Origin of the sequence: Paenibacillus sp. CR_12 (genome assembly GCF_041953985.1) — a bacterium.
Classification (GTDB): Bacteria; Bacillota; Bacilli; order Paenibacillales; family Paenibacillaceae; genus Paenibacillus_AQ; species Paenibacillus_AQ lautus_A.
In genome coordinates, this window is record NZ_JAVFHO010000002.1 from 1498263 (window position 1) to 1728948 (window position 230686).

Sequence of the window (230686 nt, forward strand, 5' to 3'; positions counted from 1 at the left end):
GCAACGGCCTACGCCTACATGAGTGCGGCTACGGACTACGAGGTCTCCCAAGTAGTGGACAAAACCAAAGGTATACATGCGCTGATTCATAAGCGGCATTTTATCAACAATCTTAAGCTGTCGATCGCCATCAACGGCTCGGCACTAGGCTCCTCCATCATCGGGGATGAGTTCTATGTTCCCCTCCGTCCGCTCGCTGAAGGTTTGGGATATGAAGTGGAGTGGGACCCTAAACGGCATGCGGCCTTAGCAACCGCCCCGGGCAAAAACTTAACCGTCCCGATCGGACAGTCAATCTATGAAATGGATGGCAAGGCGGTGTACAACAGCGAAGCGGCCATCATGAAGAATGGCATAACCATGATTCCCATCAAAACAATCCCTGCTCTGTTCGGAGCCCATGTGAACTGGACCACCAGCGGGAATGTGCTGAAAGCCAGCGTAACGCCTTCCCTGAATTAATCTTGTGCACTTGTCTATATAATTGTACCGAAAAAAGGCCCCTTTAGCTGGAAACGCCATCTAAGGGGGCTCGTTCATTAGATCGATGTGGTTTTATATTGAACCGTCAAACACTGCTTGGCGATATAAAAAATTTGACCCATATGCTCCGAATAATGCGTAGCGCACTGATGCAGGATGTCGAGATTGCTCCGTTCTTTTCCCCGGACCGATTGAACCCCTTCAAAGTCCTGACTCGACATGGATTTTACCGTATCGATCAGGAACTGGAACCGATTCTTCACAATCTGGATCAGATCATCCCGGCTGACAAATACCTGGGTCAACTCCTGCTCCCGGTTTCGCGGGGCAACGTCTTGTTGCAATATCCCTTTTGTGACCCGTTCTTGAATGTTGCCTTCGATGTGCCTGATCAACGTAGATATGCTCAGACTGGAATGATTGGGCCGCCAATTCACTTGCTCATCGTTTAACTGCACCAACGCTTTCAAGATACGGCTGCGGATGTTTTCAAATTTGTCCTCCAGCCACTTCCGGTTGAACTCATGATCCATATCGCACACTCCTTATTCGGTATGATAAAAGATCCTTGATTCACGCCTTCATCGCTTTCCAGATATATTTGTGCTCGCGAACTCCAAGCTGGCCGTCGATCTGGTTCTCCCGTATCCTGGCCTCGAGCTCACCCTTCATTTCCGGTAAAGTATAATCGGGATTGCCTGGCGTATCCGACAGGTTTAATGCAAATTCGTGGGCATTCGGGAAGTACATAATCGCTTCATTATACTCTTCAATCTCGACATTCATGTAGCCATTCTCCGACAATCGCCTTCGAACGTGAGTCACATCGGTATGTATCCCGAAGATGGTGCCGCCTGAAGCTAATATCCTGGGATGTCCCAGGATGGAGGTAGGTCCTCTGCGGTCATAGATAAGGTCGAATTGCCCGTCTTGAAAAGGCATCTGTGTCTTCGTCGTGGCAAACACGAATTCCACATTCCGGGTTCCGCTGCTCTCGAGCAAGGATTGGGAGATTCGAATCATCTCCGCGGAATTGTCAAAGCCAATGATTTTCTCAGCATGTCTGGACATCCGAAGCGTGAACTCACCATGCCCGCAGCCTGCGTCCAGCACGGAATGATACTGCGGCAGCATCTCCACCAGCCGCTCCTCAAACACTTCTTCCGCCGATCTTCCGACTACGGTACACACCGCTCTTCCTCTATAACCGCCATTCCTGCGCGCGATCATGTCATACCAGTCGATTCCCATGCGTTCCCCCCTCCGTGATAGGCTGTACTGCATTCACAATCCAAGATGGCACAACCCTGTCGTTACATGATCTTGTGCATGCCAACAGGTACCGAATCAACGAATCAACCGCTATTGCTAATGTCTTAAAATATTACCATTTTGTTCCGCAATGTCAACGGTTACATTTAAATTACCCGTCGAAAATCATCCACTTTCAATCGATTTCCCCGGCATTCGTCTTCGCGTCCAATACGCTTCGGATCAAAAACAATGCAAACCGACTCTTTTTTTCAATAGGTAAGGAGGACTAAAAAAGCATTGCTATTGTCATAATTTGTCGTCTACAATGGAGGAATATTCATCCAATCTATCGATACATACAGGAGGATTTCATGTTTTTAAAAAGGTGGCGTCAATTATTATCTTTAACCCTTATTTTATCGTTTTGCATGACATCCGTGGCAAGTGCGGCGGAATCTGGTCAAGCCAAGTATGCATGGGCTAATGAGTCCATTGACTTCCTTAGATCCCATGGAGTTTTTGAGAACATGGAGTATCGGACAAAAACGTTAGGCAGGATGGTGACCAAAGCCGATCTTACCCTTATGGTTCACCGGCTGTTTACCGATTTTCGAGTCGATGCTGATAAGAAGTTCAACATTCCCGGCGTCCCTAACGGGCACCCATCCTACCAGATTTTTAAGGATGTTTACGGCAGCATACCTTCGGCGCCGAACGGATTAATCGGAGCCGCAGACAGAATCAATTACGACGATGAAACCTTCAAGTATATACCGGAGAAAGTGTTAACACGCTGGGACTTGTTGATTACGCTGAATGCACTGTTCGATGATATTGGTTATTCCTTGGAGTTATCGGACGGTGAGGATATCGCGAGATTGCGGGCGATTAAAGACCTGCCCAAAAGATATTTCAATTCCTACAAGGATTATGACAAATGGAAGTATGCCTATCAGCCACTGGCACCCGAAATCGGATTGATGCAAGACAAAAAATACGGGCCTTCCTTAGCCTCCGATCTGGATTACGTCAAAGCCTATGCACTGCTCGGCTTTGCCGAGGCCGGCATCATGAAACCCGACGCCAAAGGCTATTTTCGCCCGAATCAAAAGGTAACGTTAGCCGAAACGGCGGTCGTCCTGCATCGAATTTACGACTATTTTGATGGCGGCAGCTATGTCCGGGAACCATCGCCGGATGATCTCATTCCGAATGGCACAAGAAACTTTATCTATGCGGGTTCCCCATCAGGACACGGACAAAGTCCGGTTTATGACTTTGCTTTGGTGAATTCCGATGTCCTGCCGGAATTCTATCTGGCCTTGAAGGCTTCGGAGAAAATCGACCTGCAGATCAACGTGAACGGGGAGCCATCCTATTATACTTACGAGCAGTTGAGCAACCCTAAGCAGCCTGTTCGAATCCCCTTGAATGGCGCATACTATGCGGAATTCATCCCCATTATCCGAAGCAAGGGTCAAAAAGCAACCGGCGAAAATAACAACATTGAAGTTATGTATTATTACGCTGATACGTTCCAGGACTTTACCCAAGCCGTATGGTATGAACCCAATCTCCAATTAAAATGACACAAGGGAGTGCATAACTGTTGCATACAGTATGCACTCCCTTTTTTGTCATACAATGCTTGTCGTCCCATCACGCTTTTTTCGAACACCACTAAGTTGATGTCTCAGAGCCCCAGCTTCGCTACGGATTCACCACCCGACCACGGCATAACGCCGATTTCCTCAAAACCCGCTCTGATGTACAACTGTCTGGCCCGTTCGTTCTTCGGATCAAAACTTAGCATAAGGACATCTGTCCGGTCATGCTTGTTTCGGATTTCTTCAACGATGTATCGCAAAGCCTCTTTCCCGTAGCCCTTTCCTTGGAAATTCCCGTCGATCATGAAACGGTAAATCCAATAGTTGCCGTCATCGGCGTCCAAGCCATATAACGCGAACCCGACCATCGTCTGATCATCATAAATGGCCATCGCTTCAAATTGTTCGAGAAATTGATACTGGGCAATCGAATACAGATTGGAGGCAATGAAGCCTTCTTGCTCCGGTTTCGCTTTCAGTTTAATGCATTCGGTCCAATTATCCTTATTTACGGGCTGCAGTCTAATCATGTCAAGCTCCTTCGAATCGTTGTTGATGTCACACTGGTTTACGCCAAATGTTTAATAAAATAATATTGCTGATGACCCCTTGGAGCATCGTCCATGCGAGTTATCTCTTGAAATCCATGTTTACGGTAGAATGCCGGCGCCTGAAAGCTGAAGGTATTGAGCTTGATGAAGGTGCATTGCTTTTCTTTTGCGATCGTCTCAATCTCTTGTAGTAATCTTGAGCCATATCCCCGCCCTCGAAATCGATCATCGATCCACAGAATATCGACCTCAATCCAATTCCAGCAAAATACACTGTTGATGCCGCCTGCGATCCCTCCATGCTCTTCTTTTATATGTAAGTTGATCTCCTCGTAATTCTGCTGCAAATCTTCTGCGATAAACCGTGCATTAAATTGAATCAGGTTCGTCCGTACCGCAAGCGCTTCTTCCGGGCTGCTACGATTGATGTTGATTTGCGACAATGGGTCACTCCCCCTTCTCTTAAGCTCTTGCTTGGATTGAACATTCAGCTTCATAACTTCCTCATCGCCGAACCAGTTCCCCGTTTCAACAAAACCTAGATTGCTGTACAAATTTTTCGCTGTCCGGTTATCCTTATGCACGGTCAGGCGTATTTCCTCGCATTGCGGAAATTGGCTTTGGATCCATGTAATCATCTGGAGTAAAGCTGCTTTGCCATATCCCTTACCCTGTTCCCCCGCATCTATTAAAAAGCCGTTAATCCAATACATATCGGATGAATTCATCACATAGGCATGCATGATAAATCCAACCATTCGGTTCCCCACGTATATCGCAAAGGGAAGGTATTCGACTTCATCACCGTCCGGTTTGATGTAGATCTTGGCGAGAGATACGGCTACCGCCGGTACAAACCCCTGCTGTTGGACCGAAACCTGCATTGCCAATGCTTCTTCCCAGTTCTTTCGGTCAACCGGCTTCAACTCCATGTCCATATCATGGCCCCCCCAAGCGAGCATGCATTAACCCAAATAATACCATATAAAGAAACCCTATTTCCGGGATTAAACGACTTTAGATAAACTTTTCCTAAATACTTCTAACCTTATCAACTATAATCTTCTATCACGGCGATCCTACCGTTTTTAAACGCAAATACGGACTTTCCCTTCATATGAATCTTCTCCCCGGCCTTCATACCGTTAGGTAGATCCTTAGCGAGGATACCCTCGTAGTCAATCTCAATCTGAAGCTTGCCATCTTCAAACGAATAACCAACGATAGTCTGACAACGGTGGGAGAATAACGACTTGGACCGTTCGGCTATTTCCCGAAATTCCTCAATGCCTTTTGTCTCCACGTCCACCGATCCGCTAGAACTATTTCTGAATTCGATCTCCTCATGCAGAAGAGCTAGCATCCCGTTAATATCAAACGAATTATAGGCTTCTACATACTTCTCAACCATGTCCCTCATTTTCATAGGATTCATACGATTTTTCCCCTTTCGTCCCTTGTTGGGCGTCAACCCTGTTTTTGAAAAACTCCGCCTTTCGCTTTGCACATTTCTCATCAACTGGTCATTTAATATACGGACTCTACTATAGTATAAGAGGTGATTTGAATGGGTCGTATCACTGCTGTTCCTCAACCGGATTTAGTATTAATCAGCTGGTCCAGAAATCCTCTGGTTGCGGGTTCTCCTCGCAGAATTGTTGCTGCCCGCGTCATCGGCAATGCTTCACCTTGCCGGGCTGATTTGACGCCGAATGCATTGCTTAGAACCGCCTTGGCCTGCTTGCAGGATCATGATGTAGGTTTCAAAATCGTATTTCGTCAAAGAACATCCAACATTAGCGGTTACCTGTTATTGCAGCGCAACTAATGAAACGATGGGAGGAGCAGCGTCTTGCTGCTTCTTTTTTATCTACGAGTTTCTAATATGAAAAAGCTCGCAGGCTATTCCGTTCACCCTGCAAGCTTCCTCGTAAGAACCTCTATTTCCTTTTTCATATCTGAAATATATCTCTATCACCTTATAATTATCTCTATCTTTATTTCAATTGGGCAACGCTTACTGCAACCTTCTCCAGCTGCGCTTTGCTTAAGGAATGATCCGGAGAGCTGATCGTCACGAAGCGGTCATTGATCTGAAATCCCAGCATATCCGTGTCATCCGGTGTATACCATTTCGCTTTAACCCCATTGGACAATGTAACCGGTTTGCTGTCATATCCATGAGAGTAGTCTCTTGGAGAGATGTACACCGTCATATGTTTGAAGACCATGTTCACGCCATCTGCCGATGCGCCCGTCTTTTGATACACATCGCCTTTTACCATCTGACTTGGAGCGTACGGTGTTTGGAAACCATCAAATTTGGCGAATGCGCTTTTGATCTCTTTTAGTTGGGCATCGCTGTATTTCACGTTGGTCAGCTCGATCGTCTGACCGTTTCCAGGATTACTTCCGATTAACACCTGGTTATTCTTCGCATCGTATCGCACAGGAACTTCCAGCACATCGGCAATCGCGCGTACCGGCAAGTACGTTGTATTCTGATACGTGATCGGAGTCAATTTCTTGCCCGTGTTATAGACGGTACCGTCCACTTTGATGCCGATGCTGTGATTCAGGTAAGCCGAGATTTTCTCCAGGTTGGCTCCCGCATAAACACCTGCCGCTCCCGTTAAGGTCATTCCCAGCACGGCAACCGCCGCGATTGATTTTTTCAACTGTTTCATTTCATTCATCCCTCTCGTTTGTCTCACCAACCTTCCAAGTCGATGAGTCATAGTATGAAGCGCAATAACTTTATTGAAAATCAATGACATGCGTCGCAATTAAAGCTTCTTTATCGTCAATCGTAATTCCCAGTCTTTTTCCAGATGGGCTCCAAGTCAACGGGTAGACCGGATGGGCCGCTGGATGCACCGCTGAATAATAGGGCGCCATCCAGCTTACTTTCCCGGAAGCCGTATCAAACACATACACGCCGTTCATTCCGCTTTCATTCTCCGAGTACACATCAAAGGCTAATCTGGCAGAATCCGGCGACCAGGACGGGTAAGAAATCAGATTGCCTTTTCCGATTAGCGATCCTTGCAAGCTGCCGGCTGCGTCATAGATCAGTAAATTGCTGCCTGAGTTCCCTTCCGTGTTGGTTGCTGTGGAGACGGCAATGTACTCTCCATCCGGGGAGATGGTGAAACTCCATACATTTTCGATGAGCTGTACCGGCTTCGACTGCCCCGGTTCAACCACCTTAAGCACCTGATTCACATCGGTATAATAGATCCGGCCTTTACTCGCTCCGAATTGGTTGTAAACTTCAACGTCCTCATCCTCAATGACGGTGGTGGTGTAAGTACCGTCCGTGGAAATGAGACGAATCTCTCCCTTGCCGCTCATGGAGCCTGCCGCAAGAACATAGGTATCCGCATCGAGCCAACCGCCAATTTCCATGTAGTTGTCCCCTTTTACCGGAATGCTCTTGCCGGTATTAAGATCCTTCATGAAATTGTCTGCCGTGTACTTATCCCTCCATTTCTGTACAAAGCTATATTTACCGTCCGGCGAGACTTCTTCCTTGACCAGATGTTGGCCTGGATGCGACGCTTCATGATTCGTGAGCTCACGCCGCTCGCCCGTGCTTACGTTCACCTCTTCGGTGGCGTACGCATATTTCGGTTCTTCCGTTGCGGTTGCTTCCTTGACCATTTTGGTGGTAGTGGCCCTGACCATATCCTCCGATATCCACGTCTCGATGTTGGACGAGGCAATCCGGTGCGTCTGATTCACGACCACTTCCCGACCGGCCTGCCCGCTCGCCCCGTCAACGACCGTGAGCTTGCGCTCTCCCGGTGTCTTACCTCCTCCGGCATTCGATACAGGCGGCTGGCTGGTTTGACTGCCCGGTTCCACGATCGTCAACCGATCCTGGGACTGGCAGGCCGCAAGGGCTGCAGCCACAGCAACGATAGACAGCAACTTCATCCCATGCTTCCCAAATCTATGTTTCATGACAGGTTTCCTCCAATGCTTCTCCCCCAAGGAGCTTCGGCAGCTGCAACTCATGTGACTTGTCATGCCGCCTCTTTCCCTGTTGAACTCAGTATAGAATGCGAATATCTCGATACGATATCGAGCTTGTAACGAACTTGTAAACAAAGATGTACATTTTAAAAAGAGCCCAGACCTATTCCAAGTCTGAGCTTTCTTCCACCGAATGAACCTCCTGGGATTGCGGCCGTTCCATCGGCAAGGTGACCACAAACGTAGAACCGTTTGGGCTGGATTCCACAACCTCCACATAACCGCGCTGCTTCTCCGCCAAATTGCGAACCAGGGATAATCCTAAGCCGGTACCGCCATGTACCCGGGAGCGGTCGCTGCTCACCGTATAAAACGGATCAAAGATCCGTTCCCGGGCTTCGTCCGGAATTCCGATTCCGGTATCGCTTACCTTAATGACCATGCGATCATTGCCTTGTGGATCCCGGTCCACTTCATTCGATAGCGTAACAGTCCCACCGGGCCTGTTATATTTAATGGCGTTATCCAGCAGATTCAAAATCATATGCATCAGATTCTCCGGATCGGCCCATACCTTGCCTTCGGATAATGAGGATCGCAGCGTTATGCCCGATTGCTCTGCTTTGGCCTCCAGCCGGGCTGCCGCCTCTTGCAGAATCGGCATGAGGTTTACGTGTTCCGCGTGGGTTTCGAATTCATATATATCCATGGACGATAACTGAAGCGCCTTTTCTACCAGGCGATATAGCCGCTGTGCTTCCCGGCTGATCTGTCCTCGGGCTTCCTCGAGCAGCGCGGGATCGTCGCGATACATCTCAAGCAGGTCCGCGTAGGCCAGTATGGAGGTCAGCGGCGTTTTCAACTCATGGCTGATATTCCCGATAAACTGCTTCTGCTGCTGTTCCAGCTCCCGCAGCCGATCAATGGCATCCAGCAGCTTCTGTTTCTCTTCCGTGAGCTGGTTCACCGACAAGGAAATTCGCCCGCTCATTTCATATATCCCTTGCGCCAGCTCGCCGAGCTCATCGTTTCGCTTCACCGTCGGCTCACGAAGATAGACGCCTTCGCCGATCCTCTGCGCAGCCTGGTTCAATCTGCTGATGACATGCACCTGCCGCCACACGTACAGAAAACCGATAAGGAACCCGGCGGCCAGCACCGCAAGACCCGTCACGATAAACATTGTCTGGATCCGGTCATAGAACGCATGCTGCTCGGCCAGGGAGGCGTGGAATTGAATCGTTCCGATCGGCTGCTCCATATTCCGAAGCGGGGCAAGATATAACAGCTGGTCGCCCTCGGTAATATAGGCGGAACGCCCTTGCGCCGTGTGAGCAAGCGCGTCCTGTACATCCATTTTCGGCTGGAACGGAAGAGAAGTCCCCGTGAATGTACCATCTATCTTATACAGGGTCACCGGCATACCGCTCTGGGTTCCGAGATCGACGGCCAGCCGTTGGCCGACATTTTCCATAAAATCATCCGGCTGCGTTTGAGGATTCGTCAGTAATTCCTGATGAATCCTGAGATTGGCTGCTTCTGCTTCCTGGGCGAAGGTTTGCTCCAGGCGCACCCGCTGGTCCTCCCGTATCCCGGCAAGAACCAACGTGCTTAGAACAACCACAACGGCGATCAGCAGCAGAGCGAGAAGCAGTGCGACTTTCCACTTTAAGCCGAAACGCACTTTTCCTTTGTTCATGATGGAATCTCCGTGCTTTTATACCCGATGCCATACACGGTCTGGATCACTTCATGCTGGTTTCCCAGCTTTTTGCGCAATCGCTGGACGTGAATATCTACCGTACGCGTGCCGCCGGCAAAATCCATGTCCCATACCTGTTCAAGCAAGGCCTCTCGCGAATATACCCGCTCCGGATTCCGGGCCAGGAGAGCCATGAGGTCAAACTCTTTCGGCGTCAGTTCAAGAGGCTTGCCTTCGGCATGAATGGTTCGATTTAACAGGTTAATGGTAAGTCCGGCTATCCGGATCACATGCGTTTCGGGGGCTTGCTTCCCGGCTGCCTCAGGAGTACGGCTTCTTCGGGACAATGCCTTTACCCTGGCGATGATCTCCCGCATGTCAAAGGGCTTTGTCATATAATCATCGGCACCAAGCTCCAGCCCGAGCACCTTATCCACAATATCGTCCTTCACCGTCAACAGCAGAATGGCAGGACGCTGCCGATCCCCGAGCCTGCGACAAACATCGTACCCGCTAAGCTTCGGCATCATGACATCGAGCACCATCACGTCAGGATCAAACGATTCCACGCGCTCCAGCGCTTCCTGCCCGTCCCCTGCGGTCTCTACCGTATATCCTTCCCTTCGCAGCGCATAAGCAACTGCGCTTGAGATACTGATCTCATCATCTACAACAAGTACCTTCGTCATCGCAGATACGACTCCTTTACTGGCCGATTACACATTTGCTAATTCCATGATGGTAACGTATCCGGCATCATATTTCAACAGCGGTCCCCTGCCGATTTCATTACAATTGTAACTATGAACGCTTTCGTCCGGTGGCCATAATAAAGCTAAGCACTCAAGCAAAGGAGGATTCGGATGACAATCGCTACCATGAACCATATCATTAAGCGCTATGGGCATCAGCTTGTCCTGGACCATGTCCATTTAGAAATCAGGCAGGGAGAAATACTCGGCCTTCTTGGGCCGAATGGTGCAGGTAAAACCACATTGATCCATGCGTTATCCGGCTTAATTGGCATCGATTCCGGAAACATCGAGCTGTTTGGGGAACGGCCAAGCGGCCCTATGCTGGAGGTTAAACGAAAGATCGGACTGGTTACGCAGGATATCACCGTGTTTGAGGATTTAACCGCTCACGAGAATCTCGCCTTTTTTGGCGGAATCTATGGGTTAAGAGGCACGGAATTGAGAAGACAAATCACGGAAACGCTCCAGTTCGTCGGACTAACGGATCAAGCCCATAAACGTCCTTCCAAATTTTCCGGAGGAATGAAGCGGAGACTGAATATCGCCTGCTCTATTATTCACAGACCCAGGCTCCTGATCATGGACGAACCTACGGTTGGAATCGACCCCCAATCCAGAAATCACATCCTGGAATCGGTCCGCGAGCTGCAAAAAAGGGGGACGACCATTCTCTACACTACCCATTACATGGAAGAAGTGCAGTCCCTCGCATCCCGCGTCGTGATTATGGATCAAGGCCACGTCATCGCGCAGGGGACGATCGATGAGTTGGTAAAGAACATCCACCATGAAGAGAAGATCAAGCTGGAAGTCGTGGAGCTGACGAAGGATCTGATCGATAACATCAAACAGCTGGATGGAGTCAAGCACGTGGTTTTGAATGGAACGCAAATTCAGATCATATCACGAGTAGGTGCAGGAAATCTGGATCGCATCCTGTCGTTGGCCAAAAGCGCGGGCGGCGTCCTATCCATCCATGCGGAGAAACCTACGCTTGAAGACGTATTCCTTACGCTTACCGGCAAGCAACTACGTGACGCGGAGGGGACTTAAAATGCTTATATTCAGAATGACGTACTTCTCCTTGCTGCGCCTGATACGCGAACCCATCGGGCAGCTGCTTCTGGTGGGCCTGCCACTGGTCGTCATTACCGTGCTGGGTGTCGTTATTGGACCCTATGAAGGCATGAAGGGGGTTCCTCCGCTGGACTTGATGGCCGTTACGACCATTATGGGCGTTCAGTTTTTTGGCGGCACGTATTTGATGAGTTATTTGGATATCGATTTACTTAAAACCCGGAAATGGAGAATCTATTCGCTCCCTATTAACGTAACGGTGTATTCAAGCTCTCTTATTCTTGCCTGCACGCTCTTCAGCACTTTGCAAGGGTTGGTCTTGGTGCTATTCACAACCTGGGTGTTCGGGATCGCGTGGGGATCGCTGGGCTGGGTCTTGCTGGTATTAATTATTTTTTCCTTCTTTGCGCAGTCCGTACATCTGCTGCTGACATTATCCATCCATAACATAAAATTGGCTGAAAGGGTATCTGAAGTCCTTGGAATCGGCTTCATCATCTTAACCGGATTAATGTTTCCTCTCCCGGATCACCGTTTCTTTGAGTTCATGTCGTCCTATGGGAATCCGGTATCCCTCGGAAAGATGGCCGTCCTGGAGATGCTTGTCGATGGCGGGCAAGGGACAGCGTACCTAAGCATACTATTGCTGTTAGCCTTAACCGTGATATGCATGATGATCAGCGCATGGCTTGGGAGGAGGAAGCTCGCTTGACGATATTTAACTTCGCGCTCATCCGGAGCGTACGCAGCTTGCCCAACCTTATCTTGCTGTTAGGCCTTCCCGCAGCCGTCGTTCTCCTCCCAGTGGGCGGTTGGCATGGCTTACCGCTGGGGTATCACTTCTATGGAATCCTGCTGTTATTCTGTGCCTCCAAACTCGTTCATATGATCATGGAGGATCGGAAGAATAAAATGATGACCCGGATCGGCGTTGCACCTGTGACCCACTTCAAGTATTTATCGCAGAATCTGCTTGCTTTCGCTCTGCTGCTCGTAGGACAAAGCGCCGTGGTCACATTCAGCGCCTGGTTGCTGCATGCCGATGTTTTTGGCAGTCTGATTCAACTCTTCTGCATGTTCAGCGTGTTCTCGGTCACCGCGATTAGCTTCTCTCTCGCGTGGTGCTCCATGTTCCGCCAGCCTGAATCTTCTACAGCCGTTATGCTGGGAATCATCTTGATCATGGCAGTGCTCGGAGGAACCTTATTTCCCATTCAGGCTATGCCTGCATCCCTGCAGAAAATCGCCATGTTATCCCCTACCTATTGGTTCCATGAGGGAATCATGCTTGCTAAGAACGGAGGCTTGTTCGCGGAACAACTCACTCCGCTCGGGATCCTGCTGTTGTTTGCGATCGCTTTTATGCTGGTTGGCAGCCGAAGGAAACTGGCTTGAAAAATATGTTACGATATGGGGAAAAGAGTACGTATGCCATGGGAGGTTTTCATGAGAAGCTATACCGATTCGTGGTCCCCAAGCATAGCGGTCGTGATTTGGAGAATGTTTGCCCTGCTGCTTCTGGCCGCTCTGTGGTTTATGGGAGATGCCGGGACCGAAGGGTTCGTCCTGGTCTTCGCCTTAGCGATCCTGGCAATAGCCCGATGGCGGTTTTCCCTTCCTTCATGGACAACACTGGTCGACCAGATTCTATGCATGTCCATCATTCCATACTGGCCGGAGGCCGGCTTCGGACTGGCTCTGCCGCTATTTGAAACCATGCTTGCCGGTAAACCGCTGTTTTCCCTGCCCATCCTCGCAGCGTTTGTCATCGGTTATGTCGATCCGGACCTCCCGCTTCTTCTCATGCTCGTTCAAGCTTCATTTGCAGGATGGATCGTTTTATGTTGGTCCAAGCAAATCCATCAGTATCGATTGGAGGCAGATCAGGAGCGTCGCGATCGCTACGAATTGGAAATATTGAAAGGTGAGCTGCTCATGGCCAATGTCCAAACGGCTCAGCTTGCAGAGCTGAGAGAGCGTCACAGAATCTCCCAGAAGCTGCACGATGAGGTCGGCCATGAATTAACAGCCGCGTTGTTAGCCTTTCAAGCTTTTGAAACATTATGGAGGGAGAATGACCCGCAAGCGGAAGACATGTTTGCTCAAGCCCAGATGCGTTTGTCGAGGAGCGCCCTGGAGCTGCGGGAAACGGTCCATAATATGCAGCCTGTCCAAGCGATCGGCATTCGGAGCCTAGAGGAGATCTGCCGCAATTTCAAAGCGATGCCTGTACAGCTGCAAATTTACGGAGATACATCCCGTATAGCTGCCCATCTGTGGGTCATCCTGAATGCTTGCCTCAAGGAAGCCTTGACCAATGCGGTGCGTCATTCCAAAGCCAAACACGTTGAAGTATCGTTGGACGTCAATGAACATATCGTGCGGTTAAGCGTCCAAAATGACGGCGTTTTGGATTCCTCCTCGCTGCCTGGAACCGGACTCCGCAACCTAAGGCAAAGAGCCCAGGCGGCAGGCGGGAGCATCTCCACCAATACGTCCAGCGGCTTTCAATTGGTCTGCGTATTACCTATGGAAAAGGAGGGCATTCGATGAACATTCTCATTGTGGATGATGATCCATTGATATGTCAGAGTCTCAGGCTGCTTCTATCCAGAGAACCGGATATGGAAGTAACGGCCACTGCGAATGACGGCGCTGCAGCCATTCGATGCTGTGAAGAGGTCCTGCCGGACATCGTCCTCATGGATATTCGGATGCCTGGTATGGACGGAATCCAAGCGGCAAGGCAAATCAAGCAAAAATGGCCCCAAGTGCAGATTATGATGCTGACCACGTTTCAAGATGAGCATAGTATCCGCCTGGCGCTGCTAGCCGGAGCCGAAGGGTATATGCTGAAGTCGACGCAGGTCTCCAGTATGGCACAACAGCTTCGTGCTTTTGCCTCCGGCAGTTCCGTTGTGGATGCCAATGTGCTGAAGACCTTGATGCTGCCCGAAAAAGAGAATCGTTCCGACCTTACCCCGCGGGAAAACGATATTCTCGAGCTGGTTGCCTTAGGCTGCTCGAATCGGGAAATTGCCGAGCAATTGTTTATCAGCGAAGGAACCGTGCGCAATACCCTCTCGATCATTCTGGATAAGCTGGAGCTCCGGGATAGAACCCAGTTGGCGATCTATTATTGGAGGCAGTCGTTGTGATGTCTTACCCATCCCCTTTTCATAGGGCTCCTTACGTACGTTTATTCTCGGCTAACCGTGCCAAAAGAAATCTTCATATTCGGCGCGTAAGTCAACCACGAATCCCTATCAAACTTCTGGAACAGCTTGAGTTCAGCGGCATATTGGGCTTGTGCTTCCTCCGCTGTTAAACCTCTCCGTACCAGCTGCTCCATTGTCATTGAAGGTTCATCGGGCTCTTGCCCAATCCCCTCTTCTCTTAGGGATGGATACAGCCGTTCTTTGCTAGCATCGTCCATATGCCGATCCAAAAAATTCACTTTATCGCTTACTCGACATTCAACATTCCGTAACCCCAGCTGACTTAGAAGAATAGGGAGCTTTATGCCGATGTTCCCGTCTTTGCCGCTGTGGCTGGCGTCCACCTCATACAGCTTCTGTAATACGCCCAGACGGATCACTTCGGAATGCAACAATCCATCATCGAAGCCAAAATTCGCCGCATTGGCGATCCAATGGGGCTCAAAACAAATGACCCGGCCGCCGTTCCGCACACTGCCGATCATTTTTTGAAGGATATCTCGGGGATTCTTCATATGTAATAGAAACGCGTGACAGAGCGCAATGTCGTACTGCCGATGCACCTGGATTTCTTCGATATCCCCTTGAATCAATTCAACGGAATATGGCAGCTTGTCAAAGATTCCCCTTGCTTCCTTGATCAAATCTTCACCTTTGTCTATACCTGTGTAGGTTGACCCATCGGGTAAAAGCGGGAGAAGCTTTAATGCTAGATACCCATAACCACAACCGTAATCCACCATGTTAATGGGCGTATTCATTTTCCAGACGTTCTTAACCAAAAACTCCAGGTAGTCGTCATTGTAATATAACCATCTGGTATTCCTCAGGTATTCGATTTTGGAATCCCAGTAATATTCGGACATCCTCTTTACGTCCTCTCTGCATCAGGAGTCTAACTCTGTTCCAGCCTTGCCTTACGGATCACTTCACGAATGAAATCAGCCTTGCCGTTCGTATAGGCTACGCGGTCGTGTTTATATTGATTTTCGAGTGCTTTTTTCAAAGCATAATATCGATCCTTTATTTCCGGATGTTTCTTTAAATACTCCCTGAATAAAATCTGGTCAATCCACTGTTGGCCCTGGTACTTGTAAATATGCAGATGATGCGTTCCTGCCCGCCATTGCCCTCTTCGAAAGAACAGCCGCTCCGGGAACTCCGGTTTAACAACATATTCGTAGCCGATCCCAGCCAGATTCTCAATGTAATACTCATCGACTTCCTCTAGGCTAAGAACGCCAGCCATCATATCGATGGTCGGTTTGGACCCTAAACCCGAAACGGACGTGCTCCCGATATGTTCCATGTGAACGTCGAGGCCTTTCAGTGCCGACTCAATTTTCGCTTTTTCCAGGTTGTACTCATCTTTCCAGTCCGGGTTGTATGGTGTGACAATCACTTCTTCCATGGGACGTTTCCTTTCGATAGCAGATAGCAAACCTCGAATGCTTATATATTCCGTCTCAGTTTAATTTCAAACTCCGGTTTCGTGATATATTCCATATAGACAAGGGCTCGGTTAAAATCCAAATAAGCCTGGAAACGCGTACGAATGGCCGGGGCCGTAATGTATTGAAGCACTTCATCCTTATGGATCCAACGACAGTCCGTCGTTTCTTCAGAAGTCCTCAGCTCGCCGCCCGTAGGCTTACACACAAAATCCATCATCACTTTCGTTGGAACCACAGCAACTCCGCTGTGTCCCGGATAGGTTGAAGTATTGGAATAGACGCCGATCAGATGAGATATAATGGTCTCGATCCCGCTCTCTTCTTTGATCTCCCTAATCAGCGCATCCACGAGATTCTCTCCGGCCTCCACCTGTCCTCCCGGAAACACCCATCCGTTACGATCCTTCACCAATAGAATTTCTCCGCGTTCATTCTCAACCACGCCGCCTACGGCAACAATATGCGTTGGCATCATCATGACAACAGCCTCCGATAGATAAGATATCCCACAAACTATGACAAGACCCGTTAGAATTCGTTAGCGTATCCTAGAAAGATAGCTTCATAAATATATACTGCTACTTCTTCACCACGGGCATGAGCTTTACCTTTATCTTCCTCCAAATGGAAAAGGACTATTTTTCCCCGAACGTAAATCTGCCCGTTGTTATCCGATACAATGACATTACATTCTAGTAACTGTGATGAAGGAGTTGGGATGATGAAGAATAGAGTCCAGAAGATATCCCCTAACTTGTGGTTTGATCACCAAGCCGAGGAGGCAGCGCAGCATTACGTTTCGATTTTCAAAAACTCGGGGATCGAACGATTTACGCGATACGGCGCAGAACGCAACGATCACTCGCCATTCGCCGAAGGAGCTATAATGACGGTGGAATTTCAATTAGAGGGACAACATTTTGTTGCGCTCAACGGCGGTCCGCATTTCAAATTCAACGAAGCTATTTCGTTTATTGTGCATTGCGATTCGCAAGAAGAAATTGACTACTATTGGGAGAAACTGGCCGAAGGCGGTGACGAAAAAGCGCAAGTATGCGGTTGGCTGAAGGACAAGTTCGGCGTATCGTGGCAGATCGTTCCGGCTAACTTAAACGAAATGATAACCGATCCCGATCCGGCTAAATCGGAACGCGTCATGAAGGCCTTACTCCAGACGAAATCAAAAATCGATATGCAAACGCTACAGCAAGCCTATGAAGGATAGGGAAGGCTGCCTTCATGGCAGCCTTTTTTATGCTTGAATGTTCAATCCATATGAGACGGGGCAACCATGATTACATCATAGCACAAGTTCATGCGTGACCATTCCACCGTCGGCAATTTCCCGAAAACCTAGATTCTTATAAAATGCAGACGCCTTGGGATTGTCTGTTTTTAATACGAGTTTCGTATAATGGCTGCTCGCCATACGAATCACAGCTTCAACCAGCCTTCTCCCGACTCCTTGACTCCGGAATTCCTTTAGTACATATAATCTGCGGATCCTGCCTATGCTTCCGTTCGCATACGGATCCCGATTTAACCCGCAGATGCCGATGACTCTATGGCCAACTCGACATTCAAACAAGGCTTCATTCTCATGATGAAAGGTATTGATACCCTTATGATACTCATGCACTAATCGATGGATATTCCTGAATCCTTCTTCCTGGCTTTCAGTCAAGAGTTCGGTAAGATCTACGGCACGGAGATCGGTAACTTCATGAATGATCATGTTGTTTAATCTCCCTCTTGAGCCTTTCGACTGTATGTTCAATTCCAGTATTTACGCACGTAATTCCATGTTCCTTTGACAACCATCTGTTATAAATGGCCTCATTCGCTTTAGATTCGAACTCAATTTCCAGAGTAAACTTCGACACTCTACTAGTCATCCACTCGTCACTTCAATCCATCTAGCAATAACGGCTTTTAACTGTTCCTTCTTTTGCTCCAAATCGTCTGTATCAACGATTTTCACGATGGCCCGATCATGCGACGACCATTCCAATAAACCCGCCGCATCCTCAGTCAGTGTTCCCTTTATATCATGGTCCTTTACCTTGGCTCCACAATGAAAAATCAAGCGAATAAAACCCTTCCCCTGCAAATTCAAGGTGATCCGGTCTTCGCCCTGAACGCAAAAGCTGGGTGCATTCCATTTGATATGCTCCGTGATTCGATCATCAACACTCAGAATGAAGCTTCGGACCTCCTCGATTTCTTTTTTCAAGGGATGCTCAAGTTGATGAAGATACTCCTCGACTTGTTCTTGACCCCGTAATTGTGCCATTCTTAACTCCTCCTTTTATACTGGATTAACTCATCCCGCCTTATTGGCCTATGTCTATGCTCCTGGCTTCCTTGCCGTAACGATCGGCTGATAAAAGCCCGAATCTGAAGGCACGTGCCACTGGATATCGATGAATCCCGCTTCCGCCAGCAAACTGCTTAATTCTGATCGCATTAATGCTCTATAGGATGTGCTGTTGACTTGGGTATGCCATGCTCCATCGATTTCTTGCATAATAAATTGGTTCGTACATAGTGAAATCCACCTTCCGCCCAGTCCCAAACTTGAAAAACCATACGTTTTCCTTCATCCAAGATTCGTGGAACCGTTGCACGCTGGCGGTTCTGAATAATAGCGTCGTAGTCCCGAATGGACACGACAAGCGACCCTCGTTACGAAGTTTGGCATACAGGTTGCGGCATGCCTGTCTTAGCTCCTCATCTGACAATAAATGAGGGATCGCATTGTCAGCAGACAATACGACATCGAATTGCCCAGCAATATCTTGCTCTAGAGACCGAAAATCGGCGATTTCAAAATCAATGGGAATCCCCAGCTTCTCGGCTTCCTTTCTGGCCCGCTCCACCGACTTGGGACTCAAATCCGTAGCCGTTACGACAAAATCATGCCGTGCCAATCCCAAAGCCTGCGTCCCTATTCCGCATGATGCGTCCAGGAGATGGAACCGAGCCTCAGGGTTCTCGTCATGTAACGAACGAATAAACCGATTGAAGAATTCACCCTGCCATCTTACCGCTTCATGCCAATCCTCAAAAATCAAATGATACGTATCCGCAAGTTCTTCGTAAAAATCAAAGCTGGAGTCCTTCAACCGTTATCCCTCCGATGCGCTTTTTAGTTCACAGCTTCCATATGCTCCTCGTACAACTGGATAACTTCCACATCTGGATACCTTTCCTGCAGCTTCTGGGCGAGCGATCGTACGCCGAAAATTTCGGTAAACGTATGACTGCCCACGATGAGATTCAATCCGACGAACCTGGCATATTGAACCGTATAGAGCGTTTTTTCCCCGGTAATGTAAACATCGCAGCCATGGTCCAAGGCCTCTTTCAATTGATTCGTGCCGTTACCTGCTCCGGTTATCATGCCGATCCTTTGAATGGGTTTATTGCTATTCTGCTGATAAAACACGTGTTCGCCCAAAGCGGAGGACATGGTTTCTACAAGCTCTTCCATCGAGACCGGAGACTCCAGTTCTCCGATACCTATCGAGCTATTCCCCTCCATATGCCGGGATGATTGGACAATATGTTCCGCCCCCAATTCACGCAGCAACGAATTGCAGGTTCCGAACTCGGCATAATCCAAGGGAAGATGGATATAGAAATGAGCGATGTCATGCTCCTGCAGCAACTCTAAACACCGTTCCTTCATCCCGTACACGAAGCTCCATGCATCATGATGCGTGATAATCAGATCGACCTTTTCGACTGCCGCTTGTTGGACAACCTCCGGTGTCAGATTGGTGGCGTAGCCTATCCGTAGATAGTGGTTCGATGAAAAAAGATGGTAGCCATACTCGTCGTCTTCCTCAAAATCATTCAATAACGTGCCGAAAAGCTCATGGATATAGGATTTGAATTGTATCGTATCCATCTTTACTCCTCCCTCGGTAAGCTGGATCCACCTGGTAAACCTCAATCTAATGTTACCACCTTTAAAAAGTCAGCCATCAAAGTATTGGATACACGCAGCCCCTCCTCTCTGCTGCTAGCCGGTCCGGCAATCATCATCCCACGTGTGGCCTCCCACGACTTTGTATTTGTTTCTCCATTCTCGGTTACATGTTTGGCTATAGCTACGCTGCTAAAATCCTTATCGATAAAAATCAATCCGTATGAATTCAGTTTAGGAACTCCATTGGCTGTTTCATCATAGACCAGGACTCCTCCCCCACTTAGATTAAATACGATTTGGGTATAACTTTTCTCGTTTGTAAGTCGTTTGTCATCGCTAAATAATTGGATTGAGCCGTCAAAACGCTTCTCTCCAGTGATGGACCGTGCCAGATAACCATCGATTTCGATACGAACCGGCATGATCGCCTGCTCTGCGTTCTTTCCTAATTGAAACTCTACTGCTTCTATGTTCTGAACAATTTGTCTCGGATGTGTATACCACTTATAAGACAAAATCAAAAAAATCGAGAAAACCATGATGGTTGGAACGATCCATTTTTTCAAACCATTCAGCACCTTCAAAATTTTTTCATTCTTCGAGTGTATGTACATTGATGCTCTCGTTAGCCAGCGTACGGCCGTCCATGCCTAAAGCTTGAACAGCGATATGATCGTGGAATTTCCGGTTGCCAAACTCCCAGGATAACGACCACCCATCCGATCCGTCGATGTCATAACCGATAAGCTCCCTTTCCTTCCAAGTTTCTGTACCCGTTGGCGCTACCCAGAACAGAACCGACTCTATATGTTCTGCCTCAACATGGATGGTCATCCTATGGGTATCCCTAGATACAACCCACCAATTCGAATCATATGGCAAATCTGTAGATACTTTTAATATCTTAGCCTGAAGGTCTACAGCGTCCGCTTGTTCGTTTGTGGGTGTCGAAGCTTTAGCCGAGACGGATTCTTCGACCGGAGAGCATGCAACCAGAAGCAGTAAAACGAGTAAAAACATATTTTTAATTCGCATGATTCCTCCCGCATATAACAACAAAACCCGCCTAAGATCATTCCAATCTGAGTCGGGTCATGTGGTGTGATAGATTTTATGCCAGGTTAATACCTAACCTGTTCTTCTAGATATTTCTTAAATAATTCGGCTCTTATCTCCTCGTTCGTTTCAACCATAGAACTTATCTCAACCGATGTGTGCTGCAGTAGTTTACCATCCTTATACGTACAATGATGTTCGTAACAATTCGGATCATTCAATATCAGCTCGAGCGACTTAGGGATATTGGCTGCGATTCCGGCATTTCCTGCAGTCAGAATCCATTGCGTGGATTTCCAATCCAAAATGCCCTCGTCCGTCTTTATTGGGGTCTCATAAATGTAGTCCTCAGGTACTTCGGCAAGATAAAGGTACATTCCTCCCAAGCTCTTGCCTTCCGATGTCCAAGTGACAAGGCCTTTGAAGGTTAATCGGCAATCCTTATCCCGAATGTTCGTCTCCTCATACAGCTCACGTATCATGGAGTCTCTGGGCGCCTCGTTATATTCAAGCTTGCCCCCCACTCCATTCCAACATCCCATCCATGGTGCTCTATCACGGTTTGATAATAAAATCTCATCACCGCGTCGAACGAAACAAATATTGTATTTCATCATCGATTGTTTTCTCCCATTCTGGTTACACCGCAATCCATCATATCATCGTAAATTTCTGATTTTCTCTTCGATCGGCTTCTGTCCATCTTCATCCCAGACAATGGAGATTTCAAAAGTCCCCTCTTCAAAGTAAAGGGGGAATCTTCGTTTGAACCAGGGCTGCATAGGTAAATCCATCGCTTCTTGAATCGGTACCCAAACGAGCTCCCCTTCTGGCGGATTCGCTAAGAGTTCACCTTCGTAAGAATCTGTCAAATAGTTAAATACCATGTAACGATAATTCGTCTGGGGAACCACATACTCATCTATGCCTTTATACTCCAGGTTGTTAACAATCAGCCCGGTTTCTTCATAAACCTCACGAATTGCACCTTCCGATAGGCTCTCCGGGAACTCCACTTTTCCTCCAGGCCCAAGGTAACCGGGAAAACCGAGCTGGTCCGGACGATTAATAAGCAAAACCTTGTCGTCATTCCGAATCATGCACATTGTATACATGCCATAGGTTATTTGCGGCTTTGTCATTTCATTTCTCCTTGAGCGGATCAGCAATCCGTCACTATGTAAATTGGATACAAGAACGTCAGGTAATGGATCTCATTTATTCCCTCGAATACAAAAGCGCACCGCCAGACCCCAAAATAACGAAGTGTTTGCCCGACGGTGAAAAACCACATTTTATTTTTCCGTCCAGCCGGTTCAAATCAATCATCGTGGCTTGCTTCAGATACTCATAATTAGGGACGAACACCTGGTCCAAAATAACGGAAGCCCTTGGCCACCAAGGATGAATGACTTCCAGCATCCAGCCATCGTTTGTTGCGTGAATCCCATCCCCCGACTCAAATCCAAAAATCGAAATGTCCTGTCCGCTGAGCGGAATACGAAAACTTAAGTGGTCTCCGCTCATATGATCTTCCGTTAGGTCGGAATCCCGGTCTCTGTGAATGACGGTTCCGGTTATGGCCTGCGTCAAACTGTAACCGGAGCTGCTGATCAGAACCAGATTCTCATCGGCATCCCAACCGCAAGCGATGCATCCGGAAGCCGGAATGATGACCTCAGCCGTCCAGGGGCGAGGCGGTTTTGTAGGTTCTTTCGCTTGGGCAAAGCGCAGCAAGTCGATCTCAAACGTTGTTCTGATTTCTTTTTTTGATTGATTAAAAGGGTTCATATCATACACCTGCCGTTTGATAGGTTATCGCTTGGATTCATCATTATTCATTTCATGTATTCTCATATTAAGCTCATCCAGAGAACGCTGCATGCGCTCCATTCTTCTCAGGGCAGAATATTGATTGCTGATAATCCCGGCCAAGCCGACAATCAAGATAATCACAATGAAACCGATCATAGATAGCGTGCATCCTTTCCATTTTATGATTGAACTAATAATCCCTGTTATCGGGTAACATCGATGTATTCACCCAGTCTTCGAAGCTGCTGAACAACAAGGTCTTCGGCCAATCAGCCGACTCTTCATGCTTCCAGGTTAAATGCACCTGCACATACGTACCCGGTTGTTCTATTAGAGAAAACAAAAAATCATCCCGATCGCATCTTCTTGCTAATGTCTTCACTTGTACTCCGAACAACATATGCTCGCTCGAAATTTCCTTATATAATTCATCCGCGAATCGATCCGAAGTCTCGTCTTCCCAGGGCTCTAAGTAGGTGAAATCTTCCGGTATCGTCGTCACTATAACACCTCCGCTGCTTATCTTTTCTTATACTCAACGGTCGGCCGACCCGATTAAGGCAGAATGTTGCTTCCAAGATCCTTGCGATGAAGCATGGGATTCATATCACTTTGATCAATTGTAAATGTACCGTCCTTTTGTTCAAGTTCATGATTGAATACTAGATACCCACCTATGATTTTATGATCTGACTCCAGTATATATCCTACAATCTGATTATACGTCGTTGTTTTCTCTTGCAAAATATAGCCCGTCTCTATAACCTCTCTATCCAGAAATGACGCTAAGTCCACATGCCCCAAATCTTTCATATCCTTCACATGCTTTTGATAGGATGGTAATGTCGAAGGAGCATACTTTGTTTCGGATACGAATCTGTCAATGCTCCATCCGTAATCCTCGAGGAATTTAACATGTTGTTCTTTAGGCGTTTCCGTGATAATCTCATCGTCCTGTCGATTACAACCAACCAGAATCACTAACACACAGATGATTAGTAACTTTAATTTCAATTTTCCGGTCCTTTCCCGTGTTTTTATCCAAACTGAAAAATAATGATCAAAATGGAAAGATAGCGATTCATGATCCCCTCCTCCTTTGGCGATGCTCCAGTTTCCTATCCCTCAATCTCCCTGTATATGCTGAGCGCTTTCTCCATCTTCTGAGTATACTCCGCGGATTGGCTTGAATTTAGCAGCTTAACATCCTGACTCCCGCTGGAGCTGAGCAGATCCTGGCCGCTCAATACTTGGATGAGTCTGTTCACGGTACCTTCGCTGCCATCGATAATTCGGATATGATCCGGCAGCAGATCCGACAAAATCCTTTTGTAAAAAGGATAGTGCGTACAGCCCAAAACGATCGTTCCATACTCATTCAGATCAAAGGCTTCAAACTTCTTCGTGAAGTATGCGTTCATGATCTCGGGGTCGAAATTCAAAGCCTCACAGTGCTCGACCAGCTCCGGTAAAGGCAGGGAATCCACGATATGCATGCTATCGACTCGCCGGACCAGGTCCTTATACTTCGACTCCTTCAGGGTCAGTGGCGTGGCAAGCACCAGGATTCGCTTCCCGCTGGCACGGTTAATTTCAACAGCCGGCTTTACGGCAGGCTCCATCCCGATAACCGGAATCGGATAGGCCTTCCTTAAATCGGAGATCGCCATGCTTGTAGCCGTGTTGCACGCAACGACGATGGCTTTGACCTCTTCCTGCATGATGGTTTCCATCGCTTGATGTATGTAAGCTTTCACGTCTTCCTTAGCTTTGGTGCCATATGGCACATGGAGGGTGTCCGCAAAAAATAAAAAGTCTTCATGGGGCAGCTTTTTCATAGCCGCCCTTAACACGGTTAAACCGCCTAAACCTGAATCAAAAAAAGCTATTCTCATTGTTTTTCACCTGTCGTTATATGTTGGTCTGTCCGTATCATTGCAATCGATGTCCTTATACATTATACTCCACTTCCCGGAAACGCGCAGAGCCATCTGAGCATTAAGCGTTTCAAAATAAACAGACCCGGCCAAGTAAGAATCTCGGGAGGCCGGGTCTGATGTGTTGTTCTTTTGCATAGGGAAGAATGATTAACTTCCTTCATGATCATGAAAAAAACGCAATCCATTTACTCAAAGCATTTCAGCAAAGCCAAAGCCTCTTCATGATCGGGCTCCAGAACGAGCGCCTCGCGCGTATATTCCAGAGCCTCCTCGTCCAGGCCAAGCTCGTAACAACAGATCGCCAAACAGTATAATACCGTTGGCACCGGCTCGTCTTCATCCGTGTCCACGGATTCCTTCAGGAAGAACTTGGCCTCCTCGTACATATCCATCTCAAACAGCACCAGTCCCGCGTCCAGAGCCAGATCATAACGCTGTTCCATCACATAATACGATGACCACATCTTGAAGATGCCTGCACGGATATCCAGCATTTCTTCGTCATTGGCCTCCGGCAGCAGATTCGAGATGCGCTTCGCGCTCTGAATGAAGAACTCGGCGTCATACCCGCCTAATCGCCAGAAGGACAAAATTTGCTGCAAGCCCATGCTTTCAATATTCCGGTCGACCCATTCCTTCATACTGAAGAATTCATCCGGTCCGAAGCGTTCGATGAATTGACGGTAAGCGAGCCGGGTATTGGCATAACTCGCCGGTGCTTCCAGCATGAGAATGCAGCCGACGTTAATATTCTTATAATGCTGCGTAGGGAACATGGCCAGTGCGCCTCGCTGTTCGAACACATGCTGCAGCGCGTGATAATTAGCCGTTAGCGAAAAGCTGCCATGGTAAATTAATTGCGGCGGCTCGGCGAATTTCCAATTATCGATGCGATGATCTCCTTTATCCGCCGTGAGGAGCATGAAACCTGACGTGGATAACCGATTCAGACGTTCCAAGCAGGTCAAGCCCACCTCCGGAAACAGGATATGCGAATCCTCCAGTTCTTGCTGGTAATGAGCAATCACATCGCGATAAGGGTAAGTATCTTCTTCGTATCTTGGTTCCCGGCGGTGCTCGTAGGCCAGCTTCATGCGTTCCAGCGCTTCAGCGGGCTTGAGCTTATGGTGCTGCTCCGGAAATTCGATGACCACATCGCTCTCATAAATCTGGCCTTCCCCGACGTAGATCAATTCTTGCGGAATGCCGTCAAAAAAATAATTGGCGACGATCAGCAGCGGCTGCTTCAAGTCTCCGGGACGAATCGTGGTCTTCGACACTACCAAGTTCAATTCCGTATCATGCACGGCATCGAACCTCCCGAAATCCAGCAGTCCCTGCTCAATATACGATTGCATGGCAGGATGCTGCTGCCATGCCGTCACATTTTTCATCGGCAAATCCGTCATGACATAGCGGAAAGGAGGCAGCGCTATCCCCGAATCATCTCTCAGCTCGCACAGCTTGTGCAGCACATGGTAACCGAGGCGTCCGGCTCCGGCGCCCAATTCCAGAATCGTCACGGGTTCGAAGATATCGCCCCGACCCGCGCGATCTCGAAGGAATCCGAATATCATTTCGGCGTAAGCCGTAGCAATCATGGGGTTGCTCGTAATATACTGCGGGACCTGATCATTATTCCACGCCTTCATCCCCAGTTCTTCATAATATGTCCGCTGTAGTTCCCAGATGGGTGCTTCACTGAAACGGAAGCGTTGTTGATTATTATCCGTCATTTCTATTTAACCCTGCTCTCTATGTATCGTATAAGTACAATCTGAAACCTCGAATGCCTTTACACGGTTAGACCAAAGACCAATCCATGTCTATAGAATGGTACCATATAACTTGGTTCTTCCCAAACCCTCAAAGTCAGGAAATCCCGCGGACTCCCTTCGGTTGATAACCGTTTGACAAACCAACGGGCAATAGGCACCTTTCCTTCCTCTCCCTAATATAGTGTAGGAGAACAGAAGGGCGGGATGTACATGGGTGCGAGCACGGAGCAAGAACAATGGGCCATTTTCCTGGCGGCGATCTGCGGACAAACCTATACACAATTCACCAGCACGGACGGCTCATTTGTCCTTCCGCTAAACTTCTCGCTGTTCGACACCATTGAAGCGAATTCCTTGATCCGCGTGTCGGAACGCTTCGGGTTTATCCTTGAATCGCCGGAGGAGATTATAATCGCCTTTCGGGGTACCATGTCCTCCACGGATTGGATCACGGATGCCATAGCCTCCCAAAAGAACTTCAAATACATCAAAGATCCCGCGCTCACGCACCGCGGCTTCACCAGCATCTACGCTTCCGCCCGCGGGCAGATCATGTCGGCGCTTGCAAGATTGCCTGTCGATAAGACCTTGTTCATTACAGGCCACAGTCTCGGAGGGGCACTTGCCACCTTGTGCGCCGTGGATGTTGCCGCGAACACGGATCACCAATCCCCCCATGTATTCACTTACGGATCACCGCGCGTAGGCGATCCCGATTTTGCCAAGGCCTTTGCCAAATATGTTCGAAGCAGCTTTCGTATAGCCAACCTGTTCGATGTCGTCACTCATGCACCGCCCAGTATCTACAAACTGCCGAAACGGGAAAAGAAATACTATTACAGTCACGTCCATACTCATTGGCCATTGAACTTCCAGAATGGGTCGGTTAGCGGCAATCATGTAATCAGCAGTTATTATGCGGAGCTTGCCAAGCTCCAGCCGCCATTTGCCGAGCTTTTAAATTCGGCGAATCCCGGATTCTGTCCCGTCACAGAATTACCAATAGAGAAGGTGTAAGCTTATCTGGAGGGTCATATAAAGAAAGCGGATTTCCCTGAAGAGGAAATCCGCTCTTTTATGGCTTAACCGAGAATCGATTACACGCGAGTACCCGTTAGCATCGGGAACAATACCTTCATTTCAGCGTCATTCGGTCTTCGGCCATAATCCGCAATTTCGAAAGGCTCGGCATATTGTACGCCGGCTGCATACTCTTGACCATACAGCTTGGTCAGCGTAGGCAGCATTTCGTCCGACACGCGCAGAAACCGATTCCAAAACTTCAGAATAAAATCCCGCTTCTCTTCCCAAGTATCCGGTACGGCATGCAAGAAACCGCCCTGCCAAGGGGCAAACTCGTAAAACTGGGAAGCATGGGCATCGCAGGCCAGCAATTTCTTCTCGATGACGCCTCCGGCATCGATGACCATATCCGGCTGATATGACGCCCGTGCCGCGTAATCCGGCATCAGCAGATAGATCGGGGATTTTTTTAATGACGGTACTTCGGGCACGGCATTAGGTACATTCGCCACAAAATCTGCGGCATCCCGCACGACCTTCCCGGCATTTCGGTTATCCACATGGCCGGGACCGTCCGGATGGAACGTGATGACGATATCTGCCTCCCAGCCGCGGATTTGACGGATCACTTCCTTGCGTACGTCCGGTGTCGGCATCAATTCGCCATCGGGTATGGGCAAAACGACATATTCCAGAATCCCAAGATGCCGGGCAGCCTCATGGGCTTCCCGTATACGACGGTCGATCAGGTCCTGCCCGCTCATTTCATGATGACCGCAGCATCCATCGGTTAACGTAACGAACTTCACCCGATGGCCCATCTCTGCGTAGGCTGCGGAGATCGCTCCTGCATAGATTTCGGGTTCATCGGGATGCGCTGCAATGACAATCACATTGAGAATAGTGGACATCTATTGCTTCCTCCTTATCGTTTCTTCAATAAACGATCGATGTATCGATTACTTCAAACGTTTCATCAATGGATGATCTTCTTTCAGCTCCAGCAAATCCCACAGGTTCCCGTACAAATCCTTGAATACCGCTACCATGCCGTAATCCTGCTCTTTCGGCTCTCTTACAAACTCGATTCCCCGCGACGACATTTCGCGATAATCTCTCCAGAAGTCATCGGTATTCAGGAACAGAAACACTCGGCCGCCCGACTGGTTGCCTATAAACGGCTCTTGTTCCGGCTTGGATGCTTTGGCAAGCAATATCGTCGTGCCGACCGACCCGGGAGGAGCAATAACCACCCAGCGTTTGTCTTGTTCGGGCTGATATGTATCTTCGATCAAAGTAAAATTCAGCTTCTCGGTATAAAATGCAATGGCCTCGTCATAGTCCTTCACGACTAACGCGATATGAACAATGGATTGTATCATGTCCTTCCAGCTCCTTAAGGTTGAGTATGCAGCTAGTCTTCAATATTTGTTTCTAGTTATCCTCCTGCACGATCATCATGAGATTCCCGTCGGGATCTTGAATCGAAACAAACGAAATATCCGGAAACCGCTCAATCTCTCCGATGATCGTCACATTAATGGATTTTAGATATTCGTAGGTTTGGTCAATGTCATCCGTTGGCAGTGCGAATAAAGCCTGCTCTGCAGGCGTAAACCGACCGGATCGGTGGCTGTCCAGCAGGATCAACAGATTGTCCAGCTGGATGCTGTACATCTCCTCATAGGGACCGGATCTGAAAGGCACACCCAGAAGCCTTGCATACCATTCTACCGCTTTTTCCATATCGTTAACATGAATAAATACAGACGCTATCCTTTTCTGAATGGGCATTGGGGTATGAGTCATTATTAAATCCCTCCATCTTATAGATATAGTTCCGTTTCATAATTCACAGCTTACCTAATCCCGTCTTCCTCGTCACCAAAAAACTCTTTTTCAAGAATGGAGTAATAAACTCCATACTTGAGCCAGTCCGATCGGTTGCCAAATCTCATCATCAGCTAATCTGACTATAAAATCATAGGCTGTTGCTTCGCCTCCCTCATTGATTCTGGCCATATATTTGCTGCGAACGACTTGTTGATCTGACTCAACCGATTCTTCAAAATGCCATAGATCCCGATCGCATTCCATTCCGCAGATAAAATCCAGATCATGTATAGTGATTTTTGATAAAATGACGTTCTCTCCAAAGATCTCCATAAAGGCACCTTTCTTATAAGTTTCAGAGTATCAATATATTCAAAAATGCGATATTTCCCCGCTCAACCTTCCAATATTATAACGAGCCCTTCAACTCTCTCAGTCGCAATAAAATTTCAGCAACATATCCTTTCATGCATACGCTGAGGAATAACCCTTCATTGAATCGGTCACCGCGAACATAACTGGTCATCAATTTTCTAAGGGTTACCAGATCGGCGCTGCGAATGCTGCTCCCCACAGGGTTATCTAAATCTCGATAAGCCTCATTCTCCGCTAACCATTCGCTCCAGTTAAATACCATGAGGAAGCCGACGTCATCCAACGCTTTACGAAAACTTCCGATTTCCTTGCTTTCACATCGATATCCATTAACGTCATGGTAAAAAACGGACCCGGAATTTTGGAAATATTCGAGGTATGGGAGCAACCGCTCCACATCTGAAGCAGTTAAGTCTGAGTCATACGGCATACCGTCACCTCATTGATTTGTATTCGTCATCGCGCAAGGTACCCATGGCACCTCATATAAACGCCCTGATGCCTGTTAACGCCCCCTTGAAGCCTTCCTAGCCTCGTATGTAATCATCTGACCCGCGTTTACAGGTTGATTCATCCAGCGATAGTCAGCCGACTTCGTAATCTCATCGTATCCCTGCTTCTCTAACATGAGTTCAAACTCATGCATCCCATACCAGCTTAGAGGAAACCGCTGCAGCTCGGTCTGAACCAGATGGCCTTCCTTCCATTTTTCATATTTCAGGATCGATACGATGCGCTGGTCAAGCAGATTGCATTCCGTACGTCTTTCCTCCAGAATGATGACTTCGTTACCGGAAGTTTCCCAGCTTCTAGTCGAGGTGTGATTCGCGTCCAAATCCGTAGGAATATACAAATCCACGATCAACCTGCCCCCAGGCGTCAAATTGGATGCAAAGTGCTTCAGAGCCGATTCAGCCCGCTCGCGTCCTTCCACTAACTGAAAAGATCCTGCTGGAATGATAATGGCGTCATAGGCATCCGCCAACGAAAAGTTATGCATCTCGTCTTCAAACAGCTTAGCCTCAAGGCTCAATTCCGCTAATCTTCTTCTGCAGGAATCCAGCATCGCAGCCGAATTATCCACGCCTTCGATGTTGATGCCCGCTTGGAGCAACGGGATTAATACCCGGCCCGATCCGCATCCAACTTCCAGCACCTTGCCCTTAACGTCTTGTAGGCGCTCTGTATAATATTCCACGTCGCCAAACGAGAAACCTAACGGTTTGCTCAGATCATACACTTCCGTACACAGTGCTCCGTACGAACTATACATTGAAATGACCTCACTTTTTTTAAAATGTTTTTTGTTTCCCATCAACCCAGCTATATGATAACCGCTACACTTCCCGCTTCTCATCCGGCCGATAGAGGATTCTTTGGTAGTCCCAATCTTTAGAATCCATATCACCCAAGTACATCCGCTCATGCTCGGGCACCCGTTCATATTTCTCTCTTAAATGTTCCCTGTAAAACTCGGTGGGATTTTCTAGATATAAATAATAAGCGTCCCTGCATTCTTCATGCGCGGATTTCTCCCCGTTCAATTTCCTGTGGATGTCGATAAGTTCCTTGAACTTCTCCTCCATGTCTGCCGCATACAACGGTTCAGACAGCGTAACCTCGCCAAGTCCCGCTATGCTAAGAGGCAGCGCGCCATCGAATGTCGTGAACAGCGTCCCGTCCTGAAACCATTCGTTTAGCTCATCGAGATGGCTGCGGACGTCAAGGGGCAGGTCGTGTACCAAGACTTGACCGTCCTGGTACACATTCAAATAAACTAAATAATTCGCACCCTCATATTTCATGAAAATGTGGAAACCGTCGCCCTCCACCGTTTGATAGAACATTTCATCCTTCACATAAAAATCAGTGGGACGAGGGGAGTGGGCCACTCTTCTGGTCTCCCATTGCTTCTGCTCACGCTCTGAAACTTCATAGATATTCACGAATTCCGGATTCATCACGCGAATGGTCTGCTTAATATGTTCATAATAGCTGTCTGGATGAAATCTCCAGTTCGCTTCCTTGACTCGGAACGCACCCAGTCCATGGATCGACAGATTTTCGCCAAGCGGAACGACAGGCGTCAGCCAGTTCGAATCGATCTTGTTTTTTAGCCCTTTGAGGTCAACCAGCTCCCAGCAATTGATCATGCCGTCTTCATAGATATCTACGCCAATATAAAAGTACTGACCTCCGTTGCAGATTATTCCCGGTATGGAAGTACCTTCAACGATTTTGGATCTCCGAATCTTTTTCATATGAATCACCTTCCGATTATAGGCAGTATATGGCTTCGTGTTTTGGTATTCCTCGAATGTGTCAGCGATTCACCCGCGTCGCTCTATTGATCCTATGAATTTCTATAGCTATGAGGGCATTCCTTACATCATATAAGAGAGCCGCAGGAAGCTCTATACCAACGATATTTATAAACATTCTCTACCAAAACCAACTCCCCATCATCCCTCTTGTAAACCTGGCATTCTTATTCTATTTTACATCCTCTTTTCCGTTTGGTAAAAATAGCAAAAGAACTCCCCGGCTCATGTGATCATGGCAGCAGGAAGTCCCCTATGTGTGGTGCGTTTAAACTACACTCTTAAAAAAGCAATATAATCCGTTATGATTCCTTTGTGTCCCAAATGCCGAAGCATGGTCGTGATATTGCCTCTATGGTAGGTTCCATGATTTACGACCTGCTGGAGAATTTCCGAAATCGAATTCTGAAATGCCTCACCCGCAGTGTTGTGATAAGTCACAACCTTCCCCATATCGCCAACCGACGCCAAATATTCATGGTGCTCGGTTTGGAGCCGGCTCAGGTATTGACGAGCTGCTGCCATATTCCCGAACGGTCTCGCGGCAAGCGACGGAGGTCTTTCCTCCTTGATTCGGGCAAACCAAACTTCCTCCGCAGCTGCAAGGTGACCGAATACTTCGGCGATGGATGTAAAGCCCAGGTTCACTTCCTGGAGAAACACGCCTTCCGGCAAGGATTGCAAATGGTCCCATAATCTTTCGTTCGCCCAAATGTGATAATCGTACAATTGAAGATACGCTTTGTTCATGGTGCACTCTCCTCTCTTGATCGCTGTATCGGTAAGCCTGAATTGACGATGCTAGCCATAGCATCTAGCGTCTAGCATCTCACTAGAAAATTATACCATATATAACGAAAAAGCACGGAGATCAAACGAAACACAACGCCTATTTTCGGATTACTCTTTGACGCTGCCAAGCACGATGCCTTTGACGAAAAAACGCTGGAGGAAGGGATACAGCAGCAGAATCGGCAGCGAGCCGATGAATATCTGCGCGGCTTTAAACGTTCGGTTGGACACTTCGGAGAGTGCCGCGGCATCGTCCGCATTGATCGACGTCAGATTGGTCTGCACGATAACGGTCTGAAGATAACTCGACAACGGGTATTTTTCCGGAGAATTCATCAGCAACAGTCCGTCAAACCATTCGTTCCATTGGCCGACGATCGTAAACAGCGTTACGGTAGCCATGGCCGGCAGCGACAGCGGCGCGTATATTTTCCACAGGCTGGTGATGTAGCTCCCGCCGTCAATGAAGCAGGATTCCTCCAGCTCCTTGGGCAGGCCGCGAAAAAAATTGAGCAGCAAAATCACGTTGAACACCGCTACCGCACCCGGGATGACCAATGCCCAAATCGTATCGATCAGTCCGGTATCCCTTATCGTCATATACCTTGGAATAAGGCCTCCGGAGAACAGGGTCGTGAACACGAAGAACCAGGCATATTGCGTGCGGAATTTAAAATCCCGCGATTCCTTCGACAGCGGATAAGCGATGAGCAGGGTCAGCAGCATGCTGATCCCGGTCCCGAGAACGACGCGCTGCACGGTGACCCACATCGCTACCATAAATTGCGGCTTGTTCAATACGTACTGATAGGAGCTGAGCGTAAAATCGACGGGCCACAGCTTCACGATCCCTGCCGTCGCCGCGCCTTTGGAGCTGAGGGAAACCGCCAGGATATGAACGATGGGAAGAAAGCAGAGCAGCCCCAGACCGATCAGAAAAGCGTAGTTGAAGCCAAGAAAAAATTTGCGGCTGAGTGACGGTTTATGCATACGGGACACCTTCCTTCCTAAAATATTCTGTAATTGGCGAACTTGGATGCCAGGGCGTAGGACGTCACGATAAAGACGAACGAGATCAAGGATTTGAACAGGCCGATTGCCGTGGCTACCCCATACTGGGCACCCTGCATGCCGATCCGGTATATAAACGTATCCAGAATGTCCCCGCTCTCATACACCTGCGGGCTGTACAAGTTGAACACCTGGTCAAAACCGGCATTCAGCACGTTCCCGAGCGAGAGGGTTGCCAGCAAAATGATGATCGGCATCATGCCGGGAAGCGTGATGTGCCAGGTCTGTTTCCAGCGGTTTGCGCCATCGACCGTAGCCGCCTCATACAGGGAAGGATTGATGGAGGTTAACGCGGCCAAATAGACGATGGTGCTAAAGCCGAATTCCTTCCAGATGTCCGTTATGACGAGGGTATAAGGAAACCATTGGTTGCTGCCCAGGAAAAAAATCGGCTCGATGCCGAACCAGCCCAATATTTGGTTCGCGATCCCGTTCGTCGGCGACAAAATGTCGATAAAGATTCCGCCGAGGATGACCCACGACAAAAAATGCGGCAAATAGACGAGCGTCTGCACGCCCCGTTTGATCAGCTCGTTCCTCAGCTCATTCAGCAGCAGCGAAACCAGGATCGGCACGACCAATCCCCCGATGATTTTCATGAAGGCGATAAACACCGTATTCCAAATGATTTGGCCGGTTTCCGGCAGATCGAACACATAGCGGAAATTGTCCAGCCCGATCCAGTCCGAGCCGAATAGGCCTTTGAACGGAACGAATTTCTGAAAGGCCATGGCGATGCCGATCATCGGCCAATAGCTGTAGATCAGTACGATGACGATGCCGGGCAAGATCATCAAATGAAGCGGCCACTGCCGCCGAAATTTTTTGCTTAACATGGCGATCCTCCTGTCTGTCAATGTGTATCCCATTCGCCTTCAGCAGGTGGTGAAATGAGAACAGGGGCGGGTGTCAGAAACCTCCCTCCCCTGTTCCCGTTAGCCGAACTTCTTATCTGGCGGCCTTCCATGCATTAACTTCTTCCGTAATCTTGTCGCCGCCGAGCTTCTTCCAATTAGCCACGAACTCATCAAAGGCGTCGATGCTCGCCTCGCCCAAAATGATTTTGATGAACGTTTCCTGTTCCAGCCGGTCGAGCGTCGCCTTTTTGTCGGCCATGGTCTCGGTCGGAGCGCCGACATAACCGTTCGAGATGACTTTGCCCGCATCGTTCAAATCGCGAAGCTGCTTCATGGAGCCTTCCGGCCCATTGGCGGCATAGCCGGACCAGCCCATCGGGTTGTTGCCTGCGAGATATTCCTGAAATTCCTTGAACATGATCTTCGTTTCGGCGCTGGTGATGTCCGCGTCGCTTTCGGATTCTAGCGCTTTGGCCAGCTCCTCCTGCCGGATCAGGTCTTTGTTCGGATTGACGACCTCGACCAGCGAATATTTGTTGACTCCGATGGATACGCCGTCTTCGATGATTTGGCCATACTTGTCAAATTCCGCATTGTCGCTGTACAGCTTCTCGTAGTACTGGTTAGCCAGCTTGACGATGACCTCGGGATGCTCGTACCCCTTTTTGACCACGTAATATTGGGATACGGCAAAAGGCATCTGCACCGTCGCCGGACCGCCCTCCAAAGACGGGATAGGGTAGGACTTCCAATTCACCGATTCATCTTCTTTCACCATGTCCCAGAAAGGCCATGCCGGATACCAGCTTGGTCCGATCAGCATGCCGATTTTGTGGGTGGTCACGGATTCAAAGACCTTGACGGTATCCTTTACGCCGAACTCGGGGTCGATCAGCTTGTTCTTGAACATGTCCTGCAGCTTGGCCAGCGCTTCCTTCATCTCCGGCTGAATGCTGCCGAACTGCAGTTGCCCCTCCGCGTCTTCGATCCAAATTTGCGGGAAACCGCCGAAGCCGTTAAAGAAACCTACCGAAGAGCTGTTTAATCCGATATCCTTGGTCAGCGCAAGTCCGTAGGTATCCGCCTTGCCGTTACCGTCCGGATCGTGCTGGGCAAACGCCTCCGCAATGGTCACAAGGTCATCCATCGTGTTCGGTTCAGGCAGATTCAGCTTCTCCATCCAATCCTCCCTGACCCACAGCAGGGGAGCCGAGCCGCCGATTACCGGCTGGGTGGACGGGATCGCCAACAGCTTGCCGTCAAACGTCGCGGAAGGGAGCGCGTTTTTCTCGATCTCCATGACCTTCTTCAGGTCATCGCTGGCGTAATTCTCGAAAGCCGGCGTCAAGTCCGCCAATTGCCCGGCATCCGCAAGCTGGCGCAGCTGCTCCGGCGTCACCTGCATGATATCCGGGAGGTCATTCGAAGCAATCGCGATATTCATTTTGGATTCATACTGCTCCTGGCCCGTTACCACCCATTTATAGTTGAGGTTGATGCCCATTTCCTTATATAGGTCGGTCCACACGTTGTTTTTAATATCCTGTCCGGACGGGAACTTCACTTCTTCTCCTACAAACCGGACGGCATCCAGCTGAATGGGAGGATCATACTTGCCGAACGGGTCGCCCGGCTCCATGGCCGAGGCTTCGCTATCGGCGGATGAACCCGCCGCGCTGCCTCCGCCTCCTTCCCCTTTGCTGCAAGCGCTTAAAATAAACACGAAAGCCAGCATACTGATCCACAATACGGACAAGATCTTATTTCTCTTCATGTTTGCGACCTCCTTGAATTCGATGTTTGTATAGAGTATAAGGGAACAAAAAAAGAGCTATCTACTTCAAGCTCTTTACTTTGATATCTTCTCTTTACATGTTGTGAAGTTCTCTGTATTCCTGCGGCGTCAAATGGGTCGTTTTTTTGAAAAAGCGGTAAAAATACGGCGGAGAACTGAAACCCACCGCAGCGGCGATGACATGGATTTTGTCCGTCGTCTCCTTCAGCAGCTGCTTCGCTTTGGCCAGCCGTGCCGCATTGATCGACTCGGACAGGCCCTCACCGGTCACTTGTTTGTACAATCTGGACAAATACGAAGGGTTGTGTCCCACGGCCTCCCCGATTTGCGTCAAGGACAGGTCGCCTCCCAGATTATCTTCGATATACCGTTGAACTTTGGCAATCACCTCATGCTGCTGATCCTGCTTCCCCTGCTCTTTCCGGTTGAAGATGATGTCCGCCAGCCTTTCGAAATATTCGGCCGCCTCCGTCCAGGAATCATGCTCCTCCAGATGAGTCAATGTGATATAATCCACCGCCCCTTCCCCTTCCACGTTCCGGCAGAGAGCTTCCATATCCACCAGGGACGGCATCATCACGGACACCAGGCCGTAATACACTTCCATTCTCAGCAAATATTCAACCTCCGGCGGGAAGGAAGAGGTATCGGTCACCTCATGGAACAGCTCCATGAATTCCTCCCGGTCCCCATTGTCCAAACAGCCGCGCAGCAGCTCCATCCGCTTCAGATGCGAGCGAGAGCGCCCCAGAAAATGCCCCGTACGATCCGGGCGGTTGCGCTCACGGGCTTCGGTCAACAAAGATTCGTGGCCGATCCCGAGGCCGCTGTCCAGCAGCTGCTTCAGTCCTTCGAACTTGTCCGGCAGCCGTTCCCAATCGACCCACTCGCCAGCCATGGCAAACGACGTCTTCAATTTCAGAAGCGTTTTGCAAACGTCCTGAATTTGTTCCAGCATCCCGTGGACAAAACGCTGGACCCGTTCCGCCGCCGGACTTCGAACCTCCTCCGGATGCTCCTCCCCCTCCTCTTTGTGCTGCAATATCCAGATCATCTTGGCCCTGCCGAACTCCACTGCCATGCCGTCGGTCATCGGGCCGAGCAGCTCGCCGATGATATTCTGGACTGCGTACAGCATCAGCGATTGGGCCGATGGACTTTCTTGCCTTTGCCAGCCGTCCAGCCTGCATAACAGCAGCAGGCATGGCTTGCCGGGATCCAGCTTCATCTCCAGCTCCGCAAAGCGCTGCTCCAGCTCCTCCCGCCGAATAGGACCAGGGGCTTTTTGCATCAGCTCCAGAACGTACTGCTGCTGTAAAAAAGGCAGCGCCATGCGCATATTGTCCCTCGCTTTGGCAAGCAGAATGTCTGCTTCCATCTCCTGGTCAAGCAGCTCCACGGTCTTCTCGATCGCGCTCAGCACGGCATCGTTTCCCTCGGCCTTGAGAACGTAATCGACGCTTCCTTGCCGGGTGGCCTCCTGGATATAAGAAAAGTCGTCGTATCCGGTCAAAAAAATCACTTTGCAATGGGGCCACTGCCTGGATATTTCCTTTTGCAGGGCAAGGCCGTTTAACCCCGGCATTTTGATATCCGACAAAACGATGTCCATTTTCGCCCGTTTAAGCCAGCCCAAGGCTTCCGAAGAGGAATAAGCCTTATATACCTCAAGCTCGAGAAACTCCGCGCCAAGGCACAATTCCGCAAGCCCGTTCACGATAAAAGGTTCGTCATCCACGATCAGTATTCTGAACCTGCTCTTCATCCGTCTCGCTCCTTTCTTGCTTTGGCAGTGTCATATCGATTCTCAAACCGCCCAACCGGCTTCTCGAAAAGGTCAATCCGCCCGCAGGCCCGAATTTTAATCGAAGGCGTCGGTGCACGTTGGATAAACCGGTGATCTCTCCTTTCACGTCCGAATTCTCGATCATGGATTGCAGGTTCCGCAGCCTTTCGTCCGTCAACGTCTCCCCGTTATCCTCCACGACGATATGCAGGACATGCCGCTCAGCGGCGATGGTAACCCGGATTTGCCCGTCCGCCTCCTTCTCCTCAAGTCCGTGCTCGTATGCATTTTCGATTAAGGGCTGAAGGATGAGCAGCGGAACGTCCAGTTGCTCCCAATCACCGGGGATGCCATCCCAATAAGCCGATATCCGGTTATGGAAACGGATGGACTGAATGTCCACGTAAGCTTTGGCATGCCCCACTTCCGCCTTCAACGAAACTTCGTCGGCAGCGTTGCGGGTGATGAACCTGAAATATTCCCCCAAATGCCTCGTAAAACGAACGATATTCTCGTAATCCTCCATCTCTCCCATCTGATGAAGCGTAAAGAAGCTGTTATATAAAAAATGGGGGTTGATTTGGGATTGGAGCTGCTTCAGCTCGGAACGCTGCGAGCGGATTTTCTGCTCAAACACTTCGTGGATCAGTACCTGCAGGCGCTTCACCATATGGTTAAACTGCTCGTACAGATAGTGGAACTCGTCATGATGCTTATGGCGCAGCTCCACCCGGGGACTGTCGAAATCGATGTTGCGGAATGCCCTCACCATCCGCTGAAGCGGCTGATGAATTCGGCTGTAGATCCAGCCCGAGAACAGAATAACCACCAGCAGGGAGAAGCCCGACAGCCCGAAAAAGATCATGCGGTATTTCCCCAGCGGGCCCAAGAATTCGGCTTCGGGCACATACACCACCAGGTCGGCATTCAAAAAGGCGGAGCGCTCCACGCTAACCCAATAGTTGGCCCCGTCCGCCTTTACCTTCGTGTTGTAGGGAAGCTTTGAAAACTCGGTGCTTGTTAGCGCTTCCAAGTCAATGCGTTCGGCCAACCGCGGACCGATGCTGCCTCCGTCCTCCTGAGTCAGGACCCAGCTATTGTCCACGCCGATGAGAACGGCGCCCCCGTCCCCCGTGGCCAGCTGCAGGAGCGCCGTTTGCATTTTCGGAACGGAGAGCTCCGCCGCAATCGCAAAATTAGGCGGATGGCCGTTTCGCAATCGTTCCGGGTATACCATACCCAGCAGAAGCTTGTTCTTCCATTCGAAAATGACCCGTTCGGGATGCTCCTCAAGCGCCTTCATCTGCTCTGGCGGCATGGCTCCTTCGTACGACACCTGCTCAATCGTTTTCTCAATCAACGGAATATACGTTTTGGCTTCCTGAACGTATTGATTGGAGCTTTGCAGCAGCCGCATTTTGCCCTGCAGGCGGTTGATCGCCTGAAAATATTCGGAACGGCTCATGGCAGGCGCGATGGTGCTTAGCTTTTGCAGGTCGGAGTCCTGCGACAAATCGTTCATCAGCAGCACCGTCGATCGCAGCTCCTGTTCCAGCGTGCGCATGAAAAAATTAGTCCTCGCATTCAAGGACTGGGTAATTTCCTGCTCCACGCTCGCAAGCCCGGACTCGTTCATGTAGAGGGCAGCGGCGTAAACCGGCATAATGGCCAACAAAAAGCCGGCCACGATTTTGGGATAAATCGATTTGAACCACAGCAGCTTCATCGTTTTCCTCCACTTCGTTACCATGATCGCTTCGCCTTACCGATATACAGGATGAAAACGGACCATAACGGTTAAACGATTGTTCACGACCGGTTAGCCCGGGTAAAGCAAGGACATCCGACAACTTCAGGATATCCGCTTTCGCCGGGTTGAACCTGTATCGTTAAGATTCATTATGTTTGGGAGGGACGGACCGGTTAGCCTTCCACCATCAAGCTTGCGACCACTCCTCTCGTCGAGTCGGGACCGACCTGAATGCGGAACTCGCCCGGCTCCACCACCGGCTTCAGGTCAAGGCCGATCAATTCCAGCTGCTCGCTGCCGATGGTGAACGTTACTTCCTGCGTTTCCCCGGCCTTCAGGAACACCTTTCGGAACCCTTTCAAGGCCTTCTCGGGACGGGTCACGGAGGCGGCCAAATCCGAGACGTACAGCTGAACGACTTCCGCGCCGTCCCGTGCTCCCGCGTTGGTCACGTCGATCCGGACCGTGGCTTCGCCGCCTATGGGAACAACGGCCGGCTCGACCGTCAGACGGCCGTAACGGAATTCCGTATAGCTTAAGCCGAAGCCAAACGGATACCGCGGCGCAAGATCCGTCTCCAGGTAACGCTTGCCCCGGGTCCGTCTGGCATTATAAGAGACCGGCAGCTGGCCAACCTCCTTCGGAATGGACAGCGGCAGACGGCCGGACGGGTTGATATCGCCAAACAGCAGGTCCGCAATCGCGCTGCCTCCCTCTTGGCCGGGATACCAAGCTTCGACGATCGCCGGAATAAACTCGTCGATCCACGGCTCCGTAATCGGCCGTCCGTTGATATAGACAACAATCACCGGCTTGCCGAGCTTCTGGAGCTCCTGCAGCAGCTCCAGCTGCACGCCCATCAGCGTCAGGGTCGAGCGGTCAATCCCTTCCCCGCATTCCATATCGCTCTCGGCATGTCCGGTCACGACCGAGGCACCGGTTCTCAGATCGATGGTGCCCTCCCCGAAATCCCGTGCGCTGGAGCCGCCAAGCACCATCACGATGACGTCGGCTTGCTCGGCACATGCCAGCGCCCGAGGAAACCCTTCCCTTGAATCGCCTTGTATGCGGCAGCCCGGCGCATACAGCACGCGGCTGTCTCCCAGCCGTCGGCGGATGCCGTCCAGCACCGTTACGATCTGCCCCGGCGGCTGGGGGGAGGTATAATCGCCAAGCTGATGGTACGGCGCATGGGCGTTGGGGCCAATGACGGCAATGGTTCCGCTGCTCGAATCCAGAGGCAGCAGGTTCCCCTCGTTTTTCAGGAGCACGATGCCTTCAGCCGCCGCCTGGTAGGCCAGAGCGATATGCTCCTTGCAGCCTATGACCTGCTCTGCCCAGGCTGGATCCACATAAGGCCGATCAAAGAGTCCCAGGCGAAACTTCAGCTCCAACACGCGTCCGGCTGCCATATTCAGATCGTCTTCAGTGACCAGCCCTTGCTCCAGCGCTTGGTGAAGATGTGCCCGGAACATGGTCCCGGACATCTCCATGTCGACACCGGCCTTCAGCGACTGGGCCGCCGCCTCCACGCCCGATCCGGCCGTATTGTGACCGCATGCCAACATATGGATCGCGCCGCAATCGGTAATGACGAAGCCGTCAAAGCCCCACGCCTCCCGAAGAACGTCTTGCAGCAGGTACCCGCTGGATGTGCAAGGGACTCCGTCGATTTCATTATAGGCCGTCATGACCGACAAGGCACCCGCTTCAACGGCCTTGCGGAACGGCAGCAAATCGACCTCGTGAAGCTCCCGAAGGCCCATGTGAACTGGGGCCCCATTGCGTCCCCCTTCGGAAGCGCCGTAGCCTGCGAAATGCTTCAGCGTAGCCAGCAGGCTGGTATGCGAATCCAGGCGCTCGCCTTGCAGTCCCTGCACGGCGGCAACCGCGAATTCGGCCACCAAATGGGGGTCCTCGCCGAAGGTTTCTTCGGTACGGCCCCAGCGGGGATCCCGTACCACGTCCAGCACCGGCGAATAGGTGGCCGCTCCCCCCTGAGCTCTTGTCTCGGCGGCAACGGCGCGGCTTATGCTGCGGAACAGCTCCGTGTTCCAGGTGCTGCCGATCGTAAGCGGTACGGGAAACACCGTCGCCCCGATCGCCATATGCCCGTGGGAGCATTCTTCCCCGAACAGAATCGGAATCCCCAGCCGCGAGTGCTCCATCGCATAACGCTGAATCGCATTAACCGCTTCCGCCCCTTCCCGCGGGGACAGACCGTTCGCCAGCGTCACCCCGGTCCAGGGATCGGCCCGCAGCGTTCCGTACAAGGAACCGATTCCTCCCTCCGCAAGCTGCGACTTGAACTCCTCGGTTAGCTTGATCGTACCTTCGTCGCTTCTTATGTAAGCTTTCCAGCCGAACGGCTGGATCAGCTGCCCGATTTTCTCCTCGACCGTCATCCGCTCCAGCAAGTCCTCGACCCGCCGTGAGACCGGCCATGCAGCGTCCTTGTAGTCCATGGCGCACACCCTTTCCTATTCCTGTTAGATTCGTTCTTATTGATCTCATGCAACCGTTCGTTGAATGTTCCCGCATCCTATGGGGTTTCGGTTTTATGCTCTTCCCCATCGGATTCAATGCCACACCGCCTAAGCAGCAGCCCTGCCGAAATTCCCGATGGAAGAAAAAGGCTCTCCGGCACGATCCGCTCGGCCGAAGAACCTCCCACTATGCGTATCCTGCAGAATGGCTGCACCGCACCTGGACAAACCAGATCAACGGCTAGAACCGTCTTCCAACCTTTTCATGGGCGAGCACGCCTCAAGATGGTTGGATCTGCCGGATGCGAACCTCCTCCGGCCGGTAAACCGTCTGCACTTGTCCCCCGGCATCGGTCGTAAACATCACGGTCCGCTCCCGTTCCAATTCGAAAGCGTAGACCTTTCCGGTTGCCGGGTCCTTTACCTCGACCTCTGCGCTTGCCCCATGCTCGGAGACGAAGACGTACAAGCTTCCTTGCCCGAACGTCAGCTTGCGGCCGTAAATACCCGGAAGCTCGCCTCCCTTCGGCCATTCCATCTCAGGCGAAACGGCTGCGGAGCGGATAGCTTCCGCGTACAGCGCCTGGATCGGCTCCCAGCGCTCGTTCATCTCGACCGGGAGCGGGCACCAGATGAACCGTCCCGAGCCCAAGGTCACCGTGACGGGTGCCAGCGTCCCATCCAACCGGCCCGCCGGACGATCCACCGCCAGCGCGTTAATCTTCCGCTCGCCGAACGAAACGGCGAAATGCTCTCCCGCCAGCTCCAGCGTTTCTTCCCGAAGAACGTTGGCATGGACGGTTTCGCCGATCTCCTGCTGCAGACGATGCGGTGCCGGTCCCCAATACGCATCGGTGCGAAGCGGGCCGGTCCACAAGACCGTGCTCCCTTCCCTTGCCAAGTCGAGGAGCTGGGCAAACGCGCCATCGTCGAAATTATGCGCGCTCGGCACGATGATCAGCTTGGCCGGATAGCGCTTCAGGTCCTCCAGCTGATATTCGCCGATGCCCCGCGGATGGACGTTCATGCCGAACGTCAATGCGCGCATGGCCCTCGTCGTCGCTTCGTACGCCAGCTTGCGGCTGGAAAAATCATTCGAATACGGGTAAACGACGGCGATATCCTCCAGCTGCCGTTCATCGTCGAACAGGCCGGCTGCTTCCTTCATGAAGCGGCCGAAGTCATAGGACACATCGGCCTCCGGCTTCTGCGTTCCGTCCGCCCGAAGCGCCCCGATGTTGGATTCGTTGGCATTATCCATGAAGTAGTTAATATTCCAAATCCACTGCACGGCACCCGCGCCCCCGGTCGAAAACGAATACGCGTACTTCCGCTCCAGGATGCTGCGAAGCTCTTCCTCCGTCCGCTTGGCGATGCCGTCCGGACGCTGCACGTGCATAATGCCGGTCTCCTGGATCAGATTCGGCTTGTCCGGCGTTTTCGTAAATATGCCGTCCCAGGCCAGGTGATCGTTCTGCCACCAGGAGTGGACCGTCGTGTAATCGACCGCGGGGCCATAGAACGAAGGCGACGGACGCTGGGAGCAGATGCCCTCATCCTGCCCGACCGTTACCAGCTGGCGGGGATCGGAGCGGCGAATGGTGCCGATGAGCTCGGACGCCCACCGATTATGCATGTCCATGGTGAACAGCGTGAAATCGATCCACGGTCCCCACTTCTTCGGCTGCAGCACGCTGTTGAACAGCTTGTCGTCCGGACTCGGCGCAGGCGCCGACTCGAATGAAGGCAGCTCGCCCGGCGTCATGTTCCAGCGCTCCTGAAGCAGCGCCAGATCATCCCCGTGGCGCTGCCGCAGCCACTCGGACCAGGCCTGCCGCTCGAACCGGTCCCCCATCGATACCGGCCCCTCGAAGATTCGCTTCGGATCGAACAGCGAAGGCTCGTTGATCAGGTCCCAATGCACGTTGGTCGTGCCCCTGTGACGTCCGACGATGGAGGCGACGAAGCGCTTTTGCGCCTCCACCGATCGCGGATCCAGGTAGGGGTTCACGCCTTCCCAGGCTTCGGGCGCAAACGAGAAGAACGTAAACGTCACTTCAAGCTCATGCCGCTTGGCCGTCAGGATAAAGGCATCGATCGCCCGCATGACGTCCTCGGCCGCATGGCCGTCGGCAAACATGATCATCCGGTACCCCGTCCATATGCCCGTCCGGATCAGGTTGATTCCTGCCCGCTTCATCTCCGCCATATCCGCATCCCAACGCTGCACGTTCGGCAGATGGAGGAATTTGCGCGCGACGTCGGAGGTCATGTACGTCATGCCAACGATCGGAACCGTCCGCCCGCCGCGGCGGAAGTAATCGCGCCCGCATTCCAGCCGCTCTCCCGCCTGCAGCAGCGGACGATCGACGCCCCATACCGCCTGGGTCAGGGTGCGGCGCTCCCCGGAATCGGACTCGGCTTCGCAAACGATCCGGTACAAGCCCGCTTCCAGCCGTACGGGTACGGACAAGCGAAGCTGCTGCAGATCCCGCTGTTCCATGCCGGCTTCCGACTTCTCTTGTCCGGTCCAGACGGTCTCGCCGTCGGCTTCCTTGATAAGACTCACCGCAAAATGCCAGGTCTGCGCCGGGGCAGACGTCCGGGACAACGACTGCAGCTGGATCGTCAGCCGCATCTGCTCGCCCGGCTCGTAGGAGGCGTAGTTCGGCTTCAGCCACAGCTCCGTCACGCCTGTTCCCGCGTAATCGGCCAGTTCCTTCAGGACGTCCATCCCTTTCGTCTCCCAGAACGATGCCCTCAGCTGCTGGTTGATCAGAATCCAGCGGCCCCCGGCGTAATCGCCCTTATGCTGCTCCAGCATGACGACCGGAGCGGACCGCTCGCGTCGATCACGGTCCATGCCGATCAGCAGCGGCGAGATGACGGCGTCCATCGGACCGCATGCCCCCATCTCCGCCGGGATGTCGCTCGCTTTGGTCGGATGCAGCGTCAAGCCCCAGGTCGGCTCGATGCCAAACAGCTCCTCGCGCCCCAGCAGGATCGGGCATTCGGCGGAGGCCTTCAGCTCCCGGACGCGCGATACGTCAACCGCCAGCGCATCATGGATATCCATTCGCTGATGGTAAGCCAGCTGCTCGCGTTCGGCATGCCAGCTTCCGTTCAGCTCTCGAACCGGCCTGCGGAAAGGCACGCCACTGGCATGAACCAGACCGCCGCCGGCCTTCAGGTGGGCTTCGATGGCCGCCCAAGCCGCTTTCGGAAAGTATGGCCCGTGCAGATGAACCAGCGCGTCCCAGCCGCCTTCCGTCAGACGATCAGCCACGTCCGCGGCACCTGCGACCACCGCCCATTCCCGCAATCGCTCCAGTGCTTCAGCAGACGGACGTTCGCCTTCGTAAGGAAAATGCTCGTCGTAAAATACCAGCGTTCTCATCGCCTACTCCTTTCTTGTCCGCGGCTGGCCGTCGACGTATACGGATGTACCGCGCGTTCGCGCCCAGTCGGCGATCCGGGAAGGGTCGCCGGTCCAAAGGCGGTTCACTCCCCATGGATTGGTCTGCGGCCGCTCCTCGCATTCGATGCGGATGACCGGGAAGAGCTCGGTCGGACGTTCCCGCGGCAGCCCTTCGATCCACAGCACGTCGCCTTCCTGTCGGAACGACAGCTCCTGCCCCGTTGTCAGCAGCGTCACCCGTGATACCGGCGTCACCAGATCCGCCAGCCTCAGCACCGGCCTCCCATCCCAGAAGCGGATAATGAGATACAGCTTGTTGTCTTTCATCGTCTGCCGCCCGTAGGTGATGAACTCCGTGAGGTTCCCGCCGTCGGAGCCGTAGATGGCCTCGCCGTGAACGTCCAGCCACTCCCCGATCTTCAGCGCCCGCTCCACGAACGCCGGCGGAAGCTGTCCTTCGGGCTGCGGTCCGACGTTAAGCAGCAGATTGCCGCCCACGGTCCCCCCTTTTTCCGCGCACTCGCACAGCATGTCGAGCAGAACGTCGGCCGGACGCCATCGTTCGCCGTTCGTGTACCCCCACAGCCTCCACGTGGTGACCTGGCTGGATTCCCACAGCCGCTTCTGATCCGGGACGATGACATGCTCCGGCGAGCCGAAATCGCCCAGCACCTCGGAATCGCCCGAGCCGCCGCCGCCGTCCGCATGCAGCTTCTCCTCCTCGGACAGCCCAAGACGGTTGTTCACCAGGATGTCCGGCTGAATCGACTTCATCCGTTCCACCAGTTTGATGCTGTCCAGGTCCTCCGCGGTTCGCGGCCAGACCCCGTCAAAAAAGAAATGATCGATGCGCCCGTATTTCGTGACCAGCTCTTCCACTTGGGCATGCAAATACTGCTTCATCGTCTCCCAGCCCTCGGGATCCTTCTCCGGTCCGTCGAAGTAAGCCGGGATCCGCCAATCGATCCAGGAATAATATAAGCCGACCCGAAGCCCCTGGGCCCGGAACGCATCAGTAAATTCGCGTACCAGATCCCGGCCGGGCGCCTGCTTCGCGCTGGAATAATCCGTCGTGGCCGTATCCCACAGGCAATACCCGTCATGATGCCGCGTCGTTAAGCAGGCATATCTCATCCCCGCTTTGCGCGCGGTGTACGCCCAAAGCTCGGCGTCAAAGAATTCCGGATTCCACTCGCAGGCCTTCCGCGCGTATTCGGCCTGGTCCAAATGCTCCCGGAACAGAACCTGCTCGCCGCGCCCGTATTGGGCATAAGGCCCGAAATGAATAAACATGCCGTACCGGCTTTCCGTAAACCATTGCCAGCCTTCCCGGATGGCTTGTGTTTGCTTGGTCATGAACTACGTCCTCCTTATTCTGCACGGCTCTTGCCGTGCGGCCAGCCTTAATAAAGACTTTCGCTTCTGACTCTTTGAGCAGTCTCAAGGCTTCTTATGACCTTTACTCTAGCCCGGGAATCCCTGTCTTGAACACTTTACTTTTGAGAGAAAACTTTGATTTTGGCCAATATCGGAGAATTGAAGTCCTAAACGGTAACGTGGATCACTTTCGAATCCCCTTGGAGCCTCCTTCGAATTCCCTCTGTACTCCTCACGGAACGCTCCATGGCGACGCACGAAAAAAAGCAACCCCTTCCCGGTTATCAAACCGGGGAAAGGATTGCCCTGTTTCAATGTTTCTTAGCCGTTAGTGCGCTGACCTTACGACTGACCCGCTCTCCACTCATCGAATTGCCGTTTGTATTCATCAACGACCTCATCGAGACCGGCGGACTTCATTGCGGCCAGCATTTTATCGTAGGCGTCCTCGTATTTCACGACCCCGTGCATGACCGGATAGACGCTGGTCTTCAGCTCGGCGATGCAGTTGGCGTACTGCGAAGCAACGTTGGTCGGATCGAAGGTGAAGCCGATCGTGATGCTGTTCACGGCGTCCTCCGATACCGTCGTGCGGCGCTCCAGTCGCGCTGGGTCCGTATTCGTTGGATAACGGTTCATCTCAACGTGGCCGAGCAGCCAGTATGGAAGCTCATAAGCCGGGGAACCGTTCTCGTTCTTGGCCAGATAGTCCTTGGTATTCTTGCCTGTATCCTTCCAATGCACATCTTTCACGCCGCTTTGGACGAGATCCATGTTCTCCTGGCTGCTGTATACCCAGTTCAAGAATTGAATGCCGGCCTCCGGGTGCGGAGACGTGGCTGAGATCCCGTTGGAATTCCGGATCGCGTAGGATCTGAATTTCGGCTGGTCGGCCAAATAATAAATATCCAGCTTCGCATCCGGGAACGTCTGAAGAATGGCATCGCTCAAGCCAACGTCGCCCGGACGGTAGAGATAACGTCCTGCCAGCTCCTCCTGGTTGATTACCTCCGTCGGCGTCGTAAGCAGATCGCTCATGATCAGCCCGCGCTTGTAAGCCTCGTTCATGAACTTCACGTCTTTTTTGAACTCCTCGGTTTCGAACCAGGACTTCACGTTCCCCTGCTGGTCGATGTAAATCATATTGTCGGCCACGGTAAACGGATAGGTGTCGTAGGTCGTATGCAGGAAGTAGGCTGGCTCCTCCAGCATCTTGATATATACGTTCTTGTTGTCCTGCGGCCAATTCTTCTGCAGCGTCTCTGCTGCATTGAGCAGCTCTTCCGGCGATGTCGGCGGCTTCAGGCCATTTTTCTCGAGCAGATCGGTGCGGATCGTGAACATGCCATCGTTATACGCGGTATCCGCCCAGAAGTTCGGCACGTACGTGATCTTGCCGTTGATTTTCGACGACTCCCAAATCCAGTCCGGCATGGAAGCTTTCAGCTCGGTGCCATACTGTTCCAGCAGATCGTCGATCGGAATGATACCGCCGCTGCCCGCAAGCACCGTCGGTCCTTTGGTATCGTGCATGATGGCAATCAGCTCGAATTCCTCGCCCGTCGACATCATGAGGTTGGTCTTCTGATCCCATACGTCCCACGCGATGTACGTCGGTTCGTACGTAAGGTTCAGTCCGTCGGCCTCCAGCTTCTCGTTGATCGCTTTGACCGCCGCATCCAAATCCTGCGGCGCAGAGCCCGGAAGCAAATACCGTACCGGCAGCTTGTCCCCTCCGCCGTTCTCCCCGCTCGCCGATCCATTCTCACTGCCGGCGTCGCCGCCGCCGGAGCAGCCTGCGATCACGGAAACCATGAATATCGCGGCCAACCATAGTGCTAGCGCTTTCCTTTTTTTCATGCATGTGTCCCCCTGTCTTCATTTGGTTTAGTCATGCGGTACGATTCCTATCTTAAGTAGACAGTAGGGAAAACGTATACTTCAAAATGATGGTTTTCGCCATTTTAAAACACTGAATCTGCCCGTCACTGCGCCTTTTTCGTCTCGATCGCATGCTGGCTGCGGAACTGGGCCGGCGAGATCTGGTAGTGCTTTTTAAACAGCGTGTAGAAATAGGTCGTATTCAGAATGCCCACCTGCTCGCTGATCGATTGAACCGACTCCTCGGTGCTTGCGAGAAGCTCACGCGCCTTCTCCAGACGAACGGCATTCAGGTAATCGTTGAACGACAGCTCGCAATGCGCCTTGAACAGCTTGCCGACATAGCTGCGGGACAGCTTCACCTCGCCCGCCACCTGCTCGAGCGACATATCCGGCCTTGCATAATGCTTGCGTACGTACATCTGGATAAAATCCACCACCTCCGCATGCCGGACCGCTCCCGATTCCTCGGACAGGCTGCAGAGCCTAAGGGCAAGATCCTTCAGGGCATCCGCGGTTTCCTGCAGCGTCTGAAAGCGGGTAATCCGCCGCGTAAAATCGAGGAAGAGATCCGCGCTTTCCCGATTTTTCACGGTATGGACATTGAGCTGCTTGTACAGGCCGCCGATGAACTGGTTGATGAAAAACATGACTTCATGGTAGTTGTAATCGCGTATTTCCTTGATCCACTGATCGATTTCCTTCTCCAATTTATCCCGCTGCTGCAGCTTGATGGCCTCGATGATGCGCTTCTCTCGCTTGTCCGGATACTGCGCCTCGGAATGCTCCGACTCCGCGGCGATGACCGGATCGCCATGGAATATCCTGCCCTTTCCCGCGAAAAAGCGCTGCTGGAAGCAGGACTGCGCGCAATCGAACGATTCGCGCAGCTCCTCGTACGTCTGCGCGGCGGTTCCGATGCCGACGGTGACGGACACGCGGAGCGTGCGGAGCATCTCGCCCTGCAGCTCCTCCAGCATGCCCAATACATGGAGCGGAAGCCGGCTCTGCTTCATGGGGAGAATGATTGCAATGGTTCCGTCCCCCACCGTTGCCACGCTCGCTCCCTCCGGCTCCAGCATCTGCTGGGCCGCCTGGGCGACGGCCGCGCAGGTATAGGACTGCAGCTCCTCGTCCTCGCCCCCGGGCGAGCCGTCTAAGCTGTCGAGCAGAAGGACGGCCGCCAAGAAATAGGGTCCCTTGCCTTCGCGGGCCAAACGGCGGAATGCCGTCTCGTCGCCGCCTTTCAGCAGCTGCAGCACATGCGCCTGCCGGGCGACGGAAGCCTCGGACTCCATCGACTTCATTTTCTCCGTCATTTCCGCGTAAGTGGTATCCAATATGGCAAATTCGTTGATTTGCCGACGGTTTTCCTTCATCTTCGGAATGGCGCTCATTTTCTCCAGCAGGTGGCGGATCGGGTTGTACGCATGATGCGTCAGCCAGATCGACAAGAACATGCTGACGACGAAGCAGGCCAAAGCGAGAACCAGCGCCGACGTTCGGAGCGCCTGCATGTTGAACAACAGATTTTGATATTGGCTGACGCTGATAAACGTCCAGTTCATATCCTTGGATTTGACATAGGTAACCAGGCTCTTGCGGCCGTCGATGGAGCGGGTGAAGTAACCGCTTTCCGCGTCCGATTCCAGAATGGACTGGACATAGGACTCCTGCGATACATCCTCCATGAACCGGGACCGATCCGAATGGGTGATGATGGTTCCCTTGTCGTCAATGACGTGAAGCGAATCCACCGCTTCGTTGCGGTAGCCTCCGATCAGATCCTGGATGGTGTCGATGCTCATGTTGATTACGATCGCGCCCTTGGAACTTAGCGGCGAATAATAGCTCGGAAGGAGAACGAAAGTCAGGACGTCTTCGCTCCGCTTCGCCGAAGTGGCGGTAGAGATCTTGCGCGGGAACAGATGAAAATAAGATGTATTTTTGCTGTTGATTTCCTCCAGCAGCGCCTTCTCCTGCTCCTTGGTAATCCCCTTCGTATTCAGGTACGTGTTATTCGAGCCGTTATAGATCCCGATCGAATGGATGAACGGATAGGTGGACTGGACCCGGTTAAGGGTACCGAACACGCCATATTGTTTCAGCGGATCAGCCTCTTTGTCCAATAGGGCGTTCACGATCTCCTTGTCGCTGAGCAGAAGGTTGCCCACGTTATACACCTGGTCGCGGATGACGCTGGATACGGCGCTGTTCTGCTTCAGCATCGACTCGGATATTTTTCCTACCTCCTTCGCGGTGCTCCAGGAGAACATCATGTACAGGACGACGGTTACGAGGGCAATCATGGCTGCCGTGAGCAAAACAAAGCTGAGAAACATATTTCGATACACTGCATAACGGAATAATCGCTGCCGGATCATATTCTCCCTCCTTTATCATTCGGTCTATATAGTAAACTGTGATCTTATCATTCTTGAATATTACTAACATTATATGTAATATTCATGTTAATTTAATGGGGTTGCTTAGCCATCCGATCGCTTGGAACGGATAGATATTTTATTCTCATCTTACATTTGCTCAGGGCATACATCAATATGAAAACGCATTCTTTATTTTCCTCCCCAAACTTCCCTTCATAGGCTTCATCGGCTAAACCCCTTATAAAACCAAGCTTTTCCGGTCATTATTCAATCCTGGCGACACTGTGCGAAATACTCAAATTCGAAGTTTTTGCCGTTTTTTAAAGCAGGCGTTCCCCCTTTCAATCCGCTCAAACTCCATTTTCATAGTTTACTGCACGCGGCAACTCTCTTTACACTCGAAACAGAACTGCTACGCTTGCAGCCCCCATCACTTACGAAAGGACGTGCCTACTCATGAAAAAAAGCCGCTTCGGCTTCCTGCGCGAAATCCGCTCGAACGGATCCGCCTACCTGCTCGTCGTACCGGCTGCCATCTATACGCTGGTCTTCGGTTATTTCACGCTTCCGTACATGCTCATTGCGTTTCAGAAATTCAACTTCAAGACGGGACTTTTCAATTCCGCCTGGGTCGGCTTTGACAATTTCAAGTTCTTCTTCTCGTCGCCCCGGGCTTGGGAGGTCACCTTCAACACCTTGAAGCTCAATTTTCTATTTATCATCGTCGGCACGCTCGCAGCCATGGCGCTGGCCATACTGTTCAACGAGCTCCGCAGCCGCTGGTTCTCGAGGGTGACCCAATCCACGATTTTGTTCCCGCATTTCTTGTCCTGGGTTATCGTGAGTTACATCATCTACAGCTTGCTGTCGACCGACTACGGTATCCTGAACCGGATCCTGGCGTTCTTCCATATCGACCCCGTCAACTGGTACGCCTCTCCGCAATACTGGACGTGGATTCTTACGACCGCGGCGGTATGGAAGGACCTCGGGATGAACCTTGTCATCTATCTGGCGGCGATCACGGGAATTGACGACAGTTATTACGAAGCCGGCCGGATCGACGGCGCTACCCGTTGGCAGCTCATCCGCCACATCACCATTCCGCTCATGCTGCCGACCATATCCATCTTAACCCTGCTGGCTCTGGGCAAAATCATGTACGGCAGCTTCGACATGATCTATGCCATCGTCAAGGACAACGGGCTGCTGTATCCGACGGTTGACGTCATCGATACGTATGTGTTCCGTTCCCTCCGCACCATCGGGAATCCGGCACAGGCCATGGCCGTCGGGCTGTATCAATCCGTGGTCGGCTTTATTCTCGTATGGGGCAGCAACAAAATCGTGAAGAAGGTGAATCCGGACCATGCCTTGTTCTAAAGCAAGCCGGAATCATTCGGAAGGGAGCGAAATCTAGATGACGTCCAGACCTAAATTTTTCGACGCCGTGAATGCCGCGCTGATCGGCATCATCTCCATTCTCTGCATCCTGCCGATGCTGCTTGTGCTCATGGTGTCCTTTACCGACGAAGCCAGCATTAAGCAATTCGGCTACCAGTTGTTCCCGAGCGAGCTGTCGCTGGATGCCTACAAGCTGCTCCTGTTCGGCAGCACGCCGCTGTACCGGAGTTACATGATCTCGATCATCGTGACGGTCGTCGGCACGATCCTTGCGGTCACCATCACGTCCATGGCCGGATATACGCTGGCCGCCAAGCATATCCGTTACCGCAACGGGCTCGGATTGTTCTTTTTCATTACGATGGTATTTAACACGGGCCTGGTGCCCTGGTATCTGATCAACCTGAATCTCGGCATGAACAACACCATCTGGGCCCTGATCATACCGTCCCTGGTGTTCAATCCGTTCAACCTGTTTCTTGTGCGCAACTACATGTCCCAAATTCCGCCTTCCCTGACGGAGGCGGCCAAGATCGACGGCGCGAGCGACTTCTATATCGCGTTCCGGATCTACTTCCCGCTCTGCATGCCCGTTCTGGCCACGATTACGCTGTTCTACGGCATTGCCTACTGGAACAACTGGTTCAACGCCATCATGCTGGTGGACAACGAGAAGTTGTATCCCCTTCAATACCTGCTGTTTAAGCTGAACTCCGAGATCAGCATGATTCAGCAGATGCAGAGCAGCGGTGCCATCCTCGGCAGCCAGACGCTGCCGCAAGAATCGGTGAAGATGGCCACCGCCATTCTGACGATCGGGCCGGTGGTGCTGTTCTATCCGTTCCTGCAGCGGTATTTCATAAAAGGGCTGCTGATTGGCTCTTTGAAGGAGTAAAGGTTTTATCCACATGCCATGATCTCAGGACATAAGCAGGTAACCCGGCTTTACTGAAATCAAAGAGGCTAACCGCTCTCACGGTTAGCCTCTTTTTTTATATGCTGGATGTCTTTATGGATGCAACCTCTGCCGCTTCGGATGGAACATCGTCAACAGAGTTCGTAAGCGTAACCCTGATGTTCTACATCGGGACAGTAACGGTAATCCGGTTTTTAAAAGAACAGGATGAATGCTAAAACGCCCGGCTTTTGACTTCTCCTTGATAAGCCAATGCATCCTGGGCCCTTAACCGCTGAACCTCGCTCAGCTCCGACAACTCGGCCCATTTGTATTCCGAATGCTCGGAGCTGAGCACAATTTCCTCGTGAAGCGGGATCGAACAGCGGAATATGCCGACCTGCGCGTTGATATGACTGTGATAATAAAATCCGGTCAAGACCGCATCTTGCAGGGTAAGGCCCAGTTCTTCGCGGCATTCGCGAAAAATCGCTTCATGGATCGTTTCGCCGGAATCCACCCCGCCCCCGGGCAAACTCCATCCCTTATTCCCATAGGTCCGTTTTAATAAGAGCAGCTTGCCGTCAGCGTTCAATATGATGGCATGCACACCAAATCTGTACGTGTCATGAAAGCCCAACGTTCATCCTCCCATCCCGTCAATAAATGCTCATCGGCTACCTCAAACGATCCTTCATTTCCTCCAGCACAATTCCCCACCATGAAGAGGAACGTACAGCAGGGAGATCCATCTCTTTCAGCTCCCGCTTCATTTGTTCGAAGGCTGACTTCCACTCGTGCTGAGCCTGCGAGGCGTCCGGACGGGTTCCCGGCTTGATCTCTCCACTTCTGAACTTCTCAAGTTTCTCGCGAAATTGTTCTGCCGTCAAAATCATGGGAGGTGGATCAGGCTGCAAGCGCTCCGTTTGCTGCTTGAAGCGAAGCACACGGTCCATAAAAGCGAGCAGGCTGTCGATGGAGGCGTTTATGTAGGTCGGTTTCTGTGTACCTCCCTCCGTGACTGCCCACACTCCCCCTGTATCCTTTTGGATCGCGACATGCAGCCCTTCGCTCCAGATCTCCCTTCCGATCGCGATATAGGCTCCATGAATATCCTGTAGCGGTAACGCTTCATGAAACAGAAGACCCAACGGTGGCTCCTGCGGATCAAAGACCGGCATTCCCCGATGCACAAGCGTTTCCACCGTCTTATCGTGCATTCCCAGGACGTCCAAGCTTTCCCTCGTATAAGGCAGCACTCCGTGATCATACAGCGTATGATATTGCGGCTCCATTCTAACCCTCCCTTAAACTCCTAAACCGGTACGTATTCTGTAACCTATAATGATGCAGCGCGGTCTACAGATATTCGCCGAAATAAAACTGCAGCGCTTCAGTGGAATATCCGTCACTTCCCTGCCACTCCGACATCGAGAAGAAATCGTCGTCCCTTCTCGGACGCGTGCGGGGCGTATCCTTCGGAACCAGCACGCCGGCATATCCCAGAATTTCCATCAGCACGTCTCGTTCATGCTTGCTTGAAGGCAGAACATCCTTCAAGCGCTTCTCAAGATGACGCGGGCTTTCTGATTCGGCGCATCCGTCGACGGCTGTCATCAGCTTCCTCAGAATGGCGATATCCTCCTTGTCCACCGTCAGGCCCTCCTCATGGCTCAACAGCTCCAGATCGAGCCAGCAGTAGAGAAGCTGATTCAAGCGGATGCCTCCCCATTTGACCCGTTCGAAATTCAGCACGTTCAGGTCGGCATTCACGTAATTCCCGTCGGACTGGAGCCCGGCATGGTTACAATCTCCGCAGCTGCTGTAATTCGGCATGGCCGAGCGTCGTTCTTCGTACTGATGCAGAGGCAGGCGCGATGTAAGCGCCCAACTGGAAAGCGCGCTTCGCAGATGCACTTGTCTCGTGGACAGGCTGTGCAGAAATGCGGCAGCAACCCTTTCTTTAGTAACCGTCTTATGTAAGCTATGAAGCCGCTGGTTCAGCTCATCATGTCCGATGGTGATGGGGTCGAACATCAGCCTCATGCTCTTCGCGTAATCAAAGTCCTCCCCGACGAACGGCAAAGGACTGCTTTTCCAGCCGCTGGATGACCAGAACGTTTGAAGTAAAACCTTTTTCGCCTTTTTGTCCACAGCTTCCACTTCCCATTTTTTTCTTGTCCCTATCATAACAAAATCTTCCTATAAAGCGAAGACGATCGAAATCTGACTGAGTTGGATTGAAGCCGTGAGACTATGAAAACTACGAGTTATATCATGTAATGAATAATGATGAATTTATTCTTAATATTTCTCCGAATAATCATTATAATGATATAATGTTTCAAATAACCCTATCCTTGTTGATCAAATCGGAATTTCGCATGACATGAAAAGAATGCAATGGAGGATGCACCCAAAATGACCATTCACAACCTCAAATCATTCATCGTATCCACTTTCACTTTCCGAATAAACTGGAATCACTTTAAGTCGAAGCTGCTCTTAAGATACGTTCTGTCTTATATTCTGATCTTCCTGATTCCTCTGACTGGAGTAACGATGTTTGTTTATGATAGCGCTGTCAACGGGCTTCGTACCGAGATCGAACAATCCAACATCAATCAATTGAACCAGGTGTCAATGACCATCGACTCCCGTATCGCGGAGCTTCGGGAGCTTTCCGGCCGGATCGCTTACGACAGACGCTTAACCCCTTATATGGTCCGTGATGATTATTACAGAGTGGAAGCCATACAAGCTTTGGCCAACTATAAGGCAAACAGCAGCATTATTGAAGACATCTTCTTATACTATCATAACGACCCGATTATCTACTCTTACCGCGGCCTGACGAATGTTAACGTTGCGTTCGACTCCTTCTATCGTTATGAGAACTGGAGTCTGGAAGATGTCACCCTTGCGCTGAACGAGACGAATAAGATGGTAATACGGCCGGCCGAGAATGTTACGATCAACAACTCCAGGCAGGAGACGATGCTGACCATCATCGTACCGATCAAGCCCAATGCCCCCTATCCGTACGGGAGCGTCGTATATATGGTGAAAGAGTCCAATCTTACCGGGGTCATGGATTCCATTCTTAGCGATTTCACCGGGAGCAGCTACATTCTCAATCAAAATGATGAAGTGCTTACAGCGAGCAATCACGGCGTAACCCTGTCTCAAGAGCACCTTGGAACATTGGCTGCGCTTGATGCCGGCATACACAATCTCTCCCTGAATAATGACAAGTATTCCGTCGTATCCGTCAAATCCGGGGAGAATGGCTGGAACTACATGACCATCATGCCAAGCTACCAGTTCTTCAGCCGGGTCGCTCATGTACAGACGCTCATTCTGCTGGTGTTTGGCATCGCCGTCATAACCGGAGTGCTTGCCGCTTTTGTGCTGGCTAGACGCCAATATCACCCGATTAAGGATTTGATGGAATTCGCCAAGCTCAGAGTTAGCGATTCCCCAGAGCCCAAAACGCGCAATGAATGGGAATGGATTCGTCAGACCCTTCACGATTACAGCACCCGGATCGATATGCAGGAGCCCTTCGTGCGCAACCAATGCATGCTGCTTCTGCTGAAGCACGGAAAGCCGGATGATCCCGAAATCGAGCGAATGATCGCCGGAGTCGGACTGGAATCTCCCCAAGAACAAGTCATTTATTTCTGTGTGATTCTGTCCTGGGAAGAAAACGATGCGGCCGAGGATGTCGTCCAGAAGGATCGTCAGCAGGTGCATGAAATTCTCAGCCATGTTGAACCATCAGGGCTTCAAGCGAATATCTATGGCGTTGAATTCTCAGCCGATAATCAATTTGCGCTGATCGTATCGCTTCCTGACCCTGGTCAAGATTCGCTGAAGCTCCGGATGGAGCAGATCATTCGCGCGGTCCAGGGATTGATCTCCGAGAACACTCGGCTCGATCCGAGCATGGGCGTAGGTACGCCCTACCGGGATTTGGGGCAGCTGAACCAATCCTTCATCGAAGCCGCAACCGCACTCGAGCACCGAATGGTCGGCAGCAGCCGGATCACCTATTTCGACCAGTTGGCAGAGCAGAATCATCCTGTCGCCAAAGGCGTATGGCTTCCAAGAAAGTCGCTGCTCAAGCTGGAGCAAAGCCTAAAGCAAGGCAACGAGTCGGTGGCTGTGCAGATGATCGCCGAGATGATGGAGACCATCCGCAGCGAACCGCTGCAGATTCATCTGCTGCGCTGCATTTGCTTCGATCTGCTGAACGCGCTGCTTCGGTCCGCCTCTGAGGTTGGAATGAACGAAGCATTCAGCAGCATCTCGGACTATACGTCGTTTGAGACGCTGGAGGAATTTGAGGACAAGCTGTTGTCGCTCACGACAGAGGTTTGCGAGAAGGTTGAACGGAACCATGAGCAAGCAGCGCCAAAACTGATCGATGATATCGTACATTATGTAAATCAGCAGTTTGGGGACTATACGCTCAGCCTGGAGCATGTTGCCCTTAAATTTTCCGTCTCTACCTCTTACTTAAGCCGCAGCTTCAAAGAGAAGACCGGGATCAGTTTCTCGCAGTATATCTGGAAGAGGCGTACGGAGGAAGTCATTCGGCTGCTTGTGACGACAAGCGCTCCCCTGAAGGAAATCATCGAACAGGTGGGCTACCTGGATGCACCCAATTTCATCCGCAAATTCAAGAAAGAAACCGGGCTTACGCCCGGTCAGTACCGCAAACAACATCGTTCGAATAGGCTGGATATATAACAGAAGGGCCCTTTAGGAGAACTTGTCTCGAAAGGGCCCGGATGCTTCTACTTCACTCACTGCGGTTCGTTCAAGGTATGCTCAACCAGCTCATCGACCGGCACGGTAGCCAGTGCAATTGCTGTGTCGGTCACACCATAATAGATATAGAGCAGACCGTCTTTGACCACGTTTCCTGTCGGGAACACCACATTCGGAATCTGATAACCGAATTTCTCGTAATAGGTTTCCGGTTCCATAATGTAATTCTTCGTTCTTGCTATGACCTTCTCAGGGTTGTTCAGGTCAAGAAGCATCGCCCCAACACGGTAAACGACCTGATCATCAACGCCGTGGTAAAGGACCAGCCAGCCTTTATCGGTTCGCACAGGCGGCGTGGCTCCGCCGATTTTCCTGGATTCCCACGCCGGATTCTCGGCTTTGGCCAGAAGCTTCGGCTCTTCCCAATGAACCAGATCCTCGGAGTACGTAATCCATATCGCCGCGCTGTCCGTTCCGTAAGCTGCACCCACGTATTCCTCCGGACGGCGCAGCAATACATACTTTCCGTTAATCTTCTCAGGGAACAAAATGTTGTCGCGGTCATTGATATCGAGCGGTGTCGTATCGGCAACGAACTCCCAGTCGATCAGATTGTCCGACTTCACGATCGAAGAGCGAGTGAGCCAGTGGCCCTCCTCCTCCCCCCAGCCGTCCGGATATTTGGGTATCGACCGCTCCGGTATCCCCGCTCCCGTCGGATAGTAACTCATGGCGCATGGCCTAAGGGCATAGTTTAGATAGTACGTCCCGTCGATTTTGACAATCCGCGGGTCCTGGACGCTTCCATATGGAAAGCCCAGCATGTCAGGCGTCACGATCGGCTCGTCTTTCACGTGCGTAAAATTCACCCCGTCTTCGCTCTCCAGCAGTCCCAAAACATTCTTGCAAGGCGTTAGCGAGCCTGCGGTTCGCTCAATCATGTAAAACTTCCCGTTGTCTATAATAACCGCAGGATTGAATACGGTGACTTTACGCCATTCGTACGTTCCTGGAACGACGATCGGATTGTTCGGATGTCTCGTCATTTTCATAGGCTATGCCTCCACATTTGTATAATATTCAGGAGATTTATCAGGCCCTCTATCATTCTATGTTTAGCTCGACTTCCAGCGGTCATATGCGCCTTGATAGATTTCAACAACTCGGTCGGCACCCATTTTCTTCATCGTGTTCAGATAGTTATCCCAATTGGACAACGGTTCTGCGCCGGTTATGAATTTCGCCTCCATCTGTTGTACATACGTGCTCAGATCCGAGTTCAGGCTGTTGATCTCGGTTTGCTCTTCCACGGTAAGGAACAAGGCAGGGAACGGAGGTCTTGCTCCCCGATCGAGCAGTTTCTCCTTCGTTTCCTTTTCAACCCACAGATCAAAGTCGGTCTTTAATCCTTTATTGATATCGTCCGTGTTGATGGTAGGAGCCGGAATGCCGTAGTTTGGCGTCAAAGTCGCGCGGTAATCCTCCATCTCCATGCCGTCCGGCACAGACAAATAGCGTTTCACGCGATTGGCTTCATCCGTGTACTCCCACAGCATCCCTTCCGGTCCTTTGTTGAAAAAAAGCGACCCTTCATAAGAGTAAAGGTAGTCCACCCAACGGATCGATGCTTCAGGAGCAGGATTGGTAGCCGAAATGGCAAATGCCCCTGTCGTAATCCCTCTGTTCTTGGCGATGGCCGGCTTGTCTACCAAATCGCTTTTCACCGGAGCGAACATCGGATCCTTGGTGGACGGTTCTCCGCCTTTGGTCATGTAGGCATGCCAGTCGGAGAACAGGGCCACCTGATCGTTCTGTGCCTTGGCCTTTTTCTGTTCTGCGGTTTGCGAGAAGCTTTCATGGTCAAGCAGATCCTCTTTCCAAAGACGGTTCATATAGGCCAGATACTCTCGGAAGCCTTCTTCTATCGGGGTATAATGAACAACATCCGCATCGTCTACATAAATTTCGTCTTCATAAACGCCGAAAGCGCCAAGAAGCCAAGTACGCAAATCACGAGCATTGGTCGTAGCCGTCGATACGGAAGAGATCGGGATTTCATCGGCGACTCCATTGCCGTTCGGATCCTCTTCTTTTACCCGCTTCAGGAAGGTGTAGAGCTCCTCGGTCGTCTCCGGAAGCTTGTCGATATTCAGGGCCTCCAGGAAATCACCGTTGTACCACAGCGGGTTGCGATACCAGTGCTGGCTTAAATCGACCGCAGGCAAAGAGTAAATATGCCCATCTGGAGCCGTAATGGATTTACGAATCTCCGGAATTTCGTCCATCAGCGCCTTGAAGTTCGGAGCATATTCCTCGATGAGCTCCTCCAGCGGAATCAGAATACCCTGCTCGCCATAGTTCATCTGTTCGGCCGCGGTCAACCCTGCAGCATAGAAGACATCCGGGTAATCGCCGCTGGCAAATACGAGATTCTTCTTCGTATCAAAGCTATCCTTCGGTGCGTTCAAGTATCGGAACGAAATGCCCGTCTTTTCCTCCATCTGCTGCAGCACGACCATATCCTTCCAGTTCTGAACACCGACATCAGGTGCCATCATGGTCAGCGTAATCGGTTCATTCATAATCGGGAAGCCTTCCTTATTCACGGCGGCTGCTTCCGTTGACTTTGTTCCGGCAGATTTCGTATCGCCGGCCGAACCGCATCCGGCGAGCAGGGACAGGGCTGTCATCCCCGTCAACACCAGCTTCCAAGGTTTGCTTGTCATCTTCATCCATGTTTCCTCCCTTTGCATACTCAAGCTCATATCTTATAAAACGCTTTCATTCATCATCCTTTTACAGAGCCGATCATGACCCCTTGGACAAAGTATCGCTGTAAAAAAGGATAGAGAGCCACAATCGGCAGAGTAGATACAACGATAACCCCGTATTTGATCAATGATGCGGTTTCGGCTTTGGAATTCATTGCCCTGGCGGCATCCCCGCTGATTCCGGCGCCGGTCGTCTCCGCCGTCATTTCCTGAAGAACCAGAATCTGCCGCAGCACCATCTGCAGAGGATACTTGCTCTCATCGTTGAGATAGATCAGAGCCGGAAAATAGCTGTTCCAGTGACTGACCCCGTAAAATAATGCCATGACTGCAATAATCGGCGCGGACAGCGGCAGAATAATGCGGACGAACAGCTTCAGGTTGGTACAGCCGTCCATATATGCCGCTTCCTGCAGTTCCTTGGGAATCGTCGTCTGGAAGAACGTCCGGGCAACGATGATATTCCATACCGATGCTGCTACGGGAAGAATGAGCGCCCCCATCGTGTTGATCAGCCCCAAATTCCGGACGACGAGATACGTGGGCACAAGCCCTCCGGTAAAGAACATCGTGAACAGAGTAAATCCCAAGAACAGTTGACGGCCGACCAAATCCGACCTGCTGAGGGCATAAGCTGCAGGCAGTGTCACGGCCAGGTTCAATAGCGTTCCTATTCCAGTATAGACGATCGTGTTCAGATATCCGTTCCAAATCTTCGGATTTTCGAAGACCAGCTGGTATCCGGCCCAGGTAATCTCCTTGGGAAACAGCCACATCGCACCGGAATTCACCTGCTGCGGGCTGCTGATCGATGCGCTGAGAATATAAACGAGCGGATACAGAACAACAATCAGGGCGATGCATAAATAGATATAAACGCTGCCGAGAAAAATCTTGTCCCCCTTCGATTCCTTCATCGCGGTAACCAATGCACTTTCCTCCTTTCTACCATAGGCTGTTCTCGCTGGTGCGTCTGGCAATCCGGTTGACCGTTACCAATAGAATGACGTTGATCACGGAGTTGAACAGGCCAACGGCTGTCGAGAAGCTGTACTGCGCGTCGACCAGACCGGTCCGGTAAACATAAGTTGAAATGACATCGGAAGATTCCATATTCAGCGAGTTCTGCAGCAGCAGTATTTTTTCAAAGCCAATCGTAAGGATGTTGCCCATGTTCAAAATCAACAAAATGGTGATCGTTGGGAGAATGGCCGGGAGGTTGATGTGCAACAATCGTTTGAAACGACTGGCTCCATCCACAATCGCGGCTTCATGCTGCTGGGGATCGACCCCGGACAGCGCGGCCAGATAGATAATGGTCCCCCATCCGGTACTTTGCCAGACCCCCGACAGAACGTACACGGTCTTGAACCACGCCGGATCCGACAGAAAGTTCGGCGCATCGATGCCCATCCATTTGATCAATTGGATCAGGATGCCTGTGGACGGCGATAAGAAGGTAATAATCATACCCGCCATGACAACAACGGATATAAAATGAGGCGCATACGTAACGGTCTGGACGATTTTCTTGAAGGGACCCGTCCGGATTTCGTTGAAAGCGAGCGCCAGGATGATCGGCAGCGGAAACCCGATGATCAGCTCGTAGAAGCTGAGGCTGAACGTATTCCAGAGCAAGTCCCAGAAATAGTAGGAATTGAAGAAACGCTCGAAATGATCGAAGCCCACCCATGGGCTGTCCATGATTCCTTTGCTAGGGATAAAGTTCTTAAAGGCAATCTGGATGCCGTACATGGGCGCATAGTGAAATACAAGGAAATACAGTAAGGCCGGCACCAAGAACAGATAGAGCTCCCAGTTCACCCTGATTCGTTTACCAAGAGACGTTTGGTTTACACCTGGATTAGGCGGCTTCGTTTCGCGATGGATGGAACGTCTTTCGGATATCACAGCAAGCAGTCTTTTTCCCTTCATGTTTCCCCTCCTTTCTTACATATCGATTCATGTCAGGTTATCTGGTTCACTCACGTACATCACGTTTCAGTGATTAACAGGTAACGCTTACATTCCAAAGTGTAGAGAAGACAGCATGACATCGTAAATGTGTAAGATGTGCATTGTCACCCGTCTGTCCGGCGAAATCCCGCTGCTGTCCTTTATTTTTCATCCGAATCTCCGCGATTTTTGATCATAGTTAATACGGAGTATGTGTAACATATGAACCTGTTATCAGGATTCATATGTTACATATTGTGCTCCATCAAGCGTTGTGCGAACATGGCCTGCGAACACCGAATATGCGTTAACTCGCACGAGAACAAGGAAGGGCAGAATGAAAATGTCTCTGTCCATTTCATTCCCTTTGACCATTCACCAATCCAAATAAAAAAACCACCAACTTTAATTGGTGGTTTTTTTCTGAATTCTTTTAGTTAGTAGTAGTTGTAGTAGCTTATTGCTGTCTTTCTTGCTTCGGAATTACTTCATCGCTTTAGCCAGCTCGGTGAAAATAACCCCGAGCGCATACGCGCCCGCATCCGGGTATCCGATGCTGCGTTCCCCTACCGTGCCCGCTCTACCCATTCGGGCAACGATATCCGCCGTCTTCTGCGCGCCGAGCACCGCCGCTTCGGCCGCTTTGATCGCTGCCGGCTTCATGTCTTCGCCTTGCTCTCCACTCTGCATCCAGGCATCCGCGAACGGCACGAGCGCATCGATCAGCGTCTTATCGCCGACGACGGCTCCTCTTCCGAAGGATCTTTCGCCCGTATCCTGAATTCCTTTGACGACGGCCTGCATCATCTCCGCGACCTCATGAACGGACAGCTCCTGTTTCTGCCCTGCATATTTGCTTGCGGATCGGAACGCCGATCCCCAGATCGGTCCCGAAGCCCCGCCGCAGTGCTCCATAATGATCATCGAGCAGGCGTCGAGGAAATCGCCGATATCGCGAAGGTGATGGGTAAGCAGATCGTTCCACTCCGATTTTAGCTGCTTGAAGCCCTTGGCGACGCTCATCCCGAAATCGCCGTCTCCCGCATGGGCGTCGAGCTCGCAGAACGGCACCTCGTTCTCGATGATGACCTCGCTCATCTGATCGATCAGGTACACGATATTTTGCAAGGATAACCGGTTGTTCTTAATCACCGCTGCCGCGGCATCCGTATTGTTTTTATACGATACCGTGCCTTCTGACTTCTCTTGCGGAATCACCTCGGTATAATTCACGGGCTCGAATGCGCCCTTGACCGTTAGTGCCGGCGTATCGCATGGCGCAGACAGCCACTTCTTGAGCGTCTCGTCCAGCTTCATGATCGTTACCGAGGCACCGGCCATATCGATGCTGGTCATATAGTTGCCGACGAATCCTTTGAATACCCGCTTGTTTCGAGCCGTTAATTCACGCGTCACGGAATTGTTCAGCAAATACAGCTCCTGCAGCGGCGTGCCGCCAAACCCGTTGATCAATACGGCAACTTCGGCATTCGAAGCATCATCCAGCTCCAGGTTATCCAGCAAAGACGTAACCATCCGCTGCGCCAGCTCATCCGCTGGAACGGCTTTCTCCCTGCGGATTCCCGGTTCGCCGTGAATGCCGACGCCATATTCCATCTCGCCATCCTCGATCTGAAACGTCGGGGTACCTTTCGCGGGAACGGTGCAGGAGCTAAACGCGAAGCCGATGCTGCGGACATGGTTGATCGCATGCTGCGCCGCTTCTTTCACTTCCGGCAGGGACAGTCCCGCTTCCGCGGCCGCTCCGGCCACCTTATGAACGAGCACCGTTCCGGCAACTCCTCTTCTCCCAACCGTGTAGAGGCTGTCTTCCACGGCGATGTCATCGTCCACCTTGACGTAATCCACTTCAATGCCGTCTTCGCCTGCGAGATGGGCAGCATTCTTGAAGTTCATGATGTCGCCGCTGTAGTTCTTGATAATAAGCAGCGTCCCCTTATCGCTGGCGGAGCTGCGGATCGCTTGGTACACCTCGATTTGGGATGGAGAAGCAAATACGTCCCCGCACACCGCCGCATCCAGCATCCCGGTTCCCACAAATCCGGCATGGGCCGGTTCGTGCCCGCTTCCGCCGCCGCTGATCAGGGTGACTTTACCTTGATTGATCTCTTTTTTGGAAATTACTTTGTATTTAGGGTCGAACGCCAACTCGGGATGCGCCAGTACCAGCCCATTGCACATTTCCCGTACCAAGGTTTCCGGTTTGTTCATGATTTTCTTCATCTTAGATCTCCTTGCTTGATTTATATTGACGGCCCAACTGGTCAGCCGCCATAATGGCCGATGCTACCGCTTCCTCCGAAATCGGGAACGGCATCGAATGAATGGATTCCTCGGCAATGCATGCCTTCTTGGCAACCTCAAGCAGTTCCTCGTAAGTGACATGCTCTACGCCGATGTCCGCCAGGCATACGGGAAGACCGATCGACAGACAGAAATCCAGCACTTCCTTCATTTCATCCTGTTCCGCATTCTCAAGCACCAATTGGGCAATCGTGCTGAAGGCTACCTTCTCGCCGTGATAATAATGGTGCGTTCCTTCCAAAGCCGTCAAGCCATTGTGAATCGCATGAATCGCTGCCAAACCGCCGCTCTCGAAGCCCAAACCCGATAACAGAATATTCGTCTCGATGATATTCTCCAGCGCAGGCGTCACGATGTTCTGATCGCAGGCCAGTTTCGCCCGATATCCGTTCTCGAGCAGGGTGTCATAACATAGCTTGGCAAGTCCCAACGCGGTGATCGTTCCCTTGGCCTCGCCGCCGCACGGCAAACCGGCATTGACATTGGAGTACGATTGAGCCGTCGCTCTTGCTTCGAAATAAGTCGAGAGCGCATCCCCCATTCCAGCAACAAGGAATCGAGTTGGCGCTTTCGCAATAACCGTTGTATCGATCATGACGACGCTTGGGCTTTGCTTAAAATAAGCGTAATCGTCGAATTCGCCTTCGGGGGTATAGAGAACCGCCGAATGGCTTGTCGGTGCATCCGTTGCCGCAATCGTCGGAACGATAATCAGTGCCTCGCCTTCGGCTACGCATTTTGCCGTATCGATCGCTTTGCCTCCGCCGAGGCCAATCGTGCAGGCACATTGATGCTCCTTGGCCAATGCCTGCAATCTGGCAACCTCCTCCCGGGAGCATTCTCCACGGAATCCGCTTTCAACGAGCGTTATATTAAATGTCTGTTTCGTTGCGTCCAGCTTGTCTTTCACGCGGGCAACGTCATCCGGATGGGCGATCAGCAGCGCGGAATCTCCGAATGTTTTAACGAAATATCCCAGATTCAACAGTTCGTTCTCACCTTGCACATATTTTGTCGGACTGATAAATGCCCTTCTCATTTTTCATTCCTCCTAATTTGACTATATGTATTATTATAGGTTGTGCTCATTCGGGAAGCATGAAACAATGAGATCGGAATAAAGCGTTTTCTCATCGTGTTTCTTTGTCATCTAGATGGCAAATTGTATTATCTTGTCCTTTAGTAGAGTTATTCGCTATAATGATGAATAGAATTTCTATTACGTTCATAGGAGAATATCGTCATGTCCAAATCCCGGTTCGATTTAGAAGAAATCATCGATTTGGAGAAATGGGAGAAGCTGCAGGATTCCTTATCGCTTGTGACCAAAATGGCGATCCTTACGGTCGATTACAAGGGCGTTCCCGTGACCAAGCACAGCTACTGCCAGCCTTTCTGCCAAGGCGTGCGCCAGGATGGCCATCTCTCGCAGTATTGCCAAAAATGCGATGCGCGAGCCGGCATTGAAGCGGTTCGCCAGAACAAGCCATACATCTATCTGTGCCATTTTAACATTATCGATATCGCCATTCCGATCATCATCGATAACCAATATCTTGGCGCGATCATGGCCGGACAGCTCAAGCTCCGGGAGCCTGACGCGCCGATGCTGGAGCAGATCGTGTCCCGGCCGCCCAATGTGGAGTCAAACCGGAAGTTCAAGGAGCTCGAAGAGGATTACAACGCCCTGCCAGTCCTGTCATACGAGGAAGTAACAAGGTGCGTGGATCTGCTGCTGCAATTGAGCACGTATATCGTGGAGGAAGCCATTCAAAAGCATACCAAGGTGGATATGTACAAAAAAGTGCTCACGTCTAACATGGACGCGCCAGTGTCGGTTGAAACGCTGAGCGAGTCCGATCGCGCGGTCCGCAGCATTCAATCCATCCAGCAGGAGCTGTCAGGGGCGCTGATCGACACCAAATTGAAGAATGGCGCCGGGCGGTTTGCTTCTTCGAATCCGGTGCTTCAGCCCGCGTTTGATTACATTTTTACGCACAAGCATGAAAACTTCAGCCTGAAGGAGATGGCCAAGCTGTGCCACATCAGCCCCAGCTATTTCAGCCGTATATTTACGAAAGAGACCGGGGAGAATTTCTCCGTCTTCATCGCCCGGCTTAAGATTGAATGGGCCAAGCGGCTGCTGGAATCCACCGATTCGCCGATCCATCAAGTGAGCGATGATCTAGGCTTTTGCGACACGGGCTATTTCATCAAAACGTTCAAAAAGTTCGAGAACCTCACCCCGGCCGTGTACCGGAACATGTATGCCGGGATATCCGCGAAGTGATCGTTCCAGGCTGTCGACCATTCATGTAAAAATCCCTTCGTGCATGCACGAAGGGATTTTTGCGATGGCCGTTATCCGGCAAGCCCCGTTAACGGGTCTTGTTCTGATTCCGGTAGTCATCCACGACAATGGAATATAATTTCAGATCTTCATGTTTGCCTTTCACGAATATCGACTGTCTTATGATTCCCTCAAAGGTCATGCCGGCCTTTTCCATCACTCTGGCTGATCCTAGGTTTGACGGCAGACAGCTGGCTTCGATTCTAACCAGCTTCATTCGTTCAAATCCATAAGAGATGATGGTCCTGATCACTTCGGTCATGTAACCGCGATTCCAATAATCCTTGGACAAGGCATATCCCAGTTCTGCTTTGTCATGATGAACGTTCCAAGCCATAAATCCTGAAGTTCCGATGACCCTTCCGGTTTCTTTGTCCACGATCCCCCACGGGGCCACGGCATGATGGTCGTATTTTTGCAGCACCTTGTTTAGATAATGGCGGGTATCTTCCATCGTTTGATGCGTCGGCCAGGAGGTATATCTCGATACCTCATCATCCGATCCGTAACGAAAGATATCTGGCTCGTCCTCGCTTCTTAATTTTCTTAAAATCGTTCGGCCTGTTTCTAATGTTGGCAGATCCGAGAAGATATCCTCTATCCGCATGTCCCTCATCCCTCCAATGCCTTCAAAATATCCTTTATCAATAATTCCGGCATCCTATCACGATTGAATTCGTTCAAGCTGATGATGCCGACTTCCTTCCGATATTTAATTGCATCTATTTCAGGGTGACTCTCGACGGGTATCGTTCCTAGTACAATCCGGCGATCACTAATAATCTCATGTACCATGCTTTGAAAAGAGGCAGACAGCATCTGCATAAACCCCATTTCGTCAATGACGATGATTTTCTTGGAGGACAAGGCTTCCCGTAGTTTATGAATAGCAAAATCCTCGAATTTCTCAACATCTACGCCGTACCTGCCAATTCGAATATGGCTGGGACTTTCCACATTTGCAATCTCTACGCTTTCTCCATCGACAGCCACGCATCTGAAACCGCTTCGATCGCCTGCATTCGTTATTTCCTCCGTATAAAAACCGCCGCAAAGATCAGGGCCGACGAGATGTATGAGTTTCTTGATCAGGGTCGTTTTGCCCATCCTCGGCTTCCCCGTGAGTAAAAATGCCGTTTTGGCATTCAGCGGTTTCCCGTCCAATCTGGACAGCAGCTTATACTGAGGCGGGTTCAAATCCCAAGTCTCATAAGGGACCGAACGCTCTGCACGGATGGCGTCCAACGTGCGCGATTGAATGTGGGGCCTTTTTATGTATTCATCCAGGTTGGAATCTACCAAGTCTACGAATTTCGCTTCCACAATTTCTTCCGGTTGAACGGTTATTTCTCCGCTGACGTATTCCGCATGAAAAACGACGGACAACACGTGCAGCCTCTCATTGTAGTAGACTCCTGAAATGCCTAAAGGGCGTATATCCACGCCCGTCTCCTCCAGAAACTCCCGGCTCACGGCTTGATCCAGCGGCTCCCCGGCATCAACGAAGCCTCCGGGCAGTTCCCACGTATCCGAACGCAAATGCGTCCGAACCATCAGCACATGTCCGTCTCTATTCTTCACTAAAGCTGAAACAGCAACCAAATGCTTTGACTGCTCAAACATCGATTAACACCGCCATTTCCATGTTTTATCTATCATTTCAATGACTGATCAAGTGAAGAATTATTTTCCCATCATTATACATTATATTCCGATCTCCAGCATTTTCGCCCTCACTTGCTCAACCCTGCAATCCACATCCGTTCCGTCGTACTTGGGAAGCTTGAGTTCACTGACCATGTTCCCGTCGCGCATAAACATAATGCGCTCCGTCCGGGCCGCCACGTTAGCGTCATGCGTTACAAGCATGACCGCCGTGCCTTCCGCGTTGATTTCGGAGAAAATGTCCATGATTTCCTGCGCCGATTTGGAGTTGAGCGCGCCCGTAGGCTCATCGCCAAAAATGATTCTCGGGCTGTTCATCAGCGCCCGGCAGATTCCAGCACGCTGAAGCTGTCCTCCCGAAACCTGAGTGATATCTCGCTTTTCCAGCTCTGCGATTCCCACCCTGTTCATAAGAGTTCTTGCTTTTTTTGTTATGGATGCAACGTTTTTTCGTTGGTCCCGCATGGATGGAAGAATGATATTATCGAGGATATTGAGGTTTTTCAGCATCGTTGGCTGCTGGAAGACAAACCCCATATGGGTCCTCCGTATATCTGAAAGCTCATTCTCCGAGGCTGCCGATAAATCCTTGCCGTCAAAAAAGACCGTTCCGCCATTCACGCCATCCGTCCCGCTCAATGCAAACATGAACGTTGATTTTCCCGAACCCGAAGGCCCCATAACCGAAACGAACTCGCCCTCGTGAATGTAGGCGGACACGCCGTCCAGAACACGGCGCTGCTCATCACCTTCGCCGAAAGATTTTACGATATCATCACAGATAATCAACTTTTTCATAAGTTACTCCTTCATATGTTCGGATATTTTGATTCGTCCCGCGCCAGAAACGCCGATCACGGTTGCGAAAAGCACCGCGCCGATCATCAACATGGGGCTGAACAGATACGCCGAAAGCGGATCGATCGCAAAATGAAATGTCGACGCTCCAAACGAGGAAATTGCGGCACCTGCAAGCATCTCACCGACCGTGTTGGCCAGAAGCGTTCCAACCATGATGCCGACAATCAGAACAAATACCGAACGCGAGACATACTGCACCCTCATATCCGAGTTCGTAAAGCCAAAGGCTTTCATGACGGCAATCGCATGCCGGTCCTTGGCAACCAGCATTTTCATAAACAGCAAGGTAACGAGAACCGCTATCATCAGCGCAACCGTAACGGCAGCGTTGGAGGCCGTTTTGACGGAGCTAATCGTCGAGCCGAACGTTTGCGATACAAAGTCGTCAACGTCCGAGATCTTTGCATAATCGAACCTCTCCGCATAGGCGGAGACCTTCTCATGGACAAGCGTTTGATCGGATAGCTCAGCGCAGACAATGCTCCACATCGTGTCCGCCGTATCGTCGGTGAATACAGCCTTTGCGGTTTTGCCGCCGTTGGTAATGTCGGAGTAGATTCCGCTTACCGTGAGGGCTTTCGCCTTCCCTTCGATCACCACCGTGATGATATCGCCGACCTTTTTGCCCATCTCATCGGCGTTTATCGCCGAAAGCGCAATCTCGTCTTCTGCGGGTGCTTTGCCCTTGGCATATGCTATAGGGAACACCGTATGGTCCCCAAGCTCGATTTTGATATTTTCCTCCGTCCCGTCTCCCGTTTTGATTTTGAATGTTTTGGTTGTAAGGACGGCTGTCTTTGTAATGGCTGGGTCGTTGTTCATCGTATATAGAATCTCGGCCGTTTTTTCCGACATTTGCTCGGTCTGCTGAATGTCAACCCGCATGTCGTAGCTTCCGATGCCCATATATTGAATAAAGCTTTTGGACGAGATCGTGTTGTGCAGGTTCTGCGGTACGATCATGATAAATGCCGAGATCACGATTACCGTCAGGCTTGTAGCGTAAAGTCTTTTCCTGGCGAGTACGTCTTTCATCCCGAGAAAAACATTGGTGCTAAACAGCCTGTTTCCGCTCAGATTAAAGCTTCCGGCGCCCGTGTTTTTCTCGGGTGAAGTGCCAAAGCGTATCGCTTCTGAAGCCGATATGGTCCGAAAGCGATTCAGAACTCTGCTTACATAGGCGATGATCGTCAGAAAGACAAGCAGTATGCCGATGAGTCCGAACGGCAAGGCATAAGAAGAATGGCTGCTTTCTCCCATATAGAGACGTATGTTCTCAAGAAGCAATCCTTTGAAAGGCACCGAAAGGGCAAAGCCGAGAATACTGCCTGCCGCGGTAATCGCAGCATATTTCGCGAGATAGATCTTTTTCATGTCGGAAACACGCAGCCCTATCGCCTTCATGACGCCGATTTCACGGTAATCGTCTTCAATTTTGGCTAAGAGGGTAAAGCGTATGCACATCAGAGATATCGCTACGACAAGAATGCTAACGAGAAGGATGACGCCGATCATCATCCCGTCGGAAAGGGCGTTCATCATTTGGAACAGCTTATAGGTAACCGTAGGTCCATTCGCTTCAAGACCCGCGGAAGCGTAGTCTGCTTCAAATGCGCCTAGCTCCGACAAATCCCTTAGTCTGAACTCAATCAAATATTCCGTACTGCCCGAGTTTTTGATCTCCGCGTAATCCTTGTCACTGACCAGAAAACGCTTGGAGGCGGAGAGCGTGGAATTCATCTGCGAATCGCGGAGGAATCCGGCAACGGTAAATGCCTTCCCGCTGATCACCGCAGCATCGCCAACCCTTGCCATATTGTCTCTCATATAATTTATGGGAACATATAACTCACCGTCGTCCGCGTGAATGATGTTCCCGTCCAAATCAAGCAGATAATCGAATTTCTTGCTCTGTATGCTGAATCCGTTATCCTGAACGCTATGGGCAAGCGAATGCTCCCCTAACCGAATCCGCGCACCGTCCATGTTGAGAAATTCTGTCACTTGAAAATCTTCGACATTGCCGTGCTGCTCCGCAAAAGCTGCTAGCCGTTCAGTATCGATGTCACCCGAATGCATTTGCATAAAATGCGGGGTTTTGGCTTGCGTCATGAGTGTATGTACCGCTCCGGATAAATTTAAAATGAGCACGGCCGCCAGCGAAACCAGCATCGCTGCTGCCGCAACGAAGATCATGGTCATCAACGTGATCCATTTGCTTTTGGATATATCCCTTCGGATGATTCTGAAATACATAAGGCCCCCCTGTGTTCAAGCATTTTAACCGATGTCTACCATAACAGCTTTCCTAAGATGAAGAGGAGAAAGGTCTGCTTCTCTGCCGTCGCCCCTGCTGATGAACTTTCACGCGCTGATTCATGCTTGGCCGTTTTCATCTCCTCCACCAAACATCCCCATAACGTCCATCAGGCTTCCGCTTTCTGCGCCGAGCAGCCTCTCGACGTTGCAAACAAAGGCCAGAACTCGCTGCCTTCGCTCCTCGTCCGTCATCGTTACCAGATCTTCATCAAAAACGGTATTCGCGTAGATCACTACCATTTCCATGCATTCATACGGGAACGGCGTGCTGAACAGCCCCTGCTCGATGCCTTCGCGGATGATGTCCGTCAGGATCGGCGGAACACCGTTAATAATGACCTTATGTATCTTTTGATGCATGAGCGCATTCTGAGGCTTGTGAATATGCTCCATGATTTCCTTGCTGCTCTCTCCATCGCCGCTTATGTTCAGCGACATCACAACGCGGATGATGCGCTCGATTACCGGTATGCTCTTGTCCAAGGCAATGGCCTGTGCCCGATCCAACAATCGGACGGTATACCGGTCAATCAGCGCATCCATGATATCCTCCTTCGACTTGAAGTGATGATACAAAGTTCCGCGCGCAATGCCGACCTTTTCGAGAATATCGTTGGTACTTGTGCCGTCAAAGCCCTTCTGACCGAAAAGCGTATCCGCTGCGTCAAGGATTTCATTCTTGCGTTCCTCCGCTTTTTTTACGATTCGCATGCTTCCCCCTCCTTTACCAGACCGACTGTCTGTCGGTAATATCATATCATGCCGCTATCCGTTGTCAAGGCCGTTGTTATCTGAAAAAATAAAAAGCGACCCATCCCCTATTAAGGGATGAGCCTTCAAGACGCACATCACGATTTGCCATCTATATCACTCCTTAGCTGGGAATGATATAGTATATTACCAGAGTCATAGAATGGTAAAAGACAGAAACCACCGTTTAATCGTTTGTTTTTCGGATGTACCCGCGATCCAGTTTTTGATTTCAACCAGAGTCCTTAGCTATTCTCTGATACATACTCTTCCCTCAACAGACCATAATGCGCAAGGTCTTCATATTCACCCCATTTTTTTACATGTTGTCTTAACAGTCCTTCATGCTTCATTCCCAGCTTTAACATGACTTTGCCTGATGCAGGATTGTTCCCCAGATGACGTGCAAAAATGCGGTTTAATCGCATCTCTTCAAACGCATATTGTACGATTCCTTTTGCCGCTTCCGTACAATAGCCGTGATTCTTGTATTTTCTCCCTATCCAATATCCAAGCTCACCGTGATCAAAATTTCGATTGCAGCCTATACTGATTGCGCCAATTACGTAATTTTCTTCTTTATGTACAATAGCTAGCTCAAGGGATCGACCTTCATTGAAGTTAGCAAAATGTGACTCTATCCATTGTTCTGCCATCCCATCCTCGTACGGGTGCGGAATATATAACGTTGTTTCTGCAATATACTTATCGCCTGCCAGTTCCTGTACAACTCTTGCATCTTCTAAACTGAACGGCCGTAAAATCAACCTTTCTAATTGGATCGTCGGTAGTTTCTTCATCCATATCTCCCTCTTTCTTTCGGCAATCGAATCGTAAACGTTGTCCCTTGCGAAGGCTTGCTCTCCACTGTGATGGTGCCGTCATGAGCTTGAATCAGCTTGTAAACGATCGCCATTCCCAGTCCGGTGCCCTCAGAGGCAGCATCCGTCGTGGTCCCGCGATAATATTGCTGGAACAGATGCGCTACCGTATCGGCCGGCATGCCTATGCCATTGTCCGTAATGCGGATAGCGGCAAACTCTCCTGCGTCCGTGATCCGGACGAAAATCTCCGTAAACTCCGGATTATGAATAATCGAGTTCATCATGATATTTTGCAGGATGCGCTGCATGTATTTCGCATCAAAATCCACGTGCATGGCAGACGAATCCGTTTGAAAATGCAAAAGGTAGTTGCTTGCCTGCGGATTGTTGCTGATATCGGCTACCACCCTTTTGGTGAACTCGACGATATCCTGATTCGCCTTCTGTAACGGCAGCGCGCCATCAGCCCGGTTGAGCTGCGTAACGAGGCTTAAATCCTGAATCAATTCCTCCATATGCTTCCCTTTATCGTCCATTTCCCGGATGAAAGAGATCGCCTCTTCCTTCGACCATTCGTATTGTTCATTCAATAAGAGAGCCGAATAGCCCTTAATATAGGTTAGAGGTGTTTTCAAATCATGGGATATCCCCGCGATCCATTCCTGTTTGGCCTGTTCGATTTGGGTTCTTTCCGCCTCGTTCGCTTGCAGGACGCTGCCCAAGGACTGAAGATGCTGGAGCACCTCCTGATAGAGGCGGTACCGCATGCGCAGTTTCCCTTTTCGGGTAACGATTTTGGACAAATCGGCCGGTTGCTTGTAATCATCTTTCGAAAGCTGTTGAATCCAGGTCATTATGAATCCGATCGGGCCGCCAAAATACCATCCGAACAGGGCTATACATAGCAGCGTGCTGACTCCGAAGATCGCTCCTACGATAAGCCCTTCGTTATCCTCGCTGAAATGGATACCTAGCATGGGAAGAACACCTTCAAGCAGAATAACAAGGAGAATCCCCGTCCCAAGAATCCACAGAATGAGCCCTGACGCCAAATGTACCGTGAACCGAGTTTTTATTCGCATGCCAGTGCCTCGTTCGGAGGGATGAATTTATATCCGATTCCCCTTAAATTCACGATGATTGCGGGTTTGCGGGTATCATCGCCTATCTTTTTGCGCAGCTTGGAGATATGGATCGTGACCGTTTTTTCTTCCCCGAACACGTCACTCCCCCATACCAGCTCATAAAGCTGAGCCGTCGTGAAGATATGATTGGGATGCTTGCAGAAGAAATGCAGCAGCTCCAGCTCCTTGGCCGTGCAATCTACTGGTTGGCCCTTCACGATTAACGTTGCCGATTCCGGATGAAATGAGAGGTACCCGTAATCGTAGGCCGTGTTTCGTTGAAGTTCGTTCTCCATAATTTTTTGCCTACGAAGAATCGCCTTGATTCGGGCAATGACCTCCAATGGATTAAAGGGCTTTGTTATATAATCGTCCCCGCCGATGCCTAACCCCGTTAACTTATCGAAGTCGGTAGAGCGCGCGCTGATGAAAATGATCGGCGCGTTCGTATGTTTCCGGATCTCCGTGCAGAGTTCAAAGCCGCTTAGATCCGGGAGCATAATATCAAGCAGGATCATGTCATATGATTTTTCTTTGACGCGCTGCAGTGCGCCTTTTCCGGATGAGACCGTGTCAATATGCGTAAAGTTTTCTTTTCGGAGCGTAATCTCCAATAACTTCAAAATACCAATCTCGTCATCGACGGCCAATATGGTTGCAGATTCCATTTGCTATTCTTCCCTCGTTTCAAACTAATCCAGAACATGTAATTCTATCTTACCTTATTTCATCGTTTACGAGCTTACGCTATGTCAAATGTTACGAGTTTTTTCCGCTCCGTTTACTTTATTTTTACTTTCGTTCCTTAAGCTAAATGTAGCACATCAATCAGAGAGCGGGAGGAAATCAGAGTGGAAACCATGATTCAAATCCATCAAGTAAGCAAGGTATACAAGGGTACAGAAACCATTACGAACGTCAGTATGAACGTTAACAGAGGGGAAATTTACGGGTTTTTGGGTCCGAACGGTGCCGGGAAAACCACCATTATGAAAATGATCTTAAACCTGGTCAAACCGTCTTCCGGTGAAATCCGAGTATTCGATCAACCGGTTCTCCCCACATCGGTTCAATACCTAAAGAGAATAGGCAGCATTATTGAATATCCCGTGTTTTACGACCGGCTTACGGCCGAAGCCAACTTGGATCTTCATTGCAGATACGTCGGATATCACAATAAGTCTGCGATTAAGGAAGCGCTGGAGATCGTTGGCCTTCACGGAGTCGGAAAGAAGAAAATCCATGAATTCTCGCTAGGAATGAAGCAGCGGTTAGGGATTGCACGGGCCATTGTGACGAAACCGGACATCCTCATTCTGGATGAACCGATCAACGGACTGGATCCGATCGGAATTAAGGATATTCGGGAGCTCTTACTGCTATTCAAGAAGAACTACGGAACCACCATTCTCATATCGAGCCATATCGTGTCGGAAATCGAATCGGTTGCCGATACGATCGGCATTATTCATCAGGGGCAATTATTAACGGAAGTAAAGATGGCGGACATCCGGGGACAGCATGCCGGGTCGTTAGAGGCGTATTTCATCAATCTCGTTCATGGAGGCAAACGCTATGCTTAAATTGATACAGCTGGAATGGCAAAAGAATAATCTGTCCGGATATTTCAAGGGATTAGCTATTTGCATTGCGGCTATTTTCGCCGCCGTTACGCTGATGGCGCTGGGTTCCAAAGGGGAACACGAGCCCATGAGTTATGCAGATTTCATATCGTTATCAGGTGTTTTGATTCGAATCACCTATATCATATTCTCAAGCGTTCTTCTGTCCCGTTTAGTGATTGACGAATACAAGAGCAGCATGATCCAGGTGTTGTTCACCTACCCGCTGCAGCGAAAAAAAATTATTCAAGCCAAGTTATCGATTGTGTTTGGGTTCTGTTTTTTCAGCATCATCATAACAACGTTCTTGATCCATCTGTTTACGTACTTCTTGAATCCGATGATCGGTTTATTTGACGCGTCTATTCCTGTCGCTGCCATGATGGCCGCTGTTCCGCCCACGGTGCTAAACGCCTTTATGATGGCCGGCATCAGCCTCATTCCGTTATCGTTCGGCATGAGAAAAAAATCGGCGCCTTCCACGATTACTTCGGCTGTCATTATTGGATTCTTGATTAACGCATCGGTGTCCGACGGGGGAAGCTCGTCCAGCTTGTTCCAATTCATCGCCATCCCGATTGTTCTCTGCCTGCTTGGCCTGATCCTTGGCTATCTTGCTTTTAACAAAGTGGATCGAACCGATGTAGCTTAAGAGACATGTAGCATTTGAACGGAGGTACAGCATTGTCTTGGTAGCCGTCAGCGGGTTGGCGATGGGCTGGCATAGGGGAACAAACATTTAATCATGAAGCTTCCTTTGAAGCGAGCCTTATCTTGATATCCATAAGGAAAACGAAACGGACTATTGCCGGCAACCCTAAGCACGGGAAAATTTCCTGAAGCCGCACGGCAATAGCTGTTTTTTCCTTTTGGATGTAACGTTCTCCCCAGACTAAGGTGTTAAAAGCCTAGCGTTAAGGATGCGAAGACTTCTTCGAGTAAACTTCCAATGCCCGTATGACGACTTCTTCATGGATCCCGCTCATCGTATGTATTCGTTCTGCCCATTCCCCGATATCCTTCAGCTGAGGCTCCGCTATTCTGCCTTCCTTGGAACTTAGGTAGCTTTCGTAATCATCGAATTCCCAATGGAGAACCTCCTGATCCGTAAAAATCCTCTTTTCTACAAGCGGATCGCTGAACAGGCGCTGCGTTTTTTGCCCGGCGATGATCAATGCCTCATCGGATACAGGCGTCAAGTCGAATGCTTGACTGCTTTCCTTCCCGTTTGGTCTTCCGTAGGTTACCAAGAGACGGTTCGCTCGGGTGTTCAGTTTAATGCGTGAACCTGGAAAGAAACCATCGACAAATTCTTCCGTATACGCTTCATGACCCGGTTCCAACAAAATGGGCTCAATCCATTGATCTCCAAGATCGCAGAAATATTTATTGCCCTCTTCGTTGACGGCGACCACGGCGACATGCAAATGCTCCGTCAATACTCCATAACAAGGGCGTTTGTTCTGTCTGAATTCATCGATTAACCAAATCGCCAAATCAAAACAATTGCCCGACGTTCCATACAATGCGCGATGCTCTTTCATGACATCCGTTGTTCGTTGTTTGCATTCCGGGTCTATTAAGCTGTGCCAGGCTTTCGTTAAGGTTTCCATCGGAAAATCGTTGAACTTCCTCCATACCTGCATGATATCTTCAGTCGCTCGCATATTCCTTCCTCCCTTTACGGCTTCTGTCATCTATGATACATGTTCGGGCATCCTTCCTATTCTTTCGGATAATAAATTTCCGTCACGCCATTCGGCTGCAAGGTGTCGTTAAAGGTTTCAAATCTTGCCTTGGCAGCATTGACGCCATATTTGCTCCGATGATCGGTTTCGCAGAAATACTGCCAGAATGAACAAATATGTTTCTCCTCGAACCGGAAAACCTCGTATTCCTCTTCCGGAAGATTCAAGGATACCATGCCTTCCGGGATCTCCCCGATACGACTTACCATCAAGGCTACCGTCATCTTCGATCCGTCTTCATGGATTACCATGTACGTATTCGGATCGGCAGTTTGATGCTGTATTTCGTCTCTTCTGGATCTAAGGGTTGCAAACAAGCGCTGTTCGTCCTCATAGGATTGCGGGAGCTCATTCTGAACGCCGATTAACCATCGATTGCCTAAGCGTTCTCTTCGAACCGACCACAGATCTTCCATATGGACTTGGCTGATCTCCGTCATTTCGTATCCCCTTTCAATTTTTATTAACTGTGCATTACAGTTTCCGGATCTTTCGCATGAAGCGGCACAAACCCAAATCAGCACCTGCTCTCCCTTACTACACACCATTATATTCCAAAATCCGCATGACCCCAACAGGAAAAATGGCCCGCTAATAATCGGGGAAAACAGGCCGCTGCACCACCACTCCTAACGAATATAAAAAAGGCCTTGACCGGTATAAACACTGGACAAGACCCTTTTACTAAGCAATTTGTAAACTTATTGGTTGATTTGGCCGCCATCCACGGTATAAATGGATTGCGTTACATAGGACGCATCATCGGACAGCAAGAAAACAGCTACGTTGGCTACCTCTTCCGCTTCTCCGTATCGTCCGAGCGGAACGGCGGCGCCGAATGCTTTTCTTGCACCTTCGGCATCCTCAGGCACCGTATTTTTCTCGATTTGGCGCATCATGCGGGTATTGATCACTCCAGGCGCTACGGCATTCACTCTCACGCCGAACGGAGCAGCTTCTAATGCAACCACTTTCGTCATGCCGATCACGGCATGCTTGGAGCTATTGTATCCGACAAATCCGGGCGAACCGATAAGGCCTGCGCCGGAGGAGGTATTCACGATGCTGCCGTAACCTTGCTTTTTCATGACGGGAACCACGTATTTCAGCCCAAGGAAAGCACCCTTGACGTTGACATTGAAGACCATTTCAAAGGTTTCGGTCGGATAGTCTTCTACATTGGCAGTGATCCCTTCGATCCCCGCATTATTGAAAAAGCCGTCGATTTTACCGAACTTCTCGACCGTTGCATCCACATACGCTTTGACTTCCTCTTCTTTGGCGACATTGGCCTGCAGCGCAATTGCTCTGGAATCGTCCAGGCCCAAATCGGAAATCACTTGTTGGACGGCTTCCAGGTTCAAATCGACCAGCGCAAGCTTGGCCCCCTGTTCCGCCAGTTTTTTGGCGGCTGCCGTTCCGATCCCGCCTGCTGCGCCAGTAATCACGATCACTTTTCCATCAAATTTGCTCATGGTGTATGCCTCCTAGTAAGATGTCATGGTTCTCTGTATGTCTAAAGTTCACCCATTATTGGGCTGTATATCCGCCGTCAACCGTCAAGGTATTACCCGTCATGAACGAGGAGTCATCCGAAGCCATGAACAGAACAGCCTTTGCCATTTCATCGGCTTGTCCCAAACGCTTCATCGGCGTGGCCGCTGCCAGCGCTTGCTTGCTCTCCTCCGGAATGATCGGTGTGTCGATAAAGCCCGGGCACAGCGCATTGATCCGAATATTGTGCTCGGCATACTCCAGTGCCAGGGAACGCGTCAAGTTAATGACTCCTCCTTTAGCGGCGTTATATGCCGCGGAACCGGGCGAGCCGACCCAACCGTACATGGATGCGGTATTAACGATCGTGCCTCCGCCTGCTTTTAACATTTCACGAATAGCTTCCCGGGCGACCAGGAATACGCCGTCCAAGTCCACGTTTACGGTGTTTCGCCACTCGGAGTACTCTAGATCATGCGAAGAATGAACGCGCCCGATGCCGGCGTTGTTAAATACAACACCCACTTTGCCAAAAGCTTCCGTCGCTTGCTTAAAGATATGGGCTACTTCTTCCTCGCTGGTAATATTCGCTTTAACGAACAACGCCTCATGATGAAGCGCCTTCAATTCGGCTTCAAAGGCCTTGCCTTTGTCCTCATTGAGATCGACAAGCACCACTTTGGCTCCTTCTTCAACGAAAAGACGCGCGGTCGCCGCACCGATGCCGGATGCACCACCGGTAATTACAGCAACCTTGTTTTGTAATTTCCCCATCTTGGATACCCCCGTATAATGGATTAAAATAGTACTATATTGATTACAATTAAATTAAGATATTAAATTTAGTACTATTTTGCTTACAATTCAATTGTACTATTCTGTTCACATTTAACAATCATTAACCTGTGATGAAGTGTCGATCTAGTCAACACTTGGAACCAAACTGTCTTTTTGGGGGGCGCTCTTTTCGTGAATCATGAACAACTCGTGACATCGGCACGAAGAAATCGGACGAAAGAACATTTGAAATCCGCCTTTATTCAACTTGTAAAAGAGAAGGGTTATCATGCTGTAACGGTGAAAGAAATCGTGGATAAGGCTGCTTATAACCGCAGCACCTTCTACGTCCATTACCAGGACAAAATCGAATTAGCCGACGATGTGCTGGCTTCCAAACTCCAGGGCTTGGAAGAATCGGTGGGCAAGCCCTACATACCGGGACACAAAGTGTATACGGCGAACCTCAGTGCCCCGTCCTTTAATATCGTGGCCTACATCTACGAGCACCGCGATTTTTTTGAGCTGATCAAATACGAGGATACCTTGCCGGGATTGCATACCGAATTTCCTCAAACGATCGTAAAAATCTATCAGGAACGATTTATATTCGAAACGATTAACCAGATCCCGGTGAACATGGACTACTTCAAGCGGTACACCGCCTACGGCTTTCATGGGTTGATTCTGAACTGGATTCGAAACGATTTCAGGGAATCGCAGGAGGATTTCATAAAAGAGGTCATTGATCTAACGAGGACGCATATTTACTCGGTGGAGTATGTGAACAAAGCGGACGAAACCTAAATAGGCTGCCTCTAGGGCAGCCTATTTCTAATTTGTTATTTGCTGGCGGAGAGAATGAACTTCTCCAGAGCTGCCGTGTCGGTAATGCTGTGATTGCAGCCTTGGCTCTCCAGACAAACATAATGGCTTATGGCAGACAGATTATCCGCCGAAGCACCGGACGGCTTGGTCTTGACCGAGAACAAGGCGAGCTCTTGATGCCGATTGCAGAAGAGGCAGTACCCTTTCTTGTTGGTCGGGGTGATTCTCCCCTCGATCCCGATGAAGCGTCCTTCGAACGGATATACGATAAATAACCTGTTGCTGGCAATATCGACCCAGCCCAAATAGGTTACGTATCGAAAATCGATCGAGGTCAGATCCGGTAATTTCAATTTCTTATTTTTAGGAAATAACTTCTGAATCTGTTTTGGCGTAATCGTCGGAAAAGACTCCAGGTAAGGTTCCAAGTCGTTCAGATATCGCTCGAAATCCTCGGCCTTCTCGAATGTGGAGACTTGGCCCAGCATCCGCTTCTGATCCTCGGTCAGCGATGGAAAGGCATCCATGATGTTGGCAACAGAACTGAACCTGACGGTTTCCAGAACGCGTCGATCCGCAACGGTTCGCAGCGTCTTCAGAAGGAATTCCGATTGTTTTTTAATCACGTTAAACTGGTGGTTTCTAATAAATGTCGTACTCATAGCTTTCAGCCCCTTATTCTTATTCAAAGTTCAATAAGGTGCAAAGCCTGTTATTAGAAACGATAAAGTTAAGTTTGGGCGATCGAATTCATCCTATCGCACCCCACGCAAAGTATCGCCCCAGATCAGGCTTTGCATGAGGACTTCCTAGCTAATGAGCAATTCAGCATTGCCATCGGTGTAACCCCCAATCCCATTTCATACGCAAAATTATATCAGCAAGTTATGGAAGGCGCAATTAGCTGCTGCATCTATTTAATGGTGTCATACAAGTCTACTTCGATATGATTGACATCCCCATGTCCCCATTCATCTGAAATCTCCAGATGCCAGGATCTTAGCAATCTTTCATGTTTATTTTCTTTTATCCAGTTGTGGAGCTCGTCATATGTATTTCTAATTTCATAATTAGGTCCCTTATGTCGTTGGACTGCATATTTTTGTTTCGGAACTACTACAGATACCATACCTTCTGGAACTTCCCTTATGTCATTCACTTCAACACATACCCAGTAACCATCCTCCTCTTCCGTTACATCCTCAACGAAGAATGCCCTGATCAATCTTGCTGGTTGTACAACCCCAGATATCTCATTCAGCCTTTCCTTAAGTACGACAGAAGCCTTTGGAATCTCATGGACATACTGGTCGCCAGGGCATACTACTCTTATTCCTACTAAATTCATTCCATTGAGTTCGACAATCTTCATTTTTGGCATACGCCCCCTTCGGTAAATTTATTTTTTGAATATTGGTTTAGTTAGACTCGAAATCCCTAAAATCAACTCGCCAATCCGTCACGAACGCCGGGTAGTATCCCACTCGGTAAGCCACTCTTTGGGAGGCGATATTGCTAGAGATCACATCATAAGTCGGCACGCGTCCGCGATGTAATACCTCAAACGTTAAACGGTTTACAAGATAAGACGCCAATCCCATTTGGCGAAAGCCAGGGAGTACCTCTATTCCGATTTGCCACATCGCGGCACACACGTTACAAGCCCCTGCCATGCCAACAATCTTGCCATTGTGCTTGGCGATTACGGCCAATACCGTCTGATAAGGACGCCCCGGGTCGGTTACAATGGCATCCTCCAATCCCTCAAGCCCCCTAAGCCTTGAAATCTCATTCTCCTCCACCACTTCATACGAAAACCCGGCCGGTGGCGGCATCGGCTGGATTCTCTCTAGATCCGGGAGAAAATGCAAATAAAGCCCCCTAATAAACGGCAGCGAAAAAATCGTATCCCTGTCTTTCCCTTGCATAAACGTTTTGGCAATCGCCAGCCGTTCCGGCGTAGCCGACACCACAATCGATTTGCCCATCGACAACATTTCGAAATAACGTTCGTTTCTCGGATACGGTCTCCGCCCTGGATTCTCTCTGGCGTCTACATAAATCACGCGGTCTTTTTCCCCGTTTAAGTCATCCACCGTACAATTCAGATCAATCGCCAGCTGGGTCTGCACGATATGTATCATTTCTTTATGCGTCATCATGGTTTTACTCACTTTCCATTCCACTCCTTTGCTCGGAGTACCACTTTCTAAGCTGATTAATATGGGCCTGATGATAACGGTTATGGTCGGCCATATGCCACAAGCCCCAGCGAAGGGTGGCTTGCTTTTCATTCTCGTGTCCGAATGTGACGATGCGTTCCAGATCGGCATCCGTTAACTGCGAGCATGCATCTTTCAGCAAACTGAATACAACTTCATATTTGGATAGGAGCGTGTCCAAAGAGATCCCTCGGACCATCGGCAGCTTGTTATGTTCATCGATCATCGGGCCGTATTCGTCCTTTAACGACGGAGGCAGCGCCTCTCTTTTGATCCGATAAACCCAATTCAGATCAACGTACGTGATATGTTTTATTAATTGAGCGGCGCTATTATAATGGCCACCAGGTCCCTTATAGTCAACTTCCTCTTGCGACATGCCCTCGGATACGGACTTTAGCCGCTCACTGTTCTCTCTGACAGCGCCATATAACATGCCCACGATCGTTGACATATTCCCTTCACCTTGCAAATCATATAGCATCCTAACACAGCCTTTCTTGTAAAAATAAGCAGCATTCCTATACCCTCACGATTCTAGAACTCGACATAGATCGGATGAGTCGCCGGGTTTAAACACATTTCAATTCGCTCCCGGAAGTTCATAAAGTTAACCATCTGCAGTGCTTCTTCGACTGAAAAAAAACCTGTCTCCAAACTCTCTTCGGTTATGATCGGGACTCCTCCAACGGGCTTGGCCAGAAACAATGTATTGCATATACTGTCTTTCACATTATGGAAGATACCGCAAAACTGCATAATTTCGATATCGATCCCCGATTCTTCCTTCGTTTCCCTAATCGCAGCTTGTTCGGGAGATTCTCCGATCTCCACGACGCCCCCAGGCATCTCCCATCCTCGCTGCGGTCCTTTAATGAGCAAAATCTCGTCCTTTTCATTGATTACGATGGCAGCGGCAGAAACAAAATGCTTGGCTGGATTCATTTATTTACTCCCCCTTCTAATATCCAGGTCACGGCTTCATTCAAGTCTGTCGCGATAAAATCGGGATACGCATCTTTCCATTTGCCGAAGAACTCGTGGTTATTATATTTTTCCAGTTCCTTGGCTCCGGCCCCCGTCATCACTAACGCTTTCTTGCAGCCGGCTTCTTTGGCAGCCACCATATCCGTCCACCTGTCCCCTATGACATAACACTTGGCTAAGTCCAGATGATTGTCTTCTGCGGCTTTCAACAGCATCCCTGCGGATGGCTTTCTACATTCACAATCCGCTCCATGCTCATGCCCACAAAGATAAATCTTATCAAAACCAAAGGCTGACAATTCCGACTCGAATTCTCCCATCGTTGCTTCGCCACGAGCAATTCCAGGTTGATTCGTAAACGAACAAATAAGCATCCCAGCGGCTCTGAGAGATTGAATCGAATCCTTTACCTTCGGATAAAGCTCAAATTCACCGGGCAAAACAACCCGATCAGTTCCTCCAAGAGTTCCGTCCCTATCTATAAAAACCGCTTGCCTGACCAGTTTGGACAATGGCTTAGCCCCCTTAATCCATGAGATAACCAGCACTTGTGACGGTTCTAAAAAATTAACACTTGAACAAGTAATAAATTCCAGTTAACATATATTCATCATTTCTAAGGTGGGAAACTTAAATGATGAAGAAAACTATTATTGTTTGTTCTGTTTTATTGTTGGCTCTAAATGTTACGTCTGTTAATGCAGCTGCAAAAGCGAAGTCCTATAAAAACTGTACAGAGCTAAGAAAGGATTATAAAGGCGGAGTTGCCCAATCATCCTCTGCAAAGAACAAAGGTGGTAAAACCAAACACAAGCCTCATGTTTCCAAAGAACTGTATAATGCGAATAAGAAACTTGATCGAGATAAAGATTTAATCGCTTGTGAAAAATAAGTCGTTTATTGGGGATTCCAGGTAACTTCATAAACCTTTATCGAAAGCCAGCCTTAGGTCTATCTCAAACTAAGGCCGGCTCTTTGTTTCGTCTGCTTTCTTTCCATCAGCGCAGACACCTTGTTATAGGATGTCAAAATCCTAAACGATTTTAAAACCGCTGGCTGCCGATGCACCGCTCTTTCTTATTCACTTTCGTCGGTTTCGCTCCAAATGGCGTCTGCGCCATATCCTAAATACTCACGCACCTCTAGAACCTCACTGCCCCGTATCACAATTTCCAGGCCATTTTCAGAATCCCACTCTGCTCCTCCACCCAGGATGGCTCCCATGATCGTTTCGATCATAAGGATTTCGATACATGCCGCTTTCATCTGAAGGATCCTCGACACCAACATTTTTCAACTGAAATCTTTCGGTCACTCTATCTCCTCCTGAATCATCCGTCTATTTTTGATTTTTATATAATGTAAAATACATCAAACGATTCTTTAAATCAGGCTCTTTAGTGAATCCCATCTTCTCTAATAACCTTTGTGATTGAACGTTTTCAATTTCCGTTGTCGCTTCGATACAATCAAGTTTCATCAAATTAAACCCTATCGGAATCAGTTCATGCAGAGCCTCTTGCATGAATCCTTTCCCCCAGTAATCCGGGGATAGATCAAAACCGATCTCAGCTCTTGTTTCTTCTTCGTCCTTTATCCAACAATGAAACCCACATGTTCCAATGAGTTCGTTCTTGTCTTTTCCGAACAGCCCGTACCTGCAGCCCGAATCATGGATATGAAACGTAATAATGTCCAATGCTTCATGTATGTCTTTACATGCTTCGATATCCATAAATTTTGTGACTTCGGGGTAAGAAAAGTGCATGTATATGGATTCAGCATCATCAAGTGTTAATTCTCGAATGAACAGTCTATTGGTTTCAATCATCGGAAATTCTACCATTCGTAATCGCCCTTTGCTTTAAATTAAACCTCATTGAACTTCTCCTAGTTCTTCTATTCTCGACTGCACGGCAAAAAACCTTTTGTCACGGACGTTTTCAGTCACCAATGCAGCGCCCGACAAATGAAGGATTCACTACAGAACGAACAGAGGGAAAGATATGATCGCTCAGGTATGCGGTGAACGAAGGAAAGTTGACTTTTATCCATAACCATACTACGATGTGTAGTATGGGGTGAGATAGGAATGAAGATTAAGAAAATGAATATCGAAGGCGAGGGCCTGAATCGATTTTTCGGACCACTGGAGTCAAGAATTTTGGATATTCTCTGGTCTTCGGAGGCACTGAGTATCAAGGAAGTGCAGTCGATCCTGAATCAGGAGAGCCCGATCTCGATCAATACGGTGATGACCGTCATGAATCGTCTTCTGGATAAAGGCCTGCTGACAAAGGCGATGACGGGAACCGGCCGGACACGGGCAGCCAAGTTCAGTCCGCTGCAGTCGAGGGAGCAATTTCTCACCGAACAGACGAAAGAAGTGTCGCAGGGACTCATTCAAGAATATGGGAGCTTGGTCGTGAACCACATGATCGATGCGCTGGATGATGTCGATCCCGAGGTGATCGCAAAGCTGGAGCGTAAATTAAACGATATCAAACGCGGGAAAAAGCAATGAATCCTACCATACGGCTAAGATGTGCCTACGCGCTGATGATCGTATTCGTAGCTGTTGTCATGGTACATATGGGAATGCTCATTACATACCAGATTCGAAACGGAATGGTTCAAGGCCCCGTACTGAATTACGCCTTAATCGACATTGTCATTGCGTATACCCTTGGTCAGATCATTTGGCGAAGTACCCGGCAGTTGGTTTTATCGCACAAATGGTTAAGGCACTTCCGTGCCAACAGGCACGACAAATTAACCAAGCGGCTCAACTACAAATACCGCGACTGGGGCACGGAAATCATCGTGGTACAGGACGATGCCTTTGTGGCTCTGACGATGGGTCTTCTGCAACCGAAAATTGTCGTTTCCACTACCGTTTTAGCGATGTTTACTGACAAGGAAATAAAGGCCATTTTACTGCATGAACGATATCACTGCCGCAATTACGATGGATTAAAAATGTTTTTTTCGAACTTGCTGGCAGACGCCTTTGGATATTTGCCGATCGTTAAACCGATTCTTCGCTACTATCAGACGTGGCAAGAGCTGTTTGCTGACCGCTACGCCATCCGGCAGATGGGTACGGAGCAGTATTTAGGCAGCGTCTTATTACAATTAGCGAAACTCGGAAAGCTTCAGCGGTATGAGACAGCCGTGCATTTTGCGAATACGACATTGGAGTACCGGGTCATGCAGGTTCTTGAGCCTGATCGAGGAGTCAATGTTCCGTTAGCCCTGCTAAAGCCTTTTCTGAGATCCTGTTCCATTTTGCTGCTCCTCATGTTGGGCGGGGATTCATAATCCCTTTTTTTTGAATAATTACACTACAATATGTAGTTCAATCACAATCGCGTTTAGACGGAAGAATTTTATCAAATAGGAGATGAAACATATGCACAATGAACTCATTCATATCGGACCTCTGACCATTTACGGCTATGGATTGATGATTGCAATCGGAATCCTGATAGCTTACAAGGTTGTTGCTTATAGAGCAGCTTCTAGACAAGTAGAACTATCCCATGTTTCCTCTCTGACTTTTTGGAGCTTATTAGGCGGGTTGGTCGGCGCTAAGCTTTTGTTTTGGATCACTCAAATGAACCATATCATCCAGGATCCCTCGATGGTTCTGAATTTTTCGGAAGGATTCGTGGTGTACGGTGGAATTATCGGGGGGATTGGGGTCGGTTATGCCTATTGTAAGAAGAAAAAGATAAACTTTCTAAAATACCTTGACCTTTTTGTGCCCTCCCTTGCATTAGCGCAGGGCTTTGGAAGAATCGGCTGCCTTCTCGCCGGTTGCTGTTATGGTGAAGAAACGGAGGGGTGGTTTGGAATTACGTTTCACGATTCCGAGCTTGCCCCGAATGATGTCAAACTCATTCCTACGCAAATATTAGAGAGCGTATTCAGCTTTTCTATTTTTTTCTTGCTGATTTATATGGCTAGAAGAAAAAGACCTAACGGCCTAATAGCAGGTCTTTATCTCATACTTTATAGTTTAGGGAGATTTATTATCGAATTTTTCAGAGGCGATATCATCCGAGGCCAGTTCGGTGCTCTCGCTACTTCGCAGTGGATCGCATTAGTCGTTGTTTTGCTCACGTGCATCGTATTCTTAACCCGGACTCAAAAAAAGATGACGACATAGGATAGTGATCATTATATTGGTATCCACTAGTACCCGACAAAAGAGACAGAAGTCCTTAATTGCATTGTGCTGTCTGACTGAGGCAAAGAGAACTCGAAACAGGACTGGGCCCGGCCTTTATCAATGAAAGCCGAGCCCCGAGGGTACCTACTGTTCACTAGCCGAAACTGAATCCCCTGTTCACCTCATGTGTGTATTCTTCGTTCATCCTCGACATTAGCATCAAGCATACTGCTGAGGAACGGCTTCTGCTAATCGGATCGCTTATTCCTCTTCTGGCTGACCTAATGATTGCGCCGTAAACCGGTAAAATGCCATGGCATCCTCCAGTGTGCTAAAGCCAGCTTGGGCAATCTTATCGCTGCCCCCGCCTTTTCCTCGATAATCCGCCAGATGCTGTTTGAAAAAAGCACCGCAAGCAGGTCCGCTCTCCCCTCCTTGGGCGAGAACCACCTTATGGTCCGAGTTGGACGCAAAAAGCACGATAACCTCGGCTTGTTCGGTAAGCTTGGCTGCCAAGTTCTGCATATCCTTCATCGGCTTGTCCGCAAAAACATGTTTGACCAGTCTGCCTTGGCGCTCAGCCAACAGCTTCCCGGCCAGGTAAGCGTCATTCTCGGCCTTCACTGCGTTTAGTTCAGCTTGGAGCTGCTTCTGCTCCTGATCCCATTTGGCAATCCGGTCCAGAATCTCTTCCTTTGCCGTATTGAACCTGGCTGACAGGCTTCCGAGGATCTCCATTCCGGCATTAAATTCTTTCAACGCCCGATACCCGCACTTAAAATAAAGACGCATATGTCCCTTCTGCTTCTCTGCTCTCAGCAGCTTGATCATGCCGATCTCACCCGTTGCCGAGACATGGGTGCCGCCGCATGCGTTATATTCGATACCTTCGATTTCAACGATCCGAATATCGTCGGTTACCTTCGGCTGCTTCACCAGCGGCAGGCCGGCAGCCTGCTCCCGGCTCACAACATAATTCGTTACCTGTCGATTAAGGTAAATCTGGTCGTTGACTTCCAGCTCCAGCATCATCAGCTGATGCTGAGGCAGATCCGATCGGGCGATATCGATGGTGGCATAATCCTGACCCAGGTGGAAGCCGAGCGTCTCCGCCTCGCATACCTGCAGACACATGGCCGACAGCAGGTGCTGACCGCTATGATGCTGCATATGGTCGAACCTTCTGTCCCAATCCAGCCGGCAGGTTACCTCTTCCCTCTCCGGTAAACGTTCGATTTTATGCAGTATCTCTCCGTCCTCCTGAACGACATCAAGAACCGGGATTTTATCGATCCACCCGAGATCACAGGGTTGTCCTCCGCCATGCGGATAAAAGGCCGTCTCTTCCAGTACCAGGTAGGTCCCGTCCTCCCGTTCCAGCTTCTGCGTGATTCGTGTCTCCCACTCCCGGGTATAAGCGGATTCGTAATACAGCTTCTTTGTCATCTTCATGTCCTCACAGTTCCCAAGTTATAAATTCATACTGATATCAGCTTACTATAAAACGGTCCCGCAGCGCCAAATTCCATTCAATAAAAAAAGACCGCCTGCCGGCAATGCCAACAGCACGGTCCTTGAATAAGAGGTTCGGGATTTCATAGATTCCATCCTCTTCCGCAATGTACAAATCATTCCCCATGATGAGTCCGGGACTTGCTGCATGTATTTTATTCTGCGATCATAAAGCTTTCTTCTTCCTCTTTAATAGGCAGATCAGCTACCGTCACCTTCTTTACGGACGCCCGTTTCAATGAACGCATGCAACGGACCAAAAAATCAATTTGTGACGCTTCCCCTTGAAATTCCGCTTCCACACTTCCATCCTGTAAATTTCTCACCCATCCCGTTAAATTCATTCTTCGAGCGATGCAATATATTTCCAAGCGAAATCCTACCTTCTGCACCTTACCGGAAAAAACAGCTTTTTTTCTGACGATGTTGCCCGGTGTGCGTTCAGGTAACTTAACCCGGTTGGCATGCCAAATGACATAGTCATTTCTTAATTTCTTAAGTACGCTCATTTCACCGCAGCCTCCTTATATAAATTGGGATTCCCTTCATTTCAACATCGTGTGTAAACAACATAATTCACTGATGCATCAAACCACTACTTAACGCGCTTGAAAATCTCTTTTAAGTAATGCATAGATGACCGTATCAACAAATTGATTCCTCCAATAAAAGTGCTGCTTCAATGTCCCTTCTTCATTTAATCCCATCTTCTCCAGCAACTTTCTTGATGCCGTATTCTCTGGCTCTACGAATGCTTCAATCCGGTTTAATTCAAGATGGTTAAATCCGAACTCCATGATCTTCTGAATCGCCTCCGTCATGTAACCTTGCCGCCAATATTCTGGTGCCAGCTCATATCCAATCTCAGCTTTATAGTGATGTTTCATCCAACCATGATATCCGCATGTTCCAATGACTCTGCTTTCCGACCGTAAAGTGATTCCCCAACGGATGGCCTGATTGTTTTCAAACCTGTGATTCCATCTACGAATCAGTTCTTCTGCTTGTTCAATATGCGTAAAACTCTCCACATCATAAAATTTCGTAACGGTGTCCATAGAGAAATAATGAAAGATGTCTCTAGAATCCTCTGGTTTAATTTGTCTTAATACCAATCTTTCCGTTTCTAATAGGGGGAATTGAGGCATGTTGTTCTCCTTACATGGTTTGGGTCATTTCTCTAAACGTTTCTGTATCTACAAACTTATGTATTCCAGTTATTAGTATTTCAATGATATGTGTTCTGGTTTTATATGTTATAATTTTCTAGTACAATAATCGGCTATAAGGGCGGTCGGCTAATCTCCCCGAAGGGAGGTGATGCCCATGGAGGTCAAAGATGCTATCTCCTTAATGTTCATGTTCGGCATGTTCATTTTGGCATTGCTCACCTACATGAAAAAGAAATAGACCGCCCTGGCTAAGGTAACGGTCTATTTCTCGACCTAACTAGTGTGGCCGACTGCTCTTTATGCAGTTATTGTACTCTGGAGTCGTGTTCCCGCACGGCTCCTTACTCATTCTTACCTCAGTATAACTCATTTTATAACGGTTTTATAGGATTTTATTAGTTTATTTTTACAGTAGCGTTTCAAATGTATTGTACGCAGCTATCTCACAAAACGTTGTTATCACGAACTCGAGAACTAATATAATAGCTTCACTGCCGGACGAGGGACGAATGTCTCGAATCGTGAATTTGGTGTTAGACAAATTCGTCTTGTTTTTCATACAGAACTTACTCTAATTTAGAAAATTCGTATATATCCCTACCAGTTTGCTTAGAACCTCAACGCTTTCCGAAGCATGATTGGTCTCTAAAGAATGGTTGGCATTAGGAATTTCGATGACCTCTGTGGCCTTGTCGAGTATAATTTGGTTGGCAAGTTCATGATTAAACACTTCATCCTTTGAACCATAAACCACAAGTCCCTTAAACCTGTTGATATAGTGAATGGTGTCTTTAATCGGCGTCAAAAATAGATGTTTTATTGGAATTTCAAGTTTTTCATGAACTTCTCCAGCGACGATTGTGCCTATGCTCTTACTAATAAAAACAATCTCTTTATACTTGCTTATGATTCGTTGAACCGATTCGTGGCACTCTTCTATTACTCTTTGCAGATCATGAATATCCAAATCCGTTCTCGCGGCTTGATATCCATATTCAAGTACCATTAAGTCATAACCGCTTTGAATCGCGGAAGTTCCAGCAAAATGTAGAATGGGCTTATCACAGGGATAGTTTTTTCCAGGAAACAGAACAACCAATTTACTATTGTCCTCATGAAGTTGATAATATTTTTGTTTCATTTCCGTTTTCCAAAACGAGGGCACCGATAAAATCTCTAATTTCATGGTCTCCATCCTCTCCGGCATCAGTTAATTTTTCAGCTAACATCTTATCTCCGCACTTCATCAGTACCTCCATATTACGTGTATTCGCGCTCTTCGTAAATACTCCCAGCCATTGGCAGGATATCTCCTACCTCCGAGGAGGCTTCTGGCCCCTAGGGACCAAATCTTCAAAATCGTTCGATGTACATGTTTCATCCCTTGACCAAGTGGGTAAATGTATAAAACATATTATTGCACCGTTGCAGTTATACGGTCCTACTCAACAAGGACTCGTTGCCTGCAAACGCATTTTGCATATATCCATTTGGGCTGAGAGAAGCAGTGGCGTAGCTGCTTGATTCTCACAGGTATATCAGGATTCATGGATGAAGACACAAATGATCCTTATATACGAATAGGGGCTAAAAGGCTTGGAATACTTCCTTCGGATGGATGTAATAAGGGATTGCACACCGCTTAGAAAGCTAATATGCATATAAAGGTGGAATTTGGGGCATGTAAGTCTATGCCATAACAAAGATTGCCGGCTTAACGTTAATACCCTCAGGGTTTCCTCTTGGTTTTTCTCCACCCCTTGATGATGCGCTTAATCCTATTCCATTTTGATTTCTTTTAGAGCTAACTTGCTTAGCTTCATTTCTGTATCTACATAACGAGGCTGCCGCCTTCCCTACTCAGCAATATACTTTTCCTCAACTCTTTTTTGGGTCCCCGATGGATGATATGCCAAATGCTCCGCATAATATGGATACTGCTTGCAAAGGGGCGATTGAATGATAGTACTGGAGCATGTGAACAAGGTTTATGATAATGGCTTTCACGCGCTGAAGGACATTAATCTCGAATTCAAAAAAGGGGAAATTACCGTCCTCATCGGTCCGAGCGGCTGCGGCAAATCAACAACCATGAAGCTGATCAACGCGCTTAATACGCCATCGTCGGGCAAAGTTCTGATTGACGGTCAGGATATCTCCAGATTGAATCCGGTTGAACTGCGGCGCAATATCGGCTATGTCATTCAAAGCGTTGGTTTATTTCCGCATATGAATATCTCCAGGAACGCGGGCGTGGTTCCGCGTCTGAAGAAGTGGGATAAAGACAAAACAGATCAAAAAGTAAATGAATTGTTGGACATGGTCGGACTGGATCACACCATTTATGGCACTCGCTATCCATCCGAGCTAAGCGGCGGACAACAGCAGCGCGTAGGCGTCGTGCGGGCGCTTGCGGCGGAACCCGATATCATCCTGATGGACGAGCCGTTCTCCGCGCTGGATCCCATCAGCCGCGAGCAGCTTCAGGATGAGCTGATCCGGCTTCAGCAGGAGCTCAATAAGACCATTATTTTTGTAACGCATGATATGGACGAAGCTATTAAAATCGCGGATACCATCGTTCTGATGAAAGATGGCGAAGTGGTTCAAACGGGTAAACCGGACAGCATATTACGGCATCCCTCAAATGATTTTGTGCGTGACTTTATCGGTTCGAAACGTCTGCAAAATGAGAATGAAAGCGCATATGAAATTCCGCTTGTGGATGAAGTGATGATTACGAATCCGGTCACGGCATTCCCGAGCCGGGGATTGGCTGAAGCCATCAAGATGATGGAAATGAAGCGGGTCGATTCGCTGCTGATCGTGGATCGTAACCGTCAGCTTCAAGGCGCGGTTTCGATCTACCGGGTTCTCGACCAATACGGCGAAGAAGGCAAAACCGTCGCGGATGTGATGCATCCGGTCCGTTTTTCCGTGGCTTCGGGAAGCACGCTTCCGCAGGCCATCGAGATTATGGACAGCCACCAGCTCAGCAACCTCCCTGTCGTAGACAGCAATAACCGGTTCCTCGGACTAATCACAAGAGGCAGTGTGGTTAAACATCTGGCCGAAGTCTATCCAACGATGGTTCCTCCGGTGCTGAACGGAGAGGGTGAGTGATATGAATGCATTTTGGAGCTTCATCACGGATCGTTATCCGGATATTCTGAAGGCATTGCAGGAGCATCTGGTCCTCTCGTTCTCTGCCGTGCTGCTCGGGACTGTGATTGCCGTACCGATCGGAATCCTGCTGGTCTACAACCGGGTCGGCTGGTTGAACAGCATCACCTTTTTCGTTGCGAATCTGTTTCAGACGGTTCCCAGCCTGGCACTCCTGGCAATTCTGATTCCGCTGCTCGGGATCGGCATGAAGCCGGCCATACTCGCATTGTTTCTGTATTCCCTGATGCCTATTCTGCGGAATACCTATGACGGTTTTCACTCCGTGGATAAAGGCGTGCTCAATTCGGCCAGGGGAATGGGATACAGCACCGCACAAACGATTTTGAAAATTCAGCTTCCCCTATCGCTTCCTTATATCATGTCCGGTGTCCGCATTACGACCGTGTATATCATCAGTTGGGCAACACTGGCTTCCCTGATCGGTGCTGGCGGTTTAGGCCAGCTCATCGTATCCGGACTTGGGGTCAATAAACCCGAGATGATATTCATCGGTGGCATCGGTGCAATTCTGTTGGCGCTTGTAGCTGACGGACTGCTTGGTCTGCTGGAGGGCTGGCTGAGCAAGCACTACCATCAGAATCAAACCCGGGACGCTGCGATATGATTAACGTCAACCGTAAGCAGCGAACCGGACGGAACAAGGAAGGCGTGATGAAACTGAAAAAGCTGAAAAGGATACCGATGTTAGTCTGCCTGATGGCTCTCGCCGCTTTTACCTCCGCATGCGGAATTCAAAGCGACATCACCATCGGGACGCAAACCTATACCGAAACCAAGATTATTGCTGAAATGTATAAAGCGCTGATTGAAGACCAAACCGATCTGAAGGTGGATGTTATCCCGGATCTGGCATCAAGTTCATTGGTCATCAATGCGATGAAACGAAACGACGTTCAGATGGCGACACTATATACCGGTGAAATATTCAACAACCATTTCCCGATTAGTGGCACCAAAGACCGAGCGAAAGTCTTGAAGGAGGCACAGGATGGATTTCAGGAACACTTCGGGTTCACCTGGATGAATCCGCTGGGTTTTGAGAACACCTACGCGTTCACGGTAAGAAAGGATCTTGCCGAAACCAACGGGTACGCCAAGATTTCCGACGTCAAAAAAGACATGGCCTCCATGAAACTTGGGGTAGATACGACGTGGCTGGAGAGAAGCACGGATGGATATCCGGCATTCTCCAAAGCATACGACATCAAATTCGGTCAGGTCTTCCCCATGGAAATCAGCCTGGTCTACAGCGCGGTAGCCAATGAGCAGGTGGATATCGTGTTGGCCTATTCCACGGATTCCCGGCTGAAAGCCTACCAATTGCAGACGCTTCAGGATGACCAGCAATTCTTCCCTCCCTATGATGCAAGTCCGGTATTGCGTTCGGACCTTTTGAAGAAGCATCCTGAAATTGAGGATACGATAACGCCTCTAATCGGTCATCTGGATGCAGATACGATGATATCGCTTAATTATCAGGTGGACATTGAGAAGAAAAGCGAGCGTGAGGTCGCGATCGCGTACTTGAAAGAGCAGGGCTTCTTGAAAAGCTAAAGGAGGGTAAGCATGGAAAGTGAACATTTAACATTTGCCGACTTTTTGTCATATATATCACGAAATCAAGAATTGCTCTGGGAGTATTTCATCCAGCATATTACGATGGTGGTTATCGGGCTGGGGCTGGCATTCATCGTCGGGGTGCCGCTTGGCATCCTCTGCTCTAAGAGTAAATGGGCGGCCAAGGTCATTTTGTTTATCACCAACATTCTACAGGTGGTACCAAGCTTGGCCATGCTCGTGGTTCTCATGTTATGGATGGGACTCGGAACGACAACGGTCATGGTGGGACTCTTCCTGTATTCCCTGAATCCAATCGCGCGGAATACGTACGTGGGGTTAAAACAGGTGGATCCCAGCTACCTGGAATCGGGAAAAGGTATCGGGATGAGCCCCTTCCAAATGCTTGTGAAAGTACGTTTTCCGCTGGCGCTGACGTACATCATGTCGGGCCTGCGTATCGCGGCTGTTATTGCCATCGGCGTGGTGACGATCGCTCCCCTCGTGGGAGGAGGCGGTCTGGGACGAGAAATTTACGCTGGACTAAACAGCAACAACTCCCTGCGGATTTTTGCAGGCGCCATTCCTGCCGCGGTGCTGGCAATCGTTGCGGATATCGTGCTCGGCATGCTGCAGCGTAAGCTGGATCTGGCCAAACGGAAGTCAGCCGGTGCGGCTCCATCGCCTGCGAAAATGCAAAATATAAACTGAGGTTTATAGAGGGTACATTCTAAGGGGCATTCCAAGAGATCTTCGATCTTGCGGAGTGCTCTTTTCTTAGTTGTTAGTATTATTTTTCCTTTAGATAATCCAAAACATTGTTTAAGTAACTTTCAATGGGTTGCGAAGAATCAATAGTCAGACACTTTATATCTAATGGTCGTTTACTTTCATTTAAACCAGATATAAATGATTCTTCAGTCGTCTCCGATATTTGGCTTATCATTCGTTTTCGATTTTGAAGTCTGTTACTAATTTCCTTGTAATCGTTAAGGTAACATTCTATATATTTGTACTTGGCGTGATATTTCTTTGCTAATCGCAATCCTTGATCAAGCATCTCCGAATATAAACAAGGAGCATCAAATATAACATCATGACCTTGTGATAAATAAAACTCGACCAAATCCCAATCAACCGTGTATGCAATTTTGCCAAGATGTTTCATTTCAATATCAAGTCCTTCTGCTGACTTTAATATTGCCGTTTTAGATATATCATGGTCAACAATGACAGCCCCAGTTATATTGGCAATTCGTCTAGCAAGCGTTGATTTTCCCGAGCCCGGAAAACCCGACATTTGGAGAAAATACACTTCAGCACCTCCTTTACTCTTATTTTAACTAATCTAATATTGTTGTTTCTCTAGGTACTGTGCTTTTCACAAATTCCTCTCGATGAAAGATGATTCAACTATATAAGTTTTTCATCTATAGATCATTTTTTGTCCTTTCTGTTTTTCGGGAATTCCCTAACAGTTGAATTGCAAGATGTATCATATCTTAAAGTAAATAATTATTTTCTTCATTAGCCAGCATTAGCGTTCTGATTTCATATGATTTGCACCCCGATGCAATAAATGGGTCAGAATTGGCAATGTCCGTTGCTTCCATTAAATCCTCTGCTTGAATGATGACGATTCCTCCAGGATAATCCGCAAAAGGGCCACAAAGCATAAGTTTGCCTTGCGATTCTAAGCCTCTTAAATACTCCACATGACCCTTAATGATTTCATGATTTAACGGTTTTTGATTGTTCATTAAATAAACAAATGTCATCTTCTTCCCCTCCTCACACATTCTCCCCGCTGTAGAAGGGACAATCTTTAATATGGTCGATTCAGTTTTATATTCGCCAGTGCTTGATCTTAATAATGGCAACCCTTTCCTGATTTTATATGATTCCGGAAAAAACAACCATCCTTTATGCTGAATATGTCAAAAGCACATCAAATATGGAGGAGGAACTACGGTTTATGCAGATGAGCAGGAACATCATCAAAAAGCTTATACCTGTTATAACATGTCTGGGACTGGCCGCCACAGCGATGGCCGGCTGCAGCAGTGAGAAGATGCCAAAGGGGAGTACGGAATCCACAGAGTCAACCCAACCTTTGAGCAACTTATCGTATTGGAAACAGATGCATCCCGACGCAGCCGCCATTATGAAAAGCTATGGTGAGATTACCGCTATTCAAGAAATCGAAAATAAAACCGGTGTCAAAATCGATTACCAACACCCGGCCCAAGGCCAAGCTGGCGAACAATTCAACTTGATGATGGCCTCGAAATCGCTGCCCGATGTCGTTGAATATTCGTGGAATAATTATCCGGGAGGCGCTCAAAAAGCGATTAAGGATGGTAAAATCATTCCATTAAATGACTATTTGGACCACGCGCCTAACTTCAAAAAGCTGCTGGACGAAAACCCGGAATGGAGAAGACAGGCGTCAACGGACGATGGCGATCTTATCGGTTTTCCGTTCATCCGCCCCGTGAGAAAACTGCAAACCCACTCCGGCCCGGTTATACGTAAAGATTGGTTGGACAAGTTGGATTTGCCTATTCCTAGAACCATCGATGAATGGTACACCGTTTTGAAAGCGTTTAAGGAACAAGATCCCAACGGCAACGGAAAGGCGGATGAAATTCCGATCATGATGGGAGCAGGCGAACTTGCTTTTACTGGCGCTTTTGGCATCCCGAACGGCTTCTATCACGAAGGAAATACGGTCAAATATGGCCCTGTTCAACCCGAATATAAGGAATACCTTACAACTATGAACCGTTGGTATAATGAGGGCTTGCTGGACAAAGACTTTGCAGCCAATGACAGCAAAATGTACGATGCCAAAATAACCGGCAATCAGGTCGGTGCGGCTGTTATGGCCGTAGGCGGAGGCATGGGCAGGTTTATGGATTTAATGGAGTCTAAGGAACCACAATTCAAGCTTGTTGCCACACCCTATCCGACATTACAATCTGGCGATAAACCGATTTTCGGTCAAATGGACAATCAGATTGTCGGCATATTCACTGCTATAACTGAAAGCAACAAGCACATCGCTGAAACCGTAAAATTCTTCGATTATTTCTATAGTGAAGAAGGACGAATGATCATGAACTTCGGTAAAGAAGGCACATCCTATACGATGGAGGACGGTTATCCGAGGTATATGGATTCCGTCATGAACAATCCGGAAGGATTGCCCCTTGCCCAATCCCTGAAACAGCATGTCTTGTCCGCTGATGCAGGTCCTTTCTTGCAGGATGTACGCTATATGGAGCAATATGCGGCCAGACCGGAGCAGCAGGAGGCTTTGACCGTCTGGGCAGAACCTTCGAATGAAAAAAGAATGCCTCCGATCACCATCGCCAGGGAAAACAATAGCCGATATGCCTCGATCATGAACGATATCGATACGTATAAAAATGAAATGATCGTCAAATTTATTATGGGCGCAGAATCGCTGGATAAGTTCGATGAGTATGTCGCTACCCTGAAAAGCATGGGAATCGACGAGGCAATTCAAATGCAGCAATCCGGATTGGAACGCTATAACAACCGATAACAGCCTACTACACTGGAGACGGAAAGCTTGCGGCTTGCCGTTCTCCGGTATTCAAAGAAGGAGTAAACCATGCCTAATGTACAGAGAAACATTGTGAAGACGGCAACGGGGAGCCGGGCAGAGAAGAAATGGAGCATGATAAAAAAGGACATCATTCGGAACCGCTACATTTATCTTATCCTGCTGCCCGTCGTTGCCTACTACATCGTTTTTCATTACGGACCCATGTATGGTCTGCAAATCGCTTTTAAAGATTACGGACTTGCCGACGGAATTTGGGGAAGTCCGTGGGTGGGTTTCGATCACTTTGAAAGTTTTTTTGGAAACTACTACTTTTGGAGATTGATTCGGAACACCCTGCTGATCAATATCTATGAATTGCTGTTTGCGTTCCCCGCTTCGATCATACTGGCCTTATTGCTTAATGAAATTCGCAGGAGTTTTTTTAAACGGATCGTACAGACGATAAGCTATCTCCCGCACTTTATCTCCATCGTCGTTGTGGTCGGGATGATGATCGATTTCTTTGCCCGCGACGGTCTGGTGAATCAACTTCTTGGCATGATCGGACTTGAACCGATTGCATTCATGCAGGAGCCGGGGTGGTTTCGGTTCATGTACGTATCCTCCGGCGTCTGGCAGGGAATCGGATGGGGCTCTATTATCTATCTCGCCGCCATAGCCAACATCGATCCGACTCTCTATGATGCGGCCCGGATTGACGGAGCGGGACGATGGAAACAGACCTTGCATATTACCCTGCCCGGAATCATGCCGACCATTGTGATATTGCTCATTCTCAACATGGGATCCATGCTTTCCGTCGGGAGCGAGAAAATTATTTTGATGTACAATCCGATGACCTATGAGACGGCCGATGTCATCTCCACCTATGTATTCAGGAAAGGTATACTGGGAGCCGATTTCGGTTACACCGCTGCCGTTGGGTTATTCAATTCGGTCATCAGCTTCATTCTAATCGTACTCGCCAATTCCATTAGCAAAAGAGTGAGCGAACATAAATTGTGGTAAGGGAGGAACGGTATGTTTCACAAACGCAGCCTGGGTGAATCGATATTTTCCGTCGTCAATACATGCTTCATGCTTCTGCTTTGCTTCGTCACGCTTTATCCGTTCCTATACGTATTATTCGCATCTTTAAGCGATCCTGCAGAAATCGCCCGATTTCGCGGCATGCTGTTTTTCCCTACCGGGTTTAATCTGGATGCGTATAAAGCCGTCATGGATAATCCCATGATTCTGACCGGTTACCGGAACACCCTCTTCTATGTCGCTGGCGGCACAATCATCAACCTATTCATGACAACGCTCGGTGCCTATGCCCTTTCTCGCCGCAACGTCTATTTCAACAATTCCATCATGCTCATCATCGTGATCACGATGGTGTTCAATGGGGGGCTCATTCCAACCTTTCTGCTGGTGAACAGTCTCGGCATGCTGGATACGCCGTGGGCTCTTCTCTTGCCGGGGGCTATCAGTTCATTTAACTTGATCATTATGCGAACCGCCTTTCAAGCGGTACCCGTTAGTTTGGAGGAATCCGCGCGGATCGACGGGGCCAATGATTGGATCATTATGAGCAGAATCATTGTTCCTCTTTCGATGCCCGTTATTGCCGTCATGGTTTTGTGGTATGCAGTGGGACATTGGAATTCATACTTTAGCGCATTGATTTATTTGCGTGATCGGGAGTTATTTCCCTTGCAGTTAGTGCTCCGTGAAATTCTGATCTCGAACAGTACGGACAGCATGACGACCGGCGCAGCAGCCACAGATCGGCTGGACATCGGGATCACGATCAAATATGCGACGATTATCATCTCTACACTTCCGATATTATGCCTGTATCCGTTTCTGCAAAAGTATTTTGTGCACGGTGTCCTGATCGGTGCGTTAAAAGAATGATCATCACACGAATCGGTCATCCAATGAAGGGAGCAAGCTTGCTCTTCCCGAAGTATATGGGACTGAGCAAGCTTTTCTATACTAGGAGTGATCGCCATGTTTTCAATCATTCGAAGAAAGAATGCCGAGAGCAGAAGAAGAAGCCTGTTCATCAGGATGCTCGTATCCAATTGTCTTCTGCTCCTGCTTCCCATCCTGATTTGGTTTGTGTTCTATACCAATATTGAACATATCATGAAATCCAATGCGGAACGGTCCAATCTCGGCATGCTGGAGCAGATGCGTCTCAATATAGACAGCCATTTCAAAGAAATTGAACAGTTATCCCATCAGATTATACTCAATCCGAAGCTGCGTTATTTATTGGATACGGAAATCAAAGACTTGTCAGAACGGTATCATTTGGTCCAGTTTACAAGAGATTATTTAACGATGCATTCGAGAATGACCAAGGATTTTGTGTACGATTTCTATATTTTTTTGGACCGAAGCGATTCTGTGATCAAACCGAATCTCGTAACCGATTCTCACAATTTTTATGATAAATATTATCGCTTTGAACATCTGACCTATGAAGAATGGCGTAAGCAGATGACTAGCTATCATAGTCAAACCTACCTGCCGTCCTCCACCTTACAACGAAACGGCTACCTGAAGGATGATCCCATGCAAGTGATTACCTTTATGCAATCGTTGCCGGTCGAAGAAACATCCAATATGAAAGGGAATCTTACGGTTCTGATCGATGAAACCAAGATTCGCGAAATGACACGACAAATCGAGTCCGCAAACGGGAGTTCCGTTTATATCGTGAACCAAAATCATGAACTCATCAGCAGTACCCCCGGTGCAAGTCCGTTATCAAACTCGATATTGAATGAACTGAAGTCGAACTCCGGTTTGCGCAATTCCAATCTGAACGGTCAAGATGTAACGGTATCATTCACAACCTCGGGACAAGTCGGATGGTACTATATTGCTGTGATGCCCTTGAATGTATATTTGCAGAAAGTGAAACAAATGGAGCATCTTGCGCTGTGGCTTCTCTTGCTATGTATCCTTGCGGGGAGTGCGGCTGCATATGGAATCGCTTATCGAAACTATTTTCCGATCAAAAGAATGGTAGAGGCCATTCAGGCCGGAAAGTCTCATCCACGCAAACCTGCAGTGAATGAATTGGACTACATCCTGGAAATGATGAAAATTTCCTGGGACGAGGAAAGGCATATTAAAAACAAACTGACTCAACAACTGCCCATTCTGCGTTCTAACTATTTACATCGTGTGCTTCAAGGCTACTTTGAGCCTCCAGAGCAAATGAAACAATCGCTGGAATTTATGGGCATCCATTTTCCGTTTTCTCATTTTATCGTCATTCTCGTTCAAGTGGACGACATGACCCGGTTTGCCCCGAATCAAAGTGAAAAACAATGGGCCTTGGTGCGATTTATCATCTCCAATCTGGCTGAAGATACAGTCTATGAAGGGCATACGATACATACGATCGACTTGGAGAAAGACCGGCTGGCCCTGCTCGTGAATCTAAAACCGGATCAGATGGATCATCCGGCTTGCCGGGTGAAGGACATCGTATCCGGATTGCATCGCATGCTGGAGACTAGGTTCAAGCTGGAGATCAGCATAGCCATAAGCGGCGTTCATAAGGGCCAGCATCAGATTGGAGAAGCCTATTTGGAAGCGGCTGCCGCCTTGGAGTACAGGATGGTCAATGGGCAGCTGTCGACCTTTTACTATCATGACATTCGCCAGAAAAAGCTGCAGTATTATTACCCCGTCGAAACCGAGCTGCAGTTAATCAACTGTATTCGAAGCGGCGATACAGAGCAAGTGGTCCAACTGCTTACACAGCTGTTCGATCGAAATTTTCGCGACGAATCCATCACTCCGGAGCTCGGGAGATGCCTATTATTCAGTCTTGCCGGCACCCTTCTGCGTATCATGGCATCGGATTCGGATACGCTGGCCTACCGGAAGCTTACAGAAGGTGACATCCACCCCGTGCGTTTCCTGCTTTCCTGTAAAACAACCGACGAAATGTTTGAAAAAGCGAAGGACCTGTATGTATCGGCCGCCGAATCGTTCAAACTGGAACGAAGCAATCACAATGAACAGCTCCTGCTGCAAATTCAAACCTGCATTCAAGCGAATTACGCCGATCCCAATATGAGCTTGAATTTAGTGTCTGAGCATTTGCAGATCACGCCGCAATATATTTCACAATTTTTCAAAAGAGTGAGTGGACAAAACTTCAACGACTACCTGACTGTCGTACGCATGGATCACGCTAAGAAACTGATGTCGGATCCTGGACTGACCAACGCACAGATTGCCAAGATGGTCGGTTATACAAGCGATACGGTTTTCATTCGGGTTTTTAAGAAGGTCGAAGGCATTACTCCCGGTAAATATAGAGAGAGTATGACGAGATGTGCTGGATTAAATCAATAGGAATGATTACTACATTATTTTACATTGGCAGCATATCTCTCATTAAAAGAAAGGATGTGCTGCTAATCGTTTTGCGCTCATATTTCTCCGAGGATTTTTATCATTGCTCCTCTATTCATCCATGGACCGTAGTGCACCATGATATGGACGCTACCAGCCGCTCCTCCGGAATAATAACCGGTTCTAATCATAAGCTTATACAAGAAAGCCATAAAAGGAGGGTTAAGTGAATTGACGAAAGTTAAAGTTAGTTTGCGGCCCATCGTTAGCAAGCTGAATTTACCCACTGTGTTGAAAACAACGATTCTTCCGGGCGACTCCATCGAAAGATTATTCATTGCGACTCAGGTAGGAGAGATCTTTTACATAGGAAACGGAGTTATAGAGACTTTCTTAGATATTCGCCCGCGAATCCTGAAACTAGGTGGTTCTAGCGGCGGATATGATGAACGGGGACTGCTAGGGCTGGCATTTCATCCCCAATTTTATTATAATCGTCTGTTTTATCTCCATTATTCTGTAGCTGGAACCCAAGGTCCAGGGGCCCTTCCAGGTGCTCCTCCTGAATCTTTTAAGCCTAACCCTTGCGATGCTAGCACCTTAAACCTAAAGTGGGCAAACAGAGAACATCAATACGATCATATCGATACAGTCGAAGAATGGATTCTGCAATCGAATGGCCAACCTCACAAAAGGCGGACGTTACTTAATATCAGAAGGCCATTTTTAAATCATAACGGTGTCAATAGCCTAAACTTTTCCCCTGAAACAGGAAAGCTTGTTTTGACAACCGGTGATGGCGGATCAGGCTATGATCCGTTTAATTTAAGCCAAGACGATATGGAAATCGCAGGTAAAATCATCGAAATTGATGTCGTTAAGAATACGTATATCGATAATCCGCCCGTCGTTACGCGTTTTCATGAACTGCCCGTATCCATTCAGGAAACGCTTACGGTAATCGCCAAAGGCGTTCGCAATATACCCGGCATTTCATTTCAAAGGTTTTACAATCAGTATATCAAATACGTAGGAAATGTCGGACAGGATCTCGTAGAGTCGATTTTTTCGTTCGTACATTATAAACCGATACCGGTTACTCAGCTTATACAAGCTTCTTTAATGAAAACGGAACCTGACCATGAAGGATTTATTAACTTGGGCTGGCGCGGGTGGGAAGGTGCTTTTCCGACCTCGATCATAACCGGCTGCTCTGCAAATCCGGCTTTGAACGAGAAAACCATTGCTTATTACGAGGAAGCCGTAAGAACTTCCGTACGGCGTCTTCAGCCTCTGACGAGTTATTTTCATGAAGATTCCAGAACCGATAAGTTTGGAGCGACCGCACTTACAGGAGTACAGCCCTATATGGGATGTGAAATCCCCTCTCTATCAGGAAACGTTGTGTTTACCGATCTGGCTCGTGGGCCTGAATCTCAACTTCCCGTTAGAGGGGTCTTAGCTTACACCAAGGTAAGAACGGATGGTAAGCTAAATGATTTTCATGTTATTGAAACCGATGATCCGTTTGGGTCTCAATCCGCGTATTATGTTAGTCTGGGAACGAATCTGAATCAAACCAGACTCTATTTAGGGGTTTATGGCTCGATGAAAGTGGCTGATGCTAACCAAGGTACCGTTTTTGAAATTATTCCATGATTCATAACGAACCAAATCCGGCCAGAATGATGGAAAACGTTATTTCGTTTAATAACGTATGGTTCCGGTACGATTCGCACCAGGATTGGACACTTCGGGAAATCAATCTAACCCTTGATGAAGGAGAATGGCTTACGATCGTGCGTGGTAACGGTTCCGGAAAATCAACGTAAGTAAGGGACTACTTGAATAAGACGGGGCAATCTGCCAATTCATAGCCCAACACATTGCAATGACGCCCCACTCGTTAGGATCGGTACGCTTGCGCAGCTTTGTATGGCCATTCCTCCTCGAAAACCTCTGCCGGACCGAGGGCCGGATGACCCTCAGCGTGAAAGAATTGCCTAAACTCGATTTTTCTGTTTCCCTAAGTCTCTTCTTATCTCTGCAACTAGCTTCTTCTTCTCAACATCAGATATGGCATCAGCAGACAATTTCCTTGCTAAAATCGGTATTATCCAAGGCACTATATCATCATAAGAAATCCCCGAGAGTCTATAGTATTCGTCTATAAATATGTCAATTAGATCCTCACGAATCGAATCAAACATATCTCTAGTTTCCTCGGGAAAGGAGGACGGCAATACGGCATATCGAATCATTACAATATACTCAGCAATATCTGCTTCAGGATTTCCTATGGTTGCATTCATCCAGTCTAACAAGATTGCTTCGCCGTCATCCCTGACGATTACGTTGCGTGGATTTGGATCACCATGACACAGGCATTGTTTCGTTTCTAGCGATTCTAATAAGGAAATTGCGCTCTCTTTTTCACTGGCACTCAGGTAATTAACACTCAAAATGTTTGATTTTATTATGCTTTTCTGGCAAGGCAATTCCTTACCTTCAGCTAATGCTTGGTGAACGCGAAATAGTAGTTGAGCTGTAAGCTGGACGTCCGCTTGTTTAACTTCGTTGTTATGGCTAACGATAACCTGATTAAAAAAACGCTCCATCATAGTTTTACCTGCAATATGTTCGAATACAATCCCCGGTCTTCCACTCATTTTCGTTAACTCAAAAGGCTGAGGAATAGGGAGTCCACATTCCCAAGCGATGCAATTATTCAAATACTCTCTTCTTAAAGCTTCGAAACTTGTATTCTCTTTGGCTAGTTTTACGATTCTATTATTCCCTACTTCGAAAACCTCAGAGCATCCACCTTCTCCGATTTTTTGTCCTAATGTATATAACATTAAAGGTAACTCCTGTCTTTTAGGTTTTTGTTATTTCGGCTAACGTTAATGTATTCACGACGTCCAACTATAGGTTGTATCCACCTTTTTTTCGAATATGCAGCTTATTTACTTAAGTCTATCTATAATTTCATTTATTTGATTAATATGCCTTTGTTCATGTAAGTACAGTGATTTAACCCATTCAATTAATAACATCTCATTAAAGACTGGGTGTATAAAATGTCTTCTACTCAGCACTGACTCGTCTTCTACTGTATTTAATAGCTCAAGTAACTTCTGTCTTGAATTGTTTAGTTTCTCAATGATCTCTTCATATTCTAAAAATTCATCCGTTGGTTTGGCAATGTCAGGAGCTTCTAGCTTTTGACTTCTATCAAGCAGAAATTCGACTGATTTATTTTCTATAAACGAATCTTCTTTGCTCTTTAACCCTTTCTTTATAGCTACGACATATAATTCCTCTGTTTTAAAAAGGTGTTGACAGACCTGACTAATACTCCAACTGTTTAAGTCTTTCTGTTGGTTTAATTGATCTCCGCTCAACCCAGTAAGAATTCCAAATAATTCGTCCCTGGTCTCTTTTAATTTTTGTTTGATTTCTTGAAGCTCCATAAAAAACTCCCTTTCTTTAATATTTTGCGGATATTTCCTATAAAGTTCTTGTATTCACGAATCCTAACCCCTTAAAGGAGCAGAGCGACAGGCTACCATGCATTTAGGTGGTGCAGGGTTGTCTGCCTGAAATGACTTCTTCCATGTCTCTGGCAGACCAAGGGGTGTAAGCCGCGTTTCGTGAATATGGTGTTATCAGATGTCAATATCTTCTTCGAGTAATTCTACAACGCACTTCATTAGTTCCTTCATTTCACTTCGCTCTTTACATTTCTTATGTATTAAATTTAAATAATATCCCCTTTTTCTTAGCTACGAAGTGCTTAGAAAAAGGGAATGTATTCTGCTTAAAAATGCTTATTATATACATTGATAAGTCGAATATATGTTATCGCTTATAGTCAGGCTGCTCCAGAGTAATAGGATTCGGATTGCTGAGAACCCAATGCACTGCCAGCTCGCACAGTCTCGCAGGTTCATCGCTGCCATTTCCGTTGTGCAGTTCATTCGCTAATATTCCTGCCTCCTGAAGTGAAGCGGGATTTAATGGTGTACCCAAGCTAAAGTAATGTATCAAACGATTGAGCATTTTACGATATTGATGATCCCAATTCATCCCGCCATTATCTATAATTTCGTATGACACTTTACCAGTAATCCGGATAACCTCACCCTGTACGGTTTTTGCATGTCCTTTTGAAGGAATGAGTAAATTCCAGAGTTCATGATGTTGTGCCTGCCATCCCTTTGTTGATACTGTTATCGAAGAGGCGCCGTCGTGCGTCTTTCGCTTCTCTACTGGAGGAACATCAAATAGCTCATATAGACGTAAAAGTGCCTCATCGGTTTGATTCAAATATTCTTTATTAAAACCTTCTCTGTGAAATTCAAAGTCGTTTCCGATTCGCTTAATAGAGTCTTGCATCTCCGGCGTTACAGTTGTTCCAGCGTTTAGCAAAATATCGGCAACTTCCGCCATATTGACAATGTCCGCGTTCCTGCACATGGCCAAAGCTTTTTCTAATGGAGTCTGTCTCATTTTATTTATTGCGCTGATATTAGCGCCTTTAGCAACCAACGTGTGAACCGCTTTTGGTTTAAATGAACCTGCGGCGGCAAATAACGGTGTCTCGTTCTGATCATCAACGGCTTCCAGATCTGCACCCAAATCAAGCAGCAGCTCCGTATGACCACACCAACTCATTGCATGTTTGTGCAGAGGCGTTGCTCCGTAATTGTCTCTAGCATTGATATCAGCACCCTGTTCCACGAGCCAGCGAACCAATTCATTCGGTACTTGGTAAAAGCTCAAGGCTGTTGATTTACTGTAACCGCCACGGGCATCCAATTCGCATCGGGTAAATACCTCTTGTAATGCGGATAAATCGCCTGCTTCAATGAGTTCATCAAAATTTTTCGGTAAGGTTTTTTTCTTCTTGCCCATATGTGCTTTCTCTCCTGACGTCAGAATTTATATATCTTCTTCTTTTCCCATTTTTCACTCGGACCGAGAGGCGAATAGCCCAATGCGTCAATAATAAAGATTGTATCTACCCTGCTTGCAATTGGACTTTGCAATATTAATAACTTCCCATGAAAAACATAAATGATTTGTTGGTTTAATAAGTTGCACTAATTTCTGATAACGTTCCTTTATTTACGACGAGAGCCGGCCTTAGATAGCTCCTATCTTAGGTCGGCTCGATGTCATCCGAGTTATCTTCCATGATTATACATCGGACGATCGAGGGGTGTAAGCCCCCGCAACGCGAATATTATGTTATAGATGTATCTCCTGCCTTCTTGAACTGCTAACATGATGTTTATAAAGCGTCATAATAAATGTTTTTTATGTATTTTCGATCCCCATAACGGATTTCTTTTGGATAATCTTCGCTGTTGATCTCCAACTTCAGTAAATCATCATGACTCTCTTTCATTTTACTTTTAATCTCTGCCCCAGAATGAATATTATATAGTATATTCCTTATCTGCTTATCATATTTAATTTCACAACGGACTCCTAATTTCACCATGTTATGCTGATCGGTAAAATCGTTAAACAAATCTATTAATATAAAACTATCCTTATCATCTTTCTTAAAAAAGACAAACATGTCTCCCTTTCCTGCTCTATGTGGTCCTTCACCATAAGATAAATATTGGTTATACAATTCCATCTTATTAAAACCAATATCTAGTTGTCTCATTATTTCTTCTAAATTGAATACCTCGTCCGTATCATCTATCAAATCAAAAAACGGTAGATAAAAAGAAAACTCAATATATCTCTTCATACTTAATTCCTTTCATTTCCCTCGGCGCTTTTTAAATAAATATAGAGAAGTATGCTTCCAAAGAATGATATTTCAACTGCCCCGGTAAGAATCCTCATCCATCGCGTTTCTTTAAAATCAAATAAGATATGTCCTATACAGTATACTGCCGATAGCATGATAACCCATTGAAGTAGTGACTTTTTCATTCGCCAGTCTCCCCCTCTTAGTGACTAAATAGTCTAATAACCCTTAATACTTGATTAAGGTAGCCTACACTGCAAAGTATGATTGTGGAATTTTGGAGTTTAAAATGAAACGGACTAGCGTGACTAGTCCGTTTCTGTTGTTCTCATATTAGGTCTATTGAACTTCTAGTGCTTTTTTAATTTTATCATTCAAATCTTTATCTCTCGATATAGTAATGTATTCGTCCGATTTATTAAAATAATTCTCAGAGCCTAGGATTAATAGTTGTTCTACACCATTTTCTGAAACGACATATTTATATTCCCCACTATCAGTTGCTTCCTCTACTACAATATCTATTTCCTTGCCGTTCTTATGTTCAAGATGTACAAGTTCGAATACTCCCATATCAGATTTAATGTACATCGAGTAATTAGGATTTGTATTGAAGAATGCAGTGTACTTAGAATTATGAATTTCTTGAATTTTGAGCCCCTCATTGTTTAAAAGATCAAGTATATCCTTAGCATGTTGATATTCGTTTGGTACAACTAATGGTTTTGATTCCAGTTGCGAACACCCGAGAGTCAGGGTGCTTAAAATGAACACGAAAATGATACAGATTTTTCTCAACAAAAAATCACCTCTTGATCATATACTATTAGTAATGTTAAACATTTACAAGTTCATAAGATCACTAACGACCGGTTTTTTCCTGTTTCGATATCCAGCAATACGCTACAATACCCATCTGAGCGTTGGAATTGCCTCTCTTTTCAATGGAATGGTATCTGTTACAAATAAGGTTTTACACGAGTCTTTGCGGCTGTCTAAAAACTGTTTTCAACCATACTTAACACTACCAAGTAAATACAGCTGCCACTTGAAGCATGCCGGCTCCACGCAATTCGGCCGTATTAAACCAAAGACCACATGATTCCTGATTAGGGAATCTTGTGGTCTTTTCGCTCTGCTTTTTTAGTTTCGGCGGTAACCTGAGAGCAAATGCTTCACTTAGAACGAATGGCTCCCTTTAACCGGGGCTAAATGTACTCCGCATTAACTTTTAAGTTCAGGTCAATCTTCGTACCAAGCGTCCGGGATCATCTCACGCTCCAGTACCAGCAGTTCTTTGATGATCTGGTCCGCGTCGCTGATGGAATTCACGAGCGGATCCGTCAGCATCGCTCTCCTCAGCTTCTCGTAGCTCTGTTCCACGACGGCCTCAGCCGTAAGCTCATGCGTATCCAGCACAAGCTCCTGCATGCCTCGGATTCCCCGCGGCATCTCGCCTACGTGGACCGGCTTCGCCCCATCCATGCTTACGTCGCACAGCAGCTCCAGGAACGAGTCGTCGCTCATGTTCGTTACCGCCCCGCGGTTTAGCGTGTTGATGAAGAACCGCTTTCCCAGATCTCCCACCATATTCTCGATAATGTCCGTCGCATGATCCGGGCCGAAGGTGTTCATGTAATCGGCAATCGGAATGTTCCCCGAGAGGAAGTCGTCCACCTGGCGCCACATCTCGTCGTGTCGCTGATATCGGTCCTCCGTCTCCCAAATCGATAACGGCGGAATGGAATCCTGCGTCTTGCCGAGAGCTTGCCAGTACCGGACATACTCCTTTGTATGGGCCGTGCAGGTAGGAATGTACCCGAAAATATCGTACAGTTCATACGTGATGGCGTCGTTATGAAGCGCTTTTGCGCCTTGGTCGCCGCCGTTGTTCTCTTCGCCAGCCGCCTTGCGCATGGCCTCCGCAATCGTAGGCATGACATTCTTTCCATCGAACTCCGCTTTCAGCAGCCACGTGAAATGATTGACGCCGGCGACGCGGAAGTCGAACTTCCGGTCAATCTCCGCGGTGAACTCGCTTTGGTCCCCGATAATGCCGGCCCGCACGGCATAATGGGCCTTCTTATGCGGCATATGATGGCTGTCGCACAGCGCGAACGATTTTAGCTTCGGCGCATATCGGTGCAATGCGATACCATGGACGGTAGATGGGTTAATATAGTTGATCACCCAGGCGTCGGGGCACAACTCCTCGATGTCTTTGGCGCATTCCATGATGACCGGAAGCTCCCGCATCGCTCGGAATATGCCGCCCGGTCCGATCGTATCTCCGGAGCACATGCGGATGCCGTACTTCAAAGATACTTGGCAATCGATCCCCCGATATTTCACCGACTGTTCGGCAAAGCTGAGTACAACGAAGTCGGCCCCGGGAAGCACCTGTCTTCGGTCCGTCGAGCCCTCCACCTTCAAGGAGACGTTGTTCTCCCGGGCCACCATCTGGGCAAGTCGCACCATTTTCGACAGCCTCTCCTCATCCGTATCGACCAAAGCAAGCGTTCCCCGATTCAGGTAGGGGGAGTGGACCATCTGCCATATGGACTGACGACCGAAAAACAGGCTGCCTGCTCCGATGACGACCACCTTCGGCTGCTGCATGTTGGAACCATTCATGATTAACCCTCCTCATAGGATATAAGTCCATTATAGGAGAGTGGCCGAAAAGCGGAATGTACGATGGTTTTCAAAACATGTCATATAGTATGATAATTCACATCTCATAAATTCTTTAGTATACTTGCTTAAAACCAATAATGTCATGCGGTAGAGGAGACAGTGGAAATCCGATGTGCGCCAAGAAAATGAACATGAGTATAATCAACGAACTCTCGGAGTATATAAGCCTCCGGATGAGCTCTTATTCGGAACAAGCTCATGACCCGGGCTGGATCGAACACAAGTCGCATCCCGATTACGATCTCTGGTTCATTCAATCGGGCTCGGTGAAGATCACCATCGACGGGGTCGAACATACGGCTGTCCCGGGGGACGTGGTGTTTTTTTACCCCGATATGCCCTATATCGCCTCGACGACCGAGGATGTTTGCCGGTTCTTATACATACATTTCGATTTCGGCATCGGAGAACAACAGCGAATTTTGGGCGAGTTTCAACTCCCGGGTATTGTGGCAGGCGACCTGATCCGGGAAGAAGCAACGCTGTTCACCAAGGCCTATCATCGATTGAAGCAAAGCAGCGGGACGTTGGGAAACCAGCTCTACTTAAAGGCTTTTCTTCTCGTCGTAATGGCTAAAATTCTCGAGCTTCACGGGCATGGGGCCTACGCCGGCAAATTTCTGAATGGCAGGAAGCCGAGAAAAACAGAAGGAAGCCTGGATGTCCTGCAGGACGTATTCCAATACGTGGATGCGAACTTGCAGCGTTCCATTCGGATGAACGAGCTCGCGGCGATTGCCGGCGTCTCCGAGAAGTATTTTATCTCCTATTTCAAGAAAAGCGTGGGCATCACGCCAGGGCAATACATTTCCCAAATCAAAATGAACCGAGCAAGGGATTATCTCTATGAAAAAAAATATACGATCCAGCAGATCGCCGGCTTCCTCGGCTATCCGGATCCGTTCACATTTTCGAAAGCGTTCAAGAAATATTACAACGTGCCTCCTTCGAAATTCGAGTAGCCAGCACCCCCAGATTGTCATCGGATAAACCAAGATTTATTCCAATGCATTCTAAGAGGTGCACCTCAGCTACAACTAGCTCTGAAAAGAAGCCAAGGTAGCCGTGTTCGCAACTCCAATCATCGTGATGATCAAGGTATTCACCATTGCACCGAGCCAAATGTTTCCTGTCAATTTGTATAAACTCCGACTAATCATGGCCGCTGCAAATAATAAGAAAATAAAGGGAAGCAAAACCATGGGATAAAGTCTCGTCTCCTGCCAGAATGAATTGCCCGTCGTAAATAAAACAGCATACTGGATTCCATTGATCAACAGTTCATCTAGGGGTTCAGACCGATGACGCAAATAAAAAAGGAGATCCCCGCCTTCGCGGAAATCTCCTGGTCCTTATTCTTTATCAAAATAAACGGTTGTTCCTGTTTCTGCGGATATATACACGGCCTCTAATATTTGTGAAACAATCATCGCTTCCCTCGGTTTAACCAAGGGTTCGGTATCGTTCACGATACTGTGAATCCATTGTTTGGCTTCATACTCGAAATCGGTCAATTCTTCTCCCCTGAATTGTTCTCGCGCATTCGGATTCACCTCGATTTTATTCAGGAACAAGCTTCCGTCCCGCTCGCCATTGATCCGCAGTTCATTTTTAGCAAAATCCGCTCCTCCCTTCGTTCCGCACAGCAGGTTGCCGCCACCTTCCGCAATGTTAAGGGCCCAGCTGGTTTCAATGATGACCGTCGCTCCGTTTTTAAATTTCACATACCCGAAGGCCGAATCCTCTACCTCGAATTCGTTTGGATCCCAGGCCCCCCATTCGTTCGCGGCATTTTCGGTATACTTCAGTTTATGGAAGACACTGCCGACGACGCTCTCCGGTTCATAGTTATCCATCAACCATAGGATCAGATCCAGGGAGTGGGTTCCAATATCGATCATGGGACCGCCACCCTGCTTCTCTTTATCCAGAAACACGCCCCATGTCGGAACGCCTCTTCTTCGGGTAGCGACCGCTTTTGCCAAATAGATATCTCCAAGTTCCCCATCGGCAATCATCTTTTTTAACAGCTGGCTTTTGGCGTTGGAACGATTCTGGTACCCGACGGTGAGCTTCTTGCCTGTTCGCAAGTGGGCTTCGTACATCGCCTTGGCCTCCGCACCTGTGACGGCCATTGGTTTTTCGCACATGACATGTTTGCCGCTTTCGAGCGCATCAATGGAAATCGTCGCGTGCGAGCTGTTCGGTGTTAGCACATGCACGACCTCAATCTCTTCCATGGCAAGCAGATCGTTGTAATTCGTAAACACCTTAGCGCCTTGCGTGCCGTATTTTTTCGCGGCTTCCTCGGCTCTTTCCGGCTTCAAGTCGCAAAAGGCCACCATCTGCACGTTGTCTAACTTGGATAAACACGGCATATGTTTCCCGTTCGCAATCATTCCGCAACCGATGATTCCTACTTTTACGGTTCTCATGGCATTCCCTCCCTCGCGTTATTTGAACTCTACCGTTCGGTTTTCCTTATGAGCGATGTATGCCGCTTCCAATAGCTCCGTCAATTTCGTTCCCTCTTCCAAACCGAAGGGCATCGGCTTGTCATGAATCAATGCATCCGCCCATTGGATGATCGGAAGCGGCTGCTCTTTAGGGAGTTGAGTGGGTGAGATCCATCCGGAAAAGGGGGAATCGAGCTTCTTCGAGATGACTCTAACGGTATCATCCGAGATCATCAAGGTGCCCTCCGTACCGTAAATCTCAAGTGCAGAAGGGGTTCTGTACGTCACAAGGCTTGTTTCGACCAGTGCGACCGCATTGTTGACGAACTCAATGGAGCACTGCGCATTATCTTCCACTGCACGATGGGTGAAATAATGAAACATGGAGGTGATTCGTTTGGGCTGACCCAACATCCAGCTGGCTAAGTACATCGGATGACATCCCAAATCCATCATCGCACCGCCGCCGGTTTGCTTCTCATCGTACCAGTATTCCGGGAGCCAATTGTTCAACGCGCCGTCGTGGCCGTTCCGAATGCGCAAAAGCGTCACGTCCCCCAATACATGGTCATCGATCAGCTGCTTCGCGAACAATTGGTGAGGCCTTGTGCGAGCCGGAAATGAAATGCAGAACTTGACGCCTGCTTTGCGTACCGCTGCAGAAATCCGATTACATTCTTCTACGGTAAGAGCCATGGCTTTCTCGGTAAAGATGTGTTTGCCGGCCTCAGCGGCAGCTACCATGACGTCAGCGTGCATGCTTGTAGGAGCATCCACCACAACCCCATCGATGTCTTCCCGCTCTAGCAGCGTATCCAAATCCGCTTCAAAATCCGTTCCCAATTGGGCAGCCCATTCGCTTCCCCGTTCAGGCTGTTCGTCCCAGACTGCCGTGAGCTTGACGTTACCGTGAGATAGCAACCTTCTTGCATAATCATCTGCATGCACATGCCACTTACTTAACATCGCAACGTTCAACATGCGTTTCCCCTCCGTCATCGTTTATATTTTTTACAAGATTTTAGTTTTCTTCAAAGGGAGGTGGCGTATAACTTGCTCCAAATGGCGCATCAGGCCTTGAAAAATCCCCCATTAAAGCTCTTCGCACAGGCGTAGTTCTTTGCATAAAGTTGACATCGTTATGAAAACGGTCCGAGGGCTTTACCCACGGAGGGCTATAGATGTAATGCATGGTATAGCGGTCGTAATCCCAATTATGTTCGTGCGCCCGATGCCATACGGCGTTGTGAAACACCAGGACTGATCCTGCAGATGCACATACCACATGGCTGATCGGCGTACCCGAATTTGCAGTCCGGATCGAATCCGGTAGTGGAACGAGACTGCGGTGGCTGCCTGGAATGAACTCCATATTCCCCATGCCGGGTTCTTCCTGATCGGTCAATAAAAATGAAGCACGGAGCTGAATAAGGGGGACTGGGTACCCCAGTTTCTTAAAATCGAAAGCGCTGGATCCGTCCTGATGCCAGCCTCCCATCCTCCCCCTTGCCGGCTGCATCGTATTCCACCCGGACTGCATAATGAATCGATCGCCAAGTAAACCCCTTATCTTCGGTAAAACCGATGGATGATCCATTAAGTTTTCAAGAGCGTGTTCAGACTCATATCCTCTGCCGACTTGACCCCAACCGACCGTACCTGCCGCTTCATGAATTCGAATGGATGCCTGCAGGCATTCTTTGACCTCCTCTTTCGACAGCACATTCGGAATGACAAAATAACCCCACGATTCGAACATAAACTTATCGAGTTCAGTGAATGCGCCTGCTGAAACGACCGGGTTTAACATGAGTTGTCCCCTCTCTTGCATATTTAAAAGAAGACTGACCTAGTATTCATGAAATATTCGGGATGGCAGTGACACCATCCCGCAAACCTCTTCACTAGAACCCGACATCATCACGTTCTGCAGCTTTTTGAGCCACGAACTCCGCCATTTCTTCCACGCCGGCCGCTCTGAATTTTTCTTGAACGCTATGAAGCATATTGAGAGCTTCTTCATCTGACCCTGCAAAAAACGCTTTCTTAAATTCCTCATCGAAATTCAAACTGCTGGTTTTATCGATATATTCCTGATATTTAGGCCACTCTCTTGCAAGGTAGCTGGCGCTTACTTTGTCTATGATTTTGATAGGCATTTTTGCCGAGAAACTTTCCTCCAGCTTTTGCCACTCCGTTTTTTGATCTTCCGGCGTAGGCCAAGTGACTTCAGAGGAGAATGCTCCGATGAACCTTCCTGGAAGATAATTAAGCCCTGCGTCTCTTTTCAGATCCGGGTTTTCATCGAATTGTTTTTTCACATCAGAGATCCATTGGGGTACCCCGTTTTCCATCGTGTAGTGCGTTCCTTCGATTCCGAAATATGCAAGCAATCGGCCTTCTTCGCTGTTGACATAATCAATGTACCGCAATGCGGCATCGGGATCTTTGATGTTAGCGCTTAAGAAAAGGACAGGGAATCCGGAACGGCCGGGTTTTTCCACTTGCGTTCGAATCTCTCCGCTCTTATTCTTCATCGGCCCGAGTAGTTCATATTGCATTTCCGGATTCGTTTTATACAGCGTTTTTTGTAAATCAACTAACATAGGCTGGGCTCCGAATACGGCAAGCTTGCCCGTCGTCAGCTTTTCATTCGCTGTTGTACTCGTATTGTTGAAAGCTTCAAGATCAAACAAACCTTCCGTTAATAACTTTCTCATGTATAACAACCTAGCTTCATGGTCCTTGGACTGCGTCCAGTGAATCAGTTTTCCGTCCACTTCACGGTAGTCCGAAATCGTGTAATCCGTCCATCCGGCAAGGAATTGGCCGTAATCCCACCCGTTCCACATGGTTCCGGCAGGAATGACCGGCTTCCCGCCAATATCCTTGAAACCGCCGTCTCGGATCTTGATCAATAGATCCACTAGTTCTTCTTGCGTATCAATATCCTCCGCTTTTACATTTAAAGCTTTCAGGATATCTCCCCTGGCAAAAAGGCCGTAATTCCAATTATGAATGCTCTCAGGGGTACCGTCCGGGGTCTCCGTAGGAATGAGATACGTCTTGCCTTCGAATTCGGGACTATTGAGATCGAACTCGGCAAAATCCTTCGCGATCCCGGTAGTCACAAGTCTTTTAATATTCGGGTATTTATCGAGATAAGGGGTTAAATCCAGAAGCTGCCCTTCCATGGCCGCCTTCTTGATGACTTGTCCTTCTCCTCCTGTCGTAGACCAGAAAGGTGCGTTAACGATATCCGGAACCGTACCGGAAGCAAAAATGGTGTTTAGCTTTTCTACTTCGCTTGTCGTGATGGATTCCAGTTTCAACGTGACCCCGGTTTTTTCCCTGATCTGCCCGGCTACGGGATTATTCTCCTGGTCCTGCGGGAAACCGGCTCCGCCACCGTTCCAAGCACTGAGGAAAGACAAGGTCACCGGTTTTATTTCTTCAGTACCTTGCTCCTTCGGACCTGTGTCAACCGTACCTGCATCCTCCCCTCCGCCTTTTCCCGTACATGCCGTCATGGTTGCTAGAAGCAGTAAAGCGATTAGTGTCATGCCAAGAACACTCCTGCGCTTGTTCTTCCTCATCCTACAATCCCCTTCCATTGGAAGTTTTTTTATATAAAAGGCATAGCCTTCTATACCGACTACTCCTTAAGAGAACCTACCAGTACGCCTTTCACAAAATATTTCTGAAGAAACGGATACACACAGATGATCGGCGTCGTTATAATGATGACGAACGTCATCCGCAAGGCTTCCGGCGTAACGCCTCGCAGTTCCATCTGCGTCTCGGTCATGTTTTGTATGGCGGATCCGCTATTTCCCGACGACGACGTCATCGACTGGAAAGACGCTTCGCTGATCATCTTGTTCAGGAACGTAGCGGCAGGCTGCAGCTTTTCATTCTGTATGAAAAACTGACCGGTAAACCAGTCATTCCACACGCCCACCCCGACAAACAAAGCAATGGTAGCAAGCACCGGCATCGATAGAGGCAGAATGATTCTGGCAAATACGGACAACTCGCTTGCGCCGTCGATTCGGGCGGATTCCGACAGACCTTCAGGGATCCCGTCGAAGAAGGTTTTCATGATAATCGCATTGAAAAAGTTATATAGGGACGGCAGCACCAGCACCCAAAACGTATCCAGGATGTGGATTTGCCGGAACAGGATGAACGTCGGAATCAGTCCGCCGCTGAACAACGTGGTAAAGAAAAAGAAGAATACGATGTATTTTCTTCCCGGCAAACCTTTCCGCGAAAGGGCGTAGGCTAATAAGGCCGTCAAAAATACGGAGGCAACCGTAACCACAAGGGTTCGGGTAATGGAAATATAGAAGGAATTTAGGATCAAAGTGTTGCTAAAAGCTTTTGCATAGTTTTCTAATGTAAACACTCTGGGGAAAAAATAGATTCCCCCTTTCATCGCATCGTAACCGTCATTGAAAGACAGGGCTAGAAAATAGATAAATGGATATAGCGCCGTAGCGCAGAATAAAAGCAGCGCCGCATAGTTAAGCGTCATATACATTTTGTCTGCCGGCGACAGCCTACTTCCACCCATAACACACACCTCCTCATCTTCAGTGCTAGCTGATCACCATAACGATACGTTACTCACGCGTCTGGATATATTATTGACAGCAACGATGAGCAGAAGCGAGATCGCAGATTTGAATAAACCGATGGCCGTGGAATATGCTAATTGCCCCTGTTGGAGGCCTGTTTTTAAGACATAAGTGTCCAAGATCTCCGAGACGCTTAAGGTTGCCGGGGACTGCATCAGCCAAATTTGGTCAAAACCCGCGTTCAGTATTCCGCTGAGTGAGAAAATAAGCAATATGGCGATCGTTGGCGTAAGACATGGAAGCGTGATCTTGAATAGTTTGCTCCACCTTCCAGCCCCGTCGATTTCCGCAGCTTCATACAAGTGTGGATCGATATTCGTTAACGCGGCTAAATAAATGATCGAACCCCAGCCTACGCCTTTCCAGATGTCGGATATGAGGACCAATGGATAGAATAATTCCGGCTTTCCCATAAAAAAGATCGGATCCAAACCCATTTGGTACCGAATGTCATTGATAAGCCCTACGTTCGGAGACAGGATTTTTTGAAGCAAGGTAACGACAACGACCCACGAAACGAAGTGCGGCAGATAGGAAATCGTTTGAAACACTCTTTTGATTTTTTTGTGCATGACGGCATTGAGCATTAAGGCTAGGATCAAGGGAGCTGGAAATCCGAAAATAAGCTTAAGGGCGCTAATGGATAACGTATTTCGGAGCACATCGTAAAAACTGGAATCGTTTAAAAACTGCTCGAAATATTTAAATCCTGCCCACGGACTCCCCAATATCCCCAAATTGAATTTGTAATCTTTGAATGCGATGATAATGCCGTACATCGGATAGTAAGCAAACACCAGGAACCAGATGATAGCAGGAAGCAAAAATAAGTATATGTGCCTGAAATACCATATTCTAGTTAGTTTCTTATTCTTTTTTAATTGTTCCAATCCAGGGATAAGAGCACCCTTTGGTACCATTCTCCGAACACCTCCTACATCTTCGTCGTACGGTATATAGCGACTGTCTCCCCCTCCTCCATTGCAAGCGGTTTCAATTTTATAGTTTAAATATATTCAATATGGTGTAGGAATCATTCCACAATTTCCTCATTTGGTTAAAAAGTAACCTTAAGTTGTAGATAAACGGGGCAAAAGCCCCTATCCCCAACCTTCTTTTCAGGTGTTTTTATTCCTTGGCAAGGATACATTATATTCAATATATCCTTATGAAATGGTCTGATAAAAAGTAATATTCTGAGATGTAGCGACCTGTGTAGGGTTTGAAGAGCTTCTGCTGGATTTCTTTATCGAATTGATTTTGGGAACTATTATGGGGGGAGGATTTTATGAGTGGTTGACCTAGTAAAAGAGTCCGCGCAGCCATCGCTTGCATTGTCAGGCTCGAATAGAAAGCGCATCGGACTCGTTATTAGGTTGCATATATAGGAAGAAGCGGGTGTTGGTATCAGAAAGTGGATGCAACGTTTTTTCCCGTCGTCTCGCCAATGACCAATTCCGGCTCCACTAGGGTTTTAAAGTATTTTCCGTCTTGCCCGTCATCACTGTTAATGACCTCTAGCAGCGTATAAGCCGCACGGTAGCCCATGTCTCGTTCAAATTGTTTAACATGCGTAAACGCGCCGTATCCTTCGATGATGGAAGTGGGATCGTCAAAACTGATGATGGATATGTCCTCAGGCACCTTCAATCCGGCTTGACGCGCAATCTGATAGATTTTTACCCCAAGAATTCCATTAAGCGTAATATAAGCCGTTGCCATCCGATTTTTGATATAGCGGTACAATGGATGGGTTTCAGCTTGCTCAAGGCTTCCGATTTCAAAACCGGTTACGATATGGGCAGGGTTAATGAGTGCCCCCTTTTCCTTGAAGGCATTCATATATCCATCGATCCGTTCTTGAACGGTTACGGTTTGTATGGGCGAATCGGAGCAGATGGCGATATCACGATGCCCCAGCTCCCACAGGTAATTGACCGCCATGTTAGCGCCAAGCCTGCCGTCCGATGCGATATAATGCGTTTCCACCCCGGGAAGGTAACGGTCGATGAGAACAAACGGAAACCCCGCAAATTTCATGCTTAATATTTCCTCATTGAATAATTCCTCGTCCACCGGGAAAATCAATAACCCCTCTACTCCGATGTTACTGCATGTCTGGATCGCCTCTTTTTCCTTATCAATATCGCCCTCTGATAAATAGATAACGCAGCGGTAATCGTTCTCTTTCAGCGCTTGCTGAATACCTTGTATAAGTCGAATCGTAAAATAATCATAAATGCTGGGCATAATGAGCCCGATCAACCGCGTCCCCATTTCTCCGCTAGTCTTATGGACAGGTTTTACGGTACTTATAGGAGGAGTGGCCGGCATTTGAGATTCGGGCTCGCTTACAAAAGTCCCCTTTCCGGGCACCCTGGTTATGATTTTTTCGTTAACCAAGCCGGCCAGGGCATTAACGACCGTAATCTTGCTTACTCCAAAACGCTCCATGAGTTCCTTTTCCGTAGGTATACGATCTCCAACCTTCAGTACCTGCGACGATATCAAGTCGCGTATATACTCTTGAATCCTCTGATACAAAGGCATTCTTTCCGTAGAGCTCAACCGAATCACCACATTTCATTCAATATGTTTAATATATACGTTACGAATGGCGTAAGCGTTTTATTCCATGCTCTAATCATGGAAACAGCGGCAGCCATGGACGAGAAAATCATGTCCTGACTGCCGCTGTTTATTTATTGATCTATCATATTCGTTAGCTTGCGCGGGAAAATCAAATTTTGGAGGGAGCTCTTCCCTACGACTTCCTTAAGAGCACTTACTATACCCGCAGTTCCCGCACGTCTTGCATCCCTCGATGTTAATCAAGGATGCCCCGCCGCAGGACGGGCACAGATCCAGCGACATGCTGCCGCCTGCGTGCGCGCCATGTCCGCCGTGGCCCGCAGCTGCCGTTGCCCCGCCTTCGCCTGCATCGGCAGGCGCCATCGTGGCTGCGACCGGTGCCGGATCATGGTCATGATCCGCCTCGGCGTTGTTGGCCACGTGCGTCTCGAGCGCCTTCGCCACGGCGTCGGCGATGGACTCGACGCGGTTCGCGCCGAAGCCGATCGCGCCGGTGCCGCCGATGCCCTTGAGGTGCTTGATCAGCAGCTCCACCTTGTTGCCGTGGTCTCCGTAACGGAGGAACAGGGAGCATACGCGGCCCAGGGCTTCCGCCATCGCGAACACATCCGATCCGGCTTTGCCGACGTTCAGGAAGATTTCGCTTGGAATGCCGTCCAGATCATTGATCGTGATGTACGCCATGCCGAACGGCGTGTTCATTTTATAGGTTGCGCCGCGCAGCACTTGCGGACGCTTTTTGTATTGTTTATCCAGTCCGCTCTTGCTCGGGGAGGCTGTCACGGCCACGCTTGCAGCAGCCGGCTCCACGCTCGCCGTTTCCTCAGCGGCTTGGCCTGCAGCGCTTTGCTCCAGCGCCGCTTCCGCGGTAGAAGCTGTTGTCGCTTCGGCGGCTTTGTCTTCTTTTTTCTCCGTCTGCAGGACCTGCACGTCGCGGCTGCCGTCGCGGTAGATCGTTACGCCTTTGCATCCCAGATCGAATGCCAGCTCATACAGGCGTTTCGTATCTTCAACCGTGAAGTCGGACGGACAGTTCGCCGTCTTCGAGATGGAGCTGTCCACCCAGCGCTGAATCGCCGCCTGCACGCGGATGTGATCCTCGGCGGAGAGACTCATCGCGGTGACGTAATAGTCCGGAAGCTCTTCGCCCGGATGGCTGTCCAGCCAATCCTGAGCAATCGGCACGAACTGCTCGTCGAAGCCGAGACGGCTTTGACGGAAGTATTTGAAGGCAAAGTACGGCTCGATGCCCGTCGAAGTTCCAACCATCGTACCCGTGCTTCCCGTCGGCGCTTGGGTAATGACGGTAACGTTGCGGACGCCTTTTTTGCGGACCGCTTCGGCAACTTCCGGATACACCTCGGCCATATTTTTCATGAAGCCGCTTTGCAGATACAGTTCGGCATCGAATGCCTGGAACGAGCCCTTCTCCTCGGCAATATCCGCGGATGCAAGATACGCTTCGCGCGCGATGAAGCCATACAGCTTATCCAGGAACTCCAGCGATTCCGGGCTGCCGTAACGGATGTTCAGCTTGATCATCAGCTCGGCCAGACCCATTGTTCCGAGGCCTACGCGGCGCTCTTTTTTCTGGTTCAATTCGTTTTCTTCGAAATGGTAAGGCGTCCGGTCGATGACATTATCCAGGAAACGCACGGAGTAACGCGTCGTCGTAGCCAGCTCATCCCATGCAACGTCATGATTCGCTTCATCGTAGAACTTCGACAGGTTCATCGCGGACAGGTTGCATACGCCCCAGCCCGGAAGTCCCTGCTCGCCGCAAGGGTTGGTACAGATGATCGGGTTGAAATACCAGCTGTTGGACATCTGGTTGTAGTATTCCATGAAGACCACGCCCGGCTCTGCCGATTTCCATGCGGATTCGATAATGGTGTGCCATACCTCGCGTGCTTTAACCGTTTTATATGGAATGATGCTGCGTCCGGCTTTCTTCCATTTATCCAAATCGCCGTCCCACAGCTCATCGTAATCCGGATCGGTGGTATCCGGGAACACCAGCTCCCAGTCCAGGTCTTCCTTCACGGCTTTCATGAAAGCGTTGCTGACGCATACCGACAGGTTCGCGTTCGTGACTTGTCCCATCGTCTGCTTCACCGTAATGAAATCCTCCACGTCCGGGTGCCAATCGTTCATCATCAACATGAGCGCGCCGCGGCGGCTTCCGCCCTGCTCGATCAGGCCTGTCGTATAACTGAACAATCCGCCCCACGATACCGCACCGCTGGAGGAGCCGTTCACGCCTCTAACGATCGCGCGCCGAGGACGAAGGGAAGACAAGTTGATGCCGACACCGCCGCCGCGCGCCATAATCTCGGTCATCTCGCTCAGGGTTTCCATGATGCCGCCCCGGCTGTCCTTCGGGGAAGGAATGACGTAACAGTTGAACAGCGTCAATTCATCGCTTGCACCCGCTCCGGCCGCAATCCGTCCGCCCGGCACCAGCTTCCAATCATCCAGAATCTCGCGGAATTTCCCGCGCCACTCTTCCTGCAGTTCCGGCGTTGCCTCAACCGATGACATGGCGGCCGCGAGTCGATCCCACATTTCTTCCGGCGTTTTCTCGATGGTTAACGTCAGCTTCTCCACATCCGACTCCACAAGCTCGCCCTTCCGTGTCTTCACGGTGACCTTGCGGCCTTCGCGTTTCACGATTTCGCCGACTTCCTTGGTCGGAAATTTAGGATCATCCTTCGTCAGCACGAGCACCACGTCGCCGACCTTGGCGTTGTTGGTGTCCGCATCCTTCCAGGCATACCGGTCCAAAAAGATCTTCTCGCTTAAACCTTCCAGCCGCTGATTCTGCATCGTACTCAAGTGCAACTACCTCCTATATAAGATATAAAATTTAAAAGATTCCCAAGTATGTGCTCACCAACAACATAACCTGTTATGTAGCCGGTCAAACATCCAAAACCACTATATACACCACATATAGTGCTATTTGTTCATTATACTACACTATATATAGGTTAACTATGCCGATAATGTGAAAATTAAGCCGACAGTTCCAAGCTCCCGCGCGCAAGCTTCCGCTTTCTTCCTCTCGCTCTCTTTTTCGCTGATCCCTATGAAAAAAAAGGATGAAAATATCCAATTCCAGCAGCCGTGCGCTCTATAGGGTATTCCGCGGCTCCCGAATCCGTGCAAGGTTATGAAGACTTCTTTTTTCGTCCATACTACATATACACCGTTGGCCCGGAATCTTTCATCACAGGAGGAGATCGACATGAACCAACAGCCATCTGCCGACTCAGGCATGATTTTCGACCCGCGCCTTCCCGTTCCATTGCAGATCGACCGTTCTTGGTTTGACGATCTCTCTGGCCGACTGGACAAAGGAGGCCCTTGGGGTGACTATCGTCTGGCCCAGCTTGCCGTTGAGGGCGAGAAATCGCGCCTTGTTACAAGCTTTGAAGAACTGCAGTGCCTCAAGCACCTTGGCGGTTTATCCCCGCTCCCCCATCAGACCGATACCGCAAGACGCGTTTTGTTCGAGATGTCGGGCAGAGCCATTTTGGCGGATGAGGTGGGACTTGGCAAGACGATTGAAGCCGGTCTCATTTTAAAAGAATACATCGTGCGCGGACTGGTATCCAAAGTGCTGATTCTCGTACCTGCTTCCCTGGTTCTGCAATGGGTCCGCGAGCTGAACTCCAAGTTCGGCATTCCCGCGGTCGCGCAGAAAAAAGCGTACTCCTGGGGCAATGACATCGTTGTCGCCTCCATGGATACGGCCAAGCGCGATCCGCATCAGGAGATTTTGCTGAACCAGGAATACGACATGCTCATCATCGATGAAGCCCACAAGCTCAAGAACAAGAAAACATCCAATTATCAATTCATCCAAAAGCTGCGCAAAAAATACTGTCTCCTGCTCACCGCCACGCCGGTGCAGAACGACCTCAGCGAGCTCTTCAATCTCATCACGCTGCTGAAACCGGGCCAGCTTGGCGGCCAGGGACAGTTTGCCGCAAATTTTGTCGTGGATAAACGAAGACCGAAGAACCAGGACCAGCTCAAGGATGAGCTGTCCAAGGTCATGATCCGCAACCGTCGGGGCGAAGGCGAAGTGAAGTTCACGAAGCGGTCCGTCCGCAACGTGGGACTCAGCCTTTCGCCTGAAGAACAGTCATTATACGACGGCGTTACGTCCTTCGTCAAAGATCAGTATCAGGCAGCTGGGGGAAATTTAAGCAGTATGCTGTCGCTCGTCACCCTGCAGCGGGAAGTATGCAGCAGCCGGGATGCCGTCTTCGTGACCCTTGTTAATCTGTCCAAGAAGCTGCCGGAGGACTCTCCGCTGCGCGATAAAATTTGGGAGCTGGTCTATCTCATCAAGGCCATCAAAGCAAACACCAAGGCGGAAAAAGCCATCGAGCTCATTCAGCAAATGAACGAGAAGGTCATCGTGTTCACGGAATATCGGGCCACGCAGGAATACTTGCTCAATTATTTCCGCGATCACGGGCTGGTCTCCGTCCCGTACCGGGGCGGCATGAACCGCGGCAAGAAGGACTGGATGATGGACCTTTTCCGCGGCAAGGCGCAGGTCATGATCGCGACGGAAGCCGGCGGCGAAGGCATCAACCTGCAATTCTGCCACCATATGATCAATTTTGACCTGCCCTGGAATCCGATGCGGGTCGAGCAGCGGATCGGACGCGTGCACCGTCTAGGCCAGACCAATGACGTGAAGATCTACAACCTGTCGACTTCGGGAACCATCGAGGAGCATATCCTGAACCTGCTGCACGAGAAGATCAACATGTTCGAGATGGTCATCGGCGGGCTTGACGTTATCCTGGAGCGCTTCGAGAAGAAGGAATCGATCGAGAAAAGCCTGTACAAAATCATGCTGGAGTCCGGCAATGATGATGAAATCCGCCAGCGCATCAGCACATTGGGCGACTCGATTCACCATATCAAGCAGGACGTCGAGCTGGAAAGCACGGCCGAAGAAACTCTCAGAGAGGAAGAAGCCTAATATGACCATGACGCCGCAGGAGGTGCAGCAGCACTTCATGGCCTATTTGGAAGCCACCGAATGCACCGTCATCGAAAAATCGCCCGAGCATGTCACCGTGAAACTGTCGCCGCAGGCCGACAAAATGCTCACCAACCGCCCCTATTACTGGGGGTTCGTGGAACGGACCGGGGCTCCCGCCGAAACGCTGTCGTTCAACTTCGTGTTTGATCCGGAAAAATACGACGAACGGCTCGCCAAGGCCGAAGAAGCCAAAGCCAAAACCCAGCTCAACGCACCTGCGCAGGATCCGCTGCTGGCGCGCTATTACGGGAACGCCCCGGTACTGCCGATCTTGGGGCCAGGCCGGATTCAGCGGGAGAATATCGGCTACGGCAGCAGCCGGCTCGCCCAGATTTGGAATGCCTCCCGCGAAGAGGGCAAATGCGTGTATCTGTTCCAGCAGCGGGATGCCGAACCGCGTCCCAGGGGCCGTTCCACGCCTTATGAGCAGTGGCTGGGCGTCTGCTTCAAGGTGGAGTTCAGCTGCGATCTGAAGCGGGAGGATTTGTTTTTTCTCGGAATCTCGCTGTCCAGCCGCTCGATTACCGAAGACTTCCCCGCCATTCTGCATGGGCGCGAATTGACTCCACGCCTGCCCGAGAGCGTTCACGTCAGACCGGCGGCTCTCACCCTTGAGCAGGCCGTAGCTGCCCTGGAGAATCATCTGATCAACAAGCTGAGCAAGCTGGATTACGATTGGGCGGCGAAAGCTAAGGAACGCCTCGAAGACGAGCTGATGGTCATCGACGGCTACTACGAGGATTTGCTCAAAGAGCAGGACGAAGAGAAAAAGGCGCAAATCGAGGAGCAGTACAAGAACCGCCGGTCGGAAATGCAGTGGCAGTACGAGCCGAAAGTGAGCCTGTCCGCCATAACCTGCGGTCTGTTTCATCTGTGTTCGCCCGTGGGCGCGTCTTCATGACGCCTCTCTACAAAAGCAGGCAAAAAAAGAACCATTCTCCCTTCCCCTGCCGCGACAGCTTGCAACAGCCTTTGCAGAGCTTGTCCGATATGATGATTCCATCACATCCATGGCGCGTAAGGGCCAAGGAAAGGCGGTTAGCGATTTGAAGCTGTGGAACATGGAACCCCGTTACCAGGATGACAAGGACAACAAGCGCAAACCTAAATCAATCGACAACAAACGCTTTATCCAATATCGAAGGTGGTCTGCCTCCGTCATCGTAACGGCACTCCTGTGGTTCAGCACGACCCACCCGCAGGCAGGCATGGCTGCGGCTCGTGAAGCAGACACCCCCAATCCTGCGAGCGCCGTCCGTGCGGCAGACGCTCTGCTTGCAGTCCAGTCTGCATCGAGCCTAGCCTACAGCAGCGCCAGGGCTCAAGTACCGGAAAGTTTGGTAGACTTTGCAGAACAGACCGTGGATCAACTATCGGTGCATGCGCCATTTACTGCCTGGGACGGAGCAGAGCTGGATTTCACCCCACTTGGTCCGGGCACGCACGGCTGGCTGGTCACGATTTCCGATCAGGGACTGCCTCAGGGCTACATGATTATCAGCGCAGGAGAAGACGGTGGATATATCTTGAGCGAATACGGGATCGGCTCCACCCTTCCCTACAGTCAAGCACCGCTGAATGAACGGCTTGCGGCCGAGGGATTTCTGAAGGCCGGCGGATCTTTGCCGAAGGGAAGCAGCGTGCGCAAGCTGTATGACGTATCCCCTGTCTGGCAGGTTCAGCTTCCCGGCAAGAAGCCGGTTTATATCAGTGCACTGAATAGCGAAATCCTTCCGGAAGAACTCAAGCAGACAACGACGGCGGTCAAGCCGGCATCGGCTTCGATGCCGGCGGCAAGCAAGGGATTGGTAACTTCATCCGCTCGCTGGATTGCCGGAGCGCCAACCATTGCAGCCGGCGATTCCCGGGATCCTTACGATAATCTGCTATGGCTGACCTCAAGCAATCTGACGGCCCGAAGCAGTGCCGATCTGCGTAAATTGCTGCAGGAGCACTCCAGCCTGATATTCAAGTCCAAAAATAGCAATGCTGCTTACGGAGCCCCTTTTACCTTAATCGGGTGGCACCGCTGGTCGACAGGGATTCAGAAGCATTCGGCAGCGCTCTATGTGTCGGTTCCATTGCGGAACACAGATACCTTCCGCTTCCTGCCGGCATCCCGCTTGATCGGACAAGGCCAGTTCTATGCTCAACCCAAATGACGCGAAAGTACAAGCAAGCGGGCTAACAAGTCCGTCATTCATGCGAACCAACCATAAGCCCTCATGCCTTCAGCATCCCAGACGGACAAAAGGACGCGGCCCTGATCAGGGCTCGCGTCCTTCATCGTTTCAAGTCTTTTTAACCATGGTCACTTCCGAGCGTCGCCCACCATTTTAAAACACCTAAACATGCCCCAAGTCTAGCATCTGGCTGTACAGGGTGCCGTGCGCACGCTGTACAATAGCTGACTTCGTTAAGGAACATACAGCAAATGAACAGCAGCAGCTTTACTTTTGCCTTTTTTTGCGCTTGGAGGATACGTCGTCTTTCCACAGCGACATGGAGAACGGAATCATGCCGAACCACCTTGTGGTCCAGGATTCCTTCACCTTCGCCCTGCGCCGAACTTCCTTAGGCTTATCTATATAGTTAACCACGCGTTCGGTAATATATTTGATCAATTCATCTCCGCTTGCCATACGAATCAACTCCTTATGGTTTATCCGCTTCCCAGTATCAGTGTGCTCCATTCCGATCGATTCTAGACTCCTGTTTAACGGCATGATTTTTCCGTCTAATGCGCATCCTAATAAAGCCGAAATTTTACGTGAAAGAAGGAATCCATCATGATTAAGGCAGCTGGAGTATGTTTTCTTCTCTTGACGCTGGCACTCCCCGGTTCTGTCACGGAAGCAAGCCCAGTAAAAAAGCAAGCCCTGAAGATTCCCGCACGAGCCGTTCATCAGCAAGTGATGCCGACAGCCAGGCTTATATCCGAAACACCGGAATCCACCCATTCCGCCGGACGGGAAATCGACCAATCCGAGCTAAGACACCTACACCCGTTTGTGCATGACGTCGTGCTGATCGATGTGGGTCATGGCGGAATCGACGGCGGAACGTCGTATGGAGACATTCTCGAAAAAGATATCAATCTGGCCATTTCACGCAGACTGTTCATGCTGCTACGCAAGGAAGGCTATCATGCCGTGCTGAACCGCGACGCCGATTACGCGCTAAGCGACGATAACCGCTGGCATCGAAGCTCCTCCCGGCATCGCCGCGATCTGTCGCAGCGCAAGCAGCTCAGCAGCGAAATCCCGACCAAGCTGGTGGTAAGCATTCACGTGAATTGGGGAAAGAGCGCGTCCAAGCGCGGCGGCATCGTACTGCATCAATCCGAGGGCCGAAGCACCTTGCTCGCGGAAACCATTCAGGAACAGTTGAATCTGGTATATCGCAGCAACAATGGCATCATGGTAGGCAAGCCTTATTATCTGCTTAATCAAACCCAAGTACCTGCCGTCATCGTAGAAACCGGCTTCCTCAGCAATATGGAGGACCGGAAGTTATTGACCAGCCGGAACGGCCAAATGATGATAGCCGAAGCCATTGCTGACGGGATTATCAGTTATTTAACAGCTCTGTAGATAGAGCTGTTTTTTTGTTGAGTGTGTAGTCTGCAGAATCCAGCACCCAGGCCTTCGAACCCATATTTATGTCATAAAAACTAACATCAATATGAAAAAAGCATCATTTTTTTCGAAATTTTTTGTAGAATTTACCGGGAAATATGGTAGTATAACTAACATATACAAAGAACGATTAATCGAATGGGAATTGGGGGAGATCGCTATGTTTGACTGGCTTGGGTATCGCCAAGGACTTCCGCTTTGGATTTCATGGCGTCTGAATCGTAATTTGAAGGAAGACATCGAAGACATATTCGAAGGCATTGCCGAGACGCGCAAAGAGCTGCTCTTCTCCTGGAGCCATGAATATTGGGGACATCTGGACCGACTGAAGGAGCAGCTGAACAAGGACAAGCCCCATGGTTCAACAGTCGTCGGCGAGCATCCTTATCCCTTCTCTACAAGCGCCCCTTTGAACCAGGAGCAGCTCTTCTCCGCTTTGTACTCGCGCGCTGCCGATTTCACGGAATTGTTCCTGCTGAGTCCTTCGGGTGAGGTCACGTACTCTACATACGCTTCTCACATTGGAACCAGCTACAGCAATAGCAGCCCTTTGGGCGGGGCAATCACTCATCTCGCCGGCTCGGATACCGGCAAACTGCTCTTCGGGCCATATGCGGATCCCGTCACGTTAACCATCGGTCCCCGAACCTCTGCCTTTCATGACAAAATGACGCTCCTGTTCATGAATGCCGTCTACGTCAACGATACGTTCGCCGGCATCCTGTGCGGCCGCGTCCCAAACGACGTGATCGGGGATTTAATTCAGCGGGAATCCGGCCACGTCTATCCGGATTCGGGCGACAACTATATATTCATGGCCAAGCCTGAGATGAATCAACATATTGCTCCGGGTACAGCCCTTTCCAGAAGCCGTTTTGAAGACCGAACCTTCACGCACGGCGAGAACCTGAAGGACGGCGTCACGACCGACTGGGGGACCGTGTCGGTTCAGGAACATACGGAGCTGGAGCTGATGTTCACCGACCCGGCAACGGGTCAGCTTCATCCAGGCGTAGCCAACACCATCGCGAACGGAAGCAATCTGTTCGTGTCCTTTCCGGGCTATTCCGATTACCGCCACATCCCGGTAATCGGCAAAGGCGTGACGTTCCGCCTGCCCCATTGTCCGGATGTTTGGGGGATGATGTGCGAAGGGGACCTCGAAGAGGTTTACCGCATTCGCGGCATCCGCTTCAGACATGCCAAACTCCACGGCTTGTTTACCCTTATCTCGAGCCTCCTGACGGCTGTCTTTGTTTTTATTACGGCTGTTTATTTATCCCCGGCATTCGCAGCCACGGCGGGAGGGTTAGCTTGCTTGGTCACCGGCTTTTTCACCTCTTCCCTGGTCGGCCGCAAAGAAATCGGGCGAATCGCGGATCGTCTTCGCAGCCTCAACCGCTTCATCCGCATGAATGCCGAGGGCAGCGGAGATCTGACGCAGCGGCTGGACCCTCGCCAATTCGATCAGGATGAAACGCGCGAATTAGCCAAATGGATCAACAATATGATCGATTCGCTGGAAAGTATCATGATGCAGGTGAAGTTGACGGCAGGCGACGTTTCCTCCAGCCAACAGGTAATGAACGACACCACCGCCGTCACCGTTACTTCCGCACAGCGTGTCAGCAGCAACATTAGCGAGATGATCCGCAGCATGCGCAGCCAGCTGCAGGATATCGATGCCGTGAAGGACAGCGCGGAACGGATGCGGGAGACGCTCCGCCAGCTGGAACGCCAAGCGAATGAGCAGATTGATGTGGCCAAGAATGAAGTCGTCCGGATCGGAGACAAGATGTCTCATATTTCTGCGAAAGTCGAGGAAACCAATCAGACCATCCGCACGTTCATGGGAACCGTTCAGGAAGTTACAGGCGTACTGCACGCGATCGAACAAATATCCTCCCAAACCCATTTGCTGGCCCTGAATGCTTCCATTGAAGCGGCACGGGTCGGAGAACACGGACAAGGTTTTGCCGTCGTTGCAACCGAAATCCGCAAGCTGTCCGAACTGACCAGACAGTCCACGGAAGAGGTCCACCGGATTATCGGCCATATCTATCAGGACGCCCAGCACGCCGTGCTCTCGATGAAGGAAGGGACCCGGGTCGTGGAAGAAGGAAACCTGCTGGTTTCCGCGGCTTCCGAGCTGCTTGCCGCCGCAGCCGAAGACGATCTGCGCAAGCACCAGGCCGTAGATGAAGTGGTTCAGCTGATGGAGAAAATCGCTTCGGTCAGCAAGGAGAACCGAAAGATTTCCAAGGATGTGGAGAGCAAAGTGCAGGAGCTGTCGCAGGAAATCGAAAGCGTAAGGTACACCTCAGGCAATGTCGAAGCCATAGCGAAATCGATGCAGCAGCTGGTAGGTCAATTCAAACTCACCGATGCCCGCATCCGATAATATAGCGCAACATATAAACAGCCTTCCAAGCATGAAACTCGGAATCACCGGGACTCTTGCGCGGAAGGCCGTTCGTTTTATATTCATACCCGGTCTCGGCTGATATTTAACGTTTGGACATTCCATCGGTCTCGTCACTCGATTCCGGACCTGTTTCGGGGCTCAAGGAAGATCTAATACGAGCGCAGCGGATCAGGCCGCCAGCTTGAGTGCTCCCTGACGAGATCGCTGATCCCGACGAACTCCACCTTTTTTTGCAGTTCCGGGATCGTGCCTTTCAGCGCCTCTGCCGTCCGGATTCCATATACGCCAACATGGCCGATTGCAATGCAGGAAGTTCTCTCTTCCGCATGCTGCGCCGCGGTCTGCAGCTGCTTGCTCACATGCTGAACGGTATGAACGTCATCCAGGAAGATATCGTTGGCGATGGACGGCATTCCCTTCTTCGCTGCCAGTTTGCCGACTACGCTGTAGTAATTCGTTTTGCTGTCGATGAAAAACAGCCCTCTCTCCCTACAAACGTCGAGCACGATGGACATGACCCGTTCATCCCCGGTAACCTTGGAGCCCATGTGATTATTAATCCCAACGGCATAAGGAACCGAATCGATTGCCTCCTCCATGCGTTTACGAATTTCCTCATCGGTGAGCGAACTTAAGATAGCACCCGGTCCAAGCCAGGAAGACCGGCCCTGCTTAGGCTCCATGGGCATATGAATAATGACGTCATGCCCTTGCTGGTGCGCGGCCTCGGCATCTTTCTTGCTCGTCGGCAAAAACGGCATCACGGCCACCGTGATTTTGACAGGCAGATTAAGCATTTCCTCGGTCCCTTTCTGATCATTGCCAAAATCATCGATAATGACAGCCAGCTTATTCGGCTTCTTTTCCTGGCCGGATCTGCTGTGATCGGATTCTTCGTGCATTTTTCGAGTATCATGGTTGAACGAATCAGGAGCATTGACCACCCCCGCCCCGTATCCGATCTGTGCTCCGTTCGAGATCCCCCATACCAAACACAGCAAGATAATCGATTTTCTATATCTTTTCCGCATTGTTACGCCCCTTTCCACTCATCATCATGATAGCCTTACCTAACCGTATTGTTTGAGAAAAGCTACTCAAATATGTAATTACAGGCATAAATGTTAATCAGTAATCCTCCGCTTCCGCAATCACCTGCAGCGCATTTCCGACGGACTGCAGAAGATTGCCGGCCACCGTAAGATCGTTGGCTCTCCTATTCGTTTCGTGCCGCAGAGGTCAGCGGTAATTTCGGCCTCTGCCGCATTGGCTATCGATTGCATCGAACAGTCCCATAGAATTCAAAGCAAAAAAGCTCGTAAACTGCAAGAACAGTTTACGAGCTTTCTCATTAGATGCGGTCGAGAGGACTCGAACCTCCACGGGGGTAAGCCCACACGGACCTGAACCGTGCGCGTCTGCCAATTCCGCCACGACCGCATGTATGTTGACCACCTTCGAGCCAAGCTCTTATCAGCGGCGACAAGATATATAATATCACGCTAAATAAATCGAGTCAACACTTTTTTTGAACTTGATTAAAAACCTTGTTTTCGGTTAAAATAGGAACATAAGTTCTCATTCAATATCCATTTTCTATATAAAGGCGGTGATGTTGATGGCCATTCAGGCTGTTACAACGGAAGAACGGGCGTTGATCAAGAGTTACCTGCTGCTGATGTTCATTCATAAAGTGTTTGAACGGGATTGCCGGATCATTCAGGAGAGCGGGGTATTCAAAACCCCTCACTTGTACGTAGAGGTTGTAGGAAACGGCGCCAAACGTGCTGCAGTGCTTCTTCGCGAGGTGAAGCAGGAATTCACCAAGCGGGCGATCAAGGTATATGACATCGGGCAAAGCAAGGACGGGATTCAGGCACGATATGCTTGCCGGGGGTACATTGGGTCGATGAACATTCTATGGCCATCCTTCCGTGAGGAGATGATGGATCGCATGCGAGCGTATCTCGGACTGGTTCCGCCTGAGAGCGATTCCTCCGAGCAAGCCCATCCTCCTGCCGCTGCTTTCGCGCGCTAACATCGCCGTTCCTTAAACGAAAGAATAACCGCCTCCCCGGCTGTATTAGCGCTGCGGAGAGACGGTTATTTTGTATCACGGATCAATGAAGGTTATGCTGCACGCGGGTCAGTCCCTGCGAGAGAGCATGTCCCGCGCTGGCGGCAGACGCCACGGCTACGGCCTCCATGATCTGAGCATCCGAGGCTCCCTTGGCACGGGCTTCCTCCATATGGTAGAAGGTACACAGCTCATTGTTGGCAAACAATCCGATCCCAAGCGCGATCAGCTGCTTCGTTCTCGCATCCAGCTCGCCATCCTGAAAGCAAACGCCGGTGAACTGATGATACGCTTCTGCCATGTCCGGCATGCTCTGCTTCAAATTCTGAATTTCATTCTTGTATGCCGAGACCTTGTCATTGGACATTTCCATAACCAAAAGCACCTCTTCCCGAAAAAATAGTTCCGAGGTTAAGTTGTCCGACGAATTCGAGATCTATGCTTATTCTTCGACCGGGCTGACTCTTGGCTCTTTTTTGAGCTGGTAGCTGTAGCGCCGATCCAGTTTAACGACCCGCCGGTTTCTGCGGCGGATGATAACCTGCTCCGGGTCCCAGGCTACGACGAACCCTATGATATCATTGGTCTCCAGCCCATCCCGCACAACCCGGACCAGTTCTCCGGAGATCCGCAGCTCATCGAGTCTTTCATCGCTGATCATCGCCATGCCTCCTTCATCACTTACTGTGCAAAAAAAGACCTAAATGAGATCATTTAGGTCTTTTGAATGCGTTGCGATATCGACAAACATCCCGATTAAGAGATGTTCTATATACCCATTAACGCTGAGCCGGCTCGATGCTGTCATTCTTCTCGTACCAATAATCCAGCACGGTGGAAGACATGACGCGCTTCTCGATATATTCGACCTGCTGAGGCGTAAACTGTTCCTTCCATTCGAAGGAAACCTCCTCGCACAATCCGGCAATCGTCAGCAGTTCTGACCAGGCAACATAGCGTTTGTACCAGAAGAACTGAGGATGTTCAATCATATAGGGATATAGATCATCAAACTCCGTATGTTTACAATCCAAAGCACGTTCAAAATGTACCTTCGCTTCATTCAGCTTCTCAATCAAAAACGGCTCGGTTACAGGTTGTTTCCCCATGTTGCTGCCTCCTCTCTCTTGCCTACCTCTTTATTATAAGCGAAAATCACGGAGGCGAAAAGATTTAGTTGAGATTTTAGGCGGAAATCCCATTATCATTCACTTCAAATTACCATTTTTTCTCTTCGATTAGACTAGGGTACAACCGTTCATGACCTAAGACCCGGCCCGTGACAATCGGTCGAAGACAAGCCTAAGGAGACCCTAAGTTTTAGCTGAACGAAATCTTCCCACCCTCAAGCGACGATATGGTGACAAGCGATTCCACGTGAACATGCTGTTCGCGCAGCGTTCTCGCCCCGGCTTGGAAACTCTTTTCGATCACAACGCCAAGCCCGATTAGTTCCGCCCCGGCCCGATCAATGATTTTGATCAGCCCTCTCGCGGCGTCTCCGTTTGCAATAATGTCATCGATGAAGAGCACTTTATCGCCCTCGCCGATAAACTGGCGCGACACCATGATATCCGTGACAATGCCTTTGGTGAAAGACGGCACCCGCTCGCATAAGGCGTCTGGATCGGCGAGCAGAGTTTTTTTGCGCCGGGCGAATACCATGGGGACTCCCAATTCAAGCGCTGCGGCAAAGGCAACCGATATGCCTGAGGATTCCAGCGTAACGACCTTGGTCACGCCGCTCTCTTTAAATCTCGCCGCAAATTCCCGGCCCATGTCCATAATCAATGCCGGATCAACCTGATGCGTCAGCAGGGCATCCAGCTTCAGCACCTGATCTGACAACACGACGCCTTCTTTAACAATCCGCTCCTTTAACCAATCCATCCCAAAGACCTCCCATGATTCCTTTGTCGTAAAAGTAACATATTCCTCCCTGTACGGCAAGTACAAACGGATGCTCCGTCATTTAACTTGCTAGTTCCCGTCACAATTCCTGACATAGCTTTCCGCTTGCTTGGCGCTATGCGTCCAATTCCCCTCCAGTCGAAGGCCTTGGACAGGTAGAAGTCATGTCCCGGCTCAGCCAAGCATACCTTGTACTATGCAGACGATTAACTTTCAAGGGGGACGCGAGGCTTGCGTAATTTTATACGTGTTTTACAGATCGCCTTTACATATATCGGAACCGTCGTTGGCGCTGGCTTTGCTACCGGCCGAGAAATCCTTCAATTCTTTACCCAGTACGGCCACTGGGCTACACTGACCATTGTGCTTACGACGGGATTATTCATCTGGCTCGGCACGAAAATCATGACGATATCGAGGCGGATCGGGGCCAAATCCTTTGAGGATTTGAACAAATTCCTGTTTGGCGAGAAAGCCGGCGTCTGGATCAGCCTCTTCATGTTTGTCATTCTGCTCGGGGTGAACAGCATCATGCTTGCCGGTGCCGGTTCCGTGTTTGTGGAGCATCTGAATTTGAGTTATCAAACCGGATTGTTTGTCACGATGATCGGGACTTATTTTATTCTCAGAAAAGGCATCCAGTCCATCATGACGATGAACAGTCTCGTCGTACCCATGATGCTGACCTTATCGGTGGCGGTGATCTCTCAAACGCTTCAGTCCCCGGGCGCTACCCGTTTTTTAACCTTGACCACCGACCACAGCCTGCCTTCGGTTTGGCTTGCGCCGCTGCTCTACACCGCCTTTAACCTGGTGATGGCGATGCCGGTGCTGGTCCCGCTCGGCAGCCAGACCGATAGCGTGCGAACCGTAACCTGGGGAGGCATCATTGGAGGGACGGGCGTAGGGTTTATGCTGATGGCGGCGCATTTTGCGATGTCCGCCCATATGCCCGGCATTAGCCAATACGAGATTCCGATGGGCAGCATCGCCAACCAGCTGGGCTGGTTTGTACAGATCATCTATCTCATCCTCATCTTCCTAGAAATTTTCAGCACCTTCGTTGCCAATATTTACGGCATCACCCTGCAGGTTCAGCAGCGAACCTCGCTCTCCCCGAGAGTGATCACCCTTGGCATCATGGTGTTCTGTTATTTCTTCAGCCAGTTCGGCTTCAGCTCCCTGCTTTCTCTGCTCTATCCGATGTTCGGGGGATTGTGCCTGCTCTGGGTGCTCCGGCTGACTTTATTCGGAACACCTGAAATCAGGGGTAAATAAAAGGGCTCTCCCAAAGGTGCGTAACGCCTGCCTTTGGGGAGCCCAATCTTATGGCTGCATCGGGATGAGCCGTGCATCCGGCATGAGTTCCATCGTCTGCTCGGCGACATGTCGATGACACGTCATCATGACAACCTGCCGGTTACGGGACAGCTCCAGGATAGCCCCGAGCGCATGCCGCAGCCGATCGCCGTCAAAATTAACGAACAGATCATCAAGCAACAGCGGCAGGCCCGCCGCATGCGGCATCGATTGGATCAACCCGAGCCGCATGGCCAAATATAGCTGCTCCGCCGTTCCCCGGCTCAATCGGCTGCTCTCCACCAGCTCACCCGTCGGGCGCTCAGCCAGCAGGCTCTGGTCTCCCAAGCGCATCACAACCCTGCTATACGCACCGCCGGTCAGCATCGAGAAGAACCGGGAAGCCAGCTGCAGCACCTGCGGCTGCTTTTCTTCCTCGTACAAACGCCTCGTGCGTTTGATAAACTCGGAGGCCATCGAACGCACCGCATATTGGGACACGATTTCCCGCAGGGCGGATCGGTGCTCCTCCAGCTGCTGCAGGGCATAATCCTGATTGCCAGCCGATTCCAGCGACTCCCTCTCCTGAAGCAGCCGCCCGCGCCGTTCCTGCAGCTCGTCCCTTAGGCTGTGCGCGGCCGATGCGGCCTCCTCCTTCTCGACGCACTGAGCTTCGAGCTCGGCAGCGTCGGTGAGCTCAAGCAGCTGCACCAGCCGCCTGCGGCCCGTTTCATCCCATCCGCTGAACATGGTAATTTCATGATGGCGGATCGTGCGGACAAGCTCCTCCCTGCGCTTGGCGGCGGCTCCCATGCGAAGAAAGGTTTCCTCGTCCGCCGATCGGGACGTGGCGAGTAATGCCGCTTTGCGCTGCTGCAGCCCTTCCCGCTCCTCTTCCATCGCAGCCACCTCTTTGCGCAGCTCCTGGATGCGCTCGGATAGGACTTTACGCTGCCTTGAATCCTCTTGGTACGCCTTCCAACGGGAATGGATGCCGCTAAGCTCAGCAACGCCCGGATTTCGGTTGCCGTCAGGGTCGGCTTCGGGATCCGCCGCAATGATCTCATGGCATTGGACGATATAATCCTCGGCCTCTCTTAACAGGACATCCATCTTCAGACCAATCGATTTTTGCTGGCGGATCAGCTCCTGTCCCTGCTCAACCTTCACGAATACATCCAGCATCACGTCAGGCGACAGACTCTGCGGGAGTGACCGGGACATCAGCCAGGACTCCCACTGCCGTTCCAGCTCCAAATACCGCTTCTCTTCCTGCTCGATAGCGCTATGGATCGTTTTTAATTCAGCCGCCTGCAGGGCAGACTTCTCCTCAGCCGCCGCACAATCAGACGTCAATCGATCGAGCCGCTGCCGCCAGGCTTGCCAGCCCTCCATCACGGACCGAAGCTCGCGCATTCTCGCCTCCACCATGAGGGGGTCACGAGTCAAAACAGCGTTTCGATCCCTTCGGCTGCCCGGAATCGTGCTCCCTGTTGCCGCGGCATAGGGAGCTGAGACCAGACTGGAGTATAGATGGTCCACATGTTCCGTTCCCTGACCGTCCAGCATGGAAGTGCCTTCCGAAGCTTCTTCCTGAATCTCGCGCCCGCGTTGAGCGCTCCAGTATATATATCCCATACCAAGCAGCATCACGATGCCCGAGACCACGGCGGCTTCCGCGGCTCCCGTCCATAACAACACGGCTGCAAGCAGCAGCGTCATGACCGCCATGCCCGATAGCAGCCCCGCATACATCCGGGGGAGTCGTCCTCTCCCCGGCCGGCGTGTCGAAACAGGCACGGGCTCGGCACCGGACAGTCTGCGCTCGCGCCAACGCTCGATTTCCAGCTGCAGCTGATTCCACAGCGCAGCCGTCTCCTGCGGCGCAGCAGGCTTAATCATCGCAAAGGCCTCCTGGCCCCGCTCCGACTCCTCGCGCAGCTGGCGCCTTGCTTCCCGCAGCGTCGATTCGGCTGCAGCCGCCGAGCGCTGGGCCCCGCGCTGTTCAATGAACAGCGCCTCCATCCGGCGATCGTACCCGGCAAAGGCAGCACCGATCCGCCGTACCTCCTCGCGGTCTGAGGCGGACACCGGCAACGACAGCAGCTCTTGCCGGGTCCATGCCGGATCGATATCCCGGAGCAGCTGCTCCAGCCGGTTTTCCTGAGCTTTATATTCGGCCGTAAGCTCGGCAAGCTCGCGGTTCCCGGCTTCATGTAGACTTCGTTTTGCCCACAGCTCCTCAATCCGCTCGCCGTATTGTTCCAAGAAATCGTTCACGGGTAGAGCCCCCAGTTTATCCTCCGCATCCTCGATCGCCTGCTCTACGCGGATGGACTGGGCATGAAGGACCCGCTCTTCCTCCAGTATCTTCTCATAACGGGGCATTCCATCCGGGGGGAAATGGCTGCTGTCCATCAGATCCTTCAATTCAACCCCGGCCTCTTGCCATTCCAGCCAAGCCGGACGGATGTCCAGCGCTTTGCGAAGCAGCGATAAATCCTCGCCGGTCCTGGCACGTTCCTGCTCCAGCAAGTTTAAACGGCGCTCTATTTCCAGAATGGAGCTTACGACCTCGTTATAGCGGGATACGTAAGCCCGGCTGTCTGCAACCCGGGTTCTTAAATCCTCGATGGACTGCAGCAGCTTGGCTGTCTGCTGTACCTTCCCGCGAGGCTTATACAGCTTGTCCATTTCTTGGGACAGCTTGCGTTCGGCCTCCAGGATGTTGGCTCCGCCGCCGATCCCGGCATGGAACAGGTAGCCGCTCATCTCGGCGGAGTGCAGACCGCGGATTTCCTGCAGTTCGCTTAACGAGATGGCAAACAGCTGGCGAAACATGTCCCTGGACACGCCGCCCAAAGCGTATTGTTCCAGCTCCTGCTGCCCGAGCTCGATCACGACCCCATTATCCGCTTGTTTATGAATATGTACACGTTCGCCCTTGCCGGAGGCGGCATTCCCTTCCCTGGACCGGTTACAGCGCCGGACCACCCAAGGTATCCCCTCCTTATCAAGAAAACGCAGCTCGCCTCCGTGAACGCCTTCCCCGGAGGGCTCTCCGCGTTCCGCCGGCGGGCCCTTGCCCGGAAACCCGTAGAGCATGGCGCTGATAAAATGCAGGACCGTGCTCTTCCCCGCTTCATTCGGCCCATACAGCACGGTTACGGGGGCATCGATGGAAATGCTCATGTCCCGGACGGCTCCGAATCCTTGTATGTTCATCCGTTCCAGCCTCATCTTCCGGCACCTTCCTCCCGCGAACGGTCGCGCAGCAATAACCCTAAAGTCAGCTCCTCCGCCCTGCGAACCCAGTCCAGCATTTCCTCCGGGCTCGTCTCGTCAAGCAACGAGCGGATCTCCGCATGTTCCATAAGAGGCTCCAAACCCTTGGCAACAACCCCGTCCGGATCATGAATTCGTTCCTGCTCCTTCCGGACAAGGCGAAGCAAGTCCCCCGTGAAGCTGTCTTCCGCCAACAGCCTCTCCGTATCGATCGCATCCCCGGATTGAAGCGAGAAGCTCTCGATCCAGACGCAGCCCCGATAGCCGCATGTCTTGCCCTTTGCGGCCTCTCTTCTCCGCAGATCGGTCAGCAGCTCGTCCAGCACGTATCCGCCCTCTAGCTGACGGTGAACCGGACTTCGTCCCGTAACCCGAACGCGGATCATGCTTAACCGATCCGCGTTGGCTCTGGCTGTATCGGTGAGGATGGACTCCAGGGAGCGTCGCCAGTCGTCGACGTCCCGGCAAGCATCGATAGGCGCTTCAACGACGTTCCATCGCATCGAATCGAGCTCATGGAAGCTGAGCTTCGTGTTGAAGCTGCCGTCCACATCGACGACGTAACACCCCTTCGGGCCCGTCTCCCGGACATGGCGTCCCTGGATATTGCCCGGGTACACGATATAAGGAGATTCCTGCAGGGTGCGGCGGGAGTGGATATGCCCGAGCGCCCAGTAGTGGAATCCGGCCTGAACCAGCTCCCTTTTCGTACAGGGAGCATAGGTTTCGTGCTGGGGATCTCCGTCCACGTTCGCATGGAGAAGCCCGATATGATAGAGCCCCGGTGATGGAGCGGGATAACGGATCGCAATATTATCCGTGACCTTCGAGGTCGGATACGACATGCCGGCGATGACCGCCACTTCTTGTTGGTCCGAACGGCGAACAGTCGTTACGGCTGCAGGCTCCGCTCCAAACACATGGACATGGGAGGGAAGCGTCATGGACAGCTTCGTGCTGTCGAGCGGATCATGATTGCCGTGGATCACATAAACCGCGATCCCTTCCCGCCCCAAGCGGTTGAGGGAATCCAGGAAGCGAAGCTGGGCCCGCAGCGAAATGTTGGAGCTGTCGTAGACGTCTCCGCTGATGACGATAAAATCAACCTGCTCCCCGATGGCGAGCTCCACAAGCCGCTCCAGCGCACGGAAGGTCGATTCCTGAACGAAAGACCGCAGATCGTCATCGAGTCCGCTGATTCCGATAAACGGACTGTCCAGATGCAAATCCGCAGCGTGAATAAATCGAAAAGAAGCCATAACCGATCCCTAACTCTCTATCTGGGGTTGAAATTTCAAATACATTTTTTTCAGTTCGTTCACGGATCTGGACAAGGAGTATTGGTTCTTTGCCTTATCCGAAGCGGTCCGGGCCAGCTCGTAACGATAGAGCGGATCGCTGATGACCTTCTCGAGCGCCACGCTGAGCGCCATCGGATCTTCAGGCGGTACAAGCAAACCGTTGACCCCGTCCTCAATCTGCTCGGCGATGCCGCCGACGTCGGTCCCTACCAAGGCGAGACAGCTGAGCGCCGCTTCCGCGAACACCGATCCGAACGCCTCTGCTCTCGAAGGCAGGACAAAGATGTCAAAGAACGGCATGAACTCCTCCGGATGCAGCGTATAGCCGTAAAAAATCGTCTCCTGGTAGATGCCCAGCGTTTTGGCCATCTCCTCGAGCTCCTGGCGGGAAGGTCCGTCGCCGATAATATGAAGGACGTAATCATATCCCTTCCGTTTTAGTTCCGCGCAGGCCTGGAGCAGAATATCCAATCCTTTTGCAGGCACCAAACGGCATACCGTAATCAGCTGAGGCACCGCATTTTCATGGGGAACGGGCTTGAATCTCTTATCATCGAATCCGTTATGGATGACGCCGATCGATTCGGGCGTGTTCACGTAGGGAGACATATACGCCTTGAAGGAGTTCGACACGGTCAGCAGCCGGTCGCTGATATGCTCCAGCTCCTTGTACAAAGACACCAGGAACCGGTGTTCCAGCCCTCCCTCCTTGATTCTTCCGTTGAGGATCAGCTCGCGCTCGTAACTGGAGTGCACGGTTTGGATGAGCGGCACCTCGGGAAATACGGCTTTCATCGACATGCCTGCGATCGGATGATGACTATGGATAAGATCATAAGGCTTTTGAATGCGCAGACGGGTCCACCACAGATAATCCCGGTAGGTTTGAAGGTATTTGGCCACGATCGGGCTCCCTTCGAACTCTCTCCAATCAAACGTGTGGAATATCGGATCCTCCTGGCCTTTGTTGCGGATCCGCTTAGGCAGCCAGAACATTTCCATCTCCCAACGGGAGGAATGAAAGCGCTCCTGCAAATATGGAATCATGGACGAGACGCCGCCCGGCTGTTCAGGAGGGAAGAATAATGCCTGAAGAAGTTTCATGGGGATCCCCCTTTCTCTAAATCTCTTTTCAGATTCTTTTTCGATATGATATATTAGAACATATGTTTCATGCAAAGGAAACCTATCCCTATTCAGGAGTGAATCGATTTGTCCTATGAATTGAACTACTGGTCCACTTCTCCACTACCCACCATATTTGCCGTGTGCGGAGCTTATATCGCTCTCATGATGCTGATCATGTGTCTCTTTATGTACAGCAAGCAACGCAAGAATGCTTACATATATATGGCGGCAGCTTTCTTCTTCATTATGACATACGAGGGCCTGAACATCCATTCGGCTTGGACGGGAAAACCTGTTTTCTCACCGGAGTCGGACGTTCTGCGTTTCATCCAGCTTTTTTCGTTCGTTCTGCTGAACATCTCGGTTGTCATGCTGTACCGCAAAATCAAAACCATGCATTATTGGCTTCCCTTGTTGTCGGCCGCACTGCTTATGCTTCCATTCATGCTTCCCTTATTCCTTCCATACGCCCTTGACCCGATATGGCAAAGCATATATTTTGACGTGCTGCAGCTCGCTGCGCTCTACCTGGCCTACACGCAAGTAACCCCGCGGATCGGACAGCCGATCAAATACGCGCTCGGGCTTGCCGTTTACGTCATCTGGACGATTCTGCAAGCGGTACATGCCTATTCCGGCAGCCTGTCGCCTGCGCTTCAGGGACTGGCGCTCGCGCTGCCTGTGCTCTTTTACAGCATCGTGTTCTTCATTCTGTTCAGGCGCATCGTGGAGCTGATGCAGTCCATTTACCGGTCCGCCATTACGGACGGATTAACCGGGCTTTACAACCGCAGGCACTTTATGAAGCATTTGGACCATTACGCGGCGCAGGAGCTGAAGATATCCGCCATCTTCTGCGACATCGACAATTTCAAGAAGCTGAATGATACCCAGGGACACGCCAGAGCCGATGAAGTGCTGAAGCAGGTCGCCGCCATCATGGAGGAAGAGCTTGAAGGCATCGGGATTACGGGCCGGTATGGCGGCGAGGAATTGGTCGCCTTGGTCGTTGACCGCAAAGCCAAACCCGCGCAGGTCGCCGAGAAGATCCGAGCCCGAGTGGCGAGCGAGAGCATCGTAACCATCAGTATCGGATACAGCGTGCTGCGCAAAGGCGTTCGCGGCGATGAGCTGATGAAACAGGCGGACAAAGCCATGTATCATTCCAAGACGACCGGCAAAAACAAGGTGTCGGATTACCGGTCCCTCAAAACCGCATCCACCGAACCAACGGAATCCGCCGGATAACACTGGCGCAGACTGCCCACGATATGAAGGGGGCGGTCTTTTTTTGCTTGACATTTCTTTACTCCCCCTGCGGCAACGTGATAAACTAATGACCGATTCCTTAGAGACAAAAGAAGAAATGGGCTCTGAACAGGGATTAACTGCATTAACGCAGCAACATGAACCTTATTCTAAAGAAGGAGCTATTAACGAATGGGAAAGGAACTATTGCCTGTCGGTTTCGTCACCAGCATGAACGAAATCCTTGGGGATGCCTCATGTGACTTTTGGGACAGCTACGATGCGCCCCGCACCCATGGGCTGCGTCTTAACCGGCTGAAAGCGGTTCATGCCGCAGACAGCGTCAAGAAACTCATCCGGGACTTCCAACTGACGCCGGTGTCCTGGTGTGATACCGGATACTATTATGATGAAAGCGTTCGTCCAGGAAAGCACCCTTATCATGCCGCCGGACTATATTATATTCAGGAGCCCTCGGCAATGTCCGCGGTGGAACTGCTGAATCCTCAGCCCGGGGAGACCATCCTGGATCTTGCGGCCGCTCCCGGCGGCAAGACAAGCCATATCGCCTCGAAAATGATGGGCCGGGGACTGCTCGTCTCCAACGAGATCCACCCCGAACGGGCGCGCATTCTGGCCGAGAACGTGGAACGTATGGGAATAACGAATACCGTCGTTACGAGTGCGGCACCGGATCAGCTATCCCGCCGTTTCGTTGCCTGCTTTGACCGGATCATGCTAGATGCGCCATGCTCCGGTGAAGGCATGTTTCGAAAGGATGCCGCTGCAATTGCAGAATGGTCGCCTGAACACGTGGATCTGTGCGTTGCGCGGCAGTGGGACATTGTCCAGGAGGCTTACCGGATGCTCAAGCCAGGCGGAACGTTGGCGTATTCCACCTGTACGTTCAACACGGCGGAAAATGAGGAGATGATCGAGCGCATTCTCTCGCAGTATCCCGATTTGGAACTGCAGCAAATGAAGCGCTTATGGCCACATTTGGAGCGGGGCGAGGGGCATTTTGTTGCCATCTTGGTCAAAACGCCGGCTGCCGAGGCTTACAGCGACGATCAAGAGACCTTTACCAACAGCGGTAAGGCTCAGGCCAAATCAAACCGGGGCGGCAAACAGGCTCCTGCGCTTTCCGCCCTGGCCGACTTTCAAGACTGGGCGAAGCAGGACCTCCCCGGCTTTGAGCTTGGCGGCGGCACGCCGATATTGTTCGGCGAAGAATTATATTGGCTGCCGGTCAGCGAGAGCGTCCCTTGGCACGATAAGCAGCTGAAGGGGCTGAAGATGCCGCGCGCCGGCCTTCATCTGGCCCACCTGAAGAAGAATCGGATCGAGCCGGCTCACGCCCTCGCCATGTCCTTGAACTCAGGCCAAGCCGCCAGAAGCTGGGATCTGCCTTCAGATTCTGGCGAAACGGCTGCTTATTTGCGGGGAGAGGTGATCTCCATTCCTTCCGAATATCGGGGCTGGACTTTGGTGACTACGGACGGACTCCCCCTCGGCTGGGGCAAAGCCAGCGGCGGCCAGCTCAAGAATCACCTGCCCAAGGGCCTGCGCAATCCCAAGTAGCGCCCCTTTCTAATCCCCCAATAAGTGGCGAACAGAGAAAGACTGTCGTTACAGCGGATACGATTTTAAATAACATTCAGTTTTAAATAACATTCAGCATACGAAAAGGCCAATGGGATCAAATTAGCAGACGATTGCGTGCTTGCTGATTCATTTCGTAAAAAGGGACTGTACTCTTCTGCACCAGCATGCAGGAGTACAGCCCCTTTTTCACTTGAAATGCTTTTACGGCTATCCGGCCATCGCCGAAAACTAAGCGTATGTCCACTAAATCCAAGGGGATCTCGTCTATGGCATCCGGATGTTTAGCACGGTTATTTCTCGGCTGGAGTCGCCTGTTCCTTGGCCGGTATTGTAGCGGGTTTGCGAATCGTGGACGCCGCATCGGCATCCCGTATCCATAACGCCGCGCCTGCACCGATGAGCAGGAAGCCAGCGGCCCCAAGCAATGCTGCTCGATATGCCGTCAGATTCGGCCCCAACTCCCCCGCCGCGTTTACGGTCTCCGTTCCAACGGCAGCCAAGATGCCTGATAGAACAGCCAGCCCGATGGCGGGACCAAGCCTGTTCTGCACCGTGAACCAGGTGGAAGCGCGCCCCATCGAAGCAGGCGGGATGGTGGCGAAGGCAGCGATCTGAACGGATCCCACGGTTTGACCAAGGAAAATGCCGACGCCAAATAGCAGGGCCCGTATAAACCACGGATTCGTCCCGGCGTCCACCATGCTGAGCATAATAAAAATCAGCGCGGTAACCGCAAATCCCATGATGATCACTCGCCTAGGGCCCATCCTTGGATACGTCCAGGGTACGAGCTGCGAGGCAACCATCAGCCCGATGGCTTCGGGAAACGTCGTCAGCCCCGTATCCAAGGCGGAGACGTGCAGGGCGTTCTGATACATCAAGGGAAATACGTAGAGCATGCCCAGCAGACCTGCAGATGCACACATTGCGATGATACCTGACGTTCGGAACAAGCGATTGCCCAGCAGCCGCAAATCCAGCAGCGGTTTCGCAGCCCTTAGCTCCACCTTCACCAGAGCAGATAACAGCAGGATGCCAGCCAGGCCGGCGCCCCATACCCGCGGGGCGTCCCACCCGTGCAGCGGTCCCTGGCTCAAGGCGAACATCAGCAGGGCAAGCCCCGGCGCGGACAGCAGCAGGCCCGGCACGTCCAGCTTGCCGGCATCCGGCTCCCGATGCTCCTTCAGCCAGAATAAACCGAACACGAGAGCGGGAATGCCGATCGGCAAGCTCACGAAGAAGATCCACCGCCACGTCAAATATTCAAGAAGCAGCCCGCTCACAACCGGGCCGATTGCAGGCGCAATCGCGATAGGCAGGATGAGCGCCCGGGAGATTTTCGCGCGCTCCTGCGGCGGGAACATGCGGAACAGCATCGCCATGCCGACAGGGGTCAGCAAGCCGCCGCCGATGCCTTGGATCACGCGAAAAAGCGTCAACGCAGCCAAGCTGTCTGCAGAGCTGCACAATACGGATGCTCCGGTAAAAAGGCCCAGTGCCAGGAGAAACGTACGCTTCGTTCCCCATGTATCGCCAAGCCAGCCCGCCATCGGCAGAACGATGGCCAAGCTGACCAAATAACCGACATTCAGCACGCCTGAAGCCGCAGGGGGCACTTCAAGCTCCCTGCTGATCGTCTGAAGCGCCACGTTCAGCACGGTGGCGTCCATGGCAACCACAAACATCGCGGCCACATAGACGATGCATACTACTTTTTTTGGATTCAGCCCATGGCTCATGGTCCGGGTTCCGGAATTGCTCCCGCATCGGCATACAAGCTCCGCGGCCGTAAATCGACCCAGTTCTCGTTGATATAGGCGACGCATTCCTCCCGCGTGCTAAGTCCCAGAACCTGGTTCCAGCCGGCCGGAATAGCCGCGAACGCCGGCCAGAGCGAATATTGGCCCTCGTGGTTCATCAGTACAAGAAACTTGCCGCCGGCTTGCTCAAAAGGATTGGTCATAGATCAGTTCCCTCCTGTCCCTCGTTGTCTCTGTTTTAGATGCCATTTCTTCAAGCTTGTTTAGAATCGTCTTGCCGATCTCATCCAGAGGTCCCGGCTGGCATAAATCCTTATGACGGCATTCGATATCGTGCCGCTCGATTTTGCCGCCTACGTAAGGCTCCCACATCTCCGGGTCGATGGGGTCAAACCAATCCGGGATGATCGTGGAGTGAAAGAATAACATATCTCCCTCAAACCGCTTCGGAATGTAAGCTTTTAGCAGTTGAACCGAATTTTCATAGGTCGTCTTCAGATTCATGATCGTTTCTTCCTCAAGGGACGAGAGCGCGCTGCTCTCTTTTCGCAGCAGTTCAAGGGCAGCCGCTATGGTTAACGGCGCGTCTCCAAGCCCCGCTTCAATGCTCTCCCTGTCGAAGCCTCCAAGCGCCAGCAGCGCGGTCAAAGCCTCGTCTTCGTCGGGTTTTTCCTTGATCGGCAAATAATGGCTCGGATAAGCATCCAGTATGGCGAGCAATTCAATGTCTTCACCCGCTTCCTGCAGCTGTACAGCAATCGACTGAGCGACATTGCCGCCCAAAGACCAGCCGAGCAGCCGATATGGACCCGCTGGCTGTAGGGAGCGGATATGGCCGATGTAGTCTGCCGTCATCTCTTCCAGTGATCCCGGCAGCTCCTCCGCATGGGCAATGCCCCTTGCCTGCAAGCCGTAAATCGGATAATTCATGCCGAGATGCTTCATCAAACCGGCGTAGCACCAGCTTAATCCTCCTGCCGGATGCACGCAGAACAGCGGGGTTTGATCTCCATGCGACCGAAGCGGAAGCACGACCTGCAGCGCGCTGTTCCCGCCGCCCATCTCAAGCTTGTCGACTAGCCCCGCTACCGTCGGTGCTTCGAATAATGCTGCAATGCTCAATTCTTTGCCGAGCGCTTCGCGAACCCGGCTGATGAGCCGGACCGCCAATAAAGAGTGACCGCCGAGCTCGAAAAAGCTGTCATCGATGCCGACCCGCTTGGCGCCGAGGATTTCGGCAAACAGCTCGCATAACACTTCCTCCTGCGGAGTTCGCGGATTGCGCCCATCCGCATCCGGCGACATCTCGGGGGCGGGCAGCGCTTTGCGATCCAGCTTTCCGTTAGGCGTAAGCGGCAGCTTGTCCATCATGACGAAGGCCCATGGAACCATGTAATCAGGAAGCAGCGAAGCGGCATAGCGGCGCAGCTCCGTACCCGAAGGCGATTCACCTGTATTGCCGACGACATAAGCCGCAAGCCGCTGGTCTCCGGGCTGATCCTCACGCACGATGACAGCCGCCTGCGAGAGTGCCTCATGACGCACGAGGACCGATTCGATTTCGCCAAGTTCGATCCGGAAGCCGCGTATCTTCACCTGATGGTCGGACCGTCCCAAATAATCCAGCGTGCCGTCGGCAAAACGTCTCGCCAAATCGCCGGTTCGGTACATTCTTGTCCCCGGCGGGCCGTATGGGTCCGCCACGAACCGGTCGGCGGTAAGGTCGGGACGTCCCCAGTACCCGCGCGCCAATCCTGCGCCGGCAACATACATTTCCCCGATGACGCCATACGGAACGGGTTGAAGCCTGTCATCGAGCACGTACACCCGCAGATCCGGGATCGCTTCGCCGATCAGGCTGCCGGCTCCCGGGAGCGCCAGGTTTCGGTTCAGCTCCATGTAGCTGACATGCACGGTCGTTTCCGTTATACCGTACATGTTGATCAGACGCGGGGCATCGTCGGCATGGCGCCGATACCAATCCGTAAGCCGTCCAAGCTCCAAGGCTTCGCCTCCGAACACTACGTACCTTAGCGACAACTGCCGACCCGTCTCCGGCTGCTCCCGATCCGCCTGAATCAAAGGATAGAACGCCGACGGCGTCTGATTCAGCACGGTCACGCCTTCCCGGACCAGCAAGCCTATCATCTCTTCAGGCGAACGGCTGACCGTATGCGGAACCACGACCAGCCGGCCGCCGCACAAGAGCGGCCCCCATATTTCCCACACCGAGAAATCGAAGGCATACGAATGGAACAAGGTCCATACATCGGTTTCATTAAATTGGAACCAATGCCGGGTGGAATCGAATAGCCGGACGACATTCTGATGCGGCACCAGCACGCCCTTCGGTTTGCCTGTGGAACCGGAGGTATAAATGATATAAGCGGCATTCTGCGGCATAAGCCGTCCAAGACGCTCACGGTCGCTTGGATTCTCCTTGGAATAACCCTGCCATTGCATAGCCTCTTCAGGTCCATCGATGACAACGCGCAGCCATCGTCCGAAACTCGGCAGCTGATCCATCACGTGAACGCTCGTCATGATGCATACCGGACAAGCATTCTCCAACATGTAAGCCAATCGATCCTCCGGATACTCCGGATCCAGGGGCAGGTAAGCGGCCCCCGCTTTAAGCACTGCCAGAATGCAGACGACCATATCCACCGAACGCGGCAGCGCGAGAGCTACGATCTGCTCCGTACCGACGCCGGAGGCAATCAAGAAATGGGCAAGCCGGTTGGCTCGCTCGTTCAGCTCCTCATAACTCATAGACTGGCCGTCATGAACAATCGCGACCGATTGAGGCGAGCGGCTGACCTGCGCTTCAAACCGCTCGGACAAAGTTGCCTGCTCGGTGACTGGCAGCGGCGCACTCCATTGTCGACGAATCTCCTCCTGTTCATCAACGGTTAGAATATCCAGTTTACTGATGGTTTTACTTGGTTCAACGACAGCACTTTCCAATACGCGCACGTATCGTTCCGCCATCGCTTCCGCCGTCCCGCGCTCAAACAAATCCGAGCTGAATTCAATGAAGCCGTCCACTCCGTCCGGCTCGCCGGTTTGATCCCGCCGCTCGGTCAGTTCGAAGGTTAAGTCGAACTTCGAAGTGCCAACGTTTTGCAGCTGCAGCTTCGAGCTGATTCCCGGAAGCTCAAGCGAAGTTTCCGGCGTGTTCTGCAGCACCAGCATCACTTGGAAGAGTGGATGTCTCGCCCGGGAACGCGGAGGATTAAGCGTCTCGACAAGCCGCTCGAACGGCACGTCCTGATGCTCGAAGGCTGCCAAGCTCTTTTCCCGCACCCGTCGCAGCAGCTCATCGAACGTCGGGTCGTTCGACGTATCCACGCGAAACACAAGGGTATTGATGAAGAAACCGATTAAATGATCCAGATTGTCGTCATTCCGACCCGATACGGGGCTACCGATCGGAATGTCCGTACCTGCACCCAGCTTCGTAAACAGCGCAGCCATCGCGGACTGAAATACCATGAATAAAGTCGCCCTGTTGCTCTGCGCGAGCCCATTCAACTGCTGATGCAACTCACGGGATATCGAAAACGGCACGCTGCCGCCCTGATAGCTGGCCACGGCGGGCCGTGGAAAGTCGGTAGGCAGCTCCAATTGCTCCGGTAAGCCGGAGAGCGCTTCGGTCCAATATTCCAGCTGGCGGTCAATCAGGCTGTTCTCGTCGCCCGAGCGGCCAAACAGCTTCTGCTGCCACATGGCATAATCCGCATATTGTACCGGTAACGGAGTCCATGTCGGCTCTCTCCCCAGGCACCTTGCCGCATAGGCATCCGCTAGATCCCGCGTCAACGGGGTAAGCGACCAGCCGTCTCCGGCGATATGATGCAGCAGCAACAGCAGGACAAACTCTCGATCGCCAAGCTTGAACAGCTCTGCCCGAAGGGAAGTTTCGGCTGCAAGCTCGAAACGGTACCTGACGGCATCGGCCAATCGATCCGCAAGCTCCGCTTCGCGGATCTTGGTTACCATTAGCTCCGGCCGGGCCCTCTCGGCATCCAAAATGCGCTGAAACGAAGCCCCGTCGTGTTCAGGATACACCGTGCGCAGCGACTCATGCCGAGCCACTACATCCCCCAGTGCCATACGCAGCGATAACAGATCGAGGTCACCAGACAAACGGGCCACAAGAGGAATATTATAGGTCGGGCTCGGACCCTCCAACCGATATAAAAACCATAACCGCTGCTGCGCAAACGACAGCGGCAAGCGCTCGCATCTTGCCGCGGGACGCACGGCCTGTCTGGCTGCTTGCGCATGATCGAGCCGCTTGACGAGACTCGCGGCCGTTGACGCTTCGAACAGGCTGCCAATGCTTAGCTCTGCGCCGAATGCTTCCCGGATACGGACCATGACCCGGCAGGCTAACAGGGAATGACCGCCAAGCTCGAAGAAATCATCGTCGATGGTAACCCTCGGCAAGCCCAGCACCTCGCCAAAAATCGTGCAAAGCATCTCCTCTTGCGGCGTTCGCGGCATACGCCCGGCCGCCAGCCGGACATCAGGCACGGGAAGCGCTTTGCGATCCACCTTCTTGTTCGGCGTGAGCGGCAGCGCTTCAAGGGCTGCGATGACAGACGGCACCATATACTCCGCCAGTTTCTCTGCGGCATAACTCCGTAAATCTGCCGAATCGATGGGATGTGGCCAGTCTGACGACGGAACGATATAAGCCACAAGCCGGCGATCGCCGACCCGATCCTCGCGAACCATGACAAAAGCCTGCTCCACTGCCGGATGAGCCGCAAGCACGGACTCGATCTCGCCGGTCTCGATCCGGAAGCCGCGCAGCTTGATCTGATGGTCGGCGCGTCCCAAATAATCGATCCAGCCGTTCTCCTGCCAGCGGGCAAGGTCGCCTGTTCGATACATCCGGGAGCCCGGGGGGCCGTAAGGATCCGCGACAAACCGATCCGCCGTCAAGTCGGGTCTTCCCAAGTACCCCCGGCCAAGCCCCAAGCCCGCAATATACAGCTCGCCCGTTACGCCTGGCGGAACCGGTGAGAGCGAAGAATCGAGCACATACAGTCTCGTATTCCACAGCGGTCCTCCGATGGATGGCTTTTCTGGGGCTTGATCGAGTTTTGCCGCCGTCGAATAAATCGTTGTCTCCGTCGGACCATATTGATTGTTCACTTCGCAGTTCAGGTCCTGAAGCGCAAGCTTAAGACCGACCGGCAGCGCCTCGCCCCCGGTAATGACTTTGAGCCGCTCGAATTTCCCTGGGCGGCAAGCGACAATCGACTGCCATAACGTCGGGGTCGCCTGCATGATGGTGGTTCTCGTCTCCCGAATTCGGCGTATGAGCGCCGCTGCGTCGAGAATGGTATCCCGCATCACGATGTCGAGCGTCGAACCGCATGCCAGGGGCAGCAGCATCTCCATGACCGAGATATCGAATGACATCGTGGTGACCGACAGCCAGCGGTCCCGCTCCCCGATGCCCAAACGCTCGCGCATATCCGACAGCAGATTGGCTAGGCCTTCGAACGTGAGCATGACCCCCTTGGGTCGGCCGGTTGATCCGGAAGTATAAATAACGTAGGACGGGTGAAGCGGCAGCAGCGGACGTACGCGATCAGCATCGACAGGATTATGAAAGGCCTGCTGCTCCAATCGCTGAAGGGTAGCCGCGGCATCCAACAGGATTACGTCCTTATCTTCCATGACAGCCGCGAAATGTTCAGACAGCTGCCGGGTCGTTATCAAGCATGCCGGGTTGGCATCGGCAAGCATATAAGCGATCCGATCATCCGGATAGTCCGGATCCAATGGCAAGTATGCCGCCCCGGCCTTATGAACGGCGAGGATGGCAACAAGCATATCCACCGACCGTGGCAGCGACAGGGCAACGATTCGCTCAGGCCCTATTTCCCGGGCAATCAGCAAGCGGGCCAGGCGATTCGCCCGCCTGTTCAGCTCCTCGTAACGAACGGATAGCCCTTCGCATATGACGGCTTCCGCCTGCGGCGTACGCGCAGCCTGCTCCTCGAATAATTGCGGCACGCTGATCTGCGGCAAGGCGCGGGTCGTATCGTTCCACTGAACGAGCACCTTCTCGCGTTCGTCCGGCAAAATATAGTCCAAGCCCCCGACGGGATCATTCGGCTCCGCTTCGGCAAGGCTGTCCAGCAGATACAAATAGCGTTGTAAATGGGACTCTAACTCATCTGCGCCGTAAATCTGCGGATTGGCATCCATGTCGATTCTCAGCCCGTGCCCGCCCAATCCGCCGTACACGTTCATCGTCAAATCATCCACGGGACCGGACGCAAGATTGCGGACGCTGCCTCGGAAACCGCCAACATTCAATTCTTCCGCAAAAGGCATCACATTCACGAGCGGTCCGAATAACCTGCGGTTGTCCGCAAGCAGCTTGAGATCACGCCGGATGTCTTGATGCCTGTAGCGCTGATGCCGCTTGATTTCGCGATTCTCCCGTGCGACCTGCCGCAGCAGATCGATCAGGGTCATATCGGGCCTGACGCGCACCCGGAGCGGCAGCAAATTCATGACCATGCCCGGAATGCGGATGGATGACGAGCCTAAGCGGCACATCACCGGCAATCCAAGGACAACCTCCTCGGCGCCTGTTATACGATGGACATATAGGGCCGCAGCAGCCGCAATCGCATCCGGCCAGCTTGTCCCTGCAGCTTGCGCTGCCGCCTGCAAGCGTTGCATTGAAGATGCCGGGAGCTGCGCCGAACGGCGCAGGAAGCTCCGCGCCGAACGCTGCGCCTGTCCCCCTAAGCTGACCACCTCCGGCTCATCGGCAAAGCGCTGCAGCCAGAATTGGCGATCCGAGTCGAGCTGTTGCGACATGCGGTATGACGCATCTTCTTCCAGGATCGTCCGGAACCTGCCGAACGGGCCTATGCCGGATGTGTCCCCGCCCGTTAAGTCCGTGTAGACCTCGGAAACTTTTTGCAGCAGAAGCGATACGCCGAACCCGTCGATCGCGATATGATGAATGCGTTGGTACCAATAGTAGCGATCGGCGGCGAGCTTGAACAGCGCCTCCGTAAACAGCGGTCCTTGGCTTAGATCGATAGCTTGGGCAAGGTCATGCTCCATCCAGCTTTGGGCAGCAAGATGGGGATCCACCTTCCCGCTGACATCCATCACGTGCAGAGGCCAGTCAGGAGACGTATCGATCGACTGCCAAGGACCGTCCGCATCTTCGCCGAAGCGGGCAAACAGGGCATCGGCCTCCCCCACCACCTGGCGCAAGGCCTTCTCGAAGAGAACCGGATCTACAGGTCCTCGAATCTCAATGCATTCCGCCGTGTTGAATATCGGATTGTCGGGGTCCAGCTGCTGGGCATACCATATCCCCAGCTGCGCACCGGACAGGGACCAGCGCTCCCTCTTTTGCTCAAGCATATGAATTCCCTCCTTTTACACCGTATAGTAATCATAATTGGGCGGTGACACGCGCACGTTCTGCTTGTCCGAAAGCAATCCCCACCAGCCCGCCAGTGTCGGTTGCTCGGCCAACTCCACAAAGCTGATATCCAAGCCCTCGCGCCGGAAGCGCTCGGCCAAACTCATGATGCGAATGGAATCCAGTCCCCAGTATTCAATCAAATGGTCATCCTCGCCGATGCTCGACGGCCGTTCCTGCAGCAATTCCGCTACGTTCTCTCGCAGCGTCTGCAGCGTGAGCGGCGATAGCTCCTCCACAGCATCTGCGGGTCTTCCCTCTCCGGTTCGAGCTTCGGAACGACCCGAGACGGGGTGACGCGCCGGAGTCAGCGAAGCGATCAGTCGTTCCGTGGTCAGCGTAACGGCGCAGCGTTCCGCTGCATAAACAAGTGCCAGACGGTGCTTCTCTAACGAGAAATCCGCAAGGGCATCCGCAATGAAGAACGGCTGTATGTCTTTCATGAAAGCTTCGCCGGCGGTCAACAGACAGCCGATGTGAGCATAGATCCCGCAGATCATCAGCTGGTCGCGGCCGAACTCGCGCATGATTTCATGCAGATCGGTCTTCTGGAAGGCGCTGTACCTCCATTTGGTCAACAGCATATCCCGTTCCGACGGCGCCACCGCATCCACGAACTTTTTCTGGTAGGGACCGTCGTTGATGCCGGATCCCCAGAAATCCTGCAGCAGGCCGCGCTGCTCCGGTGCCTGGCCCCCGGGCTGGGCCGAATAGATCACGGGAATGCCAAGCTCCGCGCAGCAGGAACGCAGCTTCTGAATATGGGCGATCAGTTCCACGACCGGCGATTGATCAGGCGTGAACGCGTCGATGAAATATTGCTGCATATCGTGGATGAGCAGCACGGCACGGTTCGGATCCGCCGTCCATGCTACCTTGTTCTTGGGCAGGTCGGTCTCCCCTGGCATGGGATAAGGTAAAATCTTAGGAAGTGCCATCCATATCTCCTCATTTCGATATTATTTGGAAAGTTTCAGCCGTGCGTCCTGATTCTGAGCCGCGAGCTCCCGCAGCTGCTTTTTGCTTACTTTGCCGACACCCGTGTGGGGGAAGGAATCCATAAATTCCACCCGATCCGGGATTTTGTACGCAGCGAGCCCTCTATTCCTGAGAAACGCCTTCAGCTCATTGCCGCTAACCGCGCCATGATGAACGATAACGAAGGCGCAGGTCCGCTCGCCCAGATACTCGTCCGGCATCGCGACCACGGCAGCATCGTGCACGCTGGGGTGGGCAAGCAGATGGTTCTCCACCTCTTCGGCTGCAACCTTGTCCCCCCCTCGGTTAATTTGATCCTTGGAACGGCCTTGGATCACCAGGTAACCTGAAGGCGTCATGCTGGCAAGGTCACCCGTGCGATAGAAGCCGTCCGTGGTAAAAGCCTTTTCGTTATGCTTGTCCGCTTTATAGTAGCCGCGAATCGTATAAGGCCCCCGTGTCAGCAATTCCCCGACTTCGCCGGGGGCTACCTCGACATCATCCTCATCGACCAGCTTCACTTCATCGTAAGGGGACATGGGCCGCCCCTGCGTATGCACCGTTATGTCTTCGGGGTCATCCAGCCGGGTATAGTTCACCAAGCCTTCCGCCATCCCGTACACTTGCTGCAGCTTGCATCCCAGCACCGTTTGCACGCGTTTGGCCGCCTCCGCACTGAATTTGGCCCCGCCTACCTGCAGCACCTGCAGATTGGAGAGGTCTTCGGAACGGGATGGTGCCGTTTCAAGCCAAATCATGGCCAGGGGCGGAACGACCGCCGCTATCGTGACGCCCTCGGAAGCGATCAGCGGAAATGCCGCATCCGGACTCGCTGACCGGGCAAGAACAACCCTGCCTCCGGCATACAGCGTCCCCAGCACGCCCGGCGAGCTGAGCGGGAAATTATGCGCGACGGGAAGTACCGCCAAATAAACGCTATCCTTATCCAGCGAGCAGATTTCGGCGCTCATGCGCAAGCTGTAAATATAGTCGTCATGCGTGCGCGGTATGAGCTTCGGCAGTCCGGTCGTCCCGCCCGACAGCTGGAGAAACGCGACATCGCCGGGATCAGGGCCTTCCGTGTTTGATCCGTACAAAGAGCGCTCCGAATCATCGAGGTACAAATCGTCCAGGGATACGAACGCCCCCGGACCCGGGTCGCCGGCTACGATGACATGGCGGAGGGAAGGCACCGATGCCTGAACCTGAGCCGCCAGGTCGCGATAATCAAAGCCCGTTTCCATATCGGGAATGATATACGCGGCGGCTTCGCTAAAGCCGCACAGATATACGATTTCGTTCCGGCGATGAACGGGCAGAGCGAAGACGGGAAGCGCTCCGATCCGGAACAGCGCGAATATCGTATCGAAAAATGAAGCGATATTCGGCAACTGAACGATAACCCGCTCCTGTGCCTTAATGCCGAGCTTAAGAAATCCCGCGGCCAATCGATCCACCCGGTTGTCCAGCTCGGCGTAGCTTATGTGCCGGTCGCCGCACACGACCGCAACCCGTTCCCCATGCGCTGCAGCCCGTTTACGCAAGAGCTCTCCAAAGGTTTCGCCCTGCCAGCAGCCTGCCTCCCGGTAGCTGGCGGCAAATTCCTCCGGCCAAGCCTTACAACCTGCCAACATTCCTCATTCCTCCTCCGACATCGTTGTTTGTTGCTCATTCAAACCCATCGCGGCCAGAATCGTGCGGAATTTGGCCGAAGTCTCGGCCAGCTCCGCCTCCGCTATGGAACCGGTCACGATTCCTGCACCTGCGAACACCCGCAATAAGGTTCCTTCCGTTTCTGCGCAGCGAATCGTCACCGCCCACTCGCCATCCCCGTTGGCATCCGACCAACCGACGGCTCCCGAGTAGAAGCCGCGATCGAACGGCTCGATCTCTTGTATGGCATCCCGGGCCGCATCGGTCGGCGTGCCGCAGATTGCCGGCGTCGGATGCATCGCCAGGGCAAGCTCCAATGACGTTACCGATTCATCCTTCAGGACGCCATTGATTTCGGTGGATAGATGCCACATGGCTTTGGTCTGTACGAGCGAAGGTTCGGCGGGAACCTCCAGCTTGCTGCAATAAGGCTGCAAGGCCGATGCCACGGCATCGATTACGATGGCATGCTCATATCGGTCTTTGGCGGATGACAGCAGGGCTGCCGCCCGCCGCTGATCTTCAGCGGGATCGGCGCTTCGTGCCGCAGAGCCCGCCAATGGATTTCCTTTGATTCGCGAACCCTTCTTCGTAACTAAGAGCTCGGGGCTTGCGCCAAACAGCGTCCGGGTGGATGCAACGGCATACGGGCTTGAAGCGTGGGACAATTCGGGTGCCAACGGTACGGCAAACGTGTAGCCATGGGAGTGGTGATAAGCTAAATGAGTCAATATCTGTGGAATGGACAGGGCATGAGGAAGCGTGATATCCAGCGTTCGGGAAAGCACCGCTTTATGGAGTTTCTTTTGAGAAATGAGGTCCAGCAGCCGGTTCACGCCTTCCTTGAACGCCGTCGGCTCCGGAACGGAAAGCACCTTGTAACTGGAAATTCGGGGCATTTCCGGATCCCCGCCTTCAGAGAATAGAAGGGAATCGTGCCACTGGGCCGAAAGCGGAATAAACAGACTGGCCGGTTTTTGAATGTCAAAAGGTATGGCGCCAACAACAACGGCATCCGGCCGTCCCGCTTGCTTCGCGAATTCCAGCAATTCACGGACGCGTTCCGGCAGCGATCTGTGCCCGGTTCCCGCGGGAACCGGCAGTAGTCTTGAGTACTCTCCATGCGTTAACAGCGTCTTGCGAGGGGATGAGAAGAAGAAAGACGAACCGACCTGGTATTGTTCCATAAGTTGCGCAGCCTCCGCTGCGGTTGGAGCATCATAGCGTAACATTTCAGTCTCCTCTCTGCTTATGAGCCTACCTAGTATATTGAATTTAGAAAATCATCAAGCATGAAAACCCGTAAATGCTCAGCATCCCAACGTCGCGCCGCCATCCACGCATACGTCCTGCATCGTCATGTGCCCGGCCCGATCGGATACAAGGAAAACGACCGCATCCGCAATGTCCGAAGGGATTGCGATTTTGCCAAGCGGTATGCCGAGGCGGAAGGAGTCCGGCGCCCCCTCGATAATGGGCCTTGCACCATGTTCATCCTTCCATAACAAACGCTGCATTTCGGTATCCGTAGAGCCCGGGGAAACCACGTTACAGCGGATATGGTGGCGGGCATATTCGAGCCCCAGGCATTTCGTAAACATCGTGGACGCCGCCTTGGAGGCTGCGTAGGCCGACATCTGGGACCGCGGAACCTTGGACGCATTCGAGCCTACCGTCACGATAGCTCCGGAATGACGGCTCGCCATGCGTCGCACGACGGAGCGCGAGGTGTAGAATACGCCGTGGGTATTGACGTTGAAGTGGGCCTGCCAATCCTCGTCGGTAAGCGACTCGACCCCGCCGACCCGCAGCACTCCCGCAACGTTGACGAGAATCTCGATCGGTCCCAGCTCATCCTCAACCCGTTCGACCATCGCTTCAACCTCGGCACTGCGGCTCACATCCGTCTTGTAAGCCGCGGCATGAACGCCTGATCCGGATAGGTCGGCCGCAAGGCGGAGCAGCTCGGCCTCCTTTCGGTCGCAGGCCGCTACAACGGCTCCTTGCCGGGCAAGGGCCCGTGCCACCGCTTCGCCTATTCCTTGGGCGGCACCGGTCACGAGCGCTACTTTTCCTCTAATGCCTGTACTCTCCATGGTGATCATCTCCTTCGTGTTCAGGGTAAAGGGCAAACCGTAATGCTCTGCTGATGAGGACTGGCAGCACGGATAGATGCCCTTCCCCCTCAAACTCCTTGAATTCGGCATGTATGCCGTACTCGGACAGAACAGCCAGACGTTCGGCGAGCTCAGATGCGCGGATGCAATTGCCGGTGACGTGGGGCCTTTCGAGCTCTCCTGCGCCAAGCAGCAGCCGAACAGGATAAGGTTGTTCCTTGACCTGATCGGCATAGCGCTGCTCCAGCTCGCGTAGACACTCCGAATTCCAGTGAATAGAAGGGCTGCCGGCGATGTAACACGAGAACGCCTGCGGTTTGCTGAACATGGCATAGAGCGTGAACAGCCCGCCGAGGGAATGGCCGAATATCGTCTGGCGATGCCGGTCAATGTTGAACTCGCCCTCGATCTGCGGTTTCAGCTCCTCCTCGATGAATTGCAGAAACTCAGCAGCTCCCCCCTGCTCCGGCACGGAATCCCCGTCCAGCTTGTTCCTGAACTTCGTGTTTGGATAGGGCGTGTAATCATAGAACCGGTCCGAAGCATACTGCCCCTCCGTCTCGTAACCGATGCCTACAACGACAGCCGGCAATATCCCGGTTTTGTCCGGCCTGTGGCACTGCAGGCGCAGCGTCTCGACCATCGTGTGAAACACGCTGTTGCCGTCCAGTAAATAGATGACCGGATATCCGGACGGCGGGGCCGGTCCCGTCGGCTGTGCCGTTATGATTCGATAGCGGCGCCCGCCCCTCGAGCGCATCCCCCAATGCTCCGCACGGGCCAGCACCACGCTGCGCCTCATCATGTCTACGGAAGTCGTATGATGGCTCATATGTTCCTCCTATTGACCCGCAATGGAGCGAACGACGTCATCCACGATTTTCTCGTAAGCGATCAGGCCGCTTCCCAGCCAGTATTCGTTATCGGCTTCATAGACCTGACCGTTCTTGACCGCGGGCATGCCTTTCCAGATCGGGCTTTCCGTCATTTCCTTCATGCGTTCCGTTCCTTGATCATAGGCGTTGATGACGAATATATAGTCCGCATCGAGCTGCGGGAGTATTTCCAGGGATATGTTAGCTGCATTCTCGTTCTCGACCAGCTTGGACTTGCCCAGTCCCAGGTCCTGATGGATGACATATCCGCACAGGTAATTTCCGCCCATCAAACTGACTCCTCTGGGTGCGAAACGGATAATGGCCACGTTCTTGTCCCCCACCACGGAACTCAGCTTCGCCTTCGCTTCGCTTGCTTTTTGCTGATAATTTTTCAAGGCGGTCTCGGCCTCCGGCGCCTTCCCGAGCAGATCTGCCAGGGTGGTCAGCGATTTCTCGACATTCCCGGAAGCATTTTTGAATACGTACGTCGGCGCGATTTTGGCGTATTTCTCATAGGTGCCGTCCGCCGCGTAAGTCTCCGTGTGAAGCACGATAAGATCCGGTTCGTAGGACATCAGGGCCTCCGGCGAAGGCAAGCCACCCGAAAAATCGATCAGGGGAATGCCGTCCAGCTCCTCCTGCAAATAAGAGTGTCCTTGCTTGCCGTTGGCCCATTGGGCAACGGGCTTCACGCCGAGCTTCAGCAAGGAATCTTCCATGTTCGGCGCAAACACCTTGTTCACCTCAGCCGGAATCCTCACTTCGTGCCCAAGCTCATCCGTTACCGTACGTTCCTCCTTCGTGGACGTCTCCTCACGGTTCGTCCCTGGTTCCTCCGTCGACGCTTGGCTGCTCCCTGCTTTGCCGGACGTCTCCACCGCTGCGGTCTTCGCTGCCTCCTGATCGCCACCGGACGCTTCGGTCTCCGCCTTATCCCCACAGCCTGACAGCAAGCCTATGATGACGGCACAACACGCAAGTGCCGCTATATTGATCCTCCAAATTCTCTTTCCACGATTGAAACGTTTTGCCACAATGTATCTCCTCCTGTGATAATGATTCTCAATTAAGACGAGTATATATTACGTAGCAAACGATTCACCATGGCTTTTATCCAGAACTCCGTTTGGACTATCTCCTGTAAACAGCAGCATCGCCTCGTCCAGCATTCTCGTCACGGCAAGCGCGGAGTATTCGAACCAAGGATCGGACGAGATCGTATAGACCCTTCCTTGAGCGACGGCTCGAAGCCTATGCCATTCGGCGGAATGCTGGAGCGCGAGCCAATAGCGCCGCGATGCGGCTTCCGGGCATACCGCGATCAGAATCCGGTCCGGATCGCACCGCAGCAAATCGTCCATCGTTATCTGCTGATTCCGGCTGGCATCAGATCGGCAAGCTCCCTTGAGCTGCAAATCCTGAAACAGCACTTCCTCAAGCCCCCGGTTACCGTAGGAATAGAGATTTTGCCCATATATCCGCAGCGCGGCAACACGATCATTCCCCACCACTTCCTGCATTCGCGAGCGTGCCCGCGCCACTTTCCGCTCATACTGTCCGATCCAGAACTGTGCTTGTTCTTCCTTGTTCAGGAATGCCGCGATCAGCTCCAGCTGCTTCTTCCACCCTGCATGGGACGGAACAATGAAGGTGGGGGCGATAGGCTCCAGCTTGGCGATTTCCTCTTCACCCAGGTGATCCATGCCGATAATGACGTCGGGTTTGGCGCGGAACAGCTGCTCGATATTCTCCTCAAAGCGGCTGTCCGGATAAGGGTTCGTCAATTTCAAGCGGGACTTGATCTCCGAATTGTAGGCATTGTAATAAAACGGGGTCCACTTCGCATCAAGCGGCGCGGCGGCTGGAATGACGTTCAGCGCCACCAGCTGCCCGATGATCGCAGAAGAACAGGCCGCGATCAGCTGCCTCGAATTTCGGGCATATTCCGACGGCGACATGCCCACCTTCTTTTTGAATATCCGGCTGAAATAGAACTCGTCCTTATAACCAACCTTCTGTGCGATATCCCGAAGCCGATCGTCCGATTCGGCCAAGTAACGCTTGGCGTGATTCATGCGAACATGCGTCAGGTAATCAATCGTGGTCTGGCCGAATGTCTTCCTGAACAGGTCTACGAAATACTTGGGACAGATATTAGCCATTCCGGCCAGTCTGCCAATGGTTAACGCTTCGTGATAATGGCTGTCGATGTACTCCTTGATCTCCACCAGGCTGGTTTTTCCGCTGCGATCCGAATCCGATGCGTTATCTATGATCTGCTCTTCTTCCGTATGCATGAGCTGCCTCCTTTTTTCGATAAAACGATATGCAGGCGTGGGGTTTCAGATTTTATAACTGATAATGATTATCATTTTCATTTATAAAAATAGCATGACGCTTCTATCGTGTCAATCCAAATCTGGAAGGATATGCTTGTCTTCATCTTCTTAGAGAATGCGGTTAACCGGCTCCCATTCACGCAAAAAACCCGCCTTCGGGCACTTTTTCAAGTGTCCCATGGCGGGTTCTCGCTTCTGCAGTATTCAATTTTTACGACAAGCAGTATTTCACCAGCGCTTCGTGTACGCCGTCCTCGTTATTCGAAGCCGTTACCGCATTGGCGGCGGCCTTGACCTCTACCGGCGAATTATCCATCGCAATGCCCATGCCCGCGTAAGTGAGCATCGTAATATCGTTGAAGTAATTGCCGATGGCCAGCACTTCGTCCGGCCGATAGCCTCTTTTGGCTGCCAGCTGCTTCAGCGCATTTCCCTTGGATGCTTGGCTGTGCATCAGGTCGATAAAGAACTCGCCGCTTCGCAGCATGTTGAAGGGCAGGGTCCACTTGCTCCAATCCGCATAGACGCGGTCGATATCGGCGGATTCGCCGAATACCGTAAATTTCACGACCGGGTCCGACAGCTCCTCCCATGACGGCAGATTGCTTGGCAGCATCAAATAGTTTTCGTACATCGAACGTACCGGTCCGGCAAGCTCATCCACCTGGTCCACGTACATCTCGAAGGCGGTATTCACGTCAAAATGCACCCCGTGCTCACGGCAATATTTCATGAAGGGTTCCAGCTGACCCGGGTCCATGCCGAACTGATGCACGATGTGATGGGTCTCCACTTCGACCGTTGCCGCGCCGTTATGACTGATGACATAACCGCCGAGACCCATGCTTTTCATGAAAGGAATCGAATTCAGCGGCCCTCTGCCCGTGCACAGTACGATCTCTACCCCTTGTTTTGCGGCTTCCATCACGGTGTTCCTGGTCTTCTCCGTAATTTCGTGATGATCATTCAGCAGCGTTCCGTCTACGTCAAGCGCGACCAATTTGTATCCCATTCTCCATCCATCCTTTAAGTCTCTATTTCTCTATTCTGATCCGGCTCTTCCGATCAAAGCCAGTTCTTGCTCGGTCAGCTCCCGGTAAGTTCCGATCTCGAGATTTTCATCCAATCGAAGTTCGCCCATGCTGATTCTTTTGAGATACACGACTTTTTTGCCTACCGCCTCAAACATCCGCTTGACCTGATGAAATTTGCCTTCATGGATGGTCAGCGAGATGCGCGACAGCGAGACTCCGTCGTCCCGTTCCTCATGGGAATGGATCGCCAGCTCTCCGGGCAAGGTTACGTATCCGTCATCCAATGTGACTCCTGCGGCAAACCGACGCACATCCTCTTCGTCCACGCGGCCCTCTACGGTCGCTTCATAAGTCTTGGGAATATGCTTCCGGGGCGACAGCAGCTCATGGGCCAATTTGCCGTCATTCGTAAGCAGCAGCAGTCCTTCCGTGTCTTTATCCAGCCTGCCCACCGGAAACGGCTCAAAGACCCGATATTCCGCATCCAGCAGATCCAGCACCGTACGATCGCGCAGATCCTCGGTTGCCGAGACGACGCCCGGAGGTTTGTGCAGCATGAGATACACGTACTCCCGGTATTGAATGGTTTCCCCTTCAAACTCAATGATATCCGCGTAGGGATCCACATGTTTTCCCGGATCCTTCGTTACCGTTCCGTTGACGACGATGCTCCCCTGCTTCGCTTTTTTCTTTAATTCGGCCCGCGAGCCGAATCCCAGATTGGACAGCACCTTGTCCAGTCTTTGCGTAGTCCTGCCTTTGCCACTCATACCGATGTCCACCTCCACCCTGCCGGATACTCGTTCTTCAACATGCCTGACTGCCATTTACCCCAGCCGGCCGAGTATCCGTCTATACACACTAACACATAACCCTTCGCTTCAGCACCCGGCCGGCACGTCACGCGTTCCTCCGGAATCGACAAGGTTTCCCCTTTCAAATACCGGACCGCTTCGCCGTCCTGGGAAGACAGGCTCACATGCCGGGCGGCCTCATCCGCTTGCAGCGCCGTGGCCAAAGGATGCCCCGGCACGAACCGTTCATTCTTCAGCTGTCCCATGTACCATCCGGGACGGATGGCCTTCAGCTGCTTCAGACGCTCCTCCGGCAGTGGCGATACGTACACATGGCTGCCGTAGACAACGGGATATCCCTGCAGCTTTACGTGCAGCTGCTCTTGGATAAAGGCCTGGAACGGGTCGATCGAAGTCGGATTGAACTGACGATCTCCCCCGCTTCGGCGGGATGCCTGCTGACGCGAAGCCCCGTTGCTGCCCCTCCCGGGTTTTCCCGGCCGCTCTTCCCGGAGAGCGGATTTCCCTTTACGCTCTCGGGATGAGTCGGCCCGCGGGGAGACAGCAAGCGAACCGTGGTTCAGGCTGCCTGTCTGGATCCAAGGAGCTTGGTCTTTCTCGGCCTCCCGGAGGTCCAGCTCGCCTTCCCGCTGAAGCACGGCCATGAAATGCCCTTCGCCTCTGACCTTATGCGGCCACAATCGAGCGGTGCCGGCTAGCTGTCCCAGCACATCGTCCTTCACGTTCCCTTGGCCCGCCATCCAGTCCGTTTCTCCCGGGGAAAAGAATTCCGAATGATCCACCGGAACCACGCGAAAATCCGGATGTTCGCTCAGAAACTCCGCAATCATCCCTTCATTCTCTTCCGGAGAGAATGTGCAGGTAGAATACACGAGCCGACCTCCCGGGCAGAGCATGGCTGCCGCCGATTTCAGGATGTCCCGCTGCATCTCCGCAAACTTGAGCGGAGACGATTCCTCCCAGTACTTCAGCATGGACTCGTCTTTGCGGAACATCCCTTCGCCGGAGCATGGAGCATCTATCAATATTTTCGTGAAAAATTCGGGAAAAGCCCCGGCAATCCGCTCCGGCTCCTCATTCAGCACCACGGCATTCCGCACGCCGTACATCTCCAAATTCTTGGCCAGCGCTTTGGTGCGGTCCGGATGCAGATCATTGCTGATCAGCACCCCCTGCCCCTTCAGCTTCGCCGCAATCTGCGTGGATTTGCCCCCCGGAGCGGCGCACAAATCCAGTACCCGGTCGCCCGGCGTAACATCAAGCAGCTCGACGGGAGCCATGGCGCTCGGCTCCTGGATATAATAAAGCCCTGCATGATAGTAAGGGTGCCGCCCCGGGCGCTCCCCCTCCTGAATATAGTAACCGGTTGGACACCAGGGGATGGGCGCAAGGGCAAAGGGGGATATTTCCAAGAAATCGGACTTGCCGATCTTCAGCGTGTTCACCCGAATGCCGGCAAACGGGGGTTGTTCATAAGACTTCATAAAATTGTCATAGTTTTCGCCGAGCAGCGATTTCATCTTCGCCAGAAACGGCGAAGGCAGACGTAATGCCATACTAAGTACCTACCTGTTCTGTATCGTATCGGTTTGAAGTGTATGTTCGCACAGCCGAAGCGAACTTTCGCATGTTCCGCTGCGACTTTTAATATTGTATAATAAACTACATTAAAAAGGACAAGTCCTTGTTTATATTACTCATTAGGGGGTGGATCCATGAACCGCAAAAAAAAGAATAAATACACCGCGTTATACGCCTTCGGGGGAGTCTTCGTACTGTTGGTTGCCGCACTCGTTTTCTTGAACGGTCAAGGAGAAGCAAGCGATTTATACGGCGGCAAGAAGGTCTCCAGCCTGAACCCGGCTACACAGGAGCTCCTTAATGATCCGAATTACCAGCAAATCATTTTGCCGGATCAGCTGAAGAGCAAGGTCGACAACAAAGAGAACTTTTTCGTGTATTTCTTTGCTTCCGATTGTCCGCACTGCCGGGCGACGACCCCGGAATTGATGCCATTGGCCGATGACGCCGGCATTACGATGCACCAGTACAATCTCCGCGAGTATCAGGAGGGCTGGAGAGAATACAACATCGAGTTCACCCCGACGCTCGTTTATTTCGAGAACGGCGTAGAGAAGGAACGCATGGTCGGCGGCTTGAAACCGGAAGGTTCCAGCGAAGGCTACTCCATCGACGACTTCAAGCAATTCCTGGCTAAATACAAAGGGAGCGTGACGAAATGAACCGCACCCGCGCCATTCTCTTTACCTTCGTCATATCGGGCATGCTGCTGACCGCATGCGGCGGCAAAGAATCCGCTGCAAGCCATCAGCACGGCGCCGCTTCCGAACGATACGAGACCACGGCCAGCCTGACGGTGATGCCGGAGTTTCTGTCCAATTACACCGACAATACGCAAGCAACCTATGCCACGGTCGGAGAACTTGAGGACATTATCAAGGAAATCAAGTGCTACTGCGGCTGCATGGACGAGGAGACCGGCTATCATGATTCCCTTCACCGCTGCTTCATCGCCGAGAGCAAGGACGGCGAAGTCAAATGGACGGACCATGGTGCCCAGTGCGGCATCTGCCTGACCGAGCTGCAGGATGCAAAACGGCTCCATGACGAAGGAAAATCCGTCGAGGAAATCAAACAGTTCATCGATGACAAATATAAAGGCACCGAGTCCTGATCCATCGCATGATCATACAAAAAAAAAGAGCTGCCCACACGTAGATCCTTCTACAGACGGGCAGCTCTTTTTTTACTTATTCTCTCGACGCTACTTGGCATGTGCCCGCTCCGGCTTGCGCCGCTGCGGTATGTTCGGCTTGATCCGCTCCGATGCCAACAAAACCGCCCGCTTCAGCTCCGTATCCCCAATTTCGATCGTCAGATCCCTATAGGGGAACGGATGAACGTCATACGATAACAGCTGCTTGGCGTAGTCCCGCACCTCGCCCACCAGCTTCCCCATCGAGATCCCGAGTTCATCACGGGGATAGCTTTCGAGCCGGGAGGCGGCGCTTGTGAACATCTTGTATGCTCCTCGTACGTTGTTGTTCCGGAAGTGAAAGAGCCCGACGGCCACTTGCAGCAGCCCCTTGTACCTGGGATCGCGATCCCGCTCCAGCCACAACTCCTCTAACACCTCATGGCATTCGAAGTAATCCCGGTCCCGGTTGAAATAGACGAGGTAAGCGACATACAGCGGCTCATAGCTCATCTTCATTTACTTTCTTCTTGGCTGCCGCCAACAGCTCCTTCACTTCGTCCAGAAGCACCTTCATCTCATCCATGTCATGATCCTGCCATATCGCATTAAAGCGGCTCTGGAATGCGATCGCTTCATTGACCAGATGGAAAAAGTACAGCTTGTGTATCGCGTTCAGCACCTGCGTCGTAATATTGGAATCGTCCTCGAACTGCCGCTGCGCCTCCAAAATATCCTCACGGATGCTCGACATTTCCGTATCCAGCGTATTGGCCGCTTCTCCGGCCTTCTTCAGCCGCGCCCGAATGTCATCCGGCAGGCTTTCACGGTACTTGTAGCTAAGGGAATGCTCAATTGTAGCCCAGAAGTTCATGGCCAGCGTGCGGATCTGAATTTCGGCAAGCACCTTCTTTTGCCCCAAAGCCGTTTGCACCGGATATTCAATGATCATATGAAAGCTCCGATAGCCGCTCTCTTTGAAATTGGTAATGTAATCCTTCTCGTATAGCACAGTCAGGTCTTTCCGCGCCCGGATATATTCGGCCACCCGCCGAATATCCTCCACGAATTGACACATAATGCGAATGCCTGCGATATCCTCAATCCCGGTTTCCAACTGGTCCATCGGCACATTGAGGCGTTTCGCCTTGTCCAGTATGCTCGAAATCCGTTTGACCCGACCCGTTACGAATTCGATGGGTGCGTATTCCTCCCTTTTTTTCAGTTCGGCACGCATCGTCTTGAATTTGACCTTCAATTCCTCAACGGTCTGCTCATACGGAAGCAAAAATGTCCCCCAGTCTCTAACGTCCATCGCCTTGCCTCCTGTCTTTACCCCTTTACCGATGATTAGCGCCGACGGCTTCGGAAATATGGCTGAAGCCATCCCGTGCAAGCAGCTCCCGGAGACCGGAATGAAGCTTGCGGTTCACCTCAGGCCCTTCATAGATAAGTGCTGTATAAATTTCCACCAGGCTTGCGCCTGCGCGTATTTTGTCATAAGCGTCCGTTGCCGTAAAAATCCCCCCGGATCCGATAATCGGAAGCGAACCGCCGGTTTGCTTGTAGATCCGCGACACGATCTCAGTCGAGCGGTTCCGCAGCGGCTTGCCGCTCAGGCCTCCGGTTTCCTTGGCGTTGCTGTGCGTCAGGCCGTCCCGCGAAAGCGTCGTATTCGTGGCGATAATGCCGGAAACGCCGCTGGCGCTGATCGTATCCACCATGAATTCCAGCTCCTCATCGCTCACGTCCGGCGCAATCTTCACCAGAACGGCCTTCTCGCCCCCATGGATCTTCGCCTGCCGCGACATTTCGTTCATCACGGCTTCCAGCAGGGATGACAATTCGCTCCCATGCTGAAGGCTGCGCAAATCCGGCGTGTTCGGCGAGCTGATGTTGACAACAAAAAAGTCGCCATGCGGAAATAAAGCTTGAATGCAAGCTTCATAATCATCGTTGGCTTTCTCGTTTGGCGTCGCCTTGTTCTTCCCGATGTTGACGGCAACCGGAATGCGGCGTTCCTTGAGTGCGGACAGCCTTTTGGCCATGGCCTCGGCCCCTTCGTTATTGAAGCCCATCCGGTTGATGAGTGCCTCATCCGGAGGAAGCCGGAACAATCGCGGCTGTTCATTGCCCGGTTGTCCCTTCGGGGTTACCGTGCCTACTTCCATAAATCCGAAGCCGATGGAGGAGAAGCCTTTGACGGCGTGAGCGTTTTTGTCCAATCCGGCGGCAAGTCCGACCGGCGTCGGGAAATGAAGCCCGAACAGGTCCACTGCCAAATCCGGCGTTTCGTTTACACCGTACATCCCCCGCATGACAGCGTCTGCGCCGACCACGCCGGAGGCACGTCCAAGGCCGCCAACCACAAGGTGGTGGGCTTTTTCGGGGTCCAGTCTAAAAAATATAGGTTTGCCTATGTTGCGGTACAGCACATCCACTCTTCCTCTCATCCAGTTATTTCTCTATCCTTCAGTTTATCCGTTTCTTCCTCAAAAAGAAAGTTCTTCGGCATAAACTGAGCGATCGTCCCGGCTTGAAAGCGATATGGCAATTTTAGGACAAACCCCTTACAATAAAGGAAGATTGCACAAATCATTTCACGATCATGAGAGAAAGAGGGGAAAGACATGTCAGCCAAACGTAAGCCTCCGACCTTGCAGCAGAAAAAAGAAGAGGTTAATAAGAAGGCCATACTATGGATCAGCTCCGGCATCGCTCTTCTGATTATCCTGATTATCGTTCTGATTGTGATCGCCCAGCCTTAATCCAGCCAGTGATACACCTTGCCCGGGTTGGTCTGACCCTGGGTATGCTTGAGCTTAAAACGCTCTTTCGGCGTCCACAGGTCCTCGGGCAGGACCCCTTCCCTTATTTTCACGACGGTTCCCATCGGAACCAGGTCAAACAGCTCCTCAACATCCTCAGTCAGCATACGGATACAGCCCTCGGATTCGTTCGCGCCGATGCTGTCCACGTCCAGCGTCCCGTGTATCGCGTACAGCGTATCGGAAAGCTGCATTCCCCGCGTGCCGTAGGGACCCTTCGTGGTTCCGTTCGGATTGACTACCTTATCGTTGATATGAAAATCACCCAGCGGCGTTTTCGCTCCGCCGAGCCCGACCGCATAATTACGCAGCAGGATGCCGCCGCTTACGACGGCCAGCCGATGCCGTTTCCGGTCAATGATGACCTGAAGCGGCTGTTCGAAAAAGGGATCACCGTCCGGCGAAGTCCCCCAATATCCAGGTTCCTCCAAGCTGTTCCCCGGCTGCCCCGGTTGCCCCTGACCGCCAGTTCCTTGGGATTGCTGCCGCATTAACGTTTCGAACATCTGCTCCATCGCTTTCGAGCGGCCGGACAGCCAATTGCTCGGGAACGGTTGCGTCAATTCATCCAAGCTTTTGGGCAGGCGGCCGTGCCGAGCCTTATACTGTTTGGCCGCTTCCTGCAGAACGGCCGTCTCTACCTGCAGATCGGCCCACTGCCCCGCGCTCCGCTTAAGCCTCGAACTGTCCGCAGGCTCGCAATCGCACTCTTCGGCTGCTCCCTCGTAAGGCTGAATAGCGATCGCGCCTTGATCATTCCGATGCAGACCGTATAACCGTTCCATGTCCCGGCTCCACAGCAGCCATTTGCCCGAACGCTTCATACCCAGCGCAACCGACCAATTCGGCAGCTGCTGCGGATGCTGAAGCAATGAGGACAGCGGACCCGCGGAGTCCTTGCCTTGGCCGGAAGCAACGGCTGTGTACAGCGGTTCCTTGCGCGAATCCGGCTTCTCTTTGTTGAGCGCATTGGCGGACGCCGGCTCATGCGGCGGGAACAAAATTTCCGCAACATTCCCTGTAGCGGAGCCCGGCGCCTGGGCGGGCGGAAGGAAAACCAGCAGGAGCAGCACCAGCGCCGCTAGCAAACGCCGGGTCCTCTTTCGCTTGCGCTCTTTGTCCTTCTCCATCTCCAATAAGCGCTGCTCGTAATTTTTCCATATGTCGGAAGGGACCTGACTCAGCTCAAAGGCTTCGTAGACCCCTTCGGCTTTGTTGTAGCAGTAGTTCGCCTTGCCCTGCTCGCCGGCCTGCTCATACTCCTTGCCCAGCAGGTACCAGGCCATTTTATTATCAGGATGCGTCTCCACATATCTTTTGAGGTACAGCGAATTGTTCATTCGAGAGCCTCCTATAATGACATTTTTACCTCTATTATCCTGTATATCGGAATAAACGCTCCGATTATGTATGAGTCCCCGGATATGAAAAAACGCCCCCTGCCTTAGTCGGGCAGAGGACGTCGGTATGAGTTCAAGATGGAATATCAGGGATCGAGCGGAATTTGTTATTCTGCGTTAAACGGCTCGTCTGCAATCCGAATTGAATCTGTTGGGCAGCCGTCGCAAGCATCCAGCATGTCGTCATGCATATCTTCCGGAATTTCCGTTACCCCGCGGTTGTTGTCCCCGTCGAAAATAACTTCTGCCAGGCCTTCGTCGTCGTAATCGTAAATGTCGGGTGCCGTTGCGCCGCATGCGCCGCATGCGATGCAGGTATCTTTATCTACCCAAGTAAACTTCGCCATAGTCTCTCTTCCTCCTGTATATCTATAAACATCTCTATAAACATAGTATAAGCTGACGGTTCTGCCGCCACCATCTACATATATTAATACAATTGTTTTAGGAATACAAATAAATTTCCTAACATTTTCCGACAAAAATCGGCTGTACTTGCAGGCCAATGAGCTGTTCTGTGACGAACAAAAAACGGCTAATCGCGATCTCGGTCCTGACGATCGGTATTTTTATTATCGTTCCCCAGTTCCCTTACAAAATCCATCTGTAAAGAAGTACCTCTCCGCTTATGATTGCGGATTAAGGACGATGGGTCATCGCCCAGCATGCCGGCGGTCAGTACCGCGCTCTCGCCGAATTTATTGCGCAGCTCGTCCATCACCCGGGTCAGCGACTCTTTCTTGGGCTGCTTCTCGTAGTCGAACAGGTCCAGCTGAATGGCTGATTCCTCCTTCGCCGTGAGCTGCTGCAGCGTGACGCCGAGCAGACGGAGAGGCTTGTCCTGCTTCCAATGCCGGTTATACAGCTCGCATGCTTCCCGGTAGATGTCCTCGGTATTTTCCGTCGGAATGGCAAGATGCCTCGACCTGGTGATCGTCTTCATGTCCGGCGTGCGCAGCGTAATTTGAATGCCGCTGGTCACCAAGCCCTGCCTGCGGAGGCGGCGCGCTACCTGATCGCTTAAGTTCAGCAGCACCCTTCTGGCCTCCTCAGCCGAGGTAACATCCTGCGGGAGCGTGGTCGTGTGTCCGATGGACTTGCTTTGTTCCCGCTCCGCGACGACCGGGGCATGATCGATGCCGCTAGCCGCTCGTTTCATCCATGACCCCATCACGCCAAAGGTCGAGGTCAGCAGGCTTTCGTCGGCGGCAGCCAGTTGCCCAATGGTCTGGATGTTCAGCTTGCGCAGCTTGTCGGCCGTCTTGCTCCCGATGCCGAACAGCTCCGCGCAGGGTTTGTTCCAAAGCACCTGCGGGACGTCCCGAATTCGCAGCACGGACAGCCCGTTGGGCTTTTTCATGTCCGAGGCCATCTTGGCCAGCAATTTATTGGGAGCAATGCCGACCGAGCACGGAAGCGACAGCTCCTCGCGGATGCGCTCCTGGATTTCCCGAGCGATATCCAGAGGGGTGCCGAACTGCTTCGAGCCGGTAATATCCAGGTAACATTCATCGATCGAAGTCGCTTCCAGCAGCGGCGTATAAGCATAAGCTATGTTCATGAATGCATTGGAATACTTGCGGTACAGATGGAAATCCGGCTGGATGATCATCAGGTCAGGGTAGATTCGCAGCGCCTGCCTCACGTTCATACCGGTGCGGATCCCCAGCGACCTCGCCGCGTAGGAGCAGGTGACGATGACGCCTTTGCGCAGCTCGATGCTGCCTGCGACGGCCGTGGCTTTGCCACGATAGAGCTCCGGCTCCTCCGCCTCATGCACGGAGCAGTAAAAAGCATTCATATCCACATGCAGGATAACGCGGCCGCTGGCCGGATAATAATCGTCGATAGGTCCCACGCAGCATTCCTTCTTTCTTCGGTACGGTTCTTCATAATTTATAGGGAATAGGGCAGCCCTATTATTTAAGGTTCGGTCTGAATGATGGTTACGGTACTTGAGGCAAATGGTGCCTCTTCCATTATACCGTTTTTAGAGATCGATGCCTGTATGATCTTGTCCGCGAAGCAAATCATGTACGCACGGCTGGCCCGATTTAACGCCCCCAGCATACCGTCCGCCTTCGCAAGGGTCATGGATGGGCCCCTTGCGGGAAAAGTTTGTTTTACTCTGTTACTTTCCCGCAAAGAAATGCTATAATACAAAATTATAAACAATGCGGTCCAATCCCGGACACCCAAAGGAGGACATCATGTCTAAGTCCATTTCCATCTTTGATACGACACTTCGCGACGGAACCCAGGGCGAAGGAATCAGCTTGTCAGCGGACGACAAGGTCAAAATCGCCAAGAAGCTCGATGCTCTTGGTGTTCATTATATTGAAGGCGGTATCCCGGGAAGCAACAGCAAGGACATCGAATTTTTCAAAAGAGTCCAGGATCTCGGCTTAACCTCAAAAGTAACCGCTTTTGGCAGCACCCGGCGCAAAGGTTCCATTGCCGACCAGGATGCCAATCTGCTTCGCATTCTGGAATCCGGCGTTTCTGCCGCTACCTTGGTCGGGAAGTCTTGGGACTTCCACGTCCATACGGCGCTTCAAACGACACTCGAAGAGAATTTGGCCATGATTTATGATTCCATCGCTTTCCTGAAGCGGAAAGGCCTCGAGGTCATTTTTGATGCCGAGCACTTTTTTGACGGTTTCAAGAACAATCCGGAATATGCTGTTGCCGTATTGTCCAAGGCACGGGAAGCAGGCGCCGACTGGCTTGTCATGTGCGATACGAACGGCGGCAGTCTCCCCCACGAGATTTCGGACATTGTCACGTCGCTGACGGGTCCATTGCCTGGCGCTCCGCTCGGCATTCATACCCACAACGACTGCGAGCTTGCCGTTGCCAACACCCTAAGCGCCGTGCAGGCCGGTGTCCGGCACGTGCAGGGAACGATGAACGGATACGGGGAACGATGCGGGAACGCCAACCTGTGCTCCATCATTCCGAATCTGCAGCTGAAGCTCGGGTATGAGTGCATCGGTGACGACAACCTCCGCACGCTGACGAATACCGCACGGTATATCAGCGAAATCGCCAACGTTAACATGCCGGTTAACCAGCCGTATGTCGGCAACGCCGCCTTCGCCCATAAGGGGGGCATCCACGTTTCGGCGATCCTGCGCGATTCCAGAACGTACGAGCATATCGAACCGGAGAAGGTCGGAAACAAACAGCGCGTGCTGGTTTCCGAGCTCGCGGGGCAGAGCAATATCGTATCGAAGGCGCAGGACATGGGGCTTGACTTTGATCCGGCAAGCGAGCAATCCAAGCATATTATCGGTAAGATCAAGGATCTCGAGCATGAAGGTTATCAATTCGAAGGCGCAGACGCTTCCCTGGAGCTGCTTCTTCGGGAAGCGAACGGAGAGCTCAAGGAGCTGTTTACCTTCGAATCCTTCAAAATGCTGGTCGAGAAGTCGGCCGGACAGCCGGTCGTCTCCGAAGCCTTCGTCAAAGTCAACGTCGCCGGCGAGAGCATTTATACCGCTGCGGAAGGCAACGGTCCGGTCAATGCGCTCGATAATGCGCTGCGTAAAGCGCTGGTCCAATACTTCCCGACGCTCAAGGAAATGCATCTTGCCGACTATAAGGTGCGGGTGCTGGATGACAAGGATGCAACGGCAGCCAAGGTCCGGGTTCTGATCGAATCCAAGAACTTCGAGAATGCCTGGAACACCGTCGGGGTATCCAGCAATGTCATCGAGGCCAGCTGGGAAGCGCTGGTGGACAGTATGCGTTATGCGCTGCTCGGCCAGATTTCCCCGGAGCAGGTGCATGAGTCTGCGGCAAGGCAAGGCTTGGTAAATCATTAGGTTATGTCCAATATAAAAAGCGCGTATCCACCATGTTCAAGACATGGCGGCCGCGCTTTTTTTGGTTTTGTCAGCTGGCTAAGCAAACGATTAATTTATCAGCTTGGCCACCTTTTTACGAAGATCCTTGGGATCGGGAGCGCCCAGAATGATTTCCTGAATCACGCCGTTACGATCGATCAGCACGTTGGTCGGGAAAACCTGCCCTTTATACAGCTCCTCGAACACTTCTCCTTTCGTATCGAGAAGGATCGGGTATTGAAGGTTAAAATCCTGAACAAATTGACGCGCTTTCTTCGCATTGTCATACTTGGACACGTTCACGCCGTAGATTTCGAGCTCACTTGCATACTCTGCAGCCAACTTGTCGAGCTCCGGCGCCTCCTGCTTGCACGGCTCGCACCAGGATGCCCAGAAATTGACAAGCATTGCTTTATCGCGCGCTCCGCCGCCGGAATAGGACTTATCGTCCATCCCCTTCAAGGTAAAGGTCGGGGCAAGCAGGCCGGCTTTGGCCCCCGTCTCCGTCGGAAGCGGCTTCTCCTGCATGAAGACGGCCTGGATATCGTCGCCGGCTTGATTATAGACAACAGCGCCTGCTGCGATAAGAAGCAGGACGATAATGATGATGTTACGTTTCATAGGTATAGGTTCCTTTGCTAAACTTAGTTATAGAGGTTGTTCAAAAAGTCCGCTTTTGAACACGCACTTATAGTCCCTATTGTACCCTGAAACCCCGATCTTTCAAACACGCGATCGACGCCATCATAAGATCGGACCAATTATATGATCCAGGAGGATTATACATGAACCCGTCTCACGCGTCCCTGGAGCGGCTTCTGCTGCGCGAGGCCGTCAAAGAGCATATGTCGGACCATATGCATCATCGTTTGCCGGAGGAAGCTTGCGGCGTCCTTATCGGGCATGCCGATGAAGCAAGCCAGTCCATAACCGTTACGCAATTTATTCCCGTAAAAAATACAGCGGAATTTCCGCTGCATTCTTTTCATCTGGACCCCGTTCAGTGGACTCGCTTGGTATTGGCTGAAAATGGCATCGTCGGTTTATTTCACAGTCACCCGCATACCACGCCTGACCCCTCGGGCGAGGATCTGCTTCAGCTCCAATCCTTCGGCGGGTTGCTCCGGGTGTATGCTATTGCTTCTCCTGCAGTTCCCGGCGCCTCCGGCTTAAACGCATTGCAGCTCCATGCCTACAAAATTATCCGGAGTGAGGAAGAACGCGAATCCTTCAGCCAGCTGCCGCCAAGCTCCAAGTCGCTTCCGGGAAGGGCATTTTATTCCCTTGCCCCGGTCCCTTTTGCAATTCTAAAGGAATGACGAACTGGCGGACACCTCCAATCTCCAATCCCAATGCTACCCCTCGCTTAGATAGACGTATAAATCCCCTAGCGTGGTAGCCTGGCCGCGCGCCTGAATGTCTTTCATGTAATCGGCCCACAGCCGGGCGGTCATGCGCGCATCGGACAGAGCATGGTGCCTTCCCTCCACCGGAATGCCGCTGCTTCGCAGCAGCTCATCCAGACTGTAATCCTTCTGTTCGGGATATAACCTCTGCGCGAGCATCATCGTATCGAGCAGCCGATGCGTTAATCGAACCTTGGAGGTCTTCCACAAGGCGGCGTTCAAGAAACCCCGGTCATGCGCGGCGGCATGGGCAACAAGCACCCTCCCCCCTATAAAGGCCATGAAATCATGCAGCCCCTCCATTAAAGGCGGGGCTGCATCAACCATTTGCTGCGTGATACCCGTAAGCTCGGCAATGAATGGAGACACCGGGGCACCGCTGTTCACGATCATATGAAAGGTTTCATTCTCGATCACCTGCTCCCCGATGACCCGGATCGCACCGAAAGACAGTATTTCATCGCCGTGCTGATGGTTGAACCCCGTCGTCTCCAGATCGAACACGACAACCTCCAGCTCGTCCAGCGGGGTGCCCAGAACCTCCGGCCTCCGGTTATCCTTCATCTGGGATCGGATGAATGCCAATTGCTGGGCTGTCTGCGCCCCGCGCATGGAGGCGATGGCGGAATTGATGTTACCCGAACGAAGCGATCTCCAGAAACCGCCGTTCGATTGTACCGGTTCAGTCATGGGCTTCTCCTCTCCGCAAAACGATGCTCGCGCTGCAATGATCGGTGCACCCGTCTCACCACTCCAAGCGTATCGCGAAGCTCGTACTGCATGGTTTTGTTCTTGAGCTGCTCCTGCGGGATATACCCGCTGCTCGTAATCAGCCCGTCCTCCACTCGAATGGGCGTATCGTTTCTCAACCGAAGCGCCGTCAAAAAAGCGCGCTGCACGCTTTCCAGCAGCAGATTCCCGCCTTCAAGCAGCATCACCTTTTCCATGCGTTTTTGCGTCGAGGTTTCGATGATGCCCCGCTGCAGCGCCATGGTGCGTATGCTGTTCACCAGCGGAATATAAACGCCATACTTCACGTCAAACTCGCCGGCATGCTCTCCAAACCGCTCCGTCACGATTCGCCCCATGACATTCAGCGTTGCCTTATGCTTGACCGTGTTTCGCAGCACGGCATGGCCGATGTCCGGATGCTGCTCGACGGAGCTGCGGAAATGGTCCACCCACGCCTCCGAAAGCTCGGTATCGCCCGATATATGGCGCAGGTCCGAAGCAATAATGAAGTTTCGTATCGGTTCCCACTGCCGGTCTCCGCACCATTCGCTGATCTGATTCTTCCAATCGCCAAGCCGCTTGCTCCATAATGGCTCGGAACACATCACTTTTCCGGAGCATTTCGGGTACCCGAGATATTCCAGCAGATTCGCCAGCCGAAACCCAAATTCCCGAAAGAAGGGGAGCGCCTCCTCTTCCAGCTCATCGCCAATGATCAAACCGTTGTCCTGATCGCTCCACAGCGTAGCTTCCTGCCTTCCGCAGCTGCCAAAAGCTACGAACGCATAACGCGCAGGAGGCCGGCCAAAGCCAGCCTCCCACATGTCCTGCTCACAGATTGCCGCGGCACGCTGTCCAATCAGATCGTGCATCGTATTCACGGATGCGATCCACTCTCTCAGCTCCATGTTACTGCGCATCTCGATGAGCTGGTTCTGACAAGCGATCCGTTCATCTCGTAATTGCTGGGCTGTTGCTGCTTTCCGAATTTCCGACAATGCCGGAAACAGATTTACGGATTTCAGAGGTTTCATGCCGCGGCCTCCTTCTGACTTGTTTCATGAACAATGATAATGGTGAGCTTCTTATAAAGCCGTGTCGCTACCGGGAACCGCCTTGCTTCCGGAACGAAACTCTGGGGATTTCCCTTCCGATTCCACCAAAAGTTTCATTTGTTCCGGATATCCGTAGGTTCCATGTTCACTGATATCAAGACCCATCAATTCCTCTTCCTCCGTTACGCGGATGCCCATCGTAACTTTCATGATATACAGAATGATGAACGAGATCACCAGAACGAATGCAAACGTGCCGATCAGACCCAGAAGCTGAACGCCGAGCTGGCCGAAGCCCCCGCCGTAGAACAACCCTTCCTTGCCTACGCCGGTGATTTCAACAAGCCTAGGAGCCGCGAACAATCCGGTGGACACGGCACCCCACATACCGGCAATGCCGTGTACGGAGAATGCATATACAGGATCATCGATACCTTTGCGGTCAAACCATTGCGCCGTAAAGAACGTAATCGTACCCGCTACGGCGCCGATCACAACGGCCGCCCAAGGCTCCACGAAAGCACAAGCGCCTGTGATGGCAACGAATGCAGCGAGAATACCGTTCAGCATGCTAGGAATATCCGCTTTGCCAAGAACCGCCCAAGAGATCAGCAATGCGGCCAGTGCGCCTGCCGCCGCCGCGATATTCGTATTCAATGCCACGAAACCGAAGAAACCGTCTGTGAGTGCCGAGATGGTGCTGCCCGGGTTAAACCCGAACCAGCCGATCCAGATGATGAATACGCCGAGTACGGATAAAACTTGGTTATGACCCGGTATGCTGTTAGGCTTCCCGTCTTTATTATATTTGCCAAGTCGAGGCTTCAGAAGAATGGTAGCCACCAGTGCTGCTGTTGCGCCTGTCAAGTGAACGACCGTCGATCCGGCAAAGTCCTGCATGCCCAGAGCGCCGAGCCAGCCGCCGCCCCATACCCAGTGAGCAACGATCGGGTAAATCACGATGGTGAACAGCAATCCAAACACGATATAAACGCTGAGCTTTGCCCGTTCTGCCATACCGCCGCAAGCGATCGCCAAGGATACGGCCGCAAAGGACAGATGGAACAGGAACATGATGGTCGTCGGCACATCGTATGCGGACAAGGAATCAAATGAGCCTGCTGCATTGTCTCCGCTTAAGAAAAAGCCTTCAAATCCGAAAAAGCTGTTGCCGTTACCGAAGGCTAGACCAAACCCTAGCGCCCAGAAGGCTACGATCGAAATGCCGAAGGTCAGAAAGGTCTTGCCTGCGACGTGTCCCGCATTTTTCATGCGAACCGAACCGGCCTCCAGCAGAGCGAACCCTGCTTGCATGAAAAATACGAGCAGCGCTGCCAAGAATACGAATACGGAGTTCAGACCAGCCGTCAATTCAACGTTCGTGGCTCCCCCATCAGCGGCGAACGCGCTCGCCGGGAATGCGAGTAGAGCGATTACTCCCGCCATTAAACCTAGCCATCTTTTTTTCATGTTTTACACTCCCCTTTGTGTTAACTAATATAACATAACCTTGAATTCTTATTGTCATTATAGGGGGGAGATTAAAAATCCGCAACGGTTTTTTTCAAAAAAAACTTCCTTTATGTAATATAATCTAACATTAAGTGCATACAGTGCAAATCGTTTAACATGATGCTCAGTCCAAAATAAACTAGGCTTCAAGGTTTTTTGTCACAACTATGACGTTTGACTGTATGGTTGAAGATCATGTATCATATTTCTATTAAAATGAAAATATAAATGCATTCATTAATGTCCAATTCAATGAAGGCTTGCGAGGTGATGAATGATGGGGATCACGAGCGGAAACCTTTTCCGGATCGGTGAGCTGGCCAAGGCTGCCGGAATCAGCGAAAGAACCATTGACTACTATACGAAGCTGGGTTTGATCTCCCCTGAAAAACGGACGTTAAAAAACTACCGGCTGTACAGTTCTGAAACCTTAAGCACTCTCGAACGTATTAATCAGTTGAAGCAAGAGAAATATACTCTCGATGAGATTAAGGAGAGACTGGATCGCTGGAAGTCGGTTGCCGATGATTCCGAAATGACGGAGAAGCTAACCAAACTCGAAATACAGATGAAACAGCTGGAACGGGATGTCAAGGAGCTCAACCCGCTTCTTAGCGAATTAAAACCCAGTCAAGCACGGGAGGTGCTCGCTAACATTCTTCCCAAAGGAGCTGCCTGTATCGAGTCGCTGCAAATTTTGCTGAACCAGTTCACTTCGATGTAATGATGCAACACCAAATTGACAACTTTGTATGGGGGTATGATAAATGTATTCTGACTGGATGTTTATACTCATTATTATTGCGTTTATATTCTCTCTCTGGGCTCAGTTCCGGGTCAAAGGGACGTTCAACAAATGGGCCAAGGTTGAAAACAGCACCGGCATGACCGGATACGATGCAGCGCGGCATATGCTGGATGCCAACGGACTCCATGACGTACCGATTGAACCGGTGCCAGGCACGCTCTCTGACCACTATGACCCGACCAAACGCGTAGTCCGGTTGTCGGAGCCTGTTTATTACGAACGTACCATCTCGGCCGTCTCCGTCGCTTGTCACGAGGTAGGCCATGCGATCCAGCATGCGGAGCACTATCCGATGCTCGTAGCCCGTCACAAGATGTTCCCGGTCGTTAACTTTGCATCCGGTATCGCTCCGTTTCTCTTGATTGCCGGATTCCTGTTCCAAGCCATGAACCTGGTCGGTCTCGGCATTATCTTCTTCTCTTGCGCCGTTGCCTTCCAGCTTGTCACGCTGCCGGTCGAGTTTAACGCAAGCAACCGTGCCCGTCAGCTGATGGTTCAAGAAGGCTATATTGCCAATGACGAAGAACGCGGAGTCGCTAAGGTATTGAACGCTGCGGCCCTGACCTACGTCGCTGCAGCTTTGATCTCGCTGCTCGAGCTGATCCGTTACATCATGATCTTTACGAGCAACCGCGAATAAACCCGTTTGACATGAAGAACAACGATAAAGGGCTTTCCTCTCTACCTTGATTGGCGGAGACGGAAAGCCCTCTTTTTTTATAATCACTTGATGATGTCCATCTTGAATTCTAGACTCTTAGAAGAAGAGAAGCGTCATTCCGCTTTCTCTTCCTTTTTCGGCGACGGATCAATGCCAAAATATTGAAGCAGAAACGCACGGAAGGCTTGCGCAACCGGTGGCAGCTTCTCGTCCGCGCGGTGAATCAGACCGATGGAACGCGTTACCTTCGGCTCCGAGATTCGGACGCGTGCCGGTTGAAGCGGATTCGTCTGGAACAGCGCCATTTCAGGTAGCAGGCTGACCCCCATGCCGGCAGCAACCAGCCCGCGGATCGTATCCGTCTCCTCGCCTTCAAAAGCAATTTTCGGCGTGAACCCGGCCTCCAGGCAGGCATGCCATACAATCGGGCGCAAGGAGTAGCCCTTGCTGAACAGCACAAAGCGTTCCTCCTTCAATTGCTCCAGCTTGATGGACTGCTCCCCCGCAAGCGGGTGATTCGGCGGCAGGATCGCAAACAGCTCCTCTGTCAACACGATATCTCCGTCCACTTGATCGTGGCGATCCGGAAACGGAGACACAAACGCCAAATCCACTTCAGCCCCGACGACGTCCCGGATCAAAGTCGGGAACATGCCCTGCTTAAACCGGAACTTCACGTTCGGGTACTTCTTCCGAAATTCAGCCACGATGGACGGAATCAAATGTATGCCCAGGCTGTGAGGGAAACCGATACGGATTTCCCCTTGCTCCGGGTCCAGGAATTCATGTATCTCGACGACCGCACGGTCCAAATCCTTCATAATGCTCTCCACCCGTTTGCAAAAAAGCTGGCCTACCGGGGTTAACTGCAGATTCCGGCCTTTCTGCATGAACAAATTAACACCCAGTTCTTCTTCCAACTGATGTATTTGACGGCTGACGGCCGACTGAGCCACATGAAGCTCTTCTGCCGCTTGGGTAACGTGTTCCTTTTGCGCAACCTTTACAAAGTATTGCAACTGTCGTAATTCCACGCCTTTTATCGCTCCATTCTTATTCCCTAGAAGACTTGAAGACTTTATCCAAATCATCCAATTCTATTATAACAGACCCTCTTAGGTCCGATTATGTTCGACGTTTGAATAATCGAATCATGAGACCGTAGAGGAAAAATCCGCCTACCAATCCGCCGACATGGGCTACAAGGCTGACCCCTGGGGTAAACGAGAACAAGATCCCCAATATAAGCAGGGTGAACAGCGTCTTGCGGGACGACTCATCAATGACATGCTGCTGGAACAAGGCGATGTACAGATAAGCGCCATAAGCTCCGTATATGGCTCCTGAGGCGCCTACAAGGAAGGTATAGTCCTCCATGCGCTCATAATAAGCCAATCCGATTACATTACCGAGAACACCGCTGAGCAGATATAGAATGGCAAATTTCCAGCTCCCCATGATTCTCTCCAGCGGGGGAACGAATACCAGCAGTGCGAAGCTGTTGAACAACAAATGGTCAAATCCGTTATGGAGGAACATCGCCGTAAAATATCTCCATGCCTGGTCGACGAACTGCGGCAAATCCGACAAAGCTCCATATTTCAGCAGCGTCATCGGATTCCTCGAACCGCCGTCAAAGGATGTGATTACAAACATCACCAGGTTGATCACAAGCAGCAGCGATGTAACGGGATAATAACGCAAATAACTTTTCCAATTCTCATAACGTACGAATATCATAGCATCCTCCTCATCCTAAACCAGGCCAGGGGTGCCCTTTAGTGGACATTCCCTTTTTAAAAAGATTATAATGTACCATGAACCTGATCACCAAACTTTGATATCCAAGGAGGAGATTTCTCATGGCTCAAGAACGTTCAGGAGCTGCCACTTTCAAGGGCAATCCTATTACACTCATCGGACCACAGCTCAAGGCTGGTGATGCCGCGCCGGATTTTACCGTGAGCAAGAACCTGCTCGAAGACGTATCTCTTAAAGATTATGCAGGTAAAATCAAGCTGATCAGCGTCGTTCCTTCCCTCGACACCGGGGTATGCGACGCACAGACGCGCCGTTTCAACGAAGAGGCCGCCGGACTTGGCGACGATGTCGTGATCCTTACGATCAGTGCCGACCTTCCGTTCGCCCAGGCCCGCTGGTGCGGAGCTGCAGGCGTTGACCGGGTCATTACGCTGTCCGACTATAAATCGCGTTCTTTCGGTGAAGCGTATGGCGTGCTCATCAAGGAGTTTCAGCTCGACATGCGTTCGATCTTCGTCGTGGATGCTAACGATACCATCACCTACGTAGAATACCTTGGCGAAATGACGGAGCACCCGAATTACGAAGCTGCCATCGATGCCGTGAAATCTCTGCGTTAACACGCCGAAGGCTACATATGCGGCACACCTTTAAAAAGCGGGAGAGCAGCTCTCCCGCTTTTTCTTATTCTACTAAGCATCCACTTTATACTTGCTCAGTTTTTTGTCCAGTACAGCGTACAGGTTCAAGATGACCCGGTAGTTCGCCCCCAGATCCCCAAGGGAACCGCGGGATGCCGAATACATGTCAACTGCGCTGCGAACCGGACTGATGCCGAGCACGGATACGGTAATGTCCAGTGTACGTCCAAAGGAGGTTCTTTTCTCTAACGTGATTTCTCCCACGGATTTTACCTCATGCAGAACTTTGTAACCCGGAATTTTTTTCAGTGTCGAGGAAACCTCTTCAAAACACTTTTCTTTTGAAAGATTGTAATAACGCGTCTTCAGCTTGGGATCTTTAGCACGGTCGCTTGTGCCGTCATAGCTGCGCACGATACCGATTAGAACTCGTTTTAATGACAAAGACCGTTCCTCCTTTATAAATGACCGTTCCTTTCCATACTCTAGTTTAACATTGTTTATGCTTTCAGCAAACCTTTATATACAGCAAAAAGGCACCTCTTTCACTTCGAATTCGAAATAAAAGAGGTGCCCATTCATTGGCTTGACGAAACCCGCCTATGCCGTCCGGTAAACATTGTCTTCGAACCTGCTATAGCAGGTGGGTGACCGCAGAACCGCTTATGAATTCCCCTTGTCATATAGACAGGGCATTTCAGCCACGATTACGTATAGATCTCCCTAGACATCGTCATTGGTTCAAAACAACGGAAAACCGAAACGAACATCGCAGGATGTAGTCTTATTATAGGGGGTTTTGCCGGAAAAGTAAACCTCTCGTTATTTAAGGTTTCGATCCGTTCTCTCCCTTTTTGGCAGAATCCATGCTTTCCAGAAGAGCTTGCTCGGTTTCCGACTCCTCTTCCTCGGCCTTCTTCATTTTTTCCTGCTGCTCCTGCATTTTGGTAAAGGTCGCATAGAAGTTAAAGAACGCGAACAAGGCCATCAGGCAGAACAGGAAGAACACGAAGAGCACCGGCATTTGCGTGCCGATATACGCCAAGACAGCGCTTCCGATCAAAGTCGAAAATACGCGGAACGGACGAATCAGAGTCAGCAGCACCGCATTTTTTAGGAGCTGGGTCGTTTTCATCTCATAATGAACGGTCATGGAGAAGAAATTAAACAGGGAGACAAACAGTACAATGAGCAGCACCAGCATCACGATGCCGACAAGCTGGAAGCCATCGAGCTGCGTCATATAAACCGTGTAATCCACGTACATAATCACGAACAGCAGCGTATAAAAAATACCGCCGATCATGCTCTGCTTGTAATTTTCCTTATAGCCCTTAAAGAACGTTTTGAACACGGACACGTCCGGATTGCCCATTACCCATTTCCGCACAACGGTAAATAAAGCCGCCGTAGCCGGAAATAAAACAAACGGTGATAATATTCCCAGGATCCAGTTCGACAGCAGCTGCTCGTTATGCGCTTCCGGCGTCTGAACGGCCATTAGGAATTTGGTTAGAACGATAAACAGGAAAGGCGATGTACAAATAACCCACAAGATGTTCGAAAAAGCAATACGGGTAATCCACTCGGTGAGCTTATATAAGCCACCCATGGCTCCTTTCATTTCCAAATCCGTTTCCTCCTCACTCAAATCATGCATGTATCTATTAATATACCTTATTTTGTACATGCATTGCCAGAGCCTAATTTATACGAACCTGGGTGTATATCCAATCCAGTGGCCCTGTTTCTCCATACGATATCACGTAATCCATTCAACAAGCTTGAATTTCCAAATTTAAAGAGGAGGGATTATGTATGTCTTGTGAAGGCGGAGGTTACGGCTACGGAAATAACGTTGGTATTGTCCTGGTTCTGTTCATCCTGCTTGTAATTATTCTTAGCACATTCTATATCTAATGTCTCCTTAGTCATTATCGTGAAACAGATGGGCTGATCGTGGGTTTAAACTGCGCGGTTAAAGGGGATGCACTCAGGGTGCATCTTCTTTAACCATGAACAAAAAGACGAAGCGCGGCTCCACTTGGCGTGGGCTGCTGCTTCGTCTTTTGGTGTTTTTGGCAGATTACTCCCGGTAAAGGAAGTTAGCCGTTATTATTCGTCCCCGCTCCGGTTAGGACGACGCTCGCCGCCGCTGTAGGAACGCGGTTTGCGGTCACCGCTGTTGTTGCGGTCACGGTTGTAACCACCGCCATCGCGATCACGGTTGTAACCACCACCGCCGTCACGGTTGTATCCGCCTTTGGAGTAGCCGCCACGGTTACCTCCGCCGCCGCTTCCGCCGTCACGGCGATATCCGCCGCTGTTGCCGCGTCCACCATAACCGCCGCTAGGTTTGCGGCCATTACGGATATCCGGCTTCCGGCGTTTAGCGCGGATCGGATCCTCAGGGGTAAGGTGAATATCGGATGCTTCCTTCTTGTCGCCTGTCAGGATTTTCATTGCAGCTGCAAGCAATTGTACGGAATCGTACTGCTCCAGCAATTGAATGGCAAGACCTTTGTACTCGGTCAATTCCCCTTGCTCAATGATTTCAAGCACGCGCTCAGCGATGATGCGCTGTTTACCTTCGATCGCTTCGGCAATCGTTGGCAGCGGCTTGCGTGGAATACGGTGGCGCGTCACACGCTCGATGAAATACAGATGATCCATTTCACGCGGCGTGACGAAGGACCAGGCTGTACCTTCCTTGCCCGCACGGCCCGTACGTCCAATACGGTGTACATAGCTTTCCGGATCTTGCGGCAAGTCAAAGTTTACGACATGGGTAACGCCGGATACGTCGAGACCGCGTGCTGCCACGTCTGTCGCCACGAGCACATCGATGCTGCCGTCGCGGAATTTACGCATGACGGTATCACGTTGGTGCTGGGACAGGTCGCCATGGAGGCCATCTGCCGAATATCCGCGTTTTTGCAGGGCTTCTGCCAATTCGTCGACACGGCGCTTGGTACGTCCGAAGACAATCGCAAGCTCAGGCGACTCCATATCCAGAAGGCGGCTCAAGGCTTCGAATTTTTGACGTTCAGGAACTTCGATATATGCTTGGTCGATCAGTGGAGCACTTACGTGCTTAGGAATAACGGATACATGCTCAGGTTCCTTTAGGAACTGGGATGCCAGCTTCTGAATGTTAGCGGGCATAGTTGCGGAGAACAGCAAGGTTTGACGTTCTTCAGGAACAAGCTTTAGGATCGACTGGATGTCTTCCATGAAGCCCATGTCCAGCATTTCATCCGCTTCGTCCAGTACAACGGTTTGTACGTCATCAAGACGGATGGTTTTTCTGTTGATGTGGTCAAGTAATCGACCCGGTGTACCGATAATAATCTGAGGCTTTCTTTTCAAAGCGCGGATTTGACGCCCGATATCCTGTCCGCCGTAAATGGCCAAGGAACGGATTCCTTTGAAACGGGACAGCTTGCCGATTTCTTCAGCAACCTGAATGGCAAGTTCGCGGGTCGGTGTCATAATTAGAGCGACGATACGCTCCTCTTCCTTGGCGATTTTGTGGATAAGAGGTAGGCCGAATGCTGCTGTCTTACCTGTACCAGTCTGTGCTTGTCCAATCATATCCTTGCCGGTTAGAGCAATCGGAATCGATTGGGATTGAATCGGTGTGGCTTCCTCAAAGCCAAGCTCAGTGATTGCTTGCAGCACGCGCGGCTCCAAGCCAAAATCTGCGAAATTTTTCAATAGGTTCATACTCCTTCTATCTGTGGACTTCCACTTTCTTCTCTGTATTCTTAAGTAGTGGTAACGTTTATAGGCTTTCCCGGCCAGCAGGATTTTCTGCACGAGGTGAACCGGTATATTTCTCTTATCACCAGTATGGTGACTGGTTAATGTATAATCATCCTGATAAGCTTGCAAAGTTATCAATGTAACGGACTACTCAAGAATATCCAATACATTATATCACAAAACATTTCTGGAATACCAGCAAGCTTAAAGAAGTCATAATAACCGGGAGGTGATTCCTATGCTGAAGCGTCTATGGACCTATTTCTCAATCGTATTCGGGGGCATGATTATCGCCGCCGGATTCAATCTGTTTCTGATTCCCCATCATCTGCTCAGCGGCGGCGTATCCGGCGTGGCCCTCGTGATCGGATATTTCACGCCGCTTAATATCAGCATCATGTATTTTGTCCTCAACATTCCGATCCTGATCACCGGCTGGTTCAAGCTGGGCAAAAGGTTCGTCGGTCTCAGCATCCTCTCGGTTATCGTCACAACCTTGTTTCTGGAGCTCATCCCAGTGAACCACGTTGCAACCGACATGCTGCTGTCCGCGGTTTTCGGCGGCGTGCTTGTCGGGTTCGGCACCGGCCTCTCCTTTCGGGTCGGCGGTTCGACAGGGGGCTTCGATATCATCGGCTCCCTGGTCACGAAATATCGGGACTTCCCCGTCGGCAGCGTGCTGGTGACGCTGAACGCCATCGTCATCATGGCGGTAGCTTATCTGGAGCAGGACTGGAACCTGGCGCTCGCTTCCATGGCCTCCATCTATGTTGCCGGTAAAATGGTGGATATGCTTCACATCAGCCACATCAAGGTGACCGTCTTTATCGTGACGAACCGGACGGAGGCCTTGCTGGAGAAGCTGCTCAAGCGCCCCCGCGGCATAACCAAGATCAAAACCCAGGGAGCTTTCAGCCATAAAGAGAAGGATATGCTCATGACCGTCACGACGCGATATGAGCTGGCTGAGCTGAAGCAAATCATTACGGAAACCGACCCCGAGGCTTTCGTCAATATCGTGGAAACGACGGCCGTCATGGGGCAATTCCGCAAGAACTAAATATTTACCAGGTGTGAGGGAGCGGTAAATTTGTGGTATAATATTAGTGCGCGGTTCCTACAATATTCATGAGATCTGATTCCCGGGCGAACGCTCAGGCCCAATTTTAATTGTTTTTCCGTTTTACAAAAGAACGTCCTGCCTAACCAATTCGGAAGGAAAGGGTGATTTTTATGGAAATGGAAACGGTAAAATTGTCACAAATCGTCATGAAGTGGTTCCCGGAAATGATACCGTTCTTCAGACAGAACGAATTGAATTCCATGATCGTTCTTAGGGACGGGCTGAGTATTTTGGAGCAGGAGGACGCTCTTGAGATCATTCAGTTCAGCATTTGCGAGCATCAGAATCAAACTCCGCTTCATTAATTTTAAAGCAACACGCGATCATTGCACGACAAATGCCGTTCTTCTCCGGTCCAGGTAAAATCCACCGGTGAAAAACGGCATTTTTTTATGAGAAAATGTGAATTCTATAGGCACGTCATTACCCGTTAAGCAGCAAAAGGCCGCATGTAACCGCTATCTATCTTCTTTTCTGTTTCTAATCCGACTTGTCACTCCCCATGTTCAAACGTTGTTCACGGTAAACTTGCCGCTAATGTCGAACTTTAGCGTTTAAAACGCCCTTCACCCGTTTAATGAACTAGGTACGCTCGCCCACCGTTTCCAATTTATTGTCGTTTGTAACAATCCTGTTCTTTTTGAAGGCAACCGTTCCTTTATAATCATGATGTGAATGTACACAAGGGAGAGAGTAATTATGAATATCATCTTGGCTTTATTCATCTTGGCATCCGCGGGTTTAGGCAGTTCCAGTCCGCAGGAAGGCAATCTTACCGCCAAACTTCAGGCCTCATTAAACACCGCCATGATCCAAGGCATGCACCCAAACAACAACCAAGGCCACGGCCAAACCGAGGGCAAAGGCCAGGGGCAAAGCGGCATCAAGCCGAATACGACGGCAATCGATCCGCAGGTCGACGCGCCTAAAGTCAAGGGCATTTATGTAACGGCTTATAGCGCAGGCGGCTCCAGAATGAATCAGCTGGTGGATCTTTTGGACAACACCGATCTCAATGCCATGGTCATTGACATCAAGGATGATGAAGGATACATAACGTACAAGACCGATAATCCTAAACTGAAGGAGCTCGGCAAATCCCAGCCGTTTATCAAAGACATCAAGCAGCTGATGAAGCGGTTGGAGAAACACGATATCTATCCGATCGCCAGGGTGGTAGTGTTCAAGGATACCATACTCGCCAAGAAAAACCCGGAGCTTTCCTTCCGTAAAAGCGACGGCACCGTATGGACCAACGGCGGCGGCGACAGCTTCGTCAACCCGTACAGCAAAGAGGTATGGGATTACAACATCGAGATCGCCAAAGAAGCCGCCAAACTCGGATTCAAGGAAATCCAGTTCGATTATGTTCGTTTTCCGGAAGGTTTCGAGAAACGGGCCGATTCCCTGAAATATACCAAGACGGATCAATCGCGCGTGGACGTGGTATCCGATTTTGTGCAGTACGCCCGGGAAGAGCTCGCGCCGCTCGGCATCCGCGTCTCCGTTGACATCTTCGGCTATGCGGCCTCCGTGCCTGCGGCAGAAGGCATCGGGCAGGACTTCGTGAAAATCTCCAAAAACGTCGATATCATCAGCCCGATGGTATACCCGAGCCATTACACGGCGGGCTGGTTCGGCTCCCCCGTTCCGGACAAGGCTCCTTACCAGACGATCAAGGGATCCATGGAAGACACCCACAAGAAGCTTGATGAGCTGGGAGAGCAGAAGCCGATCATCCGGCCTTGGATTCAGGACTTTACCGCCAGCTGGCTCGGAAGCGGAAACTATGCCAAATACGGCAAAAAGGAAATCGAGGAGCAGATTCGCGCCCTCAAAGACACGAACGTCGATGAATACTTACTCTGGAATGCTTCCAACCGTTATACGGAAGGCGTCACTCATAAATAATCACTCATTCGTTTGGAAAGGGTCGGCCATCTTTTATGGCTGGCCCTTTCTTCCGTTTGAACGATGGTGAACCCCTCTCTTGACAGCCAATGCTATGATGAAGATTAGGGCCGGACTTCCGGCCCTGAACAAGCAAGCTGAAGCACCCGATTCAAACGCTGGTTGAGTTACGGCTTGCCGCTCACTAAGCCCGTAATCTACCCGCTCAGGGCAGGGTCCTACAATATAGGGACAGCGTCATAAAACTTCAACGAAAGAAAGGCAAATCACAATGCAACCGACCACTACAACACGGGGAAAGCTGAAACAATTCGCGATCATTCTCATCCCCATTCTCGTAACGCAGCTTGCTTTATCGGCCATTACTTTTTTTGACACCAATATGTCGGGAAAATTCAGCTCGGTCGACTTGGCAGGCGTAGCCATCGCTACAAGCATTTGGATTCCGGTCCAAACCGGACTCAGCGGAATTCTCATGGGGATCACCCCCATCGTTTCGCAGCTCGTCGGCGGACGACAGGAACAAAAAGTCGCCTATCAGGTCAACCAGGCGCTCTGGCTGTCCGTCTTACTGGCCATCGTCGTCCTTGCGATCGGGTATGCCGTCGTACCGAGCATTCTTGCTGCCATGAACCTGGAGCCTGAGGTTCGGCGGATTGCTTCCCATTTTCTTGCCACCATCTCGATCGGCATCATTCCGTTGTTTGCCTACACTGTGCTTCGCAGCTTCATCGATGCGCTCGGGCAAACGAAAATTTCGATGGTCATCACGCTGATCACCCTCCCGGTGAACGTAGGCTTGAATGCCCTGCTGATCTATGGTTACTGGGGCTTTCCGCGATTGGGAGGCGTAGGTGCCGGCCTGGCGTCCGCCATTACCTATTGGACGGTTCTGGCGATCGCCATCGTCATCATCCATAGAAATCACCCATTCTCTCCATTCGGTATCTTCAGGCAGCTTCGGGGAGTATCCCTGAGCGCTTGGAAGGGCCTGTTAAAAATAGGCTTGCCGATCGGGATCTCGATTTTTCTCGAGACCGCAGTCTTCGCCGCGGTGACTTTGCTCATGAGCAGCTTTGACACGGCTACCATTGCCGCGCATCAGGCCGCCTTGAATTTCGCTACGACACTGTACATGCTGCCGTTAAGCATATGCATGAGCTTAACCATTCTTGTAGGCTTTGAAGCCGGCTCGGGCCGGATGAAGGATGCCTGGAAGTACGCCAAGCTCGGCATCGGCACGGCCGTCATCCTGTCGCTGATCACCGCTGTCGTCCTGTTTATGGCCGGCCGCCAGGTTGCCGGTTTATATTCCAACGAGCCTGAGGTCGTGGCGTTGATCCAGCATTTCCTGCTGTTCGCGATTTTCTTCCAGATCTCGGACGCGATCGCCACGCCGACCCAAGGAGCGCTGCGAGGCTACAAAGACGTTAACGTCGCTTTTATGCTCGCATTTCTATCGTTCTGGGTCATTGGCCTGCCTGTGGGATACGTGCTCGCCAACTATACCGATTGGCAAGCCTTCGGCTACTGGATCGGGTTGATCACGGGTCTTGGGGTAGGCGCGGCCCTGATGCTTATGCGCCTGGTCAAAGTCCAACGCAAGTTCGCTGGCCAGGCAAAGGCAACGTCCTTATCCGCATCATAAGACAACGGACCGCATTTCGCGGAAGTTGTTATCGCGACATCAGGATGGTCTAACATTTATACTAAAAAAGACCGTCTCCAAGCAGAATGGATTCTGCCATGGAGACGGTCTTTTATCGTTATCGCCAAAACGGACTTATTGGGACAATCGCAATGCCAGATCGTACAGATCCCGGTCAAATTCCTTCTTGGTGTTAACGACCTTGTCAATGTCCGTAAGGACCAGTTCGCCTTTGATGATGCCGCATCCTTTGTCGGATTGGCCATCAATCAGGCTGCGAACCGCAAAATCGCCGAGACGGCTTGCCAAATTGCGGTCAAACGGAGTCGGAGCTCCGCCGCGCTGGATATGACCAAGCACGGTTACGCGGGCATCGATTGACGCATGGCACTCTTTCAGATCGTGGACAACGTCCTCGCCGCGTCCGACGCCTTCCGCTACGATAATGATGCTGTGGCGCTTGCCTTTGGCAAAATTCTCGCGAAGACGCGTCGCCACTTCATCAAGATTGTACTCCACTTCCGGCACCAGGATGGTCTCCGCCCCGGAAGCCAGGCCCGCGTGAAGGGCGATGTCGCCGCAGTGGCGTCCCATAACTTCTACAACCGACGAGCGGGCATGGGAAGACATCGTATCGCGCAATTTGTTTACAGCGTCTACAACGACGCTGACCGCTGTATCAAAACCGATCGTATAGTCGGTAAAGGAAATATCATTATCAATCGTGCCCGGAAGACCCATCGTTTTGATTCCGAGCTTGCTCAGCTTGTTCGCACCTTGGTACGAGCCGTCTCCGCCGATGACGACCAAACCGTCGATGCCGTGCTGATTCAGAATGTCGGCGCCTTTCTGCTGCCCTTCCGCCGTCTTGAACTCCTCACAACGGGCGGAACGAAGAATCGTGCCTCCGCGCTGGATGATATCCCCTACGCTGCGAAGGTCCATTTTGATAATGTCGTTTTCGAGAAGACCTTGGTAACCGCGTTGAATCCCGTATACCTCTAGTCCATAATACAAACCGCTCCGTACAACGGCGCGCAGCGCCGCGTTCATCCCTTGGGAATCGCCACCACTTGTAAGAACTGCAATTTTTTTAACCTCTGCCATGTCTCTTTTCCTCCTTCAATGTCACTCATGCTTATGCTTACGAATCCATCGGCTGTTGACGTAGAAAAAAATCCGGGTCATCGGGCTCTTCTTCATCAAACGTTTGGATACGGTGCGAACCAGTTGCTGCTCGCTGACTTTTGGATCGGATAAATATAACGCCAGTAACCCCTCAATGATCATACGATGAAAAGGGGTCGAGGGAATCGTTCTGACATCCTTCCGGGCCCACTCAACAATGGAAGCTATACGGTTCAGCATCGTATCGGCATCTTCGTAATAATTACAAAAGTTCAGATCGCCGCCCAGCCTGTCTTCGTCTTGATCAATAAGATAATCCAGCATAATGTGGAGACTGCATACATTCGGAAAATAAGACGCATGAATGGACGATGCATCCTCGTCATCCAGAAACGGATCGGTTGCAGCCAAGAACAGCATGAACACACCCAAGGTTGATCCCGTTGCAGCCGCAAACTCGTTCCACCGCAGATGCGGTGTCCGGTGTGCATGCCGGGACCACCATTCAAGCAATGCCGCTTCTCTCTTATCCGGATGGATGTGCTTGTATACCTGCAAATCGGCATAAAGCCCAGCCAAATCCCTTATGTAGGGCTTTGCCGCTTCATATCCTGATAATTGCCCGATGCAATCCCGGCATTTCTGCACAAGGCGGAGAAGATAACCTCCGTCCTCCCTTTCGGACCGGAGCGCGTAATAATCAGCCGGCTCCATTTCAGGTGTAACGGCATCCAGCATCGACTGATGGAGCTGTCTGAAATCCGCTGGATCCAGCGAAGTACTGCGGTCACATAAATTATCGAGATAATCGCTAATTGTCTGGTAAGCTACAATCAATGGAATGAGAATGTGCTTTTCCGGCAGATTGGCTGCGGCATACACCGCACCGCCCTGGCAGTGAAATCTTTTGGTATCTATACTGGCCAGTGCCTGCTTTCGTAGCTCCTCATCCGGAATTTGCTCAGCCTCCCGGCGCCACTTCTCCAATTCGCTCCGCACTTCCGGGAGTATGAATTTGTACACCCGGCTCATCAGCCCGACCGGACTGCGCGGAACCTTACGGCTTAGCTCTTGATTATTCAATGAACTCTGCCTCCACATGGTTGTCTTTTTATACCTATCCAAATCAAACCTATTATAATATGATCGCCCATTTTGCACAAATAACACAGATCATTGACGGGGGGCGGCCGTTAACGCATTCTATTATCCATCTATCTCCAATCAGCGATATGTTATATACTAGTCGGAGTTGAACAACAGACCATGAACTTCGCGAATGCCGTTTCATCCACCGGTCCACGGGTTCATGAAAGAACGGAGATCCCCAGCATGAAACTTCCCGCTTCGTCCAGACCGGATCAGAATTGGCTCCGCGCCTTTATGTTTACGATATTCGGCACGACAGCCCTTGTCATTTCTTATTTTCCGCTTTATTACAAAGAGATCGGCTTCAGCAGCGCGCAGATCGGCTATCTGTATGCCATCGGCCCGTTGATATCCATGTTCTCCAACATGATTTGGAGCTACACAAGCGACAAATACCGGACCATCAAGCGCATCATGAACATTCTGATAATCGGGCAGCTTGTCACGATGCTTATCCTATGGCAGGTTGCAAGCTTCGGCGTTGTATTGATTACGATCAGCTTGTTTTATTTCTTCTACTACCCGGTCTATCCGTTGGCGGATACGATGGCCATCCAGACGGCGCAGCGGTACGGTCGCAGCTTTACCGTCATCCGCGTATTCGGCTCGCTCGGCTACGCGTTCTTCGCCCTTGGCATTGGATATGCCATCGGTGCAGCGGGCGCTTCGGCTGCGCTGTCGATCGGCATCGGGATCGGCGTGTTTACGCTCATATGCTCCTTTCTTATCCGCGATGGCGTCGCGGCCAAATCAGAGCCTGTGGAACTGGCAGCCCTGCTCAAAATATTGCGTTCAAAAGAAATATTGTGGTTTTTCGGCTGCACCTTCTGTCTTGCCATCGCCCACCGCATGAATGAAGCCTTTCTGACGCTCACCTTATCGGGGCTTGGTGCGGGCGAGGGTCTTATCGGGTGGTCCTTGATGATCTCGGCTGCCAGCGAGATCCCGATTTTTTTCCTGCTGAGCAAGTATGGAGACAAGATGAAGGAGCTGCCGCTGCTCGGCTTTGCAAGCCTGATGTTTGCGCTCCGATTCCTGCTCATGGCGCTGGCGTCCGATCCGTTGTCGGTGCTCGCCGTCCAGTCGCTTCACAGCATTACCTTCGGCGTGTTCTATGTAACCGCGGTCCGTTATATTACCAGGATCATTCCGTGGCAGTACCGGGCGACCGGGATGGCGCTCTTCATTATTTTCTGGTCCAGCGTCTCAGGGCTTCTCAGTGGAGCTTTCGGCGGTTTGCTGTTCGAAGCCGCGGGGAGATCGTCCTTCTACCTGCTTGCAGCCCTCCTGTCCTTCGCTGCCTGCCTCGGCTTTATCTACCGGCACCTCTTCGCCAAGCCGGAGGAGATGCATACCTCTGGATTCGGCGCCTAGAATACAGCGCGAAACGCTCCTGAGTATAAGATCAATAAAGGCAAGTACGGACCGGGTATCGATCCGAACCTGCCTTTGATTGATCCTGACTAGACCTGCTTGACCCAAAAGAATACAAAAAAGCACAGTTCTCGGTAGAGAACTGTGCTTCATGCCTTGGTAATTCTATAAGATCTCCGTATCGGGAGTTAGCTTACAGTTTTGTTACGTTGGCTGCTTGAGGACCACGGTTACCTTCTGTGATGTCGAACTCAACCGCTTGACCTTCTTCCAAACTCTTGAAGCCTTCTTCTTGAATTGCGGAGAAGTGTACGAATACATCCTCGCCACCTTCAACGGAAATGAAGCCGTAACCTTTTTCTGCGTTAAACCATTTAACTGTACCTTTCAAATGAACAACCTCCTAAAAATACCGCCATCTATGGCGAATATCCATATTATATCCCATGTTTTCTGACAATGCAATCCGTCAATTCACCCTAAGGGGCTTTTTTCGGCACACTATTTTAATCAGAAGATGATTTGCTTTTAAGCCCGCGAGTGCGTTATCATTTACCCAAAAGCCTAAGTAGCAAACGGAGATGCATATGATCAAAAAACATGAAATATACAAAAAAGACAAGTGGAACATGATGACGGTCGAAGTTCAGGGCCGATACATCGTTCTTCGCGAAATTTCCGACCAGTGGGGTGAAGAGACCCATACCTTCATGAGTCGGCCAGCCTTGATGCACTGGGCTCAAAACCGCTTTCCCAAAGAAGATTTCGAAGGCCGGGAAGATGAGTGGAGAGAAATGATGGCTGCCTTTAAGCAGGTGTAATGGATGGATTATACGAATATCGTCATCTTCATTATTCTGGCCTTCAGTCTGGGTGCCATCATGATCATGTACCGGGATCGGATACCCCAAAGACTGAGAAGGGGGATGGCCCTGATTGCCGTCGCCTTTATCTTGTTTGCCTTTTACCTTATTGTATACAGTTTCTTGAATCTGGGTTCCTCGTAAATTTATAGGATGAAAGTGGCGGGTACGCGGCATACTATCGCTCGGATGCTTCAATTCGAGGAGGTATTATGCCATGAGAGGCGCCAAGGTGCTCTGCATTACGCTTGCCATCTGCCTGCTAGCTCTATCCGCTGCCCGCTCCGAAGTCTTGTCTGAAGGAACCCGGACTCCAACTAATCCATATCATTCAAGGAGGATTTCCATGGAACAATTGTTGAAACGCGCTGATGTCCCTAAAGAGCATCAATGGAAACTCGAGGATTTATTTGCTGATCAAAAGGCTTGGGATGCAAGCTTTGCTGAGCTGAAGAATCTGCTGAAACGGACCGCCGATTACCAAGGCAAGTTAAACAACGCAGCTTCCATCAAGGAATGCTTCGAGCTCGAAGACGAAATTTCATACCATGCCGAACGCTTATACGTATACGCTCATATGCACCATGACGAAGATACGGCAAACCCTACATATCAGGCACTAACCGCCAAAGCCAAAAAACTGAACGTCGAAGCCGGAGAAGCCCTCTCTTTCATCACGCCTGAAATTCTGTCCCTGTCCGAGGCGGAACTGGATAAACTGATCGAGGACCCTACCCTGAAGGAATTCAAATTCACGTTGACGGAGATGAAACGGGAGAAAGCGCACGTGCTGTCCAAGACGGAAGAAGCGCTGCTGGCTCAAGTCGGCAACCTCTCCTCTGCACCGCAGACCATTTTCGGCATGCTCAACAATGCGGACATGAAATTCCCGAAAATCAAAAACGAGGACGGCAAGGACGTCGAGCTTACGCACGGCAATTATATTCAATTCCTGGAGAGCCCGAACCGCGAGGTTCGCGAGCGTGCCTTCAAAGCCGTCTACGAAACCTACGGCAAGCAGAAAAACACGATTGCGGCTACGCTGAACGCCAACGTTAACAAAAATATGTTCTACTCCCGCGTCCGCAAGTACCCTTCCGTTCTGGAAATGGCTCTCTATGGGGATAACATTCCGAAGGAAGTCTACACGAACCTGATCGACACCATTCACGAGAGCCTGCCGCTCCTTCACCGTTACATGGAGCTCCGCAAGAAGCTGCTGGGCGTGGATGAGCTTCATATGTACGATTTGTTCGCTCCGCTCGTAGAAGAGTACAAATGGGATATCACGTACGAGGAAGCGAAACAAATGACCAAGGAAGGCCTTACGCCGCTTGGTGACGATTATCTCAGCAGCCTGCAGGAAGGCTATGACAACGGCTGGATCGACGTGTACGAGAATGAGAACAAACGGACCGGCGCGTACAGCTGGGGCGCATACGGCACCCATCCATACGTTCTGCTGAACCACAAAGATAATCTGAACAGCATGTTTACCCTTGCCCACGAGATGGGCCATGCGCTTCACTCCTACTACTCCGACAACGCCTTGAAATACCGTGATGCGCAGTACACCATCTTCCTGGCCGAAGTGGCGTCCACCACGAACGAGGCGCTGCTGATGGATTACCTGCTGAAGAACGCCAAGGATCCGAAGCAGAAGATGTATCTGCTCACCTACTATGCCGATCAATTCCGGACGACGGTATTCCGTCAAACGATGTTTGCCGAGTTCGAGAAGATCGTGCATGAACGCGTGGAAAGCGGCGAATCCCTAACGCCACAGGATCTTTCCGACATCTACTACGAGCTGAACGTGAAATATCACGGCAAAGGCATGCAGGTGGATAAAGAGATCGGCATGGAATGGGCACGGATTCCTCATTTCTACAACAGCTTTTATGTGTACAAATACGCGACCGGCTTCTCGGCTGCGACCAGTTTCTCCAAGCAAATCCTGGAGGAAGGCCAGCCTGCCGTTGACCGTTATCTCGGCTTCCTGAAGAGCGGAGGCAGCGACTACTCCATCAACATCCTCAAGAAGGCCGGCGTGGATATGTCTTCTCCGGAGCCGATCCGTGAGGCGATGAGCGTGTTTGAAGACGTCATCAACCAGATGGAGCAGTTGACGAAATAAACAGCCCTGCTTTCGAGGGCTTAAGCGAATCTCAATTGACCGGTGGAATAAAATCCCTTGCCCTTTACGGGCGAGGGATTTTATACTGTTTGGAGGAAGGAGGTGTTCCCCATGAAAATTCAATGGTCGTTAATCGCAGCCTTATTGTTTGCCCTGATTACGGCTGTGTTCGCCGTCATCAATGTCAATCCGGTTGCCGTGAACCTGTTATTCGGCACCGTCAACGTACCGCTGATTCTGCTGATTATCGGTTGCTCGCTGATCGGGGGACTGATCGTCGGCACGTTCGGGATTTACCGTCAATATCAAATGCAGAAGGAAATCCGTTCGTTAGCGGAGCAGCTCATACATATCCGTGAAGTAACGGGATACACCCCTGAAATACAAGCTGCGGAAGAGGAAAACAAGAAAGATCAGAAGGACGCTCCCGTTGAATAGGAAGGCTGTCCCATCGAACCAAGGAGGCATAACAACCCGTGTCGATACAACCGAATGAAACTTACGTGCTGGACCTGCTAAAAGAACTGCTGGATACGCCGAGCCCTACCGGATATACCCACGACATCATGAAGCGGATCGAGCAGGAAGCCGCTTCGCTTGGAGTTTCCCTGGAATGGAATGAGAAAGGCGGAGCCATCCTGTCCGTTCCCGGACAAGACGGCAGCCGAACCGTCGGCCTGAGCGCCCATGTGGACACGCTCGGCGCCATGGTTCGTGCCGTGAAATCGGAAGGTACGCTCCGGCTTACCTCCGTCGGCGGATACATGATGAACAGCATCGAGAATGAATACTGCATCATCCATACGCGCAGCGGCAAGAAATATACGGGCACGATCCTGTCCACGCATCCTTCCGTTCACGTGTACAGCGATGCCCGTGATTTCAAGCGCCAGGAAGCCCATATGGAGGTCCGGATCGACGAATGGGTGGAGTCTGCCGAAGATGTGAAGAAACTCGGAATCGGCGTTGGTGATTTTGTGTCCTTTGATGCGCGTGCGGTCATTACGCCGAGCGGTTACATCAAATCGCGCCATCTGGATGACAAAGCCAGCGTCGCCGCCCTCTTCGGCTTGCTCGAAAGCATGAAACGGGATAACTGGAAGCCTGCCTACAATGTGAAGCTTCTCATCTCGAACTATGAAGAGGTCGGACATGGCGCCGCCTACATTCCTGCCGACATCCATGAACTGATTGCGGTCGATATGGGCTGCATCGGCGATGACCTGAGCTGCAAGGAAACCGATGTATCCATCTGCGCAAAGGATTCTTCCGGTCCCTACGACTACGGCATGACCAGCCGTCTGATCCAGCTGGCTGAAAGCGAAGGCATTGCTTATGCGGTGGACGTGTACCCGCATTACGGCTCCGATGCATCCGCGGCACTCTCCGCCGGCAGCAACATCAAGGCTGCGTTGATCGGTCCCGGCGTTCATGCATCCCATGCGATGGAAAGAACGCATAAACAGGCTGTTCTTAACACCGTTAAGCTGCTGGCTGCCTACGTGAAATAAGTCATCTCCATACAGAAAAAGGGGCGTCCCGCCAAGGCCATAAGCCTGGGGACGCCCCTTTATTATTGGTGTTACGCATGCATATTCAAGATTTCTTGCTCTGCTCAATCTTCTCCGCAAGCTCGTTCAGATAGGTCCAGCGCTCCATCAAATGCTCCAGCTCGCCTTCCGTCTCCTCTTGGGACTTCATCAGCTCCTGAAGCCTGGCCGCATCGCTGCCGGCGGTCTCCATCTCCGATTGAATCGAAGCGAGCTTGTTCTCGGCGGCTTCGATAAGACCGTCAATCTGCTCGTACTCCCGCTGTTCTTTATAACTGAATTTCAAGCGCTCCCGCGGCGCTTCCTGAGCGGAACCGCTGCCTGAGCCTCCCGAAGCAGGCTTGGCACTGGATGCTTCCGCCTTGCCCCCGGCGGCTTCGCCGCCATGGCGCTGCATCCATTCGGCATATTCGCTGTAAGAGCCGACATGGACACGGATCTGTCCGTTGCCCTCAAACGCCATGATCTTGTCCACCGTTCGATCCAGGAAAAAGCGATCATGGGATACCACGATGCAGACGCCCGGGAATTCATCCAGGTACTGCTCCAGGACGGACAGCGTCTGAATGTCCAGATCATTGGTCGGTTCATCGAGAAGCAGCACGTTCGGCGCGCTCATCAGCACCCGCAGCAGGTACAGCCTGCGCTTTTCGCCCCCGGACAGCTTGGCGATCGGCGTCCACTGCAGCGCCGGCGGGAACAGGAAGCGTTCCAGCATCTGGGCCGCGGTAATGGCCGAGCCGTCCGCCGTGCGGACAACCTCCGCTTCATCCTTGATATACTCAATCACTCGCTGACTGCCGTCCATCTCCTGATGCTCCTGGGTGAAATAACCGAGCTTGACCGTGGGGCCAAGCACGACTTCCCCGGCATCCGGCTGAAGCCGCCCGGCAATCAGATTGAGCAGCGTGGATTTGCCGCTGCCGTTCGGGCCAACGATGCCGATCCGATCCTCGGGAACGGCAATGTAGGAAAGATCCTGAATGAGAACTTTGTCGTCGCTCTTCTTCCGCAGACCTTCAATCTCCAGAATTTTTCGTCCCAGCCGGGTAGAAGCGACCGAGACGTCCAGTTCGCCGGAGCTGTGTACCATCTCCTGATCCTTGAGCTTCTCGAATCGTTCGATCCTCGCCTTCTGCTTGGTCGTACGCGCCTTGGCTCCTCGGCGAATCCAGGCCAGTTCGTTCCGCAGCAAATTCTGGCGCTTCTGCTCGGAAGCAGCCTCACGCTCCTCGCGCTCCGCCTTCAGTTCCAGAAAGCGGCTGTAATTCGCCTCATATCGGAACAGCCGCCCGTGGTCCAGCTCCAGCATGACATTGGCCACCCGGTCCAGAAAATACCGATCATGCGTAATCATGAGCAGCGCACCCCGGCGCTTCTGCAGATACTGTTCCAGCCAGGCCACGGATTCATTGTCGATATGGTTCGTCGGCTCATCCAAGATAAGCAAATCGGAAGGCTGAATCAAGGCCGCAGCCAATGCGACCCGCTTACGCTGGCCGCCTGAGAGCGTCCCCATCTTCGCGTCATAATTCCGGATGCCCAGCTTGGACAGGATGGTTTTCGCATCGCTTTCCAGCTGCCACGCCTGCAGCGTATCCAGCGTCTGATTGAGCTTCAGCAGCTTCTGCTGCAGGTCTTCGCGATTCGGATGCAGCTCCAGCAGTTCCATCGTTTCGGTGTACTCCCGGACCGCCTTCATCTCTGGAAGATCGCCCTCAAATACCTGCTGCAGGACGGTATTGTCCGGATCAAACTCGGGGTTCTGGGCCAGATAACGCACCCGGATGCGATTGCCCATCGATATTTTACCGGCATCCGGCGGCTCAATCCCCGCGATAACGCGCATAAACGTGGATTTCCCCGTGCCGTTTACGCCGATGATCCCGATTTTATCCTGGTCCTCCATCCCGAAGGAAGCATCCTGAAACAGAATTTTGTCTCCATAGCTTTTCGTTACCTGTTCCACGGTCAATATATTCATAGTTATGATCCCTACTTACATTTATAGATTTCGTTGATCGTTCCTTCATCGGTAAGACGGATACATTATAACGCAATCCACGCCGCAATCCCATAAGCTGCCGCGCCGCCAAGCAATGAGCTGACCAGATTGACCGCATCGTTGGATATCCAGGCATGTCCGCGCATGCGCACCGTATCCTGGCCGCAATGTCGAGACACTTCCACCGATTTGCCGCACGCCGGGCAGCGATACATTACCTGCATGGTCGCACCGAGGTACGAATCGGCAAAAGCTCCGACCATGCCGCCCGCAAGGGCAGCCAGGACATACGGCAACAGATCCGCATTCATGCCGCTCCACTCGGCCAGCAGCCATCCGCCTGCCCCAATCAGCATACTCCCCGCCGCCGCCGCCGCGGAGCCGACCCAGGACACGCCGCCGGATTCCCCGGCTGTCAGCACCCTTCCGTTCAGCACGGAACGCGGAGGCTTCCGGCTAAGGCTGCCCACCTCCGTGGCCCAGGTATCCGCCGTCACCGTAGCCATGACGCCTATAAACAGGTACACCCACAGATGGGACGGAATCCATACGTTCAACAGACACAGCACCATGCCGATGCCGCCATTGGCGAAGACCTGACCGGCATCCCGCCGGCCGGTCTTGGCATAGGATTTCTCCAGGTCCGCCTTCCGCTGCTTCCCATGCCGCGAGAGCAGCGTGGACGTTATGAAAAAAAGAAGCAGGGTTCCGAACCAAAACGCGTTCCCTGCTCCGTAATATATGGTACCCATCAGAATAGCGGCTAAGGCTCCGGATTCCGATAACGATCGTTTCCTGTAAGCGGCTCCTGCCACGATGACGGCACCCGCTGCCCCGATCAGCCAATCCATCCGCGATCCCTCCCATAATAAAGCTTGTCAGATTACCCGATTTCGCAGCGGCCCAGACGGACGTCTCCCCAGAACAGTTCGAACACGTCGCCGGATTCCGTGGGTCCCACGCCGGCCGGCGTGCCTGTGAAGATCAAATCCCCTTGACCAAGACCGTAATGCTCGCCGATGTAATCGATGATGCGCTGAAGAGAGAAGATCATATCCTTCACATTCCCCCGCTGGACCTGGGCGCCGTTCTTCCAGACGGTAAAATCCTTATCCTCAAGCTTGGCGGTTCCCGGGAAAGCAATGGATGGCGTAAGCGGTGCGGAAGATTTAAACGCCTTTGCCGCCGTCCACGGGTGTCCTTTCTCCTTAATGACCGTCTGTACGTCACGCAGCGTGAAATCGATGCCAAGGGCCATCGTTTTTACAAGCTCGTCCACGGTCTTGCCTGGCGCGTAATCCTCCGCAAGCTGAATAACAAGCTCGCCTTCAAAATGAAGGCTGCCCCTGTCCATCGGCAGCTTCAGCACGCTGCCGTCCAGCGGAACGACGGCATGCGAGGGTTTAAGAAAAATCATCGGCTCTTCCGGTACGGCATTGCCGAGCTCCGCCGCATGCAGTTGGTAATTACGTCCTACACAATAAACGTTATTCACTAGGGCACACATCAATTAAAACCTCCATTTTCTTCGCCAGAACGGAACTTTTGGTGCAATTTTATGAATAAAGATTTGGCCCCATGTATCGGGCCGGTTCGTACAGATCATGATGGCGGGATTCATTCGGGCGAGCGATCTCATGCTCTTCGCATCATCCACCGTCCAAGCCATGGGCGTAATGCCGTTCTTCACCAGATCCGACGCAAAAGCCGCATCCAGGTGGGAATAGCCGATGGATAAAAAGGAACATTTCATTTGCTTCAAGCGTGCCAGCAAATTGCGAGGATGCGCATCGATGATAAGTCCGGTTTTCACGTCGGGCTCCAATTCCTTTGCCTTCATCAAAGCTTTCGGTTCAAACGAAGTAAGCACCACGTCCGGCAGCATCCGGTGGGCTTGAATCCGCTCCAGGACAGCGGCTTCCAGGCCGGGATACATGTCCCCGCTCGTTTTGAGTTCGATGTTAAGTTTCAATCGGCCTTTGACCAGCTGCAGGACCTCATCCAGCGATGGAACCTGCTCTCCCCTGAACTGGCGTCCCTTCCATTCTCCGGCGTCCATCCTCCGGATTTGCTGCCAGGTCAGATCCTTCACCTTGCCCTTCCCGGTCGTCGTACGATCCACGCTGAAGTCATGGATCACGACAGGGACCCCGTCCTGAGTCAGCTGCACATCAATCTCCATCCAATGCACGAAGGGCTCATCCATCGCCATCTGAATGGCTGCGCGCGTATTTTCAGGCGCTTTACCGGAAAACCCCCGGTGAGCCACGCATAAATTGTTCATGGTGGGACCTCCTTGATGTAACGTTTAACGAATTAGTCTGCGGCCTTGCCTGCTATAACTTCACCATCAAGCGCTATTTTGACGCCGCCGACGGATCGCTCCTGGACCTCTTTCAGCAGGGCTTCAGCTTCTTTGCCTTCAAGCGGAATGACCTGTCCGATCTCCGTACGGTAAGGCGTCAGCTTCAGGTCGCAGTCTCCTTGCTTGCTGCATGAAGCCCGGAACACGGCTGTTTTCCACGTATCCGCATTCGACGATTTGGTAAAGATGAAATTGCCGGTGCTGTACGCAATCCACTTGCCCTTGTACTGCTCCAATCCCTGCAGCACATGCGGGTGGCCGCCGATAATCAGATCGGCGCCGCCGTCAATGAATGCGCGTGACAGATTGATCTGATGGACATTCGGCGTCTTATGAAGCTCCTCCCCCCAATGGGCGATGACAACCACCAGATCGGCCTTGTTCCTTGCCTCCTGGATCGCTTCAACCGCCTTGGGCAGCACATGGTCATAAGCCCCGGCGACCCCCGGCCTGTTCTCCAGCGCATACCAGGTCGTCTCCGGCAGGACGCGGCTGAACCCAAGCAAGGCAACCGTCATGCCCTGAAGCTCGAAATATTCGGCCGCAAAGGCTTCTTCTTCATTCCGTCCTGCTCCCACATAACGGATATCATGGTCCTTCAGGTGCTTCAAGGTATCCAATAGCCCCTCCTGCCCCTGATCCAGAATGTGATTGTTAGCCAGATTAACGGCTTCCACCCCGGCATCCCGAAGGGCGGGCAATACGTCCGGAGAGGACTTGAATACGAATTTCTTGTTGGCGGCGCCAACGCCTCCGGTCGTAACCGGGGTTTCCAGATTAAGCACGGTTAGGTCGTCCTCCAGAAATGCGGTACCCAGGTGCTTGTAGGGATAATCGTATCCATGCTTCTTCAGCTCAGCCTCCACCTTGCCCGAGAACAACGTGTCCCCTGCAAAATGCATGACCACCCGCGCTGCCATCTCGTCATCGGCAGGTTCATCCGCTGCGCTGCCATCAGGCCCCGTTATCGCGGAATCGGGAGGTTCGCCGGGCTCCGTCGTCGTCGAAGGATCCGAATCCGTTCCCGCGCCTACATCCTGCTGCCCGGAGCCGGTGCTTCCCGCCTGCTCCCCTTCCATGCCAAAGTCCGGCATACCAGGGGGATAAGCCGTTTGCGGAACCGGATCTTCCTTGAATTTAAAATGATAAACAAGCAAAGCAGCGATCATAAAAATCAGGCATAGGTTCAGAATGAGCCAAACCTGTCCGGTTCGCTGCTTACGGGCCTTCTTCTCGGCCTTGCTTTTCTCTGATCGTGACAGATGCTGCATAGGTCACTCCTTTATTCACTCATGAGCTCGCGCAATAAGTCGCTTCCCCCATTATACCAGCTTCCCCATAAAGAATAGAACCCCCCGTCGCCGGGGAGTTCCATATCAAAGCATTCTGTTGAGAAATTCGAAAATCGGGTAATACGGCTTACAGTCCAATCAAGGTGATCACGGAGTCGCTGAGCGCCTCCATATAGAGCGGGTCGCTGTTCAAGGAGTCGATGCGCTCAAGCCGCATATCCATCTCCTTTGCAATGCTTTTGGCTTCGATATCCAAATCGTACAGCACCTCAAGATGATCCGATACGAAACCGACCGGCGCGACCAGCACGTCCTCCACCTGTTCTTCTTTGTTCAGCGCCTGCAGCGTATCCAGAATGTCCGGGCCCAGCCAAGGCTCCGCCGTCCGGCCGGCGCTTTGCCACGTAAACTGCCACTGCTTCACGCCTGCCTTCTCGGCTACGGCCTTGGATGTCTCAAGCAGCTGATCCTGATAAGGATCTCCGACGGACAAAATGCGTTCCGGAAGGCTGTGGGCACTGAACAGCACCCTCACGCTGTCCCGAACAGCCCCCGCTTGCTCGAACTGGTTCAGCTTCGCCGACACCCGGTCTGCAAAAGCCTCGATCAGTTTCGGATGCATGTGATAGCTCTCCACGAACGAAATCTGAAGTCCCAGCTCATCGGCTTTCGCCTGCGCACGCTTCACGTAGGATCCGATGCTCATGGTGGAATAATGGGGAGCCAGCACGATGCCGACGGCTTCCTCGATGCCGTCCCGGACCATTTGCTCCACGCCGTCTTCGATATACGGAGCCGCGTGCTTCAAGCCTTGATAACACACAAACTCAAGATCGATGGCCCGGGGATCCGCATTTAATGTATCCTGCAGCGTGCGGACCTGCCGGTCCGTGTTCTCGCGGAGCGGAAACACGCCTCCCACAATCGCCTCATAGCGGTCCGTCAGCTCCTTGAGCTGCTCTTCCGACGGCTTATATCCACGGCGGATATGCGTATAATAACTTTCGATTCCTTCCATGCTCTCCGGCGTGCCGTAGGACATGACCAATACGCCAATCTTATTCTTCATACCATCTCACCTCTGGCTAATAAAATATTCAACGTTTAAGAGCGTTGTGCTCCTGCCTGCAATGCTTGAGCGGAGTATTCGTGAATATACGAGGTCAGCTCACGCAGCTTCTCCAGGGAAGCCTCCGGGAATAAACCGTGTCCTAGATTAAACACAAAGCCCGGCTCCTGAATCCCCTGATCGATAATTTCTTTGGCATACTGCTGAATGACCGGCATCGGCCCGGTCAGAACCGTCGGATCCAAATTGCCCTGAACGGCATATTTATGCTCCAAACGGCGGCGTCCTTCCGTAATGGACACTCGCCAGTCGAGACCGATGACATCCGTGCTGAGATCCGTAAGCGTAGGCAGCAGCTCTCCTGAGCTTACCCCCGGGAAATAGATCTTCGGAACGCTAAGGTCCTGAAGCTCGGCAAAGATACGCTGAATGGTTGGAAGGACAAACGTTTGGAAATCCTTTGGAGACAAAGCTCCAACCCAGCTGTCGAACAATTGAAACGCTTTCCCGCCGTTTGCCACGTGGGCGCGCAAATAAGCGATCACCATGTCGCCGAGCTTGTCCATCAGCGAAAACCATACCTTCGGCTCGCTGTACATAAGCTCTTTCGTGCGAAGATAATTTTTGGAAGGTCTGCCTTCGATGAGATAACTGGCAATCGTGAACGGAGCACCGGCAAACGTAATGAGCGGAACGTCGAGCTCCTTGTCCAGAATACGGATCGTCTCCAATACATGGCCGAGATCACCTTCCACGTCGATCGGGCGAAGCTTCTCTACATCCGCTGCGGATCGGATCGGATTGTCGATCACGGGACCGATATTTTTCACAATATCGAAGTCTACCCCGATCGAGGCAACGGGATTCATGATATCGGAATATAAAATAGCCGCGTCCACGCCGAGCTTCCGTACCGGCATCAGGGTCACTTCTGCCGCCAGCTCGGGTTGACTGCATATTTCCAGCAGGGAGTACTTTTCTTTAATCTTTCGATACTCCGGGTCGTAGCGTCCCGCTTGTCGCATGTACCATACAGGAACGTGGTCCACTTCCTGCTTGCGGCAAGCGCGGATGAATTGATCGTTATAGGTCATGATTAGGCCCCCATCAATGTGTATAAAGTTTCCTAAAGAACATTATGCCCTTTTTAAAAGTAAGTAACAACCGTCTTACATGGACATCCTATGAAAATCACATGACAATCTTATGACATTGTTAGCATTTGGCACTTTTTAAATATGTTATACTGGAAGAACGGCTTTTTTAGGGTAATTCCACATACGTCCGGTTCGAGCCGGACCCGACAGCTTAGAAAGGAAGTGAAAGGCACATTGACCAATTGGAAAATCAATCTCATTGTGCTTTGGTTCGGGCAGTTCTTGGTCAACTCCGGGATGACCATGATCACCCCGTTCCTGACATTATATTTGGCGCAGGACCTGAATGTCGTAGGAGACCGGGAGATAGGAGTATGGGCCGGATTGATCTTTGCCGCCAACTTCCTGACCTCGTTTATTTTTCAGCCGATCTGGGGAAAAGTCGCCGATAAGTACGGACGCAAAATCATGCTGCTGCGCTCCGGCTTCGGCATGGCGCTTGTCATCGCATGCATGGGCTTTGCCACCCATCCGTGGCATCTGCTGGCTCTTCGGCTGCTGAACGGTACCATATCGGGATTTAACCCTGCGGCGATATCGCTCGTATCGGGCACGACGCCCAAGAATCGGATGGGGTTTGCGATGGGCATCATGCAATCCGGACAAGTCGCCGGAACCATACTCGGTCCGTTGATCGGCGGACTCATGGCCAGCTGGGTCGGCTTCCGGCCGATTTTCTATATTACAGGCGGGTTAATCTTTACGGCCTCGCTGCTCGCCTTGTTCCTCGTCAAGGAAAACTTCAACCGCGAGCGGGCGGCCAAGGCGCCGCAACCATCGGTTATCGCCGGGCTCAAGGAGCTGAGCCACATTCCGCAGCTGCCGGCGTTATTCGCCGTCACGTTCCTGCTTCAATTCGCGATGATCAGCCCTATGGCGCTGCTCCCGCTGTATGTTCAGAAGCTTCATGGATCCGCGGTGGATATCGCGATATGGGCCGGATTCGTCGTGGCGGTCACGGGGCTGTCGAACATGATCGCCTCCCCGATTCTCGGCAAGTTCAGCGACAAGGTCGGCGCGCACCGCATACTGACGTACGCCTTGATCGGTACGGGACTTACGTTGATCCCGCAAGCCTTCGTGCAATCCGTGTGGCAGCTGATCATCGTGCGGTTCATGATGGGCGTGTTCATGGGCGGGCTGCTGCCAAGCGTCAACGCGCTGATTCGCTCCTACACGCCGGACGGCATGGAAAGCCGCTCCTTCGGCTTCAACACAAGCTCACTTGCGCTTGGCAACATGCTGGGTGCGGTGATCGGCGGATTCTTATCCGGATTCATCGGAATCGAAGGATTGTTCATTACATCCGGCTGCCTGCTGATCATCAATATGTTATGGGTGAGACGGAAACTGTTCTCGCATAAGCCTTCGCCCAAATACCGTTGAGCCTGCCAGCAGAATAACAGCAACCGTCTTATCCAAAAAGGGGCTGTCCCGTGGTCTAACCGACCCGAGGACAGCCCCTTTGTGTTATCTGTTTCATCCCTTCACGCGCGCAAGGATCAGCCCGTCATAGGCGGGCAGCAGCGTGCTGATCAGCCTCTCGTCCGTCGCGATGATTTCATTAAAGCGGCGGACGGCCTGAACCGAAGGACCGTTCTTCTCCGAGTTCAGCGTCCGGCCCCGCAAAAAGCAATTGTCTCCGGCAATGAGGGCACCGGGATTGGCAAGCTCCATGGCATATTCCAAGTACAGAGGATAGTTCTCCTTATCCGCATCAATAAAGAAAAAATCGAATGTCCGCCCTTCCTGCTTCAACGCCTCCAGGCTATCCGCCGCCGGACCGATGCGGTACTCCACCTGATCCTTGAATCCGGCCTTCTCCAGATGACGTCCTGCGAGTGCCGCATATTCTTCCTTCAGCTCTAAGGACGTGAGCTTGCCGTCGGCTGCAAGTCCGCGACACAGACAGATGCCGCTATATCCGCCAAGGGCGCCGATTTCGAGAATATTCCTTGCGCCGGCAGCCTGTACCAGCATGGTCAGCAGCCGGCCGTATGCCGGTGCCACCGAAACCTCCGGCATCCCGTGCTCGCGGATGGCTTCTATTACAAGCCGAAGCTCTTCATCTTCAGGGTATAATTGGTTAACATAATCATCAGGGGTCGTAAGCAATGAAGCTGCCTCCTTTTTCTCATAACATGCCTTGACTCCGTTAAACCTAACGAGAACTATCATATGATAATTGTCTTAGTCAATGCAATCGCCTATACTATATAGATTGAACCGGCGGCGACTCTCGCCGTACACATGTTAAATGGAGTTGACATCGTTAATGCCTCGATTACAATTGATCGCGACGGCCCCGATGGGGCTGGAAGCCGTCGTTGCCCGCGAGTTGAAAGAGCTCGGGTATGCCGACATGGAAGTAGAGAATGGAAGAGTTACCTTTTCGGGTGACCTGATCGATATTTGCCGCTGCAATCTATGGCTCCGGACGTCGGACCGAATCCTCGTCAAGATGGGGGAATTTACGGCCCTGACCTTCGACGAGCTCTTTGAAGGAACCAAAGCGCTGCCGTGGGAGGAATGGATTCCGGCGGATGGCGAATTCCCCGTGGAAGGACGTTCCCATAAATCGCAGCTTAGCAGCGTTCCCGCCTGTCAGGGCATCGTGAAAAAAGCTATCGTGGAGAAGCTGAAGCTCTCGCACCGCACGGAATGGTTCCCCGAGGACGGTCCCCGTTATGTAGTCGAGGTATCTCTCTTGAAGGATCGAGCCATCCTGACGCTGGATACGACAGGGCCAGCCCTGCATAAACGAGGTTACCGCAAGCTGGTGACGGAAGCTCCGCTGAAAGAAACGATGGCTTCCGCCCTGCTTCAGTTAAGCCGCTGGGGCCCGCATCGCCCGCTGTATGACCCGTGCTGCGGTTCGGGCACGATCCTGATCGAAGCTGCTATGATGGCCTGGAACATTGCGCCTGGCCTGCGCCGGTCGTTCCCGTCCGAGCACTGGGATATCATCGGAGACAGCCTGTGGGAGGATGCGCGCGAGGAGGCGTTTGATGCGGTGAAGGACGATATTCCGCTCCATATCGCAGGAAGCGATATCGACCCGAAAGCCATCGAAGTAGCCAAAGCCGCTGCCAAAAGCGCGGGCCTTGCCGGCGAAATCGACTTCAAGGTCCTTCCAGCGGCCAAAGCCATCCCTGATGGCGAATTCGGCTGTATTATCACTAATCCGCCTTACGGCGAACGGTTAAGCGAGAAAGAGGAAGTTGAACGTTTGATCCGCCAATTCGGCTCCGTCATGCATTCGCTTCCGACCTGGTCCTTCTTCGCGATCAGCCCGACCAAGCAATTCGAGCATTACTTCGGCCGCAAGGCGGACAAGCGCCGCAAGCTGTTCAACGGCCGGATCGAGTGCCAGTATTATCAATATCTGGGGCCCTTGCCACCGCGTAACAAATCGGCGGAATAAAGTCATGACGCCGCTTGAACCGCCGCCTTCGGGCGGCTTTTTTGTCTGCATCGCCGTTTGAATTCATGCCGGGCCAAGCTATAATTAGAAAAGCGTCTATCTACGTTCTTGCATAGAAATCAGACAACGTTTCGAGAATGTTATAGTTTTAGATAAAGGAGGATACCCTCGTGCTCTCATCGCCGTCATGGATCGATATCCGCAGCCGGGTCTCCAGAGGACTGCATTACCGCTACACCGCCTATCTGTTATTCCTTATCCTCATGATGTACAAGCTGATCATGCTGGATCATCAGCTCCATATTGCCAACATGAAGCTGGACCGGGCCGACTATGTGATCGCCGTCGGCTCGCTCCTGCTGATCTCCTTCTGGACCTTATGGCTCCCGGCAAGAGGCCGGCTTGCTTCATTAACCCTACTGAATCTGGTATGGACGGGGATCCTGTACGCCGATTTAATCTATTACCGGTACTTCGATGATTTCATAACGGTGCCGGTGCTCATGCAGGCCGGGCAAGTCGGCTCGCTCGGAGACAGCATCCGTTCCCTTATACACGGCGTCGACCTGTTCTTTTTTATCGATTGGCTTGTCATCGTCCCGTTTACGGCCGTGATGGTGTTCCGCAAACGGACATCGACCTCCGAAACGTACGGGTTCCCGGGTGAATTTCAGCGGCATCGGCGGAAACGGGTGTTTGGCCGGTTGGCAGCTGGTACGCTCGTCTTCATCCTTGGCATGGTGATGACTTTCGTTCCCATCAAGAAAGCGTCCGATACTTGGGCTGTCGGCCTCTTTGAAGGCAATTGGTGGAATATTACGCTATATAACGTGACGGGACTGATCGGTTTTCACGGATATGATCTGTACCGTTACGGCCGGGATCATCTCATCGGCCAGCCGAAGCTGGCAGATGAAGAGGTCAACCAGGTCAAGGCATGGTTTGATGCCAAGCATGGGAAAGCATCCGGTACCGGGGCTTTGTTCGGCAAGTATAAAGGCAGCAACGTCATCATGATCCAGACGGAGGCCTTCATGAATTTTGTCATTGGCCAGTCGATTGGGGGGCAGGAAATCACCCCCAACTTCAACCGTTTGATGAAGGACAGCATGTATTTCAGCAATTTCTACCATCAAACCGGGCAAGGACGAACGTCCGATGCGGACTTTGTCACGCACAGCTCCCTGCTTCCCCTGCCCACGGGTTCCGTGTTTACGCGATATGCCGACCGCGAGTACGATACTCTTCCGGAGATTCTGAAGGAGCAGGGTTATGCAGCAAACGTGTTCCATGCCTATGACAGCAGCTTCTGGAACCGGACGACGATGTATCGGGAAATGAACTATGACCGTTTTTACAGCAAGAAGGATTATGAAATGAACGATGTGCTCGGATGGTCGCTGAGCGACAAAGCATTCTTCGCGCAATCGCTGGATCGTATGAAAGGCATCGAGCAGCCCTTCTATTCCTTCCTGATTACGTTAACGAGCCATCATCCGTATTATGTCCCGAAGGATGCCCGCAAGCTGGATACTGGAGAGTTTGAAGGCACGATGTTCGGGGATTATCTGCAGTCGATCCATTATGTGGACGAAGCCTTCGGCCAGTTCGAGGAGCAGATGAAGCAGCAAGGGCTGTGGGATAATACCATACTGCTCATCTATGGCGATCACGATAATTCGATCAAGGAAATATCGGACTATGAGAAGTTTCTTGGACGGGATCTGAACGCACTCGACATGGAACAGATCATGAACCAGGTCCCCCTGCTCATTCGCCTGCCTGACGGCGGGAATGCCGGAGTATATCCCGAGGCCGCCGGCATGATGAACGTGACGCCGAGCATCCTTCATCTTCTCGGCGTATCGGAAGCCCCGTATTACTGGATCGGGGGCCATCTGTTTGATGATAAGCCGCGTCTGATTCCGCTGCGCAGCGGCGCTTTTTCCGAAGAGAAGGTGTTCTACCTGCCTTCTGAAACGGCCGGGCTGGAAGGTGGAACCTGTTATGATCTGACAACGCGTCAGCCAACCGATATCCAGGCCTGCCGTGACGGGTACGACGAAACCCGGAAGCAGCTGCAAATCTCGGACCAAGTCATCACGTACGATCTGTTGAAGTTATTTAAAGCACAGGGCAAGGGTGAAATGGAGTAACAGAACAGCTTCGATTTAGGTTCAACCCAAGACCCAGGCGCCCCGCTTAACCAAAAAAACAGGTTGATCATGATGATCAGCCTGTTTTTTAATGCGATTTTCGATAAGACCATGTCCCCTTACAAGAAGACCCTTATTCTTGCCGCCTGCTTCTTCCACCCTGCCCAATAGAGCACTGACTCGAGTCGGTTTCCCATCTTGGCAAACGCTTCACCACATATCACCTGAGCTTCTTCTAGGATGGCCGCCCCAGCTTCATATAAGTTGGCCAAAAAGCCCGTTCAAAGCTTGAAAGCTCTGGAACGGGCTTGCACAGGATGATTTACTTTTTAGCCGAACGAAGCTTGGACAGGCGTTCCTTCTCTTCACCTAACAACTCTTCCGCCAATTCCACGGCGTTTCGGTTCCCCTGCTCGATCACCTGAGCGACTGCTTGCTCTGTATGGGATAACGAATTCTCCGCTTGCTGAATTAACTGTTCCGTCGGATGAGACATGGCCGAGGATACGGCACGGTGCAGTTTCTCCACGGAATCTAACGCGCTGTTGCTTGGACTGTTGGAGTGAAGACTGGAATCGTGACTGTTCATGACGGATGCTCCCTTCTAAAGTCGTGTTCCTGTTGCCCTCTTAGCATGGATGGCTGAGCCAGGAACTATACCCGTAGAAATGGGAAATCCATGAATCTTCGATTGGGGGCCCGAACAGCCCGTTGGTTACTTCACAAACGGCAGCGCCTTTGCCAGCACCTCATCCTCTGTAGGTGCGCTGACATACCGGCCGTTGATATAAATGAATGCGCGTTTGCCGCAAGGACCGCAATAGGATTTGCAGCCGATCTTAATGTCGGCATCCGGCACCATTTTCTGAATCTTCGGGATGATTGTCTTCAATTTCGTATGCCTGCATTTCTCGCAGACGCGAATATCATTAGCCATTATTCATTACCTTCTTTGTTCTGAAGTATCCTAGTGGTCGCCGTGATTCCCTTGGGATGGATTCGTAATGACAAAGCCTTCCTCGGGAAAATAAAGATAGTCGATTTTGACGCCGTCCAAAAAAGGTTGTCCAGCCTCCAAAATGACGTCGATCTCTTTATCCGTCGATACGACGACATCGCTTTCCTTAGGTGTGTCCAGATCCAGTCCATAGTGGGCATGATCGCCATGCGCATGGGTAACCAGCACGCGAAGTTTTTTGTCCTTGTTTTCTTCCTTGTCCAGCTCTCGCTTTATCACTTTGGCCGCATTGCGGGTAATTTTACATTTCACGTATATTCATCTCCTCACGGATGTTTCATTCAATATGTTATTGTAGACCCCTGCCGACTTTTTCGCAAGGGTTCTGTCCGTATTGCCGCTGACTGAAGGCCGCTTACCTTGCGCGCTTGACCGTGCCTTGGTTCTCATCGAGCAAACCCGGATATTTCCGTTCGACGCGGGATACGAACCAGTTCATCAGCAGCATCGTGACTCCGATATCATCGATCGGCAGGAAAGGCATGAAATCCGGCAGTACCCAATACAGCGCAACCGGAACCAGGAATAACAGCTTGTCCCCTAAAGCAACCCGGGAAGAGGCCAAGTACCCGAATATCCGCTGGAATACGTGCGACCAGCGCCGAAGCGACCATAATCTTCTCCACTTCATGGTGCATACCTCCATTCCAATTGCATGAATATATATTACCCAATTCCTGAATCTCTAAGAAATCCCGGCCATTCCTATGCGGCCCGCAATCAATCATAGGGCGAAAAGAGGCCACTGCCTTGATCCATGACAAGCAGCGGCCGATTCTTCTATCTTTGTATACGTTTAGGAATGCTTCTCGTTTCATTATCAGGTTATTCCAAAGACATGAACGCCGATAGGATCGATCCCACCTCGACGCACAGGTCCTCGAAATCCTCGAGCGGCAGCGGATTAATCCCATAACCGATCTCCACCGTAAAGCCCGGTCTCCTGAAATGCTGAATGAACCAATCCTTGTAGCCCGCATCGCTCCCCTGAAGCTTCACCGGCCTGTAACCGCCCGCCTGACCCATTATTCTGGCCATGTTCTCGCTTTCCGGAGGTTCGTAGTCCCTGTAATTCCAATAAATTTCCCTGCCTTGGCTGTGAAGGGAAACGGCTCGTTCCGGAGAGATCGACAGGGTATGCTGATAGACGGTCTCGGCTTCCGGCTCGCTCAGCGGCTTAGCCCCCGCATAATCCTGCGGAGAAGGACGCGTTTTGCCCCTGCGAGCAACTTCCTCGTTCCAATGCGCCGGGAATTGGTCCCCCAAATCCACGCCGTTGATATTCGCCTTCCAGCGGCGAAAGTCCTCGCGACCGCCATTCCATTCCAGCAGACGTTCATAATAGGGATGAGAAGGTGTGATTCCTTCTTGTACGAGTTCTACTCCGTCCGGGTTTGCCATCGGGACAACCCACAGCGTATAGTCCTGGTACCAGGCCGTCGGTTCCTGATGATAAACCGTTGAATCTTGGACCAACGCCCTGCCGTACTCCTCCATGAATCGCATCAGACAAGGAGTGGTGATCCATTCATTGGCATGCAGCGCCGCATTCATGTGAAGATTCTTCGGGCCTTTGCCGATTTTGGCCGCATATATGGGTTTGCCGAGCACGCTCCGTCCGATGACGCTCCACTCGATGGCAGGGTAAAGCAGCTGCATCTCTTGGATATCGCGCTCCAGATCCCCCGGCCCATATTCGCCGGTTAACCGTATCAAATGCTTATGCGTTGGGCCCGGCAGAACGATCGTTTTTCCCTGGGGCAGCTGATTAGCCGATAAACCGGGATTCAATTCTTCCAAGGCTTCCTTGCGAAACCGGAACGCACTGGCAATACGATCAAACGTATCATGCTCCTGAATGACATACCGCCGGCGCAGCGATGCAGGAAGATAGAGCATTTGTCCCTGCTGGAGATACGGCTGCTGGGCGGCCCATGGATTTGCCGTAATCAGCTGTTCATACGCCAGACCATGTCTGGCAGCCACGCGTCTTAGTGTATCGCCTTTCTGTACGACATATTGCTGCATAATGGATTCCTTTCCGCGGCTAAGCCGCTTCAATTAGTGTCCAATGCATGTATATGAGCAGCCGCTTGTCCGACATGAATAATGCAGCTGATCGAAAACGGCGCCAAGCCCCTTCCTATCGTATGAAGGCGATCGTGAAACCAAAGAAAGGCAGGAAAGGGCCCCATCCCTTGTCCTGCCTGCCTCGCATTCTCGTATTCGCAATCATTCTAATAAGCTTTAAAGTATGAACCGTGAATTATAGCTTCGTAATCTGCCATACCACCGGCGTCCGCTTGATATGCTCACCAAGCCATTCGGTTGCAATGCTCTGAAAAATCTCCGGATCTCCTGTACAGAAAAATTGATGCACCGGCCCTTCCATGCTGCTCGCGAGTTGGCCTTTATCGTACAGAATCGTGCTGACTTCGCGTGCCGTTTCATCGGCGGAGCTGATCAGCTTCACATTCGGCCCCATGACGGTTTGAATCGTATTCATGAGAAACGGATAGTGGGTACAACCCAGGATCAGGCAATCAATGGAGGTATCCTTGATGCCTCGTAGCGATCGCTCCACCACCTGCAGGGAATCCTTGGACCGGAACAATCCGTGTTCGACGAGCGGTACCAATTCGGGGCAGGCTTGACTCTCTACCCCGATATATGGTGACAGCTGTTTCAGAGCCGCTGTATACGCTCCGCTGCCAATGGTTCCGACCGTACCGATCACGCCGACGTGTCCGGTCTTCGTTGCGCTTATGGCGGCTCGTGCCCCTGGATGAATGACACCGATGACCGGCACGGGCACTTTGGACGAAATATAATCAAGCGCCGCCGCCGTTGCCGTATTACAGGCGATAACGATCATTTTGGGATCATATTGAATTAAATAATCTACGATTTGCTCCGTAAATAAACGGACTTCTTCCGGTGTACGGGGTCCGTAGGGTGCGCGGGCTGTATCTCCGAAATAAATAATCTTCTCTCTCGGGAGCTGTCTCATCACTTCTTTGGCGACAGTCAGCCCGCCCACACCCGAGTCTAGTATTGCGATTGCTTGCTGCACGAACCCACCGCTTCCTTCTTGTCAAATTCATGGTTTACAGTGATACCATATGTCATTTCGGATCGAAATGTACCTTAAATCTTACCCCAATTCCCCCCTATCTTCAACAAGGGCGCCGTTGTGAAAAACCTTGGATACGATGTTCAAGCAATTGTAGGACTCTTGCTCCAGATGTGGAGCTTAGGTAGTTTATACTATAGTAAGCGCGCGTATAGAAAAGGAGAATCTCACGTGAATGACAGCATACATCGCACGGGCCTTTTTCAGGCTGCGGAGCAGTTTATCGGGCTCTGTTATGCAGAGTTAAACCGGACCGGGGAAGAAGTGCAGTCCCGGATCCGCGACATCCGCTCACAGATCGAGCGGACAGGTACATATGAACATACGATAGAGGAACTGACGCACGGGGCCAAAATGGCCTGGCGAAACAGCAACCGCTGTATCGGGAGACTGTTTTGGGATCGCCTGAAGGTCATTGATGCCAGACACTTAACGAAGACCTCCGACATCTTTTCGGCGCTTCTCCACCATATCGAGAGTGCCACCAATGGCGGAAAGATCATACCTACGATTACCATTTTCAGAGCTGCGCGTCCCGGGGAAGCTCCCCTAATGATCAAAAACCATCAATTGATTCGGTATGCGGGTTACGAAACGCCGGACGGCACGATTGGCGACCCGGCTTCGATCGCCTTCACGAAGGAATGCATGGAGATGGGTTGGCAGGGTGACTTGACCGCCCATGATGTGCTGCCGCTGGTGGTGCAGCAGGGGAATGAGCCGCCCGAGTGGCTGCCGATACCGAAATCCTCCGTGCTGGAGGTCTGCCTGGAGCATCCTGATCTTCCGGAGCTTAAAGAGGAAGGGTTAAAATGGTACGGGGTGCCTCTCATCTCGGACATGCTGCTTGAGATCGGGGGCGTTACGTATACGGCCGCTCCGTTCAACGGATGGTATATGGGAACCGAAATCGGTGCCCGCAACCTCGCAGATGAGGCCCGTTACAACAAGCTTCCGCTCATCGCCAAGCTGATGGGACTGGAGACTTCAAGCGAAGCCACCTTGTGGAGGGATCGTGCCCTGGTCGAACTCAATGTGGCCGTGCTCTATTCCTACAAAAAGGCGGGCGTCAGCATCGTGGACCATCACTCGGCTGCAGCCCAGTTCGGTCTGTTCGAACGGCGTGAAGCGCAGGCCGGGCGCGAGCTTACCGGAGACTGGAGCTGGCTGATTCCTCCGGTTTCGCCGGCCACCACGCATATTTTTCATGCATCCTATCATAATGACATGCATTCGCCGAATTTCCATTATAGGAACAAGGGACAATAATCCCGCCTGACCATGCTAAACACCTAAACGCAGCAAAGCCGGGGCGTTTGGCGCCGCCCCGGCTTTTCATGTATTTTGGCGTGATCCTTATTCCCGTAATCGATGTGCTGAAGACTGATGATCCTGGTTTTAATCGTTGATCTTCTCTTCCGAAACAGAGGGCACATACGCCTCTTCTTCAAAATCCTCATCAAACGAGGACACCTGTGCGATTTCCTCTTCTGCCAGCCAGCTCTCCTGCCGGTTCCGCCAGGACTGAATGTCGGAGATGACATGCTCGGCACGATCCGTCATGATGCCGATCAGATTAACTCCCTGCTCTCCTACCTTCTCCGCTGCCTCCTGCACCTTAGCACCGATTCCGCGTGCGCCGTCAGCAATGTCATCCCGAAGCTCTTTGCCGGATTTCGGAGCCAGAAGAAGTGCGGTAATAGAACCTGCAACACTGCCGATCAATACTCCCCAGAGGAGTCCTTTGCTCTTCTCTTTCATATCCCATCTCTCCTTCTATTTGGCTTGCCCTTCGCCGGACTTGGAGGCATATTTGTTCCAGGAATGCCAGAGCGTCATCCCGGCATCCACCCAACGGAACATCTCCCCGATCTGCCGTTCATTATCGAGGCGAGCACGTTCCAGATGCTCAATGGCCGTTATGGAAGCTTTTTTCCCAACAGCATGAACCGCATCGGCCGTCTTGGCTAAGGCTGTCGCTGCACTGGACATGGAAGCGGCAAAAGCTTCGCCGGCTGCCAGCTGACGCTGTATCATCTCCAAAGAGACGGAAGCCTGCTCAAGCACTTGCGAAGCCTCCTGTGCCAATCGGGCGCTGTCTTCTTCAAGCCGGCCCAGCATGGTCTCAGCCCGCCGCATCAGCTTTCTAATCGACAGCATCATGACCACCGCGGCAACCGCGATCAGCACGATGCCGGCGGCAGCGGCCAGCGCACTCCATTCTGTCATCGGGAACTCCTCCTTTCGTCCGACCGGGCGAATGCCTAGTCGCTTGATGCATTATAAGCAGGTTGGGCTTGTCTTGACACAACATCGGCGATCTTTTTATTTCGGCCAGAGAACAACGAATATTCCCGCCCGCTCAAGGAACATGCCGGCAACGGTACGAATTCAACAAAAAACAGACCGTTCAGAGGATTCCCTGAAGGTCTGTTCTTCCATGAGTCATATAGATGAACGAGCCCATGCGGGCATGGGAGAAATCATTCAAGCTAAGCTAAGCAGCCATCAGTACAGTTCGTTCTTTAAATATTCGCGAACGTTTCCCGCAAACTGCTCCAGCACATCGGGAAGTACGGGCGTTAAAGAATGCAACGCCTGCCGGTCCCAATCATAGTAGTCCTGTACGAGCGGCTTACGTAAACGAACCAGCTCCATCAGAACCTTATGAACCTCTTGCGGAAACACCTTTTCCTCATGATTGATATCCATGATATCTTCGTAACTGCTGGCATCCCGCATAATAAATCCGTCGATCAGGTAGCTGCCCACATCCGTGACGACCTCGATCGCCAGATGAAGCGCACGCTCCTGAACCAGGCCCAGCACCAGGCCTCCGTCCCAAGATTGCGCCGCGGCCCGCAAACCTTCCGCAATGTCCGGAATTGCGTTCAGCCGCCGTTCAATTTGCTCTTGATTCACATAATACACCGCAAATCTCCTCCAGCCTGTTGTTGTAAGTCTATCTACGCCTACACTTCAAAATCAACGCTAAGCGTATGATCTTTCACCGTATTGATGTATTGGATCACTTCCTGGTGTACGGGGTGAACGGCATAAGCCTGCAAAGCTTCAAGATTGTCCACTTCAACGATCAAAGCCAAATCATAAGAGCGCTCGGAGCGGATCACATCGGCACCCGCTTCAAGGGATCTCAGCATCGGAATTTTCCCGTCCATGTCACGCAGCACCTGCACGGTTTTCTCAATATTCTCTGCGGTTGGATCCTTCAATTTAAAAAAAACAATATGTTTAATCATCGTCCGTTCCTCCATCTCTAGCATATATGTAAAACTAAAACTCTCGTATCTATCATACCCCGTTCGACCGGAAAAAGAAATCGCTCCCACGTACATGAGGAACATACAAGGCTCTCCAGTTATAACCAAACAGGAGCATCGACTGGACGGCGCCAGAACGTGCTCCTGAATGAACATCCTATTAAAAAAGCCGGTCATTTGGATTTATGCGCTAAATATGGTTCAGCATGTTCCGGGCAATCCAGACCCCGGCGGCTCCTGCCTGAGCAAGCCCTCGGGTAATTCCGGCGCCATCCCCGCCGCAATACAGCCCCTTGATCTCCGTCTCGAAGGAATCCGACAGCTTCGGCCTTGCGGAGTAAAACTTGGCCTCGACGCCATAGAACAACGTGTGCTCCGACGCGATCCCCGGCGTGACTTGATCAAGCGCTTCAACCATCTCGATCAGACTTTTCATCGTGTTGTAAGGCAGCACCAAGCCAAGATCGCCTGGAACGGCTTCCTTCAGCGTCGGCTCAAGAAACCCTTCGCGGATTCTGCCCTCGGTGGATCTCCGGCCGCGAAGCACGTCGCCGAATTTCTGCACGATGACCCCGCCGCTGGACAGATCATTCGCCCGCTTGCATATTTCGCGCGCGTATTCGTTAGGCTTATCAAACGGCTCCGTAAACTTATGGGATACCAGCAGCGCAAAGTTCGTATTGGCCGAGCCCAACGCCGGATCCTTGTAGGAATGGCCGTTGGCGGCCATGACGCCGCTGTGGTTTTCCACCACGACATGGCCGGAAGGATTACTGCAGAATGTCCGCACGCGGGTCCCGACCGAAGTGTTGAAGATGAATTTGCCTTCATACAAATGCTCGTTGATTTCACGCATGACCACATCCGAGGTTTCGACGCGCACGCCGACATCCACTTGGTTATTATGCATTTTCAATCTGCGTTTTTTAAGAATGCCGGTCAACCAGGCAGACCCGTCGCGGCCGGGGGCAACCATCACCAGATTCGCCTCATGGACCTCTCCGCCCTTCATCGCGATGCCGGTGACGCGGTGGGTGCCGTCCTCCTTGACGGTGACGATGTCCTCGACCTCCGCCCGGAATGCCATATCAATCCTTGTCTTTAAATATTCATAAATCGACTTCAGGATTTCCAAATTCTGCTCGGTTCCAAGATGCCTTACCTGTGCGCGAAGCAGCTTAAGGCCTGCTGCGTATCCTCGCTGTTCAATATCGCGGATCGCATGGGTCGTCGGATCTGTAATGGCAGGCGTCGCCCCATGCTCCAGGTTGATGGCGTCCACATATTGAATGAGCTCCATGACTTTGGATCCGGGCAAATAATCGGTCATCCAGCCGCCAAACTCTGTAGTTATGTTGAATTTGCCGTCACTGTATGCCCCGGCTCCACCAAATCCGGCCGTAATCGAGCAGGCCGGCAGGCAACCGGCGAATTCCTTCCGGCCTACCGCCGGAGGACACAGCTTAATCTTCTCCTCCAGAATCGGACAGCTTCTCCGGTAAATATCATGTCCCTTGTCAACCAGCAGCACCCTGCTGCCCGGTGATTTCAATGTCAGCTCATAACATGCAAAAATTCCCGCAGGACCGGCACCAACAACGATAACATCATATTTGCTCATCATATCCCCCTGTGTGTTTGACTGTCGTTTGCGCACACCGATTTCAGGCACAAAAAAATCCTGCTCCGAATAGGTATGCTTGCGCACCCTATTCGTAGTCAGGAATTTAAGGTCCCTTGTAGAAACCCCTGAACCTTATTTTCAGGGATATACGAATAAGCCTATTTTTCTCTTCAACAACCATAGTTAATATAAAACGGAATTACGAATGAGTCAATACGAATATTTGAAATTGTTCGTCTTTTGCGATAAATTTCGATTTATACAGGGGAATGATCGTTAATTTTTATATAAATACGAACAATGTTCCAACAAGACCAAATACACATTGTAGGTCTATCGAACCACCGCACCGGCTCCATAAATCATGTAACAACGAAATGGAAACAAATGTTTAGTGATTGGCTATTGAAAAGCTAGTGTCGAATATTGTAGTATTGTGTTAAAAAAAATCGGAGGAATTATGCCTACACAACTGCAGCAAGAAAAACACTCCATTGAGGCGTGGTCCCTGATCAACCGTAAATATTTGGGGAAAGGCGTGCGAGTCAAGCGCTTTCGTCGGCCGACCCGCTGCCAAATTCGTAACCGCGTCCTGCTAGCCGTACTTATGGCCAACGATATCAAATTGTCGCAATTGGCCGAGGAACTGGGAGTATCCTCCCGTAGCGTCAGCGCCTGGGTATATGAGGGACGCGTTCCCGGAAAAAACAACCTGGAGAAAGCCTGCGACTACTTGGGTTATCCCCGCCACATTCTCTTCAGAGAAGAATTGCTGGACAAGTCGCCCTTGATCTGTCAGCCAGCGCCTTCCCGATTCATGAAACGCACCCTGACACGCTCTCCGGTCAGCAATCGGATTCTGACAGGCCTGTGCATGGTTCATGATTTGTCGGTGAGCGATGTCAGCCGCTGGATCGGCGTGCATCCCGGCACGTTCCGCAAATGGCTGCACCAAGGCACCGTACCTTCAGCAGCATTTCAGGAGAAAGCGGAACAGTTCTTTCGAATCCCTAAGTCTGTGTTATTCGCAGATTGCGCACTGAAGCAAGAGTCCCGATAAAACTAGCCGTTAAACCAGTAACCATACTTATGATCTGACACAAATGCTCTGCTTGCCGGACTCCATTCGGCCAAGCCGGGCTTATTTTGTGTCATGGCATAGTTTGAGGTTTTCAGGGAATACAAGTAACATCGGGCGTACGAAAGCATCCAGGAATGAGGTGACTGACCAATGAAGCTGCGTCAGAAGGAAATTGGCGCTTCACTGGGATTGCTGGCTGGAACGACCATGGGAAGCGGCATCGGATTCCTGCTCGGATGGCACTCCTACAATCTGATGGTCCTGGTATCCCTCTTCGGTTTTTTCGGTATTGCAGCCGGTCTTTGGGCAGGCTCCCGAAGAATATTCAAAGAGCTCCCTTAAAAACCATGTGAGGCTCGTCGTTCTGCCTGATTCTTGCTGAACGTTCAGGCATAAGCTCAAAAAAAGCAGGCCGGTAATTTTCCGGTCTGCTTTGTTATGATTAGTTATGGGTCTTCGTCTCGTTTATAACGTACCATTTCCCAGGCTTAACGCCATCGTTTTTGAAATGTTGAACGACTCCGTCAATGGCGGCTCTTTGGTCATGGCCTCGGGTGGTCGTATCCGGCATATCCTGAATGCTCCAGGTCTTGCCTCCGTCCTCGGTTTTGGCTTGACCGCTGAATCCCGTTTCGGGCGAGATAAAATGGAGAAAGCCGGCATTCGGCGTGCTTCCTATCCGGTTCCATGTTTCTCCGCCATCCGTTGTACGGTACAGATCGTTATTCTCCATCACGGTCCAGGCCTGCATTCCGTTCAGCGCAAAGATTTGGCGTACTGTGCCCTTCAGTTGAGCTTGAACCTCCCATTCGGTGCCTCCGTCATCACTAAAAGCAATCCAGCCTTCTCCGCCGATCCAGCCTGAGTTATGATTAACGAGCCGGACTGCCGTCACATCCGATAAATCCACATCGGGTTCTGCCGCTGGATCTTCTTGCGTGTCTGCTGCGGAACCGTTTCCTGCGCTGCCATCCGTATGGCCTGAGGTTTCATCCGTGCCGGAAGGCGGCGTTGTCTCAGGAATATCTCCCTTGTGGGAATTTCCCAATGCCTCAGTCGGCAAAGACCCGGCCCCATTCCCTTTATCCGATGGCTGACATCCGACAGCTACGCTGACTGCGATCAACATCATCAGCATAAAGCCCATCCTGTTTCGAGGTTTTATCATGCGATCACACCCCTTATGTTCTAAATACCAAAACGGCTATTTACGCTATTCGTCCCATTCCATCACCCTCATACGGAACGGTCGCTCTTATTCAGTATAACGCGATTTCCACATGAAGAGGAACGAAAAAAGCTGTTTTTCAAGTCGAATTCCACTTGAAAAACAGCTTTGCTTCATAGATGCGGTCGAGAGGACTCGAACCTCCACGGGGGTAAGCCCACACGGACCTGAACCGTGCGCGTCTGCCAATTCCGCCACGACCGCATATTATGTAAGTCGTGATCGTGTTGATCACCGTAATTAAGAGTATATTACGCCCCAAGCTAAAAAGCAAGCATTTTTTCAAAAAAAATGTCGAAACCATCATTTCATCATGGTTTCGACTAATCAGGCCAGTCTCAGATCGTCCATTGATCATGTATGATGCCGGACAATACCCAACGATCCTCATACCGCTCAAACACTAGCCGCAGGCTTTCCCAGTCCATGCCCGCATAATCAGGATCAACTCCATCATAATAATACTCCACGATGCCGGCCTCACTGTACTGGCTGCTGGCATTGTTCACCGTATTTCCTTCGCTCTTCGATTTGTTATATCCGATCCACGGCGCCTTCGCAAAGTCCAGCGAATAAATGAATTTCTTGTAATAGCCATCAAGAGTCATCGAAATCGGTTCTCCGCTGCCGTCAAACTCACCCCATCGGTAAACGGCGTCGTTGTTCAATCCCTGCCGCAGCTGCTGCTTGCTGAGCGTTACGTCCTTCTGCCGGTCGACGTAAGCATACGGAGAAAAGGTGATTCCGTCTGGATGAGCGAGTTCGGCCAGCTTCTCAAAATCCTTGTTTTTCAAAAATGCGATCGCTTCAGCACTGATTTTGGACAGGGCGGCTTCTGCTTCTTTCGGCGTGAGCAGCGGATAAATCATAGCTTCTTTAGCCTTGTTATCCCAGGATACCTTGCCTCCAAGCCCTTCAGCCGAGAAACGGAGCGGGATGTAAACCCGTCCCTCCCTGAGAAGAGGCGGAGCATCCAGGGTCACGACCTTGCCGTCCTTCACGGCACGGGTATGCCCAACGGTATAACTCGTCGTATGTTTGCCATTGCTCACGATCGCCGACCGATCGGCTTGATTCCAACGCACCTCGGCACCCATAGCTTCCGAAATGCCGCGGAATGGCACCATCACCCTCCCTTGATGAATAAAAGCAGGCGAATCCAGCAGCAATTTGCCGCCATTCACCCTAATTTCAATAGGTTTGTCTGAAGATGTGCCCGAAGCCCAAACTTCTTCTCCTCCAAACAGGAAACCGGCGATCCCTATCGCTGCCGCCATCATAACGGCCAGCAGCTTTTTCACTCCTTGACGTTTCTTCATCACAAACTATCCCCTCCTTCTGCTCAGTTCACTATCTCTTTTTCCATTTCCATTATAAAATGTCTATAACCCATAGACCCATCCATAAAGCAATTGCCGATTACTCCGTGCAGCCACTGGATATGCACTCCCCTCACGCCCCAGGTTCGCTATGCCTAACCCCCCATTTATATTTACTCAACATACCTTTTATACAGTCAAGGATCAGGAAAGAGGAATTGAGTCGCTGAGGAAGAACTTGTCTAAGCATGAGATTATATTTCTACCGGGGGGATTCTTATTGAAACGATATCTGCTGCCATTATTCATCCTGATCATGAGTCTGCTTTACATTTTCTTCATTCCTTCCGAGCCCATGCTCGTCAAACTGCTGTTCAAGCTCATCCCCATGTGGCTCATCATCCTGTTTGCATATCGGCAATTCCCGCCCCGTGCCACGAAAGTTCACTATCTTCTGTTATCGGGACTGTTCTTCTGCATGATCGGTGACGGTACGCTGATCTGGTTTGTCGTCGGCCTTACCTTTTTTCTGATCGGTCACCTGTTCTATACGGCCGGCTTTCTGGGACAATGGCGATATTCGCTTCCCCGCCTCCTCAGCATCGTTCCGATTGCGGCCTATTCCGTCTGGATGGGCATTCAATTGGTGACCTCTCTCAACTCAAATGGGGAGCAGGCTTTGATATTTCCCGTCATCGCTTATATTGCGGTCATTTCGACCATGCTCTGGACCTCCGTCATGACCGGAAACCGGTTAGCCATGCTTGGAAGTCTGCTCTTTGTCATCTCGGACTCGATCCTGTCCTGGAACATGTTTGTTTCCGATATCCTTTATTCGAACGTATGGATCATGACCACGTATTATGCAGCCCAGTTTCTGATAGCCAGAAGCATCTCGGCTTTTAACTGGACGAAAGCGCGGAGCAGGGGCGACTCGTCACTCAATGCTTCCGCCATCCATTAGAAAACCAAAAAAAGCCGAGTCCGGGTTCCCCCCCGGGCTCAGCTTTTACAGGTCATTTCACCGCTTCATGTTCCATGATATGTCGGTCCATAACTCCCCTATCAAGCAACGAAGCAACGCCGAGTCCTCAATCACGCCAGTTCATGCGAACCTGCTTAATCCCCTCTACCTGCCACAACTGCTCGAACAATCCGTTAATTCCCTTGCTGTTGAACGAGTATACCCGGAATTCCATTGTGACCTTGGTCGAATCGTCTTCCGTCGTGTCATTGTTCACGATCATGCCTTCCACCGTCATATTGGCCTTTTGCAGCAATTCCGTAATCGTGCTCACATGTACC

General features: G+C 51.2%; 222 protein-coding genes, 2 tRNA genes, 1 other RNA gene, 1 pseudogene and 1 riboswitch (2 of these 227 only partly in view). Of the genes and pseudogenes, 67 read left to right on the forward strand and 159 right to left on the reverse strand.

Annotation, left to right across the window (positions count from 1 at the left end; genetic code table 11):
- On the forward strand, window positions 1–462 hold the 3' portion of the coding sequence (locus RB297_RS10600) for an acetamidase/formamidase family protein (RefSeq protein ID WP_096775912.1). Its footprint begins 1110 nt before the window's first position; only the last 462 of its 1572 coding nucleotides appear in the window; its start codon lies off the left edge, out of view; it ends in the stop codon at window positions 460–462.
- Between the two features lie 77 nt (window positions 463–539).
- Here the strand turns inward: RB297_RS10600 and RB297_RS10605 are convergent, their stop codons facing one another.
- Together RB297_RS10605 and RB297_RS10610 are read right to left on the reverse strand one after the other, a co-directional pair.
- On the reverse strand, window positions 540–1016 hold the full coding sequence (locus RB297_RS10605; protein WP_375120396.1) for a DinB family protein: 477 nt from the start codon (window positions 1014–1016) through the stop codon (window positions 540–542).
- Between the two features lie 40 nt (window positions 1017–1056).
- Complete coding sequence (locus RB297_RS10610) at window positions 1057–1734, reverse strand: class I SAM-dependent methyltransferase (RefSeq protein WP_375120397.1); 678 nt, start codon at window positions 1732–1734, stop codon at window positions 1057–1059.
- A gap of 530 nt (window positions 1735–2264) precedes the next feature.
- Here RB297_RS10610 and RB297_RS10615 point away from each other — a divergent pair.
- Window positions 2265–3326: an S-layer homology domain-containing protein gene (locus RB297_RS10615; protein ID WP_375120398.1), complete on the forward strand. Its 1062-nt coding sequence runs from the start codon at window positions 2265–2267 to the stop codon at window positions 3324–3326.
- A gap of 104 nt (window positions 3327–3430) precedes the next feature.
- Here RB297_RS10615 and RB297_RS10620 read toward each other — a convergent pair whose 3' ends face one another.
- The 4 genes and pseudogenes from RB297_RS10620 to RB297_RS10635 form a co-directional block, all read right to left on the reverse strand.
- On the reverse strand, window positions 3431–3874 hold the full coding sequence (locus tag RB297_RS10620; protein ID WP_375120399.1) for a GNAT family N-acetyltransferase: 444 nt from the start codon (window positions 3872–3874) through the stop codon (window positions 3431–3433).
- 38 nt (window positions 3875–3912) lie between these two features.
- On the reverse strand, window positions 3913–4392 hold the full coding sequence (locus RB297_RS10625) for a GNAT family N-acetyltransferase (RefSeq protein WP_375120593.1): 480 nt from the start codon (window positions 4390–4392) through the stop codon (window positions 3913–3915).
- Window positions 4384–4833: pseudogene (locus tag RB297_RS10630) on the reverse strand (GNAT family N-acetyltransferase); the annotation flags it as partial. The pseudogene RB297_RS10630 and the gene RB297_RS10625, both read right to left, overlap by 9 nt.
- Before the next feature lie 113 nt (window positions 4834–4946).
- Entirely contained in the window at window positions 4947–5330 is a 384-nt protein-coding gene (locus tag RB297_RS10635; RefSeq protein WP_375120400.1) for a nuclear transport factor 2 family protein, read from the reverse strand.
- A gap of 132 nt (window positions 5331–5462) precedes the next feature.
- Between RB297_RS10635 and RB297_RS10640 the strand changes: the two genes are divergently transcribed.
- Window positions 5463–5723, forward strand: a complete 261-nt coding sequence (locus tag RB297_RS10640; RefSeq protein WP_096775918.1) for a hypothetical protein — start codon at window positions 5463–5465, stop codon at window positions 5721–5723.
- Window positions 5724–5892: 169 nt separating this feature from the next.
- Here RB297_RS10640 and RB297_RS10645 read toward each other — a convergent pair whose 3' ends face one another.
- The 4 genes from RB297_RS10645 to RB297_RS10660 all read right to left on the reverse strand — a co-directional run bounded on the left by RB297_RS10645 (window position 5893) and on the right by RB297_RS10660 (window position 10264).
- A complete protein-coding gene (locus tag RB297_RS10645; RefSeq protein WP_096775919.1) occupies window positions 5893–6582 on the reverse strand; it encodes a stalk domain-containing protein in 690 nt (229 codons plus the stop codon).
- Window positions 6583–6652: 70 nt separating this feature from the next.
- A complete protein-coding gene (locus RB297_RS10650) occupies window positions 6653–7861 on the reverse strand; it encodes a TolB-like translocation protein (protein WP_096775920.1) in 1209 nt (402 codons plus the stop codon).
- A gap of 175 nt (window positions 7862–8036) precedes the next feature.
- The gene (locus RB297_RS10655; RefSeq protein ID WP_096775921.1) at window positions 8037–9572 is read right to left on the reverse strand and encodes a sensor histidine kinase; all 1536 of its coding nucleotides are present in this window, start codon (window positions 9570–9572) and stop codon (window positions 8037–8039) included.
- Window positions 9569–10264, reverse strand: a complete 696-nt coding sequence (locus RB297_RS10660; protein WP_096775922.1) for a response regulator transcription factor — start codon at window positions 10262–10264, stop codon at window positions 9569–9571. The genes RB297_RS10655 and RB297_RS10660 overlap by 4 nt, the downstream gene beginning before the upstream one ends.
- 174 nt (window positions 10265–10438) lie before the next feature.
- Between RB297_RS10660 and RB297_RS10665 the strand changes: the two genes are divergently transcribed.
- Genes RB297_RS10665 through RB297_RS10685 form a run of 5 tightly spaced genes read left to right on the forward strand, consistent with a single transcriptional unit; the run spans window position 10439 to window position 14565 of the window.
- Window positions 10439–11383, forward strand: coding sequence for an ABC transporter ATP-binding protein (locus tag RB297_RS10665; protein WP_096775923.1), 945 nt, complete (start codon window positions 10439–10441; stop codon window positions 11381–11383).
- Between the two features lies 1 nt (window position 11384).
- On the forward strand, window positions 11385–12119 hold the full coding sequence (locus tag RB297_RS10670) for an ABC transporter permease (RefSeq protein ID WP_096775924.1): 735 nt from the start codon (window positions 11385–11387) through the stop codon (window positions 12117–12119).
- Window positions 12116–12802 (forward strand): ABC transporter permease, encoded by a 687-nt coding sequence (locus tag RB297_RS10675; RefSeq protein ID WP_096775925.1) that lies wholly within the window; start codon window positions 12116–12118, stop codon window positions 12800–12802. Before RB297_RS10670 ends, RB297_RS10675 begins: the two co-directional genes overlap by 4 nt.
- Before the next feature lie 51 nt (window positions 12803–12853).
- A complete protein-coding gene (locus RB297_RS10680) occupies window positions 12854–13960 on the forward strand; it encodes a sensor histidine kinase (RefSeq protein ID WP_096775926.1) in 1107 nt (368 codons plus the stop codon).
- Window positions 13957–14565, forward strand: coding sequence for a response regulator (locus RB297_RS10685; protein ID WP_096775927.1), 609 nt, complete (start codon window positions 13957–13959; stop codon window positions 14563–14565). Before RB297_RS10680 ends, RB297_RS10685 begins: the two co-directional genes overlap by 4 nt.
- A 41-nt stretch (window positions 14566–14606) precedes the next feature.
- Here the strand turns inward: RB297_RS10685 and RB297_RS10690 are convergent, their stop codons facing one another.
- From RB297_RS10690 to RB297_RS10700, 3 genes are read right to left on the reverse strand one after another with little or no spacing between them, the layout of a single operon-like run.
- Window positions 14607–15491 (reverse strand): class I SAM-dependent methyltransferase, encoded by an 885-nt coding sequence (locus RB297_RS10690; protein ID WP_096775928.1) that lies wholly within the window; start codon window positions 15489–15491, stop codon window positions 14607–14609.
- A 29-nt stretch (window positions 15492–15520) separates the two neighbouring features.
- Window positions 15521–16036: a GrpB family protein gene (locus RB297_RS10695; RefSeq protein ID WP_096775929.1), complete on the reverse strand. Its 516-nt coding sequence runs from the start codon at window positions 16034–16036 to the stop codon at window positions 15521–15523.
- A 41-nt stretch (window positions 16037–16077) separates the two neighbouring features.
- Window positions 16078–16557 carry an NUDIX hydrolase gene (locus RB297_RS10700; protein WP_096775930.1) on the reverse strand — a complete coding sequence of 160 codons (480 nt, stop codon included), beginning with the start codon at window positions 16555–16557 and terminating at the stop codon, window positions 16078–16080.
- A 243-nt stretch (window positions 16558–16800) separates the two neighbouring features.
- On the opposite strand from RB297_RS10700, the gene RB297_RS10705 reads away from it, so the two are divergent.
- Window positions 16801–17304 (forward strand): VOC family protein, encoded by a 504-nt coding sequence (locus RB297_RS10705; RefSeq protein ID WP_096775931.1) that lies wholly within the window; start codon window positions 16801–16803, stop codon window positions 17302–17304.
- Between the two features lie 75 nt (window positions 17305–17379).
- Here the strand turns inward: RB297_RS10705 and RB297_RS10710 are convergent, their stop codons facing one another.
- The 14 genes from RB297_RS10710 to RB297_RS10775 form a co-directional block, all read right to left on the reverse strand.
- A complete protein-coding gene (locus tag RB297_RS10710; protein ID WP_096775932.1) occupies window positions 17380–17814 on the reverse strand; it encodes a GNAT family N-acetyltransferase in 435 nt (144 codons plus the stop codon).
- Between the two features lie 156 nt (window positions 17815–17970).
- Window positions 17971–18372 carry a DUF1801 domain-containing protein gene (locus tag RB297_RS10715; protein WP_096775933.1) on the reverse strand — a complete coding sequence of 134 codons (402 nt, stop codon included), beginning with the start codon at window positions 18370–18372 and terminating at the stop codon, window positions 17971–17973.
- A gap of 181 nt (window positions 18373–18553) precedes the next feature.
- On the reverse strand, window positions 18554–19204 hold the full coding sequence (locus RB297_RS10720; RefSeq protein WP_375120401.1) for a class I SAM-dependent methyltransferase: 651 nt from the start codon (window positions 19202–19204) through the stop codon (window positions 18554–18556).
- Window positions 19205–19227: 23 nt separating this feature from the next.
- Window positions 19228–19992: a Nif3-like dinuclear metal center hexameric protein gene (locus RB297_RS10725; protein WP_375120402.1), complete on the reverse strand. Its 765-nt coding sequence runs from the start codon at window positions 19990–19992 to the stop codon at window positions 19228–19230.
- A gap of 41 nt (window positions 19993–20033) precedes the next feature.
- On the reverse strand, window positions 20034–20579 hold the full coding sequence (locus RB297_RS10730) for a hypothetical protein (RefSeq protein ID WP_096776674.1): 546 nt from the start codon (window positions 20577–20579) through the stop codon (window positions 20034–20036).
- A 25-nt stretch (window positions 20580–20604) separates the two neighbouring features.
- On the reverse strand, window positions 20605–20847 hold the full coding sequence (locus RB297_RS10735) for a hypothetical protein (protein WP_255250614.1): 243 nt from the start codon (window positions 20845–20847) through the stop codon (window positions 20605–20607).
- A 287-nt stretch (window positions 20848–21134) separates the two neighbouring features.
- Entirely contained in the window at window positions 21135–21686 is a 552-nt protein-coding gene (locus RB297_RS10740) for an NUDIX hydrolase (RefSeq protein WP_096775935.1), read from the reverse strand.
- 42 nt (window positions 21687–21728) lie between these two features.
- Complete coding sequence (locus tag RB297_RS10745) at window positions 21729–22211, reverse strand: 8-oxo-dGTP diphosphatase (RefSeq protein WP_090907886.1); 483 nt, start codon at window positions 22209–22211, stop codon at window positions 21729–21731.
- 76 nt (window positions 22212–22287) lie between these two features.
- On the reverse strand, window positions 22288–22860 hold the full coding sequence (locus RB297_RS10750; protein WP_096775936.1) for a hypothetical protein: 573 nt from the start codon (window positions 22858–22860) through the stop codon (window positions 22288–22290).
- Window positions 22861–22884: 24 nt separating this feature from the next.
- Window positions 22885–23040: a hypothetical protein gene (locus RB297_RS10755; protein WP_176502513.1), complete on the reverse strand. Its 156-nt coding sequence runs from the start codon at window positions 23038–23040 to the stop codon at window positions 22885–22887.
- Window positions 23041–23074: 34 nt separating this feature from the next.
- A complete protein-coding gene (locus RB297_RS10760) occupies window positions 23075–23386 on the reverse strand; it encodes a hypothetical protein (RefSeq protein ID WP_096775937.1) in 312 nt (103 codons plus the stop codon).
- 53 nt (window positions 23387–23439) lie between these two features.
- Window positions 23440–23898 (reverse strand): DUF4830 domain-containing protein, encoded by a 459-nt coding sequence (locus RB297_RS10765; protein WP_375120403.1) that lies wholly within the window; start codon window positions 23896–23898, stop codon window positions 23440–23442.
- 104 nt (window positions 23899–24002) lie between these two features.
- Window positions 24003–24779, reverse strand: a complete 777-nt coding sequence (murI, locus tag RB297_RS10770; protein WP_096775939.1) for a glutamate racemase — start codon at window positions 24777–24779, stop codon at window positions 24003–24005.
- 230 nt (window positions 24780–25009) lie between these two features.
- Window positions 25010–26560: a tetratricopeptide repeat protein gene (locus RB297_RS10775; protein WP_375120404.1), complete on the reverse strand. Its 1551-nt coding sequence runs from the start codon at window positions 26558–26560 to the stop codon at window positions 25010–25012.
- Window positions 26561–26812: 252 nt separating this feature from the next.
- On the opposite strand from RB297_RS10775, the gene RB297_RS10780 reads away from it, so the two are divergent.
- Window positions 26813–27619, forward strand: a complete 807-nt coding sequence (locus RB297_RS10780; protein WP_277746510.1) for a lipase family protein — start codon at window positions 26813–26815, stop codon at window positions 27617–27619.
- 80 nt (window positions 27620–27699) lie between these two features.
- Here the strand turns inward: RB297_RS10780 and RB297_RS10785 are convergent, their stop codons facing one another.
- The 18 genes from RB297_RS10785 to RB297_RS10870 all read right to left on the reverse strand — a co-directional run bounded on the left by RB297_RS10785 (window position 27700) and on the right by RB297_RS10870 (window position 51751).
- Window positions 27700–28536 carry a PIG-L deacetylase family protein gene (locus RB297_RS10785; RefSeq protein ID WP_375120405.1) on the reverse strand — a complete coding sequence of 279 codons (837 nt, stop codon included), beginning with the start codon at window positions 28534–28536 and terminating at the stop codon, window positions 27700–27702.
- A 48-nt stretch (window positions 28537–28584) separates the two neighbouring features.
- Window positions 28585–29007 (reverse strand): VOC family protein, encoded by a 423-nt coding sequence (locus RB297_RS10790; RefSeq protein ID WP_375120406.1) that lies wholly within the window; start codon window positions 29005–29007, stop codon window positions 28585–28587.
- 52 nt (window positions 29008–29059) lie between these two features.
- Window positions 29060–29434, reverse strand: coding sequence for a VOC family protein (locus RB297_RS10795; RefSeq protein WP_375120407.1), 375 nt, complete (start codon window positions 29432–29434; stop codon window positions 29060–29062).
- Window positions 29435–29524: 90 nt separating this feature from the next.
- Entirely contained in the window at window positions 29525–29791 is a 267-nt protein-coding gene (locus RB297_RS10800) for a GNAT family protein (protein ID WP_375120408.1), read from the reverse strand.
- A gap of 76 nt (window positions 29792–29867) precedes the next feature.
- Entirely contained in the window at window positions 29868–30263 is a 396-nt protein-coding gene (locus tag RB297_RS10805) for a DUF6508 domain-containing protein (RefSeq protein WP_375120409.1), read from the reverse strand.
- A gap of 75 nt (window positions 30264–30338) precedes the next feature.
- Complete coding sequence (locus RB297_RS10810; RefSeq protein ID WP_375120410.1) at window positions 30339–31106, reverse strand: class I SAM-dependent methyltransferase; 768 nt, start codon at window positions 31104–31106, stop codon at window positions 30339–30341.
- A gap of 64 nt (window positions 31107–31170) precedes the next feature.
- The gene (locus RB297_RS10815; protein WP_375120411.1) at window positions 31171–32094 is read right to left on the reverse strand and encodes a DUF7638 domain-containing protein; all 924 of its coding nucleotides are present in this window, start codon (window positions 32092–32094) and stop codon (window positions 31171–31173) included.
- Window positions 32095–32427: 333 nt separating this feature from the next.
- Window positions 32428–32904, reverse strand: a complete 477-nt coding sequence (locus tag RB297_RS10820; protein WP_375120412.1) for a DinB family protein — start codon at window positions 32902–32904, stop codon at window positions 32428–32430.
- Between the two features lie 150 nt (window positions 32905–33054).
- Window positions 33055–33936, reverse strand: coding sequence for a carbohydrate ABC transporter permease (locus RB297_RS10825; RefSeq protein ID WP_277746518.1), 882 nt, complete (start codon window positions 33934–33936; stop codon window positions 33055–33057).
- A 17-nt stretch (window positions 33937–33953) separates the two neighbouring features.
- On the reverse strand, window positions 33954–34853 hold the full coding sequence (locus tag RB297_RS10830; protein WP_009589934.1) for an ABC transporter permease: 900 nt from the start codon (window positions 34851–34853) through the stop codon (window positions 33954–33956).
- A gap of 112 nt (window positions 34854–34965) precedes the next feature.
- Window positions 34966–36648, reverse strand: a complete 1683-nt coding sequence (locus RB297_RS10835; RefSeq protein ID WP_277746519.1) for an extracellular solute-binding protein — start codon at window positions 36646–36648, stop codon at window positions 34966–34968.
- A 94-nt stretch (window positions 36649–36742) separates the two neighbouring features.
- Complete coding sequence (locus RB297_RS10840; protein WP_375120413.1) at window positions 36743–38434, reverse strand: response regulator; 1692 nt, start codon at window positions 38432–38434, stop codon at window positions 36743–36745.
- Entirely contained in the window at window positions 38400–40205 is a 1806-nt protein-coding gene (locus RB297_RS10845; protein WP_375120414.1) for a sensor histidine kinase, read from the reverse strand. The genes RB297_RS10840 and RB297_RS10845 overlap by 35 nt, the downstream gene beginning before the upstream one ends.
- Window positions 40206–40378: 173 nt before the next feature.
- Window positions 40379–42670: a glycoside hydrolase family 3 N-terminal domain-containing protein gene (locus RB297_RS10850; RefSeq protein ID WP_375120415.1), complete on the reverse strand. Its 2292-nt coding sequence runs from the start codon at window positions 42668–42670 to the stop codon at window positions 40379–40381.
- 301 nt (window positions 42671–42971) lie between these two features.
- On the reverse strand, window positions 42972–46088 hold the full coding sequence (locus tag RB297_RS10855; protein ID WP_375120416.1) for a glycoside hydrolase: 3117 nt from the start codon (window positions 46086–46088) through the stop codon (window positions 42972–42974).
- A gap of 3 nt (window positions 46089–46091) precedes the next feature.
- Window positions 46092–47465 (reverse strand): alpha-L-fucosidase, encoded by a 1374-nt coding sequence (locus tag RB297_RS10860; protein WP_375120417.1) that lies wholly within the window; start codon window positions 47463–47465, stop codon window positions 46092–46094.
- Window positions 47466–47828: 363 nt separating this feature from the next.
- Window positions 47829–49346 (reverse strand): DUF3502 domain-containing protein, encoded by a 1518-nt coding sequence (locus RB297_RS10865; protein WP_375120418.1) that lies wholly within the window; start codon window positions 49344–49346, stop codon window positions 47829–47831.
- A 125-nt stretch (window positions 49347–49471) separates the two neighbouring features.
- Window positions 49472–51751 (reverse strand): helix-turn-helix domain-containing protein, encoded by a 2280-nt coding sequence (locus RB297_RS10870; RefSeq protein WP_375120419.1) that lies wholly within the window; start codon window positions 51749–51751, stop codon window positions 49472–49474.
- 459 nt (window positions 51752–52210) lie between these two features.
- Between RB297_RS10870 and RB297_RS10875 the strand changes: the two genes are divergently transcribed.
- Together RB297_RS10875 and RB297_RS10880 are read left to right on the forward strand one after the other, a co-directional pair.
- Complete coding sequence (locus RB297_RS10875) at window positions 52211–53137, forward strand: ABC transporter permease (protein WP_009589944.1); 927 nt, start codon at window positions 52211–52213, stop codon at window positions 53135–53137.
- Window positions 53138–53174: 37 nt separating this feature from the next.
- On the forward strand, window positions 53175–54053 hold the full coding sequence (locus tag RB297_RS10880) for a carbohydrate ABC transporter permease (protein ID WP_009590031.1): 879 nt from the start codon (window positions 53175–53177) through the stop codon (window positions 54051–54053).
- Between the two features lie 235 nt (window positions 54054–54288).
- Here RB297_RS10880 and RB297_RS10885 read toward each other — a convergent pair whose 3' ends face one another.
- The 3 genes from RB297_RS10885 to RB297_RS10895 all read right to left on the reverse strand — a co-directional run bounded on the left by RB297_RS10885 (window position 54289) and on the right by RB297_RS10895 (window position 56207).
- Window positions 54289–54693: an NUDIX hydrolase gene (locus tag RB297_RS10885; protein ID WP_009589775.1), complete on the reverse strand. Its 405-nt coding sequence runs from the start codon at window positions 54691–54693 to the stop codon at window positions 54289–54291.
- 37 nt (window positions 54694–54730) lie between these two features.
- The gene (locus RB297_RS10890) at window positions 54731–55348 is read right to left on the reverse strand and encodes an SUKH-4 family immunity protein (protein ID WP_375120420.1); all 618 of its coding nucleotides are present in this window, start codon (window positions 55346–55348) and stop codon (window positions 54731–54733) included.
- A gap of 64 nt (window positions 55349–55412) precedes the next feature.
- Window positions 55413–56207, reverse strand: a complete 795-nt coding sequence (locus RB297_RS10895) for a hypothetical protein (RefSeq protein WP_375120594.1) — start codon at window positions 56205–56207, stop codon at window positions 55413–55415.
- 267 nt (window positions 56208–56474) lie between these two features.
- Between RB297_RS10895 and RB297_RS10900 the strand changes: the two genes are divergently transcribed.
- Window positions 56475–58808, forward strand: coding sequence for a helix-turn-helix domain-containing protein (locus RB297_RS10900; protein ID WP_375120421.1), 2334 nt, complete (start codon window positions 56475–56477; stop codon window positions 58806–58808).
- A 56-nt stretch (window positions 58809–58864) separates the two neighbouring features.
- Here the strand turns inward: RB297_RS10900 and RB297_RS10905 are convergent, their stop codons facing one another.
- The 6 genes from RB297_RS10905 to RB297_RS10930 all read right to left on the reverse strand — a co-directional run bounded on the left by RB297_RS10905 (window position 58865) and on the right by RB297_RS10930 (window position 66920).
- Entirely contained in the window at window positions 58865–59881 is a 1017-nt protein-coding gene (locus RB297_RS10905) for a glycoside hydrolase family 130 protein (RefSeq protein ID WP_375120422.1), read from the reverse strand.
- A 63-nt stretch (window positions 59882–59944) separates the two neighbouring features.
- On the reverse strand, window positions 59945–61561 hold the full coding sequence (locus RB297_RS10910) for an extracellular solute-binding protein (protein ID WP_375120423.1): 1617 nt from the start codon (window positions 61559–61561) through the stop codon (window positions 59945–59947).
- A gap of 56 nt (window positions 61562–61617) precedes the next feature.
- The gene (locus tag RB297_RS10915) at window positions 61618–62529 is read right to left on the reverse strand and encodes a carbohydrate ABC transporter permease (protein WP_375120424.1); all 912 of its coding nucleotides are present in this window, start codon (window positions 62527–62529) and stop codon (window positions 61618–61620) included.
- Window positions 62530–62545: 16 nt separating this feature from the next.
- Window positions 62546–63535, reverse strand: coding sequence for an ABC transporter permease (locus RB297_RS10920; RefSeq protein WP_096775961.1), 990 nt, complete (start codon window positions 63533–63535; stop codon window positions 62546–62548).
- A 504-nt stretch (window positions 63536–64039) separates the two neighbouring features.
- The gene (gene dhaK / locus RB297_RS10925) at window positions 64040–65800 is read right to left on the reverse strand and encodes a dihydroxyacetone kinase subunit DhaK (RefSeq protein ID WP_375120425.1); all 1761 of its coding nucleotides are present in this window, start codon (window positions 65798–65800) and stop codon (window positions 64040–64042) included.
- A gap of 1 nt (window position 65801) precedes the next feature.
- Window positions 65802–66920, reverse strand: a complete 1119-nt coding sequence (locus RB297_RS10930; RefSeq protein ID WP_096775963.1) for a glycerol dehydrogenase — start codon at window positions 66918–66920, stop codon at window positions 65802–65804.
- 204 nt (window positions 66921–67124) lie between these two features.
- On the opposite strand from RB297_RS10930, the gene RB297_RS10935 reads away from it, so the two are divergent.
- Entirely contained in the window at window positions 67125–68171 is a 1047-nt protein-coding gene (locus RB297_RS10935; RefSeq protein WP_375120426.1) for a PocR ligand-binding domain-containing protein, read from the forward strand.
- 88 nt (window positions 68172–68259) lie between these two features.
- Here RB297_RS10935 and RB297_RS10940 read toward each other — a convergent pair whose 3' ends face one another.
- The 8 genes from RB297_RS10940 to RB297_RS10975 all read right to left on the reverse strand — a co-directional run bounded on the left by RB297_RS10940 (window position 68260) and on the right by RB297_RS10975 (window position 76442).
- Window positions 68260–68838, reverse strand: coding sequence for a GNAT family N-acetyltransferase (locus tag RB297_RS10940; protein WP_213579323.1), 579 nt, complete (start codon window positions 68836–68838; stop codon window positions 68260–68262).
- Between the two features lie 5 nt (window positions 68839–68843).
- Window positions 68844–69854, reverse strand: a complete 1011-nt coding sequence (locus tag RB297_RS10945; protein ID WP_375120427.1) for a nucleoside-triphosphatase — start codon at window positions 69852–69854, stop codon at window positions 68844–68846.
- 81 nt (window positions 69855–69935) lie between these two features.
- Window positions 69936–70694 carry an ABC transporter ATP-binding protein gene (locus RB297_RS10950; protein ID WP_375120428.1) on the reverse strand — a complete coding sequence of 253 codons (759 nt, stop codon included), beginning with the start codon at window positions 70692–70694 and terminating at the stop codon, window positions 69936–69938.
- Between the two features lie 3 nt (window positions 70695–70697).
- A complete protein-coding gene (locus tag RB297_RS10955; RefSeq protein ID WP_375120429.1) occupies window positions 70698–73013 on the reverse strand; it encodes an ABC transporter permease in 2316 nt (771 codons plus the stop codon).
- A 120-nt stretch (window positions 73014–73133) separates the two neighbouring features.
- Entirely contained in the window at window positions 73134–73787 is a 654-nt protein-coding gene (locus RB297_RS10960; RefSeq protein ID WP_375120430.1) for a TetR/AcrR family transcriptional regulator, read from the reverse strand.
- A 284-nt stretch (window positions 73788–74071) separates the two neighbouring features.
- Window positions 74072–74626: a GNAT family N-acetyltransferase gene (locus RB297_RS10965; RefSeq protein ID WP_213579328.1), complete on the reverse strand. Its 555-nt coding sequence runs from the start codon at window positions 74624–74626 to the stop codon at window positions 74072–74074.
- On the reverse strand, window positions 74623–75732 hold the full coding sequence (locus RB297_RS10970) for a sensor histidine kinase (protein ID WP_375120431.1): 1110 nt from the start codon (window positions 75730–75732) through the stop codon (window positions 74623–74625). Before RB297_RS10970 ends, RB297_RS10965 begins: the two co-directional genes overlap by 4 nt.
- Window positions 75723–76442, reverse strand: a complete 720-nt coding sequence (locus RB297_RS10975; RefSeq protein WP_096775972.1) for a response regulator transcription factor — start codon at window positions 76440–76442, stop codon at window positions 75723–75725. Before RB297_RS10975 ends, RB297_RS10970 begins: the two co-directional genes overlap by 10 nt.
- A 192-nt stretch (window positions 76443–76634) precedes the next feature.
- Here RB297_RS10975 and RB297_RS10980 point away from each other — a divergent pair, with 192 nt between their 5' ends.
- Both RB297_RS10980 and RB297_RS10985 read left to right on the forward strand, forming a co-directional pair.
- The gene (locus tag RB297_RS10980; RefSeq protein ID WP_255250658.1) at window positions 76635–77357 is read left to right on the forward strand and encodes an ABC transporter ATP-binding protein; all 723 of its coding nucleotides are present in this window, start codon (window positions 76635–76637) and stop codon (window positions 77355–77357) included.
- Window positions 77350–78048, forward strand: coding sequence for an ABC transporter permease (locus tag RB297_RS10985; RefSeq protein ID WP_375120432.1), 699 nt, complete (start codon window positions 77350–77352; stop codon window positions 78046–78048). The genes RB297_RS10980 and RB297_RS10985 overlap by 8 nt, the downstream gene beginning before the upstream one ends.
- 262 nt (window positions 78049–78310) lie before the next feature.
- Here RB297_RS10985 and RB297_RS10990 read toward each other — a convergent pair whose 3' ends face one another.
- The 4 genes from RB297_RS10990 to RB297_RS11005 form a co-directional block, all read right to left on the reverse strand.
- Window positions 78311–79063: a hypothetical protein gene (locus RB297_RS10990; RefSeq protein ID WP_096775975.1), complete on the reverse strand. Its 753-nt coding sequence runs from the start codon at window positions 79061–79063 to the stop codon at window positions 78311–78313.
- Window positions 79064–79119: 56 nt separating this feature from the next.
- Window positions 79120–79584, reverse strand: coding sequence for a GyrI-like domain-containing protein (locus RB297_RS10995; RefSeq protein WP_096775976.1), 465 nt, complete (start codon window positions 79582–79584; stop codon window positions 79120–79122).
- Window positions 79585–79845: 261 nt separating this feature from the next.
- Window positions 79846–80619 carry an SDR family NAD(P)-dependent oxidoreductase gene (locus tag RB297_RS11000; protein ID WP_375120433.1) on the reverse strand — a complete coding sequence of 258 codons (774 nt, stop codon included), beginning with the start codon at window positions 80617–80619 and terminating at the stop codon, window positions 79846–79848.
- Window positions 80620–80674: 55 nt separating this feature from the next.
- Window positions 80675–81412: an SDR family NAD(P)-dependent oxidoreductase gene (locus RB297_RS11005; protein ID WP_375120434.1), complete on the reverse strand. Its 738-nt coding sequence runs from the start codon at window positions 81410–81412 to the stop codon at window positions 80675–80677.
- 195 nt (window positions 81413–81607) lie between these two features.
- Between RB297_RS11005 and RB297_RS11010 the strand changes: the two genes are divergently transcribed.
- A complete protein-coding gene (locus RB297_RS11010; protein ID WP_375120435.1) occupies window positions 81608–82222 on the forward strand; it encodes a TetR/AcrR family transcriptional regulator in 615 nt (204 codons plus the stop codon).
- A 35-nt stretch (window positions 82223–82257) separates the two neighbouring features.
- Here the strand turns inward: RB297_RS11010 and RB297_RS11015 are convergent, their stop codons facing one another.
- The 6 genes from RB297_RS11015 to RB297_RS11040 form a co-directional block, all read right to left on the reverse strand.
- Window positions 82258–82905 carry a FusB/FusC family EF-G-binding protein gene (locus RB297_RS11015; RefSeq protein WP_096775980.1) on the reverse strand — a complete coding sequence of 216 codons (648 nt, stop codon included), beginning with the start codon at window positions 82903–82905 and terminating at the stop codon, window positions 82258–82260.
- 251 nt (window positions 82906–83156) lie between these two features.
- Complete coding sequence (locus RB297_RS11020) at window positions 83157–83615, reverse strand: GyrI-like domain-containing protein (protein ID WP_375120436.1); 459 nt, start codon at window positions 83613–83615, stop codon at window positions 83157–83159.
- Between the two features lie 46 nt (window positions 83616–83661).
- Entirely contained in the window at window positions 83662–84417 is a 756-nt protein-coding gene (locus RB297_RS11025; RefSeq protein WP_375120437.1) for a GNAT family N-acetyltransferase, read from the reverse strand.
- Window positions 84410–84949 (reverse strand): DinB family protein, encoded by a 540-nt coding sequence (locus RB297_RS11030; RefSeq protein WP_375120438.1) that lies wholly within the window; start codon window positions 84947–84949, stop codon window positions 84410–84412. Before RB297_RS11030 ends, RB297_RS11025 begins: the two co-directional genes overlap by 8 nt.
- Before the next feature lie 53 nt (window positions 84950–85002).
- Window positions 85003–85410: an NUDIX hydrolase gene (locus tag RB297_RS11035; protein WP_375120439.1), complete on the reverse strand. Its 408-nt coding sequence runs from the start codon at window positions 85408–85410 to the stop codon at window positions 85003–85005.
- Window positions 85407–85964: an HAD-IIIA family hydrolase gene (locus tag RB297_RS11040; RefSeq protein ID WP_375120440.1), complete on the reverse strand. Its 558-nt coding sequence runs from the start codon at window positions 85962–85964 to the stop codon at window positions 85407–85409. Before RB297_RS11040 ends, RB297_RS11035 begins: the two co-directional genes overlap by 4 nt.
- 125 nt (window positions 85965–86089) lie before the next feature.
- Here RB297_RS11040 and RB297_RS11045 point away from each other — a divergent pair, with 125 nt between their 5' ends.
- A complete protein-coding gene (locus RB297_RS11045) occupies window positions 86090–86344 on the forward strand; it encodes an excalibur calcium-binding domain-containing protein (protein ID WP_036671161.1) in 255 nt (84 codons plus the stop codon).
- A gap of 185 nt (window positions 86345–86529) precedes the next feature.
- Here RB297_RS11045 and RB297_RS11050 read toward each other — a convergent pair whose 3' ends face one another.
- The gene (locus RB297_RS11050) at window positions 86530–86718 is read right to left on the reverse strand and encodes a hypothetical protein (RefSeq protein WP_375120441.1); all 189 of its coding nucleotides are present in this window, start codon (window positions 86716–86718) and stop codon (window positions 86530–86532) included.
- A 73-nt stretch (window positions 86719–86791) separates the two neighbouring features.
- Entirely contained in the window at window positions 86792–87298 is a 507-nt protein-coding gene (locus tag RB297_RS11055; RefSeq protein ID WP_375120442.1) for a GNAT family N-acetyltransferase, read from the reverse strand.
- Between the two features lie 246 nt (window positions 87299–87544).
- Here RB297_RS11055 and RB297_RS11060 point away from each other — a divergent pair, with 246 nt between their 5' ends.
- From RB297_RS11060 to RB297_RS11070, 3 genes are all read left to right on the forward strand, one after another.
- The gene (locus RB297_RS11060; protein WP_375120443.1) at window positions 87545–87976 is read left to right on the forward strand and encodes a BlaI/MecI/CopY family transcriptional regulator; all 432 of its coding nucleotides are present in this window, start codon (window positions 87545–87547) and stop codon (window positions 87974–87976) included.
- Complete coding sequence (locus RB297_RS11065; RefSeq protein ID WP_375120444.1) at window positions 87973–88773, forward strand: M56 family metallopeptidase; 801 nt, start codon at window positions 87973–87975, stop codon at window positions 88771–88773. Before RB297_RS11060 ends, RB297_RS11065 begins: the two co-directional genes overlap by 4 nt.
- Window positions 88774–88864: 91 nt before the next feature.
- Window positions 88865–89623 (forward strand): prolipoprotein diacylglyceryl transferase, encoded by a 759-nt coding sequence (locus RB297_RS11070; RefSeq protein WP_375120445.1) that lies wholly within the window; start codon window positions 88865–88867, stop codon window positions 89621–89623.
- A 264-nt stretch (window positions 89624–89887) separates the two neighbouring features.
- Here the strand turns inward: RB297_RS11070 and RB297_RS11075 are convergent, their stop codons facing one another.
- From RB297_RS11075 to RB297_RS11085, 3 genes are all read right to left on the reverse strand, one after another.
- On the reverse strand, window positions 89888–91072 hold the full coding sequence (locus RB297_RS11075) for an alanyl-tRNA editing protein (protein ID WP_375120446.1): 1185 nt from the start codon (window positions 91070–91072) through the stop codon (window positions 89888–89890).
- A gap of 221 nt (window positions 91073–91293) precedes the next feature.
- Complete coding sequence (locus RB297_RS11080) at window positions 91294–91647, reverse strand: acylphosphatase (RefSeq protein ID WP_051425392.1); 354 nt, start codon at window positions 91645–91647, stop codon at window positions 91294–91296.
- A gap of 90 nt (window positions 91648–91737) precedes the next feature.
- Entirely contained in the window at window positions 91738–92286 is a 549-nt protein-coding gene (locus tag RB297_RS11085) for a GNAT family N-acetyltransferase (RefSeq protein WP_096775990.1), read from the reverse strand.
- A 178-nt stretch (window positions 92287–92464) separates the two neighbouring features.
- Between RB297_RS11085 and RB297_RS11090 the strand changes: the two genes are divergently transcribed.
- Entirely contained in the window at window positions 92465–92548 is an 84-nt protein-coding gene (locus tag RB297_RS11090) for a putative holin-like toxin (protein WP_222125850.1), read from the forward strand.
- A gap of 333 nt (window positions 92549–92881) precedes the next feature.
- On the opposite strand, the gene RB297_RS11095 is transcribed toward RB297_RS11090, so the two are convergent.
- Window positions 92882–93496, reverse strand: coding sequence for an alpha/beta hydrolase (locus tag RB297_RS11095; protein WP_375120447.1), 615 nt, complete (start codon window positions 93494–93496; stop codon window positions 92882–92884).
- A 773-nt stretch (window positions 93497–94269) separates the two neighbouring features.
- Between RB297_RS11095 and RB297_RS11100 the strand changes: the two genes are divergently transcribed.
- From RB297_RS11100 to RB297_RS11115, 4 genes are read left to right on the forward strand one after another with little or no spacing between them, the layout of a single operon-like run.
- Window positions 94270–95433, forward strand: a complete 1164-nt coding sequence (locus tag RB297_RS11100; protein ID WP_375120448.1) for an ABC transporter ATP-binding protein — start codon at window positions 94270–94272, stop codon at window positions 95431–95433.
- 1 nt (window position 95434) lies between these two features.
- The gene (locus tag RB297_RS11105; RefSeq protein WP_096775994.1) at window positions 95435–96100 is read left to right on the forward strand and encodes an ABC transporter permease; all 666 of its coding nucleotides are present in this window, start codon (window positions 95435–95437) and stop codon (window positions 96098–96100) included.
- Window positions 96097–97050 (forward strand): glycine betaine ABC transporter substrate-binding protein, encoded by a 954-nt coding sequence (locus tag RB297_RS11110; protein ID WP_375120449.1) that lies wholly within the window; start codon window positions 96097–96099, stop codon window positions 97048–97050. Before RB297_RS11105 ends, RB297_RS11110 begins: the two co-directional genes overlap by 4 nt.
- A 12-nt stretch (window positions 97051–97062) precedes the next feature.
- A complete protein-coding gene (locus tag RB297_RS11115; protein WP_096775996.1) occupies window positions 97063–97764 on the forward strand; it encodes an ABC transporter permease in 702 nt (233 codons plus the stop codon).
- Window positions 97765–97843: 79 nt separating this feature from the next.
- On the opposite strand, the gene RB297_RS11120 is transcribed toward RB297_RS11115, so the two are convergent.
- Both RB297_RS11120 and RB297_RS11125 read right to left on the reverse strand, forming a co-directional pair.
- The gene (locus tag RB297_RS11120; protein WP_375120450.1) at window positions 97844–98368 is read right to left on the reverse strand and encodes a P-loop nucleotide/nucleoside kinase family protein; all 525 of its coding nucleotides are present in this window, start codon (window positions 98366–98368) and stop codon (window positions 97844–97846) included.
- A 187-nt stretch (window positions 98369–98555) separates the two neighbouring features.
- Window positions 98556–98831: a YciI family protein gene (locus RB297_RS11125; RefSeq protein ID WP_096775998.1), complete on the reverse strand. Its 276-nt coding sequence runs from the start codon at window positions 98829–98831 to the stop codon at window positions 98556–98558.
- A gap of 197 nt (window positions 98832–99028) precedes the next feature.
- Here RB297_RS11125 and RB297_RS11130 point away from each other — a divergent pair, with 197 nt between their 5' ends.
- The 5 genes from RB297_RS11130 (at window position 99029) to RB297_RS11150 (ending at window position 106678) form a co-directional block, all read left to right on the forward strand.
- On the forward strand, window positions 99029–100624 hold the full coding sequence (locus RB297_RS11130) for an extracellular solute-binding protein (protein ID WP_096775999.1): 1596 nt from the start codon (window positions 99029–99031) through the stop codon (window positions 100622–100624).
- Window positions 100625–100693: 69 nt separating this feature from the next.
- Window positions 100694–101656 (forward strand): ABC transporter permease, encoded by a 963-nt coding sequence (locus RB297_RS11135; RefSeq protein WP_096776000.1) that lies wholly within the window; start codon window positions 100694–100696, stop codon window positions 101654–101656.
- A gap of 12 nt (window positions 101657–101668) precedes the next feature.
- Window positions 101669–102550 carry a carbohydrate ABC transporter permease gene (locus RB297_RS11140; RefSeq protein ID WP_096776001.1) on the forward strand — a complete coding sequence of 294 codons (882 nt, stop codon included), beginning with the start codon at window positions 101669–101671 and terminating at the stop codon, window positions 102548–102550.
- Between the two features lie 96 nt (window positions 102551–102646).
- Entirely contained in the window at window positions 102647–105019 is a 2373-nt protein-coding gene (locus RB297_RS11145; protein ID WP_375120451.1) for an AraC family transcriptional regulator, read from the forward strand.
- Window positions 105020–105250: 231 nt separating this feature from the next.
- Entirely contained in the window at window positions 105251–106678 is a 1428-nt protein-coding gene (locus RB297_RS11150) for a PQQ-dependent sugar dehydrogenase (RefSeq protein WP_375120452.1), read from the forward strand.
- A gap of 344 nt (window positions 106679–107022) precedes the next feature.
- Here the strand turns inward: RB297_RS11150 and RB297_RS11155 are convergent, their stop codons facing one another.
- The 6 genes from RB297_RS11155 to RB297_RS11180 form a co-directional block, all read right to left on the reverse strand.
- Window positions 107023–107877: a phosphotransferase family protein gene (locus RB297_RS11155; RefSeq protein ID WP_375120453.1), complete on the reverse strand. Its 855-nt coding sequence runs from the start codon at window positions 107875–107877 to the stop codon at window positions 107023–107025.
- 108 nt (window positions 107878–107985) lie between these two features.
- Window positions 107986–108492: a DinB family protein gene (locus RB297_RS11160; RefSeq protein WP_375120454.1), complete on the reverse strand. Its 507-nt coding sequence runs from the start codon at window positions 108490–108492 to the stop codon at window positions 107986–107988.
- 388 nt (window positions 108493–108880) lie between these two features.
- Window positions 108881–109936 carry an ankyrin repeat domain-containing protein gene (locus RB297_RS11165; protein WP_096776006.1) on the reverse strand — a complete coding sequence of 352 codons (1056 nt, stop codon included), beginning with the start codon at window positions 109934–109936 and terminating at the stop codon, window positions 108881–108883.
- 379 nt (window positions 109937–110315) lie between these two features.
- Complete coding sequence (locus tag RB297_RS11170) at window positions 110316–110789, reverse strand: hypothetical protein (protein WP_375120455.1); 474 nt, start codon at window positions 110787–110789, stop codon at window positions 110316–110318.
- A gap of 342 nt (window positions 110790–111131) precedes the next feature.
- A complete protein-coding gene (locus RB297_RS11175) occupies window positions 111132–111593 on the reverse strand; it encodes a hypothetical protein (protein WP_375120456.1) in 462 nt (153 codons plus the stop codon).
- A gap of 441 nt (window positions 111594–112034) precedes the next feature.
- Entirely contained in the window at window positions 112035–113426 is a 1392-nt protein-coding gene (locus RB297_RS11180; protein ID WP_375120457.1) for a family 4 glycosyl hydrolase, read from the reverse strand.
- Between the two features lie 173 nt (window positions 113427–113599).
- Between RB297_RS11180 and RB297_RS11185 the strand changes: the two genes are divergently transcribed.
- Window positions 113600–114451: an AraC family transcriptional regulator gene (locus RB297_RS11185; RefSeq protein ID WP_347177516.1), complete on the forward strand. Its 852-nt coding sequence runs from the start codon at window positions 113600–113602 to the stop codon at window positions 114449–114451.
- Window positions 114452–114841: 390 nt separating this feature from the next.
- Here the strand turns inward: RB297_RS11185 and RB297_RS11190 are convergent, their stop codons facing one another.
- The 8 genes from RB297_RS11190 to RB297_RS11225 form a co-directional block, all read right to left on the reverse strand.
- Window positions 114842–115924: a Gfo/Idh/MocA family protein gene (locus RB297_RS11190; RefSeq protein ID WP_096776012.1), complete on the reverse strand. Its 1083-nt coding sequence runs from the start codon at window positions 115922–115924 to the stop codon at window positions 114842–114844.
- 18 nt (window positions 115925–115942) lie between these two features.
- The gene (locus RB297_RS11195) at window positions 115943–116926 is read right to left on the reverse strand and encodes a Gfo/Idh/MocA family protein (protein WP_192571059.1); all 984 of its coding nucleotides are present in this window, start codon (window positions 116924–116926) and stop codon (window positions 115943–115945) included.
- A gap of 40 nt (window positions 116927–116966) precedes the next feature.
- The gene (locus RB297_RS11200; RefSeq protein ID WP_096776014.1) at window positions 116967–117755 is read right to left on the reverse strand and encodes a phytanoyl-CoA dioxygenase family protein; all 789 of its coding nucleotides are present in this window, start codon (window positions 117753–117755) and stop codon (window positions 116967–116969) included.
- Window positions 117756–117849: 94 nt separating this feature from the next.
- Window positions 117850–119541 carry an extracellular solute-binding protein gene (locus RB297_RS11205; protein WP_332295283.1) on the reverse strand — a complete coding sequence of 564 codons (1692 nt, stop codon included), beginning with the start codon at window positions 119539–119541 and terminating at the stop codon, window positions 117850–117852.
- A gap of 59 nt (window positions 119542–119600) precedes the next feature.
- On the reverse strand, window positions 119601–120521 hold the full coding sequence (locus RB297_RS11210) for a carbohydrate ABC transporter permease (protein ID WP_332295282.1): 921 nt from the start codon (window positions 120519–120521) through the stop codon (window positions 119601–119603).
- Window positions 120522–120554: 33 nt separating this feature from the next.
- Window positions 120555–121505 (reverse strand): ABC transporter permease, encoded by a 951-nt coding sequence (locus tag RB297_RS11215; RefSeq protein WP_096776017.1) that lies wholly within the window; start codon window positions 121503–121505, stop codon window positions 120555–120557.
- Between the two features lie 487 nt (window positions 121506–121992).
- Window positions 121993–123135, reverse strand: coding sequence for a GntR family transcriptional regulator (locus tag RB297_RS11220; protein WP_375120595.1), 1143 nt, complete (start codon window positions 123133–123135; stop codon window positions 121993–121995).
- A gap of 225 nt (window positions 123136–123360) precedes the next feature.
- Window positions 123361–126003 carry an adenosylcobalamin-dependent ribonucleoside-diphosphate reductase gene (locus RB297_RS11225; RefSeq protein ID WP_375120596.1) on the reverse strand — a complete coding sequence of 881 codons (2643 nt, stop codon included), beginning with the start codon at window positions 126001–126003 and terminating at the stop codon, window positions 123361–123363.
- A 421-nt stretch (window positions 126004–126424) separates the two neighbouring features.
- Here RB297_RS11225 and RB297_RS11230 point away from each other — a divergent pair, with 421 nt between their 5' ends.
- The 3 genes from RB297_RS11230 (at window position 126425) to RB297_RS11240 (ending at window position 130407) form a co-directional block, all read left to right on the forward strand.
- Window positions 126425–128182 carry a DEAD/DEAH box helicase gene (locus tag RB297_RS11230; protein ID WP_192571055.1) on the forward strand — a complete coding sequence of 586 codons (1758 nt, stop codon included), beginning with the start codon at window positions 126425–126427 and terminating at the stop codon, window positions 128180–128182.
- A gap of 1 nt (window position 128183) precedes the next feature.
- Window positions 128184–129146, forward strand: coding sequence for a YqhG family protein (locus tag RB297_RS11235; RefSeq protein WP_375120458.1), 963 nt, complete (start codon window positions 128184–128186; stop codon window positions 129144–129146).
- Between the two features lie 145 nt (window positions 129147–129291).
- A complete protein-coding gene (locus RB297_RS11240; RefSeq protein WP_255250618.1) occupies window positions 129292–130407 on the forward strand; it encodes a hypothetical protein in 1116 nt (371 codons plus the stop codon).
- Window positions 130408–130695: 288 nt separating this feature from the next.
- Here RB297_RS11240 and RB297_RS11245 read toward each other — a convergent pair whose 3' ends face one another.
- Window positions 130696–130887, reverse strand: coding sequence for a YqzE family protein (locus tag RB297_RS11245; RefSeq protein ID WP_375120459.1), 192 nt, complete (start codon window positions 130885–130887; stop codon window positions 130696–130698).
- 147 nt (window positions 130888–131034) lie between these two features.
- Here RB297_RS11245 and RB297_RS11250 point away from each other — a divergent pair, with 147 nt between their 5' ends.
- Window positions 131035–131838 (forward strand): N-acetylmuramoyl-L-alanine amidase, encoded by an 804-nt coding sequence (locus RB297_RS11250; RefSeq protein ID WP_375120460.1) that lies wholly within the window; start codon window positions 131035–131037, stop codon window positions 131836–131838.
- A 205-nt stretch (window positions 131839–132043) separates the two neighbouring features.
- Window positions 132044–134284: a methyl-accepting chemotaxis protein gene (locus tag RB297_RS11255; protein ID WP_375120461.1), complete on the forward strand. Its 2241-nt coding sequence runs from the start codon at window positions 132044–132046 to the stop codon at window positions 134282–134284.
- Window positions 134285–134457: 173 nt separating this feature from the next.
- Here the strand turns inward: RB297_RS11255 and RB297_RS11260 are convergent, their stop codons facing one another.
- Window positions 134458–135339, reverse strand: a complete 882-nt coding sequence (locus RB297_RS11260) for a divergent polysaccharide deacetylase family protein (RefSeq protein WP_096776025.1) — start codon at window positions 135337–135339, stop codon at window positions 134458–134460.
- A 325-nt stretch (window positions 135340–135664) separates the two neighbouring features.
- Window positions 135665–135748: transfer RNA gene (locus tag RB297_RS11265), tRNA-Leu, on the reverse strand.
- A 178-nt stretch (window positions 135749–135926) separates the two neighbouring features.
- Between RB297_RS11265 and RB297_RS11270 the strand changes: the two genes are divergently transcribed.
- Window positions 135927–136346, forward strand: coding sequence for a YhjD family protein (locus RB297_RS11270; RefSeq protein WP_375120462.1), 420 nt, complete (start codon window positions 135927–135929; stop codon window positions 136344–136346).
- Between the two features lie 82 nt (window positions 136347–136428).
- Here RB297_RS11270 and RB297_RS11275 read toward each other — a convergent pair whose 3' ends face one another.
- The 4 genes from RB297_RS11275 to RB297_RS11290 all read right to left on the reverse strand — a co-directional run bounded on the left by RB297_RS11275 (window position 136429) and on the right by RB297_RS11290 (window position 138275).
- Window positions 136429–136758, reverse strand: coding sequence for a carboxymuconolactone decarboxylase family protein (locus RB297_RS11275; RefSeq protein WP_009594838.1), 330 nt, complete (start codon window positions 136756–136758; stop codon window positions 136429–136431).
- A gap of 69 nt (window positions 136759–136827) precedes the next feature.
- Window positions 136828–137046, reverse strand: a complete 219-nt coding sequence (locus RB297_RS11280) for a hypothetical protein (RefSeq protein WP_015736661.1) — start codon at window positions 137044–137046, stop codon at window positions 136828–136830.
- Window positions 137047–137164: 118 nt separating this feature from the next.
- Window positions 137165–137494 (reverse strand): hypothetical protein, encoded by a 330-nt coding sequence (locus tag RB297_RS11285; RefSeq protein WP_009594840.1) that lies wholly within the window; start codon window positions 137492–137494, stop codon window positions 137165–137167.
- A 211-nt stretch (window positions 137495–137705) separates the two neighbouring features.
- Window positions 137706–138275, reverse strand: coding sequence for a xanthine phosphoribosyltransferase (locus RB297_RS11290; protein ID WP_119851127.1), 570 nt, complete (start codon window positions 138273–138275; stop codon window positions 137706–137708).
- A 252-nt stretch (window positions 138276–138527) separates the two neighbouring features.
- Here RB297_RS11290 and RB297_RS11295 point away from each other — a divergent pair, with 252 nt between their 5' ends.
- The gene (locus RB297_RS11295) at window positions 138528–139574 is read left to right on the forward strand and encodes a YkvI family membrane protein (protein ID WP_375120463.1); all 1047 of its coding nucleotides are present in this window, start codon (window positions 138528–138530) and stop codon (window positions 139572–139574) included.
- Between the two features lie 48 nt (window positions 139575–139622).
- Here the strand turns inward: RB297_RS11295 and RB297_RS11300 are convergent, their stop codons facing one another.
- Genes RB297_RS11300 through RB297_RS11310 form a run of 3 tightly spaced genes read right to left on the reverse strand, consistent with a single transcriptional unit; the run spans window position 139623 to window position 145285 of the window.
- Complete coding sequence (locus tag RB297_RS11300; protein ID WP_375120464.1) at window positions 139623–142820, reverse strand: AAA family ATPase; 3198 nt, start codon at window positions 142818–142820, stop codon at window positions 139623–139625.
- Between the two features lie 11 nt (window positions 142821–142831).
- Window positions 142832–144139, reverse strand: coding sequence for a metallophosphoesterase family protein (locus RB297_RS11305; protein ID WP_375120465.1), 1308 nt, complete (start codon window positions 144137–144139; stop codon window positions 142832–142834).
- Window positions 144140–144148: 9 nt separating this feature from the next.
- On the reverse strand, window positions 144149–145285 hold the full coding sequence (locus RB297_RS11310; protein ID WP_015736665.1) for a glycosyltransferase family 4 protein: 1137 nt from the start codon (window positions 145283–145285) through the stop codon (window positions 144149–144151).
- 108 nt (window positions 145286–145393) lie between these two features.
- Between RB297_RS11310 and RB297_RS11315 the strand changes: the two genes are divergently transcribed.
- Both RB297_RS11315 and RB297_RS11320 read left to right on the forward strand, forming a co-directional pair.
- Window positions 145394–146557 (forward strand): GGDEF domain-containing protein, encoded by a 1164-nt coding sequence (locus RB297_RS11315; protein ID WP_375120466.1) that lies wholly within the window; start codon window positions 145394–145396, stop codon window positions 146555–146557.
- Window positions 146558–146749: 192 nt separating this feature from the next.
- Window positions 146750–148138 (forward strand): RsmF rRNA methyltransferase first C-terminal domain-containing protein, encoded by a 1389-nt coding sequence (locus RB297_RS11320; protein WP_375120467.1) that lies wholly within the window; start codon window positions 146750–146752, stop codon window positions 148136–148138.
- Window positions 148139–148452: 314 nt separating this feature from the next.
- Here RB297_RS11320 and RB297_RS11325 read toward each other — a convergent pair whose 3' ends face one another.
- The 13 genes from RB297_RS11325 to RB297_RS11385 all read right to left on the reverse strand — a co-directional run bounded on the left by RB297_RS11325 (window position 148453) and on the right by RB297_RS11385 (window position 168769).
- Window positions 148453–149901 (reverse strand): MDR family MFS transporter, encoded by a 1449-nt coding sequence (locus RB297_RS11325; RefSeq protein ID WP_277746600.1) that lies wholly within the window; start codon window positions 149899–149901, stop codon window positions 148453–148455.
- Window positions 149898–150125: an MbtH family protein gene (locus tag RB297_RS11330; RefSeq protein WP_096776034.1), complete on the reverse strand. Its 228-nt coding sequence runs from the start codon at window positions 150123–150125 to the stop codon at window positions 149898–149900. The genes RB297_RS11325 and RB297_RS11330 overlap by 4 nt, the downstream gene beginning before the upstream one ends.
- Complete coding sequence (locus tag RB297_RS11335) at window positions 150109–157338, reverse strand: amino acid adenylation domain-containing protein (RefSeq protein WP_375120468.1); 7230 nt, start codon at window positions 157336–157338, stop codon at window positions 150109–150111. The genes RB297_RS11330 and RB297_RS11335 overlap by 17 nt, the downstream gene beginning before the upstream one ends.
- Before the next feature lie 15 nt (window positions 157339–157353).
- Window positions 157354–158337 (reverse strand): isochorismatase family protein, encoded by a 984-nt coding sequence (locus RB297_RS11340; RefSeq protein ID WP_375120469.1) that lies wholly within the window; start codon window positions 158335–158337, stop codon window positions 157354–157356.
- A 21-nt stretch (window positions 158338–158358) separates the two neighbouring features.
- On the reverse strand, window positions 158359–160011 hold the full coding sequence (locus tag RB297_RS11345) for a (2,3-dihydroxybenzoyl)adenylate synthase (protein ID WP_375120470.1): 1653 nt from the start codon (window positions 160009–160011) through the stop codon (window positions 158359–158361).
- Between the two features lie 3 nt (window positions 160012–160014).
- On the reverse strand, window positions 160015–161262 hold the full coding sequence (dhbC, locus tag RB297_RS11350; RefSeq protein ID WP_375120471.1) for an isochorismate synthase DhbC: 1248 nt from the start codon (window positions 161260–161262) through the stop codon (window positions 160015–160017).
- Window positions 161263–161340: 78 nt separating this feature from the next.
- A complete protein-coding gene (locus tag RB297_RS11355) occupies window positions 161341–162126 on the reverse strand; it encodes a 2,3-dihydro-2,3-dihydroxybenzoate dehydrogenase (protein ID WP_096776039.1) in 786 nt (261 codons plus the stop codon).
- Window positions 162107–162979, reverse strand: coding sequence for an alpha/beta hydrolase (locus tag RB297_RS11360; RefSeq protein ID WP_375120472.1), 873 nt, complete (start codon window positions 162977–162979; stop codon window positions 162107–162109). The genes RB297_RS11355 and RB297_RS11360 overlap by 20 nt, the downstream gene beginning before the upstream one ends.
- A gap of 9 nt (window positions 162980–162988) precedes the next feature.
- Entirely contained in the window at window positions 162989–164059 is a 1071-nt protein-coding gene (locus tag RB297_RS11365) for an ABC transporter substrate-binding protein (RefSeq protein ID WP_375120473.1), read from the reverse strand.
- 48 nt (window positions 164060–164107) lie between these two features.
- Window positions 164108–165322 (reverse strand): ABC transporter substrate-binding protein, encoded by a 1215-nt coding sequence (locus tag RB297_RS11370; protein WP_375120474.1) that lies wholly within the window; start codon window positions 165320–165322, stop codon window positions 164108–164110.
- Window positions 165323–165575: 253 nt separating this feature from the next.
- Entirely contained in the window at window positions 165576–166376 is an 801-nt protein-coding gene (locus RB297_RS11375; RefSeq protein WP_015736678.1) for a Cof-type HAD-IIB family hydrolase, read from the reverse strand.
- 30 nt (window positions 166377–166406) lie between these two features.
- Window positions 166407–167168 (reverse strand): pseudouridine synthase, encoded by a 762-nt coding sequence (locus tag RB297_RS11380; protein WP_096776043.1) that lies wholly within the window; start codon window positions 167166–167168, stop codon window positions 166407–166409.
- The gene (locus RB297_RS11385) at window positions 167165–168769 is read right to left on the reverse strand and encodes an RsmB/NOP family class I SAM-dependent RNA methyltransferase (protein ID WP_375120475.1); all 1605 of its coding nucleotides are present in this window, start codon (window positions 168767–168769) and stop codon (window positions 167165–167167) included. Before RB297_RS11385 ends, RB297_RS11380 begins: the two co-directional genes overlap by 4 nt.
- A 159-nt stretch (window positions 168770–168928) precedes the next feature.
- Between RB297_RS11385 and RB297_RS11390 the strand changes: the two genes are divergently transcribed.
- Window positions 168929–169456: a thioredoxin family protein gene (locus tag RB297_RS11390; protein ID WP_375120476.1), complete on the forward strand. Its 528-nt coding sequence runs from the start codon at window positions 168929–168931 to the stop codon at window positions 169454–169456.
- Window positions 169453–169908: a PCYCGC motif-containing (lipo)protein gene (locus RB297_RS11395; RefSeq protein ID WP_090909435.1), complete on the forward strand. Its 456-nt coding sequence runs from the start codon at window positions 169453–169455 to the stop codon at window positions 169906–169908. Before RB297_RS11390 ends, RB297_RS11395 begins: the two co-directional genes overlap by 4 nt.
- A gap of 90 nt (window positions 169909–169998) precedes the next feature.
- On the opposite strand, the gene RB297_RS11400 is transcribed toward RB297_RS11395, so the two are convergent.
- From RB297_RS11400 to RB297_RS11410, 3 genes are read right to left on the reverse strand one after another with little or no spacing between them, the layout of a single operon-like run.
- A complete protein-coding gene (locus RB297_RS11400; RefSeq protein ID WP_090909553.1) occupies window positions 169999–170442 on the reverse strand; it encodes a DUF309 domain-containing protein in 444 nt (147 codons plus the stop codon).
- Window positions 170432–171244 carry a GTP diphosphokinase gene (gene yjbM, locus RB297_RS11405; RefSeq protein ID WP_096776046.1) on the reverse strand — a complete coding sequence of 271 codons (813 nt, stop codon included), beginning with the start codon at window positions 171242–171244 and terminating at the stop codon, window positions 170432–170434. Before yjbM ends, RB297_RS11400 begins: the two co-directional genes overlap by 11 nt.
- A gap of 25 nt (window positions 171245–171269) precedes the next feature.
- Window positions 171270–172364, reverse strand: coding sequence for a quinone-dependent dihydroorotate dehydrogenase (locus RB297_RS11410; protein WP_375120597.1), 1095 nt, complete (start codon window positions 172362–172364; stop codon window positions 171270–171272).
- 195 nt (window positions 172365–172559) lie between these two features.
- Here RB297_RS11410 and RB297_RS11415 point away from each other — a divergent pair, with 195 nt between their 5' ends.
- Window positions 172560–172697 (forward strand): hypothetical protein, encoded by a 138-nt coding sequence (locus RB297_RS11415; protein WP_015736685.1) that lies wholly within the window; start codon window positions 172560–172562, stop codon window positions 172695–172697.
- On the opposite strand, the gene RB297_RS11420 is transcribed toward RB297_RS11415, so the two are convergent.
- The 3 genes from RB297_RS11420 to RB297_RS11430 all read right to left on the reverse strand — a co-directional run bounded on the left by RB297_RS11420 (window position 172694) and on the right by RB297_RS11430 (window position 176015).
- Window positions 172694–174097: a L,D-transpeptidase gene (locus RB297_RS11420; RefSeq protein ID WP_375120477.1), complete on the reverse strand. Its 1404-nt coding sequence runs from the start codon at window positions 174095–174097 to the stop codon at window positions 172694–172696. The two genes, RB297_RS11415 and RB297_RS11420, sit on opposite strands and share 4 nt — an antisense overlap.
- Window positions 174098–174264: 167 nt before the next feature.
- Window positions 174265–174504, reverse strand: coding sequence for a ferredoxin (locus RB297_RS11425; RefSeq protein WP_009594795.1), 240 nt, complete (start codon window positions 174502–174504; stop codon window positions 174265–174267).
- Between the two features lie 188 nt (window positions 174505–174692).
- Entirely contained in the window at window positions 174693–176015 is a 1323-nt protein-coding gene (locus RB297_RS11430; RefSeq protein WP_096776050.1) for a DNA polymerase IV, read from the reverse strand.
- 352 nt (window positions 176016–176367) lie between these two features.
- On the opposite strand from RB297_RS11430, the gene cimA reads away from it, so the two are divergent.
- Window positions 176368–177984, forward strand: a complete 1617-nt coding sequence (gene cimA, locus RB297_RS11435; protein ID WP_015736688.1) for a citramalate synthase — start codon at window positions 176368–176370, stop codon at window positions 177982–177984.
- Window positions 177985–178074: 90 nt separating this feature from the next.
- Here cimA and RB297_RS11440 read toward each other — a convergent pair whose 3' ends face one another.
- Complete coding sequence (locus RB297_RS11440) at window positions 178075–178626, reverse strand: TlpA family protein disulfide reductase (RefSeq protein ID WP_096776051.1); 552 nt, start codon at window positions 178624–178626, stop codon at window positions 178075–178077.
- Between the two features lie 164 nt (window positions 178627–178790).
- Between RB297_RS11440 and RB297_RS11445 the strand changes: the two genes are divergently transcribed.
- Window positions 178791–179324 (forward strand): M67 family metallopeptidase, encoded by a 534-nt coding sequence (locus tag RB297_RS11445; RefSeq protein WP_375120478.1) that lies wholly within the window; start codon window positions 178791–178793, stop codon window positions 179322–179324.
- A 36-nt stretch (window positions 179325–179360) separates the two neighbouring features.
- Here the strand turns inward: RB297_RS11445 and RB297_RS11450 are convergent, their stop codons facing one another.
- Genes RB297_RS11450 through RB297_RS11460 form a run of 3 tightly spaced genes read right to left on the reverse strand, consistent with a single transcriptional unit; the run spans window position 179361 to window position 182668 of the window.
- Window positions 179361–180101, reverse strand: a complete 741-nt coding sequence (locus RB297_RS11450; RefSeq protein WP_015736691.1) for a 3'-5' exonuclease — start codon at window positions 180099–180101, stop codon at window positions 179361–179363.
- On the reverse strand, window positions 180098–181177 hold the full coding sequence (locus RB297_RS11455) for a DUF294 nucleotidyltransferase-like domain-containing protein (protein WP_192571032.1): 1080 nt from the start codon (window positions 181175–181177) through the stop codon (window positions 180098–180100). Before RB297_RS11455 ends, RB297_RS11450 begins: the two co-directional genes overlap by 4 nt.
- 51 nt (window positions 181178–181228) lie before the next feature.
- The gene (locus RB297_RS11460) at window positions 181229–182668 is read right to left on the reverse strand and encodes an ammonium transporter (RefSeq protein WP_096776053.1); all 1440 of its coding nucleotides are present in this window, start codon (window positions 182666–182668) and stop codon (window positions 181229–181231) included.
- A 316-nt stretch (window positions 182669–182984) separates the two neighbouring features.
- Here RB297_RS11460 and RB297_RS11465 point away from each other — a divergent pair, with 316 nt between their 5' ends.
- Entirely contained in the window at window positions 182985–183434 is a 450-nt protein-coding gene (locus RB297_RS11465) for a MerR family transcriptional regulator (RefSeq protein WP_009594823.1), read from the forward strand.
- Window positions 183435–183477: 43 nt separating this feature from the next.
- Entirely contained in the window at window positions 183478–184158 is a 681-nt protein-coding gene (locus RB297_RS11470) for a zinc metallopeptidase (RefSeq protein ID WP_009594846.1), read from the forward strand.
- Window positions 184159–184292: 134 nt separating this feature from the next.
- On the opposite strand, the gene gltC is transcribed toward RB297_RS11470, so the two are convergent.
- Window positions 184293–185213: a glutamate biosynthesis transcriptional regulator GltC gene (gltC, locus tag RB297_RS11475; RefSeq protein ID WP_009594790.1), complete on the reverse strand. Its 921-nt coding sequence runs from the start codon at window positions 185211–185213 to the stop codon at window positions 184293–184295.
- A 91-nt stretch (window positions 185214–185304) separates the two neighbouring features.
- A complete protein-coding gene (locus tag RB297_RS11480; protein ID WP_096776054.1) occupies window positions 185305–185919 on the reverse strand; it encodes a rhomboid family intramembrane serine protease in 615 nt (204 codons plus the stop codon).
- A gap of 122 nt (window positions 185920–186041) precedes the next feature.
- On the opposite strand from RB297_RS11480, the gene tpx reads away from it, so the two are divergent.
- On the forward strand, window positions 186042–186560 hold the full coding sequence (tpx, locus tag RB297_RS11485; protein ID WP_009594784.1) for a thiol peroxidase: 519 nt from the start codon (window positions 186042–186044) through the stop codon (window positions 186558–186560).
- 72 nt (window positions 186561–186632) lie between these two features.
- Here tpx and RB297_RS11490 read toward each other — a convergent pair whose 3' ends face one another.
- The 3 genes from RB297_RS11490 to RB297_RS11500 form a co-directional block, all read right to left on the reverse strand.
- Complete coding sequence (locus tag RB297_RS11490; RefSeq protein WP_006211699.1) at window positions 186633–187025, reverse strand: DUF1499 domain-containing protein; 393 nt, start codon at window positions 187023–187025, stop codon at window positions 186633–186635.
- Window positions 187026–187170: 145 nt separating this feature from the next.
- Window positions 187171–187362: non-coding RNA, 6S RNA (gene ssrS / locus RB297_RS11495), on the reverse strand.
- 45 nt (window positions 187363–187407) lie between these two features.
- Window positions 187408–188211: a YesL family protein gene (locus RB297_RS11500; protein WP_015736695.1), complete on the reverse strand. Its 804-nt coding sequence runs from the start codon at window positions 188209–188211 to the stop codon at window positions 187408–187410.
- Window positions 188212–188399: 188 nt separating this feature from the next.
- Here RB297_RS11500 and RB297_RS11505 point away from each other — a divergent pair, with 188 nt between their 5' ends.
- A complete protein-coding gene (locus tag RB297_RS11505; RefSeq protein ID WP_015736696.1) occupies window positions 188400–188501 on the forward strand; it encodes a hypothetical protein in 102 nt (33 codons plus the stop codon).
- Window positions 188502–188696: 195 nt separating this feature from the next.
- Here RB297_RS11505 and cshA read toward each other — a convergent pair whose 3' ends face one another.
- Entirely contained in the window at window positions 188697–190298 is a 1602-nt protein-coding gene (gene cshA, locus RB297_RS11510) for a degradosome RNA helicase CshA (protein WP_009594830.1), read from the reverse strand.
- Between the two features lie 286 nt (window positions 190299–190584).
- Here cshA and RB297_RS11515 point away from each other — a divergent pair, with 286 nt between their 5' ends.
- The 4 genes from RB297_RS11515 to RB297_RS11530 all read left to right on the forward strand — a co-directional run bounded on the left by RB297_RS11515 (window position 190585) and on the right by RB297_RS11530 (window position 195028).
- Window positions 190585–191406: a YitT family protein gene (locus tag RB297_RS11515; protein WP_096776056.1), complete on the forward strand. Its 822-nt coding sequence runs from the start codon at window positions 190585–190587 to the stop codon at window positions 191404–191406.
- Window positions 191407–191579: 173 nt separating this feature from the next.
- Entirely contained in the window at window positions 191580–191774 is a 195-nt protein-coding gene (locus RB297_RS11520) for a hypothetical protein (RefSeq protein ID WP_006211704.1), read from the forward strand.
- Window positions 191775–192168: 394 nt separating this feature from the next.
- Complete coding sequence (locus tag RB297_RS11525; protein ID WP_375120479.1) at window positions 192169–193380, forward strand: putative glycoside hydrolase; 1212 nt, start codon at window positions 192169–192171, stop codon at window positions 193378–193380.
- Window positions 193381–193651: 271 nt separating this feature from the next.
- Entirely contained in the window at window positions 193652–195028 is a 1377-nt protein-coding gene (locus RB297_RS11530) for an MATE family efflux transporter (RefSeq protein ID WP_375120480.1), read from the forward strand.
- A 135-nt stretch (window positions 195029–195163) separates the two neighbouring features.
- Here the strand turns inward: RB297_RS11530 and pfkA are convergent, their stop codons facing one another.
- Together pfkA and RB297_RS11540 are read right to left on the reverse strand one after the other, a co-directional pair.
- On the reverse strand, window positions 195164–196135 hold the full coding sequence (gene pfkA, locus RB297_RS11535; RefSeq protein ID WP_009594803.1) for a 6-phosphofructokinase: 972 nt from the start codon (window positions 196133–196135) through the stop codon (window positions 195164–195166).
- 21 nt (window positions 196136–196156) lie between these two features.
- Window positions 196157–197239: a tetraprenyl-beta-curcumene synthase family protein gene (locus RB297_RS11540; protein WP_096776059.1), complete on the reverse strand. Its 1083-nt coding sequence runs from the start codon at window positions 197237–197239 to the stop codon at window positions 196157–196159.
- 249 nt (window positions 197240–197488) lie between these two features.
- Between RB297_RS11540 and RB297_RS11545 the strand changes: the two genes are divergently transcribed.
- Entirely contained in the window at window positions 197489–198679 is a 1191-nt protein-coding gene (locus RB297_RS11545) for an MFS transporter (protein ID WP_015736701.1), read from the forward strand.
- A gap of 193 nt (window positions 198680–198872) precedes the next feature.
- On the opposite strand, the gene RB297_RS11550 is transcribed toward RB297_RS11545, so the two are convergent.
- The gene (locus RB297_RS11550) at window positions 198873–199070 is read right to left on the reverse strand and encodes a cold shock domain-containing protein (RefSeq protein ID WP_006211711.1); all 198 of its coding nucleotides are present in this window, start codon (window positions 199068–199070) and stop codon (window positions 198873–198875) included.
- Window positions 199071–199266: 196 nt separating this feature from the next.
- Here RB297_RS11550 and RB297_RS11555 point away from each other — a divergent pair, with 196 nt between their 5' ends.
- From RB297_RS11555 to RB297_RS11575, 5 genes are all read left to right on the forward strand, one after another.
- Window positions 199267–199500 (forward strand): hypothetical protein, encoded by a 234-nt coding sequence (locus RB297_RS11555; protein WP_009594800.1) that lies wholly within the window; start codon window positions 199267–199269, stop codon window positions 199498–199500.
- 3 nt (window positions 199501–199503) lie between these two features.
- Entirely contained in the window at window positions 199504–199686 is a 183-nt protein-coding gene (locus tag RB297_RS11560; RefSeq protein ID WP_015736702.1) for a hypothetical protein, read from the forward strand.
- Window positions 199687–199888: 202 nt separating this feature from the next.
- On the forward strand, window positions 199889–201679 hold the full coding sequence (gene pepF / locus RB297_RS11565) for an oligoendopeptidase F (RefSeq protein WP_015736703.1): 1791 nt from the start codon (window positions 199889–199891) through the stop codon (window positions 201677–201679).
- A gap of 111 nt (window positions 201680–201790) precedes the next feature.
- On the forward strand, window positions 201791–202117 hold the full coding sequence (locus RB297_RS11570) for a LapA family protein (RefSeq protein WP_009594827.1): 327 nt from the start codon (window positions 201791–201793) through the stop codon (window positions 202115–202117).
- Window positions 202118–202155: 38 nt separating this feature from the next.
- Window positions 202156–203190: a M42 family metallopeptidase gene (locus tag RB297_RS11575; protein ID WP_213579392.1), complete on the forward strand. Its 1035-nt coding sequence runs from the start codon at window positions 202156–202158 to the stop codon at window positions 203188–203190.
- Window positions 203191–203275: 85 nt separating this feature from the next.
- Here the strand turns inward: RB297_RS11575 and taeA are convergent, their stop codons facing one another.
- The 7 genes from taeA to hemE form a co-directional block, all read right to left on the reverse strand.
- On the reverse strand, window positions 203276–205213 hold the full coding sequence (taeA, locus tag RB297_RS11580) for an ABC-F type ribosomal protection protein TaeA (RefSeq protein ID WP_213579393.1): 1938 nt from the start codon (window positions 205211–205213) through the stop codon (window positions 203276–203278).
- Window positions 205214–205278: 65 nt separating this feature from the next.
- Window positions 205279–206085, reverse strand: coding sequence for a DUF92 domain-containing protein (locus RB297_RS11585; RefSeq protein ID WP_375120481.1), 807 nt, complete (start codon window positions 206083–206085; stop codon window positions 205279–205281).
- A gap of 32 nt (window positions 206086–206117) precedes the next feature.
- Window positions 206118–206741, reverse strand: coding sequence for a fumarylacetoacetate hydrolase family protein (locus tag RB297_RS11590; RefSeq protein ID WP_015736707.1), 624 nt, complete (start codon window positions 206739–206741; stop codon window positions 206118–206120).
- A gap of 3 nt (window positions 206742–206744) precedes the next feature.
- Window positions 206745–207518 carry a glycerophosphodiester phosphodiesterase gene (locus RB297_RS11595; protein ID WP_009593791.1) on the reverse strand — a complete coding sequence of 258 codons (774 nt, stop codon included), beginning with the start codon at window positions 207516–207518 and terminating at the stop codon, window positions 206745–206747.
- Window positions 207519–207550: 32 nt separating this feature from the next.
- Window positions 207551–208870: a CapA family protein gene (locus RB297_RS11600; RefSeq protein ID WP_375120482.1), complete on the reverse strand. Its 1320-nt coding sequence runs from the start codon at window positions 208868–208870 to the stop codon at window positions 207551–207553.
- 148 nt (window positions 208871–209018) lie between these two features.
- Entirely contained in the window at window positions 209019–209960 is a 942-nt protein-coding gene (gene hemH, locus RB297_RS11605) for a ferrochelatase (protein ID WP_375120483.1), read from the reverse strand.
- A gap of 35 nt (window positions 209961–209995) precedes the next feature.
- Window positions 209996–211054 (reverse strand): uroporphyrinogen decarboxylase, encoded by a 1059-nt coding sequence (gene hemE / locus RB297_RS11610; protein ID WP_015736711.1) that lies wholly within the window; start codon window positions 211052–211054, stop codon window positions 209996–209998.
- A 237-nt stretch (window positions 211055–211291) separates the two neighbouring features.
- Between hemE and RB297_RS11615 the strand changes: the two genes are divergently transcribed.
- The gene (locus RB297_RS11615; RefSeq protein ID WP_192571024.1) at window positions 211292–212503 is read left to right on the forward strand and encodes an MFS transporter; all 1212 of its coding nucleotides are present in this window, start codon (window positions 211292–211294) and stop codon (window positions 212501–212503) included.
- A 93-nt stretch (window positions 212504–212596) separates the two neighbouring features.
- On the opposite strand, the gene RB297_RS11620 is transcribed toward RB297_RS11615, so the two are convergent.
- Window positions 212597–213232 (reverse strand): O-methyltransferase, encoded by a 636-nt coding sequence (locus tag RB297_RS11620; RefSeq protein WP_096776069.1) that lies wholly within the window; start codon window positions 213230–213232, stop codon window positions 212597–212599.
- A gap of 160 nt (window positions 213233–213392) precedes the next feature.
- Here RB297_RS11620 and RB297_RS11625 point away from each other — a divergent pair, with 160 nt between their 5' ends.
- Both RB297_RS11625 and RB297_RS11630 read left to right on the forward strand, forming a co-directional pair.
- Entirely contained in the window at window positions 213393–214541 is a 1149-nt protein-coding gene (locus RB297_RS11625; RefSeq protein WP_375120484.1) for a THUMP domain-containing class I SAM-dependent RNA methyltransferase, read from the forward strand.
- Window positions 214542–214711: 170 nt separating this feature from the next.
- On the forward strand, window positions 214712–216697 hold the full coding sequence (locus RB297_RS11630) for an LTA synthase family protein (RefSeq protein ID WP_375120485.1): 1986 nt from the start codon (window positions 214712–214714) through the stop codon (window positions 216695–216697).
- Between the two features lie 322 nt (window positions 216698–217019).
- Here RB297_RS11630 and RB297_RS11635 read toward each other — a convergent pair whose 3' ends face one another.
- From RB297_RS11635 to racE, 6 genes are all read right to left on the reverse strand, one after another.
- Entirely contained in the window at window positions 217020–217286 is a 267-nt protein-coding gene (locus RB297_RS11635; RefSeq protein WP_009593780.1) for a hypothetical protein, read from the reverse strand.
- A 126-nt stretch (window positions 217287–217412) separates the two neighbouring features.
- Complete coding sequence (locus RB297_RS11640; RefSeq protein WP_015736716.1) at window positions 217413–217634, reverse strand: YuzB family protein; 222 nt, start codon at window positions 217632–217634, stop codon at window positions 217413–217415.
- Window positions 217635–217664: 30 nt separating this feature from the next.
- On the reverse strand, window positions 217665–217967 hold the full coding sequence (locus RB297_RS11645; RefSeq protein ID WP_009593786.1) for a HesB/IscA family protein: 303 nt from the start codon (window positions 217965–217967) through the stop codon (window positions 217665–217667).
- A 103-nt stretch (window positions 217968–218070) separates the two neighbouring features.
- On the reverse strand, window positions 218071–218346 hold the full coding sequence (locus tag RB297_RS11650) for a hypothetical protein (protein ID WP_192571020.1): 276 nt from the start codon (window positions 218344–218346) through the stop codon (window positions 218071–218073).
- 194 nt (window positions 218347–218540) lie between these two features.
- Window positions 218541–219743 carry a M14 family zinc carboxypeptidase gene (locus RB297_RS11655; protein ID WP_375120486.1) on the reverse strand — a complete coding sequence of 401 codons (1203 nt, stop codon included), beginning with the start codon at window positions 219741–219743 and terminating at the stop codon, window positions 218541–218543.
- A gap of 238 nt (window positions 219744–219981) precedes the next feature.
- Complete coding sequence (gene racE / locus RB297_RS11660; protein ID WP_009593789.1) at window positions 219982–220788, reverse strand: glutamate racemase; 807 nt, start codon at window positions 220786–220788, stop codon at window positions 219982–219984.
- Between the two features lie 231 nt (window positions 220789–221019).
- On the opposite strand from racE, the gene RB297_RS11665 reads away from it, so the two are divergent.
- A complete protein-coding gene (locus RB297_RS11665; RefSeq protein WP_375120487.1) occupies window positions 221020–222117 on the forward strand; it encodes a nitric oxide synthase oxygenase in 1098 nt (365 codons plus the stop codon).
- Window positions 222118–222246: 129 nt separating this feature from the next.
- On the opposite strand, the gene RB297_RS11670 is transcribed toward RB297_RS11665, so the two are convergent.
- From RB297_RS11670 to RB297_RS11690, 5 genes are all read right to left on the reverse strand, one after another.
- Window positions 222247–222609, reverse strand: a complete 363-nt coding sequence (locus tag RB297_RS11670; RefSeq protein ID WP_375120488.1) for a YtxH domain-containing protein — start codon at window positions 222607–222609, stop codon at window positions 222247–222249.
- Between the two features lie 15 nt (window positions 222610–222624).
- Window positions 222625–223077 (reverse strand): DUF948 domain-containing protein, encoded by a 453-nt coding sequence (locus tag RB297_RS11675; RefSeq protein ID WP_096776074.1) that lies wholly within the window; start codon window positions 223075–223077, stop codon window positions 222625–222627.
- A gap of 279 nt (window positions 223078–223356) precedes the next feature.
- Window positions 223357–223779: a DUF86 domain-containing protein gene (locus RB297_RS11680; protein ID WP_009593787.1), complete on the reverse strand. Its 423-nt coding sequence runs from the start codon at window positions 223777–223779 to the stop codon at window positions 223357–223359.
- 41 nt (window positions 223780–223820) lie between these two features.
- Window positions 223821–224108 carry a Dabb family protein gene (locus RB297_RS11685; RefSeq protein WP_375120489.1) on the reverse strand — a complete coding sequence of 96 codons (288 nt, stop codon included), beginning with the start codon at window positions 224106–224108 and terminating at the stop codon, window positions 223821–223823.
- Between the two features lie 211 nt (window positions 224109–224319).
- Entirely contained in the window at window positions 224320–225750 is a 1431-nt protein-coding gene (locus tag RB297_RS11690; protein ID WP_096776075.1) for an NAD(P)/FAD-dependent oxidoreductase, read from the reverse strand.
- Between the two features lie 75 nt (window positions 225751–225825).
- Window positions 225826–225925, reverse strand: a riboswitch (purine riboswitch).
- A 288-nt stretch (window positions 225926–226213) separates the two neighbouring features.
- Here RB297_RS11690 and RB297_RS11695 point away from each other — a divergent pair.
- Both RB297_RS11695 and RB297_RS11700 read left to right on the forward strand, forming a co-directional pair.
- Window positions 226214–226813 carry a helix-turn-helix domain-containing protein gene (locus RB297_RS11695; protein ID WP_009593788.1) on the forward strand — a complete coding sequence of 200 codons (600 nt, stop codon included), beginning with the start codon at window positions 226214–226216 and terminating at the stop codon, window positions 226811–226813.
- Window positions 226814–226984: 171 nt separating this feature from the next.
- Window positions 226985–227176: a hypothetical protein gene (locus tag RB297_RS11700; RefSeq protein WP_090909398.1), complete on the forward strand. Its 192-nt coding sequence runs from the start codon at window positions 226985–226987 to the stop codon at window positions 227174–227176.
- A 100-nt stretch (window positions 227177–227276) separates the two neighbouring features.
- On the opposite strand, the gene RB297_RS11705 is transcribed toward RB297_RS11700, so the two are convergent.
- The 3 genes from RB297_RS11705 to RB297_RS11715 form a co-directional block, all read right to left on the reverse strand.
- Window positions 227277–228002, reverse strand: coding sequence for a WD40/YVTN/BNR-like repeat-containing protein (locus tag RB297_RS11705; RefSeq protein WP_375120490.1), 726 nt, complete (start codon window positions 228000–228002; stop codon window positions 227277–227279).
- Between the two features lie 180 nt (window positions 228003–228182).
- Window positions 228183–228266, reverse strand: a tRNA-Leu gene (locus RB297_RS11710).
- A 134-nt stretch (window positions 228267–228400) separates the two neighbouring features.
- Window positions 228401–229381, reverse strand: a complete 981-nt coding sequence (locus tag RB297_RS11715) for a copper amine oxidase N-terminal domain-containing protein (RefSeq protein WP_375120491.1) — start codon at window positions 229379–229381, stop codon at window positions 228401–228403.
- Between the two features lie 280 nt (window positions 229382–229661).
- On the opposite strand from RB297_RS11715, the gene RB297_RS11720 reads away from it, so the two are divergent.
- The gene (locus RB297_RS11720; protein ID WP_375120492.1) at window positions 229662–230345 is read left to right on the forward strand and encodes a lysoplasmalogenase; all 684 of its coding nucleotides are present in this window, start codon (window positions 229662–229664) and stop codon (window positions 230343–230345) included.
- 127 nt (window positions 230346–230472) lie between these two features.
- On the opposite strand, the gene RB297_RS11725 is transcribed toward RB297_RS11720, so the two are convergent.
- Window positions 230473–230686: the end of an MgtC/SapB family protein gene (locus tag RB297_RS11725; RefSeq protein ID WP_009593619.1), read on the reverse strand. Its footprint extends 500 nt past the window's final position; only the last 214 of its 714 coding nucleotides appear in the window; its start codon lies off the right edge, out of view — the gene reads right to left on this strand; it ends in the stop codon at window positions 230473–230475.

What these genes read in the sequence shown, in the direction of transcription:
- RB297_RS10605 (WP_375120396.1), bottom strand. Translation starts at nt 1,016, where the DNA reads ATGGATCATGAGTTCAACCGGAAGTGGCTGGAGGACAAATTTGAAAAC.
- RB297_RS10610 (WP_375120397.1), bottom strand. Translation starts at nt 1,734, where the DNA reads ATGGGAATCGACTGGTATGACATGATCGCGCGCAGGAATGGCGGTTAT.
- RB297_RS10615 (WP_375120398.1), top strand. Translation starts at nt 2,265, where the DNA reads ATGGAGTATCGGACAAAAACGTTAGGCAGGATGGTGACCAAAGCCGAT.
- RB297_RS10620 (WP_375120399.1), bottom strand. Translation starts at nt 3,874, where the DNA reads ATGATTAGACTGCAGCCCGTAAATAAGGATAATTGGACCGAATGCATT.
- RB297_RS10625 (WP_375120593.1), bottom strand. Translation starts at nt 4,392, where the DNA reads ATGAAGCTGAATGTTCAATCCAAGCAAGAGCTTAAGAGAAGGGGGAGT.
- RB297_RS10635 (WP_375120400.1), bottom strand. Translation starts at nt 5,330, where the DNA reads ATGAATCCTATGAAAATGAGGGACATGGTTGAGAAGTATGTAGAAGCC.
- RB297_RS10640 (WP_096775918.1), top strand. Translation starts at nt 5,463, where the DNA reads ATGGGTCGTATCACTGCTGTTCCTCAACCGGATTTAGTATTAATCAGC.
- RB297_RS10645 (WP_096775919.1), bottom strand. Translation starts at nt 6,582, where the DNA reads ATGAAACAGTTGAAAAAATCAATCGCGGCGGTTGCCGTGCTGGGAATG.
- RB297_RS10650 (WP_096775920.1), bottom strand. Translation starts at nt 7,861, where the DNA reads ATGAAACATAGATTTGGGAAGCATGGGATGAAGTTGCTGTCTATCGTT.
- RB297_RS10655 (WP_096775921.1), bottom strand. Translation starts at nt 9,572, where the DNA reads ATGAACAAAGGAAAAGTGCGTTTCGGCTTAAAGTGGAAAGTCGCACTG.
- RB297_RS10660 (WP_096775922.1), bottom strand. Translation starts at nt 10,264, where the DNA reads ATGACGAAGGTACTTGTTGTAGATGATGAGATCAGTATCTCAAGCGCA.
- RB297_RS10665 (WP_096775923.1), top strand. Translation starts at nt 10,439, where the DNA reads ATGACAATCGCTACCATGAACCATATCATTAAGCGCTATGGGCATCAG.
- RB297_RS10670 (WP_096775924.1), top strand. Translation starts at nt 11,385, where the DNA reads ATGCTTATATTCAGAATGACGTACTTCTCCTTGCTGCGCCTGATACGC.
- RB297_RS10680 (WP_096775926.1), top strand. Translation starts at nt 12,854, where the DNA reads ATGAGAAGCTATACCGATTCGTGGTCCCCAAGCATAGCGGTCGTGATT.
- RB297_RS10685 (WP_096775927.1), top strand. Translation starts at nt 13,957, where the DNA reads ATGAACATTCTCATTGTGGATGATGATCCATTGATATGTCAGAGTCTC.
- RB297_RS10690 (WP_096775928.1), bottom strand. Translation starts at nt 15,491, where the DNA reads ATGTCCGAATATTACTGGGATTCCAAAATCGAATACCTGAGGAATACC.
- RB297_RS10695 (WP_096775929.1), bottom strand. Translation starts at nt 16,036, where the DNA reads ATGGAAGAAGTGATTGTCACACCATACAACCCGGACTGGAAAGATGAG.
- RB297_RS10700 (WP_096775930.1), bottom strand. Translation starts at nt 16,557, where the DNA reads ATGATGATGCCAACGCATATTGTTGCCGTAGGCGGCGTGGTTGAGAAT.
- RB297_RS10705 (WP_096775931.1), top strand. Translation starts at nt 16,801, where the DNA reads ATGAAGAATAGAGTCCAGAAGATATCCCCTAACTTGTGGTTTGATCAC.
- RB297_RS10710 (WP_096775932.1), bottom strand. Translation starts at nt 17,814, where the DNA reads ATGATCATTCATGAAGTTACCGATCTCCGTGCCGTAGATCTTACCGAA.
- RB297_RS10715 (WP_096775933.1), bottom strand. Translation starts at nt 18,372, where the DNA reads ATGGCACAATTACGGGGTCAAGAACAAGTCGAGGAGTATCTTCATCAA.
- RB297_RS10725 (WP_375120402.1), bottom strand. Translation starts at nt 19,992, where the DNA reads ATGGATACGATACAATTCAAATCCTATATCCATGAGCTTTTCGGCACG.
- RB297_RS10735 (WP_255250614.1), bottom strand. Translation starts at nt 20,847, where the DNA reads ATGACCATCCATGTTGAGGCAGAACATATAGAGTCGGTTCTGTTCTGG.
- RB297_RS10740 (WP_096775935.1), bottom strand. Translation starts at nt 21,686, where the DNA reads ATGATGAAATACAATATTTGTTTCGTTCGACGCGGTGATGAGATTTTA.
- RB297_RS10745 (WP_090907886.1), bottom strand. Translation starts at nt 22,211, where the DNA reads ATGACAAAGCCGCAAATAACCTATGGCATGTATACAATGTGCATGATT.
- RB297_RS10750 (WP_096775936.1), bottom strand. Translation starts at nt 22,860, where the DNA reads ATGAACCCTTTTAATCAATCAAAAAAAGAAATCAGAACAACGTTTGAG.
- RB297_RS10755 (WP_176502513.1), bottom strand. Translation starts at nt 23,040, where the DNA reads ATGATCGGTTTCATTGTGATTATCTTGATTGTCGGCTTGGCCGGGATT.
- murI (WP_096775939.1), bottom strand. Translation starts at nt 24,779, where the DNA reads ATGAGAATAGCTTTTTTTGATTCAGGTTTAGGCGGTTTAACCGTGTTA.
- RB297_RS10775 (WP_375120404.1), bottom strand. Translation starts at nt 26,560, where the DNA reads ATGACGGATAATAATCAACAACGCTTCCGTTTCAGTGAAGCACCCATC.
- RB297_RS10780 (WP_277746510.1), top strand. Translation starts at nt 26,813, where the DNA reads ATGGGTGCGAGCACGGAGCAAGAACAATGGGCCATTTTCCTGGCGGCG.
- RB297_RS10785 (WP_375120405.1), bottom strand. Translation starts at nt 28,536, where the DNA reads ATGTCCACTATTCTCAATGTGATTGTCATTGCAGCGCATCCCGATGAA.
- RB297_RS10790 (WP_375120406.1), bottom strand. Translation starts at nt 29,007, where the DNA reads ATGATACAATCCATTGTTCATATCGCGTTAGTCGTGAAGGACTATGAC.
- RB297_RS10795 (WP_375120407.1), bottom strand. Translation starts at nt 29,434, where the DNA reads ATGACTCATACCCCAATGCCCATTCAGAAAAGGATAGCGTCTGTATTT.
- RB297_RS10800 (WP_375120408.1), bottom strand. Translation starts at nt 29,791, where the DNA reads ATGGAGATCTTTGGAGAGAACGTCATTTTATCAAAAATCACTATACAT.
- RB297_RS10805 (WP_375120409.1), bottom strand. Translation starts at nt 30,263, where the DNA reads ATGCCGTATGACTCAGACTTAACTGCTTCAGATGTGGAGCGGTTGCTC.
- RB297_RS10810 (WP_375120410.1), bottom strand. Translation starts at nt 31,106, where the DNA reads ATGTATAGTTCGTACGGAGCACTGTGTACGGAAGTGTATGATCTGAGC.
- RB297_RS10815 (WP_375120411.1), bottom strand. Translation starts at nt 32,094, where the DNA reads ATGAAAAAGATTCGGAGATCCAAAATCGTTGAAGGTACTTCCATACCG.
- RB297_RS10820 (WP_375120412.1), bottom strand. Translation starts at nt 32,904, where the DNA reads ATGAACAAAGCGTATCTTCAATTGTACGATTATCACATTTGGGCGAAC.
- RB297_RS10825 (WP_277746518.1), bottom strand. Translation starts at nt 33,936, where the DNA reads ATGCATAAACCGTCACTCAGCCGCAAATTTTTTCTTGGCTTCAACTAC.
- RB297_RS10830 (WP_009589934.1), bottom strand. Translation starts at nt 34,853, where the DNA reads ATGTTAAGCAAAAAATTTCGGCGGCAGTGGCCGCTTCATTTGATGATC.
- RB297_RS10835 (WP_277746519.1), bottom strand. Translation starts at nt 36,648, where the DNA reads ATGAAGAGAAATAAGATCTTGTCCGTATTGTGGATCAGTATGCTGGCT.
- RB297_RS10840 (WP_375120413.1), bottom strand. Translation starts at nt 38,434, where the DNA reads ATGAAGAGCAGGTTCAGAATACTGATCGTGGATGACGAACCTTTTATC.
- RB297_RS10845 (WP_375120414.1), bottom strand. Translation starts at nt 40,205, where the DNA reads ATGGTAACGAAGTGGAGGAAAACGATGAAGCTGCTGTGGTTCAAATCG.
- RB297_RS10850 (WP_375120415.1), bottom strand. Translation starts at nt 42,670, where the DNA reads ATGGACTACAAGGACGCTGCATGGCCGGTCTCACGGCGGGTCGAGGAC.
- RB297_RS10855 (WP_375120416.1), bottom strand. Translation starts at nt 46,088, where the DNA reads ATGAGAACGCTGGTATTTTACGACGAGCATTTTCCTTACGAAGGCGAA.
- RB297_RS10860 (WP_375120417.1), bottom strand. Translation starts at nt 47,465, where the DNA reads ATGACCAAGCAAACACAAGCCATCCGGGAAGGCTGGCAATGGTTTACG.
- RB297_RS10865 (WP_375120418.1), bottom strand. Translation starts at nt 49,346, where the DNA reads ATGAAAAAAAGGAAAGCGCTAGCACTATGGTTGGCCGCGATATTCATG.
- RB297_RS10870 (WP_375120419.1), bottom strand. Translation starts at nt 51,751, where the DNA reads ATGATCCGGCAGCGATTATTCCGTTATGCAGTGTATCGAAATATGTTT.
- RB297_RS10875 (WP_009589944.1), top strand. Translation starts at nt 52,211, where the DNA reads ATGAAAAAAAGCCGCTTCGGCTTCCTGCGCGAAATCCGCTCGAACGGA.
- RB297_RS10880 (WP_009590031.1), top strand. Translation starts at nt 53,175, where the DNA reads ATGACGTCCAGACCTAAATTTTTCGACGCCGTGAATGCCGCGCTGATC.
- RB297_RS10890 (WP_375120420.1), bottom strand. Translation starts at nt 55,348, where the DNA reads ATGGAGCCGCAATATCATACGCTGTATGATCACGGAGTGCTGCCTTAT.
- RB297_RS10900 (WP_375120421.1), top strand. Translation starts at nt 56,475, where the DNA reads ATGACCATTCACAACCTCAAATCATTCATCGTATCCACTTTCACTTTC.
- RB297_RS10905 (WP_375120422.1), bottom strand. Translation starts at nt 59,881, where the DNA reads ATGAAAATGACGAGACATCCGAACAATCCGATCGTCGTTCCAGGAACG.
- RB297_RS10910 (WP_375120423.1), bottom strand. Translation starts at nt 61,561, where the DNA reads ATGAAGATGACAAGCAAACCTTGGAAGCTGGTGTTGACGGGGATGACA.
- RB297_RS10920 (WP_096775961.1), bottom strand. Translation starts at nt 63,535, where the DNA reads ATGAAGGGAAAAAGACTGCTTGCTGTGATATCCGAAAGACGTTCCATC.
- dhaK (WP_375120425.1), bottom strand. Translation starts at nt 65,800, where the DNA reads ATGAAGAAAATCATGAACAAACCGGAAACCTTGGTACGGGAAATGTGC.
- RB297_RS10930 (WP_096775963.1), bottom strand. Translation starts at nt 66,920, where the DNA reads ATGAGAAGGGCATTTATCAGTCCGACAAAATATGTGCAAGGTGAGAAC.
- RB297_RS10935 (WP_375120426.1), top strand. Translation starts at nt 67,125, where the DNA reads ATGTCCAAATCCCGGTTCGATTTAGAAGAAATCATCGATTTGGAGAAA.
- RB297_RS10940 (WP_213579323.1), bottom strand. Translation starts at nt 68,838, where the DNA reads ATGCGGATAGAGGATATCTTCTCGGATCTGCCAACATTAGAAACAGGC.
- RB297_RS10945 (WP_375120427.1), bottom strand. Translation starts at nt 69,854, where the DNA reads ATGTTTGAGCAGTCAAAGCATTTGGTTGCTGTTTCAGCTTTAGTGAAG.
- RB297_RS10950 (WP_375120428.1), bottom strand. Translation starts at nt 70,694, where the DNA reads ATGAAAAAGTTGATTATCTGTGATGATATCGTAAAATCTTTCGGCGAA.
- RB297_RS10955 (WP_375120429.1), bottom strand. Translation starts at nt 73,013, where the DNA reads ATGTATTTCAGAATCATCCGAAGGGATATATCCAAAAGCAAATGGATC.
- RB297_RS10960 (WP_375120430.1), bottom strand. Translation starts at nt 73,787, where the DNA reads ATGCGAATCGTAAAAAAAGCGGAGGAACGCAAGAATGAAATCCTTGAC.
- RB297_RS10965 (WP_213579328.1), bottom strand. Translation starts at nt 74,626, where the DNA reads ATGAAGAAACTACCGACGATCCAATTAGAAAGGTTGATTTTACGGCCG.
- RB297_RS10970 (WP_375120431.1), bottom strand. Translation starts at nt 75,732, where the DNA reads ATGCGAATAAAAACTCGGTTCACGGTACATTTGGCGTCAGGGCTCATT.
- RB297_RS10975 (WP_096775972.1), bottom strand. Translation starts at nt 76,442, where the DNA reads ATGGAATCTGCAACCATATTGGCCGTCGATGACGAGATTGGTATTTTG.
- RB297_RS10980 (WP_255250658.1), top strand. Translation starts at nt 76,635, where the DNA reads ATGATTCAAATCCATCAAGTAAGCAAGGTATACAAGGGTACAGAAACC.
- RB297_RS10985 (WP_375120432.1), top strand. Translation starts at nt 77,350, where the DNA reads ATGCTTAAATTGATACAGCTGGAATGGCAAAAGAATAATCTGTCCGGA.
- RB297_RS10990 (WP_096775975.1), bottom strand. Translation starts at nt 79,063, where the DNA reads ATGCGAGCGACTGAAGATATCATGCAGGTATGGAGGAAGTTCAACGAT.
- RB297_RS10995 (WP_096775976.1), bottom strand. Translation starts at nt 79,584, where the DNA reads ATGACGGAGATCAGCCAAGTCCATATGGAAGATCTGTGGTCGGTTCGA.
- RB297_RS11000 (WP_375120433.1), bottom strand. Translation starts at nt 80,619, where the DNA reads ATGAGCAAATTTGATGGAAAAGTGATCGTGATTACTGGCGCAGCAGGC.
- RB297_RS11005 (WP_375120434.1), bottom strand. Translation starts at nt 81,412, where the DNA reads ATGGGGAAATTACAAAACAAGGTTGCTGTAATTACCGGTGGTGCATCC.
- RB297_RS11015 (WP_096775980.1), bottom strand. Translation starts at nt 82,905, where the DNA reads ATGAGTACGACATTTATTAGAAACCACCAGTTTAACGTGATTAAAAAA.
- RB297_RS11020 (WP_375120436.1), bottom strand. Translation starts at nt 83,615, where the DNA reads ATGAAGATTGTCGAACTCAATGGAATGAATTTAGTAGGAATAAGAGTA.
- RB297_RS11030 (WP_375120438.1), bottom strand. Translation starts at nt 84,949, where the DNA reads ATGCTATATGATTTGCAAGGTGAAGGGAATATGTCAACGATCGTGGGC.
- RB297_RS11035 (WP_375120439.1), bottom strand. Translation starts at nt 85,410, where the DNA reads ATGAATCCAGCCAAGCATTTTGTTTCTGCCGCTGCCATCGTAATCAAT.
- RB297_RS11045 (WP_036671161.1), top strand. Translation starts at nt 86,090, where the DNA reads ATGAAGAAAACTATTATTGTTTGTTCTGTTTTATTGTTGGCTCTAAAT.
- RB297_RS11050 (WP_375120441.1), bottom strand. Translation starts at nt 86,718, where the DNA reads ATGAAAGCGGCATGTATCGAAATCCTTATGATCGAAACGATCATGGGA.
- RB297_RS11055 (WP_375120442.1), bottom strand. Translation starts at nt 87,298, where the DNA reads ATGGTAGAATTTCCGATGATTGAAACCAATAGACTGTTCATTCGAGAA.
- RB297_RS11060 (WP_375120443.1), top strand. Translation starts at nt 87,545, where the DNA reads ATGAAGATTAAGAAAATGAATATCGAAGGCGAGGGCCTGAATCGATTT.
- RB297_RS11065 (WP_375120444.1), top strand. Translation starts at nt 87,973, where the DNA reads ATGAATCCTACCATACGGCTAAGATGTGCCTACGCGCTGATGATCGTA.
- RB297_RS11070 (WP_375120445.1), top strand. Translation starts at nt 88,865, where the DNA reads ATGCACAATGAACTCATTCATATCGGACCTCTGACCATTTACGGCTAT.
- RB297_RS11075 (WP_375120446.1), bottom strand. Translation starts at nt 91,072, where the DNA reads ATGACAAAGAAGCTGTATTACGAATCCGCTTATACCCGGGAGTGGGAG.
- RB297_RS11080 (WP_051425392.1), bottom strand. Translation starts at nt 91,647, where the DNA reads ATGAGCGTACTTAAGAAATTAAGAAATGACTATGTCATTTGGCATGCC.
- RB297_RS11085 (WP_096775990.1), bottom strand. Translation starts at nt 92,286, where the DNA reads ATGCCTCAATTCCCCCTATTAGAAACGGAAAGATTGGTATTAAGACAA.
- RB297_RS11090 (WP_222125850.1), top strand. Translation starts at nt 92,465, where the DNA reads ATGGAGGTCAAAGATGCTATCTCCTTAATGTTCATGTTCGGCATGTTC.
- RB297_RS11095 (WP_375120447.1), bottom strand. Translation starts at nt 93,496, where the DNA reads ATGAAATTAGAGATTTTATCGGTGCCCTCGTTTTGGAAAACGGAAATG.
- RB297_RS11100 (WP_375120448.1), top strand. Translation starts at nt 94,270, where the DNA reads ATGATAGTACTGGAGCATGTGAACAAGGTTTATGATAATGGCTTTCAC.
- RB297_RS11105 (WP_096775994.1), top strand. Translation starts at nt 95,435, where the DNA reads ATGAATGCATTTTGGAGCTTCATCACGGATCGTTATCCGGATATTCTG.
- RB297_RS11110 (WP_375120449.1), top strand. Translation starts at nt 96,097, where the DNA reads ATGATTAACGTCAACCGTAAGCAGCGAACCGGACGGAACAAGGAAGGC.
- RB297_RS11115 (WP_096775996.1), top strand. Translation starts at nt 97,063, where the DNA reads ATGGAAAGTGAACATTTAACATTTGCCGACTTTTTGTCATATATATCA.
- RB297_RS11125 (WP_096775998.1), bottom strand. Translation starts at nt 98,831, where the DNA reads ATGACATTTGTTTATTTAATGAACAATCAAAAACCGTTAAATCATGAA.
- RB297_RS11130 (WP_096775999.1), top strand. Translation starts at nt 99,029, where the DNA reads ATGCAGATGAGCAGGAACATCATCAAAAAGCTTATACCTGTTATAACA.
- RB297_RS11135 (WP_096776000.1), top strand. Translation starts at nt 100,694, where the DNA reads ATGCCTAATGTACAGAGAAACATTGTGAAGACGGCAACGGGGAGCCGG.
- RB297_RS11140 (WP_096776001.1), top strand. Translation starts at nt 101,669, where the DNA reads ATGTTTCACAAACGCAGCCTGGGTGAATCGATATTTTCCGTCGTCAAT.
- RB297_RS11145 (WP_375120451.1), top strand. Translation starts at nt 102,647, where the DNA reads ATGTTTTCAATCATTCGAAGAAAGAATGCCGAGAGCAGAAGAAGAAGC.
- RB297_RS11155 (WP_375120453.1), bottom strand. Translation starts at nt 107,877, where the DNA reads ATGTTATATACATTAGGACAAAAAATCGGAGAAGGTGGATGCTCTGAG.
- RB297_RS11160 (WP_375120454.1), bottom strand. Translation starts at nt 108,492, where the DNA reads ATGGAGCTTCAAGAAATCAAACAAAAATTAAAAGAGACCAGGGACGAA.
- RB297_RS11165 (WP_096776006.1), bottom strand. Translation starts at nt 109,936, where the DNA reads ATGGGCAAGAAGAAAAAAACCTTACCGAAAAATTTTGATGAACTCATT.
- RB297_RS11170 (WP_375120455.1), bottom strand. Translation starts at nt 110,789, where the DNA reads ATGAAGAGATATATTGAGTTTTCTTTTTATCTACCGTTTTTTGATTTG.
- RB297_RS11180 (WP_375120457.1), bottom strand. Translation starts at nt 113,426, where the DNA reads ATGAATGGTTCCAACATGCAGCAGCCGAAGGTGGTCGTCATCGGAGCA.
- RB297_RS11185 (WP_347177516.1), top strand. Translation starts at nt 113,600, where the DNA reads ATGTGCGCCAAGAAAATGAACATGAGTATAATCAACGAACTCTCGGAG.
- RB297_RS11190 (WP_096776012.1), bottom strand. Translation starts at nt 115,924, where the DNA reads ATGAGAACCGTAAAAGTAGGAATCATCGGTTGCGGAATGATTGCGAAC.
- RB297_RS11195 (WP_192571059.1), bottom strand. Translation starts at nt 116,926, where the DNA reads ATGTTGAACGTTGCGATGTTAAGTAAGTGGCATGTGCATGCAGATGAT.
- RB297_RS11200 (WP_096776014.1), bottom strand. Translation starts at nt 117,755, where the DNA reads ATGTTAAACCCGGTCGTTTCAGCAGGCGCATTCACTGAACTCGATAAG.
- RB297_RS11205 (WP_332295283.1), bottom strand. Translation starts at nt 119,541, where the DNA reads ATGAGGAAGAACAAGCGCAGGAGTGTTCTTGGCATGACACTAATCGCT.
- RB297_RS11210 (WP_332295282.1), bottom strand. Translation starts at nt 120,521, where the DNA reads ATGGGTGGAAGTAGGCTGTCGCCGGCAGACAAAATGTATATGACGCTT.
- RB297_RS11215 (WP_096776017.1), bottom strand. Translation starts at nt 121,505, where the DNA reads ATGGTACCAAAGGGTGCTCTTATCCCTGGATTGGAACAATTAAAAAAG.
- RB297_RS11220 (WP_375120595.1), bottom strand. Translation starts at nt 123,135, where the DNA reads ATGCCTTTGTATCAGAGGATTCAAGAGTATATACGCGACTTGATATCG.
- RB297_RS11225 (WP_375120596.1), bottom strand. Translation starts at nt 126,003, where the DNA reads ATGCAGAATCAGCGGCTGGAAGGTTTAAGCGAGAAGATCTTTTTGGAC.
- RB297_RS11230 (WP_192571055.1), top strand. Translation starts at nt 126,425, where the DNA reads ATGAACCAACAGCCATCTGCCGACTCAGGCATGATTTTCGACCCGCGC.
- RB297_RS11235 (WP_375120458.1), top strand. Translation starts at nt 128,184, where the DNA reads ATGACCATGACGCCGCAGGAGGTGCAGCAGCACTTCATGGCCTATTTG.
- RB297_RS11245 (WP_375120459.1), bottom strand. Translation starts at nt 130,887, where the DNA reads ATGGCAAGCGGAGATGAATTGATCAAATATATTACCGAACGCGTGGTT.
- RB297_RS11250 (WP_375120460.1), top strand. Translation starts at nt 131,035, where the DNA reads ATGATTAAGGCAGCTGGAGTATGTTTTCTTCTCTTGACGCTGGCACTC.
- RB297_RS11255 (WP_375120461.1), top strand. Translation starts at nt 132,044, where the DNA reads ATGTTTGACTGGCTTGGGTATCGCCAAGGACTTCCGCTTTGGATTTCA.
- RB297_RS11260 (WP_096776025.1), bottom strand. Translation starts at nt 135,339, where the DNA reads ATGCGGAAAAGATATAGAAAATCGATTATCTTGCTGTGTTTGGTATGG.
- RB297_RS11270 (WP_375120462.1), top strand. Translation starts at nt 135,927, where the DNA reads ATGGCCATTCAGGCTGTTACAACGGAAGAACGGGCGTTGATCAAGAGT.
- RB297_RS11275 (WP_009594838.1), bottom strand. Translation starts at nt 136,758, where the DNA reads ATGGAAATGTCCAATGACAAGGTCTCGGCATACAAGAATGAAATTCAG.
- RB297_RS11280 (WP_015736661.1), bottom strand. Translation starts at nt 137,046, where the DNA reads ATGATCAGCGATGAAAGACTCGATGAGCTGCGGATCTCCGGAGAACTG.
- RB297_RS11285 (WP_009594840.1), bottom strand. Translation starts at nt 137,494, where the DNA reads ATGGGGAAACAACCTGTAACCGAGCCGTTTTTGATTGAGAAGCTGAAT.
- RB297_RS11290 (WP_119851127.1), bottom strand. Translation starts at nt 138,275, where the DNA reads ATGGATTGGTTAAAGGAGCGGATTGTTAAAGAAGGCGTCGTGTTGTCA.
- RB297_RS11300 (WP_375120464.1), bottom strand. Translation starts at nt 142,820, where the DNA reads ATGAACATACAAGGATTCGGAGCCGTCCGGGACATGAGCATTTCCATC.
- RB297_RS11305 (WP_375120465.1), bottom strand. Translation starts at nt 144,139, where the DNA reads ATGGCTTCTTTTCGATTTATTCACGCTGCGGATTTGCATCTGGACAGT.
- RB297_RS11310 (WP_015736665.1), bottom strand. Translation starts at nt 145,285, where the DNA reads ATGAAACTTCTTCAGGCATTATTCTTCCCTCCTGAACAGCCGGGCGGC.
- RB297_RS11320 (WP_375120467.1), top strand. Translation starts at nt 146,750, where the DNA reads ATGGGAAAGGAACTATTGCCTGTCGGTTTCGTCACCAGCATGAACGAA.
- RB297_RS11325 (WP_277746600.1), bottom strand. Translation starts at nt 149,901, where the DNA reads ATGAGCCATGGGCTGAATCCAAAAAAAGTAGTATGCATCGTCTATGTG.
- RB297_RS11330 (WP_096776034.1), bottom strand. Translation starts at nt 150,125, where the DNA reads ATGACCAATCCTTTTGAGCAAGCCGGCGGCAAGTTTCTTGTACTGATG.
- RB297_RS11335 (WP_375120468.1), bottom strand. Translation starts at nt 157,338, where the DNA reads ATGCTTGAGCAAAAGAGGGAGCGCTGGTCCCTGTCCGGTGCGCAGCTG.
- RB297_RS11340 (WP_375120469.1), bottom strand. Translation starts at nt 158,337, where the DNA reads ATGGCACTTCCTAAGATTTTACCTTATCCCATGCCAGGGGAGACCGAC.
- RB297_RS11345 (WP_375120470.1), bottom strand. Translation starts at nt 160,011, where the DNA reads ATGTTGGCAGGTTGTAAGGCTTGGCCGGAGGAATTTGCCGCCAGCTAC.
- dhbC (WP_375120471.1), bottom strand. Translation starts at nt 161,262, where the DNA reads ATGTTACGCTATGATGCTCCAACCGCAGCGGAGGCTGCGCAACTTATG.
- RB297_RS11355 (WP_096776039.1), bottom strand. Translation starts at nt 162,126, where the DNA reads ATGGAGAGTACAGGCATTAGAGGAAAAGTAGCGCTCGTGACCGGTGCC.
- RB297_RS11360 (WP_375120472.1), bottom strand. Translation starts at nt 162,979, where the DNA reads ATGAGCCATCATACGACTTCCGTAGACATGATGAGGCGCAGCGTGGTG.
- RB297_RS11370 (WP_375120474.1), bottom strand. Translation starts at nt 165,322, where the DNA reads ATGCATACGGAAGAAGAGCAGATCATAGATAACGCATCGGATTCGGAT.
- RB297_RS11375 (WP_015736678.1), bottom strand. Translation starts at nt 166,376, where the DNA reads ATGGGATACAAATTGGTCGCGCTTGACGTAGACGGAACGCTGCTGAAT.
- RB297_RS11380 (WP_096776043.1), bottom strand. Translation starts at nt 167,168, where the DNA reads ATGAGTGGCAAAGGCAGGACTACGCAAAGACTGGACAAGGTGCTGTCC.
- RB297_RS11385 (WP_375120475.1), bottom strand. Translation starts at nt 168,769, where the DNA reads ATGGCATTACGTCTGCCTTCGCCGTTTCTGGCGAAGATGAAATCGCTG.
- RB297_RS11390 (WP_375120476.1), top strand. Translation starts at nt 168,929, where the DNA reads ATGAACCGCAAAAAAAAGAATAAATACACCGCGTTATACGCCTTCGGG.
- RB297_RS11395 (WP_090909435.1), top strand. Translation starts at nt 169,453, where the DNA reads ATGAACCGCACCCGCGCCATTCTCTTTACCTTCGTCATATCGGGCATG.
- RB297_RS11400 (WP_090909553.1), bottom strand. Translation starts at nt 170,442, where the DNA reads ATGAGCTATGAGCCGCTGTATGTCGCTTACCTCGTCTATTTCAACCGG.
- yjbM (WP_096776046.1), bottom strand. Translation starts at nt 171,244, where the DNA reads ATGGACGTTAGAGACTGGGGGACATTTTTGCTTCCGTATGAGCAGACC.
- RB297_RS11415 (WP_015736685.1), top strand. Translation starts at nt 172,560, where the DNA reads ATGTCAGCCAAACGTAAGCCTCCGACCTTGCAGCAGAAAAAAGAAGAG.
- RB297_RS11420 (WP_375120477.1), bottom strand. Translation starts at nt 174,097, where the DNA reads ATGAACAATTCGCTGTACCTCAAAAGATATGTGGAGACGCATCCTGAT.
- RB297_RS11425 (WP_009594795.1), bottom strand. Translation starts at nt 174,504, where the DNA reads ATGGCGAAGTTTACTTGGGTAGATAAAGATACCTGCATCGCATGCGGC.
- cimA (WP_015736688.1), top strand. Translation starts at nt 176,368, where the DNA reads ATGTCTAAGTCCATTTCCATCTTTGATACGACACTTCGCGACGGAACC.
- RB297_RS11440 (WP_096776051.1), bottom strand. Translation starts at nt 178,626, where the DNA reads ATGAAACGTAACATCATCATTATCGTCCTGCTTCTTATCGCAGCAGGC.
- RB297_RS11445 (WP_375120478.1), top strand. Translation starts at nt 178,791, where the DNA reads ATGAACCCGTCTCACGCGTCCCTGGAGCGGCTTCTGCTGCGCGAGGCC.
- RB297_RS11450 (WP_015736691.1), bottom strand. Translation starts at nt 180,101, where the DNA reads ATGACTGAACCGGTACAATCGAACGGCGGTTTCTGGAGATCGCTTCGT.
- RB297_RS11455 (WP_192571032.1), bottom strand. Translation starts at nt 181,177, where the DNA reads ATGAAACCTCTGAAATCCGTAAATCTGTTTCCGGCATTGTCGGAAATT.
- RB297_RS11460 (WP_096776053.1), bottom strand. Translation starts at nt 182,668, where the DNA reads ATGAAAAAAAGATGGCTAGGTTTAATGGCGGGAGTAATCGCTCTACTC.
- RB297_RS11465 (WP_009594823.1), top strand. Translation starts at nt 182,985, where the DNA reads ATGATGGGGATCACGAGCGGAAACCTTTTCCGGATCGGTGAGCTGGCC.
- RB297_RS11470 (WP_009594846.1), top strand. Translation starts at nt 183,478, where the DNA reads ATGTATTCTGACTGGATGTTTATACTCATTATTATTGCGTTTATATTC.
- RB297_RS11480 (WP_096776054.1), bottom strand. Translation starts at nt 185,919, where the DNA reads ATGATATTCGTACGTTATGAGAATTGGAAAAGTTATTTGCGTTATTAT.
- tpx (WP_009594784.1), top strand. Translation starts at nt 186,042, where the DNA reads ATGGCTCAAGAACGTTCAGGAGCTGCCACTTTCAAGGGCAATCCTATT.
- RB297_RS11505 (WP_015736696.1), top strand. Translation starts at nt 188,400, where the DNA reads ATGTCTTGTGAAGGCGGAGGTTACGGCTACGGAAATAACGTTGGTATT.
- RB297_RS11515 (WP_096776056.1), top strand. Translation starts at nt 190,585, where the DNA reads ATGCTGAAGCGTCTATGGACCTATTTCTCAATCGTATTCGGGGGCATG.
- RB297_RS11520 (WP_006211704.1), top strand. Translation starts at nt 191,580, where the DNA reads ATGGAAATGGAAACGGTAAAATTGTCACAAATCGTCATGAAGTGGTTC.
- RB297_RS11525 (WP_375120479.1), top strand. Translation starts at nt 192,169, where the DNA reads ATGAATATCATCTTGGCTTTATTCATCTTGGCATCCGCGGGTTTAGGC.
- RB297_RS11530 (WP_375120480.1), top strand. Translation starts at nt 193,652, where the DNA reads ATGCAACCGACCACTACAACACGGGGAAAGCTGAAACAATTCGCGATC.
- pfkA (WP_009594803.1), bottom strand. Translation starts at nt 196,135, where the DNA reads ATGGCAGAGGTTAAAAAAATTGCAGTTCTTACAAGTGGTGGCGATTCC.
- RB297_RS11545 (WP_015736701.1), top strand. Translation starts at nt 197,489, where the DNA reads ATGAAACTTCCCGCTTCGTCCAGACCGGATCAGAATTGGCTCCGCGCC.
- RB297_RS11555 (WP_009594800.1), top strand. Translation starts at nt 199,267, where the DNA reads ATGATCAAAAAACATGAAATATACAAAAAAGACAAGTGGAACATGATG.
- RB297_RS11560 (WP_015736702.1), top strand. Translation starts at nt 199,504, where the DNA reads ATGGATTATACGAATATCGTCATCTTCATTATTCTGGCCTTCAGTCTG.
- pepF (WP_015736703.1), top strand. Translation starts at nt 199,889, where the DNA reads ATGGAACAATTGTTGAAACGCGCTGATGTCCCTAAAGAGCATCAATGG.
- RB297_RS11570 (WP_009594827.1), top strand. Translation starts at nt 201,791, where the DNA reads ATGAAAATTCAATGGTCGTTAATCGCAGCCTTATTGTTTGCCCTGATT.
- taeA (WP_213579393.1), bottom strand. Translation starts at nt 205,213, where the DNA reads ATGAATATATTGACCGTGGAACAGGTAACGAAAAGCTATGGAGACAAA.
- RB297_RS11585 (WP_375120481.1), bottom strand. Translation starts at nt 206,085, where the DNA reads ATGGATTGGCTGATCGGGGCAGCGGGTGCCGTCATCGTGGCAGGAGCC.
- RB297_RS11590 (WP_015736707.1), bottom strand. Translation starts at nt 206,741, where the DNA reads ATGTGTGCCCTAGTGAATAACGTTTATTGTGTAGGACGTAATTACCAA.
- RB297_RS11595 (WP_009593791.1), bottom strand. Translation starts at nt 207,518, where the DNA reads ATGAACAATTTATGCGTGGCTCACCGGGGGTTTTCCGGTAAAGCGCCT.
- RB297_RS11600 (WP_375120482.1), bottom strand. Translation starts at nt 208,870, where the DNA reads ATGCAGCATCTGTCACGATCAGAGAAAAGCAAGGCCGAGAAGAAGGCC.
- hemH (WP_375120483.1), bottom strand. Translation starts at nt 209,960, where the DNA reads ATGAAGAATAAGATTGGCGTATTGGTCATGTCCTACGGCACGCCGGAG.
- hemE (WP_015736711.1), bottom strand. Translation starts at nt 211,054, where the DNA reads ATGACCTATAACGATCAATTCATCCGCGCTTGCCGCAAGCAGGAAGTG.
- RB297_RS11625 (WP_375120484.1), top strand. Translation starts at nt 213,393, where the DNA reads ATGCCTCGATTACAATTGATCGCGACGGCCCCGATGGGGCTGGAAGCC.
- RB297_RS11635 (WP_009593780.1), bottom strand. Translation starts at nt 217,286, where the DNA reads ATGAACAGTCACGATTCCAGTCTTCACTCCAACAGTCCAAGCAACAGC.
- RB297_RS11640 (WP_015736716.1), bottom strand. Translation starts at nt 217,634, where the DNA reads ATGGCTAATGATATTCGCGTCTGCGAGAAATGCAGGCATACGAAATTG.
- RB297_RS11650 (WP_192571020.1), bottom strand. Translation starts at nt 218,346, where the DNA reads ATGAAGTGGAGAAGATTATGGTCGCTTCGGCGCTGGTCGCACGTATTC.
- RB297_RS11655 (WP_375120486.1), bottom strand. Translation starts at nt 219,743, where the DNA reads ATGCAGCAATATGTCGTACAGAAAGGCGATACACTAAGACGCGTGGCT.
- RB297_RS11670 (WP_375120488.1), bottom strand. Translation starts at nt 222,609, where the DNA reads ATGAAAGAGAAGAGCAAAGGACTCCTCTGGGGAGTATTGATCGGCAGT.
- RB297_RS11675 (WP_096776074.1), bottom strand. Translation starts at nt 223,077, where the DNA reads ATGACAGAATGGAGTGCGCTGGCCGCTGCCGCCGGCATCGTGCTGATC.
- RB297_RS11685 (WP_375120489.1), bottom strand. Translation starts at nt 224,108, where the DNA reads ATGATTAAACATATTGTTTTTTTTAAATTGAAGGATCCAACCGCAGAG.
- RB297_RS11690 (WP_096776075.1), bottom strand. Translation starts at nt 225,750, where the DNA reads ATGAGCAAATATGATGTTATCGTTGTTGGTGCCGGTCCTGCGGGAATT.
- RB297_RS11695 (WP_009593788.1), top strand. Translation starts at nt 226,214, where the DNA reads ATGCCTACACAACTGCAGCAAGAAAAACACTCCATTGAGGCGTGGTCC.
- RB297_RS11700 (WP_090909398.1), top strand. Translation starts at nt 226,985, where the DNA reads ATGAAGCTGCGTCAGAAGGAAATTGGCGCTTCACTGGGATTGCTGGCT.
- RB297_RS11705 (WP_375120490.1), bottom strand. Translation starts at nt 228,002, where the DNA reads ATGATAAAACCTCGAAACAGGATGGGCTTTATGCTGATGATGTTGATC.
- RB297_RS11715 (WP_375120491.1), bottom strand. Translation starts at nt 229,381, where the DNA reads ATGAAGAAACGTCAAGGAGTGAAAAAGCTGCTGGCCGTTATGATGGCG.